Here is a 230,686-nt window from a genome sequence, read left to right as displayed (position 1 = left end):
GCAGTTTCTTTTGTAGCTACATAGCGTCCGTCCTTTAAAACCGTTAAGCGGTCGCAAATATCAACCACTTCTTGAAGGCGATGTGAAATGTAAATAATGCCTACTCCGCTTTTCTTTAACTCTCTCATCACAGAAAACAATTGTTTCGTCTCTTCCACACTAAGAGGTGCGGTTGGTTCATCCAAAATTAAATAATCAACATTCTGTACAATTGCACGTGCAATAAGCACCTGCTGTTTTTCTGATAGAGTTAGGTCAACGACATTTTTTTTTACGGATAGAGAAGAGCCAAGTAAAGAAAGAGCTTCTTCCGCTTTCTTATAAATAGATTTCCAGTTTACAAATGTCTTACTTTTATTAGAAGCCTGCACGTCTAACACAATGTTTTCAGCCACTGACAGCGAAGGAATCAGCGCTACATCTACTTCTTGATGCACAATGCCGATGCCCTGGCGCTTAGCTTCTTTAGGAGAAGAAATGGAGATTTCTTCTCCGTCTTTGCAGATTTTCCCTTCGTACTCGTCGTAAGCTCCGCACAATATTTTCATCAGCGTACTTTTACCGGCACCATTGGCTCCCAATAAAGCATGGATTTCCCCTTTTCGAACAGTAAAATCAACTTTGTTCAGCGCTTGAAAAGAACCAAAGTTTTTTGTTATGTTCTTCATTGAAAGCTCGTTCGTCATATCTGTCCCTCCACTTCTATTCTTTTTTACCCCATTCTTCTACATACTGACTAAGCTGATCCATATTAATCGTTTGATTAGGCAAGTCTGTTTGTTTGACTAAAACCGGATCAAAGGAATAATAACGAGGGATCTCTTGACCGGAAATCTTTTTAAGAAGCAGATCAACTTGCTTTTCTCCTACTGAAGCTGGATTTACGGCAGCTGACGCTTTCCACGGACTGTTTTTTGCCTGCATCATTTGTAGATCTTCATCAGATAAGTCTACTCCGTACACTTTAATCTCGTCTCGTCCTGCTTCTTTAATCGCTCTTGTTACTCCTTTTGCAAATTCGTCCCAAGGTGCCCAAACGGCCGCGATGTCTCCTTTATTTGGATACTGCTTCAACACAGCTGCCATTTTATTTTGTGTGTCTAATGAGGTGTTGTCCGTTGCGCTTCCAAACGTAGCAATTTGTTTTACATCTGGATAGCGATTCATCATAATTTTATAAATGCTGTCGCGCTTTTCCATCGGCGCAAACCCTCCAACAAATGCATATACAATGTTTCCTTTTCCATTAATGTCCTGCATCATTTGTTTCAGACCCTGCAGCGCAAGCATATAATCGTCTTGGTCAATTGTTGTAACGCCTTCTACTTTTAATTCTACGTCTGTTGCAATAACGGGAATTCCTTTTGCAATCGCGCGCTTCACGCCAGGTTCAAGGGTTTCAGCCCGGCCGTGGTCAATCATAATACCGTCAACATTTTGGTTAATAGCCGTGTCTAAATAAGCAGCCATTTTGGATTGATCATTGTTTGAATCAGAAACGGATAGCTGTACCCCTGCTTTTTTAGCCGCTTTTGTCACACCTGTTATGTACTGAGCAGCGTGAGTGCCTGACGTAAATTCAGAAATAAGCGCAATTTTTGTATCTTTCGTAACCTTTTTTCCTTCTTGCTGTACAGGCTTAGCAGAAGCCGCTTGCTGCGCTGGAGCTACCTGTGCTTTCTCGTTTAGACTTGGCTGTTCTTTCGTGCAGGCAGCCAGTGCAAAGACTAGAAGCACGAGCAAAGTAAGTGGCCACAGCATTTTTTTACTCTTTTCCATGGTGTTCCTCCCATTAAACTTATTATTCATATAAAAATAGTTAGTTTTATAATAATCCAAAGAATACCCCGCTTTTAGATGTAAAAGCGGGGTGATGATGACCTATGCTTTACAAGTAATTGTTATGCGTAAATAGGTACCCATCCTTCAGTTGTCACGAAAATTCGGACAGCGACTACTTTACGATCTTCCATTAGTGTAAAGTAATGAAGAATATTTTCTGGTACTGAAATTAAATCACCCGGCTCTAATTCAACATCAAAAAATTCGCCGTCTTTTCCTTGGATAACAAAGATTCCATGACCGCTTACAATAAAGCGAACTTCGTCATCTGTGTGAATATGCTTGCGCTGAAAGTTTTTTAACAATTCATCAATATTTGGTGTAGATTCCGATAACGAGATAACATCTTGAGCTTTATAGCCGCGGCGTTCAGAAATATCTTTAATATCCTCACCAAAAGCGTTTAAAATTTCTGTTTTTTCTTCATCAGTTAAATCATATTTTTCACGAAGATTTTCTGGAAGTTTTGTAATGTCCCAGTTTTCATAAATAACTTCATTGTTTGCCAGAAAAGCTGATACTTCCTCTTGAGTTTCAATTCTTTTATTGTTTACATGTAAGCGAATGTGCGCCATTGTTGTTTCCTCCTTTTATAAATGCACCTTTGGCTTAATGCCTTTAAGTGACAGTAATTTGACGTGGTAGCTAAATAGAAATTCATAGGCTTCTAGCGCTTTTTTTGTTTCAAATGCATTTTTCCCCCATACCGTAATCCCGTGATTACGAATCAAAATCGCGCCTTGATCGCCTTTTATATGGTGAGAAAACTCTTCTGCTAGTGTCGGAATATCTGCGTAATTCGGAATAATCGGAACAGTAATTTCCGCATCTTCTTCCCAAATACCTAGTGCCTTAATAATTTCTTGACCTTTGAATGAAATAACGCCTTCATCTCCGTACAGTTCAGAGATCACGTTGTTGTCGATTGTATGTACATGAAGACTGCACCCAGCATTCGTTAAATCGTAAATCTTAACGTGTAAAAGCGTTTCAGCAGAAGGCTTTAAATGCGTGTCTTCTGCAGGCTTTCCATATTGATCAACTAATAAAAAATCTTCATTTGTGCGTTTTCGTTTATCTTTTCCACTTGCTGATACAAAGAAAGTTGTCGGGTTTTGATCCACTTTAATCGCTAAGTTTCCGCTCGTACCGAAGAACCAATCGCGCTCTGCCAGCTCATCTTTTATATCCGCAAGCTCGTGTAATCGTTGCTGAGCCATAATACTCATGCTTTCACCTCTTCTGTTAATTCTTGTAAATGGTGAATGACATCATAAAAAGTAGAAAAAGGACGATACGGTAGAGATAGCTCTTCACATTTTTCAATTAAAAAGTCACGTGCAATGACCGTATCAGCTAATTTGGCAGCCTGCAAATCCGTAATGGAATCGCCAATAACAACCGTATGATCTCTTTCATCTGCAAGATGGCGAATAATCGTTGGCTTACAGCAGCCGCAGTCATTTGTACACTGTTTATCACATGTATGAGGCCACGTAATGGAAATATGCTCACCGGAAAAATCAGATCCGTTGCAGTAGAGCATTTCCTCTGCAACTCGATTTCCCAAAAGTGGTTTTACAAAAAAGTCAATTCCTCCGCTTACAATATAAAGCGGAATATGGTGCTCTTTTGTATAGGCAATAAAATCATCAAATCCATCTCGAATAGCAGACGTCTCTAAAATATAAGAAATAATATCTTCTTTTAATTCCACTGGGAGCAAGGCGAACATTTGCCCAACTCCTTCTTGAATGGAGACGCGCTGTGCCAACACGTCGTCTTTAATACTTTCCCACTCCGGAGGAGCAAATTGTTTCATAATAGCAATAATGTTATCGCTATTTGTAATTGTTCCATCAAAGTCACAAAAGATTTTTAACGATGTCATGCTTTCACCTCTACTGTTCCCCATAGTTGCAAAGCTTTTTGCAACTCTTTTGATTCTTCAGCTTTTTCGGCTAGTGTTTGATGAGAGAGTACTGCATCTATCGCCGCACGGAAGGCTTTTCCTCCTCCGATAGCTCCGTCTGGATGACCGTGAACTCCGCCTCCTGCATTAATAATGCTGTCGATTCCAAAGTCCTTCACAAGCTGCGGTACCATTCCAGGATGAATTCCTGCTGAAGGAACCGGGAAAGACTGCTTATATTTGTATACAGGACGCGTTAATTCGTAGGCAATGCCTGTCGTATCTTCAAGAGAAAGCGCTACGCTTCCGTATGGTGATGGAAACAGTGAGAAATCTGCTCCGGCTAAACGCAATAGCTTTCCAAGCAGCAATGAATTTGAAAAACCGTAAAACTCTGATGGCGTAAGCGCTCCGCTAACAGCTGGGTGTGCCATAATCGGCAAGTTAATTTCATCGTCTTCTCGAAGTGCCTGCAGTACGTCTAACCCGTAAGCAAATACGTTGAATAAAAGAGCATCGGCTCCTAGCTCAGCTGCTTTTCTCGCTTTTTCTTTTAACTCAAACGTTCGTCCCGTTAAATTAACAGCATACAGCGTGCGGTGTCCCGTTTTTTCGTATACTTCATTCAGTACTTTTTTCCCTTCTGTAACGCGAGCTTCAAAAGGTGTTCGTTCACTATCAAACAAAATCTCGTCGTCTTTAACCAAATCCACTCCGCCAAGCGCTTGATCACGCAGCTGAGTTGTTAAATACGTCATATCTCTTCCAATCACGCCTTTAAAAATACTCATCACAAGCGGACGGTCATAAACGCCTAGTTTCTCTCGGATACCTTCTATTCCAAAGCGCGGTCCTGGGAATTGAGCTAATAATTCATCAGGAAAATCCAAGTCTAATAATTTCACTTTTCCATCAAGTGATAGTTTTCCGAAAACCGTAACTAAAATAGCCGGTAAATCTCTTGAAAAGTTGGCAGTTGGATAAGCAATTTTGACAATAGCCTGCTTAATTTCTCCGCCTAAATATCCGTTTACACGTTCGCAATCTTGAAGCTCAGTTACGGACACGACGCGCCCTTTATGCTTTTGAAGCTGTTGCTGATCTAAAAGCGGCAGATCTGTCCATGAGCCGACGGTTAGTCCTAAAGCAATTCCTTCCGCTTTTTTATGAAAATTTCCTTTATTATCATGTAGTAAGTAGCTTGCAACGATTTCGCTCATTATGCTAAAAACTCCCTTGCTGTTTAATATCGTTAATAAAAAAAGCCTCTTCTGTGATTAAGAAGAGGCTTTCGTTGCTCTTCTTATCTCTCAGCTGCTGCTGCAAGAATTAGCACCGTGCTTAACATGCGTTAAGTCGGTTGCCGGGCTTCATCGGGCTAGTCCCTCCACCTACTCCTAATAAGAAAGTTGCTATTTATTTAAATTGAATTCGTAGATTATATACTAAATAAAAAATACCGCTAGGATTTATCGGTTATTAATCTCGTTAACTTCTTACATATTAAGCCAACTCAAAAAGGATTGTCAATGCGTTTTTAAAATAAATTTAATTTTTTTATTCGAGATACAGCTTCTCTCATTCGTTCTTCATCCGTCAGCAGTCCTACGCGCACATAGCCTTCACCATATGTTCCAAAGCCTACACCAGGAGCAACTACAACGTGGGCTTTTTCAAGGAGTAAATCTGAAAACTGTTCGGAAGTATATCCTTCAGGAACTTTTAGCCATGCAAAAAAGGAGCCTGCTGGAGATGTAACATCCCAACCAATTTCTCGAAGCCCTTGAATAAAGGTATTGCGTCTAGATTCATAGCGCTTAACTAAATCATTCACACATTGTTGAGATTCCAACAGAGCTGCGGCTGCTGCCTCTTGAACCGCCCCAAAGAGACTGACATACATATGATCTTGAAGAAGATTAATAGCTTCTACTACACTTTCATTTCCTACAGCAAATCCAACTCGCCATCCCGCCATGTTATACGTTTTAGAAAGAGTATAAATTTCAATTCCCGTCTCTTTTGCACCAGGAGTCTGTAAAAAACTGATTGGCTTTTTACCATCAAACCCAATTGCTCCGTAAGCAAAGTCGTGTACCACACAAATATCGTGCTTGGCAGCAAACGCCACGGTGTCTTCAAAAAATTCTGCCGTTGCCACTGCACCAGTAGGATTATTCGGATAGTTTAAAAACATGAGCTTTGCCTGTTCTTTAGCACGTTCACTTATCTCTTCGTATACGGGTAGAAAATGATTTTCAGCCGTGAGAGGCATCACTTCCATCTTGGCTTTTGCAAGCTCTACTCCAGACCAGTAATCAGGATACCCAGGATCCGGAACCAGCACCGTATCTCCAGGATTTAACAAGCACTGCGGGATTTCAACAAGTCCACCCTTTCCGCCAAATAAAATAGCTACTTCTTTTTCAGGATCTACATCAACGCCATATTCTCGTTTATAAAAAGTCGCAACGGCCTCTTTTAAAAACTGGTGCCCCCGAAATGGAGAATACTTATGATGCATAGGATTAGCACTTGCTTTTTGCAGTGTTCCTACAATATGTGAAGGAGTAGGCTGATCAGGATTTCCCTGTCCTAAGTTAATAACGTCGTGCCCTTGGGCCATTACTTTTCCTACCTTGCCCACAAGTGATGCAAAAAATTGTTTTGGTAAACTTTTTAATAGTTCCGATTGCTCAAATTGTTTCATCATCGCACACCTTCTCAAAAAATTCTTGAAATTCTAGTCACAAATAATATATTGTAATACTCAACTTGTAAAGTCATTTTTTTCAACTACTAAAAAAAGGACGGATGATAAAGTGAGTGTAAAAATTACGTGTTTGCAGCTTGATATTGCGTTTGGAAACCCAACTAAAAACCGAAAATATATCGAACAAAAAATGACGGAAGCCCTGAAAGAAAACCCTGATATCCTTGTGCTTCCTGAGCTATGGGATACAGCTTATGATTTGACGCGGCTAGACGAAATTGCAGATGATGAAGGACAGCAAGCCAAGCAATTAATCTCTCAGTTTGCTAAAACGAACGAAGTAAATATTGTGGCAGGTTCGATCGCGAAAAAAACAGAGCAAGGCATCACGAATACGATGTATATTTTTGACCGAAAAGGTCGTGAAGTATCACAATACAGTAAACTGCACTTATTTAAATTAATGGATGAACACCTGTATTTAGAAGCAGGAACAGCAAAAAATCTTTTTACACTTGAACAGTCACTGTGCGCAGGAGTTATTTGTTACGATATTCGTTTTCCAGAATGGATTCGGGTTCACACTAGCAGCGGAGCAGAAGTCTTGTTTGTTGTCGCTCAGTGGCCGGCTCCAAGACTTGCCCACTGGAAAGCCCTGCTCATTAGCCGTGCAATCGAAAATCAATGCTATGTAATCGCATGTAATCGTGTAGGCCAAGATCCTAATAACACATTTGCCGGACATTCCTTAGTCATCGATCCGTGGGGAGAAATAATCGCTGAAGCTGGCGATAGCGAAGAACTTTTGAGTGCTGAGGTTAACCTGGAACTTGTAAAAGAAATTCGTAAACAAATTCCCGTCTTTACAGATCGCCGTACAGAATTTTATTAATTATGTATTGACAGCCGTTTTTTTGCATGATACGATTTTCACCAGATATCATAAAATATTCAAACAAATCAAAATTGAATAAGTAATCGTACTCTTATCAAGAGTTGGCTGAGGGATTTGGCCCTGTGAAGCCCAGCAACCGACCGTCATTCCATCCTAAGATGGATCACACCCGTAAAACATGTTTTACAAAGGCACGGTGCTAATTCCAACAGAAAGTAATTTTTTCTGGCAGATAAGAGGTTTGAACACTACAATCAAGCCTCTTTCCAACGAAAGAGGCTTTTATATTTTCTAAAATTATAAAAGCCTCCATATATTCTTAAACCTATTAACTTAGTAAACAAATCAGTTTAATAAACTATGGAGGGATTCCGATGTCAACAACAAAAACAGAGAAATATCACCCTTTAACAGAAATTTCAGCAATCAAACTTGTGAAAAAGCTAGGTCTTTTTGATGCCACAGAAGCACTGACTGCCCGTGAAATTGGTGACGGCAACTTAAATCTCGTCTTTCACATCATAAATGATCAAACAAATAAATCCATTATCGTCAAACAAGCGCTTCCCTATGCAAAAGTTGTAGGCGAAAGCTGGCCTCTATCCTTGAACCGTGCCACAATTGAAAGCAATGCGCTCAAGCAATTCGGTGCATTTACGCCAGAACTTGTGCCCGCTGTTTATTACCACGATGAAACGCTTGCTGTTACGGTCATGGAAGACCTGTCTCATTTAACGATTTCTCGCGCCGGACTTATTCAAGGTGAAAGTTATCCTCTGCTCTCACAGCATATCGGTTCTTTTTTAGGACATATTGCGTTCAAAACGTCTGATTTCGCCTTAAAACCTCAGGATAAAAAAGAAGAAGTTGTTAAGTACAGCAACCCCGACTTATGCAATATTACGGAAGATTTAGTTTTTACAGATCCTTTTTTTGATATTGATACAAATGAATTTGAAAAAGCGCTGCGTCCTGATGTAGAAGAATTGTGGAATGATGGTGATGTAAAGCTACAAGCAGCAAAATTAAAATATAAATTTTTAACAAATGCGCAAACGCTAATCCACGGTGATTTACATACAGGCAGCATCTTTTCTAGCAGTCAAGAAACGAAAGTGATTGATCCAGAATTTGCTTTTTACGGTCCGTTTGGATTCGATTTAGGGCAATTTGTTGCGAATTTATTTTTAAATGCTCTTTCTCGAGAAACAAATCGCGAACCGTTATTTGCACACATTACGAACACATGGAACGTATTCAAAGATACCTTTACTGCGCTTTGGCATTCTGAAAACACTGAACCTTTCGCTAAAGATGAGCGCTTATTACATGAAATTTTAACGCAAACGTGGCAAGATGCTGTTGGATATGCAGGATGTGAAATCATTCGACGTACGATTGGCTTAGCTCACGTGGCGGACTTAGACGAAATTTCTTCAGAGGAAAGAAAAATTAACGCTAAACGTACTGCGTTAAAAATTGGACGCTATTTGCTTCTGCACCAACAAGATGTTTCACCAAATGAATTTGAACATTTACTTCGATAACGAATAATGTACACAATGAAAGGATCGGTATCAGCATGACAAATACACTATCACTTCCGCGCTCAGTGGAATGGAATGAATCATATATTACTTTATTAGATCAGCAGCAGCTTCCTGGCAAAGTTGAATATATTAAGCTGCAAACCATTAAAGACGTATGGGATGCTATCACTACCTTGAAAGTACGCGGAGCTCCTGCAATTGGCATTACGGCGGCTTTTGGTCTTGCTCTTTCTGCGCTTAGCTATGACACAGATTCAGTCAAGGAATTTAACAAAAAACTAGCTCTTGATCAACAGTATTTAGCTAGTTCACGCCCTACTGCCGTCAATTTATTTTGGGCATTGGAGCGCGTAGCGAAAAGCGCTGAATCCGCTTCGTCCGTTAATGAAGCTAAAACAAAAGTTGTTCATGAAGCTATTCAAATTCAAGTAGAAGATGAAGAAACGTGCTACCGAATTGGAGATCATGCTCTTTCTTTATTTAAAAAGAAAGATAAAATCATGACAATATGTAATGCTGGTTCAATTGCTACAGCTTATTACGGAACAGCCTTAGCACCTTTTCACTTGTCTAAGCAGCGCGATATTCCGCTTGAAGTATTTGCCTGTGAAACAAGACCCGTTCTTCAAGGTTCTCGCTTAACAGCCTGGGAACTTCAGCAGTCGGGAGTGGACGTGACGCTGATTACGGATAATATGGCCGCTCATACCATTAAAACAAAAGGAATTAATGGGATTATTGTAGGTGCTGACCGCATTGCAGCAAATGGCGATACGGCTAACAAAATTGGAACATATGGACTTGCTCTTTTAGCGAAAGCATTCGGTATTCCATTTTACGTAGCAGCGCCGCAGTCCACATTTGATTTATCTATTCAAGACGGCAGCAGCATCCCTATTGAAGAACGTTCACCTAAAGAAGTAACGCACATTGGAGATACACAAATTGCTCCAGACGGAATCTCTGTGTACAATCCAGCTTTTGATGTGACGCCAAGCGAACTGATTACGGCCATTATTACAGAGCATGGAATTATCCATTCCCCGTCTTTGGAATCCATTCAAAAAGTTTTATTGCAATCTGCTCAATAAAAAAAGCCGCTGCTATGCGGCTTTTTTTTGTTGAGCACTGGTTTTCACCTGCATTTGTAACACAATTGTAACAGTACTCTCTTCTTTTTCTACATATATTATAGGGGATTCTTTTTGAATAAGGGGGAGTAAATATGAGTTCAGAGCAAAAAACGGATAAAAACAAAGCGCTGAATCGTAAGCAGCACTATCAGCTATTCGATTTATCCAAAGATGAAGAACTAAATTCCCTTCCTTCTCCTCAGCAAATTGACGGTGTTTTTGTGCAGGGAGAAGGCTGGAAATTGGACGGTGAATAGTTATTTTAACTCCAGAGCGCCTTTTGCTACATTTCTTTCAAGCATTAATAGTTTCTCTTTTATATGAGTTTGGGAACCTGCATAACCTGTTAAAGCTCCATTTTTTCCAATCACACGGTGACAAGGTAAAATAATAGGCAGTGGATTTCGACGATTCGCTTGTCCCACAGCCCTTACGGCTTTAGAGCGATTAACAGACTCCGCTACATCACTATAAGACCACGTTTGTCCATAAGGTATACCTTTAAGCGTTAACCATACTTCTTTTTGGAAGTCTGTTCCTTTTATATCCAAAGGCAAATCAAATGTTAACGTGCGCCCTCCAGCATAATCCTGCAGCTGTCGCTTTGCTTCTTTCACATGATGATAATTTTCGTCATGGACAAGTTTTTTAAGCTGCTCGTTATGATCATCGCTATCAAACCAAATATGTTGAACCCCTTTTTCCGAGGCTACAATATAAATTTTCAAATCAGAAAATAAATTCATTTCTCCGTAGTACATATTTTTTATCCTTTCTAATTAAGCTGGAAGAATAACATGAAAAGCTGTGCCTTCTCCTATTTTGCTTTCCACTTCAATTCGCCCTTTATGTTCTTCGATAATTTTATATGAGACCATCAAACCGAGTCCCGTTCCTTTTTCTTTTGTCGTATAAAATGGTTCTCCTAAGCGCTTGATGCGCTCTTCGGGCATTCCGTCTCCTTGATCTCGAATGGAGACCGTCACGTAGTGCGGCTCTGTAGAGTAAACTTCAACAATAATTCTTCCTCCGTTTGACGTGACTTCAATTGCATTTTTAATGACATTTATTAGTACTTGCTTAATTTGGTTCGGCTCGCAGTATACCATTGGCAGGTGAGGAGACACACTTAGTTCAAACTGAATATTTTCTAAAAGCGCTTGAGCATTTAATAAATCAATCGTTTCTTTAACAACCCCAGCTAGATTTTTCTTTTCAAACTTTACGGCCTGTGGCTTAGCGAGTACGAGAAACTCTGTAATAATGGTTTCAATTCTTTTTAATTCGGATTTAATAATATCAAAATAAAGAGAGTGATCTTCTTGAATGCTGCTTTCTAACAGCTGCACAAACCCTTTTAAAGCTGTCATCGGGTTGCGGATTTCATGCGCAATCCCAGCTGCTAACTGGCCGACTACTTGAAGCGTATCCGATTTTCGAATCTGCTCTTGCATTTGATTTCGTTCCGTTACGTCTCTTAAAAGCGTCATATATAGACCTGGCAAGATATCTTTTTTCGTGGAAAATTCGATATTTTTAACTTTTTCGTTCCCCGTAACGTACGTAATCTCTCCTTCTGCTTCCCCTTTTTGCTCAATCGTTTCTTTATGCTCAATGACCGCATCTAAATTCGCTGAAGAAATAAAATCCTCCATGGAGTGCGCACAAATCTCCTCTTTGCTGAGTTCTAGAATATCACAAAGAGAAGAATTTACATCAACAATATTTCGCTTGCCGTCCCATAAAACTAACCCATCGATCGAACCATTAAAAATCTGTCTGAATTTCTCTTCGTTATTCCGAAGCTCCTGTTCGATTTTTGTACGTTCACTGATGTTTCGAAAAATCGTTAAATGGTCTCCTTCTATAATGCCTTTTTTCCCTGTGAATTCCAACTGTTTGATTTCTCCATTTGGCATGTAAAAAGGAAGCTGATTACGAATTTCTCCTTTTGTTTGAAACGTTTGGAGCACCTTTAACGCACTAAAGCTTTTTGTATCGATAAACGTATACAAATTGCTTCCAATTAATTTGTTTAACGGCAGCTCAAATGTACGCGAAGAAGCAAGATTAGCGTTCAAGATTTCACCATCATCTCTCCAAATCAAGATCGCTTCAATCGCATTTTCAAAAATAGCCCTGAAATTTTTTTCGCTTCTCAACAGCTGCTGCTCCATCAGCCGTTTTTCCGTCACGTCTCTCATAATGGACATATAGTATTGACTGTATATATTAGCCGTTGTGGTAAATTCAAAAAAAGTAACGTCTCCATTTTCGAGCCTGATCGGTAGCTCACCGCTTGTCTTTCCTTCTTGATGCAGAGTTCTCCATAATTTTTTCACCTTATAATGATAAGTAGGTTCTACAAGCTCTTCTAATGTTTTGGTTAGAAGCTGTGCTCTTGTGTAATTTAATCGTTCGCAAAATGAAGGGTTCGCGTCGATAAGCTGACCCGTTCGATCAAAAATGACAATTCCGTCTACCGCTTCATTAAATACATCCATAAACATATGATGACTAATAAACCGTTCATTTTCCATAATTTTGTGCTGCGTAATATCCCGAAATGTACACACAATAATGCCCGACATGTGACTATGTTTGTGTGAAGTAAATTCAACATGTTTCATCATGCCGCTTCGAAGCGTCATCGCGCCTTCATATTTAAAATAGCTTTCTTCTAAGAGTGCTGGATAATACGCTTCAATCATGTCATACGGAAAATACATCAGAAAATCTTTCATTTGATACGTTAATAGCTCATCCTTTGTTTTTTCAAACAGCCCGCAGGCTGATTCATTTGCATTTATAACTTGAAAATACTCATCAAATACGACAATGGCATCTAATACGTCATTAAAAATAGCTCGTAGCTGCTGTAATTCACCTTGCTGCTTTTGCTCAGCTTCAGATGTTAATTCTCTGTGTGGTGACATGCTCATTGCTCCTTTCTTTTGCACTTCCCATTTCCCCACCTTTTATCTATAGACTTAGTATTCTACAAGATTTGCTTTTTACCTTTTTAAAATTAGCCACGTTTATTCAAAATGCGACATTTCTTCACATTATCCCGCTATTTAGAAATGGAGCATGAATAAAAGAGGCTGAGACATAACAAAATGAATCCAATCTAAAGACGAACAAATGAGATGCATGAGCTAGCTGAACCGCTTGTGACACCGCAGTTGATTTCCGTGCAAGACTTCGCTTTCCGCGGGCGGACGGTGAGCCTCCTCGTCGCTTCTGCTCCTGCGGGGTCTCATCTGTTCCGCTTTTCCCGCCGGAGTCTTCGCCTTGCCCTCCAATCAACTGCTAGAAGGAATGAAACAGCTAAAACCTATGCTCAACATAACAAAGAAAACGAACCGTGAATCAAACATGTTGATTCACGGTTCGTTTTTCACTTCGGCTAAAATACGTTTGTCCCAGTCTCATCGATCATTCACTACAATATAAGTGGCTTGAATAGGTCCATGCACGCCAACGACTAAATTCATTTCAATATCGGCTGAATTGCTCGGTCCCGTAATAAAGTTAATGCAAGAAGCAATCGTTTCTCCTCGCTCTACTTTTTCATGAATCATTTCAGCGGCTTGTGTCATGCGAGGAACAATTGAGCTTTGAGGAATGATTGCAATATAAGTGGCGGGCAGCAAACTGACCGATCGTCCTTTTTCAGCGCTGCTGAACAAAACAACTGTGCCGGATTCCGCTAGCGTCAAATCACTGAAGGTAATGCCAACATTTGCTTGTTCAGCTAGTTTAATATTCTCATCGCCTTTTGCAGAATTCCATACATGAAGGCTACTGCTTGTTTCCCATTTCTCCATCAGCAGATTCAATCCATATTCGGAAAACCTAGGATCATCCCACGTGCTCACAAGACCATTTCCATAGTTCGCTACGACTTCCTCAAGGACAGCTGGCAAGTGTTGTGATGATGTTTCTACATAGCGAGTATGAATACGTTCGCAATGGTTTTCAAGCTCTTTCTTTAATTGATCCGGCGAATAGCTGCGGTAAACCTCATGCTGAGGAGCGTGCTTCCATTGTGGCCTTACTACGCCGTTTGTTCGCCTGCTTCTCTTAAGATTAGCAGCAATATTGTCTAAAAAACTGTCTCTATTTTGAATGCTTCCGTTCATCATTATCACTCCTTTTATCAAACCAATCTCGTAAGCGCTCTTTTGTAGGCGCTGGAAACTCTCTGCTTTCCGTCCACGCTTTTAATGGACCAGGCCCTTTGGAAATACTGCTTCCTGACATAAAAGGAGTAAGAGCTGCCGGTGCTACTTTAGCGCCCACTCTATATAGAGAAGAAGAAGCTGCTCCCAAGCCAAATGCTTTCATCGCCAGCTTTTCCGAAATAGGTGCTTTTCCTTCTTTTTCGACAATTCGCTGACGGTGCTTGTGCAATAGCTCATGCAGCGGAATTTTGACCGGACAGGCATCTGTACAGGCTGCGCATAGCGTTGAGGCATATGGAAGCTCTTTGTAATCTTCATAGCCTCCAAGCAAAGGAGATAATACAGCTCCAATCGGACCTGAATAAATAGATCCATATGAATGTCCTCCAATATGGCGATACACGGGACATACATTCACACATGCCGCACAGCGAATACACTGTAAAACAGATTGAAACTCAGTTCCTAAAATCGCAGATCGTCCGTTATCTACAATCACTAGGTGAAATTCTTCCGGTCCGTCTACTTCCCCTGGAAGTCTAGGTCCCGTAAGTGCCGTTACGTAACTTGTAAGCCGCTGACCTACTGCACTTCTAGTTAAAAGGCTTACCAACACTTCAAATTCTTCAAATGTTGGCACAATTCGTTCCATTCCCATCACCGTAATCTGCGTTTTAGGGAGGGCGGTCGTTAGCCTTGCATTTCCTTCATTGGTAACAAGTGAAATAGATCCAGATTCTGCAATCGCAAAATTACATCCCGTGATGCCAATATCCGCTGATAAAAATTCTTTTCTCAGCATTTCCCGGGCATGAAGGGCTAGTTCTTCAGGTTTTTCTGTTTTTTTATAAGAAAGCTTTTCCTGAAATACATCTCTAATTTGTTCTTTATTTTTATGAAGTGCAGGAGCTACGATATGAGAAGGCGGATCGTGATCATCTACTTGCAGAATATATTCCCCTAAGTCCGTTTCAATAACTTCACAGCCTAGTTCTTCTAAAGCAGCGTTCATATGAATTTCTTCTGTAACCATTGACTTGGATTTAACCACTTTCTTTGCCTGTTTTTTCCTCGCTACATTTTTTATGTACTCATTCGCTTCTTCAGCTGTTTGAGCGAAAAAAACGTGGCCTCCGCGTTTAGCTACATTATCAGTGAGCTGTTCTAAATAGTAATCTAAATTTTCAAGCGTATGCTGACGAATTTCTTCCCCAAGCGCTCGCCATTCTTCCCAGTTTCCTAACTCTTCTGCCGCATCTAATCTACGGCTTCTTAAGCGCTCTTGAGCACCTGAAACCGCAAAGCGCATAAACGCATTATTGACTCCATCATCAACACGTTTTTTAAACTGATCGTTTCCTATTTTCATAGACATTTGGTATTCTCCTTTCTTTACATTCTGCTATTTAACACTTCAGCGATATGCATCACTTTTACGGGCTGTCCTTTTCGTTCAATTCTTCCTCCAATATTCATAAGACAGCCGCAGTCGGCTCCAATTAAGTACTCTGCGTTTGTCTTAGCTATACAGCCCACTTTTTCATCGACCATTTGTTCGGAGATTTGCCCCATTTTAACCGAAAACGTCCCGCCGAATCCGCAGCAGTTATGACTGTTTTCAAGGTTTTCCATTTCAAGACCCTTTACATTGTTTAATAGTGTAAAAGGTTCTTTTTTTACGTTTAGCAAACGCGTCATATGACAGGAAGAATGATAAGTGGCTTTACCATTTAAACTGGCTCCCACGTCTTCAACTTTTAAAACGTTTACAATAAAATCCGTTAGCTCATACGTTTTATCAGCAAGCTTCACGGCAGGTTCATGCCATGCAGCATCACCTTCAAAAAGATGAGGATACTCTTTGAACATTGTCACGCACGATCCAGACGGAGATACAACGTATTCTGCATGCTCAAACGCTTTTATCATGTTTTTCATCGCTTCTTTTGATTCTTTTACGTAACCGCTGTTATACGCAGGCTGCCCGCAGCAAACTTGGCTCTTTGGAAAATCCACTTCGCATCCTAATCGTTCTAACAATTCTACCGTCGCTTTTCCTACATTTGTTTGAAACATATCAATCAAACATGTCGCAAATAAAGATACTTTCATCATTTGCTCCCTCCAAGCTGATCATTTTACTTCTTTTAGTTAACAGGTCATCAGATGACTTAATGCTATTATACTCCTATGTTTTTCTAATTTCACTAGTTTTTCAAAAATACCTTTCTTTGTTTGCTATCTTTTTTCATAAAAAATAGGAAATTGAGATACGTGAAACCTACGTTTGCCATAACATTAAAAAAATCTGACCGGTGAAGATTCTCTATCAAGAATCTTCACCGGTCAGATCTTCCTTTAACTAAACTACTTTTGTCTTAGCTTCTTACTTATTTATTTCCAAAAATCATCAAATACTGTGATTGGCAATTGGCGTTTATGCTGCGTCTTTAAGAAGTGACCTTCAATGACGTTACTTGCATGTTCACCTACATCTTTGCCTTCTAAATAATCGTCGATTTGCTCATACGTTACGCCGAGCGCTTCTTCATCCGGAAGCTGTGGACGATCTTCTTCCAAATCAGCCGTTGGTTTTTTCATATATAGATGCTCAGGACAGCCTAATTCTTTTAGCATTTGTTTTCCTTGTCGCTTGTTCAGACGGAAGATAGGTACTAAGTCAGCTCCTCCATCACCGAATTTTGTATAAAACCCTGTAACAGCTTCAGCAGAGTGATCCGTTCCGAGTACGACTCCGCTGTACATGCCCGCTACCGTATATTGCGCAATCATTCGTTCACGTGCTTTTACATTTCCTTTGTTGAAGTCGGAAACTTTATCATCTGCCGCTTCTTCAACAGCAGAAAGCATCGCATCTACTGCTGGTTTTACGTTAATAGAAATAGATTTTGTTGGTTGAATAAAAGCAAGTGCATCTTGACAGTCTGCTTCATCTGCTTGCACACCGTATGGAAGACGAACAGCAATAAACTGATAGCGCTCTTCTCCGGCCTCTTCGTTCAACTCATTAACTGCTAGCTGCGCCAGCTTTCCAGTTAACGTAGAATCTTGGCCGCCGGAAATACCTAGTACAAACGAACGTAAAAAAGGATATTTGTTCATGTAGGATTTCAGAAAATCAACGCTGCGGCGAATTTCTTCTACGGGATTAATTTCTTTTTGGACGTGCATTTCTTCAATAATTTGCTTTTGTAGCTCTTTCATAAAAAAACTCTCCTCTCATTACTAGCTGACGGAATCTACACAAGTACGGTATCAGATAGTAACTTGCTTCTAGTCTCTTCAATATTTTGCATTTTGTTATCCCAGCAGTTTGTACTCAAGTCTACCGGATACTCTGTAGGACGAAATACATCTTCGTTCGATTTTGTAATGACTTTGTAGTCATCCCATAGATGCTTTAAGTTTTGTAAGCAGTAGGCTCTCATTTCTTCAATGGTAGGCTGCTCGTACACAAGCTTTCCCTGCGCAAAGATTGGCTGGTGAATTTTACGTGCGTTAAAGTTCGTGACAAACTTGCTGACGTGCGTATGAATCGGATGAAACATTTTTAAATGCTGCTCTTCATTCGGCACTTCGTCTTGCATCGTAATATAATCACCTTCCCATTTGTGGTTCACTTGATTTACAATTCGGTATACCTCTTTTAAACCAGGAGTGGAAATTTTCTCTGGATTTTCTGACAGCTTAATCGTATCCACCATGTTTCCATGATCATCTTCAATCGAAACCAGTTTGTACACCGCTCCTAGCGCAGGCTGATCAAAAGATGTCATGAGTTTTGTTCCAACTCCCCATCCATCAATTTTGGCACCTTGCGCTTTCAAATCTAGAATGCTGTACTCATCGAGATCATTCGAAGCAAAAATTTTCACATCATGATAGCCAGCTTCATCAAGCATTTTTCTTGCTTCTTGAGAAAGATATGGAAGTCTTCCGCTATCTAATCGAATACCGATAAAATTAATGCGATCTCCCATTTCTTTTGCTACTTTAATAGCATTGGGAATACCTGATTTTAACGTATTATATGTATCTACTAAAAAGATACAGTTACGGTGTGATTCCGCATACTTTTTAAACGCGCTGTACTCATCACGATAGACTTGAACAAGCGCATGAGCGTGAGTACCGGACACAGGAATTCCAAATACTTTCCCCGCTCTGACATTACTGGTTGCATCAAAGCCTCCAATATAAGCAGCTCTCGCTCCGTAAAATGCAGCATCCATCTCGTGTGCTCTTCTTGAGCCAAATTCCATAAGCTGATTCGTACCCGTATGCTCATATAAATTATCTTCTCCCGCGGCTAGGCGAATACGCGATGCTTTTGTCGCAATCAGCGGGTGGAAATTTAAAATATTTAAAAGCGGCGTTTCAATAAGCTGCGCTTCCGCTAAAGGAGCGTCAATTTGCAGCATAGGTTCGTTAGCAAAAATCATTTCGCCTTCTACAACCGAACGAACATTACCGCTAAAGCGAACTTGCTTTAAATAGTCGATAAACTCCGCTTCATAATGCAATTCTTCATATAAATAATCTAAGTCCGTTTCGCTAAACCTAAAATTAGCAATAAAATCAATTACTCTTTCTAGCCCGGCAAACACAGCATAACCGCTTTCAAACGGCATCCGACGAAAGTAAGCTTCGAATACAGAACGGCGTTTATGAATATGGTCTTTAAAATACGTATGTGCCATATTCAGTTCATATAAATCTGTATGCAAAGCTAAACTATCATCTCTATATTGCTTTTTCATACTTTGTAACCCTCCATTTGACAATCCTAGTTTCTATTATGTAAATCTTTTCACAATAGAGCAAGCATAAATTATCGGAAGGTGCTTGAATTTTAGTTTTTCTGTTATTTGGTGCACACTTTTCTACCTGAAATGGCATTATTTTTCTTCTGGTATGTATTTCATTAACACGTGTTCAACATTATCAAGATGACTCATCATAAAATGCTGAGCATCTTCTGCATGCTGAGAAAGAATAGCTTCATAAATTTGCTGATGCTCTTTATAAATCCGTTCAGCCGTTTTTTCTTCTGCATAAAGCCAGATGCGTCTTGTCTCTTTCATCGTTTCAATCATCATTTCTGATACGTTATTCATAAGCTTCACTAAAAGAGGGTTTTGCGATGCTTTGGCAATGGCTAAATGAAAAGCAAAATCTGCTTTCTCCCCCAGCTCTTCATTGCCAAACGCTCCTTTCATTTGTTCCAGGCTATCGGACAGCTGGTTAAGATCCGCATCCGTTCGCTTTTGAGCTGCCGCTCGAACAGCCCCAATTTCTAATACTTTTCTCACTTCAAGCAAATGTTCAATATCATTTTTATTCATTAATACAGCGCTAGTTACAGGCAAAGACAGCATATCAGAGTTAAATTCGCGTACAAATGTGCCTTCTCCTTGCTTCATCTCCAGCAGCCCCATCGCCCGCAAAGCGCTAAGAGCTTCACGAATAGCTGAGCGCCCTACCTGAAAGTTTTCTGCGAGCTGCTGCACTGAATCCAAACGGTCACCAGGCTTTAAGCTGCCTTCTTTTATATTCTCAAGAAGCGTTTCGGCTACTTCTTCATATATTTTTTTTGGCTTAATTCGCTTATATTCCACGTTTTCCACCTCATTTTTTTCGTTCACCAAGGTTTACATTAACCGAGACTCTTTCTTCTTTTACGTTTCTGTTACATTTTACCGAAATCCTTTCCCCTCCACAACAAAAGTGGCAAGGTATTTATACTTTATTTCTCAAATGTGCTAAAATAGTAAATTGATTTCATATTACGAGTTAAAAGGAGCTTTTTGAATGAACATTGTTGTCAGTACATTGAATGCGAAGTATATCCATACTTCTTTAGCCCTTCGATGTTTAAAAGCCTATGCAGAGCCTGACTATAAAGTGGATATGGCCGAATATACGATTAAAGATCCTGCTATGAACATTGTCACGGATTTATATAAACGCAACCCAGATATTATTGGTTTCAGCTGTTACATTTGGAATATTGAAGAAACGATTAAAGTCGCCCAAATGCTAAAAAAGATCAATCCCGAGCTCATCATTATATTCGGTGGACCAGAAGTAACCTATGATGTAACTCACTGGCTAGAGCGTATTCCTGAAGCTGACTTTATCGCTATTGGTGAAGGAGAAGAAACATTCAAGCAGCTGTTGGACGAACTTCATGGAGAGCGCCAGTTTGAAAACGTAAGCGGCGTGGCTTTCCGAAAAGAAGGAAAACCAGTTGTAAACCCGCAGCGCAATAAAATTGATCTGCGCGAAATGCCTTCTCCTTTCCGTTTTGAAGAAGACCGCCAAGAACTTTCAAAACGCGTTGTATATATTGAAACAAGCCGCGGCTGTCCGTTTAGCTGTCAGTTCTGTCTCTCTTCTATTGAAGTAGGCGTTCGTTATTTCGATAGAGAAAAGGTAAAAGAAGATATTCGCTATTTGATGGATAACGGAGCGCGCACGATTAAGTTCGTAGACCGCACGTTCAACATCAGCCGCAGCTACGCCATGGAAATGTTCCAATTTTTAATTGATGAACATCGTGAAGGCACCGTATTTCAATTTGAAATTACTGCCGATATTATGCGCCCAGAAGTTATTCAGTTCTTAAACGATCATGCGCCAAAAGGATTATTCCGCTTTGAAATTGGCGTTCAATCTACAAATGATGCTGTTAATGAACTAGTCAAACGCAAACAAAACTTTAAAAAGTTAACGCGTACCGTAACAATGGTGAAAGAAGGCGGAAAGATCGATCAGCATTTAGATTTAATCGCGGGACTGCCAGACGAAGATTATAACTCATTTAAGAATACGTTTAATGATGTATTTGCACTTCGCCCTGAAGAGCTTCAGCTAGGCTTTTTAAAAATGCTTCGCGGCACTGGCTTACGCTTAAGTGGGCCTCGCTATAATTATCAATACATGGATCAGTCGCCTTATGAGATTTTAAGCAATAACGTCTTGCCATTTTCAGATGTCGTACGTATTAAACATGTAGAAGATATTTTAGAAAAGTTTTGGAATGACCATCGAATGGATGAGACAATAGAGTTTTTAGTTGAGCACTGCTATGATACACCTTTTGATTTCTTCCAAAACTTCGGGACGTATTGGGATGAAATGGGCTGGGTTCGAATCGGCCATCAGCTTGAAGATTTATTCAGACGCCTTAGACAGTACATTGAAACAGAGAATTTTTCAAATGAAGAAATGATTGAAGGGTTTATGAAAATTGATTATTTACAAAACCAAAAGCATAAGCCTCGTAAACCTTGGTGGGACGATAAAGTAGAAAAACAAGTCCGCTCTCATTACTATCAGCAAATGCTTGCTAATCCTTCTATTATGGGACAGGCTTTTGAAGCTGAACAGCTTGCTGAAAAAGAATTATACAAGCACACTGTTTTAGAGATTCTGCCATTTGACTATATGTATTATAAACAAACGGGAAAAATAAATGAACAACCATCTGTTCTTCTTGCTTATTATGATCAAAAAGCAAACGATACAAAACTTTATTCGGCACCTGTAGAGGCATTTGGCCTTCCAGTTGTAAGCTAAAACCTCGGATACCCGAGGTTTTTTTCTTTAACATTCTTTTTTCTTTTCATGCTCTTTATCAGACTTTGTCTTTCCTAGGGATTCATATATTTTAGCTGCGTTGGGATCGCCCATTTCCGCTCCAAACTCTTCTTGCAGTAATTGTTTTTGCTTCGCTTCAGTGCTTGCGATATGCTTATTTTGTTGTTTATGTTTGCTCATTGTTACTTACCTTGCTTTCCTTTTTTGGAATTACGATTCGCGCCTTTAGCCGGCTCCTCGCCGCCAGCATATTCAGCAGCAAATTCTGCATCTGAAAGGCTCTCTTTTGGTGTATTATTGTTAGTCAGTGCTGATTTGTACCCTACTTTACGCTTTGCCATCATCTATCCCTCCTATGCTTGGAAGTCCATTGAACTTCCTTTTCTTAGAATGCACTTTCTGATGCGTAATATAAGCAGAAAAAGCTGTAAAAAAGCGGTTGAAACATAACGAAATTACTTTAATCTAAAGACAAACAAATGGGATAAATGAGTTCATCTGAACCGCTTGTGACACCACTGTTGATTTCCGTGCAAGGCTTCGCTTTCCGCGGGCGGTCGGTGAGCCTCCTCGTCGCTTATGCTCCTGCGGGGTCTCACCTGTTCCGCTTTTCCCGCAGGAGTCTTCGCCATGCCCTCCAATCAACAGCTGGAAGCAGGTAAAAATATGAGACCTATGTTTACCATCATAAAAAAATCCGAACGAGCTTGATTAAGAATTAAGCTCGTTTGGATCCTTCTTCAACTAACATATTTTTACCTCAGCCTCTTTTATCCAATAATAATACGTTCTTTCGGATAGTGATAATCCGGTCCAGACGTTGGACGGCGAAGCATTAAAATAAATGAAAACATGCCGATTCGGCCGATGAACATTAAAATCATAATAACGCATTTACCGATATCAGAAAGCCCTCCTGTAATTCCCATTGATAAACCTGTTGTCCCGAAAGCTGAACACACTTCAAAAATAAGCTCAATGAGAGAAAAATGTTCTGTAATACTTAAAATAAGAAGAGAACTCGAGCAAATGATTACGGCTAACATCGATACAGCTACTGATTTAATAATGTCGTCTTCATGAATTTCGCGGCGAAAGATTTTAATCGTCTTATTTCCTCTGACGTAATAAAACAGGAAAAGAATATTTAATGCAAACGTCGTCGTACGAATTCCTCCCCCTACTGAGCTCGGTGAAGCACCGATAAACATCATCGCACTCATCATAATTAACGTAGGAAGTGAAAACTCATTAATATTCATGGTCGCCACTCCTCCGCTCCTTGTGGCAGCGGATTGGAAAAACGCATAAAAAAACGATTCATCCCAAGACTTATCTGCTAGAAATCCTGAATGCTCTAGCACAAGAATCAAGATTGTTCCCCCTGCTAACAGCAGAAAAAACATAATGGTCGTTAGCTTCGTAAATAGCGAAAATTGAAATTTACGCTTATCTTTAAATGTTAAAAAATAGTGCTTAATTTCAATTAATACAGGGAATCCAATCGCTCCAAGCGTAATTAAAATAACGGTTACCACTTGGACAAAATAATCATGGGCATACGGAATAAATGAAGATCCTGTAATATCGAAGCCAGCATTTGTTGTAGCGCTGACAGAAGCAAAGAAACCATGCAAAAACGCATCTGTCCAGCTCGAATAATAACGGAGAAAATGTAATCCTAAAACAATGGCGCCAACTAGTTCAATGGCAAAAATAATAAATAAAATATTTCTCATCAAGTCAACTAATCCTGATAAGCGGGATTGGTTATGGTCTGTCATAATGAGCTGACGTTCCTTTAAACCGATTTTTTTACCCAAAATCATCCAAATAAATGTACTGAGTGTCATTACACCAATACCACCGATTTGAAAAATAAAAGCGAGCAAAAAATAGCCCGTCGTACTAAATGTATCCGGAGTAGAGACAGGTGTCAGCCCTGTTACACTTACCGCACTAACGGCAATAAATAAGCGATCAATAAATGCTAACTTCACTCCCGGCTTTAAAGCTTCTGGAATACTAAGTAATAGAAATCCAAGCGTAACAGCCACTATGTAAAATGTAACAATAATTTGAGCTGAAGACATCTGCCTTACTCGTCGTTTCCATGGTTGCGGCATAATCTGACATTCCTTTTTGTTATAATACTAATAGTTTTCTTCTTTCTTCTCAAAGCATACTCATTGTTACACGGATTGCAATATCCATGTAAAAAATCCCATGTTCAAGAAGGTGACTACATTAGTATAAAAGAAGTCACCTCACTTGTCATTAGATATCATATATTCCAGCAGCCCGCATAAAGAACCGTCAATCAATATTATCTGTTTACAAAAAAAAGAGGTTGAGACATAATTAAATGAATCCAATCTAAAGACGAACAAATGGGATCCATGAGCTGAACCGCTTGTGACACCGCTGTTGATTTCCGTGCAAGACTTCGCTTTCCGCGGGCGGCCCGTGAGCCTCCTCGTCGCTGACACTCCTGCGAGGTCTCACCTGTTCTGCTTTTCCCGCAGGAGTCTTCGCCTTGCCCTCCAATCAACAACTAGAAGCAACTATATATTTGAAACCTACGTTTACCATAACAAAAAAAACGAACCACTAATATCAGTGGTTCGTTTTTCACTTCGGCTAAAATACTTTTGTCCCAGCCGCGTCTTTATTTTATTTAGAGCGTTTTTCTAGCCAATCGCCGATTGAAGGATATGTTTCCTTCACTGCTTTTGGCCCAAATACAACAGATACGTGACCTGTTTGCAACAATTTGTACTCTTTATCTTCACTTGAAACAGCGTCCATTAAAGCTGCCACTTGATGCGGCATCGCAATATGATCACGGCTAGCAGCAATGTTTAAAATATTAGCTTTAATATTTTTCAAATCTACTTTGCGTCCGCGAACTTCAAGTTCACCATTGATTAATTTATTTTGTTGATAGAAGTCACGAATCCACTGACGATAAGCTTCACCAGCAAATGGGATTCCGTCAGCAACCCACTTTTGCATTAGCTTCCAGCTTTCAACAAACCGCTGATTTTCCGAACGGTCCACCAACGTTACATATGGGCCATAGAAATTCGTGATTGGCTTTAACATCTTGTTTCCAAAGTCAATCATCTCTGGAGGAATGTTTCCGAATGTATCTACTGCTTTATCTAAATTAAAGTAGCGATCGTCTAGGAATGCTCCGTATAAACCTGTATCCGAAAAATCAAATGGACTTGTCATAAAAATTAAGTTTTTAATCGGCAAGTCTTCATTTAATGCAGCAAAAATAGATGTCATAGTTCCGCCCATGCAGTAACCAAGAACAGACAAATCAGGAGATTTAGAAGTGCGCAGCACCTTTTTCGCTGCTTTTGGAATATAATCTACAATATAATCATCTAGCTTCATATTGCTGTCTTCAAGCCCAGGAGTTCCCCAGTCAAGCAAATACACGTCAAAACCGCGGTTCAATAAGTATTCAACAAGGCTGTTTCCAGGTGTTAAATCCAAAATATACGGTTTATTGATCAATGCATATACGAGTAAGATTGGTGTTTTATGCAGGTTATCTTTTACTGGCGTATAGCGGTATAATTTCGCTTTGTTCTTTTTCCAAATAACCTCTTTTGGTGTTAATCCAACTTCCGGTTCCGCTTCTGTTGTCATAATTTCATATGCACGCTTAAAACGTCTTGCAGAACTTTTATATTCACTTGGCATTGATTTGATTAATTTTTCCCACTCTTGCACGTAAGGAATTGCCACGAATATACACACCCTTTCATTCCATTAGTAGTTAGTTAACAAGCACAGCCCCGACAAAAGTCAGGGCCAGCATTTATTACATGTATAAGCCGCCGTTGATGTTTAACTGTTGTCCTGTAATGTACGCGCCGTCTTTTGCTAAGTAAACAACTCCACGTGCAATTTCTTCAGCGTGGCCTAAGCGACGAGTTGGGATTTTTGCTACAACTTTTGCACGAACTTCTTCCGGCATTGCCATTACCATTTCCGTTTCAATAAATCCTGGGCAAATTGCATTAACTGTTACGCCTGACTTAGCTAGCTCAAGAGCTAATGATTTAGTGAATCCTAGCATACCTGCTTTAGCAGCTGAGTAGTTTGTTTGACCAAATCCGCCCGCTTGACCAATAATTGATGAAATATTGATAACACGACCACCTTCAGATTCTAAAAGGTGCGTTAGCGCAGCTGATGTTGTGTTGTATACGCTATGTAAGTTTACATCAATTACTTTTTTCCAATCTTCTTCACCTAACTTCTTGAATGAACGGTCGCGCGTAATTCCAGCATTGTTTACTAGAATGTCTAATTGACCAAACGCAGCTTTTGTTTCTTCGATTAGGTGTTTTGCTTGATCTACATAAGACACGTCAGCTTGAACCGCAATAGCTTCTCCGCCGTTGTCTTTAATTTCTTTTACGATTGCTTCTGCAGATTCTTTACTGCTGTTATAGTTTACTGCTACTTTTACTCCATTAGAAGCAAGCTCACGTGTAATTGCTGCCCCGATACCTTTAGATCCGCCTGTTACGATTGCTACTTTACCTTGTAATGTTGTCATGAAAAATTTCCCCCTTGCTTCTTCAGCTATGATTTTTACTGTAAATACAGCAGTTAATGTTGTTATAAAATCCCCTATACCTTACTTGCGAGCTGGCTGCTCAGTTTTTTGAGCGTTTGATGGTTTTGCTTCAGATTTAGCTTCTGCCTTTGGCTTTTCAGCTAATTTTTCTTGTTTTTCTAACAGCTGAGCCTGAAGCTGCTCACCTTGAGTTTTAATTTGTTTTTGAATAGTTTCTTTTAACTCGTCTTGTGTTTTTTGCTGCCCTTCAAGAAGAGATAAAACTTTGTCGAGTTTTTTGTCTAACGATTTGACATCAGATTTCAGCTTAGTTACATCTTTTTTCAAAGCAGATGCACTTTCTTGCTGTGCTTCTAATTCATCAAAACGATCGTCAAATTGCTCTTCTAATAATTCTACTTTTTCTTCCACATTGATGACTAATGACGCAACGTTTGCTACATCTTCTTTTGTTGGTACATTTACTTGGTGCAGATAGCGCCCCGTTACTTCATTTACTGCTTGTTGATATTGAAGGTTCATATTTAGCACATTTCCCATGAGCTGGGAAAATTCTTCACGATTCATATTGTCCCCAATAACTTTACCCCAGTAAGATTCGGTTTTGTCATATACATCTTTCCATGCTTGAAACGGATCAAATACTTTTTGCTGTTCCAAAACTCCATCTCCTTTCTTGTGTACGTTAAAAGTGATGGCTTTCAATATAGACACTTAATGTGACAAGCGACATATTAGAAGCTCTAAGTAAACGCAACCAATTTTGCGTTTATTTATTGGATAATGTAAATCTTTTCACAATTCACTTACCAACAAATTATAAATGTTATAAAAATTACCTACATGTACTATTATAAATACGTTTTCCAAAATAAACAATTCTAAATCTTTGTTTATTTTTGAATTTTTTTGACGCTTTTTGTCGAAATCCAAAAAATCGTTCTTTTTTCCTGTATTTGAAAGACCTGTTTTAAAGTGTTGACAATTTTTTCATCTAGGTGTAAATTACACATATGGAAAACAAATTCTCTTTTTTCGAAGGGGTGATTACCTTGGGATCAAGTGAAAAAGATAACACCTCTAATTCAAACAACTTAGAAAAATCGATTAGCGGTGCACCAAAAAACTTGATGGTTCCTTTTCTTCTTTTAAGTTTAAGAGGTTGGAATCTACATGGTTACAAGCTCATTCAGCAACTAATGAGCTTTGGATTCACATCAGTTGATCAGGGAAATGTCTACCGCACGCTGAGACAGCTTGAAAAAGACAACTTGATTACATCGCAATGGGATACGTCAGCTGAAGGACCTGCACGCCGGATTTATTCATTAACAGATGCCGGCGAACAATATTTAAGCATGTGGGCTAATTCACTTGAACAGTATCAAAACATGTTAGATTCATTTTTTCACATGTATACCGACATGTTGTTCCCTTTTAGCTCTTCTTCTTCTAAAAAGTCAAAAGAATCAAAAGAGGAAGAAAACGATTAAAGGGATTCACGCAGTACATCTGCGTTTCCTAATATAATGTTAAATTTCACGGTCAACCAGCGAGCGCGGAATGTTAGGTTTATCACACAACTACGAATTTCTTCTTTAACGTTTTGTTCATTACGATAACTGTTCGCCAGACCAAATTATTCAAGGAGGAATTTGATTATGTCAACAGTAAAGTATGATACAGTAATTGATGCAATGTGGGAACAATGGACAAAGGGGTTACAAAACATTGCAGACGGAAACAAACAAATTGAGCAATGGACGTTAAAAGCACTTGAGCAACAGCAAGAATTTGTAACAAAAGCAGTTGAACAACTTCAAGCAACAGACAAACAATGGAAAGCTGAATTAGAAGATCTTCAACAAAAAACAGTTGAAAACTTACGTAAAACAGCTGGAAACGCTGTTGCCGATTCTTATGAAGAATGGACAAACCGCACGCATGAAGCATTAAATAAATTACAAGAGCTTTCTCTTAACCAAAGCAAATCAAGCTATTCTTTAGTAAAGCAAGCTCAAGAACAATATCATCAAGTAGTAACACAATTAGTAGAAGAGCAAAAGAAAACGCGCCAAGAATTCCAACACGTATCTGATGCATACGTAGAACAAGTAAAATCTCTTCAAAAGTCATTTGCTCAGTCTCTTGAGCAATATGCAGTTGTAAAATAATATATAAAAAAGCCCAGCTTCTTTGAAAGCTGGGCTTTTTTATACTTTCTTGCAAACCATTACCAGTATGCAAAATAGGAAACAACAAATAATACAGGTACAGCAGTGAACTGCTGTACCACTAAAAAAGGAGATGACTAATCATGGCTAGAACAAATAAACTATTAACACCAGGTGTAGAACAATTTTTAGATCAATATAAATATGAAATCGCTCAAGAATTTGGGGTAACTCTAGGTTCTGACACTGCTGCACGCAGCAACGGTTCAGTAGGCGGAGAAATCACAAAACGCTTGGTGCAACAAGCTCAAGCTCACTTAAGCGGCAGCACACAAAAATAAAACATAACTTCATAACATGGCTAAAAAAAGGCACCTGCGTGTGCCTTTTTCTTACATAATATAGTCTTTTAAATACACGTAGTCCCCCGCTAATATAATAACCATCGCGATAATATATTTACGGTTTCTTTCAATTGTTTTCCGGCTCACTTTGACATGTTTTTCAATCAAGCGAATAGGAAGCTGCCGCTTTAAAAACAGCTTATCTTTTAATTCTTTTTCATTGACGATAAATGATGCAACTTCGACTGCATTTCCCCTTGCATCCTTATGTTTAGGAGACGTCTCGATAATGTCTTCAAGAGTTAATTTAAACAATTTTAGCGCCTGACAAAAATAAGTCATTTCCTCTTGAATATATGAAGTTTCACTTTGCCTTTTATAGTTAGAAAGCGATATATCCCTTTCTACCTTGCCTTGAATAAAACCTTCATTTTCAATTCGGCTATAGAGCAGCGTTTGATTTCTCTTTTCTTTTCGAATATAGTCAATTACTCTTCTTTTAATAATAAGTTCCGCAAATGCAAGAAGAGATCGTCCTTTTTGGATTGTGTAATTCTCAATGGCTTCATTAAATGCAATCAGACCAATGCTAAATTCATCGTCAGCTTCACTTATATAACGTTTACATACAGCTGAAACAACTTTAGCAATAAACGGTTTATATTGTTGAATCATTTCGTTATGTAATTGTTTATCCCCTTGCTGAATCGTCAGTACAAGCGTTTCAAGCGATGGAGGCGTTTGAACTTTTGTGAGCATTGGCTTCACCTCTTTTACTATACTCAGTTGCTTTATACCATGTTAATATCCATTCTTTTGATGACGAACAGGGTTGAGAAGCGCTCTGCTCCTTTTAATTTCCCTTTATTATAACCCATAATAGCTCAATTTTACCAATTAACATACATTTGAAATATATGTTTATAAACTGAAATAAACTTCATTGAACTGAATTACTCACGGTTGCTTCTGTTCTCTACAGAATATGAACGAAAAAGCAAAACATTCGGATATAAAATAATTAAACATTAGTTAGTTCTTTTACCCTTTATCTAAACAATCCAAACTAGGTATTTTGTCTTGATATAAAAAAAACGTGCCTTCAACTAGCATTGAAAGCGCGTTTTTTTGTTATTGATTTTCAATTTTTTTTAACGATTCTTTTTCTTTCTCTGAGCCTTCGAGATCAGTTTGTTCTTTATTTTTAGATAGAAACCAGCCTGAAGCTGCTATGCCAAGTAACACAATCCAAAACGTAATTTTCCACACTTTTGATTCAGGGAAATGTTCATTAATAATACCCAACTCCGGATGAGCAAGGGTATAAACCGCTAACTTAACTCCTACCCAGCCTACAATAGCAAAAGCCGCCGTTTCTAGGCCTGGGCGCGTATTTAATAGCTTGACGAACCAAGTTGCAGCAAAACGCATAATAATTAATCCCATAATTCCTCCGGCGAAGATCACCAAGAACTGTCCTCCGTCTAGTCCGCCAATTTGAGGAAGATTTGTTGTTGGCAATGTAACGGCGAGAGCCACAGCGGCCAAAATTGAATCAACGGCAAAAGCAATGTCCGCTATTTCTACTTTTAAAACCGTCATCCAGAAACTTGATCCCTTTTTCTCATCTGCTTCTTTCACTTTTTCACGATCGTCTTTTTTCACATATCGCTTCACAATATGATTAATGGAAATGAACAATAAGTAAATGGCTCCTATAGCTTGAAGCTGCCATACGTCGACTAAAAATGAAATCAAGAACAATGAACCAAATCTAAAAATAAAGGCACCGGCTAATCCGTAAAATAATGCCTTCTTGCGTTTTTCTTCCGGTAAATGTTTGACCATAATGGCCATCACAAGAGCATTATCCGCCGCCAAAATTCCTTCTAATGCAACCAGCACTAGCAATACCCATCCATACTCTAATAAAAGTGATGCATCCATAAAAATCCCCTCTCGTTTCTTTGTATAAGTTTATTTATCCTCATTACCGGAATAAAACACAAAAAGACCTTTGCCAAATATGGCAAAGGTCTTGCTAAGCATAATCATTATGCCAACAAAGCCGATGGAATACTCCATGTAATGACGACTTTGTTTCAGGTTTCCCTGACGCTACTCCCCTTTACTCCTTAAGAAGTAAATGTATTAAGTTGTTTTTATTTTACAAAGAGTCCACTAATAAGTCAATTAAAAGCCCTCTAAACTTTTGTTAAGCTTTTGTTAAGCGTTTTAATACATTCAAAAACGTTGCAATATGAATAGGCTTTGTTACGTATTCACTAAAACCGACTAAAAAAGCTTGATCGATATCGCTTTGCATCGCGCTTGCACTCAGGGCGACTCGCGGAATATGCTTCAACTCTTTTTCCAGCTGAAGCTGTGTGCATACCTCAAAACCATTCATATCAGGCAGATCAATATCAATTAAGATTATATCCGGTGAAATAGACCTGATTAGCCCGATGCCATTTTCTCCTGTTTTAGCAATTAAAAGCTTAACGTTTTTATATGGAGAAAGAATCGATTGCATAAGCTCGATATTTGTATCGTTATCCTCAATATACACAATTGAAATTGGCATGGAAAAACCTAAAAACGGCTCGGCTTCTCCTTGATCGGATAATCGTTTAGGAACAGGTGGATGGACTATGGGAAAACGCACCCAAAATGTACTGCCTTTGCCTTCTTCACTTCGGACTCCGCACGTTCCATTCATTAATACAACAAGCTGTTTTACAAGCGCCAACCCAATTCCTGTTCCGTCTTTTTCTAGTCTATTTACACGGTAGAAAGGCTCAAAAATCCGATTTAATTCTGAAGCTGGAATTCCAAAGCCCTTATCTTCAATCGATATAGTTACGTGATGCTGAGTGATGTCAGTATAGATAGTGATATCGCGATAAGCGGGCGAGTATTTAATGGCGTTTGTAAGCAGATTTAATAAGATCTGCTGAAACCGAAGTTCATCTACTTCAACAAAGACTTCTTGGTATGCGTGAAAGCGAGTATAAAGTATACTATGCTTATTTTTTGCTAGTGGTTTCATAATTTTAAGCGCGTCTTCAATTGCCTCTTTTACCGACACCGGTTCAAGATTAATCGCTAAGTGACCTGATTCAATTTTCGATAAATCAAGCGTTTCATTTATCAAATAAAGAAGATGATTACCAGCTTTTAAAATTTTTCGTATACGATTCAATTGTTTTTCTGTTAAATCTTTTTCCCCTTGCTCTTCCAATATCTGTGCATAACCTAAAATACTGTTTAAAGGCGTACGAAGCTCATGGCTTACTTTTGATAAAAATTCAGACTTGGCTTGATTTGCTTTTTCGGCTTCTTCTTTTGCTATAATCATTTGCTGATTGGAATGAAGCAAATCTTGTTCTTGTTCCTGCTGTTTTGTAATATCATAAAATGTGACAACTACGCCCTTATAATATTTGCTTTCTTGAAGAGGTTCAGCATTCACCGAAATCCAAGTCAACTTTTTCTCATTTAAATAAATGCCCATAACCGTGTTTCGTACGGGTTCTTTTGTATGAAGACATCGAACAGATGGAATGTCTTCCAGTGCAAAAGCTGTTCCATCAGGATGAATAATTTCCCAGTCTAAACCAAAGGGGTTAACCGATAACATTTGGTCGTAAGGCACGTTTAGAATTTTAGCAGCGTAGGCATTGGCAGCAATTAGATTTCCTTCAAGGTCATGAAACACTACACCTTCTGACATTGTAGAGAGAACGGAGCGATACATGCTTTCACTTTTAGCCAGCTTTTCTCTTGCTTCGTGAAGATCAGTAATATCTACTATAGAACCAATAACTTCTTGTACTTCTCCTTTGTAGATATGAGGTATTAACTTCGTATAGTAAGCAAAGTCGTTCAAAAGTACTTCATAAGACACTTTCTCTCCCGCCCATGCTTTCTCATAGTATCTCTTATTTTCTTTCGCGTAGGATTCAGGCAAAAATTCTTCAAGTGTTTTACCAACAACATCTATTTCCTCATATCCCATTTCACGAACCATTTTTCCTTCGCACATGGTATGAATATACCCTTTATCGTTTTTCACAAATTTAAAAATAGCGCCATCTTGTTGTGAAAGCGTGCGTTTTAAATCTTCTTGTAAATCCAACAGCTGCTGTTGAGCCTTTTTTCGGTCTGTCACATCTTTGGCGATGACGTAACTGCCTTTAATTTGATCATGAACAATAATAGGCATTTGCGTTACTTCAACATATACAGGCTGATTATCTTTGCGAATGAGCGTTGCCTCATAATAAACAGAGTCTCCGTTCAGAGATTTCCACATATATTCTTCAGCTTGTTCAGCTTCTCTAAACATATAAGGAAACGGAATTTTCTCCATTTGATGCAACGTGTATCCCGTTAGCTCGATTCCTTTTGGATTAATCGTTTGAATATTGCCGTACAAATCAACCGCACACACAATATTGGGATTGTAGTTAAAAAGAGATTGATAATACTCTTCTTTTAATTGACTCTCCCTCACTTCTTCCTGACGCTTAAAAGCAGCAACGAGCAGGAAGACAATGAGTAGCGTAATTGTAATACTTGCAATAATATTGGAAAATGGCGCTTGATAAGGCAGCCACTGCCCCCATTTTCTAGCAACTGAGTGTGCAATATGCAGCTTCATTCCATACATACTGATGAAATGCATAACTGAAATTCCAATGCCCAGTAAAATAGAGCTAACAAGTTTAAGAAAGGGATTAGCTTTCACGCTTTTCGAGCGAAAAAACAAGTGCATCGCATAAAATGCAACGACCAGGGCGATGATGATGGAAAGCAAAACAGATAGCAGGGCATAATGAATGCGTGCTTCTGTTTCGATTGCTGCCATAGCAATGTAATGCGTACCCAGAATACTGCTTCCTAAAATAAGCCCTGACCATACCGACGTGCGCCATTTCCAGAAGGTCCAAAACGCAACTAATGATCCGCTAATCGCTATTATTAAAGCAAGGACAGAAAGTACAGCATCAAAATGAAAGCTAACAGGAACATAATAAGCAAGCATAGCAATATAATGCATCGCTCCCACTCCAAGCCCCATTGAAATTGCTGACAGCGTAAGCCACAAATAATTGTTCCGCTGTTTTTTTATCATTTTGCTCATAATATCAAGTGCTGTATAAGAGGCAAGAATCCCTACAATGACAGCAAGAAATACGGTAAATTCATTATAGTGACCAGTAATTGAAATCATTTGCTTTCCTTTCAATTTAACGTTACTTCTTCTATCTAACTCTTCTTATAAGAACTATATTACGATCATTTGCTCCGAAAGCAGACACATGAAATAGACGAAACTTGCATAAGCTTCGTCCTTTCATCAACATAGCTATTTTAGAAGCAGCAGCATCTCTTAATTGGTCATTAACTGATGCAGCTGTTTTTGAACGTCTTGGATTTTTAATTTTGAGATATGAGCATATTCATCAATTTCTAAGAAATAAACAAGATATGTTTCGTTTTTTGGTGTGATGTGCGAAACTTTCTGTAAATTCACGATATAAGACCGGTGTGTTTGACTAAATACAGAAGGGTTCAAATACATATAGATATCACTAATATTTTCATATGTCTCATAGATACGTGATTGAGTATAGATCAAACATTTTTTTCCGGATTTTTCAATAAAAATAATTTGATCAATTGGAATGTAATAAGTAGATCCATTAAATTTTACAGGCAGTCTTTTTAATTGCTGACCTGGCTTTTTTGACTGATTTTTATCAATTCCAATGGAGTTTTTTGCCCGCTCTAACGCCATATAAAGCCTGGTTTTTTCAATCGGTTTTACAATATAATCCAGTGCTGACAGCTCAAATGCCTTCACAGCAAATTCATCGTAACCGGTGATAAAAATGAAGTTTAAATTCGGCTTAATGCGCAGGCACTTTTTTATGGCATCTACACCGTTAATCGTAGGCATATTAATGTCTACGAGCAAAAGGTCTGGACTCTTAGCCATCACTTCCTGTACAAGCTGCTCTCCGTCTTTGCAGATGCTAATCACTTCAAATTCCGGAAGCTGTTCTATAAAATAATCTAAAATTTCAACCGAATCTTCGTTATCATCGGCAATAATTAAGTTAATTTTGTTCATCCTGACTCCCCCTAGGATACAATGTTAAAGTATAGTACGAACTATTGCCCATTCTGTTTTATGCATGTCTACACATCGTTATAGTGTTTTTATGTTGAGATGAATGATCTACACGGACGCTAATCGTTAATGAACACACAACGATTGTTCATGGGGAATATTGCAATAATTGTAGGTTTTCTAGAAGAAGACATAAAAACCGTTTATCTATTATCATTTATTTTCCTAACAATGATTTAATACCCTTTTTATAATCTGTAAATCAGCATGTCAAAATCTTTATTTAACATTTTCGATAAAGGCGACACGCTCTTTTCAATCATTTTGTTTTCTCTTACTATTAAAACATGTTCTACGCTCTTTCACCCGTACTTTTGTTAATTTTTTTACTTTTCATTAAAGGTAATTACTTACATATTGTCCTTAACAACCCTGATTTTATGATTTAATCCAAAAGAATTTATGTATTTTTTATTCATTTTATTATAAAAATTCTAGCATACAAAGGTATGAACTTACATATGTATTCCGAACTAGTTCCTTTTAAAACTATGATTATTATACCATTTCATAGTATAAATCACATATAGTTAAACGTGAAGACTTTCCATTTCTTTAAGTGTTCAAGGCTATTTATTTGTAAAATAAATAGCTTCATTCCTCTATAAAGGCTACATAACTTAATTAACCATCTATTATTTGTAAAAAAACAGGCCTAAAGTTATAACCCGGCCTGTTTTGCATTCATTTCTTATTTTTCATTTTTTACAATTTGCTGTGCTTGTTTTGATACAAAGAAGCGATTCTTTTTATCCTGTATCACTACGCTGTCCATTTGAATTTCTCTTCCATTTACAATAGCAATATTTTTATTTACTGGAAAACGCACCGTTCGCTTATTGTTTGTAACAACCAGTACAGGGTTGTTTTTGTCTTTTGAGTCAACCGCTACCTTTGAGCCTTTAAAAGCTTTATTTGCTTCAATAAATAATTCATTTGTTAACTGGTTTAAGTTAATATTCATTGATTTAGCCATATGTTTGGCAATATCCGTATTATCAAAGTGCCCCGTTGGTCGATTTACGCCGTATGAATACAGAAATACATCCTCACCCGTATGACCGCCTGTTGTGAATCCAAGGTTTGCTCGGTTGGCTAATAACTTCGATAGTGTAGCACTGATTTCTTTTTTATCTCTTGCTTTAGTCAGCTGCGCTTTTTCCTCTGAAGTTAGATTTGATAAACCATACAAAGCAGCTACTTCTTCTTTATTTGATAAATCTTCTTTTAATTTAGACGTAGCACCTTCTAACGTCATTTTTGCTTTTTTTAATGGATCAATATAAGCAGAAACAGGTGTGGTATCGTATCCTTTTGTTGTATTTGCATTACCGATTGAAAGACCGCTGTTTCCGTGATCGGCAATCGCAATAACCATCGTATTTCCATCTTTTTTAGCGAACTCTACTGCTTTGCCCACTGCTTCATCAAACGCTAGTACATCGCTAATCATTCCTACTGGATCATTCGCATGAGCTGCCCAATCCGTTTTGCTTCCTTCAACAAATAAGAAAAAACCGTCTTTATCTTTGGATAGTGTTGTTATTGCTTTATTTGTCATCTGGGACAACTTTGGCTGTTCTGCTTTTGTCTGCGGTCGGTCCATATCATATGCTAAGTCTCGGTCGGCGAAGCTCCCCCAGATTTTTTTGGCGTGTGACTGCTCTAATTCCTTTTTATTTTCTACAAAGTCATATCCTCTTTTATTCAATACATTGACTAAGTTTTCACCGTCTTTCCGGCTTTTTTCTTCTTTTCCTGGAAGAAGAGATTGCTTACCTCCTCCAAGCACTACATCGATGTTTTGATACACTTGCTGCTCTGCTAGCGTTTGAAAATCATCACGGCTATAGTTGTGGGCTGAAAAACCAGCTGGTGTGGCGTGCTGGATTTCAGAGGTAGCCACAATTCCTGTCGCGCGCCCTGAAAGCTTTGCTCCTTCTAGAACGTTTGCTACGGGACGAAATTGATCTTCTTTTTCTACGGATTTAACCCCGGGTGTATTCACTACTGAAGGAAGCACACCTACATAACCTGAATTTGATTTATTTCCTGTTGCTAAAGCAGTAGCTGCCGGAGCGGAATCTGTAATAGCAGATTCTGCCGAATACGCACGTACTCCGCCGGCCATCAGCTGATCCATATGTAACGGTTTTCCCTTGTACCATCTTGCGAGTGTAGTAGCATTTGAACTCGTCCCGTCCATTACCATCATAATGACATTTTGAGGTTTCTTAGCTGACTTGTGCTCCACTTTTGCTTCCGTTTGAATAAGTGAGTTTCCTACACCAAACGATGCCAATGCTACTGCTCCTGCCAGTGTAATACCTGCTAATTTTTTCTTCATATAAATGTACCCGCTCCTTTATTTAATTGTCTTCGACATGTCTAAAGTTACCATTCAAACGTAAACCCACTGTTTATCCACTGTAAAAGAGTGTAAAGTTTGTCTTTATATCCTTCCTTTCTTCGTGAGAAAAAATAGTCGAATAAAAAGGAAGTACATGAACAAACTACCAGTAATAGAAAGTCATGCGAGGGGCACGGTTATGTTTAAACATTTATTTAAAAAAAAGAATGCAGAGGATCAGCCCAAAAAAACATTGGATGAACTGATTAAACAATTAAAAAAATCAAGTGATTTCACAACATTAGCCATTGGTTCGCAGCATAGAAAATACATTATTACTTATTTTAAGCAGCTCGTAAACATGCAAAGTGTTGAAGATAAAATACTTGAGCCTTTTCAAAAATTAGACTTCACGTTAAGCAGTGTATATGAAGTCGAAAATGTTCTGCCGATTGAAGATATTTCCGTTACAAAAGATACAAAAGAAATTTTAGAAAAGCTGCTGCGCGGCTATGTGATGTTTCAATTTCATAAAGACGATAAGCTAGTAGCTCTTATTAAAGTTCAAAGCTTTGATACAGGGTTTCGAAAAGAAAATGAAACGGAAAATGAGTTCAGCGTCGTTGGTCCTAAAATTGGTTTTGTAGAGGATTTAGATGTCAACCTCTACTTAATGAGAAAAACGGTCATTTCCGAAAATCTTATTTTTAAAGAACTCACCGTAGGAAATAAATCCAAAACGCGCGTCGTTCTTGTTTATTTAGAAGGCGTAACGAACCCTCAGCACGTAGACACTATGACGCAGCGCCTGGAAGATATAGATTTCGACGTCATTTTTGATAGTACGATGCTTGATCAGATGATCTCAGATAATTCGTCTACGGCGTTTCCACTCTTTTTAACAACAGAGCGAATCGACCGAGTCCTGTTTAGTCTGTTAAACGGGCAAGCTGCCTTCTTTTCGAGCGGTTCACCCTACGCAGTTACAGGTCCGTCAACGCTGCTTGACTTTTTTATTTCACCTGAAGACTACTATTTACCGTGGGTTCTAGGATCATTTTTCCGAGTTATTCGTATTTTTGGCGTCTTTTTCTCTATTTTTGCTACGCCTCTTTATGTAGCGATTGTTACGTATCATTATGAAATGCTTCCAAAAGATCTGCTGGGGCCTATTATCTTTTCAAGGACAAACGTTCCTTTTCCACCGGTCATCGAAGTACTTTTTTTAGAAATTACCATTGAACTGCTTCGTGAGGCCGGAGCCAGACTTCCAACAAAAGTAGGTCAAACACTGGGAATCGTAGGCGGGATTGTTATTGGGCAAGCAACAGTAGAAGCTGCGTTAACAAGCAATATTTTGCTTATTATTGTTTCACTGACAGCTTTAGCTTCTTTTACGACGCCTATTTTTAAAATGTCTAACACGATCCGGCTGCTACGTTTTCCGTTTATTTTGTTTGCCACTGCGTTTGGTTTAGTCGGCATCACCTTTGGTTTTTGTTTCTTGCTGGTTCATTTGCTTCGTTTAAAATCTTTGGGCATGCCTTATCTTGTTCCGCTTTTTCCGTTTCGGCCCACAGAGTATAGGGATACCTTTCTGCGATTGCCCTATAGTCATACAGCCAAGCGGCCAAGCTACTTGCGTCCTTTAGAGCGATTCCGCTATAACCCCAATAAAGCGAATAAAGGTAAAAGAAAAAGTAATTTAGATAATGAGTAAAGCGGGGAAACGTCATGAAGAGAATACTTATTTTATGCACTTGCCTTACTTTTTTAACGAGCTGTGCAGACCGTGAAACGATTGACGAAATTCAAGTAGTCAACTCCATAGGATATGATTATATTCCTCAAAGCAATAAAGTCAGAGGAACCATTTTATATCCTATCTATAAATATGGACCAACGGAAGAACCAAGTATTATTGCGGCTACTGCTAATTCATCATTTGATATTCCACTTCGTTTAAACAATAAATCATCTCTTCCCGTTGCTTTCGGGCAGCTGAGGAGCATCGTTATTGGAAAAAAATTTGCAACACATGGAGTAGATGAATTAGTAAATACAATTGCTAGAAATCCAGACCTTGGACGTAATATTAAATTAAGCATTGTAGATGGCAACGCACACGAATTATTGAGCTCCGTTACAAAAAAGAAAATTAAAGACTATCAGTTTATTTCGAATTTAATCGAACAAAATATCCGCACAGAAAATTTGCCTAACACCAATTTACAAATTTTTTTATTCAGTTTTTTTAGCGACGACCGTGACCCGTATCTTCCTGTTTTAGCCCAAGAAAAAGATGCTATTAAATTAAAAGGACTGGCGCTTTTCAAGCAGCAAAAAGTCGTTACAACCATCGGAATGAAAGAAACGTTTTTATTTAAGCTGCTAACAAGCGGAACAAAGCACGGCCGCTACTCAGTAAAAATTAAAAAAAGTGACCGTAAAGGCGAAATTATACTGCAAAACTTGCGCACTAAAACAAAGTATGAAATTAAAGGAAATCATCAGCATCCAAGTATTATTGCGCACTTAACTGTCGACGGCCTTGTAAAAGAGTTTCCCGGATGGATAGATTTAACAGACCCCGATCATATTAAAATGGTTGAAAGAACGCTTCAAAAAGACATTGAAAAAGATGGAAATACTTTTATTAAAAAGCTTCAGCAACACAAAATCGACCCCATTTGTTTTACAGATTATGTGCGAAGTAAAACACGAGGGTTTAACAGTGAAGAATTCAAAGCGCAATATCCGGATATGAATATTGAAGTAAAAGCTCATGTTCATCTTATTCAAACCGGTATTAGCAACTAGGAGGAAGAAAAGATGCACAATACAATTAAAGAAGAAAATCAAGTTTCCCCTTCTTTTCTTTTTTTCTTAGTTCACTCTACTCAGATTGGCGTTGGAATACTAGGATTTCAGCGTTATATTATTAAAGGTGCTGGATATGAAGCGTGGATATCTATCTTCCTTGCTGCGATCAGCGTCTGTGTTTTATTAGCGATGATTTTTAATATCTTAACCCGTGAAAACAGCGATATTATTGATATTCACCGGCTATATTTTGGAAAATACCTTGGAGGGGCTTTAACCCTTGCCGCTTCGATTTATTATTTTATCTTTGCATTAACGATTTACCGAACGTACGTAGAGATTTTACAAATATGGATGTTTCCACAGCTGGAAACATGGATCGTATCACTTGTATACCTGCCTATTATTTACTACACAGTTTCCGGTGGGTTTCGTGTGATTACTGGAATTGCCTTTTTTGGGGTAATGCTTCCTTTGCCGCTCGTGTTTGCCTTGGTTTATACATTAAAATATGGGCACCTTAACAACTTATTTCCTTTGTTTGACCATACGATATGGGAATTTTTAATTTCAACTAAACTGATGACCTTTGAGAATTTAGGATTTGAATCCGTGCTTTTTTTCTATCCATTTATAAAAAATGGCGCTACTAGCCAAAAGTGGGGGCAATATGGCGTTTTGTTCAGCACTTTTTTATATTTTTGCACAGCATTAGTGTCATTTGCTTACTTTAGCCAAGGACAGTTAGGCCATACCATCTGGCCAACTTTAACGATGGCTAAAATTATTGAAATCCCATTTTTACAGCGTTTTGAATATATTTTAATTTCTCTGTGGCTTTTAGTTGTTCTTCCTACTATTGCTGTCAGCGTATGGTGTACAATTCGTGGATTTAGTAAAACATTTAATAAGCCGCCTACGATTTTTCTTATATTAGTTCTTATTGCCCTTCTTGGTTTTTCTATTTTCTTTGATGATCGGGAAACCATTGATCAGCTTAATACACGATTATCCATGACGGGCTTTTACTTTATTTATGGCTACATTCCTTTTCTTTTTCTCTATAGCCTCATTCGAGCCAAAATAAAACAAAAGAAAGCACAAAAAGAAGAGCGTGAGCCAACTTTAAGTTGAATCACGCTCTTTTTCTCATATTATTTTATTTGTTAAATAAAACAGCGTATTCTCCGTATCCTTCTTTTTCTAAATCTTCCTTCGGAACAAAACGAAGAGCTGCTGAGTTGATACAGTAGCGCAAGCCGCCTGCATCTTGCGGACCATCATCAAATAAATGACCTAAATGAGAATTAGCCGTTTTGCTTCGTACTTCTGTACGAACCATATTATGACTAACGTCCATGTTTTCTTTTACTTCATCTTTATTAATCGCTTTTGTGAAAGACGGCCATCCGCATCCGGCATCATACTTATCAGTTGAACTAAACAACGGCTCTCCTGATACGATATCTACATAAATACCATCTTCTGTATGATCCCAAAATTCATTGCGAAATGGAGGTTCCGTTGCATCGTTTTGAGTAACTTCATACTGAATAGGCGTTAATGTCGTTTTCAGCTGGTCGTCGCGTCCAAAGTCTTTCCAGTTTTCTTTAATAAAACGATCACGTCCAGACCCGCGTCGATACATAGCATAGCGGAATTTATTTTTCTTATAGTAACCTTGATGGTATTCTTCCGCTTCATAAAACGGTTTTGCCGGTAGAATTTGTGTAGCAATCGGCTCAGAAAAACGACCGCTTGCTTCTAATTGCTGCTTCGATTCTTCAGCTAGTGCCTTTTGATGTTCATTGTGATAAAAAATAGCTGTTCGATACGAGTCGCCTCGATCCGCAAATTGTCCCCCTGCATCCGTTGGATCAATTTGAGGCCAGTATAGTTCTAAAAGCTTTTCATATGGAAAAATCTCTGGATCAAATGTAATTTGGACCGCTTCATAGTGGCCCGTGGTTTCTGAGCATACTTCTTTGTACGTCGGGTTCTCTTTGTGACCGCCTGTATAGCCAGATACAACTTTTATAATGCCTGGCTGTTCATCAAAGGGCTTCACCATACACCAAAAACAGCCGCCCGCAAAAGTTGCTACTTCATATTGTTCTGTCAAAAAGATGACCTCCTTCATGTGTTCTTTCTATTATTATACGCTGATTTTATGTTCTCACCAACTAACTTGCCTTTCATACTCTTTGCGTTTTAAGACAAAAAAATAATCAGTGAAAGCCATGTTCACTGATTATTCTTCCGCACTTAAAGCGCTTTATTTTTGATCGCCTTTAATTTTGTGAAACAGTTTATTCACCGTTTCAATTTCTTTATCTGTAAAGTGCTCAAAACGCTCAAGGAAATAGGCTCGTTTCTTCTCTTGAATAGCATTAAAAATATCCTGTCCTTCCTTGGTCAGTTCAATATCAATAATACGCCGATCGTTTTCAGACCGTTTGCGTGCAATGTAGCCTTTTGATAAAAGCAAGTCGGTTACCGCCGTAATGTGGCTTGCTGACACTTGAAGATACTTTGATAAATCAGTTGATCGCTGCCTGCCGGAATCAACCAGCATACGAAGCACCATAAATTCATTTGTTGATAGCTCTGAATTGTATACTTCATTAATTTCTTGGCGAAGCTGTCTGAACACAAAGCGAAACAGCGTCTCCATTTCTTGAACGAGCTCTTCTCTTTTTTTCACTTGTCACTCTCCTTAACGCTATCACATGATAACGAATATGTATTTACGAAAGTATTTCACTTTCTTAACTTAATTAGTTTTATCAAATTACTAAGCGTTTCGTCAACTATTATTGAGATTTTTTTCCACAAGTCTGTACGAATTGATGTATTTTTCATAAAATTCCATAAAAAAAGCGATTTACCGTTATGGTAAATCGCTGCTAATAGCTAAAAATACCGGTTAAAAAGCTTCTCCATCTCGGAACAGGCTTTTTACCTTTTAAGCTGTCTTCACTTTTTAACTGACTTTCAAGTTCCACTACTCGATTTTCTAATTTCGTAATAACTTTATTTAATCGATCGATTTCTGAACGATGCTCTAAAATTTGAAAAGTCACTACTTCTCCCGCTTTTTCTTCTGTACGCTTTTCATTTTCAATTAGCCTTAAAAAAAGCTGATCAAGCTGCTTTTGCATGTCTTGTGCACGTTCATCAGATATAACGACTTCCTCTTTTTCCACTACTTTTTCTACCACTTTGACGACGGCTTGACGATTGCGGTTTTTTTGAAAGTTTCTAAGTGCTTCAACATTTTCTTCTGTAAACTCACAGTGTCCCGATTCATTTCTCTCTAGCTCGATATCCGCCATTTTGACCCACTTTAATACCGTACTTGGATGTATTCCCAGCGCTTTTGCCACATCTACCGTTTTCATCGTCATGTTCCATCCCTCCATTTTTTTCATTTACTAGCCATTTCGAGAGAAATTTTTAAATCCCTTCATGCGTGACAAAACTAGTATGAATTCGTCAAAGAAAGTGGACGTTCAACAAATGAAGAAAATGATGTCATTATTACTTAGAAAAACTCGTACAATCCTTCTGCAAAATAACAAAATTCGTGCTGTGAAATCTGCTTGCCATATCCCTTAAAAAAGACGCGCGCTCTTTATCTGTAAAAATTCCGTCTTCAAAGCGCACAGCAAGCGCCATATCATAACGAGCGTCTCCGCAGGTTCCTCCGCTCCAGTCAATAACAGCTGTTTGAACGAATTTGTAAGCACTAGGGCTTTGAAAGTCCGCCAGTGCCCGTATATTTTTTAATACATAATATTACCTATATAACCATTTTCTGTACTCCCCCCCCCTTTTGCTCTCTTTAAAACCTATCTCCCTTTAGCCGTATGAAGGATCCCAACATCCGATGTACACGATGTACACCCTTGCTTTGGAAACGTCACTTTTTCGATTTACTTTACATACTTTTTTATCGAATGGGGAATTTCTTCTACTATAATAGGATGCAACTGTCTCACTCTCCTTTCTTCCTACATTCTCTTTTAATTGCTCTTTCCCTACACAAAAAGTTGAGACATAACGAAATCAATTCAATCTAGAGATAAACAAATGGGGTAAATGAGCTATTATGAAGCGCTTGTTACCCCGCTGTTGATTTCCGTGCAAGACTTCGCTTTCCGCGGGCGGCCGGTGAGCCTCCTCGTCGCTTTCGCTCCTGCGGGGTCTCACCTGTTCCGCTTTCCCCGCAGGAGTCTTCGTCTTGCCCTCCAATCCACAGCTAGAAGGTGCTACGTTCACTATAAAAACAGAAAAAACGAACGGTTAATAGATAAACCGTTCGTACATTAATTCAACTTATCCTTGCCTCTCTTTATCAGCTCTGATTTAAAACACGAAGCGTAACTTGCTTTGTTCCGACCTTTACCGTCTCTCCGTTTTCGATAGTTTCTGTCACATGAAGACTGTGCAGCAGAAGATTTTCTTGAAGCAGCGTTTCAAACTTCGCCACGGCTTTCTGCACTTCTTTGTCTCCGCTAAGCTCTAAATCAATACGTAAATTCACGGGTAAATCCAGCTTTTTGCGATAATCTTGAACCGCTCGAATTACTTCACGAGCGACTCCTTCCTGCACGAGTTCTTCGGTTAACGCCGTATCCAACACCGCAGTATACGTGCCGTTTGATGCAACCGCAAAACCTTCTTTTGGCACTTTTTCAACAAGTACGTCAGCCGTTTCAAGCGTTGAGCTTTCTCCTGAAGCAAGCGTAACACTTAACTTGCCTTGTTCAACAAACTCTTTTCCTTGCTCTTCTGAAAGGTTTTTCAGCGCTTGGTTGACCTCATTCACTTGTTTTCCGAACTTTGGTCCAGCCTGTTTAAAATCGAGTTTTAATACGTATGAAACAAGTTTGTCGTCGTCTTGCTCCACGTTAAAGTTCTTTACATTAAGCTCATCTTTGATGACATCACGATATGCTTTCCACTCTACATCTTCTTCCGTTACCACAAGCGAAAGACTTTGCAAAGGCTGCTTTACTTTTAACGAATGCGTATTTCGGATGCTTCGACCTAGTTCCACTACTTGAAGCACCGCTGTCATTTCTTTTTCCAGATTTTCGTTCACTTTCGTTTGATCACAAACAGGATAGTCTGCTAAATGAACGCTTTTCCCTGTTAGATTTTCATGAATATCATCCGCAACAAACGGCGTAAACGGTGCTAACAGCTGACTTAACGTCACTAACACTTTATGAAGCGTATCGTAAGCCGCTGCTTTTTCTCCGTCCATTCCTTCTGACCAAAAACGATCGCGGGAACGTCGCACATACCAGTTGCTTAGCTCTTCAATAAATGCCGCGATTTCACGAGCCGCGATTGTAAATCCGTAATCTTCAAGATGTACTGTTGCGCGCTTGACCGTGCTGTGCAAACGCGAAAGAATCCACTCATCCAATTTTGTTTTTTTCAATTCATACGTTTGCTTCGGGTCATAGCCGTCAAGCTTAGCGTACAACACGTAAAAGCCGTACACGTTCACGAGTGTATCAATCACTTTTGACTTCGCTTCTTGCACGACGCGCTCTGAAAATTTCTTCGGATTCCAAGGCGCACTGTCTGCTAAAAGCGCCCATCTAAGCGCATCGGCACCAAATGCATGAATAAGATCAACAGGGTCCAGCGCATTTCCTTTACTTTTAGACATCTTTTGACCGTTTTCATCTAAGACGTGACCAAGAGACAAAACGCGCTTATACGGTGCTTTGCCTGTAAACAGCGTTGAAACTGCCATCAAGCTGTAAAACCAGCCGCGCGTTTGATCAATTCCTTCTGCGATAACGTCTGCTGGAAACTGTTTTTGGAACAGTTCATTATTTTCAAACGGATAGTGATACTGTGCAAACGGCATCGACCCGCTGTCAAACCAAACGTCAATCACTTCCGGCGTTCGCTTCATTTCTCCGCTGCAGACCGGACACGTCAGCTGCACGTCATCTACATACGGCTTATGAAGTTCAATGCTGTCAACCACGGAATGAGACGCATGTTCCTGAAGCTCTTTGATGCTTTTTGGCGCTACTTGATGCTGGCATGCTCCGCATTCCCACACGTTCAGGGGCGTTCCCCAGTAGCGCTTTCTGCTGATGTTCCAGTCCACCATATTTTCTAAAAAATTGCCAAAGCGACCGTGCTTGATATAATCCGGGTACCACGTCACGCTTTCATTGTTTTTCAAAAACTGTTCCTTCAACGCCGTCGTTTGGATAAACCAGCTTTCATTTGCGTAATAAAGAAGCGGCGAGTCGCATCGCCAGCAAAACGGATAGCTGTGCTCGTGCTTTTCTTTATGATACAGCACATCTTGATTGGCTAAATAACGAACGATATCAACGTCGCAGTCTTTCACGAAACGTCCTTGAAAAAGCGGCACTTCAGACGTGTACTGTCCTTTTTCATCCACTACGTTCACAAATGAAAAGCCGTTTTCTTTTACAACTCTGTAATCATCTTCGCCGTATGCAGGTGCTAAATGAACAACTCCTGTTCCGCTTTGATCCGTTACGTAATCAGCCGTTACGACTTCATGCCCTTTTTCCACTTTCACAAAATGAAACGGCGGGTCATACGACATCCCTTTTAACTCATTTCCTTTATGGTGAGATAAAACCGTATACCCTCCTTTTAACACTTTGTCTGCGAGCGCTTCTGCCACTATATACACGCTGTCGCCTTGCTCAGCGCGGACATAACTCATCTCTTCATGCACCGCGAGCGCCACGTTTGACGGAAGCGTCCAAGGCGTTGTCGTCCAGCCTAAAAAATACTCATTATCGCGGTTTTTCACTTTAAATTTCACCGTTACCGTTAAATCTTTTACATCTTTATACCCTTGCGCCACTTCATGCGAACTTAATGATGTTTGACAGCTCGGGCAGTAAGGTGATACGCGGTGGCCTTTATAAAGAAGTCCTTTATCATGAATCGTGCCAAGCACGTTCCATACACTTTCAATGTATGAATTCTCCAAGGTGATGTAAGGGTCTTCCATATCAACCCAATAGCCAAGCTGCTCCGTGAACGTGCGCCACTGCTTTTCATACACAAACACACTTTCCTTACACTTATTGATAAAAGCTTCTACGCCGTATTTTTCAATGTCATGCTTCCCAGATATTCCGAGCTGCTTTTCAACACCGAGCTCAACCGGAAGTCCGTGCGTATCCCAGCCTGCTTTTCGAATTACTTGATACCCCGTCATCGTTTTATAACGGGCCACAACGTCTTTAATCGTCCGGCCTAGCGCGTGCCCCACGTGAGGCAAACCGTTTGCTGTGGGAGGTCCTTCATAAAATACAAACGACGGCTGCCCTTCTCGGTTTTGAACCGACTGCTGAAACACATTTCCTTTTTGCCACTGCTGCTGGATACGCTGTTCGCGCTCTTGCGAAGACTCCCTTACATTCACTTCTTTCATGTGATACCACTCCTTTTAAAGTTAAAAGCACACAAAGAAACCCGTCCCTATGACTAGGGACGGGTTTTAACCGCGGTACCACCCTGGCTTCTATTGATCCGTTCATCAATAGCACTCAGCAACGTACAATCATACGCGTTCTTTTTAACGGTAGACTACCGTTCAAACTTACTTATCGTTCAGTTTGACTTCTCAGAGAGGATATTCCCCTGCAGCTTGAACACCGGCTTTCAGCTATCACCAGCTCTCTGTGGAACAAACTTGCAGCGTACTGATTCTCTTCAACGAATTTGTGTGCTTTTATTAGTAGCTATTGTATGCGGTTTGGAAGGGAATGTCAATGTTTTGAAATCCTTATTGAGATCAAAAGGTTTAGATCTAGGTTATTTTGTTTCTACACTTAACATTTGTTCGAGTTTATTACGCGCCGTTATCCCGTTCTTATCTTTCCATTCAGAAGTTCCGCTGCTTCTTCGCTGTGTAATAAATATGGCTGCGGCTGAGACGGCACAGAAAACATGGTCTTGTACAAGTACATATCACACATCTTTGCTTTCTAATACATTACTTTCATAAACATCGCGACGTTTACAATATAAATTATAAGACACCTTTTATAACTAAGGGAAAGCTAATATAAAAAGTAAAAATTTTTATTTATGAATTATTTTTCTTTTCTTTCCAGCGCAAAAGAATATCCTCATCTGTTTTTTGTCTTGAAGGATCCTCAGAAAAACAAAAACTTATTGTAGTATCATCCTTTAGTTTCTCAAATAATTCTGGTCTGAATATTGCTGCTTTTTGATTATTCTCAGGACTCCGTTGTCCTGATGTACCATCTTTTTTGGTTCCATTTCTCTTTACACCAATACAATAAATGCCCTTAGAAGAATCCGTGTCCGTTTTATTCAAGTACTCTGTTATAGAACTCTTTAAATCTATCTCTTTATCAACTATTAATTGGTTTGGAATAAAAGTGGAGAACTGCTGTGTAAATTGTTGAATAACATCTCCCAAGTTTTCTTTATATTCAATCCCAAAAAATTTTCTAAATGATTTCATATCAGAGATATGTATCTTATACAAATCTGCATAGGTACAAAAATTTTCGTTCCTCCCCCTCTTTTTAATAAACTCAAGCTTTACAATTGCATACTTACTGTCTTTCTTTTCGCGTTCTGAATAAACTTTCACTAGAACAATATATTCTTGCTTTTTGTACTGAAATAGAAAAACGTCTACAGCCCAATTTCGTTTTTTTAATTCATCTCTTATAATTTTCAAATTTTCTAAAGGTGCCTTTTGTTTATTCAAAATATTNCACGGAGGTTGTCATGGCGGAGGTCACGGCGGTAACCACGGCGGTTGTAAAAGACGTCGCTGCTGTTGGGGCTGGGTGTTTTAATTTAATAAATAATTGAATTAAAATGAAGCGTTGATTTAGCAGAAAGAACTCAAGAAATTGAGTTCTTTTTTTGTAAGTTGAAACTTATAAACGGTATACTTCGTATATATAGTAAGAGCATTTTGGAGGAGGAAAAAAATGTTTAAAAAAATGTTTGCTAAAATTGGAGTTGGAGCTGCCAAAGTGGATTTACGATTAAATGAAACGGCCTATACGCTCGGTCATGTAATTGAAGGAGCTATTGTCATCCAAGGTGGAAACGTTCAGCAACATATTAATTTAATTGATGTTGAATTTTGGCTTGAAGTTCAATTGAAAAGCGGTCAAATGCATACACATCGTGTGGAAAGCCTGCGCGCAGCTTCTTCATTTACAATTAATGAAGGCGAGAAAAAAGAAATTCCATTTACATATCATTTACCTTTGGACCTTCCAATCTCTGCGAGCAACGTTAGCTATTTCTTTAAGACACACTTAGATATTGAAGGGGGAGTAGACTCAACAGACCGGGACCCTGTGCGCATTAAAGCTCCAAAAAGCTTATATCAGCTAGTAGAGGGCTTTGAAGCACTTGGATTTAGAGAAAAACATCATTCAGGAAAATTTAACGGATACAAACAAGAATTTTCATTTTTTCCTACAGACTTCTTAAAGGGATATGTAAATGAGGTTGAGTTTGAGGTAGCCATTGAACGAGAAGGGATCCGCGTGCTGTTGGAGCTAGATTTGCCTTCTTTCGGCCGAGAGAGGGAAATAAAAAATGAACTCTTTTTTACAAATGATGAACTAAGCCAGCCATCTACTATCGCTCGTTTGCTGGAAGAAGCGATGGAAGAGATGATGGAGAATCCTCGAGACTATGAATATTATAAGTCTCCTCACTATGATCAGCATTCACACCACCCACGTATGAGCGGGTTAGGAGGAGCAATGGGAGGTTTTGCAGCCGGTATGTTAGGCGGACTGCTCATTGAGAATTTGATGGATGATATGTTTGAAGACTCGGCGCTTGGTGAAATTGGAGAAGATATTGAAGAAGCCGGGGAGGATCTGCTGGATGGAGATTTTTTTGATGGAGGAGACGATTGGTAAAAGGGATTTTGAATAAATAAAAAGGATGATTAATGATGATCATCCTTTTTTTCTTTCTTCTTTCTTTTTTTCACTTCTATATACTTAATGTGAAAATCCTCTATAATCAGAACTTTAAAGTAAAATTGCTCATGCTGAATGATATCATTTTTGGTCACATCAAACTTTTCGGTTAACACCCACCCGGCAATGGTATCTACTTCTTCGTCGCTAATATCCGTACCGAGTAAATCATTTACTTGGCTAATGAGCATTTTTCCGTCAAGAATATAATGATCGTCTTTAATTTTTTGTACATAAGGAATTTCGTCCGTATCAAACTCATCTCGAATTTCTCCCACAATTTCTTCAATAATATCTTCTACTGTAACAAGCCCAGCGGTTCCGCCATACTCATCAAAAAGAATAGCCATTTGAATACGTTCTTTTTGCATCTTTACAAGCAAGTCATGAATGGGTACGGTTTCAATTACTTTAAAAATAGGCTTGACGTATGACTGTAACGTATTGGTGCCGTCTTTTTCGTTGAATACAATATCATTATAAATTTCTTTGATATTAACGAGACCGATTACTTTATCTTTATCCCCATCTTCAACAATTGGATAGCGCGTATATTTTTCGACATTTGCGATTTGCAAAAAAACCTCTACGACGTCGTCTTTGGAAGCACTCACAATTTCCGTACGGGGGACCATTACTTCTTTCGCTAAACGATCGTCAAAATCAAAGATTTTGCTCATATATCGATATTCGGATTGATTGATTTCACCGCCTTCGAAGCTCTCAGATAACAAAATACGCAGCTCTTCTTCACTATGAGCAGCTTCATTTTCTGAAATCATCGTTATACCAAAAATCTTAGTCAACATACGAGCTGATCCATTTAATATTTTAATGAACGGATACATAAGTTTGTAAAACACGATAATCGGTTTTGCAAAGTTCAGCGTAATTTGTTCAGCCATTTGAATAGCAAATGTTTTAGGAGCTAATTCCCCCAAGACAACATGTAAAAAAGTAATAACAACAAATGCAATGACAAAAGATAAAATACCAGCAAGCGGCTCATTGGTATGGAAGGTAGTAAAAAGAGGGTGAAGCAACCGATCTAGCGTCGGTTCACCAAGCCAACCAAGCCCGAGAGCTGTGATGGTGATACCAAGCTGACAAGCGGATAGATATTCATCTAGATGCGTAATAACGTGTTTGGCAGATACAGCTTTTTTATGTCCTTCTTCTAGAAGCTGATTGATTTTTGAACTTCTTACTTTTACAATAGCGAATTCTGTCGCTACAAAAAAAGCAGTTAATGCAATTAAAACTGCGACTAATAGTAATTTTACGGCGATCATCAAAGTCACCACCTTGTATGTAAATGTATATCTTAAGTGTTAGCCAAAGTGGAGAAAACATGTATTAAATCAAGAAAAGAAAAACGCACATAAAAAAACTGCTTCTATCTTTAAAAAGAAAAAGAAGCAGTTTATTATGTTACATGTTCATTTAGGGGAATTAATCTTAACTTTACCATCATGGTCTATCACATATCGGTTCTACAGTTCAACTGACTTTTAGCAAACGTATTGCGAGTGTGTTATGACACCTCCTTTAACTGTAATCCGAGTATATATGATGCATCTCTCACTCCTTTCTATTAGTTAATTGTATTATAATACATAATTAATCAAAATACTACAAATATTCAGAAAATAATTCAAAATGCATAGTTTTTTGTCATTTTCTGAAATATACGCACAAAGCGAGATTGAGATATAACAAAATCAATACAATACAATCTAAAGACGAGTAAACTGAGTAAATGATCTAGTATGAGTCGTTTGGTTACACTGCTGGTGATTTCCGTGCAAGGCTACGCTTTCCGCAGGCGGCCGATGAGCCTCCTCGTCGCTTGCGCTCCTGTGGGGTCTCATCTATTCCGCTTTTCTCGCGGGAGTCTTCGCCTTTCCTTCCAATCAACAGCTAGAAGCAACTCTAAACATAACCTATATTCACCGTACTAATGAAAAGATCCGAACGGTGAAACGTTCGGATCTTCCTTCAACTAAAATACGTTTGCCCCAGCCTCTTTTTAATTAATGCAGTTTATGGTTATTAGGCATCTGAGGAGAGGCAGTAGCTTTTGCAAAACTTGTGATCATTTGCTGCATATCTTCTTTTGCAAGCTGCGGCACTTGATAATAATGGTGTTTATTTTGATAAAGAGAAATTTCATAAGCCATTTCAATCCAATTAGGAACACTGTCGCCGAATATTCGGCGAACAACAGGATTTGTTATTTCTAAAGCGGTCATGGTTAAAAGAGATGCTTGAGACTTAACTAGACCTAGCATATGACCTGATATGCCTTTTTCATTGATTTCCTCAACGGACTGATTCGGCTTTTTAGGCTGTGAAGGCTTTAAGCCATAAACAAAGGTATGAGACTGCTTCATGTTATATACATGTGTAGAATCGGCCGGCTTTTGACCAGTAGAAAAAGCTTCTACGATTAAATTATATTCATTTAAAATAAACTGATATTGCCGATCAATGATATCAAGCAGCTCTTGTTCTTTTACATATTGCCTAAACATCATAAACTGATCCATTACATTAATCGAGCCGGCAAGTGTTTCATGAACGTCAAATAGTTCATGCCCTCCATGGTTCAATTGAGGGGGTACAGCTCCAGTTTGCATGTTTGTAGGAAGTTCGTGATTATTCATACTAAGTCCTCCTTAAAATCGGTATCGACTATAGTCTTTAAACTTCTTCAGGTTTTATACTCAAACTTGATTTATTCATAAAATGTTGCTCTACATAACTTAATTTACAACTAGTTATTTAATTAAAGGGTAAAAGTGAAAGGGTTTTATGAAAAAAAAGCGAATATCAATAACAATTCACGATCTATAGATAGGGGAATCAAAAAACATGAATGAGCTGCTGTCATACTCAAGTGAATTAAAACACGAAGCAAATCAACTGGTGGTATCCAGTCATTTATTGGATCTGTTAAGAGAATATGGTTGTCTTCTCTCAGGGGAGAGTTTTGAGTTAAATGTCATGACAAATCGCATCATTAATTTTTACGTAGGAAATGATGAAATGGATGAAGAATCTATTTTTCACATGGGGTATCAGCTTACAAAGCGTTTTAGCCCTTATAAGATGATATTTACTAATGAAAAAGATAAGTATCAGTGGAGTCTGTATATGATTCAGAAGGGAGAAGAGTGGAAGCTTGATATTTCCGTGCTTCCAGAAAATATCGTGAAAGGCAAAGTTGAGAAACAAGAGTTATTAAAATCACTTTTCACTGAAAAGAAGCGAGAATGCATTTTATTTTTCAAGCAGCAAAGCGGATATAATCGCTATTATACGAGTGATCATGTCTATAAGGCTGTGCTAGAAGATGACATTCACGATGATATGTCTTTTTTTATGTGGCTGCAAAGACAAAAAAAAGTAAATCAACAAACGTAAAAAAGAGCCGCTTAGGCTCTTTTTATGCGTTTACGGATGTTTTTACAGGTAAAGCAGCTTTTAGCATCCAAATATGTTTTTCAATGTTGCCGATTGTTCCAATGAATAAGTCAGCTGTTACGTGATCGTGTGCTGCTTCAGCGTTTTCAACTGCATTTTTTAGGTTTTTAACAAGTAGCGTATAGTCATTAATTAAGGTTTCTACCATTTCTTCACTCGTTTGCTCGTTTCCATCTTCAGAAAGAGTAGCTGCTTGCAAAAATTGCTTCATTGTAGCAATTGGGCTTCCTCCAATGGCTAGTAATCGTTCTGCATATTCATCTATATAGTCCGCCGTCTCATTATAGAATTCTTCAAATTTTTCATGAAGCGTAAAAAATTGAGGCCCTTTTACATACCAGTGAAAGCGATGTAGCTTCGTATACAATACGTTAAAATCGGCAATTTGTTGGTTCAGTACGTTTTCTAAATTCATAGTTAATAGCCTCCTAATGAGTTGTTGTTATCTTATGTTTATATTATATCAAATATCAAATTAAAATCAATACTTATTTATAATAATTATTAAATAATAATAAGAATGCTTTTAAATCATAGTTATTCTCTTTAAAAACTCTAAAGATATGATAGGATAGAGCAAGAGTATTGAAAGGAAGAAGGGTTAGTCATGCATATTACACCAGAAGCAAAACAATTAATTAACAATATACTTGAAGAACAGGAGATAACAGGAATTCGTTTGTATTTCAAAGGAATTAGCTGTGAAATCCCTAATATTGGGTTAGCTTTTGAAGAGCCTTTTGAAAATGATGAAATGTATGAAGTCGATGGAGTACAGGTAGCAATGGAAGCTTCTATTGTGCCTTATACAAATGAATTAATGTTAGATGTTCATACAACGCCGTACGGTCCAGGTTTAGCATTAGTTGGGGCTAAAGAGGCTGAATAAAAAATGTATGTAAGAGAAGCTAACAGGTTTGTTGTTTGTTTTGGTAAACCTTGGTTTACTTAATTTAAACGTTAGTGAAATGGAGGGGGACCTATGCTTCTTTCTCATCATGTAACGGTTGAACAAAGACAGCAAATCAAACGATTTAAGCAGCAAATACAAGACGCAAAATCGCTAGATGAGCGCCGTTTGTATCAAGCACAGCTAAATAAATTTGTTGAGCGCCTATTTATTGAGAATCGCTTGCAGCGCAGCGGCGAACAATAAAAAACACCTAGAAAAGAAGCCTTCAAAGAAGGTTTCTTTTTTTTAGTAGATTATTATACTTTTACACCTTGCAATTATTCATTTTCTTATATATCGCCCTTTATCTACTTGGAATCCGGTTTTCTGTATGAATATAGCACTAAAAACGTGTAAGTGACTATCAAATGAAAGCGCTTTCTGTTATAGTGAAGGTATAGAATGGTACTTGTTCACCTACAATGTTCATAAGGAGTGGTTTGTATGATTGAAAGAGGAAACTTCTTAATTGGTTTAGCGTGGGGAACATCTTTGAGCATACCTTTATGGATCGCCTTCTTTGGCTGGATAAAATTAGTTTGGCGCTTGCTTTAAATAAATAAAAACAAAAAAAGGAAAAAAACTTCAGTGAATATGCGCTGAAGTTTTTTTAAACAGCATAAATAGGTATTAAGAACTATTAAATAAATTACAATTTGTAACGATAAGTAAATAAGACTACTTTAAATATTATTTTTGGATTTTTTAGGTTCCTAATGTTTTAGGTCTTATTACACAAAAGAAAGCAGGAGTACAAATTGAAAAGCTATCATTTAGTAAGTTTCTCTACCTTATGTATCTGTCTACTCGTTTTATTCATTTCACCTTTTCAAGATACATCTAGTGCGTCAACTGATAAATATCAAAATTTCAAGCAGCTCTCACAGAATGAGTCTTCAGCTAGCTATAAAGTGACGACCAAAGAAACGAAAAGCTCTGTCCTTATCTTTGCTCCACACGGTGGAGGAATTGAAGGGGGGACAAGCGAAATTGCCCAAGAGCTTGGCAAACAAAATGCTCTTTATCTATTCGAATCGTTAAAGTCGAAAGGGTCACGAGACCTGCACCTCACAAGCACTCATTTTGATGAGCCCACAGCGCGTAAGATGGTAAGCAAGTATGATAATGTTTTATCTCTTCACGGGTATTCTGGGAACGAAAAACATATTTTTGTGGGCGGTACTGATCGGGAGCGCGCAAAAAAATTAACGCAGTTATTAAATCAAAATGGATTTCCGGCCGAACTGATTACAAAAGGGCACGATGAGATTGCAGGCATTAACTCTGGAAATATTGCAAATAAAAATCGTACCGGAAAAAGTATTCAATTAGAGATTAGCCAACCGCTGCGAAGTGCTATGTTTCATTCATCCACTGCAAAAGGAAGAGCTTCGTCTAAAACTCAAACTTTTTATAGGTTTACAAATGTGCTTTCTACATTCGCTTCTACTTCTTACTGAATTAAAAAAAGAATGCTTGCGAAAGCATTCTTTTTTTATAAACTAGTTTTGCTACTCGTGACTTATAATAGGTTTCCAGTTAAAATCTTTTACATCTTGAACAGAAGGCTTTCTCACGTGCTGTAAGCTTTCTTTATTACACGCTCCATAAACTATAAAATTTTCCTGAGCTTCTATTAAAGAAATAGAGTTGGCTCCTAATTCGTTGGCATTCAGCTTTTGGTACGGATCGTCTTCCCAAAAACATATCTCACAAATATCATAGTCACCATCACTGTCTAAAGATTGATAACCACAGCAAGGGCATGTATACTTTTTCATTGTTTCTATCCTTTCTGTATGGGATTTTAAGCTAGAAAAAAGTCAGTCATCTTATTTAACTATTTTACTATATTCAAGGATAGTCTGAAAGAATATTCAAAAAATCACATCGCATCTTCCCTAGGATTTGTGAACATTTTATAACGAATTGGTAATAGTTATTGTGAGACTGAGTAAAAAAGGAGTACACTTACTAGGAAAATAGATCGTGTTCGGAAACGTCTACATAAAAACATTTTTGGATATGATGAAAAAAGAAAAAAGAGATAGGGAGTCATAAATATGAAAAAAATAATAGGTTTACTTTTAGCATGCTTTCTAGCTGTTCCGACAGTTAGTTTTGCTCATACACATGTGCAAACAACCGTGCCGGAAAATGGTGCAATTGTTACAGCTCCTCTAAAAGAAATTAAATTAACCTTTGAAACACACATCGAGAAAATCAGTACTGTAACTGTTACAAAAGATGGACAAAAAATTTCACTTGCATCGCAAAAAGTAGAGGGTCATGATTTAATAGCTTCTCTCGATCAGCCTCTTGAAAACGGATCTTACACAGTGGACTGGGAAATTGTAGGGGAAGATGGTCATGTAATGAAAGATTCGATTGCTTTTAAAGTAGATGTGAAAGATGAAGCGAAAGAAGAGAATACTCAAGCAGCCGGAAAAGATAGTGAAAAAAAGCAAGACGCCACGCAATCCGAACAGCACCAAAAAAGTGCAGTAGCAAATGATGAAAAAACAGAGAACAATGATTCTTCATCGTTTTTTGTTATCATGATTATTGCTATTGTAGTGGTGGTTGGAGCATTACTCTTAATCTTCAGAAAGAAAAAGGCTTAAAAAGATGAGTATTTTGTTGCCTGTTTTTGAGTGGTTCACATACGTAGGTCTTTCCTTATTATTAGGATTTGCCGTACTGCAATATGTACCGCTTACAAAAAAGCCAACAATTTTATTATCAAAGCGATGGCTACTTGCAAGTGCAGCGGCTGTCGCTATTTTTTCGGTTGGAAATTCGCTTGAGATTATTTTATCTTTTTCAAAAATAAGAGGGTTAGGTGAAACAGTTCGTCTTGTATTATTGGAAACAAGAACGGGACACGCCTGGATCTTTGTTGTGCTAATTGCTATTTTATGTATGGTTGCTGTTTCAATAGAGAGCCACCCTCATATGTATACATTACTGACTGTAGCCTTGGTGGGAGGAATCGCCTACGCAAGTCACGCAGCATCCGCTTCTGCGCTTAGCGGCATGCTTTCTCATTCTCTTCATATTTTAGCAGTTGGACTGTGGGGAGGGGTGGTTCTGATTGTTGCCGCTTTTTCAAAAGAAACCTCCAATTGGAAAAGTTTCTTGAGCTGGTTTACTCCTTTTGCAATCGCTTGTTTTGTGCTTCTTTCATTAAGTGGGTTCATTTCGATGGTCATTATCATGGGTCTGTCCAACTATGTAAATTCATGGGCTACAGATTACGGGCAGTCTCTTTTGCTAAAGCATATTACGATTATTCCGCTGCTTGCATTTGCCGTCATCAATGGCTTTCTTATGAGAAAAACGATAAAACATCCAGAATATAAGCCCGTGATGTGGATTCGAGCAGAAAGCATTATTTTGCTTATCATTTTTTTATTTACAGCTATCATGGTAACGCAATCGCCGCCAACTAATATAAGTCATATGGCAATGGATTCATCGATTCTTCCGTTTATCTATGGGAAACAAGTGACGCTTCCTCTAACGTTTCACGTAACAATTGTAGGAATCCTATTCTTATTTGTCGCACTGCTGTTTTTTGTGTATTTACTTATTTGTTTTTACAAAAAGACAGTATGGCTTAGCGTATTAAGTGCGGGTTTGTTTGTTTTTGCTTTTTATATTGCGATGATGACAAGTATTCAAGTCTAAAAACAGTGAGAAATATCTCACTGTTTTTTTATTAGCCATTAAAAGCTGTATTATCTCTCGGGCCTTTTCCCGGAGAAGGAGGCATCGGCATTTGGGAATTAGAACCAGAGCTAGAGCTAGAACCAGAGCCGGACGTAGAGCCGCTTGGAGGCGATATATTTCCTACGTTTCCAAAAATAACGATCCCGCCAGAAATTGTTCCAATAGAAATAGATTTAATATAAACAGACATCCTTATTCAACCTCTCATCTAGTAAAAGAATTCAGTGTACCATAGTATATGACCAGCTTGTCATTTTCGTATAGACGAGTTTGAAAAATAGGTAAAAGCTTAGAAGTTCAGGTTGAGAAAGGAAATGGTGTAAAATAAGATAGAACTTTGAAGGTAAAGTGTGTGGTGTCTGCCTAAAGTGTGTATACCACCTATTAAAAGAATTAGAAAGGAACTAAGATGAATACGCAAAAAGGAATTCATTTTTCATTTAAAAAATTATGGTTGCTAACGAACCCTCCGACAGGAAAGCTACTCATTTCGTTCATACTGGCCTTAATTAATACCGGAGCGTCGCTTTCTATCCCTCTTGTCATTAAAGAAGTGATGGAGAAAATTGCAGTAGGCGTCTCCCTGCAGCTTATAGCAGGACTCCTTGGTTTATTTGCTGCTCAAATGGTAACAAGCGCAGTATCTCTTTATCTCCTTGCTCAAGTAGGACAAGGTGTTGTAAAAGAACTCAGACATAAAGTGTGGAACAAGCTCATAAAGCTTCCGGTTTCATTTTACGACCAAAACCGTTCCGGTGAAATGGTAAGCCGCATTACAAATGATACAACCATTGTGATGAATTTATTGTCAACAGAAATGATTGACTTTGTTAAAAATATTTTATCTATTATCGTTGCCATTGTTATTTTATTTACACTTGATGTACCCATGACGCTCATTTTATTAGCGGTCATTCCCGTTATGTTTGTACTGGTTATGCCCCTAGCGCGAAAAATACATAAAATTTCACGTGAGCAGCAGGATAAAATGTCCAAGCTTACAGCTTTTTTAGCTCAAATGCTGAGTGAAATCCGCTTGATTAAAGTATCCGGTTCAGAGAAAAAAGAAGTTGATTCCGGCTTACAATCGTTTCAGTCACTCTACCTCTTCGGTGTAAAGAGAGCTAAAATTGAAGCCATCATTACCCCGATTATTAGCACGGTGATGACCGCTGTTATGATTGCCATCGTCGGGTTTGGTGCATACCGTGTGAGTGAGGGATTTATCACTGCAGGAGAGCTGGTAGCTTTTGTTCTTTACCTTTTTCAAATTATGGTTCCGGTTGGTTCACTTACCCGATTTGTTACTAGCTTTCAGCAAACTAAAGGAGCTTCAGAAAGAATCTTTGATATATTAGCTGAGAAAGAAGAGAACTATGAAAATGGAGAAGTGCTTGAACAGGTAGGGAGTTTAAGGTTCGATAAAGTTGCTTTTCAATATGAAGATAAACCAGTATTGCAGGAAGTTTCATTTTCTGCTAAAAAAGGAGAAGTTACCGCTTTTGTTGGACCTAGCGGAGCTGGAAAGTCTACTGTTTTTTCGCTTATCGAACGCTTTTATGAGCCTTCATCGGGGCGCATATTCTTGGATGGAACAGACAGTCAAAACGTCAACTTACGTTCATGGCGTCACCTGTTTAGCTATGTTCAGCAGGATTCTCCGATTTTAGCAGGAACAATTCGAGAAAATCTCATTTACGGATTAGAGCGCCATGTGACGGATGAAGAAATAGAAGCAGCAGCGAAGTTAGCGAATGCTCATCATTTCATTCAGTCCTTTGAAGGTCAATATGAAACAATGATTGGAGAAAGAGGTATTAATCTCTCAGGAGGACAGCGACAGCGTATTGCAATTGCCCGAGCGCTGTTACGCAATCCCCAGTTTTTACTACTGGACGAAGCGACAGCTAGCTTAGACTCCGAATCAGAAAAGCTTGTACAAGAGTCATTGGAAACGGTAATGAAAGAACGCACATCACTCGTCATTGCACATCGTCTATCTACGGTCATCAATGCGGACCAAATTGTTGTAATAGAAGAAGGGCAGGTTACAGGAAGCGGAACGCATAAAGAGTTGTTAGCCTCTCATTCTTTTTACCGGCGTTTGGTAGAGCAGCAGTTTCAAACATCCCTATAGAACAAACAAAAAAGACCGCTTTTAAGCAGTCTTTTTTTAGTTTATTTATTTAGCTTTTTAACTAATTCATCACCCATTAACTCAGAAGAAAAAGGATCTCGGCTTGTGACAATTTGATCATTTGCCCAAACAGCATATGCTTTTTTATCCATCTCAGGGATGTAGTTAGCCACTTCACGAAGTTCTTGTTCTAAACTGTATGGTAAAAAGGGAAGTACTTCTTCCGGTTCAATTTCATCAGGATAACCGGTTACGTCTAGTCCTTTAATTAACAGTTCATCATCGGATCCTTTCAAGAAAGCAAAAACAGAAGGTCCGTGACACTCAGCTGCTAAAATACCTCCATTGTCGTACACTTTGTTCATAAGTGCATGCAAGTCCACATTTTTTGCTAAGTCAAACATAGCGCCGTGGCCGCCTACTACTAAGATAACGTCATAGTTCTCAGCATCTACTTCTTCAAGTTTCATTGTCTGATCCGCTCTTCCTGATTCATATAATTTTTTATACGTTCCGTCTGGATCAAAGTCTTCTGAAATACTTCGAACGTCTACTTCCGGCTTACCTCCAAAAGGTGAGGCTAAATCAACGGTGTGCCCTGCGTCCTCAAGCTTTTGCAGCGGAGCAAATAATTCTTCTGCCCACCAACCTGTGTGATAATCTTTCTCTTCGTATCCGCTTGATAATACAGCTAACACTCTTGCCATGTTTATACCTCCTAAATGATGTAAAACGTATAGTGATACATGTCATGTATTCATTGTGAACTGTACCCTATATAAAAAAACTTTAAACAATGGCAAGTTATGAAAAGGTAGCGTGAATCATAAACAAAACCAAAAAAGAGATAGCAAATTTAAGATGCCACTTTTTATCTGTACGCTTATAGCGCTTCACGCCCATCACGAGTAAACAAGCTAGAACAGCCATTGTAATAATTCCTGAAAAGTACGTAAAATTTGCTTGAAATCCTTTTATTAAAGCCATATAACCATGTAAAATAATCAAGGCCGTTGATATAAGAGCAATGGGAACGTGCCACTGACGAACATACTTGGCTAAAAATTGGATAAGCGGTTTTAACTCAAAATTCCCTTTTTTTATGTCCGATAACGGTTTCCATTTTAATAATAAAAAAATTGGATAAATGGCTAAAGCTGCAAAAAAACCAATTCGTGCGATTGAACCAAGCTCTTTAAAATTCCCTTCATATATTTTAGAATCGATTGGAAGGGAATGTTTATAAATAGGGATGTAAATAAGCCCTGCTACAACTAGTAAAAAAGAGATAGTAAAGATAAAGATCACTTTTTTGCGCTCATTTTTATTTTTGATTAATGTCTGTAGCCATGATTTTTTAGCTGGAGATTTAGCTGAATTCATTTTCTTCCTCCTTGGAAAAAACTAGTTAGTATCAGTATGAACTTTTTTTCTTAAAAATTCTTTAAAAATCCTTCTTTTTTAGAAAAATTCATTTTTTTCTTTGCAATACGCGTTATAGTTAAACAAAGGGTTTAAAAAGGAGATGAATACATGAAAAAAAGAATAAGTATATTTATAATCAGTCTTTGTTTACTTTTAACGGCCTGTGGTCAGGAACCTGCTCAAAGCACAAATGCTGAGCAGCCAAAACCGTTGGACGTAAATCTTCAAGGCCCAGAGGCGTTACGGAAAAATGAAAGCGGTATCTACAAAGTCGAAGTTACGTATGGAGACGAAAAAGTAAAAAATGATGATGTTGAAATGATTGAATTTGAAATAGAGAAAAAAGATGGCGAAGGGAAAGGGAAGATGTTAAAGCCTAAACAAATAGGAGAAGGTGTATATGAAATACAAACATCTTTCTCTGAGCCTGGTACATATACCGTGCAATCACATGTTTCTGCAAAAGGGACGCATAACATGCCTCTTATAACCGTTACGGTTAAATAAAAAAAGTCAAGGATGCTAATTCCTTGGCTTCTTTTCGTTTAGTATGTCCATTGAATTCCCATTCTACAAGGGGAAAAGGTTATTTGGAAGAGGATGATGTTTTCTATCATCAATTAAAGTAATGCACTGAGCCAGCTGTTCAATTCCTCGTTTGATCGTATTCGTATTTACTTGTGAGATGCTTAATCGGAGAAGAGTGTCTCGTTTGTATTCTGGTAAAAAAAATCTAGAAGCATCATCAACATATATGTGCTGCTCGTTTAGCATGTGAACGATCTGCTTTGCTGTCACATGCTCAGGCAAACTAATGGATAAATAGAATCCTGAAGTTGGTTTAGAAAAATGTGTATGAGGGGGTAGCAGTAAATCACATGCTTCTACAAGAGTTTGCATTTTGGTATGGTATACCTCTTTTATCTTTTTAAGATGACTTGTAAACATGCCGCTTTTTAAATAAATTTCAAGAGCACCTTGGGAAAGCGCTGAACTATTAAAATCTGAACTGAATTTATATCGTAAAAAGTCGCTATTCATTAACGAAGGAAGCACGACAGCAGCAATACGTAACCCAGGAAGAAAGATTTTCGAAAAGCTTTTAATGTAAATAACTCGTCCACAAGGATTAAAAGAAAATAAAGGATCTGATTTTGCATCGGGATCAAGATCGCCCAAAAAGTCATCTTCCACTATATATACATCGTATTTTTCGGCTAGCTCCACGATTTTTTTCTTCTCGAAATTTGTATAACAATGCCCAAGAGGGTTGTGAAATCTTGGAATAATGTAGAAAAATTTTATATCATTATTTCGAAAAATGTACTCCAAACGATCAAGATCAATACCTTTCATCGATAGCTCGATCCCAAAAGTAGTAGCTTGGTGCAGCGTAAGAGACTCGATAAAACCGAAATAAGTGGGCTGTTCAATTAGGATATTATTTTTTCCATTTGGAAAGGGCATAGAAACTAGTAAATGAAGAGCTTGCTGAGACCCGGATACAATAACTAACCTTTCAGCTTGAGTGAACACCTGTAGGTTCTGCAAGTGTTTCACTAACTGTACCCGCAATGAGTAAGAGCCTTGTTGATCAGAGTATGTAAAAAGCTCTTCTTTGTAGTGTTCAATCGCTTGGTTTATACAATGCTGAAATTCAAGATAAGGCATAACGTTTTTATCTGGACCAGCAGACAAGAAATCAATCACTTCATTTTCATTCGTCCTATGTTGAAATTCTGCCACAACGTAGTAGCCGCTTTTAGGAACAGAATAAATTAAATGCTCTTTTTCTAGTTCACTGTACGCTTTGATAACGGTATTCTTGCTGCACGAAAAATGTTGAGAGAGTCGGCGAACAGAAGGGAGTTTACCACCTGCAATAAGCGATCCATTTGCTAGGCCAAGCTTAATTTCTTCCATGATTTTCAGATATTTCAAACTCATAGGTCATACTCCTTTAATTTGTACCCGTACAGATAGGTAAAAGAATGATTTATTTTACTAGTTGTCCTGCGCTATCCTTTTAATTATATCAGAACTTTTTTTAGAAAAATGGTATAGTTCTGAAAAATAAAAAGACAGGGGTAGGGTAAGATGCAAAAAGAAAGTAGAGAGAAAATGGGCTTATTGTTGGGGTTAATAGGCGTTATCTGTTTTAGCTTAACCCTTCCTTCTACAAGCATTGCAGTCAAGTATTTCGGAACGACAGTCGCCGGTTTAGGAAGAACAGCTATAGCTGCTGTTTTAGTAGCTGTGATATTGATTGTACGAAAAGAAAAATTCCCTTCTCTCCGCCAATTTAAAAGTCTGCTGATCGTCGCTTTAGGCGCAGTTTTAGGGTTTCCTCTGCTCACTTCCTGGGCAATGAAATCATTGCCTGTTTCTCACGGAGCGGTTGAACTCGCTCTTTTACCATTAGCCACAGCCGGTTTTGCGATGTTTAGAGGGGGTGAACGCCCTTCTTTAAAATTCTGGGTCTCAAGTATAATCGGTTCGGCAGCTGTTATCGTGTATGCTCTTCACCTTGGATTCGGTCAACTGCAGTTTGCTGATGCAGCTTTACTAGCAGCGGTGCTGATACTTGGACTGAGCTATGCAGAAGGAGGGGTGTTAGCAAGAGGATTAGGCAGCTGGCAAGTAATTGCTTGGGCCATTATCATCGGTGCACCATTTTTTATGGTTCCAGTAGGACTAAGCATTACAGCTGAAATGCTCCATGCGCCTTTACAAGCGTGGGTTAGTTTGATTTATCTCTCAGTAGTGAGTCAATTTTTAGCATACGTTGCTTGGTACAGCGGGATGGCTATGGGTGGAATAGCCAGAGTTAGCCAGGTTCAATATTTACAGCCATTTTTAATGATTTTGTTTGCAGCTCTATTTCTAGGTGAAACAATTACACTTTTTACTCTTGCTACAGCAATAATTGTTGTCTTTTCGGTTGTACTAGGCAAAAACGCTTCGGTGTCAAAAAAAGAAGTGCATCCACAGAAAATAGTGAATAAAGAAGCTTAACTGATATGTGAATTTGTTATATTAAAACCACATGCTCTATTCCCGTTAGCAATCGCCAGGTTCATTCAGTCTCCTGTTTTCCTATGTAAGTCTCAAGAGTCAAAGTATAAGAAATGAATGAATTTCCTATATGAAAAAGGTATATAACGGTTTTTTTTCACATAGGTTGAACATTATACAAGAACTTGTACACCGAAAAAATACAATTAGACAAATAATTCGTATTGGGCTTGTCATATACATAGAGAGAAGAGGTAGTGATGAAAAAGGACGGGAGATAGAGGAGATAACGAGATGAACACTTTTTTGAAAGGAACGTTTATTCTAGCAGGTGCTGCCTTTGCAGGAGAGTTAATTGAATTTCTTGTAAATATGGTACTTGCTAGAGAATTAGGAAGGGAAGGCATGGGTATGTACATGACGGTTCTTCCTATCATTTTTCTTATTGCTACCGTAGCCAACTTAGAACTGCCTATTTCTATTTCTAAATTTTTGGCTGAACATCATCGCAAAGAACATCAGCATATGATGAAGCATGCCACCATTTTTGCGACTGCTGTGAGCTTGGGAATCTTTTTTATTACACTGGCCGTATTAGCAGCCTTTCCATTTTTTAGTCACTATCATCCTTATTTAAAATGGGTTGTACTATGTTTCATTCCGGTTGTTTCGTTTTCAGCGGTGCTTCGTGGATATTTTACGGGTAAAAATAACATGACGACTATCGCTGTGTCTAATTTTATCCGCAAAGCCTTTCAGCTAACGATTTTATTTATTGTTTTTCAAATGTTTGCTTTCACAGATGTTAAAATGTCGCTGTTTATTGCGATTTGTACGCTAATTGGGACCGAAGCTGTTATTTTGCTTTATTTTTTTATCACGTATGTTACCCAGTTAAGTGTTTTATCAAGAGGGCACAGACCTCTGCTTTCTCCAAGTGAGATTCGGAAAAAGCTGTTAGGTGTCTCACTTCCGACCACGGGACTGCGTTTATTTAATGCGGTATGTAATGCTATTCAGCCGTTTTTAATCAAACACGCGCTCGTTTTATCGGGTATGACTTTAACCGGGGCAACGCAGCATTTTGGTATGCTAACAGGGGTAGCGATGTCGATTGGCTTTTTTCCGGCTTTCTTTGCTCATTCTCTTTTAGTAGCACTAATACCTGCTGTATCTGAAGCTCATGCGAAAAATCAGGAAGAACAGCTTCAAAGACTTTTGACTCAAAGTATGCAAATGACATTTTTATATGGGATTCCGTCTATAGTGGCGATGTATTTCTTTGCTGAGCCGCTTACTAACTTGTTTTTTCATTCTACAGAAGCCGTGTACTACCTAAAGGCTTTATGGCCGTATTTTCTTTTTCACTTCTTTGCCGTCCCGCTTCAAGCTTATTTAATTGGCCTTGGCTATGTAAAAGATGCTTTTTATCATACGATTTGGTCTCATATTGTATCTTTTTCCCTGATGTTTTTCTTAGGATCACAAACAAATATTGGCATGCAGGGAATTATTATCGGGATGAACTGTGGCGTGGTTGTCCTGACCGTTCTGCATTATGTAACGATTTGCAAAGTCATTAACGTTTCCTTTTTTTCACTTAAACATAAAACGCATTTATCTTAAAAAAACCTCCAACAGTGAAGTTGGAGGTTTTTTGGTTACCAGTTATTCATAATAGAGCTAAACAGTGTAGCAGGGTCTTGTCCGCCGCCGCCTGATAAGTATTTCGTTGTTTGCGTAGAATTAGCATTATCAAAGCCAGCGTGGATAGAAACGACTGCATCATCGGTATACCCGACAAACCAAGCATCTTTGACATCGTTGGTTGTACCGGTTTTACCTGCAGCATCTCGTGAAGAACGAGCGTTAACACCTGTTCCATAGCTTTTTTCAATCACATCTTGCAACATGGATGTCATTGTATCTGCATTTTCTTCACTCATTACTTGCTCTGTTTGAATGTCTGGCTTTTTCACTTCACCGTCGCGCATCTCAATTTTTCGAATTGCGTACGGCTTAGTCATGACGCCTTTGTTAGCAAAAGTAGTATATCCTTGTGCTAACTGAAGGGGAGAGAACGTTGTGGTCGTTCCTCCAAGAGCAAGCCCTAATTTTGACTTATCGTCATCTTCAAGCGGAAGTCCAGCTTTTTCCATGAATTTTGCGCTTGTATCAATACCAATTTGTTTTAAAAGCCAAACAGCTGGAACGTTAAGTGAACGGGTAAGTGCTTCACGCATTGTCACATGCTTTTGATATTCACCTTCTGCGTTTTTAGGGCTATATCCACCGCCAAAGTCTTGTCGTTCGTCACTTAAGAGTGAAGTTGGCGTATAATCTCCAGTTTCTAAGGCTGGACCGTATACGGCTAACGGCTTAATAGCTGAACCAAGCTGATATCCGCTTGTAGCACGGTTTAAGCCGTTTCGCTCATAGCTGCGTCCTCCATACATCGCTGAGATTCCACCTGTTTTAGGGTTAACAGCTGAAATCCCAACCTCTACTTTGCTGTTGATGCCATCATCTCGGAACGTATGATTTGCTACAGAGTTATTAATCGATTCCTGTAAATTAGGATCTAAATCTGTATAAATGGCATAACCACCCTTATAAAGGTCATCAGCAGATACGCCATACTGTTGAGCAGCTTCTTTAATTACATAATCAATAAATGCTTGATTGGAGTTCGGTTTTTTAACAGGAACACTAGGCTTGACTACACGTTCGTTTAACGCTTGCTGATACTGAGTATCGCTAATAACGTTTTGGTCATGCATCAGTTTCAATACAACGTTTCGTCGGGCTGTAGCTTTTTCTGTACTATTGCTTGGTGAATACGTACTCGGCGCTTTTGGCAGTCCCGCTAAAAGCGCAGCTTCGCCTACGGTTAAATCTGATACAGGCTTATTAAAATAAAGCTGAGAAGCTGCACCAATACCATATACACCGCTTCCGAAATAAATTTGATTTAAATATAATTCCAAAATTTGATCTTTTGTAAATTGTCTTTCTAAGCCTAGTGATAGAAACATTTCATCTACTTTACGTTTAATGGTCTTATCACTAGATAAGTAAAGGTTTCTTGCTAACTGCTGTGTAATGGTACTTGCGCCTTCAGCTTTACTCATTGTTACAATGTTCTTAAAAAGGGCGCGGCCAATACCTTGTAAATCAATCCCAAAATGCTTGTAAAAGCGACGGTCTTCCGTTGCAACAAACGCCATTTTTACATAATCGGGAATTTCATTGCTCGAAACATTTTGACGGGGAACGGTTTTATACAATTCGTCAATCTTACGGTCATTTTTGTCATAGACTACCGTACTTTGAACCGACTGCAGTTTCGAGTAAGATAAATCAGCCGTTTGCTGAAATTGCTTTAATACATAGGTAACTCCCAGCATTACAATTAAAACAACGACTAAAAAGGCTAAAATAAATTTCCTCATGTTGGTTCACTCCACTAAGTAATAATTCCATGTTCACACATAGCTACATTCTTCGTCTTTACAAGGTCGTTATGTAAAGAATGCTGAAGTTTGTTGGCCCATTCAATCTTTTAACAGAGAGATGGGTGATAAAGTATTAACGTTCACAAGCTGACGTGCTAAGTTTAATAAAGGCTATTATTCAAGTGCAGGTAAGTTTTTAGGGTATAAGATGATTGACATAAATAGCTCTTTACGCAGTTATTTTTTGCTTACTCGCAGATGCTTCGTTTTTTTATCAAACTGAAACGAAGTGAAATACAATCATCTGAACTTAGTTTACCCATAAATTTGTGTTTGTCAAATAAAGTCGTATAAAGCACCATTCGGGGCTTTGTTCCCCTTTATGAAAAAACAAGCTGGTATTTTACGTTCTGTTTCTCATAGAAAAAAGTTGTTATAACACGTATACGAAATAAGATTCAGTACGTTCGGGTATAAATGCTGATATCTGTTGAAAGTAACGAAATAAAGAAAAAATTAACTAATTTATCAGACTAGGGCACTTTTTATATGACGGAAGACGGGTGAGTTTTAATCATTATCCACCTTTTGACGGGAGCACTTAGCTAAAAGTGGAATATTTCTTTCCACCCTGTAAGTCAAACGAATTAAATACCTAGCTGCATATGAGCAATGGCCATATGAAGTTATTCAGTATTATGTGATACTGCCAGCAAAACATACAGGTATTTCTTTGACAGTAGTTCCTTTACAAATGCTTCGAAAGTTCTTATAATAAAATTATCTTTAATTCGAGATATTTAAAAGGAGTGGATATACGTGAAACATATTTTTAAAAAAGGAACGGACGAGACGAAACCGACTTTATTGCTGTTGCATGGTACAGGAGGTACAGAACAAGATCTGCTCCCTGTTGCGGATATGATTGATTCCTCTTGCTCCATATTATCTGTAAGAGGAAATGTACTAGAAAACGGAATGCCCCGTTTCTTTAGACGTTTACAAGAAGGAATATTTGATATAGAAGATTTAATTGAACGCACAAAAGAACTTCATCAATTTTTAGATGAAGCGGCTGAAACATACTCATTCGATCGACACAACATCGTAGCTGTAGGCTACTCAAATGGTGCCAATATTGCAGGAAGTTTGCTATTTCATTATGAGAATTCTTTAAAAGGGGCGGCTCTTCTTCATCCGATGGTTCCAAGAAGAGGAATTGAAGTGCCTAAGACCGACGCTTCTATCTTTATTGGGGCAGGCACAAACGACCCTATTTGCCCAGCATCAGAAACGGAAGAACTTTCTGCGCTTTTAGAAAAAGCTGGAGCGGACGTACAGGTGCATTGGGAATCATTTGGCCATCAGTTAACACGAACAGAAATTGAAGCAGCTGAAAAATGGTATCGAGCAAAATTTTAATTTAAAAACTTTCCGCACTCGTGCGGGAAGTTTTTTATTTTTAAAAAGTAATGACATTTATCGTACAAAAGATAGATATAACTGGTAAAAAGTACTTTTTTTACTGAATGAAGGGAAATTTTATGATATCATTTTATTTCCGGTATATCCTTGCAGAACAGCTATTTTTAGGTAAAGTATCAAATTATTTTAAAATTCCTGGCTTCTATCACAAAAAAATGAAACCAAAGTCTGAGTAAACCGTTATAATAAATGCAGGATTTAAATTCAAAAGGATGGTTAAAAGCATATGACTCGTTTTTTTATTGTTTTACTTTTCGTTCTAATGGTTATATGTGTATATACCATTATTTCGCAAACCCTTTATCGTCGCTATCATTCATCAGTCATAATAAAAGGGAAAAAAAAGCATAAAATAGCTATAACATTTGACGACGGTCCTCATCCTGTTTATACACCAAAAATTTTGGACTTGTTCAAACTGTATGAAATGAAAGCTACTTTTTTTATTGTGGGAGAACTAGGGGAGAAACACCCGTCTATTTTAAACAGAATGATCGATGAAGGACATGAAGTAGCTATACATCATCATCGTCATGTGAGTGCATGGACGCAAACACCTTGGCAATTAAAAAGACAAATTCATCAATGTGCACAAGTTATAGAGAAAGTAACCAATCAAAAGCCGCTTTTTTATCGTCCGCCGTGGGGACATTTAAATATGAGCAGTTTATCAATGGCTAAGCCATATCACCTTGTGATCTGGACAGGAATCTTTCAGGATTGGACACTAAAAACAACGAAAACGGCATTAGTTCAAAAACTAATGCGTAAAGTAGAAGATGGAGCCATTTTTGTGTTACACGATAATGGAGATACCCCGGGAGCAGATGAAAAAGCACCTGAAATGACGATTGCGGCGTTAGAAGAATTTTTACCTTACTTAAAACAGCAAGGGTATGAAAGTATAACCATGCAGCAATTGATGAATCAATCGTAAATAGAGGAGCGAGCAGTGGACTTAACAATTATTTCTCAGTATATACATTCCTATGGTTATATTGTTATTTTACTTGTACTTTTTTGTGGGATTGTTGGAATTCCAGCGCCTGAAGAATCATTTTTAATATTATTAGGCATGTTTATTGCCAAGCATCAGCTGAACTTATACGAATCATCTCTTTTTGCTTTTCTAGGTGTTATTACTGGAATGCTTACTGCTTACGGGCTAGGAAGGTATGCGGGAACCCCATTTTTTGATAAATACGGAAAATACGTAGGGTTAACCAAAGAGAAAATTGAAGCGGCAAGCGGCAGCTACCATAAATATGGGATATGGACCATTTTATTTGGTTTATATATTCCAGGCTTGCGTCAAATTAGCCCATATATGGCGGGAATAAGTCGCTATCCGTTTTTGCTTTATTTATTGTTATCGGTAGTAGGAAGTCTAGTATGGGTCCTTTCTTTTCTGATTCTAGGTTACTACGTAGGAGATCGAATTCATATTTCGTATATTATCATGGGCGCTGTAGCTTTTTTTGTCATTTATTTACTTATAAAAAGAACAAGAAACCGAAAACGTCTTGAGAGGAGGGATGGTCAATGAGGAAGGTTTTATTCTTACCGCTTTTTCAGATGCCATCTGGTCATCACCAAGTAGCAGACGCCGTTATGGATGCCATTATGGAGCGTTTTTCGCACGTTATTTGTCAAAAAATTGATTGTTTAAGCTATTGGAGCAAACCGCTTGAACAAATGATTTCATCGATATACATGAAATGGATTTCTGTTTTCCCAAAGCAGTTTGAAAAATTTTATTACGGTCATGTATACAAAAAAAACGACCATACGATGGACGATTTTGTTGTGAAAAAGTGGCCGATTATCGAATACCATATGAAGAAATTAATTGATGCAGAGCAGCCGGATGTCATTGTTTGTACACACAGCTTTCCTTCCTGTGTATTAAGCGGGTTAAAAGAAAAAGGAATCATTGATCTTCCTATTATAAACGTATACACAGACTTCTTAGTAAGCGACGTATGGGGTAAAAATGGAATTGAGCTTCACTGCGTGCCTGATCAGGATACAAAAGCGTTTTTACAAAACGTTCACGGTGTAAAAGAGTCTTCTATTTATGTAACGGGAATTCCTGTTCATAAAGCGTTTTTAAAAAGAAGGATTGACCATCTTATGCCACAGAAACATATACTGATTGCCGGAGGGAATTCCGGCCTTGGAAATGTACGCAAAATGCTTCAGCAGCTTCCGCAAAACTGTACGTATATGTATTATGTGCTGTGCGGAAAAAACAAAAAGTTGTATCAAGAACTAATAAAATTAAACCACCCGAGAATTAAAGCGGTCTCGTATGTAAAATCGAGAGAGAAAATGAATGATTTATATGAGGGAGCAGATGCCATTGTCACAAAAGCGGGGGGAGTGACAATTAGCGAAGCCCTTCACAAAAGACTACCTATTTTTATTCACTCATCTCTTCCCGGTCAAGAACAAATTAACATTGAATATCTAAAAGGAAAAGAGCTGCTGATACCGCTTAATGAGGCTGAAGCCTTTGAACAGCAGCTTAAGAACATTTTAGAAAATGATGTGAAACGAAACCGGTTGATAAAACGGATGGACGAATATGTAGACAGCTTAGAAGTAAAAGTAGATCGCGTGCTTGCAGATCACTTTAAGCTATATCGATATGAGACAAGTCAAAATCAATTTTAAGCAGAACATTGGTTATTTCTTTTTACATTCGATAAACTAACTGTAGAGATAACAACTGTAGAAGGTTAGATGAAGTAAAAGGAGATTATAATATGAACTCAGTTATTGAAACGATTTTAAATCATCGTTCTATTCGCAAATATGAAGACAAACCATTGTCAGAAGAGCAAATTCAGACGATTGTAGAAAGCGCACAGGCAGCTTCCACATCAAGCTATATTCAAGCGTATTCCATTATTGGAGTAAAAGATAAAGAAACGAAGCGAAAGCTTGCTCAATTAGCAGGAAATCAGCCTTACGTAGAAACAAATGGACACTTCTTTGTATTTTGCGCTGACTTTCATCGTCATGATGTCATTGCGGAAATGGAGAAAAAAGATTTATCGACAGCGCTCGAAAGCACAGAGCAGTTTATGGTAGCTATTATTGACGTTGCCCTTGCTGCGCAAAATGCAACGCTTGCTGCTGAATCAATGGGACTTGGAGCTTGTTACATCGGCGGTTTGCGTAACGAATTAGAAGAAGTAAGCAAATTGTTAAAACTGCCTCATCATGTAATTCCGTTATTTGGTCTAACGGTTGGACATCCAGCGGGTATTACGGATAAAAAGCCGCGCTTACCATTTAAACATGTGTATCATGAAGAAACCTATGAGCCGAACGATGAGCAGACGAAAAAAGAATTAACATCGTATAACGAAGAAATTTCTGCTTATTACAACGAAAGAACAAATGGCAAACGCCAAGACACATGGACTGGTCAAATGGCCGACATGCTTTCCAATCCTAAGCGTATGTATATGAAAGAATTTGTTGAAAAGCAAGGATTTAACAAGAAATAAAAAAAGCTGGGACAAAAGTATTTTAGCCGAATTGAAAAGCGAACCGCTAATCAAAATTTTTGATTAGCGGTTCGCTTTTTTTTGTTATAAAAAAACTGAATATACCCGTTAAATGATCAATAAAAAAGAAGAGGCATAGCCAGCAATGGTAGAGAAATTTAACTATTTTAGTAAAAACAACAATAAAAAGCAGTAAAAAGTAGAAACGTTTCATCATATAGCCAAATTATCAGAAATATTACGATTGAATGTTCTTTTTTGTTAAGTTTTGTAATAAAAGTAGCATGGCTCTGTAACGGCTGTGAAATGTGAGGATGATATCATTCAATCATTGAGTAAATAAGGAGGTATTCGTAATGAAAAAATTTATATTTACTCTAGGAACAACAGCAATCCTTTCAGCAGGATTTGTAGGTGCAGCTTCTGCTTCTACAAGCGGAACGTATCACGTAGAAAAAGGTGATACGTTATGGAAAGTCGCTCAAAAGCACAGCGTGAGCGTAGACGAGCTAAAAGATGCAAATAACTTAACATCTAATATTATTTATCCAAATCAAGAATTAAACGTAGCTACTATAAAAGAAATGACGCACAAAGTTCAGCAAGGAAACACATTATGGTCCATCAGTCAGCAATACGGCGTGACGGTAGATCAAATTAAAGAATGGAACGGACTGAAGTCAGATTTAATTTATCCTGGCGAACAATTAAAAATTCAGTCTCCAAACGGCCAAGCTCAGCAATCAAGTCCTTCAGTAGCCCAAGCTGCTCCAGAAGCTCAGCAAGCTCAAGCGCCAGCTGAACAAACTCAAGAAGAACAGCAGCAGGCTCAAGCTGAACAAGCCCAAAAAGAGCAGCAGCAGGCTCAAGCTGAACAAGCTCAAAAAGAGCAGCAGCAAGCTCAAGCTGAACAGGCTCAAAAAGAGCAGCAGCAGGCTCAAGCTGAACAGGCTCAAAAAGAACAGCAGCAAGCTCAAGCTGAACAGGCTCAAAAAGAGCAGCAGCAAGCTCAAGCTCAACAACAACAACAACCTGCTGAATCGTCACAACAAGCCAGCGGCAAATCAATGACAGTTGAAGCAACTGCCTATACGGCTAATTGTGCTGGATGTAGCGGTACAACTGCTACAGGAGTGGATTTAAAAGCAAATCCAAATCAAAAAGTAATTGCTGTTGACCCTAGTGTTATTCCATTAGGTTCGAAAGTTTATGTAGAAGGCTATGGTGAAGCTGTAGCTGCCGATACAGGTGGAGCAATTAAAGGCAATCGAATTGATGTATTCGTTCCTGCTGAAGGTGATGCTCAACAGTTCGGAAGAAAATCTGTTAAAATTACGGTTATGAACTAAGAAGTTCTTTATAAAATTGCTAGTCTAGTATAGAAATACATAGCTAGTAAAGCAAAAGAGGTGCCTTATGGCACCTCTTTTTACTTTATAATACGCTTTGCGCCCGCATAGCTGTTTTTCCAGTACGCTGTTGAAAGTGATTGCGTTTTAACGCCTTTGCTGCTGACGTAAATGAATTCTTGTTTGTCTAGGTAAATTCCTACGACTGAAACGGATTTGCCGTTTTTAAAGAAAACTAAATCTCCAGCCTGGAGGCTGTTTTGCTTTACGTCCGTGCCGCTTTTATACTGATCTGCTACTGTACGGGGGATAGAAATATTTGAACCCGCGTTTTTATATACATACTGTGTGTACCCTGATACATCAAAACCTTTTGGTGTCGTACCCCCATATTTATATGGCTTTCCAATTAGCGTTTTAGCATACGATACAATTTGCTGCTGTTTTGCACTAACAGAAGTTTGAGGTGCTGGAGCCGGCGAAGGTGCGCTTGCACTTTTCACTTTCAGCACTTGTCCAACTTTTAACGCATCTGTTTTTAAATTGTTTAATTTTTTTAATTCAGCTACCGTCATGCCGTACTTTTTAGCAACTGCTGTCAGCGTGTCTCCTTTTTTCACCGTGTAGGTGCCATTGCTATCAGCCGGTGTAGATGGAGCTGTTGGTGAAGGTTGAATATCTTCATCAAGCAAATAACTCATATTTGCGTTAAACGTTACTTTTCGCTTCGTTTTATAGCTCTTCGCTTTTTGCTGAAATTGCGTATTGTATGCGTTGATTTCTTTTTCGAAATTTGCAGAGATCTTATTAAATTCCGCGTCACTTACATCTCCGTACGCATAGTCTTCAAGATCCACAATGTAATTATAAAGAGCAATTAAGCTGTCGTATAAATACCCTTGAAGCTGATCAGCTTCCGAATTAAGATGATTCATCGCGTAATTTTTATCAGTCTTTGTTAGAAACTGGTCAATTTGATCTGCAAGCTGATCATATGCAGCTAACGCTTTTTCGTCATCTTTTATTCCTTCAATTTCTTTTAGCTTTTTTTCTACGGTTTTATAAAATGGTGCGTAATAATCTGCTAGCGAATTAACGTCTTTTTGATAAACGCTGACAGAAGAAGCAGCATAAGCAGAGTGACTAAAAACAGGCGTTGTCACCGATGTTCCTACTAAAACGGATGCTGCTATAAATGGTACAAGTAGTTTCTCTTTTTTCATTTGTAAAGTCCCCCAAATATCCAAATAATAGTATAGCAGATAGATTATACTATATTAGGTTATAAAAGAACTAGTACTTTTCCTTTAATTTCATATTTTTTAGCAGTTTGCGTACCTGATAGAAGATAATCTAAGGAACAAAGAAAATATGTGATACAATGTACAAATATTCAGTTAAAAAGGAAGTGTACGATATGCAGCAATTTATCAAAGAAATAGCGCGCGGAAAAAGGGGATCAACTGACTTAACGTATGAACAAGCAACAGAAGCAGCTCGCTTAATCGCTTCTGGACAAGCTACGGATGCTCAGATCGCTGCTTTTTTTATCGCGGAACGTATTAAAACTGAAAATGCAGATGAACTATTGGGATTCGTTCATGCTTTTCGTGAAAAAACAAAAGAAATACCGCTGTCTCAGCCGTTAAAAGATAAATCAATTGATTTTGCAAGCCCTTATGCAGGGAGGAATTCATTTTTTGCGACCATTCCTGTATCAATTTTATTAGCTGAAAGAGGTGTGCCAGCTTTTTTACACTGTACAGAAGCGCTTCCTCCAAAGTTTGGAACAACGATTGAAGACGTACTTCATTCATTACAGATCCCTCAAGCTCAAACGATTGAAGACATCGGTCATGCGTTTGAAACGTTAAAAATTGGCTTTGTAAATGCCGAAACAATCTCTTATCCTCTTAGCCGCATCAAACAAGTTCGTCATGAAATTGGTGTAAGGACACTTATTAATACGGTTGAAAAACTACTAAACTTATCGAATGCTTCTTCTTTAATGATGGGCGCTTTTCACCGTACGGCCATTAATAAGATTGTGCCTATTTTTGCTTCTCTGCCTTTCAAACACGTATACGTGGTACAAGGGATAGAAGGATCAGAAGATGTACCTGTACATAGAAGCAGCTTTGTTTTTACGATCTCAGAAGGAGAGATGGAGTCGTTTATTGTCAATCCAAAAGAATACGGACTGTTCGTGGAAGAAGAGCACTTTGAAAAGAAAATAAGTGTTGAAAAACAAGCGGAATATGTGACGCGCATTCTGGAGGGTGAATCTTCTTCCGAACTGACTTACGTCTATAATCAAGTAGTATTAAACGCTGGCTTGCGCTATTATCTATTTGGCTATGAAGCTTCTATTGAAAAAGGAGTAGACTATGCAAAACGCCAGCTAGCTGAAGGTTTGGGCTGGAAACACCTGCAGAAGTGGAAAACACAAGCGATTTCAGAAGAGTAAAAGGTGAGCAAACATGCTCATCTTTTTTTATCGGAAGAGATAAATCCTTTGTTTTTTGTCAGAAAATTTACTATAATTAGTTATGCATTTGTGTTAGAAAATATCACATTTGATGTTAATTAGAAAATAGATTAGCAGAAAGGAAGCTTTCATTGAAACTTACGTCGAGAGAACAAGAAAAATTAATGATTGTCGTAGCTGCAGACTTAGCAAGACGCCGTCAAACAAGAGGATTAAAACTTAACTATCCCGAAGCAGTAGCTATTATTACATATGAAATTATGGAAGGAGCTCGTGATGGCAAGACGGTAGCGCAGCTAATGCGAGAAGGGACCAAGATTTTAAAACGAGAAGATGTGATGGAAGGTATTCCGGAAATGATTCATGATATTCAAGTGGAAGCTACCTTTCCAGACGGAACCAAGCTCGTCACTGTGCACGATCCAATTCGTTAAGAGGAGGGAAAGATATGATTCCAGGGGAATATTTCTTAAAAAAAGATCCAATCACATGTAATAACGGAAAAAAATCAATTAGCGTGACTGTAATCAACAGAGGCGATCGACCTGTTCAAGTAGGGTCACACTTTCATTTTTTTGAAGTGAATGCTGCGCTCGAGTTCCCCCGCGAAGCTTCGCTTGGCTATCATTTAAATATTCCGGCCGGCACAGCCGTTCGTTTTGAACCAGGTGATGCAAAAGAAGTGGATCTCGTTGCTTTCTCCGGAACAAGAGAAATCTACGGTCTTAACAATAAAACAAACAGATCGCTTTCTGATAGAAAGGAAGATGTATAAGATGAGTTTTCAAATGTCGCGACGTCAGTATGCAGATATGTTCGGACCAACCGTTGGAGATGCTGTTCGTTTAGCAGACACAGAGCTATTTATTGAAATTGAAAAAGATTTCACCACGTACGGAGATGAAGTAAAGTTCGGCGGAGGAAAAGTCATTCGTGACGGAATGGGGCAGCATCCTCTTGCAACACGAAACGAAGCAGCGGACTTAGTGTTGACAAATGCAATTATTCTTGATTATACAGGCATATATAAAGCAGATATTGGAATAAAAGATGGACTCATTCAAACTATCGGAAAAGCGGGCAATCCCCTGCTGATGGATGAAGTAGACATCATCATTGGTGCGAGTACAGAAGTGATTGCAGCAGAAGGGAAAATTGTAACCGCCGGCGGTATTGATGCACATATTCATTTCATTTGTCCGCAGCAAATTGAAACTGCTCTTGCCTCCGGCGTGACAACAATGATTGGAGGAGGAACGGGACCGGCTACAGGAACAAAAGCGACAACTTGTACACCCGGAGCTTGGCATATTGAACGAATGCTTGAAGCTGCTGAAGCATTCCCAATGAATATTGGCTTTTTAGGAAAAGGGAATGCAAGTGCCAAAGAGCCTTTAATTGAGCAAATTGAAGCTGGAGCGATTGGACTAAAGCTTCATGAAGACTGGGGAACCACAGCATCTGCCATTGACACAAGCTTACAGGTAGCAGACGAGTACGATGTTCAAATTGCGATTCATACAGATACTTTAAATGAAGGCGGCTTTGTCGAAGATACGATTGCAGCGATTGGCGATCGAGTCATTCATACCTATCATACTGAAGGAGCTGGAGGCGGACATGCACCTGATATTATGGAAATGGCAAGCTTTCCAAACGTGCTTCCATCATCAACTAATCCAACAAGGCCCTATACTGTCAACACGCTTGAAGAACATTTAGATATGCTTATGGTATGTCATCATCTTGATCCCTCTGTACCAGAAGACATCGCTTTTGCTGATTCTCGCATTCGCAAAGAAACGATTGCAGCTGAAGATATTTTACACGATTTAGGTGTATTCAGTATGATTTCTTCAGATTCTCAAGCAATGGGACGTGTAGGCGAAGTAATTACAAGAACGTGGCAAACAGCTGACAAAATGAAAAAGCAACGAGGGAAACTTGATGGTGACAGCGAAGTTGGCGATAACGCACGTGTCAAACGCTATGTAGCTAAATATACGATTAATCCAGCTATTGCTCATGGAATTTCCGAATATGTAGGATCAATAGAAACAGGGAAAATGGCTGACTTAGTCCTATGGGAGCCAGCTTTTTTTGGAATAAAGCCTGACTTGATTGTAAAAGGCGGTTTGATTGCACACAGCTTAATGGGAGATCCTAATGCTTCAATTCCAACTCCACAGCCGGTTTTATACCGTCCGATGTTTGCTTCTTATGGAAAAGCAAGAGCTAAAACATCTCTTACGTTTGTGTCAAAAGCAGCGTACGAGAACAAAGTGGGCGAGAAACTGGGGTTGCAAAAGCTGCTTAAACCGGTCAAAAATATTCGTCAATTAAAAAAAACAGATATGAAGTTAAACGGGGAAATGCCTAAAATTGAAGTTGATCCCCAAACGTACGAAGTAAAAGTAGATGGACAAATGATTACATGTGAAGCAGCAGAAGTTGTGCCTATGGCGCAGCGATACTTTTTATTTTGAGGTGAAAGAAATGGTAATCGAAAAAATTATCGGAAATATGGCAACATTAGAAAAACGGGCTCCGCATATAGAAAAGGTATATATCGAAAGTGATCACTTAGTAAAACGCGTTCAACGCGTTGTAACAGATCACGGTAAGGAACTAGGAATTCGTCTAAAAGAAAATCGCGAGCTCACTGATGGCGACGTGCTGTTTATGGATGAAAGCAATATGATTGTTGTTCAGGTGGTGGCAGACGATATTTTAACCATTCAGCCGATTAATATTCAGCAAATGGGAGAAATTGCTCATCAGCTTGGCAACCGACATTTGCCAGCACAGTTTGAAGGTGGAGACATGCTCGTACAGTACGATTATTTAGTCGAAGAATTACTTCAGCAGCTTGATATTCCCTATAAGCGCGAAAAAAGAAAAGTAAAACAAGCTTTTAAGCATATCGGACACAGTCATGACTAATTCATTGCTTTCGCTGATTCAACTATGTGATTCAAATTTTCCATCCGGTGCATTTTCACATTCGTTTGGCTTTGAAACGTATATTCAGCGAGATCAAATTTACAACACAGAAACCTTTCAAGAAGCGCTTCGTACATACCTTGATGTTCAGCTGACGTATACGGACGGCTTAGCATGCAGACTGGCTTATGAGTATGCGAATCATGACCAGTTTACCGAAATTATGAGAGTGGATCATGAATTATACGCTCTTGCTTTGTCAAAAGAAACAAGAGAAGGGACAAGACGCGTGGGCCAGCGCATGTTAAAACTTTGCTTAGAATTATTTCAAGGCTCTTATTTAGAAAAGTATATGAGTGAGGTAAAAGCAAAGAAGGCGTATGGACATCCTGCTGTTGTATTTGCGTTAGCCAGCCTGCAGTTAAATATCACAAAAGAAGACGCAATTTTAAGTCACTTGTACGCTAGCATTTCTTCGTTAATTCAAAATGCTGTTCGTGGCATACCGATCGGTCAAACGGATGGACAAAAAACGCTCGTTCTTTTTCAGCCGCTGCTGCAGCACGCACTTCAGCATATTTTACAAGCGGATCAAGAGGAATTTGGTGCGGTGACACCAGGGTTAGAAATCGCTCAAATGCAACATGAACAATTGCATGTCCGATTGTTCATGTCATAAAAAAGGAGGGAAAGCCTTCTAACAATGAAGGCGTAAAAATGAATGCAATTAAAATTGGAATTGGTGGACCTGTTGGTGCAGGGAAAACAATGTTAGTAGAACGATTAACGCGTGCACTAGAAGGACAGCTAAGCATGGCAGTCATTACAAACGATATTTATACAAAAGAAGACGCGCAATTTCTAGTAAAAAACAGTGTTTTGCCAGAAAATCGTATCGTAGGAGTAGAAACAGGAGGATGTCCTCATACGGCCATTCGAGAAGATGCATCTATGAACTTTGCTGCGATCGATGAGTTAGTGGAACGTCACCCCGATGTTGAACTTATTTTTGTAGAAAGCGGAGGAGATAATTTAGCCGCAACGTTTAGCCCAGAGCTCGTTGATTTTTCGATTTATATCATCGACGTAGCACAAGGGGAAAAAATCCCGCGTAAAGGCGGTCAAGGAATGATTAAATCTGATTTATTCATCATCAACAAAACAGATTTAGCCCCGTATGTAGGAGCCAGTTTAGAAGTAATGAAAAAAGATACAATCCAAGCAAGAGGGCACAAGCCTTTTGTTTTCACCAATTTAAAAGAAGATAAAGGGCTCGACCAAGTAATAGAGTGGATTAAAAAAGAGGCCTTTTTAATTGGCCTTGAATCATGAGCTACACGGGTTATTTAGAGCTTCGAGCAGAAAGAAACAGCGAGCGAACCGTTATTAAAGATACGTACCATTACGGTGCTTTTAAAGTTGCCAGACCTATTTACATGACTCCTGAATCCCCTTTTGTTTATATGCTTCACGTAGGTGGAGGATACGTAAGCGGAGACAAATATAAAACGATGATAACGGTAGAGAAAAATGCCCAGCTGACGGCTACTACTCAATCTGCGACAAAGGTGTACAAAACACCGAACGAAGCTGTTTTACAAGAAACGTGTATAACCCTTGAAGAACAAGCCATCATGGAATATATACCAGACCCGCTTATTTTGTATGAAAATGCTGCATTTTTCCAAGAAATAACGGTTCGTATGGCACAAAACGCTGCTTTGTTTATGTGTGACAGCATCACCCCGGGGTGGTCGCCGGATGGGCAGCTGTTTCAATATACCTCTATGCGTTCCAAGCTTAAACTGTATGTAAACGAGCAGCTGAAGGTATACGATCACTTATACTTGAAGCCAGAAAGCCATTTGCGCGGCATGATGAAAATGGAAGGGTATACTCATTTTGGATCGATTATCATTGTTCATCCAAATGCCGACGACGCATTTATAGCGAAAGTACATCAGCTGTGCGAAGAGGCTGGCTGTAAAGTAGGAGCTTCCGCACTTCCGATCCCCGGATGTGCTATTCGAATATTAGCTGCTAGTACACAAGAAGTTGAAGACATAATCGCTAAAGTATACGGATTGTTCCGACAGCATTTACTAAAAGCTGAAGTATCACTTTTGCGTAAGTATTAAAGAGGCTGGGACAAAAATATGTTAGTTGAAAGAAGATCCGAACGAGCTGGATTCTTAATGGAGAATCAAATTCGTTCGGATTTTTTTATTGGTAGGGTGAACGTAGGTTTCCTGTATGTAGCTCCTTCTAGCCGTTGATTAAAGGGCAAAGCGACGTCTTGCACAGAAATCAACAGCTGTGGAACAGGCAGTCCTGATCATTTATCCTACTTGTTCATCTTTAGATTGAATTGTTTTCGTTATGTCTCATTCGCTTTTAGAACCACAGGCTAAATAATCCGTCGCTTACACCTAAATTATACATATAGTAAAGGCCAAATATAATGCTGACAGCGCCTGTTACCTGCATCAAACAGCGGTTTAACGTCACTTGTTTTTTAGTTGTAACGAATGGAATCCCAATAACCGTTGTAAATAACAGCATGCCAAGACAAGTGCCGATTCCAAAAATGATAATGTACAGAGCACCTTGCCATACGTGAGTAACGGTGCTCATCGTTAATACAACCATCGCTGCGCTTCCCGCCAGTCCATGAACAAAGCCAATGCCCAATGACTTTAAGTAAGACGTTTTTTCGTGATGCGTATGTACTTGTTTTTTGTAAGACAGAAACGATGTGAAACCGAGGTAAACGAGCATAATTCCCACTAAAAATTCAAGTGACATGCTCATACGTTCAGAAATACTGCTTTTTAACACCATTAAAATCATACCAAAAATAAACAGCGTAAGCGTATGGCCAATCCCCCAGTATACTCCTGCAAGCGAAGAGCGCCACAGTTTTTTACTTTTTGAAGCAATGGTTGATACAGCGATAATATGATCTGGTTCTAGAGCATGCTTGATTCCTAAAAGAAACCCTAGTATTAAAATTGAAAAAAAACTTGTTTCCATGTCAGCTTTCTCATCCTTTCGTACGTATAAAACTAGTATATCGTACGATTTTGTTTTAATAAACAGAAAATTCTAAACAAAAATGTCTGGTCGAATAGCTAAATCATTTATCAATTTACAATAAGTTACAAATATTAAAGGAGATGTAGTATAAAAATTTTACATTTACAAAAACTATGAGTAAATTATTGTGAGGTTGATAACTATGGACAAAATTTCTACTGATATCATGCTGTGGAGTTCTTTTATACGTCAAAATGTTAGGACAGAACGTGACTAGACTAGAAGCTCTTTTATGGAGCATTGCGTTGCCGGGCTTTGGACAATTACTAAACAAAAAACATATAAAAGGAATTTTGTTTATTGTACTTGAATTTCTCATTAATATGGGCGCAAATTTTAATGAAGGCATTCGCTTAAGCTTTTTAGGAGAAACAAGGCAGTCCCTAGAAGTAATGAACATGCAGTGGTTAATGTTTTATCCATGTTTGTATTTTTTTGCAATTTGGGATGCTGTTAAAGAAGCAGAAAACGGCGCATCGAGATTTACATTTATTCCTTTTGTCTCCTGTGCTTATTTTGTTACAGTAGGCATTATGTATTCTTCAGTAACAACCATCAACGGTGTTTTTATAGGACCAATTTGGCTTCCTATGCTGTCTGTTATACCTGGACTTGTTGTCGGACTCATTGTCAAAAAGCTATTAGAAGTGTATATACATAAGAAAAAATAAACGTCATTACAATCTATACATCCGTAGATTTTAATGGACGTTTATTTTATTTTTGTTTATAAATAAGTAATAAAGTCTCTTATTTAGGGAACGTACTAACAGTGGCTGTTTTTACATAATTTTAAGAGAGGGCGGACTACTCATAAAAAAGAGCACATTGAAAATGGAGAGAATGGGTACGAGCTTATATAATAGCACTTTGACAAAAAGAAGCTGGAGAGAAGGTGGATAGAGGATGATCACAAATGGTATTTATCGTTTTTTTCTTATCTGGTACGTATGCGGAGTCGTCTTGCTTTCCTTCGATTTGCTGCCTTCATGGTTAGAATGGGCAAACGCGGTCTTTTTACACTTGAGCAGTCTTCTTGCTCTTATTTATCTAACTAAAGCTTATGGAGTAAGGCGGGCACTGCTCGTTGCGATATTTGTGACAGGCGCATCTATTTATATCGAAAGTCTAGGTGTTAAGTATGGATTTTTATTTGGATCCTACGATTATGAAAAAGATTTTGGCGCCAAAATTTTAGGTGTTCCTCTGACCATTGGTTCGGCTTGGTTTATGGTTGTGATTACAAGCAGAATACTAGCTTTAGGAATTATGAAACGTATGGAGCTGCCGTTTATTGTCCATGGAATTGCCTATGCAGTCATTAGTTCGCTTTTTGCTGTTATTATGGATTTGGCTATCGATCCTGTTGCCTATGTTGTTAAACAATATTGGGTGTGGGAAGGGGACAGCTTTTATTATAATATTCCTTTATCAAATTTCTCCGGCTGGTTTTTATTGTCTTTCTTCATTCAGCTGGTCGTATATTTCTTTTTAGCTAAGTCTCCTAAAGAGGAAAATCCGGTGTGGGAAAAAAGAATGGTATTTTTGTATAGTGCAGTTGTCATGATGTTTGTGATTGTAGCGTTAGTAAATGGCCTATGGCTTGTCGTATGTCTGACGATGATTCCTTTTCTTATTCTTTATATTGTGTATAAAAAGGAGACTCGCTTATGATTTACCCGAAGAAAAACTCAATATTTGAGCGATTTTTTCAACTGTTTGTCACATATCAGCTTAAAAAGCAATTTTATCGTATTCATTTACATATAGAAGGGCTCCCAAAAGATAAAAAAATTTTATTAATTGCTAATCATTCCAGCTGGTGGGACGGTTTAGTGACATTTTATTTAAATAACGCGGTATTAAAAACAGATCTATACGCTATGATGTCCGAACAAGGAATGAAGGATTTTCCTTTTTTTCAACGAATCGGAGCTTTTTCAGTAAATGCAGCGTCCCCGAAGCATACGGTGGAATCATTAAGGTTTGCCAGTAAGCTGTTAGAAGAGAAAAAAGCGGTGCTTATTTTCCCCCAAGGAAAAGAAGAGCATCTTGAAAAAAGACCGTTAACTTTTTCTGAAGGACCTGCTTTTCTTCTAAAGAAGCATTCTGACGTTGAAGTTATCCCCATTACGTATTATTATACGTTTCGCCATGATCAGCGACCGGAGCTTTTTATCTGGATAGGGCAAGCTGTTTTTTACGACTCAGCTAAGCCCAGAGAAGAGATAACCAACACGCTAGGCGGTGCAGTCACTGCTCAGCTCGATCATCAGAAACAGAAAATAATTCAAGAAAACGATGAGGACTTTACGGTTTTATTAAAAGGAAAAAAGACACTTAGTGAATGGTTAACGTGGTGGAAAGCGAAGGTGAAAGAATGATTTACTATATGCTTTTATTTATTTTTATGCTGCTTTTAACCATTGTAAATATTCAAGCAATGCCTAAATTAAAAAGATACGAGCCGGATTCCAAAACACCTCAGCCTCTCATTTCTATTTTGATTCCAATGCGAAATGAAGAACGAAATGTAAAGCGAATCATTTCCTCTATTAAAGGATTAACGTACAGCAATCTAGAATGTGTCATACTAGACGATCAGTCCACAGATCAAACACGACCACAGCTGTTGAAAGAAATTCACGGCGATCCGAGGTTTACCATCATAGAAGGAAAAGAGCTGAGAGAGGGCTGGGTCGGAAAAGTTCATGCTTGTCACCAGCTGTCGCAAGCTGCAAATGGAGACTATTTATTGTTTGTAGACGCAGATGTAGAACTAAAAGAACGTACACTAGAACATACTTTAGCCACAGCACAAGCGACAAAAGCCGCTCTTTTAACAGGTTTCCCTCGGTTTCCCGTAAAAACGTGGTTAGAAGCATTGGTTGTTCCGCTTCAGCATGTGGTTGTTTTTAGTTATTTACCGGTTGTCGTAGCTAATCGTAACAAGATGAGCAAAGCTTCCGCAGCTCACGGTGCTTTTATGTTTATAAAAAAAGAAGCTTACGAGGCCGTAGGAGGACATGAAGCCGTCAAATCTTCACTAGTAGAAGATGTCCACCTAGCCCAGCTTTTTAAGCAAAAGAAACACCGGGTCATTTTAGCGAATATTACCTCTCATGTTAGCTGTTATATGTATGAAACAACAGAAGAAGTATGGAACGGTTTTGCTAAAAACATCTTTGTAGGTCTGGGCCGCTCCGCTAAAGCAGTTTGGATACTAAGCGTTTTTTTTGCCTGTTACTACGTGCTGCCGCTTCCTTTTTTTATAGCAGGAATATTCACAGGCAACATGCTTTGGATTCTGCCTTTTTGCATTATGCTTTTTCAGCGGTTTTTAATTGACCGGTCGGCTCAGCAAAAAGGGCTTTTATTTTGTACGATGCCCGCGTCGGCAATTGTGCTGATGCTGCTGATGAATCATTCCATGAAGCGTGAACGAAAAAAGCAGGGATATGAATGGAAAGGAAGGCATTATCAATGAAAAAAGTACTAATAGTTGGGGCAGGATTAGGCGGATTAGCTGCAGGAGTTCTTCTTCAAACAAAGGGGTTCGATGTCACAATTGTGGAAAAAAACGAGCATGTAGGCGGAAAAATGATGCCTGTGCAGCTAGGAGAATATTCTTTTGATTTTGGGCCTAATACCATTACAATGCCCGAAGTTTTTCAGTGGTTATTTGAGCAAGCGGGTGAACGTCCAGAAGACTATATGCCTCTTGTCAAACTAACGCATCATACGAATAACTTCTTCACCGACGGCTCCCAATTTTCCATGTCTATAGATGAAAGAAAAATGATTCAGCAGCTTGAACGTCTCGATCCCTTTGCTGCGGAGCAATACCCTGCCTATTTGAAAGAAGTAAAAAGAATATACGACATTGCAAAAAGCCAATTTTTCTACCGGACATTTTCATCGTGGAAAGATTACACAAACCCTTCTTTATTAAAAGCATTGCTGCAAGTAAGGCCGTTTGAAACAGTAGATACGTTTCATCAGCGTTTTTTTCGAAACGAAAACATTCGAAATGCATTTAATCGATATGCAACCTATATCGGATCTTCACCTTATACATCACCCGCTACGTTTTCATTGATTGGACATTTAGAAATGAATGATGGGGTGTACTATGTAAAAGGAGGAAACCCTAGAATTGCAAAAGGGCTGGGACATGTGTTCCAAAAAGCTGGAGGGAAGCTGTATACAAACTGCAGCGTTACTGAAATAATCGTAAAAAATAAACGGGCTGTCGGAGTAGAAGTAAATGGAGAAGAAAAGATAGACGCGGATATTGTTATTGTGAACGGCGACTTGCTAAAGGCCTATCCGGCACTCGTAAAAGAACAGGATAGACCTCATTTTAAAAACAAAAAAGCAGCTGAATTTGAGCCTTCTATATCAGCTTATGTGATCATGGCAGCTGTTAAGAAGCGCTTTTCTCAGCTGATTCATCATCAAGTGTATTTTTCTCAAGATTATAAACAGGAATTCTATGAGCTATTTCAGCAAAAAACGCTTCCAACCGATCCCACCATCTATATTTGTAATTCTTCATATACCGATAACACGGTAGCTCCGGGTGATAATTTATTTATTTTAGTGAATGCTCCTGCTGTGAAAGAAGAGAATCAAGAAGAAATGAACGCTTACAGAGAAGTTGTCTATCGCAAGCTTTCTCAGTTTGGTTTAGATATCGAGTCTTCGCTTGTACATGAGCGAATTGTTACTCCATATGAAATTGAACAAACGTTCGGTGCATTTAAAGGTGCTTTGTACGGCGTGAGTTCAAACCGGAAAATGGATAGTTTTCTTCGGCCAAGCAACGTCTCAAAAGATGTTAAAAACTTATATTTTGTAGGAGGAACGACTCACCCTGGCGGAGGGTCTCCTATGGTCACGATTAGCGGCATCAATGTAGCTATGCTTATTTCATCTTCCTAATTGATAAATCAGGATTGTCAAAAAGTTTAGTTTTTTGGTACTATAAGAAAGTGCAGAGGCTGTTAACCTGCTGTTCTTACGGATGGAAAAAATGAAAAAACATGTTACATAACGAAGTTGAAAAGGTGATTACATAACTATATGATTGTATTTACGTGTCTTATTATTATCATAAGTATTATCCGTCCGTACTTGGAAAGCGTGACTGTTAAGCGAATTGCTTCAGAAGGCAAAAAAATTCGCTACTACAAAGAACAGTTCTTTTTTTATGTGCTAATTTTACTATTTTATATTGCGGTGATGGTATACCATAGGGTTCCAATTTCTATGTTAGGATTACAGGGAGTATATCTCGATACGATTCATCGCACGGCTCCGTATCCAGCGTGGATTGAATATTTGCTGCTTTTAATCTTTGCTGGCTTTATCATTCTTTCCATTATGCTTCAATGGATGAAAGATCATGGAGAAACGGTTTTTGTGGAACAGGAAATGCCCACGTCAATTGAGGCAACCGTTCCTAAAACGGAAAGAGAGCAAAAGTGGTGGCTAGCATACAGCGGTATTTCCAGCTTTGTAGAAAGCACCGTTTATTTTCCTAGCTTTTATTTATATAGTCACTATATATTAGCCATTGAAAACACATGGGTATTGGCCGTTTTAATTGGTATTGGTTATTTCCTATCACAGCTAGCTTTCCAGCGTGACCGTTTAAGTGTCCAGACGCTGTTAGTTGGTATCGGGCTAGGCGCTTTATTTATCATGACGAAGTCAGTTGTCATTATAATCTTGTACTATGGCTTTAGCTTTTTGATTTATGATATTTACCAGCAAGATCGCAATCTAGTAAAAAGCACAGATGATCACTAAGAAACAACACGGCATAAAGCTGTGTTGTTTCTTTTTTTTATAATTTATAAAAAAAGCTTGAAAAGCGCTTTCAATAGTCTTATAATTTAGATAAATCGATTTACTAAACCGGTTTAGTAAGTGGTTAGTTATTATAATAAGAAAGGTAGGTCGATTTATGAACAGTATCATTATCCCGTTAAATGCATTTGAAACAACAGGCTTTCAGCACGCCATGATTGGAAAAATACATGAGCAGCAAGTACATGGAGTGGAAATTCGAAGAGAGTTAATGAAAAAAGTAGATCAAGAGATTGCGCTTATTGCTGAAGAATTAAAAACATATCCACTTTTTACAGTATATTCGGCTCCAATTGAACTGTGGAGAGAAAATGGAGAGTTAAACACACAAGAATTAAAAGTTATTCTTGAAGAAGCCGTATCACTTGGCGCTCAGTGGGTAAAAGTCTCTCTTGGTTTTTATCAGCCCCAATCGCCTATGACAGATTTACAGCAGCTATTAGAGGCATTTCCAGCTTTACGTCTATTTGTAGAAAACGATCAAACCAGTCACGGAGGCAACATAGCATCTCTGCACGCATTTTTTGATAACGCTTACGAAGTTCCTGTTTCCATGACGTTTGATATTGGTAACTGGCTCTACGTAGATGAACAACCCCAGGAAGCAATCAAAATGCTAAGGTCATTTGTGGGCTATATTCATATTAAACACGTCATAAAAAGCAGCGGAAAGCTAGTGACAACCGCTATATCGAACGATTCAAATGAAATGTGGAAAGATATTTTGAAAGGGTTTTCTCATTCGATTTTTAAAGCTTTAGAGTTTCCAATCGATGAACCGGAACAAATCCCCGGCTTCATTTCATTGGTGCAAGCAGCAGAACAGGAGGAAGTTCAATGAATTCATTAGACGTTATTACCTTCGGAGAAGCAATGGCGATGTTCATGGCAGAGCAGTCGGGACCGCTGCATGAGATTAAGCATTATACGAAAGAACTGGCCGGAGCAGAAACAAATGTAGCAATTGGTATCGCTCGTCTCGGTCTGCGCGCAGGCTGGGTGAGCAAAGTCGGCAACGATCCTTTCGGTACGTTTATTATGAAACGGCTACAAGAAGAATATGTCAACACCGATTGTGTATTAGTAGATAGCGAGTATGCAACAGGCTTTCAAATTAAATCAAAAGTGGAAGTGGGAGACCCGGAAGTTTGTTACTTCCGAAAAAATTCAGCAGCCAGTCACTTGCACTCCAGCGATTTTAATCAAAACTATTTTTTAGCGGCAAAACATATGCATATGACAGGCATACCGCTTGCTGTGTCAGCAAGTATGCGCGATTTTGCTCTACATGCACTTACATCGATGAAAGCAGCTGGAAGAACGGTTTCCTTTGATCCAAACCTTAGACCCACTCTTTGGGCATCGAAAGAAGAAATGGTTGTTACAATCAATGAAGCTGCTAAACAAGCAAACTACGTTCTGCCGGGTATTGAAGAAGGAAAAATCTTAACCGGCTACGAAAACCCAGAAGACATTGCTTCTTACTATTTAGATGCAGGCGTAGAGCTTGTCGTTATTAAACTAGGTGAACAAGGAGCCTTTTTTAAGACGGCTAAAGAGCAAGGAATGGTTGAAGGAATAAAAGTGAAACAAATAGTGGATACAGTCGGAGCAGGAGACGGTTTTGCAGTAGGACTGTTAAGCGGACTTCTTCAAAATGATTCTCTTACTCAGTCTGTAAGGAGAGCAAATGCTATTGGGTCATTAGCTGTACAAAGCCCTGGAGATAACGATGGATATCCAACTGAACAGCAGTTGCAAAGATATATGGAATCCCAAAAACAAGGAGTGAAGTGATAATGAAACAGCAGCTAGCAAAAAAAAGATGGCTTCGGTTAATTCCTATCGTATTTATTACGTATAGCCTTGCATATTTAGACCGTGCAAACTATGGGTTTGGAGCAGCGGCAGGACTGGCAGAAGATCTTCATATTACGCCAGGTATTTCGTCTTTATTAGGGTCGCTCTTTTTCTTAGGTTATTTCTTTTTCCAAATTCCAGGCGCTCACTATGCTGAAAATAAAAGCGCCAAAAAGCTGATTTTTTGGTCTCTGATTTTATGGGGAGCACTTGCTACAGCTACGGGTATGGTAAGCCACGTCGGATTTTTGTTTGTTATTCGGTTTGCTTTAGGAGTGGTCGAAAGTGCCGTTATGCCTGCTATGCTAGTGTTTTTAAGCCACTGGTTTACAAAAGCAGAACGTTCTAGAGCCAACACGTTTTTAATTTTAGGAAATCCGGCAACTGTTCTTTGGATGTCTATTGTTTCTGGGTATTTGCTAGAATCGTTTGGCTGGAGATGGATGTTTATTTTAGAAGGTTTTCCAGCTGTTATTTGGGCATTTTTATGGTGGAAACTAGTAAACGACGAGCCAAAAGATGCAGGCTGGCTGTCGAAAAAAGAAAAAGCAGATTTACACGATGCGCTGCAAAAAGAACAAGAAGGAATCAAACCTGTTAAAGGCTATAAAGAAGCTTTCAAAAATCGTACTGTCATTTTATTAAGCATTCAATATGCTTTATGGAGTATTGGCGTCTACGGATTTGTTATGTGGCTGCCGTCTATTATTAAAGCAGCGCCTAACATGAGTATAGTGAAGACAGGGTGGTTAGCGTCCGTTCCTTACGTATTAGCAGTTGTATTAATGTTAACGGTTTCATATCTATCAGATAAGTTTTTAAAACGAAGCGCATTTGTATGGCCGTTCTTATTAGTAGGAGCGCTTGCTTTTTACGGATCTTATTTAGTTGGCACAAGCAACTTCTGGCTTTCCTTTGCTTTACTCGTTATCGCCGGAGGAACGATGTACGCTCCGTACGGACCGTTCTTTGCGATTATTCCTGAAATTTTACCGCGTAATGTTGCCGGAGGAGCAATGGCTTTAATTAATAGCATGGGCGCACTTGGTTCATTTGCCGGTTCTTATATTGTAGGATTTTTAAATGGATCAACAGGAGGATTTGGCGCTTCCTATATCTTTATGGCTGGATCATTATTCCTTGCGGCAGTTTTAACCATTGTCGCAACGAAAAAGCCAAGAGAAGTTCAAAGTGTAAAGCCAGTCGAAACAACGGCTTAATGTAACGATAAAAAAGGAGAATTGAGATGCATATTGAGAAAATTACAAGTAGCGGTATTGTAGCGGTCATTCGAGGAGCAAGTGCTGAGCGAATTATTCCGCTTGCCTACGCATTAAAAGAAGGCGGAGTAACAAACCTAGAAATTACAATGGAGAACCCTGCTGCCGTAGAGGTTATTAAAGAACTAAAAAATGAATTTGACGACTCGATGTTTATTGGAGCCGGAACTGTTCTAGACGAAGAAACAGCACGAATTGCCATTATGGCAGGAGCGTCATTTATTTTTTCTCCTACGGTTAATGAACGAACAATTAAAACGGCTAAAAGGTACGGAGTCATTAGCGTGCCGGGCGCTTTTACACCCACTGAAATACTAACAGCCTATGAATACGGGGCAGATATGATTAAAGTCTTCCCGGCAAGCGTAGTAGGCCCAGCTTATTTTAAAAATATAGCAGGGCCGCTTCCTCATATTCCATTAATGCCAACGGGCGGCGTTACGGCTGAAAATGCCGGCGCTTATATTAAAGCTGGAGCAGCTGCTATTGGGGCAGGAAGCACATTAGTGGATGGAAAGCAGCTTCCAACTCCTGAATACTTACTTCAAGTAACCAAGGAAGCGAAGCGTTTTACTAATGAAATTCAAGAAGCTAGGCTTGCGTACGCTTAATAAATAAAGCCTTCTGCTAGCAAGAAGGCTTTTCCTTTTTCGTTTTTTTCGTTTACACTAGGAGTAGCATAATTTTAGGGATTGAATGAAAAGGACGGATTATGATGCAAAAAGTTACTATGCTGGACGTTGCAAAAGCAGCAAATGTCTCCAAAAGCACCGTATCACAATACATTAACAAACGGTATGAATATATGGGCGAAGAAACACGAAAGAAAATTAAAGAAGCGATTGATACACTCGGCTATCAGCCCAATTATCTAGCAAGGAGCTTAAAACAAAAGCGAACGTCAATGATTGGGATTATTGTCGCGAATATTATGCACAGATTTTCTACTGAAGTCATTCGTGCAATTGAAGACTATTGCCATTCACAAGATATACATGCCATCATCTGTAACGCAGATGATGACCCTGATAAAGAAAAGAAATATATTAATATGTTAAAAGCAAAGCAAGTAGATGGCCTTATTTTATTTCCAACGGGAGCCAATACTTCTCTTTATGAGCAGATGATCAAAGAAGAATATCCGGTTGTTATTATGGATCGCAAAATTCATGATGTAAAAGGAAAAATTCCATCCGTAGTGGCGAACAACCAAGAAGCCACAAAACAGGCTATTTTGCATCTCCTCGAGCTTGGACATAAGCATATAGCGATTATTACAGAACCATTAACTATTACACCCCGGATTGAACGTGTAGAAGGGTACAAAGAAGCGTTAACATCAGCCAATATGCCTGTAAATGAATTCATGATTATCAACTGCAAAAAAGCGGACATGCAAAAAGCGCTTGAGAAGCTATTTGCAGCCGATAATTCGCCGACAGCGCTGCTTGCTGGAAACGATTTAGTATTCATTGAAGTGCAGAAATTTATTAAACAACACGGATTTAATATCCCAAATGATTTATCTTTAATTGTTTATGATAATATTCCTTACGCAGATGTAGCAACGCCTGCTGTTACGACGATTTCGCAGCCAGCTTTTGATATGGGAACAAAAGCAGCAGATTTACTTATTAAACAAATTTTAAAAGAAAAGATAGCTTATGAAGAGTACCAGTATGAGTGTGAATTAATTATTCGAGAAACAACTTTGTCGCATTAAACTAAAAAGAGCGCCTATGGCGTGCTCTTTTTAGCTCATCAAAATATTGGTTTTTTTTACGCAGTTACTAAACCGGTTTAGTAAAAAGTGAGGAGAAAAAATATGAAGATACAATTAGCATTAGATCGTGTCACAATTGAAGAAGCTATTATCCTTGCCAAGCTGGCAGAACCCTCTGTTGATTGGATTGAAGTAGGTACATCTCTTATAAAAGAGTATGGAATTGAAAGCATTTATAAAATCAAACAGGCATTTCCGCACAAGACGATTGTAGCAGATATCAAAACGATTGATAACGCAGAGTATGAGTTTACAATGTGCTATCAAGCAGGTGCAGATATAGCAACAGTCATGGGTGTATCACCTTTACCTACGATAGATACTTGCGCAAATGTCAGCGAAAAATGGAATAAAAAAATGATGGTTGATTTATTAAACACGTCAAGCAGCTCGCAAAAGCAAGTGGGTATTTATAGAAACGCTATTTTTTGCCATCATATCAGCAAAGACGAGCAAGAAAAAGAAGGAAAATCGCTGAGTCAAATAAATTTGCGGCAATATTTTCATTCAGATGCCCAAATAGCAGTAGCAGGAGGAATTAATCCAACCTCAGCAGCATCATTACTTCAAATGAAGGCGGACGTCGCGATTATTGGATCAGCGATTACAAAAAGTGCGGATGTGGCAGAAGCATCTGCTGAATTTCAAAACTTATTTATGAGCAGGGGGAACGTATAATGACAAAAACACAAACGATTTTAGACGAAATTACGGCCGTAATGAATCACATAAAAGAACCGCAAATAGAAGAAGTAGCGTTTTCACTTTACCAAGCAAAACGGATTTTTGTTATAGGCGAAGGCCGCTCTGGGTTAATGGGCAAATCGTTTGCGATGAGACTGATGCATTTAGGTGCGACAGTATATGTTGTAGGGGAGACCATTACTCCTTCGATTGCAGCAGGTGACGTGTTGGTGGCTGTATCTGGTTCAGGAAAAACACAGCAAGTGGTGAGTGTAGCTAAAAAAGCCAAAGAAGTAGGATGTTCAGTTATCGGCATTTCAGCTAGTACAGAATCACCGTTAACTGCTCATACTGATGAGCTGCTGCACATTCCCGCTGCAACCAAATACCGAAGCGAAAATGAAGCAGCTTCCATTCAGCCACTTGGCTCGTTATTTGATCAATGTGCTCACGTTGTATTTGATACCATTTGTTTAGAATACGGGAATTTGAATCACACGGATCATGAACAGGCATTTAAGCAGCACAGTAATTTAGAATAAGAGGAAAGAGGCTAGAACAAAAGTAGGTTATTTAAAAGAAAATCCGAACGATGAATCGAGATTCTTGATAAAGAATCACATTCGTTCGGATTTTTTCATTGGTATTGATGAGCGTAGGTTTCATGTGTGTAGTTGCTTCTAGCTGTTGATTGAATCGATGTAGTTATGTCTCACTCTCTTTTGATACAGGTAAGTCTAAATCTGAACGTTGACTTCACTTCAAAGTAAATAACAGCATTTTTATGCTGAAATTGCTATAATATACAAGCCGGTACATATACTAAGGCGACTGAAAATAAAGGAGTTTTGATTAATGACAAAAATAAAATTAATTTCACATAACGATTTAGACGGGGTAAGTCCAGCACTATTGGGTCGGTTAGCGTTTGGTGATGATAACTTTGATTACAGCACGGTAAGCATTGGCCGCATCAATGACACAGTGACACATTTTATTGAAGAAGAAAACGATGGAGACACAGCTTTATACATAACGGATATTAGCGTAAATGAGGAAGTAGCGGAAAAATTAAATGAACTGGTAAAAAAAGGCCAGAAAATCACTCTTATTGACCATCATATCTCTGCTCTTCCACTAGCTCAGAAATACGATTGGGTTCATGTTATTGCAGAAGACGAAAACGGTAAAAAGACGGCAGCTACATCTCTTTTCTACGACTACTTAGTGCGCAACAACATGCTCCAAAAAACGGCGTTGCTTGATGAGTACGTAGAACTTGTGCGCTTATTCGATACGTGGGACTGGTTCCATGAAAATAACTTGAAAGCAAAGCGCCTTAATCACCTATATTATCTAATCCCGCATGAAGAATTTAAAGAAACCATTCTAGAAACGCTTCGTGAATCGTACCATACTGAAAAGCAAGAATTTACGTTTACGGACAAACACGAAATTTTACTAGAAGCAGAAGAAAAAAAGATTGAAAAATACATTTATGATAAACAAAAACAAATCATAAAAGAAAGGGTTGAAATTGCTAACACAGCGTACAACGCAGGGATTGTATTCGCGGATACATATCAGTCTGAGCTAGGAAATGCACTGTGTCTAGAAAACGAAGATATCGACTTTTCCGTTATGGTGGACATGGGACGCCAAAAGATTGGGTTCCGTGCAGTAAAAGACGAAATCAACTTAGCAGAAATTGTTGGGCACCTTGGAGGAGGAGGTCACCCAAAAGCTTCTGGATGCAAGTTAACGGCTGAAACGTTTGCTCTTTTCGTCACGGATCACTTGTTTAAAGACGAAGAAAAAAGTGAATAAAGCGTATAAGGAGGAGATGATATGTCGTTTAAAGATTTAGTTGTTGTTGTTACCGGAGCTGCGAACGGAATAGGTAAAGATGTATCCCGCGCATACGCGAAACAAGGTGCAAAAGTGGTATTGGCAGATGTGGACGAAACCGAAGGAGAACGTCACGCAGAAGCTATTCAAAGACAAGGCGGAGAAGCCATTTTTGTGAAAACAGACGTCCGAAAAGAAGGCGACATTTTAAATCTCGTTGAAAAAACGGTCAGTACGTATGAAACGATACATATTTTGATTAATAATGCAGGCGTTTCCCGCTGGAAATCACCGTATGAGCTAACCATTGATGAATGGGATGACATTATCAATACGAACCTGCGCAGCGTGTTTCTATGCTCTCGCGAAGCAGCTAAGGTGATGAGAAAAAACGAAAGCGGAGGCTCCATTGTAAACTTAGCGTCTACGAGAGCTACAATGTCTGAACCTCACACAGAAGCCTATGCGGCTACAAAAGGAGGAATCGTTGCTTTAACTCATGCACTTTCCATTTCACTTGGTGATGACAACATCACAGTAAATGCTATTTCTCCAGGATGGATTGAGACATCTGACTACGATGGCCTTCGTGAAATCGATCATACGCAGCATCCGTCTAATCGGGTGGGAACGCCAGCGGATATCTCAAGAGCGTGTATGTATTTAACAAACGTTGAAAATGATTTTGTAACAGGAGCTAACCTCGTAGTAGACGGGGGAATGACGCGAAAGATGATTTATGAACATTAAGCATCTACGAAAAAAGACTGCCGTATTTAGCAGTCTTTTTTCATATAATCATCAAAAGAAAACGATAATAATTTTTTCTTGACAGAACAAAATAATCATTGTAAAGTAAGTTACATAAAGTAATTAAATTTCAATTAATATTTTTTTAGTTTAATATCTCGAATTAGAGATATAAGAATTCATTATATCTTGTTTATCTCCTTTTATCAGGGGGAAGGGTATAAACATGCAATTTAAGCTTAAAAAAACAAACAATTAGGAGTGTGGAAAATGGGTTTTTTAGATAAATTATTTGATAAATCAAGTGATCAACAACAGGTTGGAAAAGATTTTTATGAAGCAATTAAAAACCGACGTTCTATTTATGCAATTGATAAAAATGTAAAAATATCAGAAGAAAAAATTGAAGAAATTATCAACTTTTCAGTGAAACATACTCCTTCAGCATTTAATTCCCAAAGCGCACGCGTAGTCGTTTTATTTGGCGAACAGCATGATAAAGTATGGAATATTACGAGAGAAACGCTTCGTAAAATTGTTCCAGCTGAAAATTTTTCAGATACGGATCAAAAAATGAACTTATTCGGAAGCGGCTATGGAACAGTTCTTTTCTTTGAAGATCAAGAAGTAGTGGAAGGGCTCCAAAAGCAGTTTGCATCTTACAGCGAAAATTTCCCGGTTTGGTCTAACCAATCATCAGGCATGCTGCAGCATGTGATTTGGACAGCGCTTGAGCTCGAAGGTCTAGGAGCAACATTACAGCATTACAATCCATTGATTGACGATGAAGTAAAAGCAGCTTGGAATATTCCAAGCTCATGGAAATTAATTGCCCAAATGCCATTTGGTAATCCTGTGTCACCTGCGGGAGAAAAAGAATTTCAACCGCTAACTGAACGTGTAAAAGTATTTAAATAAGCAAAATAAGAGGTACGGACAAAATTATTTTAGTTGAAGCAAAATCCGAACGATAAATCGTTCGGATTTTTTCATTGGTACGGCAAGCGTAGGTGTTGCGTATGTAGCTGCTTCTAGCGGTTGATTTCGTTATGTCTCAGCCTCTTTTTTTTCAGCAAATAGTTTGAATATTCTTTTATGTTTAACCTAAGAAAAATGCGGTTAAATAGGAGGATGAGTCCTCAAATCTTCTGTGGAATTTATGCGCTATACATAAGCAATTCAACGATGTTTTACAAAAAAATAAAGTTTTTAACTTGGTTTTTTAGAGAATATTTGTTAACATATCCACTTGTGAGGTCTTAGTAAGAGGAGGATGATGTAAAGAATCCCATATCGGACGCAAGGGCGTAGATATGTGGAGTGGGAATTTTAAAGGAGGATTTTATGTCTGATCAAGGAAATCAAGGAAAATTTAAAAAATCAATATCGTTACTTGACCTAACGTTAATTGGGATGGGAGCTATTTTTGGTTCCGCCTGGTTATTTGCGGTTAGTAACGTAGCGTCAAAGGCTGGTCCAGCCGGAAGTTTTTCGTGGCTGATTGGCGGAGTCATTATTTTACTTATCGGTTTAGTGTATGCTGAACTTGGAGCAGCGCTGCCGCGTACCGGTGGAATTATCCGTTATCCGGTTTACTCACATGGTCATTTAGTGGGTTACTTAATTTCATTCATTACCATTATTGCTTACACAAGTTTGATTGCCATCGAGGTAACGGCTGTACGTCAGTATGTTGCGTTTTGGCTTCCTGGTCTAACTAAACATGGTTCTGAATCGCCTACTACAATCGGCTGGTTATTTCAGTTCGCGTTATTAACGCTATTTTTTATCATTAACTACGTAAGTGTAAAAGCATTTGCTAAGTCAAATGTCATTATATCTGTGTTCAAATATGCGGTTCCTCTTACAATTATCGTCGTGTTGGCTTATCACTTTAAATCAGCTAACTTTACAACTGGCGATTTTGCTCCGTTTGGTTTTAATGGTATCCAAGCAGCCATTTCAACAGGTGGCGTTATGTTTGCTTACCTAGGACTTCACCCTATTGTTTCTGTAGCCAGTGAAGTTAAAAACCCGCAGCGTAATATTCCAATCGCGCTCATTATCTGTATTGTACTTTCAGCGATTATTTACACAGCACTGCAAGTATTGTTCATTGGTAACATCCCGGCTGATATGCTATCAGGAGGATGGGGAACAATTCAAGAGCAATTCTCTTTACCATTTAAAGATATTGCACTTATTTTAGGCCTTGGCTGGTTAGTAACGCTTGTTATTTTTGATGCTATTTTATCACCAGGCGGTAACGGGAACATCTTCATGAATACAACTTCTCGTTTAGTTTATGCTTGGTCTCGTAATGGAACATTATTTAAACGTTTCTCAAAAGTAGATAAGAAAACAGGAATTCCACGTGCGTCACTATGGCTATCATTTGGAATGTCCGTATTCTGGACACTGCCATTTCCTTCTTGGGAAGCGCTAGTAAACGTATGTTCAGTGGCACTTATTCTGTCTTATGCGATTGCGCCAATTTCAGCTGCTGCATTCAGAGTAAATGCAAAAGACCTTAAAAAACCTTTTAAATTAAAAGGCATGAGCGTTATTGCTCCTGTTTCATTTATTTTCTGTTCATACATCGTATATTGGTCAGGGTGGACGACAATTTCTTGGCTGCTAGGATCACAGCTTCTAATGGTTGTTATCTACGTAGCGTTTAAGAAATACGTACCAACTGACGTTGTAAAATTTGCACAGCAGCTTAAATCTGCTTGGTGGCTAGTTGCTTATTATATTATTATGCTTGTTATCTCTTATCTAGGTTCATTTGGTGGAGGACAAGGTGTGCTAAGCAACCCGCTTGACTTAATTTTAATTGCCCTTGTTTCACTTGGTATTTTCTACTGGGCGAAATACACAGGTTTACCAAAAGCAGTTATCGATACAGATGATTAATAAAAAACACGGCATGAATTCATGCCGTGTTTTTTATTTGTAGAGCTACTTACTCTATTTATTTATTTATTTATCAAACAGCCATGTTTTTAAAATAGCAGCATACTCACGAAAGTAGGCTTGAAGTTTAATTGAATTTGGTGTTTTTGCACCTAAAGGATAAACGTCAAAGCCTTGACGTTTGGCAATAATAGAGGCGCGAAATAAATGAAAATCACTGCTAACAAGTACGACTTTTTTGTGTTGAATATCAACTTTCTGTTTAGTAAAAGTAAAATTCTCAAAAGTAGAAGTTGACTGATCTTCTTTTATAATTCGATTCTTCTTAATTCCTTCTTTCCGCAGAAAACGATAGGCTGCCTCTGCTTCAGAAATTTCTTCATCGGATCCTTTTCCGCCCGTTACGATAACTTTTGTTTGTTGATTTGCTTGTAAATAAGATAAGGCCGTCTTTACTCGTTCTTTTAAACTAGGAGACATTTGGTCACCATCTACTTTAGAACCTAAAATGAGCACATAATCTGCGTTTTGTGGAACAGGCTTGTGAGCAGTTTGATACATACAAAAAGATGTGATTGCTATATAAAGAACAAACACGCTGATAAAGACATAAATGATTTTTTTCTTCAACTGTGAGCACCTTCCTAGCTATTCCATAAGATGTTTGGAAAATAATTGTTATTATAGCATACGAGACCCAAATAAGTATAAACACAGTAATATATAATAATAGAAGAAAATCGTTATTGTGAATGGTTATAAAATTCGTTACAATAAAGAATAAATGATTTTAAAAGTGCCTCTAAGGAGGATAATAGGGAAATCGGTGTAAATCCGGTGCAGCCCCCGCTACTGTAAATGTGGATGAACCTGCAAAGACCCACTAGTCAAACTAGGAAGGGTGCAGAAGTAAAATGAAGCATAAGCCAGGAGACCTGCTTTTAAAAACCCCTTATTTTTCGGTGGGAGAAATAAGTCAAGACAATGTGTTAATGAGCGCATGACCAAACCTTGACTTTTACAGTTAAGGTTTTTTTATGTGGTAGGGAGTGGAAAAAGTGAAAAAAGGAAAACCGCTTATGATTCAAGGAACGCACTCAGACGCTGGAAAAAGCATGATTGCTACAGCATTTTGCCGTATTTTTAAAGAAGACGGCTATCAAACTGCACCGTTTAAATCGCAAAATATGGCGCTTAATTCATACATTACAATGGATGGAAAAGAAATTGGCAGAGCGCAAGGAATTCAAGCAGAAGCGGCTGGAGTAGAAGCAACAACCAATATGAACCCTATTTTAATTAAACCTACTCGTGATCATGAATCTCAAATAGTTGTTCACGGAAAACCGCTACGTAATATGTTTGCTTTTCAGTATCGGCAAGAATTTTTTAATGAAGGTTTGAACGTTATCACGGAAGCTTATAAAGAGCTGGCCAATCATTATGATCGAATTGTGATTGAAGGCGCTGGAAGTCCTGCCGAAGTCAATTTGAACGATCGAGAACTCGTAAATATGCGCGTTGCAAAAATAGCAGAAGCGCCTGTTGTGTTAGTAGGAGATATTGATAAAGGTGGCGTTTTCGCGAGCCTAGTGGGTACTCTTCAATTGCTTCCAGATGAACACAAGTCTAGAGTTATCGGAGTGTTAATTAATAAATTCCGAGGAGATTTAGAACTTTTAAAACCAGGGTTGAAGTGGTTTGAAGAATACACGGGTGTTCCGGTTCTAGGAGTTATTCCTTATATGAACAACGTGGAAATTGATGCGGAAGATTCGTTATCACTTAGAAATTACTCAACGCTTGTGAATCCCTTAAAAGAAATTGATATTGCGGTCATCTCGTACCCGCGCATCTCAAATTTTACAGACATCGATCCTTTAAGCTTAGAAGAAGACTGTCACGTGAGGCTTGTAACCAAGCCGTCGCAATTAGGTACGCCTGATTTAATTGTTTTGCCAGGAAGCAAAAATACGATTGAAGATGCTCAGTTTTTACAAGAAAGCGGCCTGGATCTAGCCATTAATCAAGTCTTGAACACAACGAACGTTCACGTCATTGGCATCTGCGGAGGATATCAAATGCTAGGGGAGACAATTACAGACCCTGATGCAGTAGAATCTCGGATTGAGTCCATTAAAGGGCTGGGCTTGCTTCCAGTGGAAACGGTTATGACAACCAGCAAAAAAACAGAAAGAGTTTCTGGGTATGTCCAGTTAGAAAATGAAAGAGTTTCGATTGAAGGCTACGAAATTCATATGGGAAAGACGGTTTCTAAGAGCACCACGAAAGCTTTTGCAGTGGTAGAGCATGAAAAAGAAGGAACGGTTAAAGACAATGTCATTGGCACGTATGTTCATGATGTGTTTCATAACGATTCTTTGCGCAGAGCTTTGCTTAATCAAATTCGTAAACATAAAAAATTGCCGCCTATTACGGACACATTCAACAGTCGCCTGCAAAAAGAGGAGTCTTTTTCAAAAGCAGCAGCATATGTGAGAGAAGCCGTAGATATGGAAAAGCTGTATCAGTTAATAGACAACTATAAAAGTCCGGAGCAAACACAAAAAGTATAGCTTGTAGAGGCTTTCGCTTGTTTTTTTACCAAGAACTTTAGTACGCTATTCTACGTTGCACAGTTCAACAGTCTAGCACTCGTAACAAATAAAAGATGATTGTTTCCAACTTAATGCATGGTGGAAGCATGGTTTATGGACAGGAAAATGAATGGTTAATGTAATATAAAACATCACGCCTCGTTTCCTAGAGGAGCTGAACGTATTGATTTTTAAACGTATTTTTTTTAACAAAGCATCTATTTTATACATAGTCAGTTTATTTATTGTATGTACTTCGATAATTATGGGCGTATTTATTGGTACAGTTTCGTTAACCGTAGGAGATACAATCAAAATTATTATTGGCCACCTTACCGGGCTATCCTTATATCACGGTCCGGAAAACATGGATTTAATCATTTGGCAAATTCGTTTTCCAAGAGTACTGGTGGCATTTTTAGTAGGAGCTTCGCTTTCAATAGCAGGGGCTGCCTTTCAAGGGCTATTAAGAAACTCGCTTGCCGATCCTTATACGATTGGGGTTTCCTCAGGTGCAACCCTTGGCTCTGTCATGGCAATTTATTTTCATTGGAGTATTTTTGGTTTGTCTATCTTCACGCTGCCTGTAGTCGGCATTGTATCTGGTTTTATTACTCTTCTTTTAGTTTTTGGTATTACAAAACTCGCAAGCGGCAATTTGGCCAATGAAACCATCATCTTAGCGGGGATTATTTTATCATCCTTTATGAGCGCGCTTATTTCATTAATTGTGGCTCTTTCTCCCGAAGAAGATGTAAGGCAGGTTTTATATTGGCTAATGGGAAGCGTATCAATGAGAGGATGGTCTCATATTCAAATTTTAGGGCCGTTCTTTTTGATTGGTACAATTATGCTGTTGTTACATGTAAAAGAGCTGAACGGCTTAGCATTTGGCGATCAATCCGCTCAGTTTATGGGAATAGACGTAAAGAAGAAAAAAAGAATGATTTTAATAGGTGCATCCGTATTAACAGGGGCTGCGGTATCAGTATCTGGGGCAATTGGATTTGTTGGCTTAGTTATCCCCCACGTAGTTCGTCTCGTAGCGGGAGCTAATCATAAGCATGTACTGCCGCTTTCTATTTTAATTGGAGGAAGTTATTTGGTTTTAGCAGATTTATTGGCACGAACGATATTAGAACCTCGTGAACTGCCGATTGGAGTCGTAACTGCCTTAATTGGTTCGCCGATTTTTACCCTGCTCCTTGTAAAAGAACGTATGCGGAAAAGAGGAATATCATGATTGAACTATATAATGTGACAGGAGGATACGATAAGCAGCAGCCGACCGTTCGTGACATCACGTTCACCGTAGACAAAGGTTCTTTTGTCGCTTTACTAGGACCAAATGGAAGCGGGAAAACAACGCTTATTCGCTTAATTATGAATGTATTAACCATTCAATCAGGAGAAGTGAAGGTGGAAGGAAAGTCAGTGAAGGCTTATTCACCAAAACAACTGGCGCAAAAAGTTGCAGTCATGACGCAAGAAAATCAAATTGGGCTAGAATTTACGGTTCAAGAAATTGTTTCACTTGGACGTTACCCTTATCAGGCAAAAGGATTGTTTAGCACTGTATCAGCACAGGATGAAGAAGTGGTGGAAAGCGTGATGAAATTAACAAACGTCTGGCACTATAGAAATCATACTTTTCAATCGCTAAGCGGTGGAGAAAAACAGCGGGTTTTACTGGCTAAAGCACTAGCGCAAGAACCTGACTACTTACTTCTTGATGAACCAACGAATCACTTAGATGTAAAACATACAATGGAACTGCTTCAGCTGTTAAAAACTTTACAGCAGGAAATGAGCTTGACGGTCCTAGCCATTTTGCATGATCTCAACATTGCCTCGCTGTTTGCAGATAATGCCGTGTTACTGAAAGATGGAAGAGTAGAAGAAACGGGGATGGATGCCATTTTTCAGGATGCAGCTACGTTAAAAAGAGTATATGGCGTTGATTTGCATGTATTTCACCATCCTGCTGTGAATAAGCGACAAATTGCTTTTGTGCCGCCGTATCAATATCCAGAGACGGACTTCCATGAGTTGTATCAGTTGCAAAAGGAACCGGGCAAGCTATGTTTATCTTTTGTTCGTCCTTTGAGAACTCTTTCGCTGGGTTCCAATGAAACAGGTCTAGACTGGTGTCAAGAAATTATTCAACAGCAAAGCAGTGCTAACGCGGCGTGGAAATCTGCGTCTTTATCTAGTTATGAAGTTCGCTTAAAAGACGATAAAGGTTACTCGTGGCTGGCTGTGCTGACATATAGACAAAAAGAAAACGAAGTAAATATTGTTCTACTAACAAATGCGCCGTTTTCGGACGGAAACTTACTTCATGCTGCGATGAAGGTAATTGAGTACCGGGCTTTCTTAGGAAAAACAGGACGTATTGTTGTAGCATCATCTCATCATAAAGAAGAAAATCAAGAAGAAATTTCAGAGTTCTTGATGGAACGCCTCCAAAAAGAATTACAACTATTTATGGAAACAAAAATGACCGATAATTGCTTTAAATAAGCAGTAGCGGTCATTTTTTATTCTTCGGAGTGATCATCAGATTTTTCTGTTTCACCTCCTGAACTCATCGTTGTTTCAGTTGTATGTTCATCAATCTTTTTTTCTTTTAGCTTAACAGAAAACAAGTCTTTGACTTCTTCATCTACTTGATCAGAGTCAGCGCTGTAAGTGGTGCCGATGTTTAAGTGACCGGTCAAATCTTTAATGCCTAGCTGGCCGAAATTATTACTAAGATCAATTTTGTCTAACAATACTTTTTCGACCATGATTTTTTCAACAACAATGGACTGCTTTGGCTGAGTTATTTCATCAATCTTTTTGTCAAGAGTTTTCACCATCTCATATAAGGCTGTATTAGACGATTCTTCCTTTAACGCAGAGAGCTGTTTTTGAATAGCTTCGAAATTAGGAGCTGACTGCATAGCCGAGAGTAAATGAGCTGTTTGCTCGTGCAGTTGAGACAGTGATTGAATAAGGTGAGCTGATTCATTTAATTGCTGATGAAGCTCTTCTATTTTAGGGATCGCGTCGGTTAAACGCGTCACTTGATCAATAATTCCCTGCAGGTTCAGCGCTGAATCTGTCGAAAGAGCAGGCTTTGTGAATTCAGCTTCAGCAGAGGTCTTAGGCTCCATTTGGCTAGGCAACTTCTTTGGCTGTTGAGGGGGTTTTTTTAGATTAGACTGTTTTTTAGCTTTCATCTTTTCCGGTAATTCTTTCCGCTTTTGATTAGAACGTTGGTCTATGGGACCTGCTTTTTTTTGAGTTGGAAGGGAAGACGGGTTTATTTTACGGACTGTTTCAATTTTAGGCGATTGTTTAAACCACTTAGAAAACATGAAATTCCCTGCCTTTCATGCTACGTATAGTTCTGCACAATAAATTACAAATCAAATTTCACATGCAAAAGACCATCTTTAAATGATGCGTGACACGGCGCTTCCCCTACACCAGGCGGAAGGATGATTGATCGTTGAAACGTTCCTTCACGTCTTTCTTTGTGAAGAACATTTGCATCCTTCACGGTTAAAAGAGATGAACCGGATATGTGTAAAGTATTTTCATGCATGGTCAATTCGACGTCTGTTCGTTTAGCACCGGGTATTTCAATTACAACTAACAGCTGATTTGCCCATTCATATACATCAATTAAAGGATAATCTCGGTACTCATTTACAATTTGAGGAGAAGCATCTGCTTCCGTATCATTCTTTTCTTCATGATCATCATCAAAAATCTTTTCCCAAAATTTCGTATGGTTTTCTTCTTGTAACGTTTCTGCCCACTTTTTAAATTTTCCGTGATTCATATTTGTCACCTTCTTTAAAAAAATAAAACAAGTCCTTTTGCAGCTTTCTATTTTATATGTATGCATGAAAACAGAAAAAAACGTCCACTTTAATCTAAATCGTGGACGTCTATTTGAGACATAGGAATATTAACATGTTTAGGCATCCGGATTTCCAACACTCCGGAACGATAGATGGCGCGTGTGCCTTTTTTACGAACCGAACAAGGAAGCTGAATTTCTTCTTTGAAGGATTCTTCTCCATCTATTCCTTCAATCGTACACACATATGGCGTATGATAGACTTTAATGCTTGATACAATATCGCGGTTAGGGATTTTTAGCTGCACAATGCATTCATCTAATGTATTGATGACGTTTGAATCAAATCTTCTTGGCTTTTGTCCATGACCTTCAGTTCCCATATCCTGCTGTTCTTTCATCATGTCTTGGGCTTGCTTAAAGAATTCATTTCCTTGCATAAAATCCGGAAAAGAATGGGACATGGTAGAAGAAATCATTTGCTGAATATACTTATTCATGTCTTTAGATGCCATTCCTTTTGGGATATTTTCCATCATTCCTTTAAAAGGAGACTTTCCAAATGGAAACATATTTACACACCTCCTTGTAATGTGCCAAGTAAAACGACAAAATTGTTAAAGCTAAATTTGATTTCCAATTGGAGCTGAAGGGTTTGCAATTTGATCTTGATCACTTACATCAGGATCTAACACGCCCGTATTCATTTGAGAGCAAGTAGGAGAGAAGTTACCTAAAGAGAAATTCGCGCCGTTAAACTTGGAGTTCGCCGTGTGACTGTTTTGAACGGTGGAACCAAAATCAATATTTGCGTTTTACGTGACACCGTTTGTTACGATATTAAAAACGTTAATTTGAAGAGGCATAAAGAGACTCCTTACTGTTTTTATTCATTCTACTCCAACGGTCTATTGCGTTCAGAGAGAATGTATTCACCGTTTGTCGTCATGCTGTTGACAAGCATTGCCCTATATCACTGCTGATAACCATTGACATGATCAACGTTTGCAATATCTGTTTGGTCATTTGTATCAGGATCGATATAAATGTTTCGCATTTTCGAGGAAGCAGGTGAGACATCGCCATAAGAAGAGTTCGTACCAGTGGATTTTGAATGAGCCGTGTGACTGTTATGGAGTGCTTCGCCAATGTTGACAGAACCGTTGCTTGAGATACTGTTGATCTTTAAATTATAAATGTTAATAACACTTGGCATACGCTCTCACCCTTTTCTATGGTTGATTAATGTATCCTATGATGATAAGTGCCTAAACGTTCACAATTCCTCATAACTAAAATCGCCTTTTCCGATTGAAGGAAAAAGCGATTGAGAGAGGATTACTTAATGATATGATGGGCTTATGAAATGGGTGCAATACGATAATTCTTTTTTTCTAAAATGTAAGAGATGCTTTGTTGGACAGTGGAAAATGTTCGCCAATTAAACTGAGAATCTACAAGCGAAAGAGCCATTTTTGAAGAAAGACCAACAATAAGGCAAGTGGTACCAATCAAACGCAAAGCATCGTGAAGCGTGTTAATATAATAACCGTGTTCTTCATCTAACGAATGAAGGGAAGATAAATCAATAAGCAAATAGCGCGCCTGTTCTTTTACAACTGCCTCCAATACCGTTTCAGTTAGCTTCTTGCCACGTTCTATATCCATCTTACCGGTAATGGGCACAGCTAAAACCTCGTCCCATATTTTTAATAAAGGTGTGGACAAATCCTCAATTAACCGTTCTTTTTCAAGCTCTGCTTCGGCTTGATCTGTAAAGTCTAATAGCATAAGCAAGTAGCCATAACGCTCGCCGTCTTTTGTATCAATAGGGTGAATCACAGCTTCTGCTACGTATTGACTGCCAATCGTTATACGCGTTCGGTAGGTTGTATGAAGAGAGGTGAGTAATTTTTCCGCTTCTTCAGAATTGGAATGAAAGAAGTCCATATGCTTTCCAATTAACTCTTCGATATGAGATAACTGGTAGATTGGGAGTACTGGCTGGAGTGTTTCAATTGCTCTTGCATTCATCCACTGCACACGATAGTCTTTATCTGCAATGATCATGGTTTCTTGAATATTTTCTAAAATCAAATGGCCATTAAGCTTTTGTGGAAGTCGTCCAATTCCATTCATTCTCCATCTCTCCTTATGTGTGTATTAAGTTTATGTACATCTACTTTATATTTTACAGTGAAAAGAATAAAGAAGGCTATAAGAAATTTATTAACGTGTATAGGGATTATGGTATGTAAAAAAACGTTGGAGTAAGCACTCGCTTCAATTAAAAAACTCCCCTGTGCAAAAGGGGAGTGCACCTTACTCATATGATTTAATAAAATCAACGTTGTATTTTTCAACGCTTGATAAGTAGGAATCTCTAAATGATGAATCAGGCGTATACCATGACTTTTCATAAAAATAGGCTTGAAGATCTTTCGATTTAAATACATACCCATGCCGCGCATAGATTTCATTTCGAGCTAGCCTTAGTTCACTCGAGCTCAAACTGCTAATATCACTATAGCGTAATTTGTAAGAATCCGAACCAGCAAGAATATAAGAGCTTGAAGTAGCATAAGAGCGCGGCCCAGGCACGATCACTTCTCGTTCTTTTATGACGGTTTTTTCCTTTTCGACGGGCGGCGTTTGTATATTTAACATAATACTTTCTTCACTTTGAATAGTGTAGGGACTGCTTTTGAACGTTGTGCCGTCTTTTTGCACTTCTGCATGAACAGTGACGCTTCCATCCGTGGCAACAGGCCCTATTTGTGATGAGCTATTCACCTGCAGTCCCGTGCTTTTTCCATTTACGAATAAAATAGCGTCATCTCTATTCGATGAGATTGTAACGTAAGCCCCTTTAAATACCACAGATATATTTTCTTCTTTTTGCCGGTGAAAATTTACAGTGGTTTGGTCTGTAAGTTTTCCATAAGAGCTTTCATAAGAAGCCGTAAGCGGGTAATTTCCAATCATAAAAGGCCCTATTTTTTGCGTTTGATTCTTGGATATCGATTGTTTTGTATCATTGACTGTAACCGTTGTATCCTCTGGCGTGGTGAGGGAGATATAATATGACGACGGCACAACCACGTACTGTTTTTTGAAGAGTAGTGAATGTTTCTGTTCTTTTATTGTAAAGTAGATACTCGATTTATTTTTTAAATCATTTTCAACGTCTCGTAAAATAGAACCATCGGAAGTTGCGTCTAACAGAGCTTGAATAGATGTGTCATTAATAACTATAGTAGACTGCGAAGAGTCTAATAACTCTCTTAACACAGCTGTATCTTTCGATTCTAATGCCTCAATAAAGCGGTCAGCCGTCTTTTCTTCTGAGCCAGCGAAAAAGAAATAAAATACAAAAGTTAAAAGAAGGATAAGCGCAATACCCCCGCCAATATACCAGCTCTTTTTATGCTTAGCTGCAGCTGGGGACACGATGAAAGAAAAGCCGCAGTTATTGCAAAATAATTGGTCTGTGCTTGCACTGGCCCCGCATTTTGGACATTGATTCATTCACACCATTCCTTTCTTTTTATTCCATTAAATGTATGGAATGCGCAGGTAAAACAGACCATTAAATTGGAAAAATAATAGATTCAACAAGAAAGATAAACACACCAAACATGCACAGAAAAGGCGAGGTATGCTATGATAAGAACTATATATTAATCCGATAGGGACACTCTGTCATATAAAAAGGAGATGAAGCAAATGAGTGTTTCATTTGTAAATAAAAATCAAGAGTCTACGTATGAAAAATTGCAGCCTCTAGTCGAAAAATTTAAGAAACGAGCTTTTAAAATAGATGAAGAAGGTACGTTTCCCTTTGAAAATATTCAAGAGTTAAAAGAAGCGGGCTATACACGTCTTTCTCTCGAAAGCAAATATGGCGGAGATGAATTACGCCTTTATGATTTTTTATTATTTCAAGAATTAATTGCTCAAGGAGATGCTTCTACGGCTCTTAGTATTGGATGGCATATGGGGATTACAATGGACTTACGTGAAAAAAAGCCTTGGAATCAGCAAATTCTCGATTTTATTTTTAAAGAAATAGAAAAAGGTGCACTTATTAACACCGCTGCTACTGAACCGAAGACGGGAAGTCCTACTCGAGGAGGAAAACCGGAAACGACAGCCGTGAAAACAAAAGAAGGCTGGCGAATCAATGGCCGAAAAACATTCACCACGATGTCTCCAGTGTTAAATTACTTTTTGGTAAAAGCAAGCATTGAAGGTCAAGAAGAGATCGGCTTGTTTTTAATTCCTCGTGAAACAAGCGGACTTTCAATAGAAGAAACATGGGATATGATTGCAATGCGCGGGACAGGAAGTCATGATCTTGTGCTAGAAAACGTCGATATTAAACACGACTTTCTTGTTGAACGCCTCAGTGGTTTTAAAAAGAATGAGCCAAGCGGCTGGCTGCTTCATATACCAGCTTGCTACATGGGTACAGCCATCGCAGCAAGAGATTATGCTGTCGCATTTGCTGCAGAATATTCGCCTAATAGTATTGAAGGAACGATTAGCGAGCTGCCAAATGTGCAGCGTTTAGTAGGAGAGATGGAACTTGAACTTATGCAGGCGCGTCACTTTATGTACAGCGTGGCAAGTAAATGGGATGAAACCGGCGACCGATCAGCATTAGCGGGAGAGTTAGCAGCTGTCAAACACGTAGTGACCAATAGTGCCTGTACGGTTGTCGACAAAGCAATGCGCATAGTGGGGGCGAGAAGCTTGCAGCGCAGTAATCCGCTGCAGCGCTATTATAGAGACGTACGTGCTGGGCTTCACAACCCTCCAATGGATGATATGACGATTATTAATTTAGCGAAGCAGGCGTTTGCTAGATAAAACTTAATAACATGTTAAATGATGAAAAACTGCTTATTATAGGCTATTCTATAATAAGCAGTTTTTTCGTTGCAAGAGGAGGAATTGAAGATGAAGTCCGTAAGAGAAATTCAGCTGACACCCTATAATATCGCGTGGGAAAAGGAATTTTCAAAAGAAGCTGCCACCTTAACAACTATAATGTCAGCTCAAGTTTTAGAGGTTCATCATATCGGAAGCACTGCTGTTCCTGGCCTAAGCGCAAAACCGATTATTGATTTACTTATTGAAGTGAAAGATATAAAGAAAGTAGATACATATAATCAGAGGATGGAACAGCTTGGTTACGAAGCGAAAGGTGAAAACGGCATAAAAGGAAGACGATACTTCCAAAAAGGCGGAAATGAAAGAACGCACCATGTTCATATTTATGAAAAAGGTCATCCAGAAATTAATCGGCATATATGGTTTCGAGATTATCTGCGAACTCACCCTGATACAGCAAAAGAATACGAAACGTTGAAAATAGAACTAGCGCATCGCTATCGCTTTGAACCAGAAAAATATGTGGAAAATAAAACGAATTTTATTCATAAAATAGACGTGCTAGCTTTAAAATGGAGAAAGGGCAGCAGCAATAAGAATAGGAAAGATGATCTTAGATAAAAAGGAGGAACGAGCTTGACTCCAGTTCTAAATCGACAGCCAAATACAGGAAAAAAGAAAAAAACAATATGGATCAGCCTGATATCCTTTGTTATTCTTTGTTTTGTACTTTGTACGGCAATTTCTCTTTATGTAGGCATAAGCCTGACAAAACTAGATAAAAATCCTGCTGTGAAAAATCCTGGTGATTACGGCATGCACTATAGCAATCAAGTATTTTTGAGCAAAGACGGAATAACCCATTTAAAAGGATGGATGATCGAACCAACGGAACAGCCAAAAGCGACCATTATTATGTCACATGGATACGGAAATAACCGTGAAGCACAAGGAGCTGGCTTTCTGCCGCTGAGTAAGGAATTTGTAAAAGCGGGATATCGAGTAGTCATGTTTGACTTTAGAGATTCAGGAGACTCAGAAGGAGATCAAACGACGATTGGTGTAAAAGAACAGCTCGATTTATTAGGCGTTATTCAGAAAATGAAAGAAACAACAAAAGAGCCAATTGTGCTCTACGGCATTTCAATGGGAGCAGCTACTTCTTTATTAGCAGCTTCTCAAGAGGACGACGTAAAAGCGGTGGTAGCCGATAGTCCTTTTAGTGATTTAACCTCTTATTTAAAAGAAAATCTATCTGTATGGTCTCATTTACCAAACTTTCCGTTTACACCGCTAACAATTGCTATTCTTCCTGTTATTGCAGATGCAAATCCTGCTGAAGCTAGTCCTATTAAAGCAGTCGAGCATATTTACCCTCGACCAATTTTATTTATACACAGCACAGGAGATACAAAAATTCCTTACACTGAAAGTGAAAAAATGGCTAAAACGCACCCAGATGCTTTTCACTTCTGGAAAACCGATAAAGCAGAACACGTGCAAAATTATCATGTATACAAAAAAGAATATGTAAAGCGCGTATTATCTTTTATTGAGCAATCGCTGTAAAAAAAAAAGAGGCTGGGACAAAAATATTTTAGACGAAATGTAAAACGAACCATTGATCAAGACTTTTGATTAGTGGTTCGTTTTTTTGTTAGGACAAACGTAGATTTCATGTGTGTAAATCTTTCTAGCTGTTGACGAAGACTCCTGCGGAAAGCGAAGCCTTGCACGGAAATCAACTGCGGCGTCTCAAGCAGTTCAGCTCATATATCCCATTTGTTCATCTTTAGATGGGATTCATTTCGTTATGTCTCAACCTCTTTTAGCCGTTGATTTTACCTTGTTCTATAAGCTCAGCATATAAATTACGAAGAATGTAGGTTTTATAACTTTCTAGCTTTCTTCCATCGATTTTAGAGATATTGGCCGCTTTTAACTGCTGAACAAACCAGCCCTTTGAATAGATATGAGCCATTGTTAATCACTCCTTCAAAAAGATCCACTCTAAATAATTAACTATATTCATAAAAGGAACTAAAAAGAAGTAAACGAGGCAAATGAATTGACGTTCATTTTTTGCAGCGTTATACTGCTCTACAACTACTTATAAAGGAGGAAATGAACAATGAGTAAACAGTATATAAACGTAAATGGCGTTAATTTGCACTACATAAGCAAGGGACAAGGAGATCTTATGCTATTTCTTCATGGGTTTCCTGACTTTTCGCATATTTGGCGACACCAGATAGATGAATTTTCTAATGATTTTCATACAGTTGCTTTGGATTTAAGAGGATATAATCTATCTGAAAAGCCAAGCGGACTAGAATCATACGAAATTGATGTATTAGTAGAAGATATTCGCCAAGTGATTGAAGGTTTAGGATATAGCTCCTGCACGCTAGTTGTACACGACTGGGGAGCAGGGATCGGCTGGACATTTGCTTATCGCTACCCTGAATATGTACAAAAATTAATTGCTTTTAACGGTCCGCACCCTTATACATTTATGCGTGAGCTTAGAACAAATAAAAATCAGCAAAAAGCAAGTGAATATATGAAATGGTTTCAAAAACAAGAAGCACAGGACTATATGGAACGAGATAATTTCTCAGGTTTGCGTAAGCTTGTGATTGACCCAGGTGTAAAAAAAGGATATCTAACAGCTGATGATGTTCAAGCATACATGAACTCTTGGGAAAATGGCTCTGTGCTGTCCATGCTAAGTTATTACCGCAACTTAAAGATTTTCACAGAAGAAGACCTTCAAAGAAAATCTTTGTTTCCGTTAGAAGAAGAAGTGTTACACATCCCGGTACAAATTATTTGGGGAAATCAAGATCCTACTTTTATGCCTGAAAACTTAGATGGTATTGAAGAATATGTACCAAACATATCTGTTCACCGATTAGCTGAAGCATCTCATGCCCCTCAGCATGAAAAGCCTCACGAAGTAAACGACGTGATGTGGAATTTTTTAAATAAGTAAAGATAAAAAGAGGCTCAGCCAAAAGTAGTTTAGGTGAAAGAAAATCCGAACGATGAATTGAGATTCTTGATAAAGAATCCAACTCGTTCGGATTTTTTTATTGCGCAGGTTTCATATATATAGTGGTTTCTAGCTGTTGATTGGAGGGAAAGGCGAAGACTCCTGCAGGAAAACCCCGCGGGGCGCAAACGACGAGAAGGCTCAGCGGCTGCCTGCAGAAAGCGAAGTCTTGAACGGAAATCAACAGCGGTGTTAAAAGTGATTCATACTAACTCATTTATCCCATTTGTTCGTCTTTAAATTGAATTTATCTTGTTATGTCTCAATTTCTTTTTCTGTTAAATTTAAAATATTTATTCAAAAAGTGATCCAAATGAATAAGGTGTTCGTTAGGTAAGTAGAAAAGGAAGTACTTCTTAAGAAAAGGCGGTTAAAAATTTTTTAAAAAAAGTGATCTAGCTGAAGAAGGCGTTCGTTAGGTAAGTAGAAAGGGAAGGCATTCTTCACGAAAATGACATTTTTAAAAAATTTTTAAAAGAGTGATCCAACGTCACTCAGCGATCGTTTAGTAAATAGAAAGAGAATACTTCCTAAAAAGGATCATTAAATGTGAGGGAACATGAAAGTTTAATATATATAATATTCAAAATGTTCAATCTATTTAATGGTTTAAGATGTAGTAAGAATGAAAAAAGTGGCGTACATCAACTAAAAATGAGGAGAGTGGAAAATGATGAAATTAAGTAAAAAATTAATGATCCCTGTACTAGGAGCTTCACTATTGATGCCGACTATTGCAAATGCAGAGGAAGCAAAACCAACGGCAGTAACAAAAGCTTCAGATCTACGAGCGAACTTAGACTACCTATTATCTGAACACTTTACGCTTGCCGTTGCCGCTATGACAACAGCCTATGACGGTTCTAAAGATGCTGACGCTGCGTTCAAAGCATTGGATCAAAATGCCGTCGACATGGAGCCAGCTATTGCTTCTATCTATGGTGATAAAGGAGCGGCTGAGTTTGAACGAATTTTCAGAGAACACAACAATTACACAGATGATTTTGTAAAAGCAACAAAAGAAAACGACAAAGAAGCCATGGCGGAAGTAGATAAAGAAGTAGATCAATTCGTGAATGAATTTGCTAAATTTCTAAGCACTGCTACGGAAGGTAAACTACCTGAAGATGCAGCAAAAGAAGCGCTTCGCGTTCACGAAGATCAAGTAAAAGAAACGTTTGAAGATTATGTAGAAGGTGACTATGAGGCAGCCGCGAAGACATACCGCGAAGGATATCAGCAAATGTTCGCAATTAGTAAAGCGTTATCAAATGCAATTGTAACGCAGATGCCCGATAAATTCGACAATACAAAAGTGGATACACCAGCAGCAGATTTACGTTCTTCATTAAACAGCTTAGCAGCAGAACATTTTGCTCTAGCAACAATGGGAATGGAAAAAGGGTTTAACGGTTCAAAAGATTACGACTATGTTAGCTGGTTAGAAAATGCCAACACAGCAGATTTTAAAGCTGCAATCGGCTCAGTATATGGCGATGAAGGAGCTGCACAATTCGAAAAAATTTGGCAAGGAGATCACATCAATGCCCAAGCTGAATTAGTAAGTGCACAAGTAAAAGGCGATGAAGCAGGAGAAAAAGCTGCAAAAGATAAGCTCCATAAATTCGCGCAAGAATTTGGTACATTCTTAGGAACAGCAACAGATGGAAACCTTCCAACTGCAGACGCACAGGCAGCTATAAAAGCACACGAGGATACGGTTATTAAAACATTTGAACAATATGCATCCGGTGACTACGCTGGAAGTTATGATACGTATCGCGAAGGGTATAAATTAATGTTTGGTGTTGGCCAAGCTTTAGGTGAAGCAATCGTAAAACAAAACCCCGATAAGTTTGCTGAAACAGCTATGCCAACAGATATGCCGAAAACAGGTATGGGCGGGGCATCTGAATCAACGATGAACCCACTAACAGCGATCTATATTGCACTAGGTTCGTTAGCTGTGTTAACAGCTGGAGTGATTTTACGCAAGAAACCAGTAAGCAAATAATATTCTTCTCCTTTTCCTTATGATTTACAAGTCAAGAGTCCTGAAAAAAAGAAGAGAGGTTGTTCTCTCTTCTTTTTTATAAACAGCTGTGAAATGAGGTGACGATGTGAAAAAAGCGATTGTTCTCGCCTACTGTATATTAAGTTTAGTCATCCTTGTTAGCGGGGGACTATATTTTAAAGAACAAATGGTAGAAGCAAAAGAAACAAAGCAACAGGCTGTAGCTAAACAAAAAGAAAAAGAAGCACAATCAAAGGATCTAAAAAGCCGGGTAACGCTTGAAGAAGAATTTGCTGTACTAAAAAAGCATAAAACAGAAGCCAAACAGTTAAACAAAGAATTTAAAGGAATCATCCCTGAAAAAGTGTCCATTCCTGCTGTTCATGTGGAGGCTTCAATTGAACAAGTAGGAGTATTAGACAGCGGTGAAATGGCAGCTCCATCTACAGAAAATGGAGTTGCTTGGTTTGAACCAGGAGCTAAACCTGGCGTAAAAGGAAATGCTGTATTAGCAGGACACGTAGACAGTAAAACCGGACCTGCCGTCTTTTACAACCTAAAAAACTTAAAAAAAGACGATGAAATTACCGTCAGAGATGCACAGGGGACCACGCTTACTTTTGTTGTTAAACGTATAAAAAGCTATCCGCGAGATAAGGCACCTCTAAACGAAATTTTTGGGTACAGCAACAAACGTAATTTAAATTTAATTACGTGCACAGGCACGTTTGACCGTGCGGAAGGAACCCATCAAGAGAGGTTAGTTGTCTATACAGAACTAAAAGCTGACCAAGCAAAAGAATTGGAGCGTGAAGCAAATGCACCACAACCTCCTACACATGTAAAGATGAGCGGTAATTTGCTTACGTGGTACGCGGTACGAGAAGGTAATATTATCGGCTACCGCATTTATAAAAAGAATCCAGGCGGAACATTTGTCCATATTGGCAGCGTTTCGGAATTTGAGCGAAAAAGCTTTGCTGACTCCGACGCATCTCAAGCTCGTTACTATGTAACAGCTGTTAATGAGTCAGGAAAAGAGTCCGCTCCGTCTAGTATAGCGAAATAACAAAAAGCTCTCTTCAAACGGAGAGCTTTTTGTTATTTTTGATTGTCGATTAAAAAGATATCTTCTGCCTTTCTATTTATCTAAATGCTATTAGTTTTAATAGATAAATAAAAATTCCTCGAAAATAATACTTGAATAATATAAATATTCAGATTATTATGTACTAATAGTCTTTTTGGTAATTAAAAGGAAAAATCTAAAAAGAATCTAAACGAAAAAGGAGCGAAAGTATGGCACAACCTAATTTGCAGACGGAGCAAAAATCACACCCAACAACCTTTCTAGACAAACTATTAGGAAGGGTAGAAGCAATCGGAAACAAACTACCTGATCCTTTTATTTTGTTTGTATGTCTAGCGCTTATTATCGTAGTAGCATCTGTTGCTATTCATAGTATGGGAGTAACGGTGGTCCATCCCGGTACTAATAAGACTCTTCCAATTAAAAGTTTGTTGTCGCACGAAGGCATTCAGTATATCTTAACATCGATGCTGACCAATTTCACTGAATTTAAGCCCCTAGGACTTGTACTTGCTATGATGCTTGGAGTCGGACTTGCAGAAAAAGTAGGTCTGCTTGAAGTGGCCATAAAGAAAACGATTTTAAATGCTCCAAAAGCTCTTATTACATACGCCATCATTTTTACAGGAATTATGGCCAACTTAGCGGCAGATGCTGCTTTTGTCATCGTGCCTCCGCTTGCCGCAATGATTTTTTATACAGTAGGAAGGCACCCGCTTGCTGGATTAGCAGCAGGATTTGCTGGGGTGGGATCAGGCTTTACAGCGAATCTTATTATATCCGGAACCGACGGATTGTTATCAGGCATTTCTACTGAAGCTGCTAAAACAATTGACCCAAGCGCTGCTGTCAGTCCTGCAGCAAACTGGTATTTCATGGCGGCTTCTGTATTTGTTTTGACCGTTATAGGGGCGATCGTCACCGAAAAGATTGTAGAACCTAGGCTGGGCAATTATAAAGGAAAAAAACGCAATGATTTTGGTGAAATTAGTGAGGCAGAAGCAAAAGGGTTAAAAAACAGTATCGTTGCTACATGTATTTATGTCGCTGTACTAGCTGTTTTCTTATTTTGGCCCAACTCTCCTCTACGAAATGAAGACGGTGGAATTGTTCCATCTCCTTTTTTAGATGGTATCATTCCGATCACGCTGCTGTTTTTTGTGGTAGTTGGCTCTGTTTACGGAATAACAGTAGGAAAAATCAAAAGTTCTAGAGATGTACCTGCTTATATGACTGAGTCGATGAAAGATATGGCTAGCTATATTGTCCTTATTTTTGCAGCTGCTCAATTTATCGCTTACTTTAATTGGACTAATATTGGAACGTGGATTGCAGTAGAAGGAGCGGATGCATTAAAAGCACTAAATCTAACTGGACTTCCAGTTGTGGTTGGTTTTGTATTTTTAACTGTTGTTCTAAGCCTTCTTATTTTTAGCGGCTCCGCTCAATGGGCACTAGAAGCACCTATTTTTATTCCATTGTTCATGCTGTTAGGCTACAACCCTGGATTTATTCAAGCGGCATACCGAATAGCGGATTCTTCCACGAATGTAATCACTCCTTTAAATCCATATATGATTGTTATTTTAGCTTTTATGAAAGAATACGAGCCTAAGGCAGGACTTGGCACAATTATTTCACTTATGCTTCCTTATACTCTAGCTTTTTTAGGGATTTGGATTGTTATGTTGATTATTTTTGCTGTATTCGGTATTCCTCTGGGGCCTGGTGTATATATGTATTTGTAAAGAAAAATCCTCTTCTATTTCAAGAAGAGGATTTTTTATGTCAGAAACTCTAACACAAATAAAAAATAGTTCAGCTTATGTGTACGTGGAAGAATACATAAGAAAAAGAAAACAGTATAAAAAACAAAAGTTTTCTGAATAAATTTGCAAAAAGTAGTTGCTAAATACATATAAATCAAATATGATAGTAAACATAACAAAAGATGTTATATAATCTAACATTAAATTCAGGGGTTATTTATTCGTACTTAAGGGGGAAATCATCATGCAAATGGGCGATTCAGTATTTATGTTTTTTTCAGCATTATTGGTTTGGATTATGACACCAGCTATTGCATTGTTTTACGGGGGCATGGTTCGAAGTAAAAACATGTTAAGTACCGCGATGTATAGCGTAGGTTCCTTAGCTGTTATATCCGTTCTTTGGATAGTAGCAGGCTATTCGTTAGCTTTTTCGACCGGTGGCAATGCTTTTATTGGTAACTTGGACTGGGTGGGATTAAAAGGAGTCGGGTTCACTCCAAACGGGGACTACAGTGCTACGATCCCGCATAATATGTTTATGATGTTTCAGCTGACATTTGCTGTACTAACAGTAGCTATTATCTCTGGGGCTTTTGCAGAGCGCATGAAGTTTTCAGCATTTATCTTATTTGCTATCCTATGGTCATTATTTGTATATGCACCAGTTGCACACTGGGTTTGGGGAGTTGGCGGATGGCTTCGTGAACTAGGAGCTATTGACTTTGCCGGAGGAAACGTCGTTCACATTTCGTCAGGTGTAGCAGGATTAATTCTAGCTCTTGTTGTTGGAAAACGAAAAAATGCCGATGCCGCAGCACCTCACAATTTACCGTTAACTCTTTTAGGCGGAATGCTGATTTGGTTCGGGTGGTTTGGTTTTAACGTTGGAAGTTCTTTAACTATTAACAGCGTTGCAATGACGGCTTTTATTAACACGAATACAGCGGCAGCAACAGGAATTATCGGCTGGCTTGTAGTAGAGTGGATTATCAATAAAAAACCTACGCTGCTTGGAGCCGTTTCGGGAGCGATTGCTGGACTTGTAGCTATTACACCAGCTTGTGGATTCGTTACACCGTTTGCCTCTATTATAATTGGTTTTATCGGCGGTGCAGTTTGTTTCTGGGGTATCTTCTCACTTAAAAAGAAAATCGGTTACGACGATGCGCTAGATGCATTTGGTCTTCACGGTATTGGGGGAACATGGGGAGGTATTGCAACAGGTTTATTTGCCACAACTTCTGTAAATGACGCCGGTGCGAATGGTTTATTCTACGGAGATCCAAGTCTACTTTGGAAACAGCTGGTTGCTATCGTAGCAACATACCTATTTGTCGGTATTGCTACCTTCATTATCGTTAAAGTGGTTGGATTAATCGTATCTCTGCGTGCGACACAAGAAGAAGAAACACTTGGGCTTGATATTACGCTGCACGGTGAAAGAGCGTATCACGAATCGAATATGTAAAAGGGGTGGGCACAGTGAGTGATGTTTTAACGAAAATTGAAATTATTACACGCCCTTCAAAGTTTGAAGAGCTTAAGCAAGAACTGGCGAAAATCGGCGTTAGCGGTATTACAGTTACGGATGCACTGGGGTGCGGGTTGCAAAAAGGTATTACAGAGCTTTATAGAGGCGTTAAAAAACAAGACAACATGCACGCACGAATTAAAGTAGAAATTGTGGTGTGCGAAGTTCCGGTATCTGACGTTGTTGATAAAGCAAGAAAAGTACTAAATACAGGTCAGCCTGGAGATGGGAAAATATTTATCTATGAATTAAAAAATGCGATTAAGATCCGAACAGGGGAAGAGGGATCACAGGCATTACGAAATAATAGTTAAAGTCGGGGAGAAGTAGAAAACAAAGGGTCACATAAAAGAGGCTTGGACAAAAGTATGTTAGCCAAAGTGAAAAACGAACCGTTAGTCAACATGTTTGATTAACGGTTCGTTTTCTTTGTTATGTTAAACATACATCTGTTTCGTTCCTTCTAGCAGCTGATTGGAAAGAAAGGCGAAGACTCCTGTAGGAAAAGCGGAACAGACGAGACCCCACAGGAGCGCAAGCGACGAGGAGGATCAGCGACTGCCCGCGGAAAGCGAAGTCTTGCGCAGAAATCAATGGCGGTGTCACAAGCAGTTCAGCTCATGTATCTCATTTGTTAGCCTTTAGATTGGATTCATTTCGTTATGTCCCAGCCTCTTTTTTAGGTTAAATAGGTGCAAAGCATGTTTTCGTAGGGTGACATGCTTTTTGTTCCATGTACTAGCCATTGGGCGAACGCTTATGATGAACCCTTCTATGCTTATGCTAGATGAACCTTCTATGGGGCTTGCTCCTATCATTGTAGAACAAATATTTGAAATCATTATGGAATTAAATAAAAGCGGAATGACCATTTTACTCGTTGAACAAAACGCTTATCAAGCACTGCAAATCGCACACCGAGGCTATGTGATTCAAACGGGAGAAATTATTCTGCAAGGGAAAGGATCGGAATTAATTCATAATGAAAAAATAAAAGAAGCTTATTTAGCTTAAAAAAACAAACCGCATCGCGTTTTAACGCTGCGGTTTGTTTTTGTTCACAAGGGATGATTTGGATAAAGCAGGTAAGCATTGCTATTATCTGGTTTAGTTTCTTAATTAAGTAGGGAACGTTTAAAATAAGATTATTGAATAAGTGAGTAATTAGGCAACCCCCTAGATGAAAGAAATGATTCAATTTAAAGCTTTTTTATAAAAAACAAAAAAAGTTGAAACTTTTTTCATTAAAAAACGTTTATAAAGTAATAGAAAAAAATGGGTACGGTTATTTACACTCAAAAAGGAAGTGAGAGCGTGGCGACGCTGAAAACTAATTATTTGACTGACTTATGCTTAATCTATAGAGAAAGTCAATTTTATGTACTGCAAATACCTAGTTTCTACAAAAAAATGGCTAGCAAATACTTTCAGTTTCAGCCTCAAGAAAAAATTATCGCGTATTTACACAGCTCTTTTATAGCAGGCCTAGATAAAAGGGGAATTTGCTTTACAAATAAGGGGATTTACTGGAAAAGCAGAGGGATGAAAAAAGGAAAAATGTTATGGGAAGAGTTCGCTAACATTCAATCCATTACCATTCGAAAAGAAGAAATGATTTGTTTTAATGACGTGGAGAAATTTCAAGTCAATCAAAACGATTACTCAGCTAGAAAGCTAGTATCTCTATTAAAAAAAATCAAGAAATTTATTCGCACTCATTCCCATGAATATATGTGTCAAGACTATATATATCCGTGTGTATCCTCAAAAGAATTAACTTCTATTTGTTCGTCTTTTCAAATTCATCAAACCCCTGATCCAAAAGATGTGTTGTCGGTAGAAGGACAGCTATGTGAAGAAGTTGAAAAAGAGATGCGAAACAGGCTCTACTTACCTGCTAAAGAAAAAATTGTAGCTCATTTAAATACATATCCTCTTCAAAAAACCGAGGGGATTACCGTTTGTTCTAAAGGAATTTATTTCTCAAAATCTTTTAAAACAGTTTACTACCCTTGGCACTTATTTCGCCACGTGAGTATCTCAGTGGAAACCGAGGAATTAAAAATTGCTAAAAAACATTCGTTATCTCTCAACTCAGCTGCCGTGTCAAGCGGGGAAGTAATGCTGTTTCTAAAACAGATTAAACAGCATGTGCAGGCTTTGCATGAAAAAGAAGTCGATATTAAACAAGATAATAAGTTTGCATGGAAGATGTTAATTTAAAAAACAGGTTACGCGTAATCTGTTTTTTTATTTTGTAGTTCTTTAGAATCATTTATTTGGAATATTGAAAGACATCATACAAGTAAACAAGACTAGAATATTGGAAGTTAAGAAATTTTTCCCATGACTATAAGGTTAATTTTACCAAAATATCTTTCCTGTTTGGATAATTATGCTAAAATAGAGCTCGAGTTTATTTTAAGGAGCTGACAACAAGATGGAACGTAATTATTCAATTGATTTTATTAAGTTTTTTGCTACAGTGTTTGTGGTTTGTATTCATGTTAATCCATCACATGACGATTTCTTTTTAGGGAACCAGGAAAATGTGCTAGATGTCATTGTTGACACATTTGCACGATTCGCGGTTCCTTTTTTCTTTATTGTATCAGGTTATTTGTTTATGAATAAAATCCAAAAGCATCCAAAGCCTTCTGCATACTTAAAAAAATACACGTGGAATATTTCAAAGCTTTATGCATGTTGGTTCATCTTTTATTTATTGTTTGGTGTAGTTCTGCGCTTATTTCAGAACCACGGAACATTAGCAGAACGAAAAGGTGCAGTAGCTGATTATTTAACATCATCCATCACATTCAAAGATATTTTTTATTATGGAAGTGACACAAGCGGATTTCAGCTTTGGTACTTGATTGCATTAATTTGGGCTGTGGTCATCGTTTTCTTATTTCAACGATGGAAAAAGATTGGCTTATTAATGTTTATCAGCACCGTATTATATGTAACTGGGTTATTTGGGCAGTCTTATTCTTTATTTTTTCCACTTTCTTTTCAAACGAGAGATGCCCTGTTCTTTGGTTTGTTCTATACAGTATTAGGAGCTATGTTTGCCCTTTATGGTAAGAAAATTCTGTCAGTATTAAACGCAAGGCCAACAATTTATTTAGCCAGCTTTTTTGTGTTTTCAGCGTTAGAGATCGTCGAGCGTTACTGGTTGGTTAATATCCAGCACAGCAAGCCCGGAGACTACTTTATTTCTACGATTTTTTTATCGGCATCATTGTTTTTATTCGTATTGAGCAGTCCAAGTCTTGGCAAAAACTCATTTTTTTCAAAGGTTGGGAAAAATTCAGTTGGCATTTATGTAGTGCATATATGTATATTAAATGAGACCTATCGATTGCTTCGTTCTATAGATTCTTCTTTCTTTACGAATAGTGTCGTTGCCTACGTACTCATCGTTCCAGCAGTTTTTTGGTGCTCGTACTATTTATATAGAGGAATTCAATGGACAAAGGGAAAATTACATGTAAAGCCGCACAAACATTCATTTACAAAGCTACAGCATAAATAAAAAGAGCTGGCTAACTAAGCCAGCTCTTTTTATGATGCAATAGCGTACAAAAGCTGCCTTTGCCGTTGAGGGGATAAAGAAATATTTTGATACAATTCGTAAATATGATGTTCGTTCCGGTGATAACAAATCCAATCCTCGTATGTTCCTTTTAAGAAGATGCGAAAAAACACGATTCGCTTATTCGTGCCGCCTGTTTTTAATTCAATTTTCAAATCATCTGTTTCTAATGTATACTGTACTGTAGAAGAGGAAAGAGCAAGTTTAGTTGTTTTTTTACTTGTTTTAATGAATTCGGCAAGTTCAATGATCTTCATTTTTTTACCTCACTCTATTGTAAATTAGGGGTATCTTATACGTATGATGTGTACAAAGAAAATAGAATCGTTTTTTTATAGTTTAGAAGAATGATCTTCAGCCCCTTCGTTAAGGGATTTGTATAAAAGGTTGACGTTTTCTTTGAATACAAATAAAATGCATATTAAGAAGTATTTCCCTCATTGTAACTACAGAAAAAGAAGAATTAAGGGGGCTCAATATGTTGACTGACTTAGTTGTAAGTCAAAAAGTAGTCAAGGTAAATGAATTTACTGTTGTAGGAGTGCCTATTCGAACAGATGAACCTGTGGAAGAAACGGGCACAGGTCTTATTCCCGAGCACTGGCAGACTTTTTATAAACAACAGTTAGCTAATAAAATTGCCAATAAAGTAAATGGTAATACATTTGCTCTTTATACAGAATTTGAATATGATCAAAAAATGGATTTTACATTTGCTCTCGGATATGAAGTTTTACCCGGCGGCGAACTGAAAGATGATATGAGAGAGTTCATCATTCCAGAAGGTGAATACATGGTGTTTACAACAGCTGTTGGGCCAGCTAGACAGGTAGTCGTAGAGGCTTGGGCTTATATTCGGGAGTGGGCTAAAAAAAATCATCGTGCCTATAAAATAGATTTTGAATTATATGATGAACGCTGTATTGATCCTGAGTACAGTCAAGTTGATATTTATGTTTCAATTTAATAGCTAGTTTTGCTAAGTAGTTAAGATGCAGAGAAACGTTTTTGCTGCGTTCTTACTTTTAACGATAGGAATAAAAAGGGGTTTAGCGAGAGTGATCAGCAACGATTTATTACAAGCTTTAAAAGACGGATATAAACAGAGAATTAAATGGGTACTTATAAGTCAAATGGCACTGTTCATCACCGTAGCAGTCATACTTGTATCAAATTTTGTCACTAAATTTTCGTTTAACCAATTAAGCTTTATTTTTGTTTTGGTTAGTATAAGTTCGCTGTTATCAGGGGTAGAGCACGTATTGTTAAAACGTGAGAAGTGGCAATGGATTTTTGATTTTATTTTAGCTGCTTTTTTTATTGGTTTATCTATTTTTTTACACCGTTAAAGCGCCTGGTTCAGCGCTTTTTTATTTTGAGCAGCTCCGCACGCAATTTTCGGGCCTTTCTAGTATAAACAAAACAAAAATAGGTATTTATGACGAAAATAGTCAGAAAATTTAGTAAAAAAGTCTTGTATCTTGTCTTTATTTCGATTATGATAAGTTTACACCCTTCGTATTCACTTCTTTGGATGTCAGTACCTCTATTTTTACACTACAGAAAAGAGGTGAAGTCATTTCTTCAGTTTTCCTGCTAGCCTGCATACTAACCCTTTTAGCTATTTTATTTAGTAGCAACTACCCTCAAAATTAAAGGAGAGATCCACGCTTATGTCAAAAGCCCCTGTAAAAAACGAAATTGAACTTCAACTATCTGAAACGCACTTTTTTCAACTGCTTGATTTAATTTATTTAGGTAACTGGATGGTCACAGCATGTTCTGGAGTAGAAGATGAGCATGCACAAGAATATACGGATGTAGAAAAACAAATGTTTTCTCATGCAGAGCCTTTCCTTGAAAAAGGACCTTTTCACACGCTAAACAGTGAGGTTATGTTTACAGAAGAACATGAAGATTCTCTTCAAGATATTATTGGAGAATACGATAACGAAGTGTTTTGGGAAGCGCTAGCCTATCGCATGGCTAAACGAGATGTGATAGAACAAATAGGACCCATTAAAGAAATAAAAAATGAAGTTTTTATGCGAATTTTTCATCGAGAAATGGAGTATATACGAGAGTTTGAGACAAATGGAATTAAACGAATAACCATACCTCCTTTGCAGTAAAGGAGACAAATCGGCTTTCAAATTTGAAGGCCGATTTGCTGTTAAGCTGAAGCTTTTCTATTCCGTCTGAGAGGCGGGAAAGATCGGTATGTAAAGCTCCGCCATAACCATTCACACGGACCGTAATAGAAATAATAAAGCCACCACTTATTAAAAAAAAGCTGGAGTGTATATATAATGAGACAAATAATCGTGCTTTCTGTTAAGGTAAGAGTTCCGTATAAACCAAGGACTCTAACCATCCACAGGCAAATTAAAGTTTGGCTAAGGTAAGTTGTTAATGCCATTGTTCCACTATACTTAAAAAGACCCAGCACTGAAGCGTAAGGAGAAAATTGCAGGAATAACAGTAAGGTGGTAAGATAAAAAAAACATAGAAAAATGCCGCTCAAACTTGTAAAAAGGTGAATGGCCGCCTGCTGATAGAGTCCATATTTTAAAATTTCTAGTTTTAAAATAGCGAGAATGATAGTTAAAGTAAAACCTGCTGCACCTGTTATTAACTGAATTTTCTTAAAAAAAGAACGATTTTGTTCGATACTATGTACTAATTCTTTTTTAGCAGTATATAAGCCAAATAAAAACATAGAAAATACGGGAAAGATAGAAAACGGTAGATTTAATAGCATAGGTACCACTTCAACATTCAAACGATAAAACAGCCAAGATAAATAGTCTGCTTGCCTGTAGGTGGATAAATATTGGACTAAGGCATGTTCATGTAAAATCTTATACTCCAACTGAGCCTCCTGCAAGACGTGGGCTGGAATAAAAAACTGCATGCAAGCCAAAAGATAAAAAAAGCATAGCAGGCCTATTGCCCACAGCAAAATCGTCTTGGTTTTTTGATTATAAAAAAACAACAATAAAAAACCGCCAATAGCATACACATGCAAAATGTCTCCATACCAGAAAAAGACAAGATGAAAAAGCCCGATTAATAGCAAAGAAGCCATTCTTCTTGACCATAAAGCAGCGGCAAAGTAATGCTTTTCTTCAGCTCTACGCAAAAAGATTCCGCATCCAAGTCCAAATAAAAAAGAAAAAATCGTAAAAAACTTTCCTTGAACAAACAGCAGCAGGAATAAATCAATATAAGCATCGATTCCTTTATATTCATAAGGAATATCGTACATTTGAAAAATAAATATCGGATAAGCAAAAGCAGGGATATTTACTAAGAAAATGCCTAGCAAAGCAATACCCCGAATAATATCAAGAACAACAAGGCGTTCGTTAAGGGGAAGTGGAGAAGGATTCATCACTGTCGCTCCTTTTTGTTAGATATGTACATCTTAACACGACAGTGGCGAAAAAATAGGTGGGAATATAAAAAAATAAGCGGAAAGATTCATAGCTTTATGAACAAAAAAGTTGGATAATAATGGTATGGTTATCCATATCAAATACGAAAGGTGGAGAAAAAGATGAAAACAGCACTTGTGTTAGGTGGAACTCGTTTTTTTGGAAAAAATTTAGTCCAGACATTGCTCTCTAAAGGAGTTAAGGTTACGTTAGCAACGCGAGGTAAAACCCCAGATGATTTCGGCGACCGAGTTGAACGGATTTTTCTTGATCGTGTAGAAAAAGATTCTGTAATCGAAACAACACGAGGAAGAAAATGGGATGTTATCTTCGATCAAATATGCTATTCTTCACACGGCGCAGCTGTGGCTGTTGAAGCTTTTCGTCATAGTACGAGTCATTATGTACTCACCTCGACTCTTTCAGTATACGGTTCTTTAGAAAAAACGTGTTATGAAGAAGATTTTGATCCATACAAGTATCCTATTTCCTATACACGCCGTGAAAATATTTCCTACCAAGAAGGAAAACGCCAAGCTGAAGCGGTATTTTTTCAAAAAGCACCGTTTTCGGTAACGTCTGTCCGTTTTCCAATTGTAATGGGAAAAGATGATTATACGGATCGCTTACGTTTTCACGTAGAAAAAATTATGCATGAAGAAGAAATTGGTGTACCGGCTATTGAAGCAGAAATGAACTTCATTTCACAGGAAGAAGCCGGTGAATTTTTAGTCTGGTGTGCAGAACAGAAGCTAAAAGGGCCGATTAACGCTTGTTCAAATGGTACTATTTCACTCAAAAATTTATTTTCATATATTGAACAAGCAGCGAATAAAACAGCAAAAACAACCTCTCGTTTAACAGATGAAAATAGTTCTCCTTACGGAGTAGATCATTCTTGGACGATGAGTAATGAAAAGGCTAGCTTTTGGGGATATTCATTTACAAACCTGCAGGACTGGCTGCCTTCATTAATCAAAGCTTTCGTTGAAAGCGAAAAGAAAGTACCTTTAAGTTAAGAAAAAACAAAGACTGCACCGTTTAGCAGTCTTTTTGCTGTGACAAGCAGAACATTTTTATTTTATACATAAAAAGGGTACGCTAGGTACACATCATTATATAGAAGGAAGAAGGATAAACTATGGCAAAACATCACTTTCATTTGCAAGCAAATTGGCCAGGAGGCCGAAATGAAGTAGGTACAATTGAATCAGGACAATTAAAAACAAAAATTTCCATTCCACCAGAAATGGACGGGCCAGGAGTGGGAACAAATCCGGATGAAATGCTGCTAGGGGCAGCAGCCACGTGCTATATCATCACGCTTGCAGCGATATTCGAAAGAAGCGGAATCCGTCAGGAGGCTTTAACGATGGAATCAGAAGCTATTGTGGACGTGACGAATGGTGTATTCACATACGAAAAAATTATTCATAAACCTCATGTTATCATCACATCTGAATTTGCGGCTCAAGAAGAAAAAATCAATCGACTTATAAAAAAAGCAGAAACATCCTGTATGATTTCAAGAGCCATTCAAGGAAATGTTGAGATTGAATTAGAGCCTCAGCTCACAGTAAAAGCGTAATGGACCCATTACGCTTTTCTTATGTTTATTTCTAAAAAAAGCACATTTAAGATTGTAAAATACTCAAATTTGAATATAATAATTTAAGTAGCTATCATTTCTGTTCATCAAAAAGATGACGTGAAAGGAGGAACTGAAATGGTTTCATCAGAAAAAAATATTCGTTTTATCGTAGCAGGATTGCTGCTCGGTATTTTTATGTCAGCCATGGATAATACCATCGTAGCGACGGCTATGGGGAAAATCATTTCTGATCTAGGTGGGTTAGATAAGTTTGTTTGGGTTACGTCCGCCTATATGGTTGCCGTGATGGCAGGTATGCCGATATTTGGTAAACTGTCTGATATGTACGGCCGTAAACGGTTTTTTATTTTTGGATTGACGGTATTTTTACTTGGATCTGCATTGTGTGGCCTAGCGCAAAGCATTGTACAGCTAAGTATTTACCGGGCGATTCAAGGAATTGGAGGAGGAGCGCTTCTTCCGATTGCTTTTACTATTGTATTTGATATTTTCCCTCCTGAAAAACGCGGGAAAATGACGGGATTATTAGGTGCCGTTTTTGGCTCAGCAAGCGTATTTGGTCCGCTTCTTGGTGCATACATTACGGAATACATCAGCTGGCACTGGGTGTTTTATGTGAACGTGCCGATTGGACTTTTATCGTTATTTTTTATTGTGCGCTTTTATAAAGAATCAAAAAGTCATAAAAAACAAAAAATTGACTGGGCTGGTGCAGCCACTCTTGTAATTTCAGTAGTTAGTTTAATGTTTGCTCTTGAACTTGGAGGGAAAGAGTACGATTGGTCTTCTCCGCAAATTTTATCTCTTTTTGCTATCTTTGCTGTGGCGCTATCACTCTTCTTTTTTGTGGAAAAACGCGCGCAAGAGCCGATTATTTCATTTTGGATGTTCAAGCGCCGTTTATTTGCAACATCACAAATTCTCGCTTTCTTATACGGAGCAACGTTTATTATTTTAACGGTATTTATTCCTATTTTCGTTCAAGCTGTTTATGGAGGTTCTGCTACAAATGCAGGTTTAATTTTAACTCCTATGATGTTAGGCTCGGTAGCAGGAAGTGCTATCGGCGGGATTTTTCTCACAAAAACAAGCTTTCGAAACTTAATGATTATGTCCGTTTTTTCATTTGCAGTAGGAATGTTTTTATTAGGAACAATGGAACCTGATACACCTCGTTGGATGCTAACGGTATTCATGATTTTGACTGGGTTTGGCGTAGGATTTAGCTTTTCTCTTTTACCAACTTCGTCAACGCATAAGCTGGATCCACAGTTTAGAGGTTCTGCCAACTCAACGAACTCATTTGCACGTTCTTTAGGAATGACGCTGGGAGTTACGATTTTTGGAACGATTCAAAGCAATACATTTACAAATGAGCTGCAGCGCAATTTTCAAGGTATGGGAAATGGATCACAAGGAGCATTTTCTCAAATAGGAGATCCGAGTGCAGTTTTTCAATCAAGTGCAAGAAACAGCATTCCGCCTCAAATATTAGATAAGATTGTTGATGCTATGTCTACATCGATCACGTATGCATTTATGCTTGCTCTTATTCCAATTGCAGTAGCTATCATTACTGTCTTTTTAATGGGAAATGAACGAGTAGAAGTTCCCCCTAAAAAGCGGGTAGAAGCTAAGGAACCTGCAGCTCAAAAATAGAAAAAGCACGAAGATGTTCGTGCTTTTTCTACTAAATAAGATGCATGTCAAGAGGTGAAAGGTGTTATGAGTGTTAAATTAGTCATATTGGGTTTATTAATGGAAGGAAACAAGCACCCTTATGAAATTCAGCAAACCATTAATGAAAGACAAATGAAGCACTATATTAAACTGGCAAGCGGCTCTTTATATTATGCTTTTGATACGCTTGAAAAAAATCAGCTGGTGAAAGTAGTCGATGTGATTCGAGAGACGAACAGACCTGAAAAGACCGTTTATTCTATTACGGATGCAGGAAGAGAAGAATTTGAGCGCCTTTATTTTGAACAGCTATTAAAAAAAGAGCATATGCATAGACCAGTTTATGCTGCGCTTTCATTTACTTCTTACGTCGATCAAGAAAAAGTGGCTTCTGCTTTAGAAAAAAAGATTGAGGAAACGGCAGCTTATTTAGAAAAAATGCAAAATTTGTACCAAGTTAAAAAGGTGGATCATTCCATTGCAAATCTGTCGATCATTATGCGCACGATTATGCATTTGAAAGTAGAACTAACTTGGTTCACTCATTTACTCGAAGCGGCGAAAAGCAACAAGCTTACAGAAGTAGATGATGGTTATTTTGAAGACGTTGAAAAAATCGTAGATGAGTTTTAAAAAAGAAGCAAAACGCTGCTTCTTTTTTTTAATAGTCATAAAACATATTTCAAGCAATTTAATTTTGCCAAAAGCTAGGTCAATAACAATTAATTAACACCTGATTCGACCTTTAATTAGCTTTACTTATAAAACGCTTTCAAAAAGTAGTAAGACTATTAAAAAAGTAAAAAAAATTAAAGAAATATAGCGATTTCATTTTGATTGACGAGTAAAAGAGTGGTAAAATATAAGCAGATATCAGATACACACGCAGTGAGGTTTATCACTCGTTGTAAAGATGTCAGACGATAAGGTAATCGACATTCAAAATGGAAAGATTGTTGAGTACGACAATTATTATAACTCGTTGGGGGTTTTATCATGGGTAACGAAACGTCGAATAGAGGGGAGCCTTGGCAAGGATTTTTGGGTCCGAACTATGGCTATGTATTAGAACAGTATGAGTTATATGAAGAGCAGTCAGATCTAGTAGATCCAGAGTTAAAAGAATTATTTGATTATTGGGGTGCTCCTCCATTAAACGAAAGCGAGCAGGTTCAGCAAGCTGAATACGCACAGGCTGCACCTTCAGCTAACACATCTAAAATTGCATCGGCTATTAAGCTAGCGGAAAACATCCGTGCTTATGGTCATCTATACGCATCAATTAAACCTCTTGAAAGCGAGAAGAAAGATCCTGTCTTGCTTCACTTGGAAGATTACAATTTAACGCAAGAAGATTTGAAATCAATTCCGGTTGATATTTTATGTACGAATGCGCCATCACACGTCAAAAATGGTTTAGACGCAATTAACTATTTAACAGATGTCTACACAAAAACCATTGCGTTTGAATTCCATCACGTACATAACATGGAAGAGAATAAGTGGCTGACTGATATGGTCGAGTCAGGTGCTATTTTCCAACCTCTTTCAAATGAGAAAAGAACTTCTGTATTAAAGCGTTTAACAGAAGTAGAAGGCTTTGAACAATTTTTGCACCGTACATTTGTCGGACAAAAACGCTTTTCTATTGAAGGCGTAGATATGTTAATTCCACTTGTAGATGAACTGATTGCACGCTCAGTGGAAACAAGCCCAAAAACGGTTAATATCGGGATGGCTCACCGTGGACGCTTAAATGTATTAGCACACGTATTAGGCAAGCCGTATGAAATGATTTTTGCAGAATTCCAGCATGCACCTAACAAGGAATTAGTTCCTTCAGAAGGTTCAATCGGTATCAACTACGGCTGGACGGGAGACGTAAAATATCACCTGGGTGCCGACAAACAAATTAAAGCAGAGAACACAGTTCGAGCTCGTTTGACATTGGCTAGCAACCCTAGTCACTTGGAGTTTGTTAATCCGGTTGTGGAAGGGTTTACAAGAGCAGCTCAAGATGAGCGTGATGTGAATGGATACCCAAAACAAGATGTAAAAAAATCGTTCGCGATTTTAATTCACGGAGATGCTGCGTTCCCTGGTGAAGGTATAGTACAAGAAACGCTGAACTTAAATCAATTGACTGGTTATCAAACAGGTGGAACAATCCACATTATTGCTAACAACATGATTGGATTTACAACAGAAAGCGTCGATTCTCGTTCAACGAAATATGCAAGTGACTTAGCAAAAGGATTTGAAATTCCAATTGTTCACGTAAATGCGGATGATCCGGAAGCCTGTCTAGCTGCTGCTTACTTTGCTTATGAGTATCGCAGACGTTTTAACAAAGATTTCTTGATTGATTTAATTGGATACCGTCGATTTGGCCACAATGAAATGGATGAACCGTCTGTAACGCAGCCGAAGATGTATGAAATTGTGACAAAACGTCCAACGGTTCGTGCTATGTATGCAAAGCAGCTTGAAGAACAAAACGTGATTCAAAGCGGCCAAGCAGATCAAATTAATGAAGAGTTACAAGCGAAGTTAAAAGCAGCTTATGAGAAAGTGCCGCCAAAAGCTGAAAAACAACATAGAATTATGGAAATGCCACAAGCAGTCTTCAAAGGAATTTCAGATATTGATACATCGGTTACAAAAGAAGAGCTGTTTGAAGTGAATCAAGAGCTAGTGAAATACCCTGAAGGATTTAACGTATTTCCAAAACTTGATCGCATCTTATCTAAACGTGCCAAAGCGTTTGAAGAAAATGAAAGCGTAGATTGGTCATTGGGTGAGGCATTTGCATTTGCTACGATTTTAAGAGACGGCACGCCAATTCGTATTACAGGCCAGGATTCTGAACGTGGTACGTTTGCACATAGACATCTTGTTCTTCATGATCATAAGACAGGGGATGTTTACTCACCACTACACGCAATGAAGAACGTAAGCGCTTCCTTTGATATTCGTAACAGTCCATTATCAGAAGGATCCGTTCTTGGATTTGAATACGGCTATAATGTATTTGCTCCGGAAACGCTTGTTCTTTGGGAAGCACAGTTCGGTGATTTTGCCAATGCAGGTCAAGTTATTATTGACCAGTTTATTGCAGCAGGCCGTGCTAAGTGGGGACAAAAATCTGGAATGGTCTTATTGCTGCCACACGGCCATGAAGGTCAAGGACCAGAACACTCAAGCGCTCGTCTAGAACGTTATTTACAGCTAGCTGGTGAAAACAACTGGACAATTGCAAACGTAACAAGCGCTGCACAATACTTCCACTTACTTCGACGACAAGCTGCCATTTTACAGCGCGAAGAAGTAAGACCGCTAGTAGTTATGACACCAAAAAGTTTGCTTCGTAATGCTTTTAGTGTGTCAAACCTTGAAGAGTTTACAAAAGGCTCTTTCCGCTTAGTAGTAGAACAGCCTGGATTAGGCAAAAAAGAAGATACAGTTGAACGAATCGTTCTGTGCAGCGGAAAAATCAGCAGTGAATTAACGGAACGCTTAAACAAAGCAGAAGATGATAAAGATTGGCTACACGTCCTTCGTCTAGAACAAATTTATCCGTTCCCAAGACGCGTAATTGCTGAAATCTTTGCTCGCTATAAAAATTTAAAAGAGATTGTCTGGTTACAAGAAGAGCCGGAAAACATGGGCGCATGGAACTATGTAGAAGATCGACTGCGTGAAGTAGCACCAGAAGGAGCTACGGTTGACTACATCGGACGCACAAGACGCTCAAGTCCAGCTGAAGGAGATCCAACAGTTCACAGACAAGAACAAGAACGTATTTTACAAGATGCATTAACTAAAAATGAAATTGCTAACGACGTTGTTACACGATAAGGAAGGGGAATGAACCATGGGAGAGATTAAAGTACCGGAATTAGCAGAATCAATTTCTGAAGGAACAGTTGCACAGTGGCTAAAACAAGTAGGAGATTTCGTTGAAAAAGGCGATTATATCGTTGAACTTGAAACAGATAAAGTTAACGTTGAAATTACAGCTGAAGACTCTGGTGTGTTAACGGAACTTCTTGCTGGCGAAGGCGACACAGTGCAAGTTGGTGAAACAATTGCACGTCTTGAAGCGAAAGAAGGAGCTTCAGCACCAGCAGCACCAAAAGCTGAAGAAAAACCAGCAGAGGAAGCACCAAAGCAAGAAGCGGCTCCAGCTCAGCAAAAAACTGTTGAAGAAGTAGCGCCAGCAGCTGAAGCGCCTCAGCAAGGAAATCAAAAACAATGGCTAATTGCTTCTCCTGCAGCTCGCAAAGCAGCAAGAGAACGCGGGATTAAGCTAGATCAAGTGCCAACTACTGATCCTCTTGGCCGTGTGCGCAAACATGATATTGATTCGTATGCAGACCAAAAATCAAATGAGCAAAAGCAGCAGGCACAAGCAAGTAAGCCAGCTAACCCGGTATCTCCGTCTCCAGCGGCAAGTGAAAATAGCGATAAACCTGTTGAACGCGAACGTATGTCACGTCGTCGTCAAACAATTGCCAAACGTCTCGTTGAAGTTCAGCAAACAGCGGCTATGCTAACAACGTTTAACGAAGTAGACATGACTGCTGTTATGGCTCTTCGCAAACGACGCAAAGACAAATTCTTTGAACAGCACGACGTAAGACTTGGCTTTATGTCATTCTTTACAAAAGCAGTAGTAGCAGCACTTAAAAAGTATCCATTATTAAATGCTGAAATTCAAGGAAACGAGTTATTAATTAAAAAATTCTATGATATCGGTATTGCTGTGTCAGCTCCAGACGGTCTTGTTGTTCCAGTTGTACGTGATGCTGACCGCAAAACATTCGCTGGTATCGAAGGATCTATCGTTGATTTAGCGAAAAAAGCGCGCGACAACAAATTAGCATTAAAAGATTTACAAGGTGGAACGTTCACAATTACAAACGGCGGCGTATTCGGTTCATTAATGTCTACACCAATTTTAAATGGGCCTCAAGTTGGTATTTTAGGAATGCATAAAGTTCAGCTTCGTCCGGTAGCAATTGATGAAGAGCGTATCGAAAATCGTCCGATGATGTACATTGCACTTTCTTACGATCACCGTATCGTTGACGGCAAAGAAGCCGTAAGCTTCCTAGCTACTGTTAAAGAACTATTAGAAGATCCAGAATCTTTATTACTAGAAGGTTAATAAAAAGAACCTGCTATTTTCTTAGAGAATAGCAGGTTCTTTTATGTTCGTTTAATGCCTGCAACATAAGCAGGACCCAAAAAAGTCATGCTAGCGAGTGTCAGGGCCATTTCTCGCGGTGACTGCTTCATACCTTGTTCTAACCAGTGCTGAATAACTCCAAGATGCGCTGACGTTACGTAAGACATTAAATGTTCAAGTGGAACAAGCGGAGGCGTTTTATTATCCATAAGCTCTAATTTTTCGAGCATATTGGTTTTCATAACTTCTTTAATTTTAAGATGAAAGCCAGGATTTCCTTTTGGACCAAGCATAACCTGCATAAAATATGCATTTTCTTGAATATATTCAAAAAGTGTAATAATAAACGGCAAAGGCTGTTCTTTTAAATTAGCAGACACAATCTCATTGGGATTTGCTTTTTTGATAAATTCTTTTATCTCTTGAATAACTTCATTTTCGCTTTTTTCAAGCAAATCGTATTTATCTTGGTAGTGTAAATAAAAAGTTCCGCGATTAATATCCGCTTTTTTCGTCAAATCCCTGACCGTTACACCTTCAAACCCTTTCTCTTCCATTAATTCTGTCAAAGCATCTCGGATAAATCTTTTCGTTCGAATAATTCTGCGATCTGTTTTTGAATTCCCCACAGCTTTTAAACACCTACTTTTTTCTTTAATAATGAACAGTTATATGCTTTGTGTTAAGTAATCGACATTCCTGCTATTATTGCATATTGAGAATACAGGTAAATTTATTATAATTTACATAGTGATCACTAATCAACATCATGTACATTATCTTTTCGTTAACGTGTATATCCTTAAAACAAAAAGGAGAGATCTACATGAAATTAGGTAATCAAAAGCTTATATATTTTTCACCAATTATAGTAGTAGCTGTTATTTTTATCTTTATTCTAACCTTAATTCCTTCGGCAAGCTCAGCACCTAAGAATTTGCCAATCGCATTCGTAAATGCTGACGAAGGAATGACAGTTCCAGCAAAGGGTAATGTAAATATAGGAAATCAAATCGAACAAAATACGAAAGGGGCAAGTACCGAACAGTCTTCGGTTAAATGGATCTTTGTCTCAAATACTAAAGAAGTTGAAAAAGGATTAAATAATCAACAATACTACGGGGCGCTTATTATTCCAAAAGATTTCACCAAAAAACAGTCGACTCTTCAGACGGCTAAGCCTGATGCACCTGCTATTAAATTATTAGTGAATCAAGGAATGAATACAGCTGCTTCAACCCTAGCAAGTCAGGTGCTAAACGGGGCAGTTGATAAGATGAATGAAAATATGCGCTTGCAGCTAGTGAAAAGATTTGAACAAAACGGAACGCAACTAAGTGCAAACCAAGCATTAGCACTCGCTGCACCGATTCAAAAGACAGTGATAAACGTAAACGAAACAGGGACTCATAGTGTCAACGGAAATGCCCCCGTTTCATTATTTCAGCCGCTGTGGATGGCAAGTATAGCCGGTGCTGCAATGGTCTTCCTCAGCCTTCAAAAAATCACGTTTTCTTCTCGTAAAGAGAAAATCGTTAACCAAGTAGGAATCGTAATCATCGGGGTTATACTTGCTTTAGCTGCTGGTTTCGGGCTTGTGTGGCTGGCTGAAGTAGTTGGAATAAGCGTTCCTTCATTTTTGGATACAGCACTATTCTTAGCTATTGCTTACTTCAGTTTTTTCACCTTGATATCAGCCGTACTTTCATGGCTAGGACTAAAGGGACTTCCGATTTTCGTTATTGTTCTATTTTTTGGCGCACCTTTGCTTTCAATGGCCCCAGAAATTATGCCTGATTTTTATAGAGAGTGGATTTATCCATGGCTGCCGATGAGATTTATGGTAGATGGCGTAAGAGAACTATTTTTCTTTGGAGAACATCTGACATGGAATCCTTCTATATCTGCTCTAGCTCTTATCTCTTTAATAAGTTTGTGTGCTCTGTTTGCTTCTGCTTTACCTGCATCTTCTGTAAAAAAAGAGGAGTCTCGCTCAATATAAACGATACTGTAACTGAATGAAAAGGAGAGATGATGATGAATCCACAAATCCTAATCGTTGGTGCCGGCCCTACTGGCCTCGTTATGGCCTACAATCTAGCCAGACATAACATTCCTTTTCGAATTATTGATAGAAGCGACGGACCTGGGCAAGCCTCCCGGGCTATGGCTATTTTACCGCGAACACTTGAATTTTATCAGCAGTTCGGTTTTGCAGATGAAGTCATAGACAGCGGGATTAAGATGGAAGATGTATACGTCCGAGTGAAGAATAAAATAAAAGCAAAAGTTCATCTAGGATCTTTAGGAGAAGGATTAAGTCCTTTTCCTTTTGTTCTTACATTTCCACAGGACGACCACGAGCGGTTTCTGCTTGAAAAATTAAAAAATTTTGGGATCGAAGTAGAATGGAAGACGGAGTTACTATCTCTAGCTGAACACGGAGAAGAGGTAAAAACTTTATTAAAAGCACAACAAGAGAAAACCGCTTATTTTAAGTATATTTGTGGATGTGACGGAGCACACAGTACCGTTCGCAAGCAAATGAAGATAGAGTTTAAAGGAGAAAAATATAAACAGCATTTTTATGTGATGGATGTTCACGGCTCTGGTGAAGTGATGAAGGATCAAAAAATCAGTATTTCATTTAGCAATGAAGAATTTTTGATTTGTATGCCTGTTAGAAGTAAAGGAACGTATCGAATGATCGGCATTATTCCTTCAACTTTGGGGGGGCAAAACGATGTAAAAGCTGAAAACATTCACGCTTTTATTCAACGAACATTTGGTGCTCAGGTTGAGGGTATAAATTGGTTCTCGACATATCATATCCATCACAGAGTAGCAAGTCGTTTCCGACAGGGGCGTATTTTTCTAAGTGGAGATGCAGCCCATATTCATAGTCCTGCAGGGGGACAAGGAATGAACGCAGGAATTGGAGATGCAGTCAACCTTTCATGGAAATTAGCAGCTGTCCTTCAACACAAAGCGGCACTTTCCATATTAGATACATACGAAGAAGAAAGGTTGCCTTTTGCAGAGCTGCTTGTAAATACAACTGATCGCGCTTTTAAGCGAATGGTGGCACGAGATAAAACGAGTCAATTTTTTAGGAAGCATATCTTTCCGCCTGTACTATCCTTTTTATTTCGTTTCCCTTATCCCCGTCACAAAGCATTTACGATTTTATCTCAAATCCGCATTAAGTATCGAAATAGTGACCTAAGCAGCGGGCAAGGGACAAATGTGCAAAGTGGTGATCGATTACCCTATGTAGAAGGGAATTTTGAATCTTTACAGTCTTTAAACTGGCAAATACATGTCTATGGAACAGCAGCAGAGAAGCTAAAAAAGAGCATGCAAGAAAAAGACTTCTCCTTGCACGAGTTTTCTTGGAACCCTTACTTGAAGAAAGCAGGGCTTCAAAAAGATGCTCTGTACGTTATTAGACCGGACGGATACATTGGTTTTATTAGCAGCGAGCAGCGTATAGATCTGCTTCATCAATATTTGAATACGCATAAAATCCTTCCTTTTACAAATGAATATTAGATCTAAAAAAACGCCATCTTATATGGTGTTTTTATTTTTGTTTACAATTTCGAAACAACTTGGAGATGTTTTTGGGAAAGCTGTTTGATAAGATAGACGAATAGAAATATCAAATGAAAGTACGTGATACATTGAATAAAAAGATTTTAGTAGTTGATGATGAAAAAAGTATTGCTACAGCGGTATCCTATGCTTTCAAGCGCGAAGGATATATTGTAGACACCGCATCTGACGGTGAAGAAGCACTTGAAAAAGTAAAAAGCTTTCAACCTGACGTGATGATATTGGATGTGATGATGCCGAAATTAACCGGCTATGAAGTATGCCGAAAACTTGAGAATCGAAGAGGAATGGGGATTATCTTGTTAACGGTTAAAAATGATATCGTCGATAAAGTTCTAGGCTTAGAGTTAGGCGCAGATGATTACATGACCAAGCCTTTTGACGTAAGAGAACTTGTAGCTAGAGCTAAAGCACTTGTGCGGCGAATGGAAAAAAATGAAGCTCCTGAAGCTGTCGGAGAAATCACGGTGGGAAAAGTGAAGGTGAACTTAATTCAGCGCACGTTACATGTTGCCAATGAGTTAGTTAAGCTTACACCAAAGGAGTTTGATCTTATTGCTTTATTACTTGCCAATTTAGAGAGAGTGTACACACGAGAAGATTTACTAGATCTTGTCTGGGGAATGGATTATGCAGGCGGTACACGTACGGTAGACATTCACATGCAGCGCCTTCGAAAAAAAGTAGGAGAAGCAGAACCTTATTTGCTTCAAACGGTATACGGGGTTGGATATAAAGCGACAGCAGGGATCAATGAATGAAAATCAGCCTAAAAGCTAAGATGGGACTCGTTCTTGCTTTTTTAATTATTTTAACAGTAACCGTACTGAGCGTACTTGTGTTAAAAGGAATTGAGACAAATCAGCGTGATCAGCTAGAAAGTGAACTTATTCAAAAAAGCAAAGCAGCGGAGCAGACGATTCATCAAAGTTATGTAACCGGTGACCCGTCTCTGAATACAGATTCTTTTCTTCAGCAAAAAGGACAGCGCCTTGCATCTTCGATTGCATCACAAAGCGGAATGCAAACAGTCCTATATAATCAAAAAGGACAGGAATCAGGAAGCTCTATTCCCATCGGCCAAAAAGATGTGGATGTTTCTGATACGCTTTGCTATGCTTTGAAAGGAAAAATAGCCTATCAAATCTCGGGTGCTTCCCTTATTTACTTCGCACCTGTGTCAATCGATAATCAATTTATTGGAGCCATTCGTTTTGACCATTCCCTAAAAAATAATCAGCAGTTTATAGCTGATATTAGGCACTTATTTCGTATGGGAGGAACGATTGCAGCAGCAGCAGCTTTTTTAATTGGCTACGCTTATTTTTATCGCATTGCTTCGCTCATCGCTACCCTTCAAAAAACTTCACAGCAGATTCGAAAAGGCCATTATTTGACTGATGTGCCGTTCAAACGACGCGATGAACTTGGAGAGCTTAGTCAAGGCTTGTTTTTTATGAGTACGTCGATTGAAAAAAATATCGATCAAATGAATGAAGAAAAAAGAAAGCTTGAGTTCGCTATTTCGAAACTGCAGTCTCTTGAACAACAGCAAAAGCAGTTTATCGGTAACATCAGCCACGAATTTAAGACGCCTTTAACATCGATCAAAGCTTATGTTGACTTACTTGATATGTATCGAGATGATCCTCAGCTTATGGAAGACGGCGTGCAGAATATTCGTAAAGAAACGAATCGCCTTCATGAAATGGTAGATAAAATCTTAAAGCTTTCAGCGCTTGAAAAATATGATTTCGAGCAGCGCCCAGAGCAAGTTGAATTGAAGCGGCTTCTAGAAGACATATGCGATCGTATGAAAGGAAAAGCAGCTAAATTTGATTTGACTCTTCATACAAATATCAAAGAAGCAGTTGTTTGGGCTGATCGTGAAAGCTTAATACACATTTTTATCAATTTAATTGACAATGCTATTAAATATAATGAACCAGGCGGAAAAGTGGAAGTAACGTCTTACACTTTAGAGAATTCTATTATTGTGGATGTAGCTAACACCGGAATAGGGATTCCATCCGAAGCAGAAGAGAAATTATTTCAACCATTTTTCACCGTAAATAAAGATCGGTCGCGTTTATCCGGAGGTACAGGCCTTGGCTTAGCATTAGCCAAAGATTTAACTGAAAAACAAAAAGGTGTTATCAAGCTGCATCATTCTGATTCTAAATGGACGATTTTCAAAGTGTCGTTTCCTTTGAAAACAGAGAAATGAGTTAGCTAAAAGGAGTGAACCGTTATTGAAACGGTATAGATTAATGATATATATAACAAGCACTTTTCTTATTTTAACATCATGCGGACAAAAAGAAAGCCATAGAGAAACCGTTGAAAAACCCGACAAGAAAATTACTGTATTGGACCAAGTAGATAAAGATGGAAAAATAGAAGTGAAAGACGTTCAGGATATTAACGGCGTAAGGGCGTTTCAATTTTTAAACGAAAACACAATGATTGTTAGTAAAGAAAATAAACAATTTCGTTCGCACAATTTCGGTCCCAAAGAGGTATATGCACAGAATTTAGCTACTTATAATCTAAAAAACAAGTCTACTTTTGTGTTGCATCCAAGCAATGAAATTCAACATGCGGCCAAGCTTTCTCCAAATGGTGAATATCTTTTTTATAAAGTAGCAAAAGGCGAAGATACATTTGGTTATATAATGAACCTTCAAACAAAAAAAACGGTTAAAATAAAGAATGTTCTTCTCTATCCATCAAGCGGAGAGTGGCTTAATAATTCAGAAGTAATGTTTATTACAATGGAAGGAAAGCTTTCTAAAGCAAATGTAAAAGGAGAAGCAGAACCTCTGTTGCACAGAGACGATCGAATCTTAGATGCAGTTAAAGGAATAGGTGGTATTTATTATATTGGTGTAAACAACCAGCTTTTTTTTCTTCATAACGAACAGACGGACCCTGAAAAAATCCGAGATAATGTGATTTCGATTATCCCGTCTCCAAACGGAAAACAATTAGCGCTCGTTCAGCAAAAAGATGCCCAAACGAGAACGCTGTCTATCACAGATTTAAAAGGATCAGAGGCCTTTCAGCTTGCTCTGTCCACTCAAATTTTTGGCGTAAGCTGGTCTCCCGACGGTTCGAAATTAGCCTATAACTTTATTTCTGAAAAAGAGGGAGATAAAGGGATATTCATAGCAGATGGATTAACAGGAGATGTTACACACTTAAACGTAAATTTAGACTATGCCGCTGATCAGCTTGCTTGGAGTCAATCAGGAAATAAACTAGTTGCATCGAGCTTTACGCAAAATCAAGTTCATACGTATATTATCTTTTTGAAATAGACTGCTTAGGCAGTCTATTTCTATTTTTTCACACCTTGAATTGTTTACAAGTTTGAAACAACTGAATAACAGACAGAAACATTTATATTTTATCCTTTCTGTATAGGCTTTTGTAGCGCATCAAAAGCCGTTTGAAAGGAGTAAGACATCATGAAATACTTTTTATTTATTTGTTCTTTAGCTTTTACGCTGATGATAGCAGGGTGCGGAACAAGCAATTCTTCATCAAAGCCTGCCAGAGAATTCACAAAAAATGGACAGGCTCAAAAACTAGAAAGCTCATCAGCTTCTCCAACTTTAACGAAGCCTAATGTAGACGAAACAGTGGTAATAGCCAATCCAGGATCGGTTACGGCTTTAGTTAATAAAAAACATCAGCTTCCTGAATCCTATCAGCCTTCCGATTTAGTCTATGCCGACGTTCCGTTTATCTTCAACGAAAAAATAGAAAAACGAATGCTTAGAAAGCCTGCAGCACAAGCGCTTGAAGAACTTTTCCGAGATGCTGAAAAAGAGGGAATCAGCTTACTTGGTGTATCCGGTTATCGATCTCACGAGCGTCAAAAAGAGCTTTTTGCATTTTACGCAAAGCGAGACGGAGAAGAACAAGCACGCACCTATAGCGCCTACCCTGGAACAAGTGAACACGAAACGGGACTAGCAATCGATGTCACGGGAGGAAGTGGAATGTGTGCTGCCGCAGACTGCTTCGGTGCTACATCAGAGGCTCATTGGCTTTCAAAAAATGCGTATCACTACGGATTCATTATTCGATACCCTGAAGGTGAAGAACAGGTTACCGGCTATAAATACGAACCATGGCACCTTAGGTATGTAGGGAAAAAAGCAGCCGCATCCATTTTTAATCAATATGCAACGTTAGAAACCTATGCAAGTAAGAAAAAAGCTTAATCAAAAGTTCTATAACTGGAGAAAGAAGGAAAGAAAAATAAAAAGTTAGGTTTATCACTCTCACATATGATACAAACTGATACTATAACATGCTTGCTATAGAGGAAGGGTATCGATGTATAAAGATATTGCGATTGAACTGATATGTGGATTTTTAGCGCTATTTATTATGCTGAAGCTTTTAGGTAAGACGCAGTTTGCTCAAATCACTCCGTTTGACTTTATTACCACGCTTGTCCTGGGAAATATTGTGGGGGACGCAGCTCTTGAAAAAGGAGTAGAGCTAACTGAAATTCTTTACAGCGTTTTGATTTGGGGGCTTCTGATCTACGCAGTGACAAAGCTATCTCAAACCTTTACAGGATTTAGAGGGATTCTTGAAGGAAAGCCTTCAATGATTATTTATAAAGGGAAAATCCTTTATAAAGAGCTTAAGAAAAACAACTTGGACTTGAATCAGCTTCAGCATTTAATGAGACAGCAAGGGTATTTTTCACTGTATGAAGCAGAATACGTCATTTTAGAAACAAATGGAGAGGTGAGCGTCGCTCCTAAACATGAATTCGGCCCTCCGACGAAAAATGATTTAAACATCCCTTATTCTCAAACCAATTTACCGATTGCTTTAATCATGGATGGAAAAGTAGTGCCTGGTAATTTGAAAGAAGCAAACGTAGACGAAAAATGGTTAAAAAAACAGCTTGCAATCAAGAAAATTAAAAAATACAGCGAAGTTTTTTATGCTGAATGGCAGCAAGAGCGAGGACTAGAGATAACAAAATTCTAAAAACCCTTTCCTTAAAAGGAAAGGGTTTTTAGCTTTCTTTTAATAGCTTAGCAAAATCTTCAATCGTTGTAGAATACGTGACGTACAGACGGGGAATAAGATAGTTTTCATCCTTTTGTCCGCTCTCAGTGAAAAATTTTGGAATTGTTGAAAGACCAAATGTATAATTCTTTTTTGTTTCTTCCACTACGCGGCTATTGACCTTTCCGTAAGGGTAAGCAAGAGCAATAACGGGCTGGCTCGTAATGGCTTCAATTTTTCGTTTTGAATTACCTAGCTCATAGGATAAATTTTTCGTCTTAGTTAAATCCGGATGAGTAGCAGTATGAGACTGAATAGAAAAAAATCCTGAATCAACAAATTTTTTTAAATCCGCTGGCGACAAACGGTTGGGACGGCCGATAAAATCTGAAATCACAAAAATTGTAGCCGCTGGATGAAATTGAGTGCTGGCTGCTCTTTGAAAAATGGGCAAGATAGTAAGATTATTTTTATATCCATCGTCAAATGTAATAAATATAGGTTTTTTCACATGCGTTAGTTCCTGCCATTTTTCAAATGTTAGCGGCGTATATCCTTGCTTTTTAAGATAAAGAAGTTGTTTCTCAAAATTTTCAGGCGTCACATACAGTTCTTTTTCCCCGTGGCCTGTGTAGGTATCAATAGAATGGTAAATCAATACAGGCACTTTCACTTGGCTAAAAGCGGGGGAAGGGAAAATAACAGTTAGCACTAAGATAACAAAAACCGAAATTTTTCTCATAACAATCCTTTCTGTTGCACAGTGGTGACGAGACTGTTTTAGTATGTCAAAAGAAAAGGAATGTATAAGCCAAGCTTTCTTTTTTACAAATATAAGCCTTCTTTTTTAAATATTTTATGCAGAACCAAGTGCTCAGCAGAGTTCACAACTGCAAACTGTTTTTTGGAAAGAGAATGGGGAGAAAAACGCATTAATTTAGTAAAGTCTGACGGCAGCGTAGTAGATGAAACATCAGTAGAGAGTATATGGGCAGACAAAGGTGTTTTCGAGCCGATGTGAAACCCCCAATCTCCAAAAGAAGGAATAATGGTGTGGTAGCTCAACGTATAAAACTGAGAAGCTTTCATCGTCTTATTAATGCTCCAAAAAACGATAGGTGTGTCTCTAGGAGAATTTGACTGACATACGACCAAGCCACTGCGCGATAGTGAACGGTGGAGAAGTGCGTAAAATTCTTTTGTATAAAGAGCACTTATTTTTTCGTTAGTAGGATCAGGAAAGTCAATAATGATGATGTCATAACACGCTGAATTCAAAGAGAGGTAGTCAACAGCATCTTGAATATGAACGGTGACACGAGAATCTTCAAATGAGCGTTGATTTAACTTCTTTAATTCTTCTACATTCATCGCAGCATTTACAACGTCAGCATCTATTTCCACAAGGTCTATTTCTTTAACTTCTTTATATTTAAGGACTTCTCGTAAAGCTAAACCATCTCCACCGCCTAGAATAAGAATGCGGTGAGGACGTAAGGAAGCTGCAAAGATAGGGTGTACAAGAGCTTCATGGTACGCATGTTCATCCAATGAACTAAATTGCAGCTGTTCATCCAAATACATTCGAATATCCGATGCTTTAATCAGCTGAATATCTTGAATACGGTTTTTTTGATGAAACAAAATGTCATGCTGGCCTGATAAGAGTTGCTTTAGACTAATGTGATCTGAGTCATCTCCACGATTGAGAAGACGAGTGTTTTCAGCATGCTGACGATTTTTTGTTGGAGTTTCGGCGTATTGAATTCCGCGAGAAATCGAATACACAACAGCTTTTTTTGAAGCTAATTTCTTCAGCAACGCATAACCAATTTCAATTATTTTTTTGTCTCCGCACGTATAAAAATCTAATGAAGCGTAGTTTTCCTCCGGCCACGTATGAATAGACAAGTGAGAGGTAGCTAATACGAGAATGCCTGTAATGCCTTGGGGCGTAAACTGGTGAAAATAACAGTGCAAAACTTCCATCTCTGCATCTAGTGCAGCTTCAACAAGAATTCTCCTTAAGAGTGAAGGGTCGTTTAATATCACTTCATCGCATTCGAACGCATCCATTAGCAAGTGTTTGCCTTTAATATCCACTACTTCAGCCTCCTTTTTGAGCATTATTTTCACTATCTTATGAAACTTTTTCAAAAAAGGAAACGTAAGCACGTTATTTTATGAATATTTTCGGGAAATAACAAGTTATCTTCCCATAGAAAAGAAGCTGGGACAGACGTATTTTCGTTGAAGGAAGATCCGAACAATCAATCGAGATTCTTAACGGAGAATTCAACTCGTTCGGATTTTTTCATTGTGATGGTGAACGTAGATTTACCGTATGTAATAGCTGTTAATTGTAGGGCAAGGCAAAGACTCCTGCGGGAAAAGCGGAACAGGTGAGACCCCGCAGGAGGCTAAGCGAAGAGGAGGCTCATTGGCCGCCCCCGGAAAGCGAAGTCTTGTGCGGAAATTGACAGCACTAGCTTACTTATCCAATTTGTTCGTCTTTACATTGGATTGATTTCGTTATGTCTCAACCTTTCTACTCTTTATCAGTATTAAACCAGCCTTTACGCTTGAACCATAAAATTAACCCCAGCGTTATCAGTCCCATGAAGCCAAGCACAAAGAAATAGCCATAGTGCCACTTTAGCTCAGGCATATTTTCAAAATTCATTCCGTATACGCCAACGATAAAGGTAAGGGGAATAAAGATAGATGAAATAACAGTCAGTGTCATCATGATTGAATTCATCCGGTTTGAATTAAGAGAAAGATAATTATCGCGCATATCAGATGTCATTTCCCGATTTGATTCAATCATATCGGCTAATTTTAATAAGTGGTCATAGACATCTTTAAAATACCTTTTTTGTTCAGGATGAACATCTAGGCGTTCAGAATTTATAACACGGTACAATAAGTCGCGCATAGGCAAAATGGTTCTTCTGATTTTTAGCAAATCACTTCGAAGTTTGAATACATCTTCCATTAAAACAGAAATGGATTTTTTTGCATCTATGTTTTCTATATCATTCAGCTCATCTTCAATCTGATATACAGTGGGGAAATATTCATCTACCACTTTATCCATCACAGAATACGCAAGATAGCTTATTCCTTTTTCTTGAATCAAAGGTGTATGAAGCAACTTTTCCCATACTTTATCAATTGCAGCTGACGGGTGAAAATGAAAAGTAACCATATAATTTTCGCCGATAAAAAGGTCAACTTCTTCAGCTTCTAACGTTTGACGATTTAACGAATGAAGGACAAAAAAACTGTATCCTTCATAATAATCGAGTTTTGGGCGCTGCAGAAAATGAAAGCAATCTTCAATCGCTAACGGATGAAAGTGAAAAGATGATTGAAGCAGCAGCGCTTCTTCTTCAGAAGGGCAGTTAAAGTCAATCCAATAGTACTGAATAGAGGGATCGTGAATCTGATCTAATTGTATATGTTTCACAAGTTTGTCATCGTTCGTAAGAGCTAACGTTCGTATCATTTGAAAACTCCTTTGTGTTTTTATAGCTATTTTCAATGTAGCATAAAATCATAAACTACACGTATTTAAAAGAATAATTTTCTTTCTTCTCTTTTCATAAAACTAGTAAGGGTGAAAAAGTTGAATTATAATGATAGTAGTAGCTGGTATGGAAAGGGGAATCGTTTTGAATAAAAATGAAGCACTTCGAATGTTTTTTTTTAAACATGCAGATCAACTGACGGAAGAATGGTATGAAAGCATTGAAGACAATGACCCAGAATCGGTTTATGCATCTACTCATCCGGAAGTCATTTCAGTATTAAAAGATCAAAATAATGAATTCCATTTATACATAGCCGATGTATTTATAAAAAGTGAAAAAGAATTTTTTGATTCATTTGAAACGTGGATTTTAAAGATTGCGGAAGACGGAGAGCATGTAAGAACGCCTATTCATTATATTATTCGAGAATTTTTCCGAGTTAGAAAACAGTATTTAACGTATTTAAATCAATTTGTAGAAGAGTACGAGCAAGATATTACGCAAGAAGAACTAGACGAATGGAACGAACTGATTGTACGCGTATTTGATATCACCGTTTATAAATTTGTAGAAGAGCACCATCAGCATTCAAAGCGGTTGCTTGAAGCACACAAAGAGCTGATCAATGAGCTGAGCTCGCCAGTTATTCCATTAAGCGATCATATCGCGATTCTTCCGCTTGTTGGGGATATCGACACAGCAAGAGCGCGCCGAATTTTAGAAAATACGTTAACTCGCTGCGCTGAACAGCAAGTGAATCACCTTTATATTGACATTTCAGGAGTAGTTATTGTTGATACGATGGTTGCTCATCAGATTTTCCAGCTGATTGATGCATTAAAATTAATAGGTGTAGAATCAACTATCTCTGGGGTACGTCCTGAAATCGCGATTACCGCTTCTCATTTAGGTTTATCGTTTGAAAATATATCAACAAAATCAACCCTTGCTAACGCGATGGCTTCACGTATGAGGAAATAAAGAAAACAAGAATTACTTTTAATTCTTGTTTTTTTTATTTCAATTCATACTTGACATATAGGTTAAAGAGGTATTATGATTTTACTAATTTAATAAATAAAAAGAGTCGTATTACATACGCTAATATAAAAATGCATCTCTATAATTAGCGGACAAGAATTAAACAAACAATATGAAAACGTTTTATATAGAATACGAGAATATTTAGGAGGAAATAGAAATGAACATCTTATGGTTTTTCCCTACAGCAGGCGACGGACATTATCTAGGCACAACCGAAGGAAGTAGAACAAGCGACATTCACTACTTAAAGCAAATCGCACATGGACTGGATTATCTAGGATATGACGGCGCTTTGTTGCCTACTGGTTCAAATTGTGAAGATTCATGGGTGATTGCATCGGCACTTGCTTCCGTTACAAATCGGCTGAAGTTTTTAATTGCACTTCGCCCGGGTGTAATGTCTCCAACACTTTCAGCACGGATGGCTTCGACATTTGATCAAATATCAAACGGCCGACTTATGTTAAATATTGTGACGGGAGGAGATCCCGTGGAACAAGCAACATACGGCAACTATTTAAGCCACGATAAACGCTATGAGTTAACAGATGAATTTTTAACGATTTGGCGAGATGTAATGGAAGGAAAAAAAGTGGATTATAAAGGAGAGCATGTTGATGTAACAGGAGCGTATATTCCATCGCCTCCTGTCCAAAAACCGTATCCTCCGCTGTACTTTGGAGGGTCTTCTCCAGCAGGAAAAGAAGTAGGAGCAAAGCATGCAGATGTATATTTGTTATGGGGAGAACCGCCTGCGGTGATTAAAACAAAAATTGATGAGATGAAAGAAAAAGTTGCAAACGAAGGCAGGGACATTCGCTTTGGTATTCGCCTGCACGTTATTGTAAGAGAATCGGAAGACGAAGCGTGGGAATCTGCAGATAAATTAATTAAACATGTTAATGATGATACAATCAAAGCGTTTCAAGATAAGTTTGCCTCATTTGACTCCACTGCCCAAAAAACACAGTCAAGTTTGCACAGCGGCACAAAAGATAGAGGTGCACTGGAGATTGCTCAGAATCTATGGGCGGGAATTGGCTTAGCACGAGAAGGTGCTGGAACTGCTCTTGTTGGCAGTCCTGAAATTGTAGCGGATCGGTTAAAAGAGTACAAAGAGCTAGGAATTGATACGTTTATTTTATCAGGCTACCCGCATCTAGAAGAAGCATATACGTTTGCTGAGCTAGTATTTCCACATATTCAAAAAGAACGAAGCAAGAGATAATTCTTGCTTCGTTTTTTTAAATCGTAAAAAAATAAATACCCCAGTTGACTTATAGGAATTATAGGTGTACTATAAAGATAGTTCATTTAGTCAGAAAATTTGTGGTAAAGGGTGAAGAAAATGGAACGTTATGACGTAATTCAAGGCGCAGAATCTTTTTATTATAAAGGCAACGACATTGGTATACTTGTTTCTCATGGATTTATGGGGACTCCTCAAAGTATGGAATATATCGGAAAAGAATTAGCTGAAAAAGGTTTTACTGTGTACGGTTTGCGACTAACGGGACATGGTACTCACTACTATGATATTGAACAAACAACGTATCAGGAATGGAAGCAAGACTTTTTAACTGGGTATCAGCGTTTGAAGCAAGAATGCCGTCATGTATTTATCTTGGGTCAGTCCATGGGAGGCACTCTTACCTTTCATACAGCAAGCCAAGGATTAGACCTTGACGGAGTTATTGCAATTAATCCGGCTATGACGTCCATTCCTTCAATGGAGCCTTATCGCTCTCGTCATACGCCTCGTTATTTAAAAGAAGAGCATCCTGATATTAAAGATCCAAACGTACATGAAATTACGTACGATAAAGTACCCGTGCGCTCTATGCGTGAGCTGCTTTCTTTAATGGATGAAACAAAAGAACGCTTATCTTATGTAACGTGCCCGGCTTTAGTACTAACATCAACAGTTGATAACGTAGTACCGCCTGAGAATTCAGCTTATATCTTAAACCATATTCAATCAGCAGAAAAAAGACAGCACATGCTTCGAAACTCTTACCATGTTGCGTCGATGGATTTTGATAAAGACACAATTGTTGCACAAACGGCACAGTTTGTACAAGCAACAGTTGCCAAAAAAAAAGTGCATGAGCGAATTTTTTAATTTTTAAATTCGCTCCGTTTCTTTTTTACTTCAAGTAAGATAAAATGAATCTTGAATGAAAACAAAGGAGTGTACATACATGATTCATTTAGAATGGAACGATCGTCCAACCATTAAACAAGTAAAATGCATACATACAGATGCAAAAAAATTCGTGGTTGAAAATGTCTTAACAGCAGGAAAAACATATGATGTGAAAAATGAAACAGAAGAGTTTTATTTTGTTGTTGATAACACTGGCCAAGTCGGCGGCTTTTATAAAGAATACTTTGAAGGCTAAACAAAAAATCATCGTCTCGGCGATGATTTTTTTATTGCAATAATTACTTGGAGCTTTTCTTAATGAAAACGAATGAACATACTTTTAAAGAGAAATTCCATATATCTAATCATTTCGAAAAAAAGCTTTATGATAAAAATAGGATGTAAGACCTAAAATCTTCCGTTTCTTGTTCTGATTAAAAGGGTAACTGACTATAAATACCCATGACAACAATTATTTTACAATGTAAAATGAAAGCGACGCTTAGCAGAAAAAGGAAAAGAGGAGGTCATACGATGAAAAAGCGTAATACAGCAGCTTTTACATTTTTAGCATGGACAGCTTTTATTACAGCACTATTAGCTATGTTTATAGGAATTTATACCTTAGATGCATCATTACCGGTAAAAGGTTATTATGCCGTTGGAACTTTATACTTAACAATGTCTGCTTTTGTGCTCCAAAAAACCATTCGTGATAACGAAGAAGATACGGCACACGAACGCAAATATGACAAAGCAGAAGAAGAATTGTAGAGCTAAAAAAAGAGCATTTTTCTAGCTCCTTGAAAAACATCCCCATTTTTGGGAGATGTTTTTTTATATAAAAAAACAGGGAACTTGTCACTCCGTGTCGTATTAATAAAGAAGGAGGCGATTGAATTGACACAACTAATGATTAATAACGTAAATTTTCACGTTGATATGTTTGAAGAAAAAATGATTACTGATGCGAATACAGGTGAAGAGTTGAAAAGGCTAAACTTTTCTTTTTCGGTTGTAGGCAAAGCAGCTTATGATAAATATGATGCATTTTTTGAGGATCCGTATTTTGAAGTAACAAATATGGAGACAAAAGAAACGCTAACACTAAAAAACATTTCGCATAGCACATTTTATCAGTCACCTGAAATTACAGATCATACGAATATTGTTTTCAGGGTGAAGCTGCAGCAAGAACCTGTTAAAGCAAAAGAACAAGTAAAAAATGAACAGCCAACAGAGAGCACGGTAAACGAAATGCTTTTATCTAGAATAAAGTTTAAGGCTCTTGTCGAAATACTTGAAGAAAAAGGACTTCTAACGGAGAATGAATTGTATACTAAAATTGAAGAAGTAGCAGAACGAGATTTTGATATTCTGCGAGATGAATTAAGTCATTCTAAAAAAGAGGTAAAAGCGTAAAAATACCCCACTCTGCAGGGGGATTTTTTATTTATATCCATTAATGTATAACCCTTTTGATAAATCGTTCATATATTACATCACGATGAAAATAAAAAGGGTGAGGATAATGCCGATTGTTATTAATCATGTAGTGATTCCAAACGTTACAGGAGGAGTCGTTACGTTTGGCGATACGTACTATGTTTCTCCAAAAAGTAACAGTAAAACTGCACAAGGTTCAGGGTCTTCAAATACAGGAATTTGTGTAAATACAAATTCAGGACTTTCTAATACAAATACGCTCGATCCCGATGGTTCTGATCAAAACGGCTTCGGAAACGGATAAGGGAAGAGATGTTTTACTCTTCTTTCTATACGCCTTTTCAGTATTCGTTCTATCCGTATTTTATGCCTTCTTTTGCACGTCCAATTGGATTTGTCGTTTCACCTGATGGAGCGATGGACAACTGGTGGGGCAAAAAAACATCTTGGTGAGGGAAAATCACGCCTTCAGCAGGCGTTTTTCCTCCCATTACTCAGTATTATACGGGCAGTTTAGTTCCTTATAGTTTAAGGAGCTATTATTAATATAAAAAAGAAGTTCAGATTAAGCCACATTGTTAGCGTCTATTTCCTGAAAATAGGCGTTTTTTTCCGTTTTACTTGATTCAAAGTTATTTTTGCTGAATAATAAGGAAAAGAGAAATTTTAGAAGTAAGCTGTAAGTAAGGAGATGTTCTATCATGACAGATAAATGGAGAGTTCATAAAATAAAAAGTGATTGTGAACCTTGGCTATTTTTAGAAGGCTGGGAAAAGGATATTATTGAAACTATTGAATTTGAAAAAAAAGAAGAAGCGCTTCGCTACTATGCGATGATGATTTATGAATTTCATCAAAAATATGCAAGCGTGCGTAGCGATGAACTAGCGCTTTTTAGCTTTTGGAACGAAGGTGAAAAGGAATTTTGTGAAGCCTGTGATGATGACCTTCAAATCTTCCACGGTGTTTTATTCGCTAAAAACGACGAAGTCTATCCCTTAGAAGAAGATGAAGAAGGATTAAAAATACTTCGTACTAAATAAAAACGTCCTGCGGGGCGTTTTTTTTATATAAAAAATGAACGATTTCAATCGCTAAAGCGTCATATAGGTGATGAAACAAAAAGGAGGGGTGACCGCTTTGGAACAAGATGATTTCATCCTTGTCCAAAAAGCATTACAAGGTGATGATGATGCCTTTTCATTATTATTTCAGCGCTATCATTCATTTTTATATAAATACCTTTTAAAGCTGACATTAGATGAGGACTTATGCAGTGAATTGTGTCAGGAAGCAATGATGAAGTGTTACATGAATCTTTCTTCATACAAAAATGAAGCAAAGTTTTCGACTTGGATGATATCCATTGCTTCAAGACTGTACATGGATTATTTGCGTAAGCAAAAACGGGAAAAAAGCAGTCTCCAGCGAATAAAGCAGTCTTTATCGCACCAGCTTCAGTGGAAAGCTAAATACAAAGGAGTGGAATGGAGTGAGATGTTTTCCGATTTTAATGAACTCGATTCGCGCTTTCGAATTCCTGTCTTGCTTCGACATTATTACGGATATACATACGATGAGATTGCCCATATGCTGAATATGCGAGCAGGAACGGTCAAATCAAGAGTAAATAAAGGAGTAAACATACTGAGAAAGGAGTGGAAAGAATGAGAGAAGAAAATAACAATCAGTCCTTACATTCTTTAAAAAAAGATTGGGAGCAGCTAGAGAGTTTAGCAAGTCATGAACGTATTTCTCTTCATGCAATTCAAGAACAGCTCCTCATTCAAAAACAAAAGCAGAAAAAAGCTTTCCGGAAAGAGTTATGTCTATTTACATTAACAGCACTTGTTATTTTAACGGTAATGGCAACTGCTATTTTACAAATACCCGCCTTATTTATCGCTATTGAAGTAATTGGGATCATTGTTGCTCCTATTTCTTTTATCGTTTTTCACTATAAACGAAAAAAGGAGATGTTTTTATAATGAATGAAAAATGGATTCTTGTGCTGTTTATTTCACCATTTCTCCTTCTTCAAAGCTTTCTACTTTTTATCAATGCAAAAAAACGCGGCGCTCATCCATGGTTTTGGGGAATATGGGGACTGATTCAAATTCCAATGCCAACGCTGTTTTATTGGTTTTTTATTATTTGGCTTCCAGCACGAAGAAAAAGGGGGATGTAAATGAAGGACATTAACTGGTTGTTAATTGCTCCAATTCTATTCTTACAATTGCTTTTAATGATTCCAGCGTTAATAAGCTGCATAAAGCAAGAAGAGACAAACGGACCAAAATGGCTATGGGGACTCATTATTTTATGTGTAAGTACAGTTGGCCCCGTTTTATATTTTGTTTTAGGACGTAAAAAACAGTGAGGTGGAGCGAAGATGTTTATGCAAGTAGAAAGACTGACAAAAGCGTATCGTAATATAACCGTTGTGAATAACCTTTCATTTAATCTCGACAAAGGAAAATGTGCAGCGTTGTTAGGCCCTAACGGTGCAGGTAAAACGACTACCTTGCATATGATTGCAGGTCTTACTGCACCTAATAAAGGGAAAATTTCTTTTGAAGATAAACAACACCAAGACGTACGATCATTTATTGGCTTTCTGCCACAGCATCCTACGTTTTTTAATTGGATGACACCTCAGCAGTATTTAACTTTTTTAGGTCTTTTATCTAACATTTCAAAAAATGTGCTTTCCCACCGAATAGATGAAGTACTTGAAACTGTAGGTTTAAAAGGAAAGGAAAAGCAGAAAATTGCTGGCTTTTCTGGAGGAATGAAACAACGTTTGGGCTTGGCGCAAGCCTTGTTACATAAACCTGAACTGCTAATTCTAGATGAACCGGTTTCGGCTTTGGATCCTGAAGGCAGAAAAGATGTCCTACTGATTATCGAAACATTAAAAAAAGATACGACCATCCTTTTTTCAACTCACATTTTGCATGATGCAGAACAAATATGCGATAACATTATTATGATTAAAAACGGACGTATGAAATGGAATGGAACAAAGAGTTCGCTGCGCCAAGAGTTTACGGCTCCTGCTTTTACGATTGAAACAGAAGAAAGGCTCCCTGGATCACTTAGCAGTCTGCCAAGTGAACAGGTGCTGTTTCATTCTCCTTATAAAGCCACTGTAAGTGTAAAAGATACATCTCAGCAGCAGCAACTGCTTCAACTGCTTGTTGATCAACAAGCAAACCTTGTTTTATTTGAACGAAAACAGCATTCTCTCGAAGATGTGTATCTAGAGGTGATGAACAAATGAACACATTTGGAGTCTTATTTAAAAAGGAACTGCATGAATTATTTGCGAACGGCAAAGGAATTTGGCTGCCAATCTCTCTAATTTTACTAGGCATCACACAGCCTTTAACGAATTATTATATGCCACAAATCATTAACATGGCAGGGAATTTACCAAAAGGAGCAATTATTCAACTTCCTACGCCCACCGGTCAAGAAGTAATGCAAGGTGTCCTTTCGCAATATAGCACAATAGGAACTTTACTGATTGTACTAGCAAGCATGAATATAATTTCAAATGAACGACAAAATCATGCTGCTGTACTTGTTATGATGAGACCGGTGAGCGTCATTCAATACATTATGAGTAAATGGGCTGCACAAATCGTACTGGTCATTGGCTCGACGTTTATAAGCTATATAGCAGCATGGTATTATACAAATCTTTTATTTTCATATGTGGATTGGACTCATATGCTAGTTAGCTTTCTTTTATACAGCCTGTGGCTAATTTTTATCTTGTCCGTTTTAGTGGCAGCTGGAACATTCCTTTTACAAAGCGGAGGAATTGCTGGAGTAAGCATTTTGATCATTGCGTTACTTTCATTTTTGAGTACTTTGTTTACGAATCAATTAAAGTGGAGTCCTGCAGCGCTGTCACAATACGCCGCTCGCCTGCTTGAACAATTGCACTGGTCACAAAGTGTCACCTATACCGTAGTTGTTACGTTAATGAGCAGTTTTTTTCTTTTAATCGCTGCTGTTCATAGATACAAAAAAGTGGAATACGTATAAAAAGACTTCTTTAACGAAGTCTTTTTTCTAAGGGATTAATTTGCAAATCCATGCAATATAAAGAGCAGCAGGTACTAAGAGAATTTGGGCACATACTGTCCCGCACAAACGAGAGATGACGAGTGTACCAACCATTTTATTCATAGATTGCTTAGTGGATTCACCTTTCATTACCTTTTCAGTTAAAATGGCTACTTGCGGATCTACAAATACAGCAAGGGTAATCATCGCTAGTCCGTTAATAAGACCAGAAGACATCAGAATTGATTTAGAAAGAGTAGGCTCGAGTGTAGAAGCATAAAGAGTGGAAAGAACACCTACTGTATAAATGGTCGTGGCCATTAAATTCAAAAGAAGCAATCGCTTGGGCACTCCGCCTATTCGCAGCTGAGACAGCATAATCCACCTAGGACGCTTCACGTGTTTTTTTGCTTTTTCCAGCGTATGTATGGAAGTAATGTTTTTCATCATTTTGGGTACAGAACCCGCTACTTCTAAATGTAAAATCATTCGGGAGAAAATTGATACAAAGCTAGGAATTAAAAGAGCACCTACGATTGTACCAATAGAAGCGGCGAGCAAGATAGTTTGAAGCTGATGAAGCAGAACGGGCAAATCTTCTTTAGACTGGACCGCATCTCCTAATTTGCCGGTCAGCGGAGCTTGCACCATATTAGCTGTTCTTGACACAATGACAATAATATTAAAAAGAGATAAAGCCACGACTAGTTTTCCAGTTTTTAAGCCCGCAAGTCTCACAGAGTAGGCTAGTGTTTCAATCATATGGATAATGCCTACAAACACACAAATAATCAGTAATTTTTCCATCATAATAAGCAAGTTCCTTTCTTTGGCACACGCACTTCCTTATTATGTATAATTTTGGTTCATTTGTAAATAAAAAGCCGCTTGCTACCAAAAGTAGCGAGCGGCTTTTTATTATCGATGCTGGTTAATATCACGCAGTATATCTTTGCTAGCCTGATAATCTTTTTCTCGTTCTTTTTCCACCTGTAGACGTTTGTCTAGTTTACGGCTATATTCAGCATACCCCACGCCGTGAGAAAGCTGCATGGCCTTTTCCATTTCTGACGTGTACGTTAGGTGAAGTGCGATAATGAATCAATCCTTTCAGCATTTTTCACTTGTGGCACATGTATTGCTGCTCAAGTGTTTGGATGTTTATGATTCTTGAAGTCTTTCTAGAAATCGTTTTCCCTGTCGCTCTGGATCTAAACATCAAATAATTAAAATTTCATAACATTCCAGGTAAAAGCCTTTTTTTCTTGCGTAGTATCCCATATAATAGCAGGAACAACGTTTTTAAAGGAGTTATATATGAACAATACAAAACGAGTATGGTTTGATTTACTTTTTTATATCGCTATTCCTTACCTAATATGGAACCAAGGAAAAGACATTATTGGTGATTACTATGCCATTTTGCTTTCAACAGCACCAGCGTTTGTGTATACCATTTATACATTTATTAAAGATCGCCAGTTTAACGTAACAGGATTGTTTATTGTCATTACGCTGCTGGCACGTACCATTATTGATTTAATTTCAGGGAACGCAGCAACGATGTTAAACAATCAAGTATACTTTATGATTGGACTGGCTGTAGTTGTCCTTTTTACCATTGTGATAAAAAAGCCAATTGGTTTGTACTTTTTTGTAGATACGGCTTACTTAATGGGCTATAAGCGAGAAGACTCTCTAAAACTCTTCCACCAGCCTGATTTATTCAAAATGATGAACTGGCTTACAGTACTGTTCGCAGGTCGCTATGTATTTTTAGCGATTGTAAAATACGTATTGATTCAAAAGTACGGAGTAGAAGGGTACGGGAACATGATTGTATTCCGTCAGGCCGTTACGTGGGCATTCTCCATTTTAATTGCTATCTACACGTATTTTATCTATAAAAAAATTCAAGATAAAACAGGGATGGATAATCCAATGAATCCAAATGTAAATGAATAAAAAAGAAGCGTGCGTTTAACTAACGTACGCTTTTTTGTTACAAAACAGTGAACAGTGCTCGAAATACTAACATCTCATTTAAAATTAATAGTAAAATAACGCTATTAAAAACGGGATGAAAGTAGGTCAAGAAATGAAACTATTATTAGCATGTCAAAAGCAGCCTTATCGGATTTTAGAAATGATTATGGTGTTTTTCACTTTAATTTTTGTTGTACTGTCGTTCTTCGATTACCGTCAGCTGTTTTTTCTTGTGTTTACTCTTGGAATTGTATTTGCTATTCGAGCGTTTGAAATGCAAGAAGGTGAGAAAAAGACTCAAGGAAACATCTGGCTGCTTGTCGGTGTTGTAATGATCTTGCTAGATATAGTTTTATTTGTTGTATATGCTATTAATCAATCTTAACTAAAAGAAAAAAAGCTTCCGTTCAGAGGGGTACCTCTACATACGGAAGCTTTTTTTGATTAAGGAATCATCCACGATAATACATTAGATTGTAAAAATGTTAATACGCAGACAATCAGCAGTAAAAATAAGCTGTGCTTCACCGTGAAACGAAGCAAATCGGACTCTTTTCCAGCCAACCCGACCGCAGCACAGGCAACGGCGATGGACTGCGGTGAAATCATTTTACCGGTTACTCCACCAGAAGAGTTTGCTGCAAGCGCAAGAAGCGGATCCATTCCAATAGATGTAGCCGTGATTTTTTGCAAGTTGCCAAACAATAAGTTGGCTGAAGTATCTGATCCTGTAATAAAAACACCGAGCCAGCCGAGTACAGGAGAGAAAAAGGGAAATAACGCGCCTGTTTTAGCTAACAGCAGTCCTAAGGTTGTACTCATTCCAGACGCATTTGTCACGTAAGCAAATGCCACAACGGACATAATGGTAAGCAGCGGCAACGCTAATTCTTTGCACGTCTCGTTAAACGTAATGAACCAGTCTTTCCAAGAGATGTTGACGATAAATTTTGTGACAACAGCAGACAACAGGATAGCTGTGCCGGCAGCGCCTAGTAATTCTAACTTATACACTGCCGCAATCGGTTCTCCATTTCCATTTAAAATTAAATTATTTAACCAAGGTACTTCTGGCATAAACGTTAAATAATGTCCGATGGAATTGATAGCGCTCAAAAAAGCGTTAGCTCCTTCATAATGTCCTGTCAAAGCGGTTTTGATTTGAGGAATTCCCCATATAGAAATAAAGATCGTTAAAATTAAAAAAGGTGACCACGCCTTTGCAATTTGAGCCCCCGTGAATGCGGGTTGATCTTGAGTTTCTCTTGGCTCAGCCGAAGCGGAAGCTACTTCGTGTGCTGCTTTTTCAGATTGAAAGCGAAACGTTGTTTTCGGTTTCCAGAATTTTAAGAAAATAGCGAGCGCAAAAAGTGAAACGAGTGCCGATAAAATATCGGGAAGTTCCGGTCCTAAAAAGTTAGAGCTGACAAACTGGGTAAGGGCAAAAGAGATGCCGGATACTAAAATAGCAGGGAGTACTTCTACTGTTTTCTTAAATCCTGCCATTACAAAAACCAAATACAGGGGAATAAATACAGAAATAAAAGGAAGCTGGCGGCCTACCATTTTAGAGATTTCCATTGCCGCTACTCCAGTAGGACCTTCCATAGCCGTGATAGGAATACCGATTGCACCAAAAGCAACGGGTGCTGTGTTTGCTAATAAACATAAGCCAGCGGCATACAGCGGATTAAATCCTAAACCTACCAGCAGAGCTGCTGAAATAGCAACAGGTGCTCCGAAACCAGCGGCCCCTTCAAGAAAAGCCCCAAACGAAAAAGCCACCAACAAAGCTTGAAGTCTTCGATCTTCTGTAATAGATACGACAGAGGTACGAATAATATCAAACTGACCGGTTTTTACGGTTAGTTTGTAAAGAAAAACGGACGTAATGATAATCCATCCAATCGGCAGTATACCGTATACGGCTCCTTGACTGGCTGACATAAAAGCCATGCTAGCCGGCATTTTATAAGCAAGTATTGCAACGGCAAGTGCGACCAGTAAAGTTGTAACTCCAGCCATATAACCTTTCATTCGTTTAATAGCCAGAGCCCAAAAGAAGTAAAGAATAGGAATCAAAGCGATTAATGAAGACCAAATGACGCTGTTTCCTACAGGAGTGAACTGCTGTGTCCATGTCATAACTAACACCTCATTTTCAAATTAGTGAACTATAAATTTAGTAAAATGAAACCATTAAAACTACGATGATAAGGTCATCTGATGACTTATGTAAAAATGAATTCGCTTACATTATATTCTAATCCTTTTAGGATAGGCAAGTACTAAAAGAAACTTTTTTTCAAAAGAACGGACATTTTTTTGGTGATAAGAAGAAAATACTGGTTGAAAATCCCAAGAATAGGTGATTTAATGATTGTAAGCGCTTGAAATATATCTTTTCATCTATTCTACTAATTATTCTTCTTATTAATCTACTACTTTTAGTCGTATTATATATGGCACTTCTTTATGTTATTAGTGAAACGTTGTTTGCTATTACAAAACGAGAGGAGTCAATTTATTGAGTACGTTGAAGCTTCCAGGTCATTTAAAATCCATTTTATCTCACCCTTCCACACTTGAAGAACAGCATATGAATCACTTCCTTGGAAATAACGGGTCCCTGCATATTAAGCCAACTTCAGAACAAGAAATAGCAGCCGTTTTAAAGTATGCGACGGAACACGGAAAAAAAGTCGTCATTGAAGGGAACGGTACAAAAAAAGGGTTTGGGGGACTTATAGATACAGCAGACCTTTTGCTTTCGCTGACTGAATACAGCGGAATTGTTGAACATACAGTAGGTGATATGACGGTTACTGTAAAAGCTGGTACGCCGTTTGGAGAGCTGCAAACGTATTTAAAAACGCACAATCAGCAAGTTTCACTTGATCCAGCTCTAGGAGACTACGCTACAATCGGCGGAGTTATTGCAGCGAATGAAAGTGGTCCAAAGCGCTTATCTTATGGATCGGCTCGAGATGCAGTAATCGGTATGAGAGTCGTATATTCAGATGGAACCATTGTTCGTTCAGGGGGAAAAGTCGTCAAGAACGTGGCTGGCTATGATATGAATAAGCTGTTTATTGGTTCAATGGGAACGCTCGGCGTTATATCCGAAATAACGTTAAAGCTGCGTCCGCTGCCCAAGTATCAAAGCATTGTCTTTATTTCTTTTTCAACAGGCAATATCGAAGAAATTCATGCGTTTGTTAGCAAAGTCTTAGATTCCATGATAGAGCCTGTTGCTTTGGAGTTATTAAATCCTTCTCTGGCTGAAGATGTAATAGGGCAGCATCTGTTTACGCTTGTAATCAGCTTTGAAGATGTGGAAAGTTCCGTTCATTATCAAGAGAATTACATCAAAAGTATTCAGCCGTCTGATACGATTTTAAAAGTGCTGCATGAAAAAGAAGCCGAAGTATTTTGGGGATTTTTTAGTAACATTAGTCCAAATGGTGCATGCTGTTCTTCCGAAGAGGAAACAGAAGCCGCGCTAAAAATTGGCGTACCAAATATGAATGTACTCGATGTAATAAACAAAAGTACTGCATTAAAAACGTCCCGTCCAATACTGATAAAAGCACATGGAGGAGTTGGACATGGTCTTTGTTCGATCTACATAAAAGGCTCAGAAGATGCCATTCTTTCCGTTATTACTTCATTTACTGAAACTGCCAAAACGTACGGAGGATATGTGGTCGTTAACCATTTGCCTTTTATACTGCGCCAAAAAGTAAATGTATGGGGAGAAGAACCTTCTCATTTTCCGTTACTAGCAGGAATTAAAGCAAAGATGGACGCTAAAAATGTGCTTAACTATAAACGATTTATAGGAGGAATCTAAGTGAATTCAGCGAAAGCCGATATCAAAGATGCTCCATGTCAAAGCGTTAGCAATTATTTGTGGAAAGACGCGCCAGACGAAAAAAAATGGGCGGATTGTGTACACTGCGGAATGTGCTTGGAGTCTTGTCCTACTTATGAAATAACGGGGCAAGAACAGCATTCACCAAGAGGACGCGTGCACCTTATCAAATCGGTAGCAGAAGGAAAAATAAGCGTGAATGAGCAGTTTACAGACCCTGTGTTTGCCTGTTTGGATTGCCGGGCCTGTACAACTGCTTGCCCTGCAAATGTAGATGTTGGCGGACTCATTGAAGAAGCTCGCGGCCAAATTCGCCAGGCAATGCCTTTGACGGGATGGAAAGGCATGATCAGCAAGTTTTTTCTAAAAGAACTTTTTCCTCACTCTCATAGCTTAGAAGCTGCAGGAAGCTTATTGAAGCTGTATCAAAAAAGCGGAATGCAAAAAATGATGCGCACAACAGGCTTGTTAAATATGATGCCGACACATCTAGCGGACATGGAACATGTAATGCCTAAAATTACCCGTTCTGTTCGAAAAAAATATAAAAAGAAACGCGTTCTAAAAGCAAAAGCCGAAAGAAAAGCAGAAGTTGCTTTTTTAACCGGCTGCATCATGGACGTCATGTTCAGTGATATTAATGAAGCGACTCTTAATGTATTACGAAGAAATGGAAACGACGTCGTTATTCCTCCATCTCAAACGTGCTGTGGTGCTTTGCACGTTCATGCAGGAGACCGAGACATGGGAAGACAGCTTGCAAAAAAAAATATAGAGGCGTTTCAGCATGCCGATACCATTATTGTAAACGCTGCGGGATGCGGCTGCATGTTAAAAGAGTATCCTGAACTATTTAGAGAAGAAGAGCAAGAGTGGCTTGAAAAAGCTGAAGTCTTTGCTGAAAAAGTCCAGGATATTTCAAAATACCTTCACGATACGGGATATCGCCCCCCGCAGACAAAGCTGCATAAGCGTATTACGTATCACGACGCTTGCCATTTAGCTCATGGTCAAGGAGTTAGAGAAGAACCAAGAGATATTTTACTTTCTATTCCGGGAGTGGAAATGGTTCATATGGCTAATGCGGACCGATGCTGTGGAAGTGCAGGAATTTATAATTTAACAAATCCTGATATGGCGGGAGCTGTGCTTCAAAGTAAAATGGAACATGTACCTCATGACGTAGAAATGATTTCAATGGGAAATCCGGGATGCATGCTGCAGATGGCAGTAGGAGTGAAAAAATATGGACGAAGTCAGCAGATTGTTCACACGGTACAGCTTTTGGAGTGGGCCTATCAAAAAGAAGAGGAGGAAGCACATCGTGTTGAAGAAAAATAGAATAAAAGATCTTCACGTAAAAAATCTTTCTCAACTAGTAGATGCACATTCTATTTTGCATCATAAAGAAGATTTGCTTGCGTACGACTGCGATGGGTTTACCATTCATAGACATTTGCCTAAAGCGGTGTTATTTCCTCAAAATACGAAAGAAGTTTCTAGCATTGTTAAATACTGCAATGAACATGATTTGCCTTTTCTTGCAAGAGGAGCAGGCACAGGACTGAGCGGGGGAGCAATTCCTCTTAATAACGAAGTGATTATTAGTTTAGTGAAAATGAAGCGCCTTCTTAGCGTCGACTATGAAAACAGGCGTGCCGTTGTAGAGCCGGGATTTATTAATCTTAAATTAACCAATTCAATCTCTGAAAAAGGATATTATTATGCACCGGATCCTTCGAGTCAATATTGCTGCACCATTGGTGGAAATGTAGCGGAAAACGCAGGAGGGGCACACTGTCTTAAATATGGAGTAACCACCAACCATATTTTAGGGCTAGAGGTGGTGCTTCCAAATGGAGATGTGATTGAGCTTGGCAAGCAAGGTATTCCAGATGAACCGGGATATGATTTATTAGGGCTTTTAACAGGATCAGAAGGGACGTTAGGAATCGTTACAAAAATTACGGTACGCATTTTGAAAAACCCTGAAGCAAAACAAACGGTTCTTGCTTATTTCGACCGCGTAGAAGACGGCAGCCAAGCGGTATCAGACATTATATCAGCCGGCATTGTGCCTGCCGCGCTTGAAATGATGGATAAAACCGCCATTGAAGGAGTGGAAGCTGCTGCGTTTCCAGTCGGACACCCTAGAGATATTGAAGCTCTTTTATTAATTGAAGTAGATGGCATTTCAGCCGGTATCGAAGAGCAAATCCTTCGTATTTTAGACGTATGTAAAAAACAAAAAGTACGGGAAGTGAAAGTAGCTGAAAGTGAAGAAGAACGCGCGAGGTGGTGGGCAAATCGTAAAACAGGATTTGGAGCGATGGGAGCTATATCCCCTGACTATCTCGTACAAGACGGCGTTATTCCAAGAAGTAAACTGCCTCAAGTGCTGAAGCGAATTAACAAAATTAGCGAAGAATCTGGCCTTCGCATTGCCAATATTTTTCACGCCGGAGACGGAAACTTGCATCCGCTTGTATTATTTGATGCTAGAAAGCCGGGGGAAACTGAAAAAGCACTCGACGCCGGAAGCGTATGTTTACAAGTATGTGCAGAAGCAGGAGGAACGATTACCGGCGAACATGGCGTGGGCATTGAAAAAAAAGAAGAAATGCGATTTGTTTTCAATGAAGATGAAATTCAAGCACAAACGAATATACGAGAAGTATTTAATCCTAAAAATCTATTAAATGCAGGAAAGCTGTTTCCAAGTCCGAGCCGCTGCGCTGAAGTCAAAAAAGAAATGAAAAAAGTAGAATATTTTTAGAAAATTCTTGAAAATATATTCGCTCGATGATATGATTTTTTTAACAAAAACAAAACACTGTTTCGTAATAAGAAACAGTACCGCATATGTTCGTCTTAACCATTTTGGCAAAAAGAAGTGAAAGCGTGTCCAAATTTAAAAATGTAAAAGAGTAAGAGGAGGAAACAGACGGTGACAAACTACAAACAAGTTGGAAATCTGAAAGTAGCTCCAGTTCTCTATCAATTTATCAATGAGGAAGCTCTTCCGGGCAGCGGCCTAAGTACAGAAAATTTTTGGTCTGATTTTGAAGCGTTAGTAACCGAGTTAACACCCGTAAATAAACGTTTGTTAGAAAAGCGTGATCAGCTGCAAGCTCGAATTAATGCGTGGCATCAAGAAAACCCTGACCGTGACTTTAGCGAATACAAATCGTTTTTAACGAGAATTGGCTATTTAGAAGACAAGACAGAAGATTTTCTTATTGGTACAGAAGGAGTAGACAGCGAAATTGCCTATCAGGCAGGACCGCAGCTTGTTGTACCAGTAAATAACGCCCGGTACGCTATTAACGCTGCTAATGCACGTTGGGGAAGTCTCTATGATGCTCTTTACGGCACTGATGCAATCAGTGAAGAAAATGGAGCTTCGCGCACGAGTTCTTATAATCCAATTCGAGGAGAAAAAGTTATTGCGTTTGCGAAGAATTTTCTTGATGCAGTTGTTCCGCTCGTTCAGTCTTCTCATGCGGAAGTGGTTCAGTACAGCCTTGAAAATGGAAAGCTTGTCGCTCAATTAAACGATGGCAGTTTAACCGAATTACAGGAAGAAGAGAAATTTGTAGGGTATCAAGGAGAAGAAGAAAGCCCTGATGCTCTTTTATTCAAAAACAACGGCCTGCATTTTGAAGTTCAAATTGATCGTACGGATTCGATTGGTAAAACAGACGATGCGGGTGTAAAAGATATTTTAATGGAAGCAGCTCTTACGACGATTATGGACTGTGAAGATTCAGTAGCGGCAGTAGACGCAGAGGATAAAGTAGATGTTTACCGCAACTGGCTGGGATTAATGAAAGGTGATTTGACGTCTACTTTTAAAAAAGGAAGTCAAAACATGACAAGGCGTTTAAATCCAGACCGTACCTATATTTCTCCGGACAAGAAAAAGATTTCACTGTCTGGCCGTTCGCTTATGTTTATTCGAAACGTTGGGCATTTAATGACAAACAGCGCTGTTTTAGATCGAAATGGCAACGAAATCTATGAAGGTATTTTAGACAGCGTGATTACTAGTTTAATTGCCAAACACACCTTACTTAAAAACGGCACGTATCAAAATTCTAAAAAGAGCTCTATCTATATCGTTAAACCGAAAATGCACGGCTCCGAAGAAGTCGCTTTTGCCAATACGTTATTTAATTCAATTGAAGATATGCTAGGGCTTGAGCGTCATACAATTAAAATTGGCGTAATGGACGAAGAGCGCCGCACGACGCTTAATTTAAAAGCGTGTATCAAAGAAGTAAAAGACCGAGTGGCTTTTATTAATACTGGATTCTTGGATCGAACAGGTGACGAAATTCATACCTCAATGGAAGCAGGCGCTGTTATTCGTAAAAATGATATGAAAACGTCTAAATGGCTTCAAGGCTACGAGCAGTCTAATGTAAATGTAGGCTTAGCAAGCGGATTCCAAGGCCGCGCTCAAATCGGAAAAGGAATGTGGGCAATGCCGGATATGATGGCGGAAATGCTTAAACAAAAAGTGGGGCATTTAAAAGCAGGAGCGAATACGGCATGGGTGCCTTCACCAACCGCAGCAACGCTTCATGCTCTTCACTACCATCAAATTGAGGTAAGAGATGTTCAAAACGAATTGCTTACTCAGTCTACTGATTTACAAGATGACATTTTGCAAATTCCTGTGGCAGAAAAACCAAATTGGAGCAAAGATGAAATTCAGCAGGAGCTCGACAACAACGCTCAAGGAATACTTGGGTATGTAGTGAGATGGGTCGACCAAGGAGTAGGGTGCTCAAAAGTACCTGATATTAATAATGTAGGGCTAATGGAAGACCGGGCAACGCTTCGTATTTCCAGCCAGCACGTGGCTAACTGGCTTCATCATGGAATTTGTACAAAAGAACAAGTAACGGAGACGCTCAAGCGAATGGCAAAAGTAGTGGATCAACAAAATGAAAATGATCCTCTGTATCAGCCAATGGCATCGAACTACAGCACATCCATTGCTTTTCAGGCAGCCTGCGATTTAGTATTTCAAGGCTATGATCAGCCAAACGGCTATACGGAGCCCATTTTACACCGCCGCCGTATCGAAGCAAAGGCAAAAGCAGCTATAAAACAGTAAAACAAACGGCCTGTCAGCATAGGGATGGCAGGCTGTACTTACACCTTCAGAATCTGACTATCTACTATTCTTATTAAAATTAAGCAAATGGGAAAAGGAGCTACGTTATGAAATTTGTAAGGTTCGCTGTACAAGATAGCCGTCATACAGGTGTACTAAAAGAGGATACGATCAGCGTCATTAAAGGAAATATATTTGAGAAATGGGACTATACAGGGCAGACTTTTTCACCGAGCGAAGTAAGGCTTTTGGCTCCTTTAGAGCCGAATCAAATTATTGGAATAGGCGCAAATTATGCAGCTGCAAAGTCGGAGCTGCCAAGAGAAATGCCTTCTATTCCTGTCTTCTTTTTTAAGCCCACATCCTCTGTGATCGGTCCAAACGAGGCCATTGTCATTCCAACCGCGATTAAGCACGTCAAGTTTGAATCCGAGCTTGCGGTTGTTATTGGAAAAGAAGCGAAGAACATCGCAAAAGAAGACGTGCTGGACTATATATTTGGGTATACACTTGGAAACGATGTAACGGCTCCGGATTATTTTCATGAAGACGGGCACTGGACCATTGGAAAATCCTTTGATTCATTTACGCCTCTTGGCCCCGTAATCGAAACGGAGCTTGATTTTAAATCCATTCATGTAAAAGCGTTTTTAAATGGCGTTGAAAAACAAAATAGCTCGACAGATTTAATGATTATTTCCGTTGAGCAAATGATCGCTTACCTTTCTACTGTTATGACCCTTAAGCCGGGAGATGTGGTTTTAACAGGAAGTCCGGTCGGCGCGGAGCTGGTAAGCGCAAACGATGTCATTGAATGCACCATCCGAGAAATTGGAACCCTCCAAAATCCGTTTGCTGCAGAGAAAGAACGTGTAAACGTATAAGAGTGATAAAAAATGCCCGGCAGTAACACGACACATAAAGGAGAGAAAAAAATGGAGAGAGAAAATATGGTGAAGTCTGTAAGCCGGGCGTTGGATATCGTCACAATTGTCAGCATGGAAAGAGAAGGGGTAGGCGTCACAGAAATTGCAAGGCAAATGGACATCAACAAAAGCTCCGTATACCGTATTCTAACTACTCTTGCTCAGTACGGCTATATTGAACAAGATCAAGAAACCGGGCGGTACAAGCTTGGGTATAAGTTTTTAGAAGTAAGTTCAAAGCTTTTAGATTCTATTGATTTACGAACGGAAGCAAAGCCGTTTTTGCAAGAACTTGAAAGTGAAACAAATGAAGTTATTCATCTTGTTGTCTACGATCAAGGTGAAGTAGTGTATATTGAAAAATTAGAAGGCAATCAGACGCTGCGCATGCATTCAAAAGTCGGGAAAAGAGCCCCTATGCACTGCACGTCTGTCGGTAAAGCTATCCTAGCTTTTTTACCGCTTAACACGGTAACAAGCATTCTTGAAAGAAAAGGCTTACCAGCTCATACCGATCACACCATTACAGATGAAGAAAGCTTTCTTCGAGAACTTTCGGAAGTAAAACAAAAAGGATATGCGCTGGATTTAGAAGAAAATGAATATGGAATTACCTGCATCGCAGCGCCTATTTTTGACCACCTTGGTCAAGTCGTTGCTGCAGTCAGCATTTCCGGTGCTACGATGCGTATGACAAATGAGCGATTAACGTATCTTCAAGAACGCATGGTTGATATAGGCAAGAACATTTCAGAGCGGCTCGGCTACAAAACTGAATCTGTGAAAGACAAAAGTTTGTTCTGATTCTTCGAGAACAAACTTTTGCTATATAATAATCTGTAAAATAACGTAATTATATTATGTAAACTACAGGCTAGGATTTTTAATTGATGTTTTATTCATGATACAATAAAGTCGTTAGAATATATACGTAAAGGAGATAAATTATGGAACAATTTGAGCGCAATATTGAAAAGTACGCCGAGCTGGCTGTAAAAGTCGGTGTAAACATTCAAAAAGGGCAAGTATTAAACATTAATGCCGATATTTCTTCCGCTGATTTTGTTCGTGAAATTGCGAAAAAAGCGTACGAAGCCGGAGCAAAGTCTGTGGATGTAGACTGGCATGACGATCATTTAGTTCGTTTGAAATATGAAAAAGCAGATGAATCTGTATTTAATGAATTTCCTGCTTGGAAAGCTCAAGCAAGAGAAGAGCTTGTGAAAAACGGAGGCGCTGTTTTATCTGTAATTTCAAGCGGTCCTGACTTACTAAAAGGAGTAGACGGCAAACGTATTGCTGCGTTCCAAAAAGTAAGCGGAAAAGCCATGAAAAAATTCCGTGAAGCGATCCAATCCGATAAAATCAGCTGGTCCATTGTAGCTGTTCCTTCAAAAGACTGGGCAGCAAAAGTATTTCCTGACGTTCCAGAAGAACAGCAGCAAGAAAAACTGTGGGAAGCTATTTTTAAATCCGTGCGCGTAGACCAAGAAGATCCAGTGGCGGCATGGGAAGAGCATAATGCTTCATTACATACAAAAGTAGACATTTTAAATGAAAAGAGATTTGCTAAGCTTCACTATAAAGCGCCAGGAACAGATTTAACAATTGAGCTTCCTGACAAACATATTTGGGTTGGCGCAGGCAGTGTTAATGAAGACGGCAACTCGTTTATGGCCAATATGCCAACAGAAGAAGTATTCACACTTCCAAAAAAAGACGGCGTAAACGGACAAGTAACAAGCACAAAACCGCTTAGCTACGCAGGAAACTTAATTGAAAACTTCACGCTAACATTTGAAAATGGAAAAATTGTTGATGTAAAAGCAGAAGAAGGCGAAGAAACGTTAAAGCACCTAATTGAAACAGATGAAGGTGCCAAATACTTAGGAGAAGTAGCCTTAGTACCGCATCAATCGCCAATTTCTCAGTCAAACATTATCTTCTACAACACACTGTTTGACGAAAATGCATCCAACCACTTAGCGATCGGAAGCTCGTATTCCTTCTGTTTAGAAGGCGGAAAAACGATGTCTAAAGAAGAGCTGTCACAAAACGGAGCAAACGACAGCATCACCCACGTTGACTTCATGATTGGCTCAGCCGAAATGGACATCGACGGCATTAAAGCTGACGGTACAAGCGAGCCGGTGTTTAGAAAAGGGAACTGGGCGTTTTGAATTAAATAAATAACAATAATAAAAGCTTCTGCGCTACATCCGCAGAAGCTTTTATTATGATCACTAAATTTCTGTAAAACTGAAACTTCATATATCTTACACGCGATTACGTTTTAAAATAAAACGATAGCAAGTTATTTTTAAGTTTGTACATCAGTTGTAGAATCAGGAGCAAAGTTAATAACTTCTAAAACTATAGGAGAACCTGTTAAAACGCTGGATCCTGCAGGAACAGTAATAGCTAAAGAACCGACACCTGTAGCTCCTGGCGTATATGTGGAAAGGCCAGCCATTTGTAAAACGCCGTTTATATATACATTGTAATAGCTGTTATCCGTAGCTAAAGCTGGAAGTGCAGTAGCCGCGCCACCTGTATCACCAAAAAAGTCAGCGGCATCTATTGTTAAAGTGGCTGCACCTGTAGTTGTAGCAGTTGCTGTATAAAAGAAACGTGAGACGGTCGGACTGGCGGTTACAGTGGTAGTAGCGGCTATAGCGAGTTTCATAATTTGAAGAGGCATAAACGTGTTACCTCCTTTCATGTTCTATCCTTCAATATATGCATTTGTTCCTTCTAAGGAATAGGTTTAATGGCATAAATTTAATTCTGAAAGACTATAACTAAACTAAGTACATCTGTGAAGGAGAGTTTTTCTTGAAGAAAAAATCTTACGGCTGCAATCACTATACAACCTCTTGTTCAACACCTTTTATTAAGCTTCCCGTGTTGCCTCAGCAGGAATTTAGATATATATTTCCGAAAAAAGTTCGCATCTTTGAATACTATACGGTAGCCGGAGGCAGCAAGCGCATCTTTACAGATCAAGATGCGTTAAAAGAATACGGCACTCAGCATATATTGGATCCTGAGAGCTACTCATACAGTAATCTATTCATAAACGGTGTGTTACAGCCTTCCTCCAATTACAGCGTCCAAAGAGGACTTCTTATCATTAACACGGAGGATATTCCTTTAGAAAAATCACCCGTGATTTTACAAATGATTAAAGTAATCTAACTTTCAACCACAAAATGCGAAGTACACATGCCTGCACATAAAAAAACAAGGTGAACGTTAGTCAGTTCCACCTTGCTGTGATTCTTCTTTTTTAACCGGAGCGTCACGCTTGAACATGTGATAGTAGGTAAACCCCAAGCATAGAGCGCCGGCGATTGAACAAAAATATTGCAAAAAACGGACGAAATCCATTGGAATGACCTCCCATTTTCAGTTTCGCTTCTAGTATGTACAGGGAAGTGAAATAATATGTGAAAAAGGGAGGTTTTCTCTTATAGTTCGTATGGTTCTTGAAGAGTAAGGTAAGGCTGCAGATCTTCAAGACCCAGACGCTTATTTAATTGTCTTTTCATTAAATCGTACTGGTAGATGAGGTGAAATTGATTTTTTTTCGGTGTTTCACAGCGAATGTATGTTTCTTGCCCGTTCTTGTCTGTGAAATGAATGGTTAATTCACCGAAATAGCGTTGAACAGGAGCTCCGTGAAGGCCTTTTTCATTTTTGACAACCTTTGAAAATTCTGCTCGTTGAATACGGTTAAATGGAATAATAGCTACTTGATTGATAACAAGACGCTGATCGTACATGTCAATTTTAGATATGGAAATTTGATTAATTCCTTCTGCAAATTTAACATGCCCGTTTACAGAAACAAGCGGTTTGCGATCCTCAGGATCAACAGCGCCTTGAGGCCGCTTAATGACGTAGAAGCTAGCTACGCCAAGTGCTACGATACCAACCACAACAATAAGTGCAAACATCATTTTGCATTCCACCTCCTGAGTATAGATGTGTAATCTGAATTTAACAGCAAGCTGTTTCAGTTGCCATATTGCCTCAACAATGAGGGTAGAGAAAAGCAGTTCGGCAGTTCATTATAAGTATATACATACGTTCGACAATATGGTGTGATATTCCTTCTTATTATGACTTTTTTACGACAAAATGGGCAAAACTCTTTTCGAAAATGAAGTGAATCAGTTACAATTTAAGGATAAGGTACCAAATTTCTTTTTTATCTCAAAAAAGTGCAGAAAAGCGTAAAAAATTCTAGGTACTTTCTCATATTTTTACTATTTTTATAGAATTTATTCCAATTTCTAATCCTTTATCGTGTATAATCTCTTGTGTGCAGCATGATATACATAAAGGTGTAAGGAGGCACAGTTCATTGTCTTTATCAGCAAAAAAGATATTATTATTAGTTTTAGTAGTTATATGTTTAGTGTTAGTTGTGATGCAATTCATAAATCGATCAGCAGAGCCGACTTCCGAACAGGCCCAAGAAACACTGAGTAAGCTCCCTGAACAAGAAACCGTTAAAGAAAAAGCAAAGGGCGACGAGGAAGCGCACAAATATCGAGTGTATTATATTACTATTGAAAAAATCGAAAATGGTACATACAGCGGAACAACAAAAGAAGGAACGGGCATTAAATTTTCCGATAAAAATTTAAATGAACCGATTCCAAGCAATTTGAAAAAAGGGGATATTGTTAAAGCATACTTTGATCTTGAATATAGCACCAAAGGTCTAGTCAAAGTAGAAAAGGTAGACGAGATGCCTGATGATGACGAGAGCTCAAGTTAATTGAGCTCTTTTTTTGTATTTTACGAATGTGGTAAAATATTGAATATATAGACGCGGTATAGGGGGAAGAAGATGATAGCAGCAATTATAGTAGGAGCGGTAATTCTTTTAGCTTTGATTATTAAAGGGATTGGAAAGCCAAGGGGATTTCGCTTGTATAAAGAGGAGCTTCCAGATGAGCTCGGAATACATGAAGGTAATGGTTTTGAAGATATTGTTCATTCACTAGAAGATTCTTTACCGAAAGCCTATGTTCAACAGGTAAAACAGCGTATACAAAGGGGAAATACAAAAGACGATGAAGTAGAATGGACGTTTTTTGAGATGAAGCGCTACTTTTTATTAAATGCAGTCATCAAAGACGTACCGATGTTTAGTGCAAAAGTAGATGAAGTGTGGCACGAAATGATTATGTTTACAGTGGATTATAAGCGTTTTACAGAACACTTTTTCAGCCGTTTTTTGCATCACCAGCCAAATGTAGATACAGCTCCATCCCCCCAGCCGGATAAGCGAGCATTCTTCGATTGGATGTATGCTCATTTGTTTGACATAACGGGCAACAGCCGACTGCTTTGGGGAAAATTTTTTCAGCATCCGCTTGGTAAAAGTACGCTTCAAGATTTTCAAAGATTATCAGAAGATGAATTGCTAGATCGCTATTTTTTGAGAAACGGCAAATGGGAAGAACAGCAGAGAGCCCTGATTCAAACGTTAAAAGAAGAAATCGATGCTGCTCGAAAGAGAAAAAAAGCAGGCGGATCAACTTATTTTAAAAAAACGGCTAAAAAAGGAAATGTATCAAACGAACTTCTTCTTCAAGGCTTTGTTTTTTATTCTCTCTACAAAGCCACCAACTTTTCAAGCCATATGAATGAGCTGCTGCTATATAAAAAAACGATATATGCGGGAGATACAGCCTCTTACAGCGGCTATAGCTGTTCAAGTCCAGGGGAAGACAATCGCCACCATCACCAACACGATGGAGGGCATCACCATCATGACAGCGGCAGCAGCTGTTCGAGTTCAAACTGCAGCAGCTCTAGCTGTTCAAGCTCCAGCTGCGGGAGTGGGTGCAGCAGCAGCTGATAAAGTAAAAAAACTCGTATAAAACGAGTTTTTTTTACTTTAAATGCAACGACGACAAAATGGTTCACTGACAAGCAATGAAAAATTTGGTATAATCGTTACGTTTTTAAAAAAGGAGAGACAGTGAAAATGAATATTTTATGGGACTTTGATGGAACCATCTTTGATACCTATCCAACGATTGTAAAAGCATTCAAAGAATTACTAACAGATCAAACGATTTCAGAAGACGATATTTTAAAACAAATGAAGATATCTTCTGACGTAGCAATTAAGCACTTCGATATTGAAAAGTCTTTGTTTGATAAACACTTCCATGTGCTTGAACAGAAAATCAATCCTAAAGATAAGCCTGCTTTTCCTCACGTAGAAGACGTACTGAGCTTTGCGGATACAAATGTAATTGTTACGCATAAATCTAGACAGTCTACTCTTGATATTCTGGCATTTTTTAATATGGAGCACTATTTTACGGAGATTATTACAAAAGATGATGGCTACAAACGAAAGCCTGATAGCGGCGCTTATGCCTATCTTCACGATAAGTATCAGCTCGATTTAGTGATTGGAGACCGCGAGCTTGATTTAAAACCTGCCCGTGAACTGGGAATCAAAACATGTGCATTTCAAAATGACGACATTGAAGCAGATTATCACCTTACATCATACGATCAATTCTTTACAACAGTAGTAAATAAAAACTCGTGAAGCTATTCTTCACGAGTTTTTATTTGTTCAGGCTTATGTACTTCGGGAATTTCACCGAGCGTATAGTTCGCTACTTTTGTAATGTTACTATTAGCAAAAAAGTAAAACTCTCCGTCAACTCCGCGAATTTTTGTCGTGCGCAATCCAATTTCTTCAACAGTTCCTTTCGTATCATTTATGGATACGTGATCTCCTACTGAGAATTGATCTTCAAATAGAATAAAAAAACCGTTTAAAATATCTTTAATCAAATTTTGTGCACCTAAGCCTGTAATAAATCCTGCTACACTAATACCAGCTAAGAGTGCTTTCATATTAATTCCGATTGCTTCTAAAGATGTGATAAGTACAATAAAATACACGACGTACATGACAATACTCAGACAAAGCTTTTTCAGCGTTATTTCTTTACGTTCGTTGTACCTCAGCAGTTTAGTTTTAAATCTGAAATCAAAGATTTTATTAATTACACTGCGAGCAAACCTGATAACGATTTGAGCAATAATGAAAATCAAGATAATCTTTATAATTACTTCACTAATGTAAATCCACTTACCGGTATTAAATAAAGTTTGCTGTACCCACTGTATGTCTTTCATGACTAAGTCCCTTTCTTGCTTTATAAAATTTTCTCTACTGAATAGTATAATTTATTTTTAAAAATATACTACTAGAATTTATGAAGAGGCGTTTAAACTATTATTTTATTTTAATTTATTTGTAGTTGGTATATGAAATGAAAACTCCTTAATTTAGAAAAAGAAAAAATCCTCAAGTATAGATATCTTTAAAACATTTCTTTATACAAATATTAAATAAAACCTTATAGCAGAGATTAAGATAGATCTTATTAACAAACATTATATACAGATATTAAAGAAAGAAAAATCCTTTAAAAACCCAATGATATCAAGGGGTAGCGAGGAGAATGCTTTTCAATAAATAACTGTGTGGAAAAGAGCCCTTTTTTGTGAACAGCATCCTTTAGCTAAAGGACGTTTTTTATAACAACAGATATAGAAACTATTTTATTCACTATGTTTTTTCTTCTGCAATAGACGAATTTTAAAACTCATAGTATGAAGATTTCTGTTAAAAGTATGAATTATTTCCACTGTGGATAAAAATAGTCGTGTTAAAGAGTAAATAACCTGGAAATTATCGTTAATAAAAAAATAAAAGGGATGTTTTTATTAACAAAAAGGATGATATAACATTAATTGAATATGTTTTCTTTCTTTTGTGGATAAGTATGAAGGTATTTTTTTAGCCATATTCCGTAGTTATACACAAGAAATATCATTTATTTGAACTCATTACGTTTATATAGATAGGATAATGGGATTGGATAGCTGCAAAAAGGGGTGTTTGTTTGCATTATTTGTATCAAAAAGAGAAGAGAAAGGAGAGAAAATGAAAAAAAGGCATGCCAAAGAAGCCCCTTATGAAGCTGTAAGTTCGGCAGGGACTTGATCTTGAAGATTTTTTGAAAGCTCTTTTCGAATGAGCGTACGGATTTTTCCACCGTAATTTTCAACGACTTGAGCATCATGGCTGAAGAAGGCCTGTTCAATCAGCGAATAAAGGGCAGACTTCACTCGTTCAATACCATATTCAAAAGAAAGCTGAACCAAATCAGCGATGTCTTCGTTTTGGAATGAAGACATAACAATTCCGGTAGAATCTGTGCTGTGTCCAGATAATTTTACAAAAGTCTCTTCAATAGTACGTCGAATCGCCGCATCGTATTGATCTTTCTTTTCTTGTTTTGACATCTTGCCATTTTTAGCTCCGTCTTTTAAAACAAAGAAAATAGTAGATCCTTGGACAACGGTTTTAAATGCGCTCGTCTGTGTTTCAGCTATTTTTTGCATCATACCTTTGTAGTGAGTATATTTCGGCGTGAAAATTTTATAATCATTAAAGCTAATTTTTGAAGTGTTTTCTCCAGGATTAAACTGACGCTTAATCGTATCGTTGTCATAAACCAATTCTTTGCGCAGCTCTAAGCGAAGGGCATTTACGTTTTCAATTAGAATAAGTTCTTCAAAGCGAGTATATTCTAATTCCATAAACCCAAAGCCGTGTTCTTCAAAATATTGAGGATAGGGAACAATACAAATATTGATTCCTTTGCCGCTGCGAGAATAGGAAATTAATTCTGTTTCTGCTAATACTATATTGTTGTTGCGAACTGTTCGAACGGTACAGTTCAAAGCGGCTGCAATCTCTTTTTCAGAAACATCACAAATAATACCTCTTTCATCAACGTGAAGGAAGTGATAAAAAATTAATTGTGAAATTTGAGATTTAGATAAACGGTGATGCTCTGCCACTGTTTTGATTGTGGGGTTCCCATGAGCGTCTAGGTCCATGTGATCTTCAATATCTTTATATTTTTCTACGGTGCTAGACAATTGGCGAATAATTTGTTTTCCAATTTTCGCAAATTCTTTTTTTATCATGAGAATCCCTCCAATCTATTTCATATCAACAATAATTTATTAGGGTAAAATAACAAAGAATACCTTGTGAAAATTATATCAATAAGAAACAGAATCGCAAACGAACGAGTAGTACGCTAAAAACGGCAAAAGGTTCAAAGAATGCTGTCATATCAAGGGGTGCAGCGTATAGGTTTTTTAGTACGACAAAAACGGCAAAAGCAAGCAAGCGCCGGCAGAACAGTGTTTGTTACGATCAGTAAAAATCAAAAAAAACTTTATGCGTTTTAGTACGTAAAAAACGGCAAAAGGCTCAGTATAGTACGCCAAAAATAGCAAAAGTGAAGAATAGTACGCTAAAAACAGCAAAAGTGATCTCGATTCACCTAAAAAAAGGTAAAAAAATCACTTCTCTGATCGTTGTAAATAGCACAATGAATTTTGTTAGTACGTCAAAAATGGCAAAAGCTATTTTTAGTACGTGAAAAACGTCAAAAACGACGTAGTAGTACGACAAAAACAGCAAAAGTTTTCGTTTGGTACGTCAAAAATGGCAAAAGCTTTATAGGTGCTGCGAAAAAAATAAAAAATGGGGTTTGAAAAGGCAATAACAAAGGGAAAAGCAACGTTTAGTACGCAGAAAACGGCAAAAGTAGTGAAGGAGTACGTAAAAAACGGCAAAAGGTAGGATTGTTTTACGGGAAAAAGAGAATAATTAACAATTAATAAGTGATTATGAGTAAATAAAATGAATGTAGTACGTCAAAAATGGCAAAAGAATCAGAGTGGTACGTCAAAAACAGCAAAAGGTAGTAATTAGTACGCTAAAAACGGCAAAAGAAGCGAACAGGTACGTCAAAAACGGCAAAAGCTTCTGGTTAGTACGTTAAAAATGACAAAACTTCCAAACTATGAAATAAAAGTAGAGGGATATTTTGTATTTATAAGCTGAAAGTGGCAAAATATCAAATAAAAAAGGAAGGGAACAATTTACCCTTCCAATGTTTCTCTATGTTCTCCTCCAAAATAGTCTTGAATTTCATAATTTTGAAGAGGAATAAAAGAGATTTCAAATCCTTGAAGTTTTTGCTGATAACTTTGGATAAGTACTTGATTGCTAACAAACTCTGCTAGAGATTCATTAATTAATTTTAGATTGACATCAATTTTCTTTGAACGAAAACGAACTTTTGAAGCAAAATATTGATACGGGTAAAAATGGGTGTAAGACTTCTCTTGTAAATAACAATCTAATCGCTCTTTTTGAAATGCATACAGCAGCAAAGAAGACAGCGAGTTATCTTTAAACTTTTTAATAACGTCACTGTAAATTTGTACAAACTGCTGATTTAAAAAGCCTTGATGCGTATCGTCGCTAAATACGATGGTTGCATATCGTCTGCCCGTTACTTCATCGGTTTCAATAACAGCTTTTTGGAAGAAGTTTATCGCAAATTTTGTATCTCTGGAATTTTTCTTCTTCGCTACACCTTCTACGTGGTACCTGGCAATTTTCATAATGCGGGCTTCAACTGCTTCATAGTTTTTTACACCTTTTGAATTATAAATTTCTTTCACGATATCCGCTAAATCAAGAGTCACCGTTTTTTCTTTATAAAACATCTCGTCGCGCTGTGAAAGAGCAAACTGGATAATTTGGGAATCTTTTGGGTCTAAAACCATATTTCGTTTGGAAAGAACCGTTTGATTATCATTCACAGGGATAATGGTGCGAATGAAATATTCTTCATCAACTTTATAGTCATTATATAAAACGACTTCTTGGGAGTTTGTTTTAACTTCCATATTGGTTTTAAGAGAATGACTTTCGTTTGAGAAGATAGGGGCCTCTACCCACGAATTTAATCGTTTATCAATCCAGTTACTCAAATTTCCATTGTATTTTTCTAATATGATTTCAGCAATTAAAAAAGTAAAGTCCGTGTGAAATGCTTTCTCTATTTGATAATTCATTTTTGAATCTAAATAAGGAAAATCGGTAATGTTTGTTTTTTTACTTTTAGCCCATGCCTCTACTTCTTTTAACTTTATCTTTAAAATATCTTCAGGTTTTTCCACGCCAAACAGTTTTTTTAAGTGTTCGGTATCCACTTTTTTATCCATCACTTTTTTGGCCAATTCAATGTCTTCAAAAATAGGATTAGGCTTTTCTGCTTTAATATCTTTTTTTAAGGTTTGCAGCCAGTTTTTCTTATTCGATTGTCTTCTTTTGTAGGCCGGGTTTCGTATTTCCTTAGGATTTATTAATTTATTCTCTAAAACAAACGTATCTTGCAATATATTTAAAATGTAGTCTTCTATAAAATCTTTTTCATTCGAAAAAAACGAATGAGAATCATATAAAAAGTCTATGCACTTTGCTTTGATATTGTCATCGATCGCATCGCTGATTTGTTTAATAAGGTAAGGAGAAAAATTGGATGGTTCGTTCATGTTGACCTCCTCTGTATGTATTTAATCTGTAACAGTCTTATTATATCTTTTTTGAACGATACTCTAAAGGCTAAAAGGAAAATTCGTTTTTGTGAATGCTGTTTTATATCGAATTAGCCTAGCCGGCTATTAGTATAAAATATAAAATTCTTTCTTTATAGAGCTTGTACAATATCAGTATATACTTTAAATGTAAGGAGAGTATTATAGTAGTTTTATAAAAGAAAAAAGCAAAGTACATTCATTGAGTTTAAAAATGGAAAAGTTTATACTTGCCAAGTACACTCTTTTTACAAATAGGGGGAATAAATATGTTGTTAAAACCTAAAGCAATTTTTTTAGATATGGACGGTACGATATTAAATCGCTCTAACAAAGTAAGTATTCAAACAAAAGAAATCATTTACGAATTACGAAAACAGGGAATTTTTGTTTTTATTGCTACGGGAAGAGCATTTGATGAAATAGAAGAGTTAGTTCCTGAAGGCTTTCAAGTAGATGGATTTATCACATCAAATGGTATGGCGGGCTATGTAGGAAAAGAATCAGTCTTTCAGCACTCGCTTTCGCTTCAATTGGTGGAAACTATTATTGAAAAAGCAAGAGCGAATAAGGTGTACTACGAGCTTTTCCCGTACGGCACACCTCGCGTGACGTTAAAACAAGATCAATCCTATGTAGAAAATGAAATTAGAGATCCAAAGCCAGACAGTGTGGAAATTAACGAGTGGCTTTCTCGTAAACAAGCGATCAAAGAAGAAATTGACTGGAAAGATTCTGTAGAGGGAAGTGAATTTTCAAAGTTCTATTTCTTTGCAAGAACGCACGAGCATATCGATAAATGGAAAGAGGAACTTGAAGAACTTAAAAAAGAAATCGACTTTACAACTTCTACTTCATCTAAACACAATGTTGAAGTGATGGTGGCAAACGTAAATAAAGCAACGGGAATTCAGCAAATGCTAAAACATTTTAATTTGCCCGAGCAAGACATTCTAGCAATTGGCGACAGCAACAATGATTTACCAATGTTTCAGTTTGCCAGCTATGCCGTAGCGATGAAAAATGCGCCGGATCATATTAAAGAAATTGTCGATGACGTAACGGAATTTAACTGTGACGAAAACGGCGTATCTCATTATCTTTCTAAATTTTTATTACAAAAATCTACTAGAAGTAATCCCGTTTTATAAAAATTAATCTATTTCATGACAATGCATTATAACCAACTATTCAAAACATCGTCTTTTAGGCGGTGTTTTTAGTATACATAAGGTGGAAAGTAAACCGTTCATTATTTTTAGTTATAGCACTCTTAGCTAAAAAGAATAGATAAGAATAAATCTTCTATAATTTAAAAATCATGCTATAAACAACATAACTATATAACTATCCTCGTACCTATCGCTGCAAAACGCCTCTCAGCCCTGATGAGTGCCACCATGCCAAAGCAAAAAATATTTTAACATCTAAACTTTTTCTTTCTTCAAACTTTTTATAAAATGCGGAGAAAAGGGATTGTATCTCCGTATATTTAATGCTAATATAACATTTAATGAAAATAGTATAACATATTTAGTTTTATTTTATAATTAGTATGACATAAATCCTGGATTCGCTCGTTTTTTTAAGTGTTTATAATCACAGTATCCAGGATATTAGCCCATTCATTACCCATAAAATATGTATCTTGCAAGCTGCTAAATGATAGTTGAACAAAAAATACTAGCGTTATTAAACTATTAAAATCAAAGAATAGGAAGATTTAATGTGAATAAAAGAAAAATTGTCTATATAGTTTCCGACTCAGTAGGTGAAACGGCTGAGCTGATGGTAAAAGCAGTTTTAACTCAATTTAGTGAAGAAGATATTGAAATTCAAAATACTTCTTACGTAGAAGATGAGGGAAATATTGATAATATCATTGCTGAAGCAAGATGTAACGAGGCCATCATTGCGTATACTATCGTCATCCCACCTTTAAAACAGTATCTTGACCAAAAGGCACATGAAGAAGGAATTGTAGCCATTGATTTAATGACCCCTCTTATGAGTGCCTTTAGCCAAACCTTTAATAAGGAACCTAATCTTCAACCGAGATTAACGAGAAAATTAGACGATAACTATTTTCGAAGAGTAGAAGCAGTTGAATTCGCTGTTAAATATGATGATGGACAAGACTTCAGAGGTATCAAGCGAGCTGATCTAGTGTTGATTGGTGTTTCGAGAACATCTAAGACGCCACTTTCTATGTATTTAGCTCATAAAAGTCTTAAAGTAGCGAATATACCTTTAGTTCCAGAAGTGACGCCTCCTGATGAACTTTTTACTATTCCGAAAAATAAATGTATTGGTTTAGTTATTACACCGGATAAGCTCAATGAAATCCGAAAAGAACGATTAAAAAATTTAGGTTTAGCGTCTCAAGCCAATTATGCCAATGTAGATCGAATCCTTGAAGAGCTGGACTATGCTGAGAAAATTATGAAGCGCATTGGCTGTCCTATTGTTAATGTCTCAGGTAAAGCAGTTGAAGAAACCGCTGAAGTGATATTGAGCATGTTAAAAAAGGACAAGACGAAAGGGTATGTATAAAAACACCCATTATGTAAGACAGATAACTTGTCAGACATACTTAATCTGTAGAGAGTCAGGTAGAACAGGCGTGTTGCTAAAAGGTGCTTTTTTAAAATATAAAAGATAAGGAAGATTGTGATGAGCAATGTATATAAAAAAACAGACGTTATCTTAATTGGGGCCGGAGTGATGAGCGCAACGTTGGGATCTTTACTAAAAGAGTTAGCGCCGGAATGGGAAATCAAAGTATTTGAGAAACTCGCAGATGCAGGAGAAGAAAGCTCGAATGAATGGAATAACGCAGGGACTGGCCATGCTGCACTGTGCGAGTTGAACTATACATCTGAACAAGCTGACGGATCTATAGATATTACGAAAGCAGTGCAGATTAATGAACAGTTTCAGCTTTCAAGACAGTTTTGGTCGTATCTTGTAAGCAGTAATTTAATTCATCATCCGCAAGAGTTTATTATGCCAATCCCTCATATGAGTTTCGTACAAGGAGAAAAGAACGTATCCTTTTTGAAAAAACGTTTTGAAGCGCTATCAAATAATCCATTGTTTCAAGGGATGGAATATTCAGATCGTCCTGAAAAGCTAAAAGAATGGATGCCGCTTGTTATGAAAGGCCGTACATCGACTGAAGCAATTGCGGCAACCAAAATCGACTCAGGGACGGACGTGAACTTTGGAGCTTTAACTCGTATGTTGTTCACACATTTAAAAAGTAAAAGGGTAGAAATAAACTATAACCACAGCGTTGAAAATCTGACACGTACCGCAGACGGCTCGTGGAAAGTAAAAGTACATGATATTCATACCGGCAAACAGGAATATCACACGGCGAACTTTGTTTTTATCGGAGGAGGAGGCGGAAGTCTGTCTTTACTCCAAAAAACGGGTATTCCTGAGTCCAAACATATTGGAGGGTTCCCGGTAAGCGGATTATTTATGGTATGCAATAACCCCGAAGTTGTAGCGCAGCATCACGGGAAAGTGTACGGAAAAGCAAAGGTTGGTGCTCCGCCGATGTCGGTTCCGCACCTTGATACACGCTATATCGACCGCAAAAAAACACTGCTGTTTGGACCTTTTGCCGGATTTTCACCAAAGTTCTTAAAAACGGGTTCAAATTTGGATTTAATCAATTCTGTAAAACCGAATAATATCTTAACGATGTTAGCAGCAGGCGTCAAAGAGATGGGCTTAACGAAATACTTGATTCAGCAGGTGCTGTTGTCCAATGAAAAGCGTATGGAAGAACTTCGTGAGTTTATTCCAAACGCAAAAAGCGAAGACTGGGATATCGTCGTAGCGGGTCAGCGTGTACAAGTAATCAAAGATACGGAAGCCGGAGGTAAAGGAACTCTTCAATTCGGTACCGAAGTTGTGAGTTCAACTGATGGTTCCGTTGCTGCATTGCTCGGGGCTTCGCCAGGTGCTTCGACTGCCGTTCATGTCATGCTTGAAGTGCTGGAAAAGTGTTTCCCGCAGCATATGAAGAAATGGGAATCAAAAATAAAAGAAATGATTCCTTCTTACGGCTTGTCACTGGTAGAAAATCCAGCGCTTTTTAACGAAATTCATGCTTCTACAGCACAAACGCTTGATTTAAGTAAAAAAGAACTTGTGTACCGATGATTTTAGGCAGCCTTTGATACGTATACTCTATATTAAAAGAGTTTTTTAGATAGTTAAAGCATTTAAACGACATGTGAAATCTATAAGAAAAAATGAGGGAAGTTCGTTATATAACGGGCTTCTTTTTATTTATTTCCTTTACTAGCAGAATTTACTTCGTATTCATGATATAATTCTTATTAGTAAGCGTTTACATATAATGGAGTGGAAAATTGGAAAATAGCTATTTCGAGGAGCCGATAAAAGATGATTCTAACTAATACATCTTTACTAACGAAAGAACAAACGATTTTTAACCATACAGGGAATAAAATTAAATTAGAAGACAGAGAGATTGATATTGTTGCTCGATTTGAAGAGCCCCTTGTTCTAGTTTTAGGAAATGTCCTAAGTAACGAAGAATGTGACGAACTTATACAGCTATCCAAAGATAAAATGCAGCGATCAAAAATTGGTGCTGCACGTGAAGTAAACAGTATTCGAACGAGCAGCGGCATGTTTTTTGAAGAAAGCGAAAACGAGCTTGTACATCAAATCGAAAGACGACTTTCTAAAATCATGGGACCATCTATTGAATATGCTGAAGGTCTTCAAGTTTTAAAATACTTGCCTGACCAAGAATACAAAGCACATCACGATTATTTCACTTCTGCAAGTAAAGCATCTAAAAACAACCGTATTAGTACATTGGTTATGTACTTAAACGATGTCGAAGAAGGAGGAGAAACTTATTTTCCTAAGCTGGGTCTTTCCGTATCTCCGACAAAAGGAATGGCCGTGTACTTTGAATATTTTTATAGTGACGCTGAACTTAATGACCGTACTCTCCACGGGGGAGCTCCTGTTATAAAAGGAGAAAAGTGGGTCGCTACCCAGTGGATGCGCAAACAAAAAATTCGATCGTAAAAACAAAGGTTTGAAGAGCCCTATTAGCTATTGTTAATGAGGGCTCTTATTTATGTTACAAAAAAATAGTAATCATGTTAGCCAGTTATTATATTGAAATATTCACACTTATTCTATTTGTGCGGCTATTCCTTATTCTTATAAGGTGGTAGACGATAAATGTATTTGTAGTGTAAAATATCCTCATGATTAAAAATCTGGATACACTAAAACGAAAAATGTGTTCATGAGATAAAAATAAAATAGATGCTATTTAAAAGAATAACTTTAAAACAGGTAACCAATTTTTATAACAGTTGCACGAAAAAACTCGTGAAAGGTATTTTCACGAGTTTTTGTTTTTAGGTGATTTACACTATTTATAAAATCATTTTACTTTTATATAGTAGATAGGGAACGTGTTAAAGGAGGGCCCGGGTTTTGAAAGAAATAAAAGCAATTATTTGCACGATGCTTGCGATGTTTATGCTGCTTCTTACTGGATGCAGCGATGAGCAGGCAAGTCATTCAAGCACATCTTCTGCCGATACAAAACAAGCAGTTCAAGTAGAAGATTCATCAGATCAAGAAGAAGATCATAGTCCTTCTAAAGCAAATCGTGAAGATGTAGTAGGTGAGGCGGCTACGGTAGAAAGAGTAGTGGACGGTGATACGCTTAAAGTGAAAATGCTGAACGGAAAGAGAGATCGCGTGCGATTACTTCTTGTTGATACCCCCGAAACAAAGCATCCCAAACTAGGCGTACAGCCCTTTGGTCCAGAAGCATCTGCTTACACAAAAAAAAGGCTAGAAGGACAGGAAATCACCCTTGAATTTGATGTGCAAGAGCGTGATCAATATGGCCGGTTACTTGCGTATGTATGGATAGACAATGAGCTGTATAATGAAGAGCTGCTAGCAAAAGGGCTAGCCCGCGTAGCAGTATTTCCTCCTAACACAAAGTACGTAGATGAATTTAAGAAAATCCAGGAGCAGGCTCGAAAAAGCGAAAAAGGAATCTGGAGCATTGAAAACTATGCTCAGGAAAAAGGGTATAATACGGATGCTGTAAAAAATCAGTCCTCTTCTAATCAAAAAGATACTCAATCTGCCGAAAGCTGCGAAGGTAAAATAAAAGGAAATCAAAACTCTAAAATTTATCACGTGCCAACTGGGACGCACTACAATCAAACCATGAACAACGTCATTTGGTTTTGTACCGAAAAAGATGCGCAAGAAGCAGGATACACAAAAGCAAAAAACTAATAAAGGAATTCAGTAACTGCTGAATTTCTTTTTTTTTTGAGTTAAGTAAGTATTTGTATAGGAGTGGCTAAATACCATCCAACAAAGAGCGACCAATCCGTATAAGAAGACGCAGTGGCCATATGAGCAGCTGAGGCACTTGTAAAAGAATTTCTGCTAAAACTTCCCATCCATTTACCGTAGTATCTTTCTGCTGACGGCGTTTTTTCATAGTCATCATCCATTCATTTGAAAATATACATTAATTATACAATGAAAGGAAGATTAGGAGTTAATTTTTTCTTTCTTTTCTTTTTCGTGTTAAAGTAGATAGGTAAGAAGGTTTGCTACAAATAACGCAAGCGAAGAGAATAAAGGGAGTTTGAAAATCGTGAAAATAAGGAAAGCAAGAAAAGAAGATGCTTCTGCTGTAACGGAATTACTTTATGACATGCTTGGCAGTATTGCGCGCTCTCACACAGCGGCTACAACGAACGAAGAAGCGCTTTTAAGACTTAAAGCGTTTATTCTGTCTGAGAAGAATCGCTATAGCTATCATCATATTACAGTCGCAGAAGTCGAGGAGAAGGTAGTTGGACTTATGCTTTGCTACGAAGGAAGTATGTTACAAACGCTTTATGAACCAGTTAAGCGTTTTGTACGTGCTAAACTTAATAATCCAGCGTGGGAAATTGATATAGAAACTGAACATGGAGATTATTATATTGACTCTCTATGTGTAGATGAAGCTTATCGTGGAAAAGGGATAGGAACGGCTCTTTTAAATGTAGCCAAGCAAGAAGCCAAAAAGCGTAAGATGTTTTTATCGTTAAACGTTGAATATAATAACGTAGAAGCCAAAAAATTGTATCAGCGTATAGGCTTTCAAGAGCATAAAACCATTTTTATTGATAAAAAACCATTTTTTTATATGAAGACTGCCTGAGCATCTTTACGGTAGTATTTTTTGTGATAAAATGGATATATAAGTAAAATAATAAGAACCAACAGCTCAGCACTTTTGCTGAGCTTTCCTGTAAATCGCGTAAACGTATCAAAATGGAAAGAATCCTACATCCAATGGACCAAAAGCAAGCGGTCATGAAAGTATGTTTGCTGATGTGCCACATGAAAGGAGCGTGCATGAACATCAGAGATCTTCCGTTTAATATGAGTTATCGATTTAATGAACAGCTTCGAGAAGTTCCGGTTAACCCACACCAAATGAAGCAGGGAATTATCTATTTAAAGAAACGAGCTCTTGAAGAAGAGGATGAGTGTGCCGCTGCTAAAACATATGGACATATTGGTGTATATGAGCGCATACTTGGAGAATTAACGAGCAGTGAAAGACATCTGCTGCTGGCCATTTATCTATATGACCGGCATGCTGATACAATAGGTGAATTTTTGAATACGATCCGGCTTGGACATACATATCACTGGCAAGAACAGTGGGATAAAGCGAATGAAACGTTTCAGCTACTCATTGAACAATTAAAAGCAGATGAAGACCTTCACATATATGAAGACTTTGTCTATCAGCATTATGGAAAATGTTTACTTGATCAGCGGATTGTTTCCAGAGCACATCATTATTTTCAACGTGCGTTAGAAATTCGATTGAAAAAAGGCGATAAAGAATTAATTGAGTCAACTAATTCCTGCATTCGTCTTTGTTTAAATAAATTAAAACATTCCTAGTATACATAAAAGATAAATGATTCATCGCCTTGGTTACACATAATGCATAAACTTTCCGTTTGACAAACGTATGTGAACATATTATAGTCATACATGGCAATTTAAGAATACGTAATATAAAAACTAAACATAAGCGTCTCTTCTCTTTTGGAGAAGGGGCTTTTTTATGTGAATTTTTATGTCGAGGAGGGTTTAATCGATGAGTAAAACAATAAAAGATGTCATCTTTTTATTAATAGGTTCGTTTGTATTTTCACTTGCAGTTAACATGTTTGTCATTCCAATAGGATTAGGTGAAGGCGGCGTTACGGGTATATCAATTATTTTATATTATACAACGCATCTTTCAACGGGCATCACTAACTTTATTTTAAACGGTATCTTGCTTATCGTAGGGTATAAATTTTTAGAGAAAAAAACCATCGTCTATACGATGATTACGATTATCGCTACATCTATTTTTCTTCACGTAACTGAAGGCTGGGGTCTTCATCTTCATGAAGAACTCATTGGCATGGTTTTTGCCGGTGTACTGCTAGGCGTTGGAATTGGGATGATTTTACGAGTTGGTGGAACAACAGCAGGTTCAGCCATTATTGCTCGAATTCTAAATAAGTTTTTAAACTGGAAAGTCAGTCATGCACTTTTAATAGTTGATTTACTAGTGGTATTGGCTTCTTATTTTATTATTGGAATCGAAAAGCTACTATTTACGATCGTCATGCTTTATATTACAACAAAAGTAATTGACTTCGTTATTGAAGGATTTGATGCCAAAAAGGCCGTTACCGTTATTTCAAGCAACAAAAATGAAGTAGCGGATCAAATCAATGAGCAGCTTGATCGCGGAGTAACGATTCTAAACGGTCGAGGGAACTATACAAAAGAATCAAAAGAAATCTTGTATGTGGTCATTAATAAACAAGAGCTTATTAAACTTAAAAAGCTGATTAAAAAAATTGATGATGAAGCATTTGTGATTGTGCACGATGTACGAGATGTAATTGGAAAAGGCTTTTTAAGCGCATAAAGCTGTGGTTCTTGGCAATTTTTTCTGACGTTGGTACTTTCCAAAAAAGTATGATATAAGTGTGTCTAGAGACAATTCAATATACGAAAGGAAGAACCCATATGCGTAATAAAAGGCATGTAAAACGTCTTCTTCAACGTCGAATTCGTTCTTTACGATACGTTGTCTTGATTTTATTTACGATACTGATCTTAAAGTACGTTAGTGAAATTATGTAACTTTTTTGTATGAGTCTTATCGCTCATTTGGAGTGCTTTTTCTTTTAAATTAGTAAACCAATTTGTATAATGGGTTTTGAGAAGGAGGAGTTCCATGAGCATTCCCAAACCATTAGTTCAGCTTAATCAATTCTTTATCGTTATAACGGTTTTGATCGCTTTACTTGCGGCAAAGTGGCTTTTACTTTTGCCTTTTCTCATTGGAGTAGTCACACTTGCAACAAAGCGTAATCCCGTAATTATAGCAGGGAAAACGCTTCTCAAAAAGCCTGCTTCTTCTTATCAAATGGAAGACCGGGATCAGCAGCTTTTTAACCAATGGATTGCAACTGTATGTATCGGAATTGCTTTCATATCCTTTTTACTTGGTTATACGCTTGTCGGCTATGTATTTAGTGCAATGGTGATTCTTGCTGCTGGTGTAGCGCTGATGGGATATTGTATAGGCTGCACGATTCGTTATCGATATATGATGTGGAAATATAAAAGAAAAAAACACGCTGCATAAACAAAGCCTCGAGAAGGCTTTGTTTTTTTATGCTCATTTGTATGCGTTATCAATAAATTTAATCATCATAACGGGTGAAAACAAGTGTTAGAGCACCCATATCCTTTAAAAACCTTTGTTGACAAAGTAAGGTAAACAAATTAAACTTTTTATGATAATAATAATCGTTACGATTTAAAGGAGGAAGTTATAGTTAGAGACGGTACATAAAAGAAAGATAGTTTTGAATAAAGGAGGGGTTTATATGAGAAAAAGGATAAGTTTGCTATGCTTAACGCTTGCTGCGATAGGTCTGCTAGCGGCATGTTCGAGTAACTCTGGGAGTACCGAAGAAAAGTGTAAAAAGAAATCACTTACTTTTGTATCGAATTTTCCAAGTGACACGCTCGATCCACAGTTAAATTATACAACTGTACGAGCCGGTATTGCCGAAACGTTAGTAAAAGTTAATGAGCAATTACAGATTGAACCGTGGCTTTCAAAAAAGTGGAAAACAGAAGATGATGGGACGACCTGGGTATTTGAGATTAGAGACGGGATTACGTTTCAAAATGGCAAGGATCTAAATGCTGAAGCCGTGAAACATTCGTTAGAAAGAACGATAAAAGAAAGCGAAGCAATGAAAAGTGCACTTAAAATTAAAGAAATGAAAGCCAGTGGCCAAATCTTAACCATTACAACAACAGAGCCGCTTGCCACGCTGCCTTCTGAACTTGTTCATCCAAACACGGCAATTATTGATATAGATGCTCCAGATACAAAAAGTAAACCCGTGGGAACAGGGCCATTTAAAGTAGCTTCGTTTAAACCGGATAATGAAATGAAAGTAAAAAAATATAAAGAATACTGGGGTGGGGAACCAAAATTGGATGAAGTTGTGTTAACATTTAATGATGATGAAAATGCACGAACGTCCGCTTTGCAATCAGGTGAAGCTGATATTGTGTACCGGCCGGCTATTGAAAGCTTAAACACGTTAAAAAAAGATTCTTCTATTGTAGTAGATGTACAGCCGAGCCTGAGAAATCAAATGCTTTTCTATAATTCAAGGCAAGAAGCGTTTAAAGATAAAAATGTGAGAAAAGCGTTTGATGTATTATTAAATCCAAAAGATGTTGTCGATACAGCGCTTGCAGGTCAAGGATCCCCGGCAAATGGTCCATTTTTAAAGAGTTTAGATTTTTCGAACGATCAAAAAACGAAAACCTATGGACCAAGTGAAGCTCAAACATATTTAGAAAAAGCCGGTTATATACTCAAGGATGGAAAAGCAATAAAAAATGGAAAACAGCTTTCCTTTAAGCTTGTTACATACCCTTATCGTCCAGAATTGCCTTTAATGTCACAAATGCTTCAGTCAGAAGCAAAAAAGATTGGTGTAAAAATAGACATTCAACAAGTGGAAAATATGGACGAGTATATGACAACAAAAAATGATTGGGGAATCGTTACATATAGTCTAGTAACCGCGCCGCGAGGAGATGCAGGATATTTCTTTAATGCTCTTTACATGGAGGGAGGAGCATTTAATGTAGGTCATTTTCATGAACCAGCATTAACTTCCGTTATTAATAAACTCAATCAAACCGTTGATCAAAAACAGCGCAATGAGTTAGCAAGACAAGCCGGAGAAATAGCAGAAAAAGAAACGCTCCACTCTTCGATTGTTCATCCGAATAATTTTGTGGCCTATAGAGACAATGTGAAAAATTGGGTCACAACTAAAAGTGAATACTATGTGATAACAAAGGATTTAGATGTGAAATAGATATGAAATTAATTGGTAAAAGAATAATAGAATTACTCATTTTTTTAGTTATCCTATCGTTTCTCAGCTTTGTTTTGATGAAGCTGGCTCCAGGAGACCCAGTTAAGCAAATGCTCCGCGCAGATGACGTGGCAGTTTCTGAGGAACAAATAAATAGTTTGCGAACAGAGCTAGGGTTTAATGAACCTGTATATATTCAATATGTAAAGTGGCTGAAGCGCTTTTTTCAGTTTGATTTAGGGTCTTCGTATATGACAAAAGAGCCTGTGATCGATGAATTAGCCGAAAAGTTTCCGGCTACGCTGCGCTTGACGGCTGCATCTTTGGTTTTGATGCTGTTAATAGCTGTGCCACTCGGCACGCTGTCAGCACTGTATCCGAACAAGTGGATTGATTATCTCAGCAGAAGTATTTCCTTAATTGGAGCGTCTATTCCAAGCTTTTGGCTCGGCCTTTTGTTTATACAGCTGTTCTCTGTACGTCTTCAATGGCTTCCTTCAATGGGTACAGGCACAGCAGCTCATCTTGTGCTGCCTTCTTTAACGCTTGGTTTTGCCATGTCCGCTGTGTATATGCGAATGATTAGAGCTAGTCTGCTAGAAGGACTGAAACAAGATTTTATACGATCCGCTCGAGCAAGAGGAATCAGTGAAAGCCGCATTTTTATTTTCCACGCGTTCCGGTATAGCTTAACGCCGCTTCTTACCATTTTAGGGACGAGCTTAGGCAGTTTGCTTGGAGGAACGGTCATCATTGAAGTCCTATTTGCTTATCCTGGCATCGGAAAATTAGTTATTGATGCGATTATGAATCGTGATTATCCTGTGATTCAAGGGTATATTTTGTGGATGGGCCTGTTTGTTGTTTTAATTAATTCATTTGTGGATTTGAGCTACAAATATGTAAATCCCCAGCTCTACGTAAAGGGAGGGGATAAAACGTGAAAAAGCCGCAGCTTCCTTTTGTAGTGATAAGCGTGTGTGGTATTGCGCTTATTTTATTTTGTCTGTTTGGAAGTCAGCTAACACCGATGGATCCCACACAAGTTAATATGCAAGACCGGCTTCAAAAATCCACCGGTGATCACTGGTTAGGAACTGATCACTTAGGCAGAGATCTCTTTTCACGAATCGTAGCTGGAGCTCAGACCACAATTGGAACTAGCTTTCTTGTCTTAGCTCTTTCTCTTTTGATTGGAGTACCTGTTGGCTTAGTTTCAGCGTATATTGGAGGGAAAATAGACCGCTTTTTAATGAGAATTGTAGACGCTTTTTTAGCTTTTCCTGACTATATTGCAGCTATCGTCTTAAGCGGACTGTTAGGGCCTGGATTATTTAACTTAATTGCTGCGATGGTTATTGTAAAGTGGGTTGGTTATGCAAGGGTAGTGCGCAGTATTGTGCTTCAAGAAAAGTCAAAAGAATATGTGCTGGTCGCTAAATTAAACGGAGTGGGAACACTGCCTCTAATCCTGCGCCACTTTCTTCCTCATGTGGGAGGACATATTCTTGTTCTTGCTACGCTGGATATAGGGAAAATTATTTTAATGATGGCTTCACTATCCTATATTGGACTAGGGACTCAGCCGCCTACTCCGGAATGGGGAACGATGCTAAATGAAGGCAGAGCCTACTTTTACAATGCTCCGCAGTTAATGTTGATACCAGGCGTGGCCATTATTTTATTTGTGCTGGCGTTTACAGCTTTAGGTGAATATATTCGAGGGAAATATCAAGTTAATCAGTAAAAGAGGTGATCGTCATCGTTTTAGAAATAAAGCATCTAGCCATTCATAATAAAACAAAACAAATTGTAAAAGACGTTTCTTTTACAATCGAGCAAGGACAGTGGATGGCGCTCGTTGGAGAAAGCGGAAGCGGTAAAAGTATCACTGCTGCTTCGATAGGAGGACTGTTGCCTTCAGGTGTAACGCTTAAAGGAGGATCTATTATCTTTAAGCAGAAAGGAGAGGCGCCTATCCTTGGAAAAGATATTTCGTATATCTTTCAAGATTATCGAAGCGCTTTTACGCCTTTTTTAACAATCGGAAAGCAGTTTGATGAAACGATTCGTACACATAGTAAGCTTGCTAAAAAAGACAGGACTGCTGCTATTTTTCAGGCTCTAAAAGCTGTGAATTTACCTAATGAACGCGTGTATAAAAGCTATGCTTCTCAGCTGAGCGGTGGACAGCTTCAGCGAGCAGCGATTGCTTTAGCACTGGTGATGAAGCCTGCCTTGATTATTGCAGATGAACCAACCACGGCTTTAGATAGCTTGTCAGCAGCTGAAGTTCTTCAGCTGCTGCATAAGCTGAAAGAAGAAGCAGGCTGTGCCATTTTGTTTATTACCCATGATTTGCGTCATGTGCGGAAATATGCAGACCGAGCAGCCATTATGTTAGCGGGAGAGATCGTGGAAGAAAACAGTATCGAATCTCTGTTTCACGCTCCGGATCACTTTTATACAAAAAAACTGTTTAACGCCATTCCTTCTTTACAGAAAACGCCTGATCGATTGTTAGATACGCAGAAAAAAGTGTTGATATAGGAGTGAGATATGAAAGAAAAAAGTATATTACGCGTCACGCAGCTGGTGAAACAGTATAAAGACGTTAAAGCGCTAAATAATGTTTCCCTGCATATCGATAGAGGGGAATGTGTAGGGATTGTTGGAGAAAGTGGAAGCGGAAAAAGTACGCTTGTAAAAAGTGTGCTAAGGTTAATAGAGATTCAGCAGGGAGAAGTATGGTTTGCAGAGAAACCTCTTCACTGGTTAAAAGGAAAAAAACTGCAGCAAGCTCGTCTAGGCATGCAAGTTGTATTTCAAAACCCCGCGGCTTCTTTTAATCCAAAAGTAAAAATCATCGATTCTTTGCTCGAGCCTTTGCGGCAGCAGCGAACCGTTCCTTCATTTTTATCTCATGTGAGCAGAAACGAAAAAGAACTCGCTTTTTATTTGTTAGAAACAGTCGGGATTAGCGCAGAATATGCGTTGAATTATCCTCATGAACTCAGCGGTGGACAGCTTCAGCGTGTAGCGATTGCGCGTGCCATTAGCGTAGGTCCGTCTCTCGTGCTATTAGACGAACCAACAGCGAGTCTTGATGTTACGGTACAGGCAAAAATTTTAAATTTATTAAAAGATTTGCAGGAGACGTTTCAGCTATCTTATTTGTTTATTTCGCATGATTTAGCAGCGGTAAATTTTATGAGTACCCGCATGATAGTTATGCAGCAAGGTGAGGTTATTGATCAGTTTGAACGTGCAAAGCTATTTGATAAAAACAGGCATCCCTATACAAAAAAGCTTGTGCGTTTATTTGAATAGAGAGTAAAGCTCTTCGTTTAATATACTAAACGAAGAGCTTTTTTATAAATGAGAATGAGACAAAGTCAGGGACGCGGCGGTGGAGTATGCATATGTATAAGGTGATAGCCTGCTTGGCAAAGCATGACAAAACTAATGCCGAGTACAAGGAGAGGAATTAGCTTGTTTTTTCCTCGTTCTTCATATAGTCCGGCTGCGCTTAAAAGGACGCCAATAGCAGCTAAAGGAGGAGAGACGCGAAAGAATAAATCTGCAGCGGTAAACGCTTGGTTTGTATATTTATAATAAAAAAATAGACCTGTAATCAATAAAAATAGTCCAATCCAAAACAGCGTAAGTTTTCCAAAAAGGGTTTTAGGCACTGCGATTTCACTCCTTTTGTCAGTCAAGTACCATAAAATACTAGCATAAAACGTTCTCGTTTGCATTAGAGAAAAAGAACGTGAATTATACAATATGTGTAAAAAAACAGGTTTGAAGTAGGAGGAGATGAAGTATTCAAAGCGCTTCATGTAAAAAAATACATATCGTTGGATCTGTTGGAAGTGGAAAAACAGCTCTTGCCCGTTTATTATTCCATGAATTAAAAGTTCCTCACTACGAACTTGATAATATTATGTGGGAACGAACATATGAAGGAGATAAAAGAAGAAGTGAAGCGGATAGAAAAAAGTGTTTACATCATATTTCAGCTTCAAAAGAATGGATTATAGAAGGCGTACACTATACGTGGGTGAATGAAAGTCTTAATAGAGCTGACCTTATTATTTTTCTCGACACCCATTATCTAAAAAGAATATGGTTTATTATAAAAAGGTATGTTCTGCAAAAAGCTAAAATAGAAAAAGCAAATTATGCATCGACGCTTTCTATTTTCATTAAAATGTTTCAGTGGAATGCGTATTTCGAAAAGCACAGTAAACCTGAAATTTTGCATATCCTTCGTACGTCATATAACGATAAACTTATAATAGTGAAAAAGAGAGAAGAGATAGAGCACTTTATATCGTAAGAAAATGCCGCTCAGTTGATGAGCGGCGTTTTTGGCTTTTATTCTATCAACATAGAAGCGCCTTTTTTTTCACAAGCTTTTGCAAGGTTTTTGAGCAGCTGATTAAGAAACTCTTTGTCCATTTTAAGCCACTCTTCTTTTTGCAGCCCTTCTACGATATAGGAAGAGAAAACCCACGCGTCGTTTTTGATGGCAGAGTGATTTGTTTCAGCGATTACGGTTAATGCCTTGATGACAGCAGACATCACGGAAACATCTTCTTTCCCATAATGACGAATTTGATAGAACGCTTTGTACAAATAATCCATAAAAGAAGGTTTTTCTAGCATGACGCGAATGCATCCTTTTTCATCGTAATAATAAGGAGAAGAAGAATAGCTTTTTCCAAGTTTGATAAACACTTGCGTGAGCTGTTCAATGCAGTTAATGGCTGTTTCAGGATCATTAATAGCGGGTGAAATAGCTCTTAATGCAATTTCACTCAGCTTTTGAATCCCTAACTTCACATCTTGAATCGATTCTTGATCATTTGTAATAAACAAACAATGAAGAAATTTTTCGTGTTCTAATGATTGATCGTGATGGATCACCCTTAGCAGAGGTGTGTCTTCTTCGACATACTCACCGGGTGCTTTTTCAAGTTTCACAATAACATTATATTTAGATGCTAGTGTAGTTAAATGCTTGAGTTCAATATAGTGAATATATCCTTGTTTGTTACTTTTAATTTGCAGCGTATTTTCACTATCAAAATTAAGCTGTTCTTCATTTTTTGATTGAGGTGATTTTTGCTGTTCTAGCTGCCGTTCTTCAATGGTTAGCATTGTTTTTTTGGCAATGTTTGAAATTAAGTTGCCGACTTTAATCCAGTTAATAACATGATGAATTAAAAATACAAACATACCTAGACAAATGAAAGCTACCAAAATGGCTAGTGAAGGAACAATAAAAGTGTTGCTGACTTGATTGCTTCGAACTTGAATAAGCAGTACAAGCACGTACACATACCCACCGATAAAAGTGCCAAGCACGCGCTGAGTTTTGGCATCTGTATTAAAATTTTGAATCGTTCTAGGAGAAAACTGGCCTACAAACGTAGTCAGTACCACTAAAACAGAAGAAAACGTAATCGTCGTCATCGTTAATAAGGAATTTGATACTGAACTCAAAATAGTATGAGCAAGCTCTTTATCCGTTAGAAATACAGAAGGAACTAATTTTAACCATTGTTTATGAGCTGTTAAATATCGATCTAAAAATGTACTAATAGTGGCTAAAACAAAAGCAACAATTCCATATAAAGAAGGAGTAATCCAAAAATTAGCTTTGATTCGGTTTTGCTGTAGCTTTATTGACATAACGAAATCTCCCGTATCATGATTTAATAAGTTCGGCCTTCTTTTAGCATGGAGAAAAAAGTTAGTCATACTTATCCACCTATTATTACCCGCATCTGCATGTGAAAAACTTCTTTAAGAAAAGTTTTATCATTCATTTGTAAGGGGTAGAGATCAAAAAGGAGGGGAGAGCCGTGGCATTTGATTATTCACTTGACTTTGAGCATATCGATTTTAGAAAACATCCTGAAAAGTATAGAGTAGGAAAAGGAGAACAAGGAGTTCTCCTTGTGGAGCCGTATAAAAGTGAAATTCTTCCTCATTGGCGTTTTCGAACACCTGAAATTGCTGAGGAATCGGCGGACGCCATTTATCAGCTTTTTTTAACCTACAAAGAAAAAAGCGATTTTGTTGGAATGGACATGGCCCGGAAATTTCTCCAAATGGGATATACGCGATCCAGGCGCTACGCGAACTACAAAGGCGGAAAGAAATACAGCAAAGACGGAGAGCGTAACGAACGGCAAATTGATGAACAAAAAGCAAAATCGGCGGCTATTTTTATGAAAAAATGGAAGGAGGTACGAGAGAATAAAGAGTACTTGACATTTAAAAAAGAGCATCAAAAAAAGTACGGATAATCAGCTGTTATCCGTACTTTTTTCCTTTGTTATTTCGATTCGTTTAATATGGTGATGTTCAATATCAATGACTTTAAATGAAAAACTTTCGTTTGTGATGCTGTCACCTTTAGCAAGATCAAACTTTTCGGTCAGCATCCAGCCGCCAATGGTATCAACGTCTTCTTGCTCAATATTTGTTCCGAGTAAGTCATTTACTTCTTCAATCAACACCTTCGCATCGAGTACATAGTGATTTTCATTAATTTTGTGTACGTCCGGTATTTCATCATCATCAAATTCATCACGAATTTCACCAACAATTTCTTCTAAAATGTCTTCTACCGTTACAAGCCCTGTTGTTCCTCCGTACTCGTCTATTAAGATGGCCATGTGAATTCTGTCTTTTTGAATTTTAAGCAATAAGTCGTAAATAGCGATGGAATCAATGACTTGAATGATGGGTTTCATATACGTTTGCACGGTACGTGGTTTAATATCATCTTCTTTTATGTAATCCGCTAATATTTCTTTAATATTAACTAATCCCACCACTTGATCTTTGTTTCCATCTACAACTACTGGATAGCGAGTATATTGCTCTACTCTAGCCATTTTTAAGAATTCTTCTATCGTTTCATCTGCTGATACGCTAACAATTTCTGTACGAGGCACCATGATTTCTTTAGCCGTACGATTATCAAATTCAAAAATATTATTCATGAACTTAAATTCCGATTGATTAATTTCACCGCTCTCATAGCTTTCAGATAAAATAATTCTAAGTTCTTCTTCACTATGAGCTACTTCATTTTCAGAAGCTGGCTTCAGGCCGAATAATCCGACAACGCCTCTTGCTGAGTGGTTTAAAAGCCAAATAAACGGATAAAGTAACTTAGAAAAAAGAATAAGAGGACGGGAAAATAACAGCGTCACTTGTTCGGCTTTTTGAATCGCCACTGTTTTGGGCGCAAGTTCCCCAGCTACCACATTTAAAAATGTGACAACCGAAAAAGCAAGAACAAAAGATATGACATGCGAAAGTGATGCAGCAAAAGGAAGCATGTCAATAAGCGGCTCTAATAAATGACCTACCGTAGGTTCACCTATCCAGCCTAGACCCAGTGCGGTAACCGTAATGCCTAGCTGTGTGGCTGAAAGATAACCATCTAAATTTGATACTACTTTTTTTGCTGCTAAAGCGTTCCGGTTTCCTTCTTCAATTAACTGGTCGATTCTAGTCGACCGTACCCTAATGACGGCAAATTCCGTTGCAACAAAAAAGGCTGTTAATATGATTAATACGATGAATAAAATGACATTTACTGTTTCCAAATTTATCTCCTTACCCCGTTGAAACGGATAAGGGAACACCTCCCTTATAAAAGTTTGATGAGCTGATTTATATGGTAAATAAAGAATATCATGTATACTGTTCCCTTAATGTCCGCAGAAATAAACTTACCGAAAAGAAAGAGCACTTTTTAATAACCCACAACATTTTTTGGCACAAAAAGCGTAAACTAAACACTATAAAATGAATGAAAAGAGATAACGTGATACCTTTAAAAGGATGTAAATAGAAGTAGGAGTCGATTGTTTTTATGGAATTTTTTCTGACGATATTAGTCTTATTGGCTTTGATTGGTCTATCTAATATCATTAATCATTTTGTACCATTTATTCCTGTTCCATTAGTTCAAATAGCTTTGGGAGCAGGGCTTGCTATCTTGCCATTTGGCGGAGATGTACATTTAGAGCCTGAGTTATTTTTTATTTTATTTATTGCCCCGCTATTATTTAATGATGGAAAAAACGTGTCAAGAGCTGCTCTTTGGAAGCTTCGTACACCTATTTTATTACTAGCGCTGGGACTGGTTTTTGTAACGGTGGCAGTAGGGGGATATCTAATCAATTGGCTCATTCCTTCCATTCCGTTACCGGCGGCATTTGCACTAGCTGCTATTTTGTCCCCGACAGATGTAGTGGCTGTTGGAGCTATGGCGAGCCGAGTAAAGCTCCCTAAGCGAATTATGCATTTGCTGGAAGGCGAAGGGCTGATGAATGATGCCTCTGGTCTGGTAGCGTTTCAAGTAGCAGTAGCTGCTACCGTAACGGGCGTCTTTTCGATAGTAGATGCTACATTTCAGTTCCTTTGGGTAGCGCTGGGCGGTTTGTTTGTAGGAGCATTTATCGCTTTTTTGATTATCAGATTGCGTGTACTTGTTCGACGTTTAGGAATGGAAGATATTACGATTCATATGTTAATACAAATTCTAACTCCATTTGTTGTCTTCTACATTGCTGAACATTTTCATTTATCAGGAATCTTGGCAGTTGTAGCAGGCGGCATTGTACATGCGATTGAGCGTGACCGAGAGGAATCACCTAATCAGCAGCTTAAAGTAGTATCAAAAAGTACTTGGACGGTTATTTTATATTTGTTAAATGGCTTGGTGTTTGTACTGCTTGGTCTGCAAATACCTAAAGTGGCGAAAGCAATTATTCAAGATCCAAACTTTAATAATGGACAAGTGCTTCTTTATATTTTGATTATTACTGTCTTTTTGCTTGTACTACGATTTATTTGGGTGATGGTGTCATGGTCAGTAGGCTGGTATTACAAAAATAACAAGCATCTAAAACCTGAGCCTCGGTCTATTGGCATTATCACGGTTTCAGGTGTACGAGGAGCGGTTACGTTAGCCGGAGCGTTTTCGATCCCATATACGCTTGATAACGGCAGTGATTTTCCGGAACGCTCTCTGATTATTTTTCTAGCAGCAGGCGTTATATTGTTAACCTTAGTTACGGCAAGTATTCTTTTACCTCTCATTGCGAAAACAGAAAAGGCGCCGAAGAAGCCTGAGCGCAATACAAAAGAGGTTAAAGCACGCATTAAAGTGCACAAAGCTGCTATTCAGCGGTTAAAAAGAGAAATGACCGAGGAAAATCGTGGAGCAGCCCTTTCGTTAATTTCAACGTATAATACAACGATTAATAACATCATCGTTAAAACTCATCCTTTAGAAGCCTCTGAAAACAAACAGTACGAGGAAAAAATTCGATTGCTGGCTCTTCAGGCCAAGGGGAAATTGGTGGAAAAGCTATTAAAAGAGGAAAAAATAGACCGTGAGACAGCGTATATTTGTTTGGAACATACGCACAAGCTTGAAATGGCTGTAACCAATCGTGTAAGGTACAAATTATTGGTGAGCTGGATGAGGTTTAAAAAAGTTTTATTATTACTAGTCCGAATTTTTTCACCTAATAAGCAGGCGTTAAGAAAACAAAGCTTGCGAAGAAGAAGCAAAGTGAATAAAGTACGTATTCAAATGATTGAAGAAGCGATAAAGGTCATTAAAGAAAATATGAACGAAGAAAATCGAATGATTTCACTTGCTATTATTAGCGAATACCATAGATCCATGGCAAGACTTAGAAAAGAGAGTACGGAGTATAATTCACGCAAACGTAAAAAAGCAACGAGAGATTTATGTTATAAAGCGTTTCATACCGAGCGGGAAACGGTGCAAGAACTTTATGAAAAAGGAGAAATCACGCGTGAAATCGCTCATAATATCCGAAAAGATATCGCTTTGCGTGAAGCATTAACAATTGAAGAAAATGGTTATTAAAAAGTCGCAGAGAGTAGTCTCTGCGACTTTTTCTAGTAAGTTTCATTCTATTGCTTTTCAAAAAGATAAAGCTTTCCGTTAACAGCAATATCAAACCGAGGCCCTTTAAAGCCGCGTTTTATAAGTTCTTTACGCATAAACTTCATAATGCCTCCGTGGCTGACAATCAGCAAATCGTCTTCTGACTCGGAAATGGCGCGATCTAGCACTGCTGCTACTTTTCTCTTAGTCTCAGCCATATCTTTACGAGCTTGTTTGTTGATGAGTCCGGACATGCGAAACAGTAATACCCAGAGGATAAAAGGAAGTTTAAATTTTACTGGAATAATAGGCATAGGTATTTCTCTAAGTTCCGGAAGAAGCGTGATCTCTTGTTTATAAATATGCTTTGCCGTTTTGTGTGCTCGCGGCATATCGCTTGAAAAACAGCGTTTCCATTGGATATTATTCAAATCAGTCTCTCCATACGTAATATCTGATTCATCATATTCCTGAAACCAAGCCACTAGTTCGTCAGTGGATAAGCGGTGGTTTTCTGGAAGACCTTTGTTTACTTTGTAATGACGTACTAATGCTACTTTCATTGTGAAATCTCCTTAAAATCTAAGCGCCAAAAACACTTATTCGGCGCAGCTTGATTTTCTTATTTAACGTTATTTTCATCATGCTGCACCTCCTTTCAAATATTTGTAAAATAAGTATAAAATGGATTAAGAAAATTGTAAATACGGAATAAAAGAAGATTTTGAGATAGAATAACTGGAAAATGAAACCTTTTTATAACATAAAACGTATTACTTATAGATAATTCAAACAAATTGAAATACATATAAAAGGGTGGATTACAATGATGGATACAGAGAGAAAAGTGAACATCAGAGAAGAGTTTGGAATTTTATTTGCACAAGGGGATTTTAAGAAACTTTATGATTGTGTAAGCGAAGAATTTAAACGTCAAGTTTCGCTTCAGCAATTTTTGGAGCAGAGCAAATTGTTTAATCAAGGAGAACAGTTCTACAGACTAGAAACAAATCTCTATTTAACTCCTCAAATTGAGCAGTTTATTTGGTTAAATTCTACACAGACGAAATTCATCAGCGTTATGTTTGATGAACATAACATTATACAAGCACTTGTGATTGCTCCTATAGAATCATTTTCAGAGAGAGATCGATGGAGTACAAACAAATATACGATGCCGATTCAAAGTGAATGGTTTGTCTATTGGGGAGGAAAGCATGAGGTGTTGAACTATCACCATCCAGTCGAAAAACAAAGGTATGCGTATGATTTAGTCGTGCGAAAAGGAAAGCAAAGCTATAAAAATGATGGAATGAAAAACGAAGATTACTATGCCTATGGAAAAAAAGTTGTAGCGCCGCTTGAAGGAGTCGTTATCACAGCAGTTGATGGTCAAGAAGATAATGAAATTGGACATACGAATAAAAAAAATCCTTTAGGAAATTACGTCATCATTGAGCATGAAGGAAAAGAATACAGTGTGCTTGCGCATTTGAAGAAAGGATCGGTTTCTGTGAAAAAAGGAGACGTGGTTCGTAAAGGAACGCTGCTCGGAAGGTGTGGAAATTCCGGGAATTCATCCGAACCCCACATTCATTTTCACGTCATGGATGCCTCTGACATCGAAACGTCAAAAAGTTTGCGAATTCGGTTTCATGCGGCCATTGAACCGATTCGCGGAGATACGGTTATTCCATTTTTTTACTGATTAAAAAGCCATAGCGTTTGCTGTGGCTTTTTATGCAGGGCTTTCCTCAAATATAAAGTCAAGCAGCCGTTGAAACAAGTAAAGGATAATAGCTACGGTAGTCATGACAAGGAAAAGCCCAAAATGACTGATATCATACAGATTATAAAGCCCGATTTTAGCAAGAAAAGGAACAATAACATAACCATGAATCAAATCCAAAATAATGTTAACAATTATGTACAAGATAAACCCCGGATACGTCAGGTAAAAGACAAAGATCGTAATCACAATATGAAGGCAATAAATCGTTGCTCCCATGCTAGTAAGAAAAAATACGTTTTCTTGAACCGTCCACCAGTGCATTTTTTCCGCTACTTGATAGGCGATTGTCATCATTAATGCAGCAAATAACCCTACAGTAAAAAATCGTTTAACACGCTGTTTATCAAGCAGCAGCAGTAAAAACCATGGAATAACAAGAATCCCCCATAATATAATTTGATTCATTCATCTTCCCACCTTTTATTTATCAGTAGTTCTTAGTGTAAGAAAGAGTTGTAAAAATATACATTCTATAAAGAAAACGTTTACAATCAGATTACTTCTCTATATACTAAATCTTGAATACTTGTATACAAGTTGGCTAAGGAAGTGATGACACATTAAAAAGGTAACCTACCCGGAAAAATGGCTTCGCGGAGCCTCGCTGGGAGAGCAAGTTGTAAGCAAATTAAGAATTCAAATTATGAGCGGCGAGCTGAAGAAAGGAACCATACTATCGGAAAATCAGCTCTCGGCAGAGTTTGGAACGAGTCGATCTCCTATAAGAGAAGCGCTGCGGACCCTTTCAAACGAAGGACTCATTGATTTACAGCGAATGGGAGCAGTTGTTATTGGTTTAACAGCTAGGGATTTAAACGAGCTGTACGATGTTCGTCTGCTTTTAGAACATTTTGTCTTAGAACGTCTATCTGAAGTCAACCATGATTCGCTTATTAAAAAGCTTGAGCAAAGTATTGATCAAATGAACATGGCAGCTAAATACGATGACTATGTAGAGTTTGCTTATCAAGATTTGCGGTTTCATGAGCTCGTGATTATCGAAGCAGGCCACAAACGGATATTAAAATTGTGGGAAAGCATCCGTGAAATTATTTTAGCTGCTCTTTTAATTACCACTGAAAAAAGATTTCGAGATGATAAAGCAGCTGTGTTCCCACTGATAAAGCAGCATCATGAAATGATTAAAGCATTAAAGTCTCAAAATACAGAACGTATTCAAGATGAAGTGAAGCGTCACTTTGAAGACACGCGAAATACGATAACAGCTTCACTTTTGAATGAAGCATAAAAAAGGATAAAAGATTCAAAATGTTTTTGGACCTTTTTATCTTTAACTTGTCGACAAGTATACAAAGGGGATGGGAAAATGAAAGCAGGTGTCTACGTTTCAGAAACAAAAGCCGTTATGCAGCAAAAAGCGAAACCGGTTATAAAAGAAGGAGAAGCGCTTGTAAAGGTATCTCATGCTGGAATTTGCGGAACGGATATGATGATTTATTTTGGAAAACATCCTAGATCACAAGCGCCACTTATTATGGGGCATGAATTCAGCGGAGTTATAGAAGAGATCCGAGGGGAAACGAAATTTTCTTTAGGTGACCGCATAGCAGTTGAACCTACGATTAGCTGCAGAACGTGTGAAGCCTGTGTAAGAGGACAGTTTCACGTTTGTAAGAAGTTAAAACTAATCGGCATTGATCAAGATGGAGGGTTCGCGCAGTACGTGGCTGTTCCAGTGAACCGCCTTCACCTCTTACCAGAGAAACTGTCTAGCGCGCATGCAGCTCTTGCAGAACCTGTAGCGGTTGCCGTACATACAGTACGACGCTCGCGGTTGAAAGTAGGAGACCAAGCTGTCATTTTAGGGGCAGGACCTATTGGACTGCTGATCGGGATGATTGCGAGACGAGCAGGAGCAAAAAAAGTAATGATCTCAGATATTAGTTCTTATCGCTTAACTAAAGCGAAAGAACTTGGCTTTATACCAATTGATGCAACGAAAAAAGACGTCGTAAAAGAAGTGCGCTTGCTTACGAATGACGTCGGTGCAGACGTTGTATTTGAAGTAGCTGGAAATCAAATGACAGCAAAACAAATGGTTGAAACAAGCCGTATTCAAGGAGAGATTGTGGTGGTGAGCGTATACAAAAACGCTCCAGAAGTAGATTTAGCAGCAATGCACTTTAAAGAAATTTCATTAACTACAACGAGATGTTATACAAGGGAAGATTTTCAGACGGCTATTGATTTACTGACAAACGGTGAAATAGCAGCAGATTCTTTAATTTCTCATAAACTGCCGCTTGAAGATCTTCAAGCGGGGTTTGAGTTTATGCAGCGGCCTGATGAATCACTTAAGGTTTTATTTGCACCAAACGGAGAGGAGAATGAACAATGACAGTAGATTTATTTTCTTTAGATGGTAAAGTAGCAGCGATTACGGGAGCAACGAGAGGAATTGGAAGAGCAATGGCGATTGCTTTGGCAGAAGCAGGTTCGGATATCGCTCTTCTGCAGCGATCAAAGGAATTTCTTGGAGTAAAAGAAGAAATTGAACGTCTCGGAAGAAAATGCTTTATTGTTAATTGTGATCTAGAAAATGCTTCTGAAGTAAGCGAAGCGATCTCATCGGTTGTTGCTTATTTTGGCAATCTCGATATTTTAGTGAACAACGCTGGCATTCAAAGACGTTCACCCGCTGTAGACTTTGCAGAAGAAGATTGGGATGCTGTTATGAATGTTAATTTAAAAACCGTATGGTTGTTATGTCAGCAGGCGGGCCGCCAAATGCTTAAACAAGGAAGCGGAAAAATTATTAATATGGCATCTTTGCTTTCTTACCAAGGAGGTATTACCGTTCCGGCTTATGCTGCAGCAAAAGGCGGAGTTGCTCAACTTACAAAGGCTTTATCTAATGAATGGGCAGCAAAAGGCGTAAATGTTAATGGAATTGTACCAGGGTATATTGCTACTGATATGAATGAAGCACTTATTAACGATGAAACGCGCAGCAGACAAATCATTGAACGTATTCCCGCAGGCAGATGGGGGGAAGCAGATGATTTTAAAGGAGCGGTTGTCTTTTTAGCATCTGATGCATCTGCCTATATTCATGGGCACTTACTTGCTGTAGACGGAGGCTGGCTAGGAAGATAACGCATGAATGAACGAATTTTTTCATATCATGAACAAACTTAATTAAAAGGAGCGTTCGTGGTATGAAAAGGTGGATGTTAAATATGGGTATTTCTGTCACAGTGCTCATAACTGCTTGGGCGGTGTATACAAAGCCTGAAGAGAAAGAGGTTTCGCTATTTTCTTACGATCAGCCTTCTATAGTTGTTCAAAAAGAAAGCACAGACTTTGAAAAAGCGTTAAAAGCTTTTTTGACGCAGCATGGCTTTCAAGAAGTTAGGGTGCTGAATAACTATGCGGAAGCTCAAATTCTAGTTCTTCTGCCTCGCGAACACCTTTCTTCTCATAAGAAAAGGGAAATTCAGCAAATGGTAAATCAAGTTGCCAAACAGTATCACGTTCATCCTGATGTAGTTAATGTTCAGCTATATGAAAAAAAGTAAAAAGCCTTTTAGAAAGGGGAATCCCCCTCGATAAAAGGCTTTTTTTACTCTTTCTTCTTCTCTTGTTCAGCGAGTTCTTCTTGTCTTTTAAAATGTGATTTTCCTAACGCATACACAAAACTAAAAAACAAAGGAAGTAAAATAGTCAGCAGCACAAGGCGGGTAAGCATATCGCCCAAATCATTTCTTGTTAAGTAAATATTAATAGCTGCAATGACAATATAAACAAAAATACCGAGGTTTCGTAAAAATCTCTTTAGCATAGATGCATTCATTTTTTTCACCTTACTTTTATATACTCACATTTAAGGTAAAGGAAACGATTCATAAAAGCAACCTATTTACTACAAAGCAAGAAGGAATATAGGGATTTATAATGAATATTTATAGGTTGCCTGAAAATCATGGAAATAAAAATCCTAACATGAAGTCGTTTTATAAAGAAGCTCGCTCCGAGTACACTGAATGCGCCGAGTCAGCTATAAACAGCTGCCTTCTCTTCAATCAGCTTTATTTCTTAAAAAGGTAAGGTGATAAGATGAAAAGAGTACTGGTAATGGGCGTTTCTCCAGGAGTAGGAAAGTCTACATTTGCCAAGAAATTAGGGGAAAAGCTTGATCTAGAAGTATATCATTTAGACAGCCTGTATTGGCAGCCTGGCTGGACGGAAAGAGACACTGATAGCTTTAGAGAATTGCAGGAGCACATTGTAAAAAAAGACAGCTGGATTATCGACGGGAACTACAGCAATTCGTATGACCTGCGAGTGAAGCGTGCAGATACCGTTATTTATTTAGAGCTGCCGCTAATCCTTTGTGTGTACCGAGTAATAAAGCGGAGAATCGTATATGCAAGAAAAACGCGTGAAGATATGGCAAAAGGATGCCCTGAAAAAGTAGATTGGTCATTTTTTACGTTTATTCTTACTACGTATCGAGAACGGCAAAAAAAGATGAGAAACCGGTTTGAAAAGCTTAAAAATGATGAGGATTGCAAGGTGTTTATACTGATGAACAGAAAGGACATCGAGAACTATATACAAAACCTATAGGGGGGTACGAGCTGAATTTTGAACAAAAATAGCCACGTAACAAGTTCGCTTGTTAAGTGGCTTTATTAAAAAAACAATCATTCTCGCGTAATCTTCAACATCCCTTTTTCGTCGAGCGCAACTGTTAGAGAATGATTGACCTTTGCCATTAACGGATGAATTTCAGAGTCTCGGTTCGAAAAAAACCACCGTCTTTTAGGCGTCCCTACAAGAAAAAACGCACTGCCACTTCCTAAAAAATTAAAGGTCTCGTTTAATAGCCTGTTGTTACGTACGGTGATACCGGAGTTAATAAGCTGTGTCCCTACAGAGTGGACATAAGGAGTTGTCAAGTTGATTTCTCCTATGCTTAAAAGCGACTTAGAAGAAAAGGGGTCCTTGGATGGTGGGCAGTCCGAATGTCTTGAAATGTATTCAACAATATTACGAGCAGGGTCTTCAAAATAAAACGAATGAGCATCAAATGCTTCAAAATAAATCTCATCTTCCTTCTCTTCTGTATTGAGGAAGACCCTCTGAGTAGCCCATTGCTTTGCTTCCATAAACCGGTTTGCTGGAACATTAAAAGCAAAATGGTAAAAGGGCTTTGTATGTAGAGAACTTTCTTTAAAGGTTAGCTCACTTTCACCAACCTTGATGGAAAAAGAACGCGGTGAAGCGGCGGTTAATGGAAAATCGAGAGAATTTACATAAAAATCCTTCATTGTGTCCAATAAGTGGGTGTACAGGACAGCTTGATTAATGATCATAAACCATTCCTCCTCGTTTAAGCGTTGTCTAAAATGGTATTACACAAATTTTTCGCTCTCTTTTTGAGTACTGCTTTTCCAGTAAAGCTGAAAAGAGCCTTTATGCTCAGAGCCTACAAAATTAATACGATATCTCCTCGTTTTTTCAGGTGTTAAATAAAGAGAGTTATTAGTCATTTCAAAAAATCGTGTCTGTTTTGGATCTTCTACGTACAGGGACAGGTCTCCGCTTTTGGTGTTTTTAGATAGCGTAAAAGCGTAGGTTACGCCTTTTTTGAGTTTAATGCTCCGGGAGTAGCGGCCCGTAAAGCTGTCGTATTCGCCAAAGAAAACTTCACTTCGTTCCTTTTTTATTTTGCCTCCTATAATTTGATTTTCCTGACCGTTAAAGTTAATAAGTAAAAAAGCGATAAGAACAATAAGAAAACTATATTTAAACATAAAAACCTCCATCTACTAAATTATAGATAGTTTTGGATTTCGTCAAATAGTGTTATAGTTTAAAAGGGAAAAATTAACAAAAAACGAATTATCTTTTTGCATGTTACGTCTAACAGAAAGGAGAAAAGAATTGACTCAGCGTTTTTATCTTTTAGCAGCAAGTCAAGTAACCGCAAATGTAGGTTTTGTTCTTTATACAATGGCTGTCACTTCCTATATAAAGGAAAACACCGGTTCAACAGCTCTTGCGTCGATGATTACGATGACGAGCTTACTTGCACGGCTCCTTAGCGGCCTTATCGTACCTTTACTAGCCGATACGTATAAATCCATTCACATTATGCGGTTTGTTCAAGTGATGCAGATAGGGATGCTTGTTGGATTGTATGTGCTGCTTACACAAGAATTTACAGTCACAGTACTAACGATGGGTTTTATCATTGTTGGAATCATTTCTTTTTTTAACGGCTTTTTTTCCATTTTTAAAACGTCAGTTGTACGCAGCTTAGTAAATGATAGTCAAAGAATGCAGGCGAATAGCTTGCTTTCAACAATTGATCAAACTTTTCTGTTTGCAGGGTGGTCGCTTGGTGGTTTCGTTTTGTCCTTAACGGGATCCACTCAGTCTCTATTTATAACGGCAGGCCTTCTATCGATCTCATTTGTTTGCTTACTGTTTATAAAAGAAGCCCACACATATAAACAAACACAAAAGCGAAGAGCGGCAAAACTAATGGAAGGATGGCGCTTTTTATGGATACATAAACGCATCAGAGCCCTCGTTATAATGGACATCATCGAGTCGCTTTTTGGAACCATTTGGATTGGAGCTATTACTCTTTCTTTTGTGAAAGAAGTGCTTGAAAAAGGAGAAGCGTGGTGGGGATATATAAACGGTGCGTATTATTTTGGAAGCATAGTTGGAGGAATTATTGTGTACCGCATGTCTTCTATGGTAAAAGGAAGGCTTTTGCTTTTTATGTTCTTAGGCTCAATTGGTTATGCTGTTTTAACCGGTTTTTACGGTCTAGTAACGAACCCGTATCTAGCTTTAGTACTTTTGATAATGATGGGTCCTGCCTATCAGCTTCGAGATGTAGCTCAGGAAACCATTTATCAAAATACCTGCAGCAACGGGATGCTTCCTAAAGTAATAGCGGCAAAATCAACTCTTGTACAGGCTGTGTTTATACTTTCCATCGCATTTGTAGGGACAGTAGCCGATCTGTTTGGGGTAAGGTTTGTATATCTATTTTCAAGCTTCATGCTACTTTTAACGGCTCTAATAGGCATGGCAGGATTAATGTATAACAAGCATTCTATCGAAATAGACAAGACATCTGCTGAACGTAGAGAAGGTATATGAGAATCATTAGGCTAATGTATCTTGTGGAGCATTTACAGTCAACACAACAAATTAATTGGCGTAGCTGGCCTTAATGAAAATCCTCACAGCCAGTATGCTAACGCTGGAAGAGTAAGGAGGTTTTATGTTTCAGCTCAATTGTGCAGAAAGGGTATAGGCAAGCGACTTTTAAAAGAAGTCATTCACTGTGCAGAGAATTATTACGACAGCCTCGGATTCTATACGGATCCGGACAAAACGAAACTATTTTATGAACGAAACGGTTTTAAACGCGTATACAATCAGCATAAAATCACTCATGAATATAAACTAAAAAATGTTCATTAATCAAACTAACGGGTGTTTAATTCAATTAGGACATTAAAATAATATACGAATAACGCCCAGAAAAAATCTGAGCGTTATTAGCATGAATTAACCGAACTCGTTACTCTTGTTAGTTTGCTTTTTTAAGTTTAAGAGCTGTTTTAGGAGCAGGGCTTTTTTTGACAATATACAAACCGCTAAAAATAATAAGTCCTCCAAGCAGTTGCATAGCATTGATGGTCTCTCCAATAGTTACAGCAGCAAAAACAACGGCGAACAAAGGAATAACATACATGTAAACCATTACTTTTGTAGAACCAATTTTTCCAATTCCTACATACCACATCACCAGCCCGTACACTGTCACGAACAAAACAGAGTATGCCAGAGAGCTCCAGCTACCTATATCTGTTGGCCATACAAGTGTTTGATAGGTGAAAAGACAGTAGACAGTAAGCGGAATAGCGCCGATTAAAGCGGACCACGCAGTCACGCGCAAAGCAGAATATTTTACGACTAAAGGTTTTGCTAAAATCGGGTACCAGCCCCAAGCAATGGCTGCCACAATCCCCATGATGTTTCCGAACCATGCAAGCTGCGACAGCGCATGACTAGAGTGACCAAACAGCAGTACAAACGCAGCCCCAAAAAAAGCAAGCACAGAGCCTAGCTGTGTTTTTAACGAAAAAGCTTCATGCTTATATAATATAGCTAGGATTCCTGTGAAAATAGGAGACATCGAAATAAGTAAAGAAGCATTTGTAGCTGTCGTATACTTAACAGATACCATAAACAGCGTTTGATAGAGCGTAACGCCTACTATACTGACCGCTATTAAGCGTCCCCAGTCTTTTTTTTCGATCCGAATGCCTCGCTCTATTATTCCTGTAATAAGTAAAAGAATAGGAGCAACCATTATAAAACGCAGTGCGCTAAATTGAATGGAAGACATATGAGCAACTCCAAATTTTCCGATTGCATAATTGGCTCCCCAAATTAACGCCACGGATAATAATATCCATTCCAGCCAGCCTTTTTTCATGTAATCACCTCGAGTAAGTATAGAAACTAAATAAGTGCGAATATCCTTAGTTACAAAGTATACAGGAAGAAATTATGTAAAAGGCCAGCCAATTCAGCTATTTTTATCTCATCCACTTGTTTTTAATACAAATAAAAAAGCAGCTGCATTAGCTGCGTTCATGATTGTTATCCACATTGTTCTATCTCATCTAATCGCACAAGTTCGACTTTAAAAGCATGATCAATCGGTCGGATTTCACAGTATCCTGAATCATATACGTGAATCAGTACAAAGCGTTTTCCTTTATATAACACTTCTTTGTAGGCTGTCATGAGATACACCCTTTCTTTTCATAGGTTTGTTTTTCATTCTATGAACAAAAAACGGCGTAATTGCCTAATATAAAAAGAATTTTTAAGGTTGATAAAATTGCTTGGCAAAACGAGTTCGCTTATACTGTACTGTGATTCTATTTACGTATAAGTTCTAATTACTAGAACAGCTTTAACATATGGACAACGAAACCAAACAGCAGTACATAAGGAGCAGCACATGGATATTAATTATTTATATACATTTAAAGAAGTAGCGAAGTGGGGGAGCTATACACGAACGGGCGAGGAGTTAGGGTATGCTCAGTCAAGCGTTACCACTCATATAAAAAAATTAGAGGATCATTACGGTCAAAAACTATTTGAACGAACAGGACAAAAAATGAAGCTGACTCAGCCTGGTGAAGAATTGCTTTATTATGTGAATCAAGTAACCGAGTTATTAAATGAAGCAAAAGAGCGTCTTACTACGAACGAAGATGCTAGAGGAACCGTTTCAATAGGAACCGTGGAGTCGCTGGCCGCCTATTTTATTACACCGTATATTCGTGAATTAAAAAAACAGCACCCTTCTCTAAAGATTATGCTAGAAGCGGGTTTATGTCCAAATTTAACACAAGGAATTATTGACGGAAAGTATGATGTAGCCGTTTTGCTTGATCGCCTTCAAACATCTTCAAGTTTAGAAGTGATTCCTATTCGAAAAGAAAGCATGGTTATGATTGCTTCGTCTTCTCATTCTTTTAGTAAAAGAAACAGCGTTCTAATGGAAGAGTTTGAGGGAGAGACCATTATTTTAACTGAGAGCGGCTGCCCTTATCGCACGCTTTTAGAAGAGATGATGCGCAGCAGCGGTATTCATATGCAATCGGTCATCTCGTTTAGCAGTCTTGAAGCGATTAAACAGTGCGTAGCGGATAATTTAGGTATTGCTCTTGTACCGGAAATAGCGGTAAAACAAGAGATGGAAAGTGGAAAACTGATTAAAGTCCCGTTTGACCACGAAGAATTTTATCTTTATTCACAGCTTATCTTCAAAAAGAAAAAATGGCTGACGGCACCTATTCAACAATTTATTTCACTTGTTAAAGAAGGTTATCAAAAATATTGATAATAGATATAGAGAATCTTCAATAATGATGAAGTAGTTTTCGTGCTACACTTTTTATAAAACATGAAACTAGAGGTGTAGAACATGAATATATTTTTGCAGCACAATCCTACAAAATTATACTTTGGAAAAAATCAAATTACGAAGCTATCGCAAGAGCTTGCTTCTTATCATAAACAAGTAAACGTTCTGTTAGTATACGGAGGAGGAAGTATCAAACGAAATGGCGTATACGACGAAGTGAAAGCTGAACTTCAGTCTATTAACGCGGTTGTTCACGAGCTGTCTGGTGTAGAACCTAATCCTCGTTTGACTACGGTAGCTAAAGGCGTGGACATCTGTAAAAAAGAAAACATTGATTTTCTTTTAGCCGTTGGGGGAGGAAGTGTAATCGATTGTACAAAAGCTATTGCAGCTGGAGCCGTGTATGAAGGAAATACATGGGATTTAATTACACGTAAAAAAGAGATTACAGATGCGCTTCCTTTTGGAACGGTATTAACACTTGCAGCAACTGGGTCTGAAATGAATTCAACTTCTGTTATAACAAATTGGGAAACAAAAGAAAAGCTCGGATGGACGTCTTCTCACGTATTTCCCGTCTTTTCTATTTTAGATCCGGCGTACACATTTTCAGTGCCGCGCGATCAAACCGTCTATGGAATTGTTGACAGTATGTCGCATGCGCTTGAACACTATTTTCATCGCACGGAAAATACGCCGATGATCGACGGCTTTATTGAATCTTTACTAAGAACGGCTATACAAGAAGGTCCTAAGCTTCTTAAAGATCTGACTTCTTATAAGTATCGTGAAACGATGATGTATATCAGCACGACGGCGTTTAACGGAAGCTTAGCAAACGGAACGGACGGGGGAGACTGGGCTACTCACCGTATCGAACATGCTCTGTCGGCCGTATATGATATTCCCCACGGAGGCGGTCTTGCTATCTTGTTCCCTAACTGGCTGGAGCACGTCTTAAAAGAAGACCCTTCCCGTGTAAAACAATTGGCTGTAAACGTATTTGGCATTGATCCAGCAGGAAAAAGCGATGAAGAAACAGCAATGGAAGGAGCAAAAGCGCTTCGCACTTTCTGGAATGACTTAGGAGCCCCGAACTGCTTGCGTGACTATGATATTGATGATCGTGAATTTGATGCGATTGTTGAAAAGACCTTTGTAAAACCAGGTGTTGGCACTTATAAAGAGCTTGACTATGCAAGCGTTCGAGATATTCTAGAAAGATCCAAATAAAAAAAGACGAGCTGCCTGCTCGTCTTTTTTATATGTACTCAATAATCCATTAGAAAATAAAGAAAAAGAAAAAAGCACAGCACAATGCATCCTGCTCCTACCGTTATTTCGGAAAAACCTTGAATAAACGTACTTTTAGGACTGCCTCCATCGTTTTGCAGATGAAATACCCGTTTTCTTTTGCGTTCATGTACGATTACCAACGAACCAAAAGCAACCGATAATAAGGTGAAGAGCGGCACCGCGATTAAAAACAGTTTAATAGAATACGCCCAGTACGATAGATACAGCATATAATACATTGCTCCGGTACTTAAGGCAAAGAGTATTAAAGAAAATAAAAACCACTTCGTAAACCGGTTTTTGCTCATGTATCGTTCACTTCCTTTTATCAAGTGCGTCTTATGATGTAGACAATAAAATACGTCTATCATTTTACCAAAACTTTTTGGTACATTCTATTTTAACGGGAAAATAGGGTTTGTAAGTTTCTTAAAAGTGGTATAGTTCCTAAGAACTATCCATGTATACATACAAAAAACTGATGATAAATGAGGGAGAAGATGAGCTATGGGGTGCGACGCGTGTCTGCCAATTAGGACAGGATATACGGTTTCTTTTCAGAAATCAAGCGATGTGAAGAAATTGGAAAAATACTTTAAAGATATTTCTCAAAGCCAATGGAAGACTCTTGGAGAAGATATGGTCTGGATGAGGGAAGATATTTTTTGGAGTTTTATGGATTATGTTCATCAGCATCTAGACCCTCGGCATGTGTGGGCTGTAGAAGCCAAGCAGCGGAGCCCGTTTGAAAACCTGCGGGGTATGGAGCCAATCACCGTTTTTCAAAAAATGAAAGATGCCTTGTGGATTGATGAGCTGATTGAAGACAAGCGAATTTGCTCATATTATCAGCCCATTGTATCGATTGATCACGAACGCGTGCATATCGTTGGCCACGAAATTTTATCAAGAGGATTAGAAGAAGACGGAAGTATTATACCGCCTTTTAAAATGTTTGAAGCTGCTCAAATAAGAAATAAAACCTTCGCTCTTGACCGAGCCTGCCGCTTAGAAGCTGTAAAAAATGCTAGTATTATTGATCGTCAGCTGATTTTTATTAACTTTATTCCTACAGCAATATATAATCCTGAGCATTGCTTGGCATCTACATTTGCGTTAATTCAAGAATTGAATATAAAACCCGAACAAATAGTGTTTGAAGTAATTGAAACCGAGGATGTTCAAGATATTGAGCATTTAAAAAACATTTTGAATTATTATCGTTCCCACGGATTTAAATATGCTTTAGATGACGTAGGGGTTGGTTATAACACGCTGAAGAGGCTTTTAGAAGTGGAGCCTGACGTGGTGAAGTTAGCATTTGAATTCACAAATGGAGTCAGTAAAAATGAGAAACAGAAAAAAGTGGCCCAAGAGATGTTAGCTATCACCCATAAAATGGGGGCGAAGGCTCTTGCGGAAGGAGTAGAGACAGAAGAAGATTTAAAATGCCTGATAGAGATGGGATATGATTTGTTTCAAGGGTATTATTTTGCAAAGCCTCATCCTACTCCGATAAAAGAGATTCATTCTATTTACGCTTAGCAGCGAAAAGCAGAAGAATAGAAACTTCTGCTTTTTGTATGACTAAAGGTAAGAATATTTAAAAAATAAACAATTCACTTTCATTTTGCTAAACAGTTTACAGGAGAAGGGAAGTGCTATAAGATGATAAATATTAATTCTTAGTATTTCTATCAGAAAAGGAGTGGATGATGTGTCGCAAACGTTGCACTCATCATATAAATCAAAGCCTACTACTGTTGTAACAGAATTAAGTCCTATGCAAAAGCCATTATTTGCAGGAGGGGTTATAGCAGCAGTTATTTTATTTCTTGCGATTGTGCTCACGACTAATTGGACGCAAGGTGTTTTATTTATTATCGGCCTAGCGTTAGGGCTGACGCTTCTATACGCACGTTTTGGCTTTACATCAGCATTTCGCCGCCTTGTATCTGTCGGCAATGTTCAAGGCTTGCAAGCGCATATGCTTATGCTTGCAATTGCGTCAACATTGTTTGCTATTATTTTAAGTACAGGCTTTAGCTTTACAGGGGTAACGCCAAAAGGATATGTCTCACCTGTAGGAGTAAGCGTGATAGTTGGTTCGTTTATGTTTGGAATTGGCATGCAGTTAGGAAATGGATGTGCCTCAGGGACGCTGTATTCGTTAGGCGGAGGTTCTTCTTCTATGATTTTAACACTTTTAGCCTTTATTGTAGGTTCTATGTTTGGGGCGTATCATTTGCCATTTTGGCAAAAGCAACCTTCGCTTCCCCCTATCTCATTAGCTGAATCGACAGGTCTTGGTTATTTTGGAGCTTGGATTATACAGCTTATCGCGTTCGCAGCGATTTACTGGATTACGATTCAAATTGCTAAAAAGAAAAATCCGCCTATGATGAAACAGCTTCCTACTACAAAAGGGTGGAAAAAGATTATTCGAGGCTCTTGGCCTCTATTCACAGCAGCGATTGTGCTGGCCGTATTAAATGCATTGACGCTTGCTGTAAGAGGAAACCCTTGGGGAATCACTTCTGCTTTTGCATTATGGGGCGGAAAAGCCATGATGGCAGCCGGGATAGATGTATCGAGCTGGGGATTTTTCCAAGGTGCAAATGGAGAAGCGCTAACGCAAAGTGTGCTAGCAGACTCTACCAGCGTGTTAAACTTTGGGATTATACTAGGGGCCTTCATTTCAGCGACGGCGCAAGGGACGTTCAAACCAGGAAAGATTAAGCCCGGAGTTGCGGGAGCAGCTGTTGTTGGCGGCCTTTTAATGGGGTATGGTGCGCGTCTTGCTTTTGGCTGTAACATCGGCGCTTACTTTGGCGGCATTGCTTCATTTAGTCTTCATGGATGGGTATGGATGGTTATGGCGATGCTTGGCACAGGCTTAGCACTATTTATCCGACCGATATTTGGACTCAAAAACCCTAAATCTAATGATTCGATTTGTTAAGTTTAGATAAAACCTTCTTTGCATGAGCAAAGGAGGTTTTTTATTTTAGGTGATGTTTGAAAACCTCTATATTTTTGTAAATTCCTTGACGTTTATCAAAGATCATCAGCTTTCTTCATAGCGCTTGTATTAAAAAACCTCTTGTTTTAACTCAAAAAGAAGATAGGAATTTCCTTTTTTTATAAAAATTTCACTTATTTTGCCGATATAACAGGAAGATTGTATGTATTTGGCGAAATGTACATTAAACACCATGTCCAAACACAGTTATTAAAACGTAAAAAGGGGTTTTAACGTTACATGAATAAGTATTTAAAAAAAGCTGTTATTTATGGAAGTTTGTGTTTTTTACTAGGAGCGTGCGGAGGAGCAGGAGAACAAACATCTTCTGAACCGCAGAAAAAAGAAGAAGCTGTAAAATCTAAAGAAGAAGCGACAAAAAAAGAAAAAAAAGAGGGCATTAATACAACCATTAAAATTAGCGCAGCGGGAGATTTTACTTTAGGAAATGATGAAAGCTTCAGCTATGATTCTACTTTTAATGACGTAGCGGCAAGAAATGGCCTTCCATATTTTACGCAAAATGTAAAGTCGATTTTTGAACAAGATGATTTAACAACGGTTAATTTAGAAACGACGCTGACAAAGGCGACCGAAAAAGCAAGTAAAACATTTCGTTTTAAAGGTGATCCTTCTTTTGTGAATATTTTAAAACAAGGAAGTATTGAAACCGTTAACTTAGCTAATAATCATACACGTGATTATTTACAGCAAGGATATGATGATACAAGAGAGAACTTAAAGAAAAGCGGAATAGGCTATTTTGGCTATGAAGATACATACATCACAACGGTAAAAGGAGTCAAAGTAGGATTGCTTGGATATCCTGGCTGGGATGACACCAAAGAAATAAGAAGCCAGATTAAAGACGGAATTAAGTCTTTAAAAGAAAAAGGAGCTAAAATTATCATTGTACATTTCCACTGGGGGTCTGAACGACACTATGTTCCTGATACAGCGCAGCAAGCATTGGCGAAATATACAATTGATAACGGAGCAGATTTAATTTTAGGTCATCATCCTCATGTTGTTCAAGGAATTGAAGAGTACAAAAATAAATTTATTGTCTATAGCTTAGGAAACTTTATGTTTGGCGGAAACAAAAATCCAAGTGATAAAGATACATTTGTATTTCAGCAGACATTTACGATTAAAGATGGAAAGCTAACGACGAATAAAGACATCAACGTCATTCCATTCCGTATTTCTTCCACAACAGCACGAAACGACTACCGACCTACGCCTTTAACAGGCCCGGAAAAGGACCGAGTGAAAAATAAACTGATTGATGTTTCCAATCAAATCAAACAGGAAAAGTGGACAGTTTACGATGAAGATAGTAAATGAAGCTCTCAGCATTGAGAGCTTTTTTTTATAAAATAAAACAAAAGTAACCAAAAAAATGATATAATGTAAAAAAATAGATTAAAGGTGGAACTATGGTTAATATAGGTGATATAATTTTTCAAATTCTTATGCTGCTTATCCTGATAGGAATAGCAGGAGTAATAATTGCATTTATTATAGGCTTAAAAAGGTTGATTCAAAAGCAGGGGGCAAATGAAAAAAGGCTTCAGCGTATGGAGCAAAAGTTAGATGATATGCTGAAAAATAAAGAGTCTTGACTATACAGAAGCACTGTCAATACATCAGTACTTCTGCACTTGACATTTTATAAAAAAGCAGTAAGATATGTATACATCATTTATATAGGGAGGAAGTTACATGGCAAAGTCAAAAGCAAAAAAAATGCGTGATAAAATGACGCGTGAAGGCAAGCGAAACCCAGAATTAAACCGCAGTCTGTTTGTATTTGCAGACATGGAAACGCGGAAAACCAAAACAAAGAAGGAAAAACTTCAGCATCAGCACACAAAACATAAAAAACGATTATCAGACGGAGCGTACAGTACCGGAGATGATCGTTTTTTTATTGCGTTTCATACATCTACAAAATGAAAAAAGAGCTTTTTGACTATCCATCTTCACTTTGCTCAAATATTTTTACTGTAAACTTTCACAAAAAACCCTTATGATAGGAAAAGAAGGGGATGAACTAAGAATGCTTACGATTGAAAAAGTACCTAAAGACCAAGCGGGCGTTTTGCAAAATTTGTATTCTCTTTATCTCCACGATTTATCTGCTTATACACCTTCTTTAGATATTTGCGAAGATGGAGCTTTCCATTTTGAAGAGCTGCCGCTGTTTTGGAAAGTAGAAGGCCTCTCGCCATACTTTATTAAAGTAGATGATAAGCTGATGGGCTTTTTTTTACTTCTTGAACAGCCCGCACTTCAGCAAGAAGCAGATTACTGCATCAATGATTTTTTTATCTTAAACAAATACCGAGGGCAGGGCATCGCTTCCAAAACGGTAAAAGACATTTTCTCTCATCGAAAAGGAACATATATGATTATTGAGCTTGCAGGCAATAAGCGGGCTATTTCATTTTGGAAACATATTTATAAAAGCTTACATATTTCCTTTCAAGAAAAGAAAATTGAACTTGACGGAGAACCAACTCTTATTCAAACATTTAGTGTGTAAAACCCTTCTGAAAAACAGAAGGGTTTTTTATTTAAACTAAATATTAACAATTTTCAACAAATTATGTATAATTAAAGATGCTTGTCGACATTTATTCACAGGAGTATTCCTGTAAAGGAGGAGTAAAATGAAAGCGTTATCTAATTTCTTTACGGCGCTTGTGCAGCGTTTTTTACCTGATCCGTTTGTATTTGCTTTAATCCTGACGCTGATTTTATTTGTATCAGGTATTGTTTTTACTCCTCACGGGCCGATTGAAATGGTTCAGTTTTGGGGAAGTGGCTTTTGGAACCTTTTGGCATTTGCGATGCAAATGAGCTTAGTGCTTGTCACGGGACATGCGCTTGCCAGCTCGCCGCTTGTAAAGAAGTGGCTTGTGAACATAGCACTGTTAGCCAAAACTCCGGCGCAAGGGGTAATTCTTGTCACGCTCGGCGCAGCTATGGCCTGTATGATCAATTGGGGGTTTGGCTTAATTGTAGGTGCGCTGTTTGCGAAAGAAGTAGCGAAACGCGTGCCGGGATCTGATTACCGGTTTTTAATTGCCTGTGCTTACATAGGGTTTTTAACATGGCACGGAGGCTTGTCGGGTTCGATTCCTCTTGTTGCTGCTACACCTGGAAACCCAATGGAAAAAACGGCTGGACTTATTCCGCTGTCAGACACGATTTTTACAGGGTACAACTTATTTATTACCCTCGGGTTATTAATTGTCCTTCCTATTATGACAAGACTGATGATGCCGACGGGAAAAGAAGTGGTAGAAATTGATCCAAGACTGTTGGCGGAAGATGAAATGGCACCGGCTACAGTTGTTGAGACAACTTCTTCTAAGCCAACATTTGCTGTACGCATGGAGAACAGCAGGTTTTTAAGTCTGACGATTACACTTCTTGGGTATTCATATTTAATTTATTATTTTGCTACAAACGGTTTTAAAATGGATATTAACACAGTGAACTTATTGTTTTTTACAACGGGTATTTTACTTCACCGCACGCCTTTATCCTATATGAATGCTGTTTCTAATGCTGCGAAAGGAACCGCTGGGATTGTGATTCAGTTTCCATTCTACGCAGGTATTCAAGGCATGATGGAGCTATCAGGCTTAGGCGGGAAGCTAACGAACGCATTTATCTCGATTTCAAATGAAACGACATTTCCGTTTCTTGCGTTTTTAAGTTCTGGTGTTGTGAACTTTTTTGTTCCGTCTGGAGGAGGACACTGGGTTGTACAAGGACCTTTTATTATGCCGGCAGCTGAACAGCTCGGCGTAGATCCGGGAGTCGCTGCGATGGCCATTGCCTACGGAGAAGCATGGATGAATATGGCGCAGCCGTTTTGGGCACTGCCCGCACTAGCTATCGCAGGGCTCGGAGCGCGAGATATAATGGGCTACTGCGTGACGACCTTAATTGTATCAGGCTTTATTTTTGCTATAGGACTAACGTTTTTCTAATACGAAAAGGTCAGCTGAAAAGCTGACCTTTTTTTATTCTACATTATAAGCCAACTTCGCGTGCACTCCAGTTCCAGAATTCTTCTGCGAGTCGTTCATTTTTTGCTCTTGAAGAAGGGGGTGTAACGCGTTTTTTATAAAAATAAGCGCCGCTAATATGCGTCACTTCAGGGCTGACTGCTAAATAAATAGCTGTTTCGGCACCTTGAAGAGGTGTTAAAAAGAAAGGGCGAAGCACGGCGTGAACGCTTTTTCCAAAACCCGTTTGACGATTAACGCCGATAGCGGTAGAGACTGCACCGGGGTGTAGGCAATTTACGGTTACAGAAGTATCTTTTAGCTTTTTACTTAAATGGACCGTAAATAAATTATTCGCTAATTTAGACTGAGAGTATCCTCGCCATATTCCGAATCCTGTTGTTAAGTGAGGGTTGCTGAAGTCTATTTTTCCAGCTTTATGAGCACCGGACCCAACGTTTATAATGCGTCCTTGCTGAGATTTTTTCAGCAGATCTAAAAGTAAATTAGTTAACAAAAAGTGACCCAAATGATTGACACCAAGCATCATTTCAAAGCTGTCTTGGGTTGTTTCACGCTTGATTGTCACCACGCCCGCGTTATTAATCAGCACGTCAAGTACACTGTAGCGAGACGTAAAGTCTTCACTGAAAGCCCGGATACTGTCAAGAGAACCTAGGTCACAGGTCATAAGAGATATGGAATCCGATCCGCTTTGACGCTTCGCTTCTTCTAAAGCCGTATTTCCTCTTTCTTCATTTCGGCATACCATAATGACTTCGAATCCTTTTTTAGCTAGTTCAATCGTTGTGGCCAGCCCCATTCCAGAATTGGCACCCGTAATTAACGCTCGTTTGGCTGTCATGCGTATGTTCCTCCCAACTACATCTTTTTTCTAGTGTATAAGATAAGAAGATACGTCGTCCACTTCTAGCTTTTCTTTCATGCATACTTTAAAAAAATGCGTAAAATGTGCACAAGGGAGAAAATGTTGCACAAAGGTCAATATTTTACACCCTACTCGTCAATTAAAGCGGTTTCATAAATAACTGATTTCGCTAAAATAAGACATAGGGAGGTGCTAGTAAGATGAATAGCCAAAGTAAATTACAGGAGACAGAATATGTTCCTTTAGAGCAAGAACTTAAAAGAGAACCATCTATTAATACGAAAAAACGTAAAAATTTGAAAAATGTAGGTTTGTTTGCTCTATTTGTAGGGCCCGCACTTTTAGCGTTTTGTGTGATTGTACTTATACCATTTTTTACAGGGATTTATTACTCATTTACAGACTGGAACGGAGTAAACGGCACGATTAACTGGGTGGGCCTTGATAACTTTAAGTACTTGTTCACCGAAGATAAGCAGTTTCAGCAGTCGTTTTGGATCACAACAAAATATACGGTCGTTGCGATTATCTTAACGAATGTGGTGGGGTTCGTGTTAGCAATCCTTGTTACTCAAATGTTAAAAACACGAAACATTTTACGTACGGTTTTCTTTATGCCGAATTTAATTGGCGGACTTTTACTAGGATTTGTATGGCAGTTCATTTTTGTAAAAGGATTTGCATCTATCGGACAAATCACGGGAATTTCGCTTTTTGAACTTCCTTGGTTGGGAGACGCAAAAACAGCATTTTGGGGCATCGTGATTGTAAGTGTATGGCAAGGAGCGGGTTATATCATGCTTATTTACACAGCAGCACTGCAAAACGTACCGCAAGAGCTGATTGAAGCAGCAAAAATTGACGGAGCAAGCAGATGGCAAATTCTTCGTCACATTACAATTCCAATGGTAGCACCGGCAGTAACGGTTTGTTTATTCTTAACGATTTCATGGTCATTCAAAGTATTTGATGTCAACTTATCATTAACAAACGGTGGTCCATTTAAATCAACAGAAATGTTAGCGCTTAACATTTATACAGAAGCATTTGTTAATAACAGATACGGTCTAGGTGAAGCAAAAGCCTTAATTTTCTTCATCGTCGTAGCAGCAATTACAATTATTCAAGTAACATACACCAAGAAGAAGGAGGTTGAATCGTGATGGGAAACAAATATACGAGCAAAACCTTTATTGTTGAAATTTTAGCAGTCCTGCTTGGACTAGTGTTCTTGGTACCATTTTATTACGTGCTTTCAAACTCACTGAAGTCATTTGCAGAAATTTTGTCAAACACATCGGCACTGCCGACAACAATTCAGTTTCAAAACTTTGTTAATGCATTCAACCAAATGAATTACTTAAAAGTGCTTAGCAACTCGCTGATCATTACAGTCATTAGTAACGCAGTTCTAGTCATCTTCTGTTCAATGGCAGCTTACATGCTGGTTCGAACAAAGAAAAAAATCAGCAGCATTATCTTTATGGCATTCGTAGCGGCAATGGTTATTCCGTTTCAATCCATCATGATTCCACTTGTAAAAGTAGCAGGAAACTTAAATCTGTTAAACAGCATCTGGGGTATTGTGATCATGTATTTAGGCTTTGGTTCTGGTATGACGATTTTCTTATACCACGGATTTATTAAAGGAATTCCAGTTGAGCTAGAAGAAGCCGCAATCATCGACGGATGCTCACGTCTAGGCGTATTCTGGAGAATTGTGTTCCCGTTATTAAAACCAATTACAGTAACCGTAGTTATCTTAAACAGCCTATGGATTTGGAATGACTTCTTACTTCCGTCTCTTGTTCTGCAAGATCCTGAGCTAAGAACGATTCCGCTTGCGACATTCTTCTTCTTTGGTCAGTATACAAAGCAGTGGGATTTAGCACTAGCAGCACTTGTGATCAGTATTATCCCGCTATTAATCTTCTTCTTTGCAATGCAAAAACACATTGTTAAAGGAATTACAAGCGGTTCAATTAAATAATAGAAACGGCAACAGGGCTGATTTTGATGCTGAGGCGTCAAAATCAGCAGCACATAGGGAGGAACGGAAAATGGCATTTAAAATGAAAAAATGGCCTTTAGCGGCAGGTGTTTTATCGGCTACGCTTTTATTTTCAACCGCGTGTTCAAACGAAAGCGCATCGGGTAATAAAAAAAGCGGCGGAGATCAAGTAGTAGTAGATGTATTCCAAGGAAAAGTAGAAATCGCTGATCAGCTAAAAGCTCTAACTGATCAATACACAAAAGAACATCCAAACGTAAAGTTTAATATCCAAACGGTTGGTGGAGGAGCTGACGGTGCAGCTGCTTTAAAAGCGCAGTTTGCGTCGGGGAATGCACCTGACCTTTTCACAAACGGGGGATATCAAGAGGCAAAAACGTGGAAAAATAAATTAGAAGATTTATCCGATCAGCCTTGGATTGATGACGCTTACGAAAACACACTTACACCAATGACGATGGACGGTAAAGTATATGGGCAGCCGATCAGTCTTGAAGGCTATGGATTTACATATAACAAAAAACTGTTCAAAAAAGCAGGCATCAAAGAACTTCCAAAAACATATTCAGAATTAGAAGCAGCGGCTAAAAAGCTGAAAGCTGCCGGTATTACGCCATTTTCTATCGGCTACGGCGAGTGGTGGGTGCTTGGAAACCACGGCTTAAATATTCCATTTGCTAGTCAAAAAGATCCGGATGCATTTATTAAAGGGCTAAATGACGGCAGTACGAAAATCGCAGGAAACGAGCAGTTCAAACAGTATGTAAAGCTGCTTGATTTAACGGTAAAATACGGAAATAAAAATCCGTTAACGACGGACTACAACACGCAAGTAACGAAGTTTGCGAACGGTGAAGCAGCGATGATTCAGCAAGGAAACTGGATTCAGCCAATGCTTGATAAAATTACGCCGAACATGGATGTAGGCATTTTGCCTATGCCGTTAAGCGATGATGCAGCTGTATCTGACAAGCTTGCAATCGACGTTCCAAGCAATTGGGTTGTTCACAAGCAAGCGCCAGCGGCAGATAAAAAAGCAGCCAAAGATTTCTTAAACTGGATGGTTACATCTAAAGAAGGTCAAAAAGCGTTAGTAGAAGACTTTAAGTACATTCCAGCCTTTAAGTCAATCGAAGCAAAAGACATCGGTCCTTTAGGCGAAGAACTTCTTAAATATTCTAAGGATCAAAAAACGATTCCTTGGGAATGGACAAAATTCCCTGAAGGCGTAACGCAAAAATTTGGAGCGGATGTACAAGAATACATCGGCGGCCAAACATCTGAAGATGAGCTGTTAAAATCATTAGATAAAAGATGGGCTGAGTTGAAGTAATGAAAAAGACAACCTTGGGGTTGTCTTTTTTGTAAGTGCATAAACTGGCAATATAGCTGTATTTATCTAAAAAAATAAAAGGCGGCAGAATTCATGTATTCTGCCGCTTTCTGCGTTATCATTTAACTTCTTGGCCAAAGCATAACGGCTACGCCAATCAGACACACAAGTCCGCCAATCCAATCATATGTATCGGGCATTTTTTTATCAACCCACCACGCCCAAAACAGGCTTAAAACAATAAAAATACCGCCGTAAGCTGCATATACACGTCCAAAGTCCGGGAACGACTGCCACGTAGCAATGACGCCGTACAGCACCAAAGCAATACCGCCCAGAAGCCCTAACCAGCTTGATGCTCCTTCGCGCAGCCACTGCCAAATCAGATAGCCTCCGCCAATTTCAGCAAGACCTGCTAAACTAAAAAGAAAAATTGCTTTAATCATAAACTATACTCCTTATATCATCATTCCATCTCTTTATTCTATCTTACTTTCTTAGTTTGATGAATCATTCGTTTGCTTTAAATAAGTACACTGGAAAGCATTCCTTTATCAATTTGTCTTCAAACCTGCTAAACTATTAATAGTATGAGTTTATGTAAAATGTTTGTACGAGTACAAAGAGTCATCCAATTATTGAGGCTCAGCACACTTTTACAAAAGGTAGAAGTTAGCAGGAAATTGACTATTTAAAAGAATAAAACGTTTAACAGTATAAAGCAGTAAAAAGAATGCAGATATAGGGGTTTGGTAAAATGAGTTTAGATCATAAGGTAATACGCATTGAGCTGCCTACGCCATTTCCAATTGGACCAGTGAATGTGTTTTTATTAAAAGCAGACAAGTTAACGTTAATTGATGCAGGTATGAAAACCAAAGAAGCGTGGAATGTTTTTGAAGAGGCGCTTCGTAAAGAAGGATATAAAGTAACAGACATTGAACAAGTGATTCTTACTCATCAGCATCCGGATCACACTGGATTTTTAGAATGGCTGCCGAGTGATATACCGGTTTACGGTCATAAGCTTGTGGAGCCTTGGATTTACCAAGATGAAGAGTTTGTTCAGCAGCATAATGAGCTATACCGTAATTTCCTTATGGAGTTTGGAGTCAGTGATGATGTAATGGATACATGGCTTCGTAAAGCAACGGCTGCAATTCAAGTATATTCACCTAAAGGACAGAAGCTAGCCGGGTATTTGAAAGAAGGAGATACACTTCCGTATGCCAGTGATTGGGAAGTGATTGAAACGCCGGGACATTCCTTGAGTCAGCTGATGTTTTACAACCGAAAAGAAAAAGTCGCGTTTGGCGGAGATCATATTTTGCCAAAAGTACCGTCAAATCCATATTTAGAGCCAACCATTCAAAATCCTAAGCCAACGCCGCTATTGGACTACTTGGCGTCTCTTGAAAAAACGTTAAACTACGACATTGATTTGATCTACAGCGGACATGGTGAACCGCTTGGTGACATTCATTCTTTAATTATGGAACGTATTCAAAAGCAGCATAAATGGGCCCTGCGCGTGTTACAAGTAATGGGTGAAGGAAAAAAAACAACGCTTGAAGTCAGCGCAGCTTTTTTCCCGGATATGTATCAAAAAGCACCGGACTTTATTTTCTCAGAAGTGTACGGCCAGCTTACGTATTTAGAGAAAGAAGGATACGTTGAATTAACAAAAAATCAAGATGGCGTCTTGCTGTGGGAAACTACACGCGTGCTTGCTCCTCAGTCATAACATAAAAAACCAGCTTCTATAAAGAAGCTGGTTTTTATGCTTATAGTGAATGCAAGCGCTCAATGCGTTTTTCAAGCGGCGGGTGAGTAGAGAATAAGCGTGAGAACTTTTCTTTGCCGCTAATTTTAAAAGCAGCAATTGATTTTTGACGGTCATCTACTAATGAAGTAGTATGACGAAGCGATTCTAACGCATAAATCATTTTTTCTTTACCACCGAGTTTAGCTGCAAGCGCATCGGCTTTGAATTCACGTCTTCTTGAATGCCAGAAGATAATTGGGCTGCTTAAGATACTAAAGAGAATCTCAAATACAATCGATGTAAGGAAATAAACAACCATCGCAAACTCTTCTCGCACAAAGTTTGACACCGCTTTGGCTACTAAACGAGAGAAGAAAATAACGAATGTATTTAATACTCCTTGCAGAAGCGTAGTTGTGACCATATCCCCGCTTTTAATATGTGCTATTTCGTGAGCGATAACGCCGCTGATCGCATCGCGGTCCATTCGTTCAAGCATTCCGCTTGAAACGGCAACAAGCGAGCGTCTTTTACTTGGCCCAGTTGCAAAAGCGTTAACTTCCGCTGAATGATAAATTCCGACCTGAGGCATTTTTCTTAATCCTGCAACAGATGCAAGTCGGTGCGTTTCTTCTAAAACAAATCGTTCATATTCACCTTGAGGAGAACGTTCATCAATAACTTGAACACCCATCATCCACTTTGCCATCACGCGTGACATCATAAGAGAAATAATCGCGCCGCTGAAGCCGGCAATTACGCTAAATGCCAGCAGGCCGCCGTAACCGCTGCTTCCCATATAGCTTTGAACACCTAATAAAGATGTAATCGTTGTGATTGTGATTAATACTAAAATATTAACGAAAATAAACAGTGAAATTCGTTTTAGCACAAGTCTTCCTCCTTTAACTAATACGTGCATGATAGGTATACGGTTAGTAGAGAGGAAAGGTTTCATTTATTTATTCAAATTTACTAAAAAGATTACTATGTTAAGTGGTTTAATAAAAAAAGTAAATAAATGGTTGAATATTTACTATAAATAGGTTATTATGAGTGATATAAAGCTATCTTGTCTTGCAAGGTAGCTTTACTTTAAAAATGTATCTTGTATAACAAGATAGTGAAAAGGAAGAAATCGATATGTCTTTGAGAAGTCAATTGTTAAAAGGAATTTTAGAAGGGTGTATCTTATCAATCATTCAAAAAGAAACGGTTTATGGCTATGAGCTATCCCAGAAGCTTCAACAATATGGATTAAATGATGTGAGTGAAGGTTCGATTTACCCAATTTTACTACGTCTTCAAAAGGAGGGATTAATAAAGGGAGAAATGAAAGCATCGCCTTCGGGTCCTAAACGAAAGTACTATCATCTTACGGCATCTGGTGAGAGCGCATTATGTGAAATCCAAGAGGAATGGATCAACATTCAAAACCCTGTAGATAAATTGTTGAATAGGAGTTTTTACGATGAACGCTAAGGAATTAATTAAATTAAATAATAAGAAGCGAAAAGAGCTGACCAAGGAAAATGAAGAGTACTATGATAATATGCTTGTTTACATTCGAACGAGTGTGTCAGTTTCTGAACAGCAGGCTGAAGAATTATTGATGGAGCTTTTAGATCACCTTATTGACGCACAAGCGGAAGGGAAGCGTGCTGAAGAGGTGTTTGGAGAAAACCTTAAGACGTACTGTGATGAAATGATTAAACAGTTACCTAAAGAACCCTTAAAAAGCACTGCTTTTTTTATAAGCTTTTTATTGTTACAGCTAGCAAGCTTGATGGCTATAGTAAGCGGGATAGGAAATATCGTTGTACATTATGTTAAGGATAGCAGCCAGACTGTTTATATCGGAACAGCAATCGTCACTTTTGTTATTGTTGCAGCTATTATTTCTCTTGATGTTTTTCTGCTTTTAAAATGGATACAAAAATCTGTTTACAAAATTTCGAATAAGATTAAGGACTTTTTTCTACTCTTTGTCTTAATTTTTATTTCTCTT

General features: G+C 38.2%; 233 protein-coding genes, 1 pseudogene, 4 riboswitches and 1 other annotated feature (2 of these 239 running past the window's edge). Of the genes and pseudogenes, 151 read left to right on the top strand and 83 right to left on the bottom strand.

Going from position 1 to position 230,686, the window contains the following annotated elements; all coding sequences use genetic code 11:
• From ACFX4W_RS23200 to ACFX4W_RS23170, 7 genes are all read right to left on the bottom strand, one after another.
• Positions 1-686 carry the 5' end (the start) of a sugar ABC transporter ATP-binding protein gene (locus ACFX4W_RS23200; protein WP_043979658.1) on the bottom strand. The gene continues 820 nt to the left of window position 1, outside the view, so only the first 686 of its 1,506 coding nucleotides appear in the window; the start codon lies at positions 684-686; its stop codon lies beyond the left edge, outside the window.
• A 16-nt stretch (positions 687-702) separates the two neighbouring features.
• Positions 703-1,779 carry a sugar ABC transporter substrate-binding protein gene (locus tag ACFX4W_RS23195; RefSeq protein WP_043979661.1) on the bottom strand — a complete coding sequence of 359 codons (1,077 nt, stop codon included), beginning with the start codon at positions 1,777-1,779 and terminating at the stop codon, positions 703-705.
• A 122-nt stretch (positions 1,780-1,901) separates the two neighbouring features.
• Positions 1,902-2,417, bottom strand: a complete 516-nt coding sequence (locus tag ACFX4W_RS23190) for a 1,2-dihydroxy-3-keto-5-methylthiopentene dioxygenase (RefSeq protein ID WP_013082223.1) — start codon at positions 2,415-2,417, stop codon at positions 1,902-1,904.
• Positions 2,418-2,432: 15 nt separating this feature from the next.
• Positions 2,433-3,071 (bottom strand): methylthioribulose 1-phosphate dehydratase, encoded by a 639-nt coding sequence (locus ACFX4W_RS23185; protein ID WP_013082222.1) that lies wholly within the window; start codon positions 3,069-3,071, stop codon positions 2,433-2,435.
• Entirely contained in the window at positions 3,068-3,733 is a 666-nt protein-coding gene (locus ACFX4W_RS23180; protein ID WP_028407890.1) for a 2-hydroxy-3-keto-5-methylthiopentenyl-1-phosphate phosphatase, read from the bottom strand. The genes ACFX4W_RS23185 and ACFX4W_RS23180 overlap by 4 nt, the downstream gene beginning before the upstream one ends.
• Complete coding sequence (gene mtnW, locus ACFX4W_RS23175) at positions 3,730-4,974, bottom strand: 2,3-diketo-5-methylthiopentyl-1-phosphate enolase (protein ID WP_043979664.1); 1,245 nt, start codon at positions 4,972-4,974, stop codon at positions 3,730-3,732. Before mtnW ends, ACFX4W_RS23180 begins: the two co-directional genes overlap by 4 nt.
• Before the next feature lie 80 nt (positions 4,975-5,054).
• A riboswitch (SAM riboswitch) is annotated at positions 5,055-5,161 on the bottom strand.
• 130 nt (positions 5,162-5,291) lie between these two features.
• Positions 5,292-6,464 carry a pyridoxal phosphate-dependent aminotransferase gene (locus ACFX4W_RS23170; RefSeq protein ID WP_043979667.1) on the bottom strand — a complete coding sequence of 391 codons (1,173 nt, stop codon included), beginning with the start codon at positions 6,462-6,464 and terminating at the stop codon, positions 5,292-5,294.
• Positions 6,465-6,576: 112 nt separating this feature from the next.
• Here ACFX4W_RS23170 and ACFX4W_RS23165 point away from each other — a divergent pair, with 112 nt between their 5' ends.
• The 4 genes from ACFX4W_RS23165 (at position 6,577) to ACFX4W_RS23150 (ending at position 10,302) form a co-directional block, all read left to right on the top strand.
• Entirely contained in the window at positions 6,577-7,359 is a 783-nt protein-coding gene (locus tag ACFX4W_RS23165) for a carbon-nitrogen family hydrolase (RefSeq protein WP_377560150.1), read from the top strand.
• A gap of 91 nt (positions 7,360-7,450) precedes the next feature.
• A riboswitch (SAM riboswitch) is annotated at positions 7,451-7,601 on the top strand.
• A 135-nt stretch (positions 7,602-7,736) separates the two neighbouring features.
• Positions 7,737-8,909 carry an S-methyl-5-thioribose kinase gene (mtnK, locus tag ACFX4W_RS23160; protein WP_043979674.1) on the top strand — a complete coding sequence of 391 codons (1,173 nt, stop codon included), beginning with the start codon at positions 7,737-7,739 and terminating at the stop codon, positions 8,907-8,909.
• Positions 8,910-8,944: 35 nt separating this feature from the next.
• The gene (mtnA, locus tag ACFX4W_RS23155; protein ID WP_043979675.1) at positions 8,945-10,003 is read left to right on the top strand and encodes an S-methyl-5-thioribose-1-phosphate isomerase; all 1,059 of its coding nucleotides are present in this window, start codon (positions 8,945-8,947) and stop codon (positions 10,001-10,003) included.
• A gap of 134 nt (positions 10,004-10,137) precedes the next feature.
• Positions 10,138-10,302: a hypothetical protein gene (locus ACFX4W_RS23150; protein ID WP_013082215.1), complete on the top strand. Its 165-nt coding sequence runs from the start codon at positions 10,138-10,140 to the stop codon at positions 10,300-10,302.
• On the opposite strand, the gene ACFX4W_RS23145 is transcribed toward ACFX4W_RS23150, so the two are convergent.
• The 8 genes from ACFX4W_RS23145 to ACFX4W_RS23110 form a co-directional block, all read right to left on the bottom strand.
• Positions 10,303-10,806 (bottom strand): methylated-DNA--[protein]-cysteine S-methyltransferase, encoded by a 504-nt coding sequence (locus tag ACFX4W_RS23145; RefSeq protein WP_043979677.1) that lies wholly within the window; start codon positions 10,804-10,806, stop codon positions 10,303-10,305.
• 18 nt (positions 10,807-10,824) lie between these two features.
• Positions 10,825-12,981 carry a PAS domain S-box protein gene (locus ACFX4W_RS23140; RefSeq protein ID WP_241771357.1) on the bottom strand — a complete coding sequence of 719 codons (2,157 nt, stop codon included), beginning with the start codon at positions 12,979-12,981 and terminating at the stop codon, positions 10,825-10,827.
• Positions 12,982-13,476: 495 nt separating this feature from the next.
• Complete coding sequence (locus ACFX4W_RS23135; protein WP_043979682.1) at positions 13,477-14,190, bottom strand: LutC/YkgG family protein; 714 nt, start codon at positions 14,188-14,190, stop codon at positions 13,477-13,479.
• Positions 14,168-15,607 (bottom strand): LutB/LldF family L-lactate oxidation iron-sulfur protein, encoded by a 1,440-nt coding sequence (locus ACFX4W_RS23130; protein WP_323618577.1) that lies wholly within the window; start codon positions 15,605-15,607, stop codon positions 14,168-14,170. The genes ACFX4W_RS23135 and ACFX4W_RS23130 overlap by 23 nt, the downstream gene beginning before the upstream one ends.
• Positions 15,608-15,624: 17 nt before the next feature.
• Positions 15,625-16,344, bottom strand: a complete 720-nt coding sequence (locus tag ACFX4W_RS23125) for a (Fe-S)-binding protein (protein WP_029325071.1) — start codon at positions 16,342-16,344, stop codon at positions 15,625-15,627.
• Between the two features lie 282 nt (positions 16,345-16,626).
• The gene (gene nadE / locus ACFX4W_RS23120) at positions 16,627-17,457 is read right to left on the bottom strand and encodes an ammonia-dependent NAD(+) synthetase (RefSeq protein WP_013082209.1); all 831 of its coding nucleotides are present in this window, start codon (positions 17,455-17,457) and stop codon (positions 16,627-16,629) included.
• Between the two features lie 35 nt (positions 17,458-17,492).
• Positions 17,493-19,013, bottom strand: a complete 1,521-nt coding sequence (locus tag ACFX4W_RS23115) for a nicotinate phosphoribosyltransferase (RefSeq protein WP_043979686.1) — start codon at positions 19,011-19,013, stop codon at positions 17,493-17,495.
• A gap of 138 nt (positions 19,014-19,151) precedes the next feature.
• Positions 19,152-19,871: a FadR/GntR family transcriptional regulator gene (locus ACFX4W_RS23110; protein WP_014461089.1), complete on the bottom strand. Its 720-nt coding sequence runs from the start codon at positions 19,869-19,871 to the stop codon at positions 19,152-19,154.
• Between the two features lie 193 nt (positions 19,872-20,064).
• Here ACFX4W_RS23110 and ACFX4W_RS23105 point away from each other — a divergent pair, with 193 nt between their 5' ends.
• The gene (locus ACFX4W_RS23105; RefSeq protein ID WP_043979690.1) at positions 20,065-21,834 is read left to right on the top strand and encodes a B12-binding domain-containing radical SAM protein; all 1,770 of its coding nucleotides are present in this window, start codon (positions 20,065-20,067) and stop codon (positions 21,832-21,834) included.
• 27 nt (positions 21,835-21,861) lie between these two features.
• Here ACFX4W_RS23105 and ACFX4W_RS23100 read toward each other — a convergent pair whose 3' ends face one another.
• The 7 genes from ACFX4W_RS23100 to phaR form a co-directional block, all read right to left on the bottom strand.
• Positions 21,862-22,035 (bottom strand): hypothetical protein, encoded by a 174-nt coding sequence (locus tag ACFX4W_RS23100; protein ID WP_164797379.1) that lies wholly within the window; start codon positions 22,033-22,035, stop codon positions 21,862-21,864.
• A gap of 2 nt (positions 22,036-22,037) precedes the next feature.
• On the bottom strand, positions 22,038-22,196 hold the full coding sequence (locus tag ACFX4W_RS23095; RefSeq protein WP_025749458.1) for a hypothetical protein: 159 nt from the start codon (positions 22,194-22,196) through the stop codon (positions 22,038-22,040).
• A gap of 429 nt (positions 22,197-22,625) precedes the next feature.
• Complete coding sequence (locus ACFX4W_RS23090) at positions 22,626-23,981, bottom strand: TrkH family potassium uptake protein (RefSeq protein ID WP_043979693.1); 1,356 nt, start codon at positions 23,979-23,981, stop codon at positions 22,626-22,628.
• Between the two features lie 200 nt (positions 23,982-24,181).
• The gene (locus ACFX4W_RS23085) at positions 24,182-24,406 is read right to left on the bottom strand and encodes a hypothetical protein (RefSeq protein WP_377560147.1); all 225 of its coding nucleotides are present in this window, start codon (positions 24,404-24,406) and stop codon (positions 24,182-24,184) included.
• A gap of 122 nt (positions 24,407-24,528) precedes the next feature.
• Positions 24,529-25,617, bottom strand: a complete 1,089-nt coding sequence (locus ACFX4W_RS23080; RefSeq protein WP_013055939.1) for a class III poly(R)-hydroxyalkanoic acid synthase subunit PhaC — start codon at positions 25,615-25,617, stop codon at positions 24,529-24,531.
• Positions 25,618-25,693: 76 nt separating this feature from the next.
• Positions 25,694-26,437 (bottom strand): acetoacetyl-CoA reductase, encoded by a 744-nt coding sequence (gene phbB, locus ACFX4W_RS23075; RefSeq protein WP_014461095.1) that lies wholly within the window; start codon positions 26,435-26,437, stop codon positions 25,694-25,696.
• Between the two features lie 81 nt (positions 26,438-26,518).
• Positions 26,519-27,118, bottom strand: a complete 600-nt coding sequence (gene phaR, locus ACFX4W_RS23070) for a polyhydroxyalkanoic acid synthase subunit PhaR (protein ID WP_013055937.1) — start codon at positions 27,116-27,118, stop codon at positions 26,519-26,521.
• 353 nt (positions 27,119-27,471) lie between these two features.
• On the opposite strand from phaR, the gene phaQ reads away from it, so the two are divergent.
• From phaQ to ACFX4W_RS23055, 3 genes are all read left to right on the top strand, one after another.
• Complete coding sequence (gene phaQ, locus ACFX4W_RS23065) at positions 27,472-27,951, top strand: poly-beta-hydroxybutyrate-responsive repressor (RefSeq protein ID WP_013082201.1); 480 nt, start codon at positions 27,472-27,474, stop codon at positions 27,949-27,951.
• 168 nt (positions 27,952-28,119) lie between these two features.
• A complete protein-coding gene (gene phaP, locus ACFX4W_RS23060; protein WP_014461097.1) occupies positions 28,120-28,632 on the top strand; it encodes a polyhydroxyalkanoic acid inclusion protein PhaP in 513 nt (170 codons plus the stop codon).
• 143 nt (positions 28,633-28,775) lie between these two features.
• A complete protein-coding gene (locus ACFX4W_RS23055; protein WP_013055933.1) occupies positions 28,776-28,973 on the top strand; it encodes an alpha/beta-type small acid-soluble spore protein in 198 nt (65 codons plus the stop codon).
• 51 nt (positions 28,974-29,024) lie between these two features.
• On the opposite strand, the gene sigI is transcribed toward ACFX4W_RS23055, so the two are convergent.
• The 5 genes from sigI to ACFX4W_RS23030 all read right to left on the bottom strand — a co-directional run bounded on the left by sigI (position 29,025) and on the right by ACFX4W_RS23030 (position 37,525).
• Positions 29,025-29,735, bottom strand: a complete 711-nt coding sequence (sigI, locus tag ACFX4W_RS23050; protein WP_043979696.1) for an RNA polymerase sigma factor SigI — start codon at positions 29,733-29,735, stop codon at positions 29,025-29,027.
• Positions 29,736-30,107: 372 nt separating this feature from the next.
• On the bottom strand, positions 30,108-30,923 hold the full coding sequence (locus tag ACFX4W_RS23045; RefSeq protein WP_043979698.1) for a TerC family protein: 816 nt from the start codon (positions 30,921-30,923) through the stop codon (positions 30,108-30,110).
• A gap of 96 nt (positions 30,924-31,019) precedes the next feature.
• Positions 31,020-31,115: riboswitch (yybP-ykoY riboswitch) on the bottom strand.
• A 76-nt stretch (positions 31,116-31,191) separates the two neighbouring features.
• A complete protein-coding gene (locus ACFX4W_RS23040) occupies positions 31,192-34,230 on the bottom strand; it encodes a PAS domain S-box protein (protein WP_043979702.1) in 3,039 nt (1,012 codons plus the stop codon).
• A 144-nt stretch (positions 34,231-34,374) separates the two neighbouring features.
• On the bottom strand, positions 34,375-35,118 hold the full coding sequence (locus ACFX4W_RS23035) for a LytR/AlgR family response regulator transcription factor (protein ID WP_043979705.1): 744 nt from the start codon (positions 35,116-35,118) through the stop codon (positions 34,375-34,377).
• Between the two features lie 751 nt (positions 35,119-35,869).
• Positions 35,870-37,525 (bottom strand): alkaline phosphatase, encoded by a 1,656-nt coding sequence (locus ACFX4W_RS23030; protein WP_280559250.1) that lies wholly within the window; start codon positions 37,523-37,525, stop codon positions 35,870-35,872.
• Positions 37,526-37,727: 202 nt separating this feature from the next.
• On the opposite strand from ACFX4W_RS23030, the gene ACFX4W_RS23025 reads away from it, so the two are divergent.
• The 3 genes from ACFX4W_RS23025 to ACFX4W_RS23015 are packed head-to-tail and all read left to right on the top strand — an operon-like array spanning position 37,728 to position 41,485.
• Positions 37,728-39,248, top strand: coding sequence for a spore germination protein (locus ACFX4W_RS23025; RefSeq protein WP_043979711.1), 1,521 nt, complete (start codon positions 37,728-37,730; stop codon positions 39,246-39,248).
• 14 nt (positions 39,249-39,262) lie between these two features.
• The gene (locus ACFX4W_RS23020; RefSeq protein ID WP_043979714.1) at positions 39,263-40,348 is read left to right on the top strand and encodes a Ger(x)C family spore germination protein; all 1,086 of its coding nucleotides are present in this window, start codon (positions 39,263-39,265) and stop codon (positions 40,346-40,348) included.
• 12 nt (positions 40,349-40,360) lie between these two features.
• Complete coding sequence (locus ACFX4W_RS23015) at positions 40,361-41,485, top strand: GerAB/ArcD/ProY family transporter (protein WP_280559249.1); 1,125 nt, start codon at positions 40,361-40,363, stop codon at positions 41,483-41,485.
• Positions 41,486-41,510: 25 nt separating this feature from the next.
• Here ACFX4W_RS23015 and msrA read toward each other — a convergent pair whose 3' ends face one another.
• The 4 genes from msrA to ileS form a co-directional block, all read right to left on the bottom strand.
• Positions 41,511-42,473, bottom strand: a complete 963-nt coding sequence (msrA, locus tag ACFX4W_RS23010) for a peptide-methionine (S)-S-oxide reductase MsrA (RefSeq protein ID WP_080781618.1) — start codon at positions 42,471-42,473, stop codon at positions 41,511-41,513.
• Between the two features lie 153 nt (positions 42,474-42,626).
• A complete protein-coding gene (locus ACFX4W_RS23005; RefSeq protein WP_013082191.1) occupies positions 42,627-43,055 on the bottom strand; it encodes a MarR family winged helix-turn-helix transcriptional regulator in 429 nt (142 codons plus the stop codon).
• Between the two features lie 202 nt (positions 43,056-43,257).
• Positions 43,258-43,758 carry a MerR family transcriptional regulator gene (locus tag ACFX4W_RS23000; protein WP_034653601.1) on the bottom strand — a complete coding sequence of 167 codons (501 nt, stop codon included), beginning with the start codon at positions 43,756-43,758 and terminating at the stop codon, positions 43,258-43,260.
• Positions 43,759-44,708: 950 nt separating this feature from the next.
• Complete coding sequence (gene ileS / locus ACFX4W_RS22995; RefSeq protein WP_377560142.1) at positions 44,709-47,807, bottom strand: isoleucine--tRNA ligase; 3,099 nt, start codon at positions 47,805-47,807, stop codon at positions 44,709-44,711.
• 52 nt (positions 47,808-47,859) lie between these two features.
• Positions 47,860-48,101, bottom strand: a binding site (T-box leader).
• Between ileS and ACFX4W_RS22990 the strand changes: the two genes are divergently transcribed.
• Positions 48,069-48,383 (top strand): hypothetical protein, encoded by a 315-nt coding sequence (locus ACFX4W_RS22990; RefSeq protein WP_377560140.1) that lies wholly within the window; start codon positions 48,069-48,071, stop codon positions 48,381-48,383. It overlaps the preceding feature by 33 nt.
• An 81-nt stretch (positions 48,384-48,464) precedes the next feature.
• On the opposite strand, the gene ACFX4W_RS22985 is transcribed toward ACFX4W_RS22990, so the two are convergent.
• Entirely contained in the window at positions 48,465-49,121 is a 657-nt protein-coding gene (locus ACFX4W_RS22985; protein ID WP_098113097.1) for a DUF6037 family protein, read from the bottom strand.
• A gap of 229 nt (positions 49,122-49,350) precedes the next feature.
• On the opposite strand from ACFX4W_RS22985, the gene ACFX4W_RS22980 reads away from it, so the two are divergent.
• Positions 49,351-50,304 carry a sporulation protein gene (locus ACFX4W_RS22980; protein ID WP_013083783.1) on the top strand — a complete coding sequence of 318 codons (954 nt, stop codon included), beginning with the start codon at positions 49,351-49,353 and terminating at the stop codon, positions 50,302-50,304.
• A gap of 29 nt (positions 50,305-50,333) precedes the next feature.
• Here the strand turns inward: ACFX4W_RS22980 and ACFX4W_RS22975 are convergent, their stop codons facing one another.
• Both ACFX4W_RS22975 and ACFX4W_RS22970 read right to left on the bottom strand, forming a co-directional pair.
• A complete protein-coding gene (locus ACFX4W_RS22975) occupies positions 50,334-51,659 on the bottom strand; it encodes a hemolysin family protein (RefSeq protein ID WP_043981505.1) in 1,326 nt (441 codons plus the stop codon).
• A 741-nt stretch (positions 51,660-52,400) separates the two neighbouring features.
• Positions 52,401-53,033, bottom strand: a complete 633-nt coding sequence (locus ACFX4W_RS22970; RefSeq protein ID WP_013057687.1) for a spore coat protein — start codon at positions 53,031-53,033, stop codon at positions 52,401-52,403.
• Between the two features lie 208 nt (positions 53,034-53,241).
• Between ACFX4W_RS22970 and ACFX4W_RS22965 the strand changes: the two genes are divergently transcribed.
• Positions 53,242-53,793, top strand: coding sequence for a hypothetical protein (locus ACFX4W_RS22965; RefSeq protein ID WP_043981506.1), 552 nt, complete (start codon positions 53,242-53,244; stop codon positions 53,791-53,793).
• A gap of 22 nt (positions 53,794-53,815) precedes the next feature.
• On the opposite strand, the gene ACFX4W_RS22960 is transcribed toward ACFX4W_RS22965, so the two are convergent.
• Positions 53,816-54,268 (bottom strand): Dps family protein, encoded by a 453-nt coding sequence (locus tag ACFX4W_RS22960; protein WP_025751201.1) that lies wholly within the window; start codon positions 54,266-54,268, stop codon positions 53,816-53,818.
• 192 nt (positions 54,269-54,460) lie between these two features.
• Here ACFX4W_RS22960 and ACFX4W_RS22955 point away from each other — a divergent pair, with 192 nt between their 5' ends.
• From ACFX4W_RS22955 to ACFX4W_RS22945, 3 genes are all read left to right on the top strand, one after another.
• On the top strand, positions 54,461-54,742 hold the full coding sequence (locus tag ACFX4W_RS22955; RefSeq protein WP_013057684.1) for a hypothetical protein: 282 nt from the start codon (positions 54,461-54,463) through the stop codon (positions 54,740-54,742).
• A gap of 93 nt (positions 54,743-54,835) precedes the next feature.
• The gene (locus tag ACFX4W_RS22950) at positions 54,836-55,009 is read left to right on the top strand and encodes a hypothetical protein (RefSeq protein WP_165574973.1); all 174 of its coding nucleotides are present in this window, start codon (positions 54,836-54,838) and stop codon (positions 55,007-55,009) included.
• 554 nt (positions 55,010-55,563) lie between these two features.
• Positions 55,564-56,265: a poly-gamma-glutamate hydrolase family protein gene (locus ACFX4W_RS22945; protein ID WP_043981507.1), complete on the top strand. Its 702-nt coding sequence runs from the start codon at positions 55,564-55,566 to the stop codon at positions 56,263-56,265.
• A gap of 51 nt (positions 56,266-56,316) precedes the next feature.
• On the opposite strand, the gene ACFX4W_RS22940 is transcribed toward ACFX4W_RS22945, so the two are convergent.
• Positions 56,317-56,586 (bottom strand): CPCC family cysteine-rich protein, encoded by a 270-nt coding sequence (locus tag ACFX4W_RS22940; RefSeq protein WP_013057680.1) that lies wholly within the window; start codon positions 56,584-56,586, stop codon positions 56,317-56,319.
• A gap of 282 nt (positions 56,587-56,868) precedes the next feature.
• Between ACFX4W_RS22940 and ACFX4W_RS22935 the strand changes: the two genes are divergently transcribed.
• Together ACFX4W_RS22935 and ACFX4W_RS22930 are read left to right on the top strand one after the other, a co-directional pair.
• A complete protein-coding gene (locus tag ACFX4W_RS22935) occupies positions 56,869-57,429 on the top strand; it encodes a copper resistance CopC family protein (RefSeq protein ID WP_043981508.1) in 561 nt (186 codons plus the stop codon).
• A 4-nt stretch (positions 57,430-57,433) separates the two neighbouring features.
• A complete protein-coding gene (locus tag ACFX4W_RS22930) occupies positions 57,434-58,495 on the top strand; it encodes a copper resistance D family protein (protein WP_230183470.1) in 1,062 nt (353 codons plus the stop codon).
• Between the two features lie 31 nt (positions 58,496-58,526).
• Here the strand turns inward: ACFX4W_RS22930 and ACFX4W_RS22925 are convergent, their stop codons facing one another.
• Positions 58,527-58,727, bottom strand: a complete 201-nt coding sequence (locus ACFX4W_RS22925) for a hypothetical protein (RefSeq protein ID WP_043981509.1) — start codon at positions 58,725-58,727, stop codon at positions 58,527-58,529.
• A 219-nt stretch (positions 58,728-58,946) separates the two neighbouring features.
• Here ACFX4W_RS22925 and ACFX4W_RS22920 point away from each other — a divergent pair, with 219 nt between their 5' ends.
• On the top strand, positions 58,947-60,674 hold the full coding sequence (locus tag ACFX4W_RS22920; protein WP_043981510.1) for an ABC transporter ATP-binding protein: 1,728 nt from the start codon (positions 58,947-58,949) through the stop codon (positions 60,672-60,674).
• A gap of 41 nt (positions 60,675-60,715) precedes the next feature.
• Here ACFX4W_RS22920 and ACFX4W_RS22915 read toward each other — a convergent pair whose 3' ends face one another.
• Positions 60,716-61,381: a type 1 glutamine amidotransferase domain-containing protein gene (locus ACFX4W_RS22915; protein WP_013083773.1), complete on the bottom strand. Its 666-nt coding sequence runs from the start codon at positions 61,379-61,381 to the stop codon at positions 60,716-60,718.
• A gap of 97 nt (positions 61,382-61,478) precedes the next feature.
• Positions 61,479-62,057: a hypothetical protein gene (locus tag ACFX4W_RS22910; RefSeq protein WP_043981511.1), complete on the bottom strand. Its 579-nt coding sequence runs from the start codon at positions 62,055-62,057 to the stop codon at positions 61,479-61,481.
• A 150-nt stretch (positions 62,058-62,207) separates the two neighbouring features.
• On the opposite strand from ACFX4W_RS22910, the gene ACFX4W_RS22905 reads away from it, so the two are divergent.
• Positions 62,208-62,606: a FixH family protein gene (locus tag ACFX4W_RS22905; protein WP_043981512.1), complete on the top strand. Its 399-nt coding sequence runs from the start codon at positions 62,208-62,210 to the stop codon at positions 62,604-62,606.
• 63 nt (positions 62,607-62,669) lie between these two features.
• On the opposite strand, the gene ACFX4W_RS22900 is transcribed toward ACFX4W_RS22905, so the two are convergent.
• On the bottom strand, positions 62,670-64,046 hold the full coding sequence (locus ACFX4W_RS22900) for an aminotransferase-like domain-containing protein (RefSeq protein ID WP_043981513.1): 1,377 nt from the start codon (positions 64,044-64,046) through the stop codon (positions 62,670-62,672).
• Between the two features lie 150 nt (positions 64,047-64,196).
• Here ACFX4W_RS22900 and ACFX4W_RS22895 point away from each other — a divergent pair, with 150 nt between their 5' ends.
• Both ACFX4W_RS22895 and ACFX4W_RS22890 read left to right on the top strand, forming a co-directional pair.
• Complete coding sequence (locus tag ACFX4W_RS22895) at positions 64,197-65,114, top strand: DMT family transporter (protein WP_043981514.1); 918 nt, start codon at positions 64,197-64,199, stop codon at positions 65,112-65,114.
• 294 nt (positions 65,115-65,408) lie between these two features.
• Complete coding sequence (locus ACFX4W_RS22890; protein WP_013083768.1) at positions 65,409-66,740, top strand: polysaccharide biosynthesis protein; 1,332 nt, start codon at positions 65,409-65,411, stop codon at positions 66,738-66,740.
• A 35-nt stretch (positions 66,741-66,775) separates the two neighbouring features.
• On the opposite strand, the gene ACFX4W_RS22885 is transcribed toward ACFX4W_RS22890, so the two are convergent.
• Positions 66,776-68,566, bottom strand: coding sequence for a transglycosylase domain-containing protein (locus tag ACFX4W_RS22885; RefSeq protein ID WP_043981515.1), 1,791 nt, complete (start codon positions 68,564-68,566; stop codon positions 66,776-66,778).
• 822 nt (positions 68,567-69,388) lie between these two features.
• On the opposite strand from ACFX4W_RS22885, the gene ACFX4W_RS22880 reads away from it, so the two are divergent.
• From ACFX4W_RS22880 to ACFX4W_RS22855, 6 genes are all read left to right on the top strand, one after another.
• On the top strand, positions 69,389-69,991 hold the full coding sequence (locus ACFX4W_RS22880; RefSeq protein ID WP_043981516.1) for an alpha/beta hydrolase: 603 nt from the start codon (positions 69,389-69,391) through the stop codon (positions 69,989-69,991).
• 289 nt (positions 69,992-70,280) lie between these two features.
• Positions 70,281-70,991 (top strand): polysaccharide deacetylase family protein, encoded by a 711-nt coding sequence (locus ACFX4W_RS22875; RefSeq protein ID WP_043981517.1) that lies wholly within the window; start codon positions 70,281-70,283, stop codon positions 70,989-70,991.
• A gap of 15 nt (positions 70,992-71,006) precedes the next feature.
• Positions 71,007-71,600, top strand: coding sequence for a DedA family protein (locus ACFX4W_RS22870; RefSeq protein WP_013083764.1), 594 nt, complete (start codon positions 71,007-71,009; stop codon positions 71,598-71,600).
• A complete protein-coding gene (locus tag ACFX4W_RS22865; RefSeq protein WP_043981518.1) occupies positions 71,597-72,730 on the top strand; it encodes an MGDG synthase family glycosyltransferase in 1,134 nt (377 codons plus the stop codon). Before ACFX4W_RS22870 ends, ACFX4W_RS22865 begins: the two co-directional genes overlap by 4 nt.
• Positions 72,731-72,822: 92 nt before the next feature.
• Positions 72,823-73,572: an oxygen-insensitive NADPH nitroreductase gene (nfsA, locus tag ACFX4W_RS22860; protein ID WP_043981519.1), complete on the top strand. Its 750-nt coding sequence runs from the start codon at positions 72,823-72,825 to the stop codon at positions 73,570-73,572.
• 356 nt (positions 73,573-73,928) lie between these two features.
• Positions 73,929-74,921 carry a 3D domain-containing protein gene (locus tag ACFX4W_RS22855; RefSeq protein WP_377560134.1) on the top strand — a complete coding sequence of 331 codons (993 nt, stop codon included), beginning with the start codon at positions 73,929-73,931 and terminating at the stop codon, positions 74,919-74,921.
• 80 nt (positions 74,922-75,001) lie between these two features.
• On the opposite strand, the gene ACFX4W_RS22850 is transcribed toward ACFX4W_RS22855, so the two are convergent.
• Positions 75,002-76,144, bottom strand: a complete 1,143-nt coding sequence (locus ACFX4W_RS22850) for a C40 family peptidase (RefSeq protein ID WP_043981521.1) — start codon at positions 76,142-76,144, stop codon at positions 75,002-75,004.
• Between the two features lie 194 nt (positions 76,145-76,338).
• Between ACFX4W_RS22850 and ACFX4W_RS22845 the strand changes: the two genes are divergently transcribed.
• From ACFX4W_RS22845 to ACFX4W_RS22810, 8 genes are all read left to right on the top strand, one after another.
• A complete protein-coding gene (locus tag ACFX4W_RS22845) occupies positions 76,339-77,388 on the top strand; it encodes an anthranilate phosphoribosyltransferase (RefSeq protein ID WP_043981522.1) in 1,050 nt (349 codons plus the stop codon).
• 152 nt (positions 77,389-77,540) lie between these two features.
• Positions 77,541-77,843 (top strand): urease subunit gamma, encoded by a 303-nt coding sequence (locus ACFX4W_RS22840; RefSeq protein WP_013057659.1) that lies wholly within the window; start codon positions 77,541-77,543, stop codon positions 77,841-77,843.
• Positions 77,844-77,857: 14 nt separating this feature from the next.
• Complete coding sequence (locus ACFX4W_RS22835; RefSeq protein WP_013083758.1) at positions 77,858-78,184, top strand: urease subunit beta; 327 nt, start codon at positions 77,858-77,860, stop codon at positions 78,182-78,184.
• 1 nt (position 78,185) lies between these two features.
• Complete coding sequence (ureC, locus tag ACFX4W_RS22830) at positions 78,186-79,895, top strand: urease subunit alpha (protein WP_043981523.1); 1,710 nt, start codon at positions 78,186-78,188, stop codon at positions 79,893-79,895.
• Positions 79,896-79,905: 10 nt separating this feature from the next.
• Positions 79,906-80,352 carry an urease accessory protein UreE gene (gene ureE / locus ACFX4W_RS22825; protein WP_043981524.1) on the top strand — a complete coding sequence of 149 codons (447 nt, stop codon included), beginning with the start codon at positions 79,906-79,908 and terminating at the stop codon, positions 80,350-80,352.
• Positions 80,345-81,031, top strand: coding sequence for an urease accessory protein UreF (locus ACFX4W_RS22820; protein ID WP_043981525.1), 687 nt, complete (start codon positions 80,345-80,347; stop codon positions 81,029-81,031). The genes ureE and ACFX4W_RS22820 overlap by 8 nt, the downstream gene beginning before the upstream one ends.
• A gap of 38 nt (positions 81,032-81,069) precedes the next feature.
• Positions 81,070-81,684, top strand: a complete 615-nt coding sequence (gene ureG, locus ACFX4W_RS22815; RefSeq protein WP_043981526.1) for an urease accessory protein UreG — start codon at positions 81,070-81,072, stop codon at positions 81,682-81,684.
• The gene (locus ACFX4W_RS22810) at positions 81,681-82,490 is read left to right on the top strand and encodes an urease accessory protein UreD (RefSeq protein ID WP_043981527.1); all 810 of its coding nucleotides are present in this window, start codon (positions 81,681-81,683) and stop codon (positions 82,488-82,490) included. The genes ureG and ACFX4W_RS22810 overlap by 4 nt, the downstream gene beginning before the upstream one ends.
• Before the next feature lie 256 nt (positions 82,491-82,746).
• On the opposite strand, the gene ACFX4W_RS22805 is transcribed toward ACFX4W_RS22810, so the two are convergent.
• Positions 82,747-83,385: a HoxN/HupN/NixA family nickel/cobalt transporter gene (locus ACFX4W_RS22805; protein WP_016764672.1), complete on the bottom strand. Its 639-nt coding sequence runs from the start codon at positions 83,383-83,385 to the stop codon at positions 82,747-82,749.
• Positions 83,386-83,657: 272 nt separating this feature from the next.
• On the opposite strand from ACFX4W_RS22805, the gene ACFX4W_RS22800 reads away from it, so the two are divergent.
• From ACFX4W_RS22800 to ACFX4W_RS22720, 17 genes are all read left to right on the top strand, one after another.
• Positions 83,658-84,119, top strand: coding sequence for a hypothetical protein (locus ACFX4W_RS22800; RefSeq protein WP_013057650.1), 462 nt, complete (start codon positions 83,658-83,660; stop codon positions 84,117-84,119).
• Positions 84,120-84,354: 235 nt separating this feature from the next.
• Complete coding sequence (locus tag ACFX4W_RS22795; RefSeq protein WP_043981528.1) at positions 84,355-85,122, top strand: carotenoid biosynthesis protein; 768 nt, start codon at positions 84,355-84,357, stop codon at positions 85,120-85,122.
• Entirely contained in the window at positions 85,119-85,832 is a 714-nt protein-coding gene (locus tag ACFX4W_RS22790; RefSeq protein ID WP_043981529.1) for a lysophospholipid acyltransferase family protein, read from the top strand. Before ACFX4W_RS22795 ends, ACFX4W_RS22790 begins: the two co-directional genes overlap by 4 nt.
• Entirely contained in the window at positions 85,829-86,935 is a 1,107-nt protein-coding gene (locus ACFX4W_RS22785) for a glycosyltransferase family 2 protein (protein WP_377560130.1), read from the top strand. The genes ACFX4W_RS22790 and ACFX4W_RS22785 overlap by 4 nt, the downstream gene beginning before the upstream one ends.
• Positions 86,932-88,392: a phytoene desaturase family protein gene (locus ACFX4W_RS22780; protein WP_043981531.1), complete on the top strand. Its 1,461-nt coding sequence runs from the start codon at positions 86,932-86,934 to the stop codon at positions 88,390-88,392. Before ACFX4W_RS22785 ends, ACFX4W_RS22780 begins: the two co-directional genes overlap by 4 nt.
• 141 nt (positions 88,393-88,533) lie before the next feature.
• On the top strand, positions 88,534-89,262 hold the full coding sequence (locus tag ACFX4W_RS22775) for a hypothetical protein (RefSeq protein WP_025751230.1): 729 nt from the start codon (positions 88,534-88,536) through the stop codon (positions 89,260-89,262).
• A 157-nt stretch (positions 89,263-89,419) separates the two neighbouring features.
• The gene (locus ACFX4W_RS22770; protein ID WP_043981532.1) at positions 89,420-90,163 is read left to right on the top strand and encodes a sugar phosphate isomerase/epimerase family protein; all 744 of its coding nucleotides are present in this window, start codon (positions 89,420-89,422) and stop codon (positions 90,161-90,163) included.
• Positions 90,160-91,119, top strand: a complete 960-nt coding sequence (locus tag ACFX4W_RS22765) for a sugar kinase (RefSeq protein ID WP_043981533.1) — start codon at positions 90,160-90,162, stop codon at positions 91,117-91,119. The genes ACFX4W_RS22770 and ACFX4W_RS22765 overlap by 4 nt, the downstream gene beginning before the upstream one ends.
• A 2-nt stretch (positions 91,120-91,121) precedes the next feature.
• Positions 91,122-92,402 (top strand): MFS transporter, encoded by a 1,281-nt coding sequence (locus ACFX4W_RS22760; RefSeq protein ID WP_028409101.1) that lies wholly within the window; start codon positions 91,122-91,124, stop codon positions 92,400-92,402.
• A 26-nt stretch (positions 92,403-92,428) separates the two neighbouring features.
• The gene (locus ACFX4W_RS22755; RefSeq protein WP_043981534.1) at positions 92,429-93,073 is read left to right on the top strand and encodes a bifunctional 4-hydroxy-2-oxoglutarate aldolase/2-dehydro-3-deoxy-phosphogluconate aldolase; all 645 of its coding nucleotides are present in this window, start codon (positions 92,429-92,431) and stop codon (positions 93,071-93,073) included.
• A 101-nt stretch (positions 93,074-93,174) separates the two neighbouring features.
• Positions 93,175-94,185: a LacI family DNA-binding transcriptional regulator gene (locus ACFX4W_RS22750; RefSeq protein WP_043981535.1), complete on the top strand. Its 1,011-nt coding sequence runs from the start codon at positions 93,175-93,177 to the stop codon at positions 94,183-94,185.
• 102 nt (positions 94,186-94,287) lie between these two features.
• Positions 94,288-94,923, top strand: coding sequence for a 3-hexulose-6-phosphate synthase (gene hxlA / locus ACFX4W_RS22745; RefSeq protein ID WP_043981536.1), 636 nt, complete (start codon positions 94,288-94,290; stop codon positions 94,921-94,923).
• On the top strand, positions 94,923-95,471 hold the full coding sequence (gene hxlB / locus ACFX4W_RS22740; RefSeq protein ID WP_028412834.1) for a 6-phospho-3-hexuloisomerase: 549 nt from the start codon (positions 94,923-94,925) through the stop codon (positions 95,469-95,471). Before hxlA ends, hxlB begins: the two co-directional genes overlap by 1 nt.
• A gap of 313 nt (positions 95,472-95,784) precedes the next feature.
• Positions 95,785-96,756 carry a DHH family phosphoesterase gene (locus ACFX4W_RS22735; RefSeq protein ID WP_043981537.1) on the top strand — a complete coding sequence of 324 codons (972 nt, stop codon included), beginning with the start codon at positions 95,785-95,787 and terminating at the stop codon, positions 96,754-96,756.
• 21 nt (positions 96,757-96,777) lie between these two features.
• Positions 96,778-97,527: an SDR family oxidoreductase gene (locus ACFX4W_RS22730; protein WP_043981538.1), complete on the top strand. Its 750-nt coding sequence runs from the start codon at positions 96,778-96,780 to the stop codon at positions 97,525-97,527.
• A 270-nt stretch (positions 97,528-97,797) separates the two neighbouring features.
• Positions 97,798-98,445, top strand: coding sequence for a nitroreductase family protein (locus ACFX4W_RS22725; RefSeq protein WP_043981539.1), 648 nt, complete (start codon positions 97,798-97,800; stop codon positions 98,443-98,445).
• Between the two features lie 426 nt (positions 98,446-98,871).
• Entirely contained in the window at positions 98,872-100,443 is a 1,572-nt protein-coding gene (locus ACFX4W_RS22720) for an APC family permease (RefSeq protein ID WP_013057634.1), read from the top strand.
• 66 nt (positions 100,444-100,509) lie between these two features.
• Here ACFX4W_RS22720 and ACFX4W_RS22715 read toward each other — a convergent pair whose 3' ends face one another.
• Positions 100,510-101,073: a YdcF family protein gene (locus tag ACFX4W_RS22715; RefSeq protein WP_043981540.1), complete on the bottom strand. Its 564-nt coding sequence runs from the start codon at positions 101,071-101,073 to the stop codon at positions 100,510-100,512.
• Between the two features lie 147 nt (positions 101,074-101,220).
• Positions 101,221-101,400, top strand: a riboswitch (cobalamin riboswitch).
• A gap of 92 nt (positions 101,401-101,492) precedes the next feature.
• Between ACFX4W_RS22715 and ACFX4W_RS22710 the strand changes: the two genes are divergently transcribed.
• The 3 genes from ACFX4W_RS22710 (at position 101,493) to ACFX4W_RS22700 (ending at position 105,563) form a co-directional block, all read left to right on the top strand.
• On the top strand, positions 101,493-103,019 hold the full coding sequence (locus ACFX4W_RS22710; protein ID WP_043981541.1) for a cobyric acid synthase: 1,527 nt from the start codon (positions 101,493-101,495) through the stop codon (positions 103,017-103,019).
• 205 nt (positions 103,020-103,224) lie between these two features.
• On the top strand, positions 103,225-104,283 hold the full coding sequence (locus tag ACFX4W_RS22705; protein ID WP_043981542.1) for a FecCD family ABC transporter permease: 1,059 nt from the start codon (positions 103,225-103,227) through the stop codon (positions 104,281-104,283).
• The gene (locus ACFX4W_RS22700) at positions 104,280-105,563 is read left to right on the top strand and encodes an ABC transporter ATP-binding protein (protein ID WP_043981543.1); all 1,284 of its coding nucleotides are present in this window, start codon (positions 104,280-104,282) and stop codon (positions 105,561-105,563) included. Before ACFX4W_RS22705 ends, ACFX4W_RS22700 begins: the two co-directional genes overlap by 4 nt.
• A gap of 17 nt (positions 105,564-105,580) precedes the next feature.
• Here the strand turns inward: ACFX4W_RS22700 and ACFX4W_RS22695 are convergent, their stop codons facing one another.
• The 7 genes from ACFX4W_RS22695 to ACFX4W_RS22665 form a co-directional block, all read right to left on the bottom strand.
• Positions 105,581-106,402 (bottom strand): hypothetical protein, encoded by an 822-nt coding sequence (locus ACFX4W_RS22695; RefSeq protein WP_043981544.1) that lies wholly within the window; start codon positions 106,400-106,402, stop codon positions 105,581-105,583.
• A gap of 44 nt (positions 106,403-106,446) precedes the next feature.
• Positions 106,447-106,872: an Hsp20/alpha crystallin family protein gene (locus ACFX4W_RS22690; protein ID WP_028409089.1), complete on the bottom strand. Its 426-nt coding sequence runs from the start codon at positions 106,870-106,872 to the stop codon at positions 106,447-106,449.
• Positions 106,873-106,961: 89 nt separating this feature from the next.
• Positions 106,962-107,465 carry an Hsp20/alpha crystallin family protein gene (locus ACFX4W_RS22685; RefSeq protein WP_013057627.1) on the bottom strand — a complete coding sequence of 168 codons (504 nt, stop codon included), beginning with the start codon at positions 107,463-107,465 and terminating at the stop codon, positions 106,962-106,964.
• 51 nt (positions 107,466-107,516) lie between these two features.
• Entirely contained in the window at positions 107,517-107,699 is a 183-nt protein-coding gene (locus tag ACFX4W_RS22680; protein WP_280560724.1) for a spore germination protein, read from the bottom strand.
• Positions 107,700-107,866: 167 nt separating this feature from the next.
• Positions 107,867-108,109 (bottom strand): spore germination protein, encoded by a 243-nt coding sequence (locus tag ACFX4W_RS22675; protein WP_013057625.1) that lies wholly within the window; start codon positions 108,107-108,109, stop codon positions 107,867-107,869.
• 143 nt (positions 108,110-108,252) lie between these two features.
• Positions 108,253-109,032 (bottom strand): STAS domain-containing protein, encoded by a 780-nt coding sequence (locus ACFX4W_RS22670; RefSeq protein WP_013057624.1) that lies wholly within the window; start codon positions 109,030-109,032, stop codon positions 108,253-108,255.
• Positions 109,033-109,215: 183 nt separating this feature from the next.
• Positions 109,216-110,421 carry a TcaA 3rd/4th domain-containing protein gene (locus ACFX4W_RS22665; protein ID WP_043981545.1) on the bottom strand — a complete coding sequence of 402 codons (1,206 nt, stop codon included), beginning with the start codon at positions 110,419-110,421 and terminating at the stop codon, positions 109,216-109,218.
• A 198-nt stretch (positions 110,422-110,619) separates the two neighbouring features.
• Between ACFX4W_RS22665 and ACFX4W_RS22660 the strand changes: the two genes are divergently transcribed.
• The 3 genes from ACFX4W_RS22660 (at position 110,620) to ACFX4W_RS22650 (ending at position 113,358) form a co-directional block, all read left to right on the top strand.
• Complete coding sequence (locus tag ACFX4W_RS22660; RefSeq protein WP_043981546.1) at positions 110,620-111,765, top strand: acyl-CoA dehydrogenase family protein; 1,146 nt, start codon at positions 110,620-110,622, stop codon at positions 111,763-111,765.
• Positions 111,766-111,855: 90 nt separating this feature from the next.
• Positions 111,856-112,410 carry a GrpB family protein gene (locus ACFX4W_RS22655; protein ID WP_013083723.1) on the top strand — a complete coding sequence of 185 codons (555 nt, stop codon included), beginning with the start codon at positions 111,856-111,858 and terminating at the stop codon, positions 112,408-112,410.
• A 15-nt stretch (positions 112,411-112,425) separates the two neighbouring features.
• Complete coding sequence (locus ACFX4W_RS22650) at positions 112,426-113,358, top strand: alpha/beta hydrolase (RefSeq protein WP_043981547.1); 933 nt, start codon at positions 112,426-112,428, stop codon at positions 113,356-113,358.
• Positions 113,359-113,617: 259 nt separating this feature from the next.
• Here the strand turns inward: ACFX4W_RS22650 and ACFX4W_RS22645 are convergent, their stop codons facing one another.
• The gene (locus ACFX4W_RS22645; protein WP_013057618.1) at positions 113,618-113,770 is read right to left on the bottom strand and encodes a YflJ family protein; all 153 of its coding nucleotides are present in this window, start codon (positions 113,768-113,770) and stop codon (positions 113,618-113,620) included.
• Positions 113,771-113,920: 150 nt separating this feature from the next.
• Between ACFX4W_RS22645 and ACFX4W_RS22640 the strand changes: the two genes are divergently transcribed.
• The 9 genes and pseudogenes from ACFX4W_RS22640 (at position 113,921) to ACFX4W_RS22600 (ending at position 124,789) form a co-directional block, all read left to right on the top strand.
• The gene (locus ACFX4W_RS22640) at positions 113,921-114,784 is read left to right on the top strand and encodes an alpha/beta fold hydrolase (RefSeq protein ID WP_043981548.1); all 864 of its coding nucleotides are present in this window, start codon (positions 113,921-113,923) and stop codon (positions 114,782-114,784) included.
• Positions 114,785-115,514: 730 nt separating this feature from the next.
• Entirely contained in the window at positions 115,515-116,858 is a 1,344-nt protein-coding gene (locus ACFX4W_RS22635; RefSeq protein ID WP_014459522.1) for a hypothetical protein, read from the top strand.
• A gap of 106 nt (positions 116,859-116,964) precedes the next feature.
• On the top strand, positions 116,965-117,927 hold the full coding sequence (locus ACFX4W_RS22630; RefSeq protein WP_043981549.1) for a class F sortase: 963 nt from the start codon (positions 116,965-116,967) through the stop codon (positions 117,925-117,927).
• A 230-nt stretch (positions 117,928-118,157) separates the two neighbouring features.
• Complete coding sequence (locus ACFX4W_RS22625) at positions 118,158-119,696, top strand: AbgT family transporter (protein WP_280559870.1); 1,539 nt, start codon at positions 118,158-118,160, stop codon at positions 119,694-119,696.
• 265 nt (positions 119,697-119,961) lie between these two features.
• On the top strand, positions 119,962-121,188 hold the full coding sequence (locus tag ACFX4W_RS22620) for an ammonium transporter (protein WP_043981550.1): 1,227 nt from the start codon (positions 119,962-119,964) through the stop codon (positions 121,186-121,188).
• A gap of 14 nt (positions 121,189-121,202) precedes the next feature.
• Entirely contained in the window at positions 121,203-121,565 is a 363-nt protein-coding gene (locus ACFX4W_RS22615) for a P-II family nitrogen regulator (protein ID WP_013057611.1), read from the top strand.
• A gap of 421 nt (positions 121,566-121,986) precedes the next feature.
• Positions 121,987-122,265, top strand: a pseudogene (locus ACFX4W_RS22610) (ATP-binding cassette domain-containing protein); the annotation flags it as partial.
• 300 nt (positions 122,266-122,565) lie between these two features.
• A complete protein-coding gene (locus tag ACFX4W_RS22605) occupies positions 122,566-123,474 on the top strand; it encodes a hypothetical protein (RefSeq protein ID WP_025751257.1) in 909 nt (302 codons plus the stop codon).
• A 217-nt stretch (positions 123,475-123,691) separates the two neighbouring features.
• Entirely contained in the window at positions 123,692-124,789 is a 1,098-nt protein-coding gene (locus tag ACFX4W_RS22600; protein WP_043981551.1) for an acyltransferase, read from the top strand.
• A 29-nt stretch (positions 124,790-124,818) separates the two neighbouring features.
• Here the strand turns inward: ACFX4W_RS22600 and ACFX4W_RS22595 are convergent, their stop codons facing one another.
• Positions 124,819-125,106: a hypothetical protein gene (locus ACFX4W_RS22595; protein ID WP_043981552.1), complete on the bottom strand. Its 288-nt coding sequence runs from the start codon at positions 125,104-125,106 to the stop codon at positions 124,819-124,821.
• 221 nt (positions 125,107-125,327) lie between these two features.
• On the opposite strand from ACFX4W_RS22595, the gene ACFX4W_RS22590 reads away from it, so the two are divergent.
• From ACFX4W_RS22590 to ACFX4W_RS22580, 3 genes are all read left to right on the top strand, one after another.
• Positions 125,328-125,816 carry a GyrI-like domain-containing protein gene (locus ACFX4W_RS22590; protein ID WP_013083710.1) on the top strand — a complete coding sequence of 163 codons (489 nt, stop codon included), beginning with the start codon at positions 125,328-125,330 and terminating at the stop codon, positions 125,814-125,816.
• A gap of 91 nt (positions 125,817-125,907) precedes the next feature.
• Entirely contained in the window at positions 125,908-126,198 is a 291-nt protein-coding gene (locus ACFX4W_RS22585) for a hypothetical protein (RefSeq protein ID WP_013057601.1), read from the top strand.
• Positions 126,199-126,522: 324 nt separating this feature from the next.
• Positions 126,523-126,981 (top strand): hypothetical protein, encoded by a 459-nt coding sequence (locus tag ACFX4W_RS22580; protein ID WP_043981553.1) that lies wholly within the window; start codon positions 126,523-126,525, stop codon positions 126,979-126,981.
• Between the two features lie 41 nt (positions 126,982-127,022).
• Here the strand turns inward: ACFX4W_RS22580 and ACFX4W_RS22575 are convergent, their stop codons facing one another.
• Positions 127,023-128,243 (bottom strand): DUF418 domain-containing protein, encoded by a 1,221-nt coding sequence (locus ACFX4W_RS22575; protein WP_043981554.1) that lies wholly within the window; start codon positions 128,241-128,243, stop codon positions 127,023-127,025.
• A gap of 165 nt (positions 128,244-128,408) precedes the next feature.
• Between ACFX4W_RS22575 and ACFX4W_RS22570 the strand changes: the two genes are divergently transcribed.
• The 6 genes from ACFX4W_RS22570 (at position 128,409) to odhB (ending at position 136,748) form a co-directional block, all read left to right on the top strand.
• Positions 128,409-129,305, top strand: a complete 897-nt coding sequence (locus ACFX4W_RS22570; protein ID WP_043981555.1) for an NAD-dependent epimerase/dehydratase family protein — start codon at positions 128,409-128,411, stop codon at positions 129,303-129,305.
• 122 nt (positions 129,306-129,427) lie between these two features.
• Entirely contained in the window at positions 129,428-129,874 is a 447-nt protein-coding gene (locus tag ACFX4W_RS22565) for an OsmC family protein (RefSeq protein WP_043981556.1), read from the top strand.
• 138 nt (positions 129,875-130,012) lie between these two features.
• Positions 130,013-131,557: an MDR family MFS transporter gene (locus tag ACFX4W_RS22560; protein WP_043981557.1), complete on the top strand. Its 1,545-nt coding sequence runs from the start codon at positions 130,013-130,015 to the stop codon at positions 131,555-131,557.
• 66 nt (positions 131,558-131,623) lie between these two features.
• Positions 131,624-132,211, top strand: coding sequence for a PadR family transcriptional regulator (locus ACFX4W_RS22555; protein ID WP_013057595.1), 588 nt, complete (start codon positions 131,624-131,626; stop codon positions 132,209-132,211).
• Between the two features lie 363 nt (positions 132,212-132,574).
• A complete protein-coding gene (gene sucA / locus ACFX4W_RS22550; RefSeq protein ID WP_043981558.1) occupies positions 132,575-135,436 on the top strand; it encodes a 2-oxoglutarate dehydrogenase E1 component in 2,862 nt (953 codons plus the stop codon).
• A 16-nt stretch (positions 135,437-135,452) separates the two neighbouring features.
• A complete protein-coding gene (odhB, locus tag ACFX4W_RS22545; protein WP_014459542.1) occupies positions 135,453-136,748 on the top strand; it encodes a 2-oxoglutarate dehydrogenase complex dihydrolipoyllysine-residue succinyltransferase in 1,296 nt (431 codons plus the stop codon).
• Between the two features lie 41 nt (positions 136,749-136,789).
• On the opposite strand, the gene ACFX4W_RS22540 is transcribed toward odhB, so the two are convergent.
• Positions 136,790-137,398, bottom strand: coding sequence for a TetR/AcrR family transcriptional regulator (locus tag ACFX4W_RS22540; RefSeq protein ID WP_043981559.1), 609 nt, complete (start codon positions 137,396-137,398; stop codon positions 136,790-136,792).
• Positions 137,399-137,595: 197 nt separating this feature from the next.
• Here ACFX4W_RS22540 and ACFX4W_RS22535 point away from each other — a divergent pair, with 197 nt between their 5' ends.
• From ACFX4W_RS22535 to ACFX4W_RS22505, 7 genes are all read left to right on the top strand, one after another.
• On the top strand, positions 137,596-138,771 hold the full coding sequence (locus ACFX4W_RS22535; protein WP_043981560.1) for a YhgE/Pip domain-containing protein: 1,176 nt from the start codon (positions 137,596-137,598) through the stop codon (positions 138,769-138,771).
• 35 nt (positions 138,772-138,806) lie between these two features.
• Entirely contained in the window at positions 138,807-140,321 is a 1,515-nt protein-coding gene (locus ACFX4W_RS22530) for an FAD-dependent monooxygenase (RefSeq protein WP_280559861.1), read from the top strand.
• 131 nt (positions 140,322-140,452) lie between these two features.
• Complete coding sequence (locus ACFX4W_RS22525) at positions 140,453-141,145, top strand: response regulator transcription factor (RefSeq protein ID WP_043981650.1); 693 nt, start codon at positions 140,453-140,455, stop codon at positions 141,143-141,145.
• Entirely contained in the window at positions 141,142-142,611 is a 1,470-nt protein-coding gene (locus tag ACFX4W_RS22520) for a sensor histidine kinase (RefSeq protein WP_043981562.1), read from the top strand. Before ACFX4W_RS22525 ends, ACFX4W_RS22520 begins: the two co-directional genes overlap by 4 nt.
• Positions 142,612-142,636: 25 nt before the next feature.
• Positions 142,637-143,704 (top strand): TolB family protein, encoded by a 1,068-nt coding sequence (locus tag ACFX4W_RS22515; protein WP_043981563.1) that lies wholly within the window; start codon positions 142,637-142,639, stop codon positions 143,702-143,704.
• 150 nt (positions 143,705-143,854) lie between these two features.
• Positions 143,855-144,616 (top strand): M15 family metallopeptidase, encoded by a 762-nt coding sequence (locus ACFX4W_RS22510; protein WP_043981564.1) that lies wholly within the window; start codon positions 143,855-143,857, stop codon positions 144,614-144,616.
• 115 nt (positions 144,617-144,731) lie between these two features.
• Positions 144,732-145,403: a DUF421 domain-containing protein gene (locus tag ACFX4W_RS22505; RefSeq protein ID WP_013057585.1), complete on the top strand. Its 672-nt coding sequence runs from the start codon at positions 144,732-144,734 to the stop codon at positions 145,401-145,403.
• Positions 145,404-145,431: 28 nt separating this feature from the next.
• On the opposite strand, the gene ACFX4W_RS22500 is transcribed toward ACFX4W_RS22505, so the two are convergent.
• From ACFX4W_RS22500 to corA, 3 genes are all read right to left on the bottom strand, one after another.
• The gene (locus ACFX4W_RS22500; protein WP_052500338.1) at positions 145,432-146,166 is read right to left on the bottom strand and encodes a polysaccharide deacetylase family protein; all 735 of its coding nucleotides are present in this window, start codon (positions 146,164-146,166) and stop codon (positions 145,432-145,434) included.
• An 83-nt stretch (positions 146,167-146,249) separates the two neighbouring features.
• Positions 146,250-147,527 (bottom strand): polyamine aminopropyltransferase, encoded by a 1,278-nt coding sequence (locus ACFX4W_RS22495; RefSeq protein WP_237074454.1) that lies wholly within the window; start codon positions 147,525-147,527, stop codon positions 146,250-146,252.
• 445 nt (positions 147,528-147,972) lie between these two features.
• Positions 147,973-148,935, bottom strand: coding sequence for a magnesium/cobalt transporter CorA (gene corA, locus ACFX4W_RS22490; protein ID WP_043981566.1), 963 nt, complete (start codon positions 148,933-148,935; stop codon positions 147,973-147,975).
• Between the two features lie 130 nt (positions 148,936-149,065).
• Between corA and ACFX4W_RS22485 the strand changes: the two genes are divergently transcribed.
• The 7 genes from ACFX4W_RS22485 to ACFX4W_RS22455 all read left to right on the top strand — a co-directional run bounded on the left by ACFX4W_RS22485 (position 149,066) and on the right by ACFX4W_RS22455 (position 153,900).
• Positions 149,066-149,941, top strand: coding sequence for an STAS domain-containing protein (locus tag ACFX4W_RS22485; RefSeq protein ID WP_080781665.1), 876 nt, complete (start codon positions 149,066-149,068; stop codon positions 149,939-149,941).
• Between the two features lie 220 nt (positions 149,942-150,161).
• The gene (gene ssuD, locus ACFX4W_RS22480) at positions 150,162-151,232 is read left to right on the top strand and encodes an FMNH2-dependent alkanesulfonate monooxygenase (protein ID WP_043981567.1); all 1,071 of its coding nucleotides are present in this window, start codon (positions 150,162-150,164) and stop codon (positions 151,230-151,232) included.
• A gap of 120 nt (positions 151,233-151,352) precedes the next feature.
• Entirely contained in the window at positions 151,353-152,126 is a 774-nt protein-coding gene (locus tag ACFX4W_RS22475; RefSeq protein ID WP_043981568.1) for an alpha/beta hydrolase, read from the top strand.
• A 79-nt stretch (positions 152,127-152,205) separates the two neighbouring features.
• Entirely contained in the window at positions 152,206-152,406 is a 201-nt protein-coding gene (locus ACFX4W_RS22470; RefSeq protein WP_013057578.1) for a DUF6501 family protein, read from the top strand.
• A 278-nt stretch (positions 152,407-152,684) separates the two neighbouring features.
• On the top strand, positions 152,685-152,924 hold the full coding sequence (locus tag ACFX4W_RS22465; RefSeq protein WP_013057577.1) for a YiaA/YiaB family inner membrane protein: 240 nt from the start codon (positions 152,685-152,687) through the stop codon (positions 152,922-152,924).
• A 126-nt stretch (positions 152,925-153,050) separates the two neighbouring features.
• Complete coding sequence (locus ACFX4W_RS22460) at positions 153,051-153,572, top strand: hypothetical protein (protein WP_043981569.1); 522 nt, start codon at positions 153,051-153,053, stop codon at positions 153,570-153,572.
• A gap of 109 nt (positions 153,573-153,681) precedes the next feature.
• Complete coding sequence (locus ACFX4W_RS22455) at positions 153,682-153,900, top strand: spore germination protein (RefSeq protein WP_013083687.1); 219 nt, start codon at positions 153,682-153,684, stop codon at positions 153,898-153,900.
• A 49-nt stretch (positions 153,901-153,949) separates the two neighbouring features.
• Here ACFX4W_RS22455 and ACFX4W_RS22450 read toward each other — a convergent pair whose 3' ends face one another.
• A complete protein-coding gene (locus tag ACFX4W_RS22450; RefSeq protein ID WP_157842266.1) occupies positions 153,950-154,087 on the bottom strand; it encodes a hypothetical protein in 138 nt (45 codons plus the stop codon).
• A 210-nt stretch (positions 154,088-154,297) separates the two neighbouring features.
• Here ACFX4W_RS22450 and ACFX4W_RS22445 point away from each other — a divergent pair, with 210 nt between their 5' ends.
• The 7 genes from ACFX4W_RS22445 to ACFX4W_RS22415 all read left to right on the top strand — a co-directional run bounded on the left by ACFX4W_RS22445 (position 154,298) and on the right by ACFX4W_RS22415 (position 157,652).
• A complete protein-coding gene (locus ACFX4W_RS22445; protein WP_013083686.1) occupies positions 154,298-154,639 on the top strand; it encodes a DUF1033 family protein in 342 nt (113 codons plus the stop codon).
• Positions 154,640-154,736: 97 nt separating this feature from the next.
• Positions 154,737-155,267: an RNA polymerase sigma factor SigY gene (gene sigY / locus ACFX4W_RS22440; RefSeq protein ID WP_043981570.1), complete on the top strand. Its 531-nt coding sequence runs from the start codon at positions 154,737-154,739 to the stop codon at positions 155,265-155,267.
• On the top strand, positions 155,264-155,584 hold the full coding sequence (locus ACFX4W_RS22435) for a YxlC family protein (RefSeq protein WP_016764613.1): 321 nt from the start codon (positions 155,264-155,266) through the stop codon (positions 155,582-155,584). The genes sigY and ACFX4W_RS22435 overlap by 4 nt, the downstream gene beginning before the upstream one ends.
• Positions 155,584-155,784: a hypothetical protein gene (locus tag ACFX4W_RS22430; protein WP_013057570.1), complete on the top strand. Its 201-nt coding sequence runs from the start codon at positions 155,584-155,586 to the stop codon at positions 155,782-155,784. Before ACFX4W_RS22435 ends, ACFX4W_RS22430 begins: the two co-directional genes overlap by 1 nt.
• Positions 155,785-155,976, top strand: coding sequence for a PLD nuclease N-terminal domain-containing protein (locus ACFX4W_RS22425; RefSeq protein WP_013057569.1), 192 nt, complete (start codon positions 155,785-155,787; stop codon positions 155,974-155,976).
• A gap of 12 nt (positions 155,977-155,988) precedes the next feature.
• Complete coding sequence (locus tag ACFX4W_RS22420; RefSeq protein ID WP_237074456.1) at positions 155,989-156,879, top strand: ABC transporter ATP-binding protein; 891 nt, start codon at positions 155,989-155,991, stop codon at positions 156,877-156,879.
• Positions 156,876-157,652: an ABC transporter permease gene (locus tag ACFX4W_RS22415; protein WP_016764610.1), complete on the top strand. Its 777-nt coding sequence runs from the start codon at positions 156,876-156,878 to the stop codon at positions 157,650-157,652. Before ACFX4W_RS22420 ends, ACFX4W_RS22415 begins: the two co-directional genes overlap by 4 nt.
• Before the next feature lie 27 nt (positions 157,653-157,679).
• On the opposite strand, the gene ACFX4W_RS22410 is transcribed toward ACFX4W_RS22415, so the two are convergent.
• A complete protein-coding gene (locus ACFX4W_RS22410; protein WP_052500339.1) occupies positions 157,680-158,483 on the bottom strand; it encodes a lipid II flippase Amj family protein in 804 nt (267 codons plus the stop codon).
• A 108-nt stretch (positions 158,484-158,591) separates the two neighbouring features.
• Positions 158,592-158,738: a YuzK family famiily protein gene (locus ACFX4W_RS22405; protein ID WP_014459567.1), complete on the bottom strand. Its 147-nt coding sequence runs from the start codon at positions 158,736-158,738 to the stop codon at positions 158,592-158,594.
• Between the two features lie 252 nt (positions 158,739-158,990).
• Between ACFX4W_RS22405 and ACFX4W_RS22400 the strand changes: the two genes are divergently transcribed.
• Together ACFX4W_RS22400 and ACFX4W_RS22395 are read left to right on the top strand one after the other, a co-directional pair.
• Positions 158,991-159,638: a VC0807 family protein gene (locus ACFX4W_RS22400; RefSeq protein ID WP_043981572.1), complete on the top strand. Its 648-nt coding sequence runs from the start codon at positions 158,991-158,993 to the stop codon at positions 159,636-159,638.
• Positions 159,639-159,771: 133 nt separating this feature from the next.
• Complete coding sequence (locus tag ACFX4W_RS22395; RefSeq protein ID WP_237074457.1) at positions 159,772-160,044, top strand: hypothetical protein; 273 nt, start codon at positions 159,772-159,774, stop codon at positions 160,042-160,044.
• A 59-nt stretch (positions 160,045-160,103) separates the two neighbouring features.
• Here ACFX4W_RS22395 and ACFX4W_RS22390 read toward each other — a convergent pair whose 3' ends face one another.
• Complete coding sequence (locus tag ACFX4W_RS22390; RefSeq protein ID WP_043981574.1) at positions 160,104-161,804, bottom strand: L-lactate permease; 1,701 nt, start codon at positions 161,802-161,804, stop codon at positions 160,104-160,106.
• Between the two features lie 382 nt (positions 161,805-162,186).
• Here ACFX4W_RS22390 and ACFX4W_RS22385 point away from each other — a divergent pair, with 382 nt between their 5' ends.
• From ACFX4W_RS22385 to ACFX4W_RS22355, 7 genes are all read left to right on the top strand, one after another.
• Positions 162,187-163,512, top strand: coding sequence for an FAD-binding oxidoreductase (locus ACFX4W_RS22385; RefSeq protein ID WP_052500340.1), 1,326 nt, complete (start codon positions 162,187-162,189; stop codon positions 163,510-163,512).
• Positions 163,513-164,874 carry a (Fe-S)-binding protein gene (locus tag ACFX4W_RS22380; protein WP_377560112.1) on the top strand — a complete coding sequence of 454 codons (1,362 nt, stop codon included), beginning with the start codon at positions 163,513-163,515 and terminating at the stop codon, positions 164,872-164,874. It abuts the gene before it with no gap.
• Positions 164,858-166,309 carry an FAD-linked oxidase C-terminal domain-containing protein gene (locus ACFX4W_RS22375; protein ID WP_043981575.1) on the top strand — a complete coding sequence of 484 codons (1,452 nt, stop codon included), beginning with the start codon at positions 164,858-164,860 and terminating at the stop codon, positions 166,307-166,309. The genes ACFX4W_RS22380 and ACFX4W_RS22375 overlap by 17 nt, the downstream gene beginning before the upstream one ends.
• 171 nt (positions 166,310-166,480) lie before the next feature.
• On the top strand, positions 166,481-168,658 hold the full coding sequence (locus ACFX4W_RS22370; RefSeq protein WP_043981576.1) for a malate synthase G: 2,178 nt from the start codon (positions 166,481-166,483) through the stop codon (positions 168,656-168,658).
• A 107-nt stretch (positions 168,659-168,765) separates the two neighbouring features.
• A complete protein-coding gene (locus ACFX4W_RS22365; protein WP_043981577.1) occupies positions 168,766-169,542 on the top strand; it encodes a fumarylacetoacetate hydrolase family protein in 777 nt (258 codons plus the stop codon).
• 51 nt (positions 169,543-169,593) lie between these two features.
• Positions 169,594-170,388, top strand: coding sequence for an IclR family transcriptional regulator (locus tag ACFX4W_RS22360; RefSeq protein WP_043981578.1), 795 nt, complete (start codon positions 169,594-169,596; stop codon positions 170,386-170,388).
• A 143-nt stretch (positions 170,389-170,531) separates the two neighbouring features.
• The gene (locus ACFX4W_RS22355) at positions 170,532-171,764 is read left to right on the top strand and encodes an aminopeptidase (protein WP_025751295.1); all 1,233 of its coding nucleotides are present in this window, start codon (positions 170,532-170,534) and stop codon (positions 171,762-171,764) included.
• Positions 171,765-171,904: 140 nt separating this feature from the next.
• Here ACFX4W_RS22355 and ACFX4W_RS22350 read toward each other — a convergent pair whose 3' ends face one another.
• Positions 171,905-172,285: a DUF4183 domain-containing protein gene (locus tag ACFX4W_RS22350; RefSeq protein WP_043981579.1), complete on the bottom strand. Its 381-nt coding sequence runs from the start codon at positions 172,283-172,285 to the stop codon at positions 171,905-171,907.
• 134 nt (positions 172,286-172,419) lie between these two features.
• On the opposite strand from ACFX4W_RS22350, the gene ACFX4W_RS22345 reads away from it, so the two are divergent.
• On the top strand, positions 172,420-172,782 hold the full coding sequence (locus ACFX4W_RS22345) for a DUF4183 domain-containing protein (RefSeq protein WP_230183529.1): 363 nt from the start codon (positions 172,420-172,422) through the stop codon (positions 172,780-172,782).
• 57 nt (positions 172,783-172,839) lie between these two features.
• Here the strand turns inward: ACFX4W_RS22345 and ACFX4W_RS22340 are convergent, their stop codons facing one another.
• A complete protein-coding gene (locus tag ACFX4W_RS22340; RefSeq protein WP_013083673.1) occupies positions 172,840-172,974 on the bottom strand; it encodes a hypothetical protein in 135 nt (44 codons plus the stop codon).
• A gap of 80 nt (positions 172,975-173,054) precedes the next feature.
• Positions 173,055-173,546 carry a hypothetical protein gene (locus ACFX4W_RS22335; protein ID WP_013083672.1) on the bottom strand — a complete coding sequence of 164 codons (492 nt, stop codon included), beginning with the start codon at positions 173,544-173,546 and terminating at the stop codon, positions 173,055-173,057.
• Positions 173,547-173,953: 407 nt separating this feature from the next.
• Between ACFX4W_RS22335 and ACFX4W_RS22330 the strand changes: the two genes are divergently transcribed.
• From ACFX4W_RS22330 to ACFX4W_RS22320, 3 genes are all read left to right on the top strand, one after another.
• On the top strand, positions 173,954-174,373 hold the full coding sequence (locus tag ACFX4W_RS22330; protein ID WP_013057548.1) for a hypothetical protein: 420 nt from the start codon (positions 173,954-173,956) through the stop codon (positions 174,371-174,373).
• Positions 174,374-174,445: 72 nt separating this feature from the next.
• Positions 174,446-175,462 (top strand): glycine-rich domain-containing protein, encoded by a 1,017-nt coding sequence (locus tag ACFX4W_RS22325; RefSeq protein WP_043981580.1) that lies wholly within the window; start codon positions 174,446-174,448, stop codon positions 175,460-175,462.
• 129 nt (positions 175,463-175,591) lie between these two features.
• Positions 175,592-176,170: an HAD-IA family hydrolase gene (locus ACFX4W_RS22320; RefSeq protein ID WP_028409020.1), complete on the top strand. Its 579-nt coding sequence runs from the start codon at positions 175,592-175,594 to the stop codon at positions 176,168-176,170.
• Positions 176,171-176,172: 2 nt separating this feature from the next.
• On the opposite strand, the gene ACFX4W_RS22315 is transcribed toward ACFX4W_RS22320, so the two are convergent.
• The 3 genes from ACFX4W_RS22315 to ACFX4W_RS22305 all read right to left on the bottom strand — a co-directional run bounded on the left by ACFX4W_RS22315 (position 176,173) and on the right by ACFX4W_RS22305 (position 181,068).
• Positions 176,173-176,769 (bottom strand): mechanosensitive ion channel family protein, encoded by a 597-nt coding sequence (locus ACFX4W_RS22315; protein ID WP_280559853.1) that lies wholly within the window; start codon positions 176,767-176,769, stop codon positions 176,173-176,175.
• Positions 176,770-177,612: 843 nt separating this feature from the next.
• On the bottom strand, positions 177,613-178,635 hold the full coding sequence (locus ACFX4W_RS22310) for a hypothetical protein (protein WP_043981581.1): 1,023 nt from the start codon (positions 178,633-178,635) through the stop codon (positions 177,613-177,615).
• Between the two features lie 969 nt (positions 178,636-179,604).
• Positions 179,605-181,068, bottom strand: a complete 1,464-nt coding sequence (locus ACFX4W_RS22305; RefSeq protein WP_013083667.1) for a hypothetical protein — start codon at positions 181,066-181,068, stop codon at positions 179,605-179,607.
• Between the two features lie 311 nt (positions 181,069-181,379).
• On the opposite strand from ACFX4W_RS22305, the gene ACFX4W_RS22300 reads away from it, so the two are divergent.
• The 5 genes from ACFX4W_RS22300 (at position 181,380) to ACFX4W_RS22280 (ending at position 187,437) form a co-directional block, all read left to right on the top strand.
• Positions 181,380-182,261: an HAD family hydrolase gene (locus ACFX4W_RS22300; RefSeq protein ID WP_043981582.1), complete on the top strand. Its 882-nt coding sequence runs from the start codon at positions 181,380-181,382 to the stop codon at positions 182,259-182,261.
• Positions 182,262-182,838: 577 nt separating this feature from the next.
• Positions 182,839-183,663 carry a pyruvate, water dikinase regulatory protein gene (locus ACFX4W_RS22295; RefSeq protein ID WP_043981583.1) on the top strand — a complete coding sequence of 275 codons (825 nt, stop codon included), beginning with the start codon at positions 182,839-182,841 and terminating at the stop codon, positions 183,661-183,663.
• A gap of 120 nt (positions 183,664-183,783) precedes the next feature.
• A complete protein-coding gene (locus tag ACFX4W_RS22290) occupies positions 183,784-185,286 on the top strand; it encodes a malate:quinone oxidoreductase (RefSeq protein ID WP_043981584.1) in 1,503 nt (500 codons plus the stop codon).
• Between the two features lie 246 nt (positions 185,287-185,532).
• The gene (locus ACFX4W_RS22285) at positions 185,533-186,192 is read left to right on the top strand and encodes a 2OG-Fe(II) oxygenase (protein ID WP_013057538.1); all 660 of its coding nucleotides are present in this window, start codon (positions 185,533-185,535) and stop codon (positions 186,190-186,192) included.
• Positions 186,193-186,612: 420 nt separating this feature from the next.
• The gene (locus ACFX4W_RS22280) at positions 186,613-187,437 is read left to right on the top strand and encodes a thermonuclease family protein (protein WP_043981585.1); all 825 of its coding nucleotides are present in this window, start codon (positions 186,613-186,615) and stop codon (positions 187,435-187,437) included.
• 67 nt (positions 187,438-187,504) lie between these two features.
• On the opposite strand, the gene ACFX4W_RS22275 is transcribed toward ACFX4W_RS22280, so the two are convergent.
• Complete coding sequence (locus ACFX4W_RS22275) at positions 187,505-187,648, bottom strand: hypothetical protein (protein WP_157842267.1); 144 nt, start codon at positions 187,646-187,648, stop codon at positions 187,505-187,507.
• Between the two features lie 159 nt (positions 187,649-187,807).
• On the opposite strand from ACFX4W_RS22275, the gene ACFX4W_RS22270 reads away from it, so the two are divergent.
• From ACFX4W_RS22270 to ACFX4W_RS22230, 9 genes are all read left to right on the top strand, one after another.
• Entirely contained in the window at positions 187,808-188,362 is a 555-nt protein-coding gene (locus ACFX4W_RS22270) for a GNAT family N-acetyltransferase (protein ID WP_043981586.1), read from the top strand.
• Positions 188,363-188,559: 197 nt separating this feature from the next.
• A complete protein-coding gene (locus ACFX4W_RS22265) occupies positions 188,560-189,120 on the top strand; it encodes a hypothetical protein (protein WP_025751320.1) in 561 nt (186 codons plus the stop codon).
• 199 nt (positions 189,121-189,319) lie between these two features.
• Complete coding sequence (locus ACFX4W_RS22260) at positions 189,320-190,150, top strand: YitT family protein (RefSeq protein ID WP_043981587.1); 831 nt, start codon at positions 189,320-189,322, stop codon at positions 190,148-190,150.
• Positions 190,151-190,462: 312 nt separating this feature from the next.
• Entirely contained in the window at positions 190,463-190,876 is a 414-nt protein-coding gene (locus tag ACFX4W_RS22255) for a DUF4395 domain-containing protein (RefSeq protein ID WP_043981588.1), read from the top strand.
• Positions 190,877-191,120: 244 nt separating this feature from the next.
• Positions 191,121-192,644 carry a nickel ABC transporter substrate-binding protein gene (gene nikA, locus ACFX4W_RS22250; protein WP_043981589.1) on the top strand — a complete coding sequence of 508 codons (1,524 nt, stop codon included), beginning with the start codon at positions 191,121-191,123 and terminating at the stop codon, positions 192,642-192,644.
• Between the two features lie 2 nt (positions 192,645-192,646).
• Positions 192,647-193,588: a nickel ABC transporter permease gene (gene nikB / locus ACFX4W_RS22245; RefSeq protein WP_043981590.1), complete on the top strand. Its 942-nt coding sequence runs from the start codon at positions 192,647-192,649 to the stop codon at positions 193,586-193,588.
• A complete protein-coding gene (nikC, locus tag ACFX4W_RS22240) occupies positions 193,585-194,391 on the top strand; it encodes a nickel transporter permease (protein WP_034651053.1) in 807 nt (268 codons plus the stop codon). Before nikB ends, nikC begins: the two co-directional genes overlap by 4 nt.
• A 5-nt stretch (positions 194,392-194,396) precedes the next feature.
• Positions 194,397-195,194 (top strand): ABC transporter ATP-binding protein, encoded by a 798-nt coding sequence (locus ACFX4W_RS22235; RefSeq protein WP_043981591.1) that lies wholly within the window; start codon positions 194,397-194,399, stop codon positions 195,192-195,194.
• A 9-nt stretch (positions 195,195-195,203) separates the two neighbouring features.
• Entirely contained in the window at positions 195,204-195,974 is a 771-nt protein-coding gene (locus tag ACFX4W_RS22230) for an ABC transporter ATP-binding protein (protein ID WP_043981592.1), read from the top strand.
• 65 nt (positions 195,975-196,039) lie between these two features.
• Here the strand turns inward: ACFX4W_RS22230 and ACFX4W_RS22225 are convergent, their stop codons facing one another.
• Positions 196,040-196,336 (bottom strand): hypothetical protein, encoded by a 297-nt coding sequence (locus ACFX4W_RS22225; protein ID WP_043981593.1) that lies wholly within the window; start codon positions 196,334-196,336, stop codon positions 196,040-196,042.
• 688 nt (positions 196,337-197,024) lie between these two features.
• The gene (locus ACFX4W_RS22220) at positions 197,025-198,413 is read right to left on the bottom strand and encodes a DUF2254 domain-containing protein (protein WP_280559850.1); all 1,389 of its coding nucleotides are present in this window, start codon (positions 198,411-198,413) and stop codon (positions 197,025-197,027) included.
• A 104-nt stretch (positions 198,414-198,517) separates the two neighbouring features.
• Here ACFX4W_RS22220 and ACFX4W_RS22215 point away from each other — a divergent pair, with 104 nt between their 5' ends.
• On the top strand, positions 198,518-198,964 hold the full coding sequence (locus ACFX4W_RS22215) for a DUF4385 domain-containing protein (RefSeq protein WP_013083648.1): 447 nt from the start codon (positions 198,518-198,520) through the stop codon (positions 198,962-198,964).
• Here the strand turns inward: ACFX4W_RS22215 and ACFX4W_RS22210 are convergent, their stop codons facing one another.
• Positions 198,965-200,278, bottom strand: a complete 1,314-nt coding sequence (locus ACFX4W_RS22210; protein WP_043981596.1) for a hemolysin family protein — start codon at positions 200,276-200,278, stop codon at positions 198,965-198,967.
• 269 nt (positions 200,279-200,547) lie between these two features.
• On the opposite strand from ACFX4W_RS22210, the gene ACFX4W_RS22205 reads away from it, so the two are divergent.
• Positions 200,548-202,581, top strand: coding sequence for a Na+/H+ antiporter (locus ACFX4W_RS22205; RefSeq protein WP_043981597.1), 2,034 nt, complete (start codon positions 200,548-200,550; stop codon positions 202,579-202,581).
• Positions 202,582-202,628: 47 nt separating this feature from the next.
• On the opposite strand, the gene ACFX4W_RS22200 is transcribed toward ACFX4W_RS22205, so the two are convergent.
• On the bottom strand, positions 202,629-203,165 hold the full coding sequence (locus ACFX4W_RS22200; protein WP_013083645.1) for a histidine phosphatase family protein: 537 nt from the start codon (positions 203,163-203,165) through the stop codon (positions 202,629-202,631).
• A gap of 263 nt (positions 203,166-203,428) precedes the next feature.
• Here ACFX4W_RS22200 and ACFX4W_RS22195 point away from each other — a divergent pair, with 263 nt between their 5' ends.
• Positions 203,429-204,310: a M23 family metallopeptidase gene (locus ACFX4W_RS22195; protein ID WP_162214457.1), complete on the top strand. Its 882-nt coding sequence runs from the start codon at positions 203,429-203,431 to the stop codon at positions 204,308-204,310.
• 30 nt (positions 204,311-204,340) lie between these two features.
• On the opposite strand, the gene ACFX4W_RS22190 is transcribed toward ACFX4W_RS22195, so the two are convergent.
• The gene (locus tag ACFX4W_RS22190) at positions 204,341-204,799 is read right to left on the bottom strand and encodes a hypothetical protein (protein ID WP_013057518.1); all 459 of its coding nucleotides are present in this window, start codon (positions 204,797-204,799) and stop codon (positions 204,341-204,343) included.
• 199 nt (positions 204,800-204,998) lie between these two features.
• Between ACFX4W_RS22190 and ACFX4W_RS22185 the strand changes: the two genes are divergently transcribed.
• From ACFX4W_RS22185 to ACFX4W_RS22170, 4 genes are all read left to right on the top strand, one after another.
• On the top strand, positions 204,999-205,643 hold the full coding sequence (locus tag ACFX4W_RS22185) for a GntR family transcriptional regulator (RefSeq protein ID WP_277813732.1): 645 nt from the start codon (positions 204,999-205,001) through the stop codon (positions 205,641-205,643).
• A 78-nt stretch (positions 205,644-205,721) separates the two neighbouring features.
• Complete coding sequence (locus tag ACFX4W_RS22180; protein WP_043981600.1) at positions 205,722-206,753, top strand: zinc-dependent alcohol dehydrogenase; 1,032 nt, start codon at positions 205,722-205,724, stop codon at positions 206,751-206,753.
• Positions 206,750-207,511, top strand: a complete 762-nt coding sequence (locus ACFX4W_RS22175; protein ID WP_043981601.1) for a glucose 1-dehydrogenase — start codon at positions 206,750-206,752, stop codon at positions 207,509-207,511. Before ACFX4W_RS22180 ends, ACFX4W_RS22175 begins: the two co-directional genes overlap by 4 nt.
• A 62-nt stretch (positions 207,512-207,573) precedes the next feature.
• Positions 207,574-207,933 (top strand): hypothetical protein, encoded by a 360-nt coding sequence (locus ACFX4W_RS22170; RefSeq protein WP_043981602.1) that lies wholly within the window; start codon positions 207,574-207,576, stop codon positions 207,931-207,933.
• 44 nt (positions 207,934-207,977) lie between these two features.
• Here ACFX4W_RS22170 and ACFX4W_RS22165 read toward each other — a convergent pair whose 3' ends face one another.
• Positions 207,978-208,208, bottom strand: coding sequence for a hypothetical protein (locus ACFX4W_RS22165; protein ID WP_043981603.1), 231 nt, complete (start codon positions 208,206-208,208; stop codon positions 207,978-207,980).
• Between the two features lie 263 nt (positions 208,209-208,471).
• Between ACFX4W_RS22165 and ACFX4W_RS22160 the strand changes: the two genes are divergently transcribed.
• Positions 208,472-208,984, top strand: coding sequence for a P-loop NTPase family protein (locus ACFX4W_RS22160; RefSeq protein ID WP_280559848.1), 513 nt, complete (start codon positions 208,472-208,474; stop codon positions 208,982-208,984).
• Positions 208,985-209,061: 77 nt separating this feature from the next.
• Here ACFX4W_RS22160 and ACFX4W_RS22155 read toward each other — a convergent pair whose 3' ends face one another.
• Both ACFX4W_RS22155 and ACFX4W_RS22150 read right to left on the bottom strand, forming a co-directional pair.
• The gene (locus ACFX4W_RS22155) at positions 209,062-209,733 is read right to left on the bottom strand and encodes a glyoxalase (protein WP_280559847.1); all 672 of its coding nucleotides are present in this window, start codon (positions 209,731-209,733) and stop codon (positions 209,062-209,064) included.
• A 39-nt stretch (positions 209,734-209,772) separates the two neighbouring features.
• On the bottom strand, positions 209,773-210,174 hold the full coding sequence (locus ACFX4W_RS22150) for a hypothetical protein (RefSeq protein ID WP_221841271.1): 402 nt from the start codon (positions 210,172-210,174) through the stop codon (positions 209,773-209,775).
• A 130-nt stretch (positions 210,175-210,304) separates the two neighbouring features.
• On the opposite strand from ACFX4W_RS22150, the gene ACFX4W_RS22145 reads away from it, so the two are divergent.
• Together ACFX4W_RS22145 and ACFX4W_RS22140 are read left to right on the top strand one after the other, a co-directional pair.
• The gene (locus ACFX4W_RS22145; protein ID WP_280559846.1) at positions 210,305-211,540 is read left to right on the top strand and encodes an MFS transporter; all 1,236 of its coding nucleotides are present in this window, start codon (positions 210,305-210,307) and stop codon (positions 211,538-211,540) included.
• Positions 211,541-211,561: 21 nt separating this feature from the next.
• A complete protein-coding gene (locus tag ACFX4W_RS22140) occupies positions 211,562-211,867 on the top strand; it encodes a GNAT family N-acetyltransferase (protein WP_280559845.1) in 306 nt (101 codons plus the stop codon).
• A 109-nt stretch (positions 211,868-211,976) separates the two neighbouring features.
• Here ACFX4W_RS22140 and ACFX4W_RS22135 read toward each other — a convergent pair whose 3' ends face one another.
• Positions 211,977-212,888 (bottom strand): DMT family transporter, encoded by a 912-nt coding sequence (locus ACFX4W_RS22135; protein WP_097825101.1) that lies wholly within the window; start codon positions 212,886-212,888, stop codon positions 211,977-211,979.
• A 167-nt stretch (positions 212,889-213,055) separates the two neighbouring features.
• On the bottom strand, positions 213,056-213,202 hold the full coding sequence (locus ACFX4W_RS22130; protein WP_013057506.1) for a hypothetical protein: 147 nt from the start codon (positions 213,200-213,202) through the stop codon (positions 213,056-213,058).
• A gap of 220 nt (positions 213,203-213,422) precedes the next feature.
• Here ACFX4W_RS22130 and ACFX4W_RS22125 point away from each other — a divergent pair, with 220 nt between their 5' ends.
• Positions 213,423-214,313 (top strand): LysR family transcriptional regulator, encoded by an 891-nt coding sequence (locus ACFX4W_RS22125; RefSeq protein ID WP_162214451.1) that lies wholly within the window; start codon positions 213,423-213,425, stop codon positions 214,311-214,313.
• An 84-nt stretch (positions 214,314-214,397) separates the two neighbouring features.
• On the top strand, positions 214,398-215,570 hold the full coding sequence (locus tag ACFX4W_RS22120; protein ID WP_230184849.1) for an iron-containing alcohol dehydrogenase: 1,173 nt from the start codon (positions 214,398-214,400) through the stop codon (positions 215,568-215,570).
• A 38-nt stretch (positions 215,571-215,608) separates the two neighbouring features.
• Here ACFX4W_RS22120 and ACFX4W_RS22115 read toward each other — a convergent pair whose 3' ends face one another.
• Complete coding sequence (locus ACFX4W_RS22115; protein WP_043981610.1) at positions 215,609-215,941, bottom strand: hypothetical protein; 333 nt, start codon at positions 215,939-215,941, stop codon at positions 215,609-215,611.
• Between the two features lie 199 nt (positions 215,942-216,140).
• Here ACFX4W_RS22115 and ACFX4W_RS22110 point away from each other — a divergent pair, with 199 nt between their 5' ends.
• The 7 genes from ACFX4W_RS22110 to ACFX4W_RS22080 all read left to right on the top strand — a co-directional run bounded on the left by ACFX4W_RS22110 (position 216,141) and on the right by ACFX4W_RS22080 (position 222,662).
• Positions 216,141-217,178, top strand: coding sequence for an EAL domain-containing protein (locus ACFX4W_RS22110; protein WP_043981611.1), 1,038 nt, complete (start codon positions 216,141-216,143; stop codon positions 217,176-217,178).
• Between the two features lie 172 nt (positions 217,179-217,350).
• A complete protein-coding gene (locus ACFX4W_RS22105; protein ID WP_280559844.1) occupies positions 217,351-218,595 on the top strand; it encodes a YeeE/YedE family protein in 1,245 nt (414 codons plus the stop codon).
• A 300-nt stretch (positions 218,596-218,895) separates the two neighbouring features.
• Complete coding sequence (locus ACFX4W_RS22100) at positions 218,896-220,002, top strand: CapA family protein (RefSeq protein ID WP_043981613.1); 1,107 nt, start codon at positions 218,896-218,898, stop codon at positions 220,000-220,002.
• A 92-nt stretch (positions 220,003-220,094) separates the two neighbouring features.
• On the top strand, positions 220,095-220,280 hold the full coding sequence (locus ACFX4W_RS22095) for a DUF4083 family protein (RefSeq protein ID WP_013057499.1): 186 nt from the start codon (positions 220,095-220,097) through the stop codon (positions 220,278-220,280).
• A 100-nt stretch (positions 220,281-220,380) separates the two neighbouring features.
• A complete protein-coding gene (locus tag ACFX4W_RS22090; protein ID WP_098524678.1) occupies positions 220,381-220,614 on the top strand; it encodes a hypothetical protein in 234 nt (77 codons plus the stop codon).
• Between the two features lie 103 nt (positions 220,615-220,717).
• Complete coding sequence (locus ACFX4W_RS22085) at positions 220,718-221,203, top strand: GNAT family N-acetyltransferase (RefSeq protein WP_043981616.1); 486 nt, start codon at positions 220,718-220,720, stop codon at positions 221,201-221,203.
• Between the two features lie 127 nt (positions 221,204-221,330).
• Entirely contained in the window at positions 221,331-222,662 is a 1,332-nt protein-coding gene (locus tag ACFX4W_RS22080; RefSeq protein ID WP_237074479.1) for a TIGR00366 family protein, read from the top strand.
• A 43-nt stretch (positions 222,663-222,705) separates the two neighbouring features.
• On the opposite strand, the gene ACFX4W_RS22075 is transcribed toward ACFX4W_RS22080, so the two are convergent.
• Complete coding sequence (locus tag ACFX4W_RS22075; protein WP_280559841.1) at positions 222,706-223,545, bottom strand: SDR family oxidoreductase; 840 nt, start codon at positions 223,543-223,545, stop codon at positions 222,706-222,708.
• Between the two features lie 224 nt (positions 223,546-223,769).
• Between ACFX4W_RS22075 and ACFX4W_RS22070 the strand changes: the two genes are divergently transcribed.
• From ACFX4W_RS22070 to ACFX4W_RS22060, 3 genes are all read left to right on the top strand, one after another.
• Positions 223,770-224,732 (top strand): carbohydrate ABC transporter permease, encoded by a 963-nt coding sequence (locus ACFX4W_RS22070; RefSeq protein ID WP_013057494.1) that lies wholly within the window; start codon positions 223,770-223,772, stop codon positions 224,730-224,732.
• The gene (locus tag ACFX4W_RS22065; RefSeq protein WP_013057493.1) at positions 224,732-225,559 is read left to right on the top strand and encodes a carbohydrate ABC transporter permease; all 828 of its coding nucleotides are present in this window, start codon (positions 224,732-224,734) and stop codon (positions 225,557-225,559) included. The genes ACFX4W_RS22070 and ACFX4W_RS22065 overlap by 1 nt, the downstream gene beginning before the upstream one ends.
• 70 nt (positions 225,560-225,629) lie before the next feature.
• On the top strand, positions 225,630-226,913 hold the full coding sequence (locus ACFX4W_RS22060) for an ABC transporter substrate-binding protein (RefSeq protein WP_043981618.1): 1,284 nt from the start codon (positions 225,630-225,632) through the stop codon (positions 226,911-226,913).
• Positions 226,914-227,035: 122 nt separating this feature from the next.
• On the opposite strand, the gene ACFX4W_RS22055 is transcribed toward ACFX4W_RS22060, so the two are convergent.
• The gene (locus ACFX4W_RS22055) at positions 227,036-227,359 is read right to left on the bottom strand and encodes a YnfA family protein (protein ID WP_060747327.1); all 324 of its coding nucleotides are present in this window, start codon (positions 227,357-227,359) and stop codon (positions 227,036-227,038) included.
• A gap of 311 nt (positions 227,360-227,670) precedes the next feature.
• On the opposite strand from ACFX4W_RS22055, the gene ACFX4W_RS22050 reads away from it, so the two are divergent.
• Positions 227,671-228,657, top strand: coding sequence for an MBL fold metallo-hydrolase (locus ACFX4W_RS22050; RefSeq protein WP_043982729.1), 987 nt, complete (start codon positions 227,671-227,673; stop codon positions 228,655-228,657).
• A gap of 40 nt (positions 228,658-228,697) precedes the next feature.
• Here ACFX4W_RS22050 and htpX read toward each other — a convergent pair whose 3' ends face one another.
• Positions 228,698-229,570 carry a protease HtpX gene (gene htpX, locus ACFX4W_RS22045; protein WP_043982731.1) on the bottom strand — a complete coding sequence of 291 codons (873 nt, stop codon included), beginning with the start codon at positions 229,568-229,570 and terminating at the stop codon, positions 228,698-228,700.
• Between the two features lie 251 nt (positions 229,571-229,821).
• On the opposite strand from htpX, the gene ACFX4W_RS22040 reads away from it, so the two are divergent.
• On the top strand, positions 229,822-230,160 hold the full coding sequence (locus ACFX4W_RS22040; protein WP_013083614.1) for a PadR family transcriptional regulator: 339 nt from the start codon (positions 229,822-229,824) through the stop codon (positions 230,158-230,160).
• On the top strand, positions 230,150-230,686 hold the 5' portion of the coding sequence (locus tag ACFX4W_RS22035; RefSeq protein ID WP_043982734.1) for a DUF1129 family protein. 141 nt of this gene lie beyond the right edge of the window; the window shows 537 of its 678 coding nt (coding positions 1-537); its start codon is at positions 230,150-230,152; its stop codon lies beyond the right edge, outside the window. Before ACFX4W_RS22040 ends, ACFX4W_RS22035 begins: the two co-directional genes overlap by 11 nt.

It is taken from the genome of Priestia sp. YIM B13489 (assembly GCF_042787645.1).
GTDB classification, from domain to species: Bacteria; Bacillota; Bacilli; order Bacillales; family Bacillaceae_H; genus Priestia; species Priestia megaterium.
The sequence above is the reverse complement of the archived record's forward strand: the minus strand, read 5'-3'. Positions and strand labels throughout refer to the sequence as shown.

Excerpts from the sequence above, each read along its gene's own strand:
- ACFX4W_RS23195 (WP_043979661.1), bottom strand. The coding sequence starts at position 1,779 with ATGGAAAAGAGTAAAAAAATGCTGTGGCCACTTACTTTGCTCGTGCTT.
- ACFX4W_RS23190 (WP_013082223.1), bottom strand. The coding sequence starts at position 2,417 with ATGGCGCACATTCGCTTACATGTAAACAATAAAAGAATTGAAACTCAA.
- ACFX4W_RS23185 (WP_013082222.1), bottom strand. The coding sequence starts at position 3,071 with ATGAGTATTATGGCTCAGCAACGATTACACGAGCTTGCGGATATAAAA.
- ACFX4W_RS23180 (WP_028407890.1), bottom strand. The coding sequence starts at position 3,733 with ATGACATCGTTAAAAATCTTTTGTGACTTTGATGGAACAATTACAAAT.
- mtnW (WP_043979664.1), bottom strand. The coding sequence starts at position 4,974 with ATGAGCGAAATCGTTGCAAGCTACTTACTACATGATAATAAAGGAAAT.
- ACFX4W_RS23170 (WP_043979667.1), bottom strand. The coding sequence starts at position 6,464 with ATGAAACAATTTGAGCAATCGGAACTATTAAAAAGTTTACCAAAACAA.
- mtnK (WP_043979674.1), top strand. The coding sequence starts at position 7,737 with ATGTCAACAACAAAAACAGAGAAATATCACCCTTTAACAGAAATTTCA.
- mtnA (WP_043979675.1), top strand. The coding sequence starts at position 8,945 with ATGACAAATACACTATCACTTCCGCGCTCAGTGGAATGGAATGAATCA.
- ACFX4W_RS23150 (WP_013082215.1), top strand. The coding sequence starts at position 10,138 with ATGAGTTCAGAGCAAAAAACGGATAAAAACAAAGCGCTGAATCGTAAG.
- ACFX4W_RS23145 (WP_043979677.1), bottom strand. The coding sequence starts at position 10,806 with ATGTACTACGGAGAAATGAATTTATTTTCTGATTTGAAAATTTATATT.
- ACFX4W_RS23140 (WP_241771357.1), bottom strand. The coding sequence starts at position 12,981 with ATGTCACCACACAGAGAATTAACATCTGAAGCTGAGCAAAAGCAGCAA.
- ACFX4W_RS23135 (WP_043979682.1), bottom strand. The coding sequence starts at position 14,190 with ATGAACGGAAGCATTCAAAATAGAGACAGTTTTTTAGACAATATTGCT.
- ACFX4W_RS23130 (WP_323618577.1), bottom strand. The coding sequence starts at position 15,607 with ATGTCTATGAAAATAGGAAACGATCAGTTTAAAAAACGTGTTGATGAT.
- ACFX4W_RS23125 (WP_029325071.1), bottom strand. The coding sequence starts at position 16,344 with ATGAAAGTATCTTTATTTGCGACATGTTTGATTGATATGTTTCAAACA.
- nadE (WP_013082209.1), bottom strand. The coding sequence starts at position 17,457 with ATGAAAGAGCTACAAAAGCAAATTATTGAAGAAATGCACGTCCAAAAA.
- ACFX4W_RS23115 (WP_043979686.1), bottom strand. The coding sequence starts at position 19,013 with ATGAAAAAGCAATATAGAGATGATAGTTTAGCTTTGCATACAGATTTA.
- ACFX4W_RS23105 (WP_043979690.1), top strand. The coding sequence starts at position 20,065 with ATGAACATTGTTGTCAGTACATTGAATGCGAAGTATATCCATACTTCT.
- ACFX4W_RS23100 (WP_164797379.1), bottom strand. The coding sequence starts at position 22,035 with ATGAGCAAACATAAACAACAAAATAAGCATATCGCAAGCACTGAAGCG.
- ACFX4W_RS23095 (WP_025749458.1), bottom strand. The coding sequence starts at position 22,196 with ATGGCAAAGCGTAAAGTAGGGTACAAATCAGCACTGACTAACAATAAT.
- ACFX4W_RS23090 (WP_043979693.1), bottom strand. The coding sequence starts at position 23,981 with ATGCCGCAACCATGGAAACGACGAGTAAGGCAGATGTCTTCAGCTCAA.
- phbB (WP_014461095.1), bottom strand. The coding sequence starts at position 26,437 with ATGACAACATTACAAGGTAAAGTAGCAATCGTAACAGGCGGATCTAAA.
- phaQ (WP_013082201.1), top strand. The coding sequence starts at position 27,472 with ATGGAAAACAAATTCTCTTTTTTCGAAGGGGTGATTACCTTGGGATCA.
- phaP (WP_014461097.1), top strand. The coding sequence starts at position 28,120 with ATGTCAACAGTAAAGTATGATACAGTAATTGATGCAATGTGGGAACAA.
- ACFX4W_RS23055 (WP_013055933.1), top strand. The coding sequence starts at position 28,776 with ATGGCTAGAACAAATAAACTATTAACACCAGGTGTAGAACAATTTTTA.
- sigI (WP_043979696.1), bottom strand. The coding sequence starts at position 29,735 with ATGCTCACAAAAGTTCAAACGCCTCCATCGCTTGAAACGCTTGTACTG.
- ACFX4W_RS23045 (WP_043979698.1), bottom strand. The coding sequence starts at position 30,923 with ATGGATGCATCACTTTTATTAGAGTATGGATGGGTATTGCTAGTGCTG.
- ACFX4W_RS23035 (WP_043979705.1), bottom strand. The coding sequence starts at position 35,118 with ATGAACAAAATTAACTTAATTATTGCCGATGATAACGAAGATTCGGTT.
- ACFX4W_RS23030 (WP_280559250.1), bottom strand. The coding sequence starts at position 37,525 with ATGAAGAAAAAATTAGCAGGTATTACACTGGCAGGAGCAGTAGCATTG.
- ACFX4W_RS23025 (WP_043979711.1), top strand. The coding sequence starts at position 37,728 with ATGTTTAAACATTTATTTAAAAAAAAGAATGCAGAGGATCAGCCCAAA.
- ACFX4W_RS23020 (WP_043979714.1), top strand. The coding sequence starts at position 39,263 with ATGAAGAGAATACTTATTTTATGCACTTGCCTTACTTTTTTAACGAGC.
- ACFX4W_RS23015 (WP_280559249.1), top strand. The coding sequence starts at position 40,361 with ATGCACAATACAATTAAAGAAGAAAATCAAGTTTCCCCTTCTTTTCTT.
- ACFX4W_RS23000 (WP_034653601.1), bottom strand. The coding sequence starts at position 43,758 with ATGACGATGAAAACGGTAGATGTGGCAAAAGCGCTGGGAATACATCCA.
- ileS (WP_377560142.1), bottom strand. The coding sequence starts at position 47,807 with ATGAAAGAAGTGAATGTAAGGGAGTCTTCGCAAGAGCGCGAACAGCGT.
- ACFX4W_RS22980 (WP_013083783.1), top strand. The coding sequence starts at position 49,351 with ATGTTTAAAAAAATGTTTGCTAAAATTGGAGTTGGAGCTGCCAAAGTG.
- ACFX4W_RS22975 (WP_043981505.1), bottom strand. The coding sequence starts at position 51,659 with ATGATCGCCGTAAAATTACTATTAGTCGCAGTTTTAATTGCATTAACT.
- ACFX4W_RS22970 (WP_013057687.1), bottom strand. The coding sequence starts at position 53,033 with ATGAATAATCACGAACTTCCTACAAACATGCAAACTGGAGCTGTACCC.
- ACFX4W_RS22965 (WP_043981506.1), top strand. The coding sequence starts at position 53,242 with ATGAATGAGCTGCTGTCATACTCAAGTGAATTAAAACACGAAGCAAAT.
- ACFX4W_RS22960 (WP_025751201.1), bottom strand. The coding sequence starts at position 54,268 with ATGAATTTAGAAAACGTACTGAACCAACAAATTGCCGATTTTAACGTA.
- ACFX4W_RS22955 (WP_013057684.1), top strand. The coding sequence starts at position 54,461 with ATGCATATTACACCAGAAGCAAAACAATTAATTAACAATATACTTGAA.
- ACFX4W_RS22950 (WP_165574973.1), top strand. The coding sequence starts at position 54,836 with ATGCTTCTTTCTCATCATGTAACGGTTGAACAAAGACAGCAAATCAAA.
- ACFX4W_RS22940 (WP_013057680.1), bottom strand. The coding sequence starts at position 56,586 with ATGAAAAAGTATACATGCCCTTGCTGTGGTTATCAATCTTTAGACAGT.
- ACFX4W_RS22935 (WP_043981508.1), top strand. The coding sequence starts at position 56,869 with ATGAAAAAAATAATAGGTTTACTTTTAGCATGCTTTCTAGCTGTTCCG.
- ACFX4W_RS22930 (WP_230183470.1), top strand. The coding sequence starts at position 57,434 with ATGAGTATTTTGTTGCCTGTTTTTGAGTGGTTCACATACGTAGGTCTT.
- ACFX4W_RS22925 (WP_043981509.1), bottom strand. The coding sequence starts at position 58,727 with ATGTCTGTTTATATTAAATCTATTTCTATTGGAACAATTTCTGGCGGG.
- ACFX4W_RS22920 (WP_043981510.1), top strand. The coding sequence starts at position 58,947 with ATGAATACGCAAAAAGGAATTCATTTTTCATTTAAAAAATTATGGTTG.
- ACFX4W_RS22915 (WP_013083773.1), bottom strand. The coding sequence starts at position 61,381 with ATGGCAAGAGTGTTAGCTGTATTATCAAGCGGATACGAAGAGAAAGAT.
- ACFX4W_RS22910 (WP_043981511.1), bottom strand. The coding sequence starts at position 62,057 with ATGAATTCAGCTAAATCTCCAGCTAAAAAATCATGGCTACAGACATTA.
- ACFX4W_RS22905 (WP_043981512.1), top strand. The coding sequence starts at position 62,208 with ATGAAAAAAAGAATAAGTATATTTATAATCAGTCTTTGTTTACTTTTA.
- ACFX4W_RS22900 (WP_043981513.1), bottom strand. The coding sequence starts at position 64,046 with ATGAGTTTGAAATATCTGAAAATCATGGAAGAAATTAAGCTTGGCCTA.
- ACFX4W_RS22895 (WP_043981514.1), top strand. The coding sequence starts at position 64,197 with ATGCAAAAAGAAAGTAGAGAGAAAATGGGCTTATTGTTGGGGTTAATA.
- ACFX4W_RS22890 (WP_013083768.1), top strand. The coding sequence starts at position 65,409 with ATGAACACTTTTTTGAAAGGAACGTTTATTCTAGCAGGTGCTGCCTTT.
- ACFX4W_RS22885 (WP_043981515.1), bottom strand. The coding sequence starts at position 68,566 with ATGAGGAAATTTATTTTAGCCTTTTTAGTCGTTGTTTTAATTGTAATG.
- ACFX4W_RS22875 (WP_043981517.1), top strand. The coding sequence starts at position 70,281 with ATGACTCGTTTTTTTATTGTTTTACTTTTCGTTCTAATGGTTATATGT.
- ACFX4W_RS22865 (WP_043981518.1), top strand. The coding sequence starts at position 71,597 with ATGAGGAAGGTTTTATTCTTACCGCTTTTTCAGATGCCATCTGGTCAT.
- nfsA (WP_043981519.1), top strand. The coding sequence starts at position 72,823 with ATGAACTCAGTTATTGAAACGATTTTAAATCATCGTTCTATTCGCAAA.
- ACFX4W_RS22855 (WP_377560134.1), top strand. The coding sequence starts at position 73,929 with ATGAAAAAATTTATATTTACTCTAGGAACAACAGCAATCCTTTCAGCA.
- ACFX4W_RS22850 (WP_043981521.1), bottom strand. The coding sequence starts at position 76,144 with ATGAAAAAAGAGAAACTACTTGTACCATTTATAGCAGCATCCGTTTTA.
- ACFX4W_RS22845 (WP_043981522.1), top strand. The coding sequence starts at position 76,339 with ATGCAGCAATTTATCAAAGAAATAGCGCGCGGAAAAAGGGGATCAACT.
- ACFX4W_RS22835 (WP_013083758.1), top strand. The coding sequence starts at position 77,858 with ATGATTCCAGGGGAATATTTCTTAAAAAAAGATCCAATCACATGTAAT.
- ureC (WP_043981523.1), top strand. The coding sequence starts at position 78,186 with ATGAGTTTTCAAATGTCGCGACGTCAGTATGCAGATATGTTCGGACCA.
- ureE (WP_043981524.1), top strand. The coding sequence starts at position 79,906 with ATGGTAATCGAAAAAATTATCGGAAATATGGCAACATTAGAAAAACGG.
- ACFX4W_RS22820 (WP_043981525.1), top strand. The coding sequence starts at position 80,345 with ATGACTAATTCATTGCTTTCGCTGATTCAACTATGTGATTCAAATTTT.
- ureG (WP_043981526.1), top strand. The coding sequence starts at position 81,070 with ATGAATGCAATTAAAATTGGAATTGGTGGACCTGTTGGTGCAGGGAAA.
- ACFX4W_RS22810 (WP_043981527.1), top strand. The coding sequence starts at position 81,681 with ATGAGCTACACGGGTTATTTAGAGCTTCGAGCAGAAAGAAACAGCGAG.
- ACFX4W_RS22805 (WP_016764672.1), bottom strand. The coding sequence starts at position 83,385 with ATGGAAACAAGTTTTTTTTCAATTTTAATACTAGGGTTTCTTTTAGGA.
- ACFX4W_RS22795 (WP_043981528.1), top strand. The coding sequence starts at position 84,355 with ATGATCACAAATGGTATTTATCGTTTTTTTCTTATCTGGTACGTATGC.
- ACFX4W_RS22790 (WP_043981529.1), top strand. The coding sequence starts at position 85,119 with ATGATTTACCCGAAGAAAAACTCAATATTTGAGCGATTTTTTCAACTG.
- ACFX4W_RS22785 (WP_377560130.1), top strand. The coding sequence starts at position 85,829 with ATGATTTACTATATGCTTTTATTTATTTTTATGCTGCTTTTAACCATT.
- ACFX4W_RS22780 (WP_043981531.1), top strand. The coding sequence starts at position 86,932 with ATGAAAAAAGTACTAATAGTTGGGGCAGGATTAGGCGGATTAGCTGCA.
- ACFX4W_RS22775 (WP_025751230.1), top strand. The coding sequence starts at position 88,534 with ATGATTGTATTTACGTGTCTTATTATTATCATAAGTATTATCCGTCCG.
- ACFX4W_RS22770 (WP_043981532.1), top strand. The coding sequence starts at position 89,420 with ATGAACAGTATCATTATCCCGTTAAATGCATTTGAAACAACAGGCTTT.
- ACFX4W_RS22765 (WP_043981533.1), top strand. The coding sequence starts at position 90,160 with ATGAATTCATTAGACGTTATTACCTTCGGAGAAGCAATGGCGATGTTC.
- ACFX4W_RS22760 (WP_028409101.1), top strand. The coding sequence starts at position 91,122 with ATGAAACAGCAGCTAGCAAAAAAAAGATGGCTTCGGTTAATTCCTATC.
- ACFX4W_RS22755 (WP_043981534.1), top strand. The coding sequence starts at position 92,429 with ATGCATATTGAGAAAATTACAAGTAGCGGTATTGTAGCGGTCATTCGA.
- ACFX4W_RS22750 (WP_043981535.1), top strand. The coding sequence starts at position 93,175 with ATGATGCAAAAAGTTACTATGCTGGACGTTGCAAAAGCAGCAAATGTC.
- hxlA (WP_043981536.1), top strand. The coding sequence starts at position 94,288 with ATGAAGATACAATTAGCATTAGATCGTGTCACAATTGAAGAAGCTATT.
- hxlB (WP_028412834.1), top strand. The coding sequence starts at position 94,923 with ATGACAAAAACACAAACGATTTTAGACGAAATTACGGCCGTAATGAAT.
- ACFX4W_RS22735 (WP_043981537.1), top strand. The coding sequence starts at position 95,785 with ATGACAAAAATAAAATTAATTTCACATAACGATTTAGACGGGGTAAGT.
- ACFX4W_RS22730 (WP_043981538.1), top strand. The coding sequence starts at position 96,778 with ATGTCGTTTAAAGATTTAGTTGTTGTTGTTACCGGAGCTGCGAACGGA.
- ACFX4W_RS22725 (WP_043981539.1), top strand. The coding sequence starts at position 97,798 with ATGGGTTTTTTAGATAAATTATTTGATAAATCAAGTGATCAACAACAG.
- ACFX4W_RS22720 (WP_013057634.1), top strand. The coding sequence starts at position 98,872 with ATGTCTGATCAAGGAAATCAAGGAAAATTTAAAAAATCAATATCGTTA.
- ACFX4W_RS22700 (WP_043981543.1), top strand. The coding sequence starts at position 104,280 with ATGATTGAACTATATAATGTGACAGGAGGATACGATAAGCAGCAGCCG.
- ACFX4W_RS22695 (WP_043981544.1), bottom strand. The coding sequence starts at position 106,402 with ATGTTTTCTAAGTGGTTTAAACAATCGCCTAAAATTGAAACAGTCCGT.
- ACFX4W_RS22690 (WP_028409089.1), bottom strand. The coding sequence starts at position 106,872 with ATGAATCACGGAAAATTTAAAAAGTGGGCAGAAACGTTACAAGAAGAA.
- ACFX4W_RS22685 (WP_013057627.1), bottom strand. The coding sequence starts at position 107,465 with ATGTTTCCATTTGGAAAGTCTCCTTTTAAAGGAATGATGGAAAATATC.
- ACFX4W_RS22675 (WP_013057625.1), bottom strand. The coding sequence starts at position 108,109 with ATGCCAAGTGTTATTAACATTTATAATTTAAAGATCAACAGTATCTCA.
- ACFX4W_RS22670 (WP_013057624.1), bottom strand. The coding sequence starts at position 109,032 with ATGAATGGAATTGGACGACTTCCACAAAAGCTTAATGGCCATTTGATT.
- ACFX4W_RS22665 (WP_043981545.1), bottom strand. The coding sequence starts at position 110,421 with ATGAATCAATGTCCAAAATGCGGGGCCAGTGCAAGCACAGACCAATTA.
- ACFX4W_RS22660 (WP_043981546.1), top strand. The coding sequence starts at position 110,620 with ATGAGTGTTTCATTTGTAAATAAAAATCAAGAGTCTACGTATGAAAAA.
- ACFX4W_RS22655 (WP_013083723.1), top strand. The coding sequence starts at position 111,856 with ATGAAGTCCGTAAGAGAAATTCAGCTGACACCCTATAATATCGCGTGG.
- ACFX4W_RS22645 (WP_013057618.1), bottom strand. The coding sequence starts at position 113,770 with ATGGCTCATATCTATTCAAAGGGCTGGTTTGTTCAGCAGTTAAAAGCG.
- ACFX4W_RS22640 (WP_043981548.1), top strand. The coding sequence starts at position 113,921 with ATGAGTAAACAGTATATAAACGTAAATGGCGTTAATTTGCACTACATA.
- ACFX4W_RS22635 (WP_014459522.1), top strand. The coding sequence starts at position 115,515 with ATGATGAAATTAAGTAAAAAATTAATGATCCCTGTACTAGGAGCTTCA.
- ACFX4W_RS22625 (WP_280559870.1), top strand. The coding sequence starts at position 118,158 with ATGGCACAACCTAATTTGCAGACGGAGCAAAAATCACACCCAACAACC.
- ACFX4W_RS22620 (WP_043981550.1), top strand. The coding sequence starts at position 119,962 with ATGCAAATGGGCGATTCAGTATTTATGTTTTTTTCAGCATTATTGGTT.
- ACFX4W_RS22600 (WP_043981551.1), top strand. The coding sequence starts at position 123,692 with ATGGAACGTAATTATTCAATTGATTTTATTAAGTTTTTTGCTACAGTG.
- ACFX4W_RS22595 (WP_043981552.1), bottom strand. The coding sequence starts at position 125,106 with ATGAAGATCATTGAACTTGCCGAATTCATTAAAACAAGTAAAAAAACA.
- ACFX4W_RS22590 (WP_013083710.1), top strand. The coding sequence starts at position 125,328 with ATGTTGACTGACTTAGTTGTAAGTCAAAAAGTAGTCAAGGTAAATGAA.
- ACFX4W_RS22580 (WP_043981553.1), top strand. The coding sequence starts at position 126,523 with ATGTCAAAAGCCCCTGTAAAAAACGAAATTGAACTTCAACTATCTGAA.
- ACFX4W_RS22575 (WP_043981554.1), bottom strand. The coding sequence starts at position 128,243 with ATGAATCCTTCTCCACTTCCCCTTAACGAACGCCTTGTTGTTCTTGAT.
- ACFX4W_RS22570 (WP_043981555.1), top strand. The coding sequence starts at position 128,409 with ATGAAAACAGCACTTGTGTTAGGTGGAACTCGTTTTTTTGGAAAAAAT.
- ACFX4W_RS22565 (WP_043981556.1), top strand. The coding sequence starts at position 129,428 with ATGGCAAAACATCACTTTCATTTGCAAGCAAATTGGCCAGGAGGCCGA.
- ACFX4W_RS22560 (WP_043981557.1), top strand. The coding sequence starts at position 130,013 with ATGGTTTCATCAGAAAAAAATATTCGTTTTATCGTAGCAGGATTGCTG.
- ACFX4W_RS22555 (WP_013057595.1), top strand. The coding sequence starts at position 131,624 with ATGAGTGTTAAATTAGTCATATTGGGTTTATTAATGGAAGGAAACAAG.
- sucA (WP_043981558.1), top strand. The coding sequence starts at position 132,575 with ATGGGTAACGAAACGTCGAATAGAGGGGAGCCTTGGCAAGGATTTTTG.
- odhB (WP_014459542.1), top strand. The coding sequence starts at position 135,453 with ATGGGAGAGATTAAAGTACCGGAATTAGCAGAATCAATTTCTGAAGGA.
- ACFX4W_RS22535 (WP_043981560.1), top strand. The coding sequence starts at position 137,596 with ATGAAATTAGGTAATCAAAAGCTTATATATTTTTCACCAATTATAGTA.
- ACFX4W_RS22530 (WP_280559861.1), top strand. The coding sequence starts at position 138,807 with ATGAATCCACAAATCCTAATCGTTGGTGCCGGCCCTACTGGCCTCGTT.
- ACFX4W_RS22520 (WP_043981562.1), top strand. The coding sequence starts at position 141,142 with ATGAAAATCAGCCTAAAAGCTAAGATGGGACTCGTTCTTGCTTTTTTA.
- ACFX4W_RS22510 (WP_043981564.1), top strand. The coding sequence starts at position 143,855 with ATGAAATACTTTTTATTTATTTGTTCTTTAGCTTTTACGCTGATGATA.
- ACFX4W_RS22505 (WP_013057585.1), top strand. The coding sequence starts at position 144,732 with ATGTATAAAGATATTGCGATTGAACTGATATGTGGATTTTTAGCGCTA.
- ACFX4W_RS22500 (WP_052500338.1), bottom strand. The coding sequence starts at position 146,166 with ATGAGAAAAATTTCGGTTTTTGTTATCTTAGTGCTAACTGTTATTTTC.
- corA (WP_043981566.1), bottom strand. The coding sequence starts at position 148,935 with ATGATACGAACGTTAGCTCTTACGAACGATGACAAACTTGTGAAACAT.
- ACFX4W_RS22485 (WP_080781665.1), top strand. The coding sequence starts at position 149,066 with ATGATAGTAGTAGCTGGTATGGAAAGGGGAATCGTTTTGAATAAAAAT.
- ssuD (WP_043981567.1), top strand. The coding sequence starts at position 150,162 with ATGAACATCTTATGGTTTTTCCCTACAGCAGGCGACGGACATTATCTA.
- ACFX4W_RS22475 (WP_043981568.1), top strand. The coding sequence starts at position 151,353 with ATGGAACGTTATGACGTAATTCAAGGCGCAGAATCTTTTTATTATAAA.
- ACFX4W_RS22470 (WP_013057578.1), top strand. The coding sequence starts at position 152,206 with ATGATTCATTTAGAATGGAACGATCGTCCAACCATTAAACAAGTAAAA.
- ACFX4W_RS22465 (WP_013057577.1), top strand. The coding sequence starts at position 152,685 with ATGAAAAAGCGTAATACAGCAGCTTTTACATTTTTAGCATGGACAGCT.
- ACFX4W_RS22455 (WP_013083687.1), top strand. The coding sequence starts at position 153,682 with ATGCCGATTGTTATTAATCATGTAGTGATTCCAAACGTTACAGGAGGA.
- ACFX4W_RS22450 (WP_157842266.1), bottom strand. The coding sequence starts at position 154,087 with ATGGGAGGAAAAACGCCTGCTGAAGGCGTGATTTTCCCTCACCAAGAT.
- ACFX4W_RS22445 (WP_013083686.1), top strand. The coding sequence starts at position 154,298 with ATGACAGATAAATGGAGAGTTCATAAAATAAAAAGTGATTGTGAACCT.
- ACFX4W_RS22435 (WP_016764613.1), top strand. The coding sequence starts at position 155,264 with ATGAGAGAAGAAAATAACAATCAGTCCTTACATTCTTTAAAAAAAGAT.
- ACFX4W_RS22430 (WP_013057570.1), top strand. The coding sequence starts at position 155,584 with ATGAATGAAAAATGGATTCTTGTGCTGTTTATTTCACCATTTCTCCTT.
- ACFX4W_RS22425 (WP_013057569.1), top strand. The coding sequence starts at position 155,785 with ATGAAGGACATTAACTGGTTGTTAATTGCTCCAATTCTATTCTTACAA.
- ACFX4W_RS22420 (WP_237074456.1), top strand. The coding sequence starts at position 155,989 with ATGTTTATGCAAGTAGAAAGACTGACAAAAGCGTATCGTAATATAACC.
- ACFX4W_RS22415 (WP_016764610.1), top strand. The coding sequence starts at position 156,876 with ATGAACACATTTGGAGTCTTATTTAAAAAGGAACTGCATGAATTATTT.
- ACFX4W_RS22410 (WP_052500339.1), bottom strand. The coding sequence starts at position 158,483 with ATGATGGAAAAATTACTGATTATTTGTGTGTTTGTAGGCATTATCCAT.
- ACFX4W_RS22405 (WP_014459567.1), bottom strand. The coding sequence starts at position 158,738 with ATGGAAAAGGCCATGCAGCTTTCTCACGGCGTGGGGTATGCTGAATAT.
- ACFX4W_RS22400 (WP_043981572.1), top strand. The coding sequence starts at position 158,991 with ATGAACAATACAAAACGAGTATGGTTTGATTTACTTTTTTATATCGCT.
- ACFX4W_RS22395 (WP_237074457.1), top strand. The coding sequence starts at position 159,772 with ATGAAACTATTATTAGCATGTCAAAAGCAGCCTTATCGGATTTTAGAA.
- ACFX4W_RS22390 (WP_043981574.1), bottom strand. The coding sequence starts at position 161,804 with ATGACATGGACACAGCAGTTCACTCCTGTAGGAAACAGCGTCATTTGG.
- ACFX4W_RS22365 (WP_043981577.1), top strand. The coding sequence starts at position 168,766 with ATGAAATTTGTAAGGTTCGCTGTACAAGATAGCCGTCATACAGGTGTA.
- ACFX4W_RS22360 (WP_043981578.1), top strand. The coding sequence starts at position 169,594 with ATGGAGAGAGAAAATATGGTGAAGTCTGTAAGCCGGGCGTTGGATATC.
- ACFX4W_RS22355 (WP_025751295.1), top strand. The coding sequence starts at position 170,532 with ATGGAACAATTTGAGCGCAATATTGAAAAGTACGCCGAGCTGGCTGTA.
- ACFX4W_RS22350 (WP_043981579.1), bottom strand. The coding sequence starts at position 172,285 with ATGCCTCTTCAAATTATGAAACTCGCTATAGCCGCTACTACCACTGTA.
- ACFX4W_RS22340 (WP_013083673.1), bottom strand. The coding sequence starts at position 172,974 with ATGGATTTCGTCCGTTTTTTGCAATATTTTTGTTCAATCGCCGGCGCT.
- ACFX4W_RS22335 (WP_013083672.1), bottom strand. The coding sequence starts at position 173,546 with ATGATGTTTGCACTTATTGTTGTGGTTGGTATCGTAGCACTTGGCGTA.
- ACFX4W_RS22325 (WP_043981580.1), top strand. The coding sequence starts at position 174,446 with ATGATAGCAGCAATTATAGTAGGAGCGGTAATTCTTTTAGCTTTGATT.
- ACFX4W_RS22320 (WP_028409020.1), top strand. The coding sequence starts at position 175,592 with ATGAATATTTTATGGGACTTTGATGGAACCATCTTTGATACCTATCCA.
- ACFX4W_RS22315 (WP_280559853.1), bottom strand. The coding sequence starts at position 176,769 with ATGAAAGACATACAGTGGGTACAGCAAACTTTATTTAATACCGGTAAG.
- ACFX4W_RS22310 (WP_043981581.1), bottom strand. The coding sequence starts at position 178,635 with ATGATAAAAAAAGAATTTGCGAAAATTGGAAAACAAATTATTCGCCAA.
- ACFX4W_RS22305 (WP_013083667.1), bottom strand. The coding sequence starts at position 181,068 with ATGAACGAACCATCCAATTTTTCTCCTTACCTTATTAAACAAATCAGC.
- ACFX4W_RS22300 (WP_043981582.1), top strand. The coding sequence starts at position 181,380 with ATGTTGTTAAAACCTAAAGCAATTTTTTTAGATATGGACGGTACGATA.
- ACFX4W_RS22290 (WP_043981584.1), top strand. The coding sequence starts at position 183,784 with ATGAGCAATGTATATAAAAAAACAGACGTTATCTTAATTGGGGCCGGA.
- ACFX4W_RS22285 (WP_013057538.1), top strand. The coding sequence starts at position 185,533 with ATGATTCTAACTAATACATCTTTACTAACGAAAGAACAAACGATTTTT.
- ACFX4W_RS22275 (WP_157842267.1), bottom strand. The coding sequence starts at position 187,648 with ATGAAAAAACGCCGTCAGCAGAAAGATACTACGGTAAATGGATGGGAA.
- ACFX4W_RS22265 (WP_025751320.1), top strand. The coding sequence starts at position 188,560 with ATGAACATCAGAGATCTTCCGTTTAATATGAGTTATCGATTTAATGAA.
- ACFX4W_RS22260 (WP_043981587.1), top strand. The coding sequence starts at position 189,320 with ATGAGTAAAACAATAAAAGATGTCATCTTTTTATTAATAGGTTCGTTT.
- ACFX4W_RS22255 (WP_043981588.1), top strand. The coding sequence starts at position 190,463 with ATGAGCATTCCCAAACCATTAGTTCAGCTTAATCAATTCTTTATCGTT.
- nikA (WP_043981589.1), top strand. The coding sequence starts at position 191,121 with ATGAGAAAAAGGATAAGTTTGCTATGCTTAACGCTTGCTGCGATAGGT.
- nikB (WP_043981590.1), top strand. The coding sequence starts at position 192,647 with ATGAAATTAATTGGTAAAAGAATAATAGAATTACTCATTTTTTTAGTT.
- ACFX4W_RS22230 (WP_043981592.1), top strand. The coding sequence starts at position 195,204 with ATGAAAGAAAAAAGTATATTACGCGTCACGCAGCTGGTGAAACAGTAT.
- ACFX4W_RS22220 (WP_280559850.1), bottom strand. The coding sequence starts at position 198,413 with ATGACTAACTTTTTTCTCCATGCTAAAAGAAGGCCGAACTTATTAAAT.
- ACFX4W_RS22205 (WP_043981597.1), top strand. The coding sequence starts at position 200,548 with ATGGAATTTTTTCTGACGATATTAGTCTTATTGGCTTTGATTGGTCTA.
- ACFX4W_RS22200 (WP_013083645.1), bottom strand. The coding sequence starts at position 203,165 with ATGAAAGTAGCATTAGTACGTCATTACAAAGTAAACAAAGGTCTTCCA.
- ACFX4W_RS22195 (WP_162214457.1), top strand. The coding sequence starts at position 203,429 with ATGATGGATACAGAGAGAAAAGTGAACATCAGAGAAGAGTTTGGAATT.
- ACFX4W_RS22190 (WP_013057518.1), bottom strand. The coding sequence starts at position 204,799 with ATGAATCAAATTATATTATGGGGGATTCTTGTTATTCCATGGTTTTTA.
- ACFX4W_RS22180 (WP_043981600.1), top strand. The coding sequence starts at position 205,722 with ATGAAAGCAGGTGTCTACGTTTCAGAAACAAAAGCCGTTATGCAGCAA.
- ACFX4W_RS22175 (WP_043981601.1), top strand. The coding sequence starts at position 206,750 with ATGACAGTAGATTTATTTTCTTTAGATGGTAAAGTAGCAGCGATTACG.
- ACFX4W_RS22170 (WP_043981602.1), top strand. The coding sequence starts at position 207,574 with ATGAAAAGGTGGATGTTAAATATGGGTATTTCTGTCACAGTGCTCATA.
- ACFX4W_RS22165 (WP_043981603.1), bottom strand. The coding sequence starts at position 208,208 with ATGAATGCATCTATGCTAAAGAGATTTTTACGAAACCTCGGTATTTTT.
- ACFX4W_RS22160 (WP_280559848.1), top strand. The coding sequence starts at position 208,472 with ATGAAAAGAGTACTGGTAATGGGCGTTTCTCCAGGAGTAGGAAAGTCT.
- ACFX4W_RS22155 (WP_280559847.1), bottom strand. The coding sequence starts at position 209,733 with ATGATCATTAATCAAGCTGTCCTGTACACCCACTTATTGGACACAATG.
- ACFX4W_RS22150 (WP_221841271.1), bottom strand. The coding sequence starts at position 210,174 with ATGTTTAAATATAGTTTTCTTATTGTTCTTATCGCTTTTTTACTTATT.
- ACFX4W_RS22135 (WP_097825101.1), bottom strand. The coding sequence starts at position 212,888 with ATGAAAAAAGGCTGGCTGGAATGGATATTATTATCCGTGGCGTTAATT.
- ACFX4W_RS22130 (WP_013057506.1), bottom strand. The coding sequence starts at position 213,202 with ATGACAGCCTACAAAGAAGTGTTATATAAAGGAAAACGCTTTGTACTG.
- ACFX4W_RS22125 (WP_162214451.1), top strand. The coding sequence starts at position 213,423 with ATGGATATTAATTATTTATATACATTTAAAGAAGTAGCGAAGTGGGGG.
- ACFX4W_RS22120 (WP_230184849.1), top strand. The coding sequence starts at position 214,398 with ATGAATATATTTTTGCAGCACAATCCTACAAAATTATACTTTGGAAAA.
- ACFX4W_RS22115 (WP_043981610.1), bottom strand. The coding sequence starts at position 215,941 with ATGAGCAAAAACCGGTTTACGAAGTGGTTTTTATTTTCTTTAATACTC.
- ACFX4W_RS22110 (WP_043981611.1), top strand. The coding sequence starts at position 216,141 with ATGGGGTGCGACGCGTGTCTGCCAATTAGGACAGGATATACGGTTTCT.
- ACFX4W_RS22100 (WP_043981613.1), top strand. The coding sequence starts at position 218,896 with ATGAATAAGTATTTAAAAAAAGCTGTTATTTATGGAAGTTTGTGTTTT.
- ACFX4W_RS22095 (WP_013057499.1), top strand. The coding sequence starts at position 220,095 with ATGGTTAATATAGGTGATATAATTTTTCAAATTCTTATGCTGCTTATC.
- ACFX4W_RS22090 (WP_098524678.1), top strand. The coding sequence starts at position 220,381 with ATGGCAAAGTCAAAAGCAAAAAAAATGCGTGATAAAATGACGCGTGAA.
- ACFX4W_RS22085 (WP_043981616.1), top strand. The coding sequence starts at position 220,718 with ATGCTTACGATTGAAAAAGTACCTAAAGACCAAGCGGGCGTTTTGCAA.
- ACFX4W_RS22080 (WP_237074479.1), top strand. The coding sequence starts at position 221,331 with ATGAAAGCGTTATCTAATTTCTTTACGGCGCTTGTGCAGCGTTTTTTA.
- ACFX4W_RS22075 (WP_280559841.1), bottom strand. The coding sequence starts at position 223,545 with ATGACAGCCAAACGAGCGTTAATTACGGGTGCCAATTCTGGAATGGGG.
- ACFX4W_RS22070 (WP_013057494.1), top strand. The coding sequence starts at position 223,770 with ATGAATAGCCAAAGTAAATTACAGGAGACAGAATATGTTCCTTTAGAG.
- ACFX4W_RS22065 (WP_013057493.1), top strand. The coding sequence starts at position 224,732 with ATGGGAAACAAATATACGAGCAAAACCTTTATTGTTGAAATTTTAGCA.
- ACFX4W_RS22060 (WP_043981618.1), top strand. The coding sequence starts at position 225,630 with ATGGCATTTAAAATGAAAAAATGGCCTTTAGCGGCAGGTGTTTTATCG.
- ACFX4W_RS22055 (WP_060747327.1), bottom strand. The coding sequence starts at position 227,359 with ATGATTAAAGCAATTTTTCTTTTTAGTTTAGCAGGTCTTGCTGAAATT.
- ACFX4W_RS22050 (WP_043982729.1), top strand. The coding sequence starts at position 227,671 with ATGAGTTTAGATCATAAGGTAATACGCATTGAGCTGCCTACGCCATTT.
- ACFX4W_RS22040 (WP_013083614.1), top strand. The coding sequence starts at position 229,822 with ATGTCTTTGAGAAGTCAATTGTTAAAAGGAATTTTAGAAGGGTGTATC.